Raw genomic sequence first — 228,258 nt, 5'->3', positions numbered from 1 at the left:
GCCGCTACCTGGTCTACGTCCCCGAGGGGTCGATGACCGGCATCAGCCGCAAGCTGCCCGACACCGAGCGCGCCCGGCTGAAGACCATCCTCAAGAAGATCGTCCCCGAGGACGCCGGCGTCATCGTGCGCACCGCAGCCGAGGGCGCGAGCGAGGACGAGCTGCGCCGGGACGTCGAGCGGCTGCAGCAGCAGTGGGAGGACATCCAGAAGAAGGCCAAGAGCGGCAACGCGCCGACTCTGCTGTACGGCGAGCCGGACATGACCGTCCGCGTCGTGCGGGACATCTTCAACGAGGACTTCACCAAGGTCGTCGTCAGCGGCGACGAGGCGTGGCAGACGATCCACGGGTACGTCTCGAACGTCGCGCCCGACCTGGCGGAGCGGCTGTCGCGGTGGACCAGCGAGGTCGACGTCTTCGCGACCTACCGGATCGACGAGCAGCTCGCCAAGGCGCTCGACCGCAAGGTCTGGCTGCCCAGCGGCGGTTCGCTGGTGATCGACCGGACCGAGGCGATGGTCGTCATCGACGTCAACACCGGCAAGTTCACCGGCCAGGGCGGCAACCTGGAGGAGACGGTCACCAGGAACAACCTGGAGGCGGCCGAGGAGATCGTGCGCCAGCTGCGGCTGCGCGACCTCGGCGGCATCATCGTGATCGACTTCATCGACATGGTGCTGGAGTCCAACCGGGACCTGGTGCTGCGGCGCCTGCTGGAGTGCCTGGGCCGGGACCGCACCAAGCACCAGGTGGCCGAGGTGACCTCGCTGGGGCTGGTGCAGATGACCCGCAAGCGGGTCGGCCAGGGCCTGCTGGAGTCGTTCTCCGAGACCTGCGTCCACTGCAACGGCCGTGGCGTCATCGTCCACATGGAGCAGCCGTCGGCCGCGGGCAACGGCGGCAAGCGCAAGAAGCGCGGGCGCGGCGGGGCCGAGCCGGCGGAGCAGCACGAGCACGTCCACGAGACGGTGGCCGTCGAGACGGGCGCCGTGGGCCACGAGGCGGAGACCGCCGCCGAGGTCGCCGCGGAGATCGGCGAACCGGTCGCGCTGCCCTCGCCGGACTTCGCGCCCGACGAGGAGCTGTACAGCAGCGTCGCCGAGGCCGAGGCGGCGGCGACCCGGGGCCGTTCCCGGCGCCGGGCGAGCCGTCGGGCGTCCGCCCCGGCGGGCGCGCCGCGTCACGAGGCGCCGGAGCAGGCCCCGGAACAGGCGCCGACGGCGCAGGACGTGTCGGTCGAGGAGGAGGTCGCGCGCCCGGTGCTGCCGGAGCCGGCCGCCGAGGCGCACGCCGAGCCGGTCGCCGTCGAGGACCCGGTCGTCGAGGCCCCGGCCCCGGCCGAGGCCCCCGCCGAGGAGGCCGTGCCCAAGGGCCGCACCCGTCGCCGGGCCACCCGCAAGGCGACCGCGCCGGCCGGTTCGCCGCCTTCGGCGTCGCCGGACGCGGCCGTGGTGACGGTCGTGGAGCCGGCGGCCCCCGCGGCCTCGGAGCCGGAGGCCGTACCGGCCGCCGAGCCGGCTCCTGAGCCGGCCGCCGAGCCGGTGGCACAGGCCCCGGCCCGTCCGCGCCGCCGCGCGGTGCGCAAGGCGACCGCGCCGACCGCCCCGGTGGAGGCCGCCGTCGTGGTGGTCCCGTCGGCGCAGCCGGCCGAGGCCGCCGAGCCGGAGCCCGCCGCCGAGCCCGAGGCGGCCGAGGAGACGGCCCCGGCCAAGAAGACGGCCGCGCGCAAGACCGCCAAGAAGGCCACGGCGAAGAAGGCCGCGACCAAGAAGACGGCGGCGACGAAGAAGACGGCCGCGAAGAAGGCCACGGCCAAGAAGGCCACCACGAAGAAGGCGACGGCGAAGAAGACGTCGGCGGCGGAGCAGGCGACGCCGTCGGTGTCGGCCTCCACCGACGAGGACTGATCACCGCCGCTTGACGGAGCCGTGCGGCCGGTCGCAGTGACCGGCCGCACACCCGTGGGGCCCGGCCCGGTTTGACCCTCTCGGGCGCGGCCCCGTAACCTTGACCGTCGGCGTGTCCATGGATGGCGCGCCACATCCCCGTAAACCTCTTCCTCCCGGGTGCCCGTCCGTCGGGTCGGTCGGGAGAGGCCGTCCGTGTTCGTGCCCGGGCGGCTGGCCTGCGGGGGTGCCGTTCTCCGAGCGAAAGAGAGATCCGCGTGTACGCCATCGTGCGCAGCGGTGGTCGCCAGCACAAGGTTGCTGTCGGCGACATCGTTGAGGTTGACAAGATTTCCACCGCCAAGGTTGGCGACACGGTCGAGCTCTCGACCCTGCTCGTTGTCGACGGCGACGCTGTGACCAGCGACCCGTGGGTGCTGGCCGGCATCAAGGTCCAGGCCGAGGTCGTGGACCACCACAAGGGCCAGAAGATCGACATTCTGCGCTACAAGAACAAGACCGGCTACCGCCGTCGTCAGGGCCACCGCCAGCAGTACACGGCGATCAAGGTCACTGAGATCCCCGCGGCTGCGAAGTAAGGGACTGAGGAGACATGGCACACAAGAAGGGCGCATCGTCCACCCGGAACGGTCGCGACTCCAACGCCCAGCGGCTCGGCGTGAAGCGCTTCGGCGGTCAGGTCGTCAACGCGGGTGAGATCCTGGTCCGCCAGCGCGGCACCCACTTCCACCCGGGCTCGGGCGTCGGCCGCGGCGGCGACGACACGCTGTTCGCTCTGCAGGCCGGTGCGGTGGAGTTCGGCACCCACCGTGGCCGCAAGGTCGTGAACATCGTTCCGGTCGCCTGATCGGACACTTCGCGAGGCGGACCTCACTTCCCCGGGCGGGAAGCGGGTCCGCCTTTCGCGTGTTACGCAAGAGACACCTGTCGTTAAGTTCCTGGAGGCACTGAATCATGACCACCTTCGTGGACCGCGTCGAGCTGCATGTCGCCGCGGGTAACGGAGGCCACGGCTGTGCCTCCGTCCATCGTGAGAAGTTCAAGCCGCTCGGCGGCCCGGACGGCGGCAACGGCGGGCGCGGCGGGGACGTCGTCCTCACCGTCGACCAGTCCGTGACCACGCTGCTCGACTACCACCACTCCCCGCACCGCAAGGCCACCAACGGCAAGCCCGGCGAGGGCGGCAACCGCTCCGGCAAGGACGGCCAGGACCTGGTCCTGCCCGTGCCGGACGGCACCGTCGTGCTCGACAAGGCGGGCAACGTGCTCGCCGACCTGGTCGGGCACGGCACGTCGTACGTCGCCGCCCAGGGCGGCCGGGGCGGGCTCGGGAACGCCGCGCTGGCCTCCGCCCGGCGCAAGGCCCCCGGCTTCGCGCTGCTCGGCGAGCCCGGCGACCTCCAGGACATCGTGCTGGAGCTGAAGACCGTCGCGGACGTGGCGCTGGTCGGATATCCGAGCGCCGGCAAGTCGTCGCTGATCTCGGTGCTCTCCGCCGCCAAGCCGAAGATCGCCGACTACCCCTTCACGACCCTGGTCCCGAACCTGGGCGTCGTCACCGCCGGCTCCACCGTCTACACCATCGCCGACGTCCCCGGTCTCATCCCCGGCGCCAGCCAGGGCAAGGGCCTCGGCCTGGAGTTCCTGCGGCACGTCGAGCGGTGCAGTGTGCTGGTGCACGTCCTGGACACGGCCACCCTGGAGTCCGACCGCGACCCCGTCTCCGACCTCGACGTCATCGAGGCGGAGCTGCGGGAGTACGGCGGCCTGGACAACCGGCCGCGTCTGGTCGTGCTGAACAAGATCGACGTACCGGACGGCAAGGACCTCGCGGAGATGGTCCGGCCCGATCTCGAGGCGCGCGGCTACCGCGTCTTCGAGGTGTCGGCCGTCGCGCACATCGGCCTGAAGGAGCTGTCGTACGCCCTCGCCGAGCTGGTCGCGCAGGCGCGTGCGGCCAAGCCCAGGGAGGAGGCGACCCGCATCGTCATCCGGCCCAGGGCCGTGGACGACGCGGGCTTCACCGTCACCCGCGAGGAGGACGGCCTGTTCCGGGTGCGCGGCGAGAAGCCGGAGCGCTGGGTGCGGCAGACCGACTTCAACAACGACGAGGCCGTCGGCTATCTCGCCGACCGGCTCAACCGGCTCGGCGTGGAGGAGCAGCTGGTCAAGGCCGGCGCCCGGGCCGGGGACGGCGTGGCCATCGGCCCCGAGGAGAACGCCGTCGTCTTCGACTGGGAGCCGTCCCTCACCTCCGGCGCCGAGATGCTCGGCCGCCGCGGCGAGGACCACCGCTTCGAGGCGCCCCGGCCCGCGGTGCAGCGCCGTCGGGAGCGGCAGGCCGAACTGGACGAGGCACAGCGGGAGTTCGACGACTTCGAGCCGTTCTGACGGTTCGCCGGTTGCCGCCCCCGGTGCGTCGGGAGGGGATGTCGGGGCAGCCGGCGCCGGGACGGGCGAGGCGTAGGGGGCACGGCGAGGACGGTTCCTCGCCGTGCCCCCGGCTCGTGGTTCCCGGCTCGTGGTTCCCGGCACGGTGGCCGGCGGCTCGGTCGCCGGGGGCGGGCTCGGCGGCGGGTTCGGCGGCGTATTCCCCGGGCCGGCGCGCGTCCGGAGGGAGGGCGCCGGAGGGGGAACAGGTCCCTCGTCCTCGCCGAGACGGAAATGTCGCGGAAACTCGATGGGGAATTCCGTGAATTCCGCAAACGGCGTGAAGATCGCGCGGAGTCGGGCCCGGGCGACCGGCGCCGGCCCGGTGTGAGGCGTCCCTCATCGCCCCCGAAGCGGCCGCACAGGCGCGGTGCAGCGTGCCGCCCGCCGCCGCGGAAGGGCGTCGTACGGCGCTCGGACGCCGGGAAGTCGCGTACCGTTCACCAGACGTCCTCCAAGGAGCTTGCGAGAGTCCTCGGGCACCGCCGCCCGAAGCGGTCGCGGCGGCACACGGCCGCGGCGGCGTACATCGGTGGCGGCAATGGCCCACCGCATCCGCAAGGTGAATGGCAGGTTGCGCGCACATATGCGTCAGCCGTCGCTCACCTTGCATTGCGGTAACCAAAAGTGGGACCATTTGCAAGTTCCCAGTCGCTCCAAGGTAGGTCACCTGTGTCCCAGCACATAGCCAAGCCCCGTACCACCGCAGTGATCCTGGCCGGGGGTACCGGTCAGCGGGTGGGTCTGTCGATCCCCAAGCAGCTGCTGAAGATCGCCGGCAAGGCAGTCATCGAGCACACCCTGACCACCTTCGAGAAGGCCGACTCGATCGACGAGGTCATGGTGCTGATGGCCCCCGGCTATGTGCCCGACGTCGAGAAGATCGTCGCCAAGGCCGGGTTCCGGAAGGTCACCCGGATCATCGAGGGCGGCGCCACCCGGAACGAGACGACCGAACGCGCCATCTCCGCCCTCGGCGAGGGCCTGGCGGAGGGCGAGGACCTCAACGTCCTGTTCCACGACGCCGTACGGCCTTTGCTCTCGCAGCGGGTCATCGACGACTGCGTAGCCGCGCTCGACCGCTACCAGGCCGTGGACGTGGCCATCCCGTCCGCGGACACCATCATCGTCACGCGCACGCACGGCGAGGACGGCGAGTTCATCACCGAGATCCCGGACCGCTCCCGGCTGCGCCGCGGCCAGACCCCGCAGGCGTTCAAGCTGTCCACGATCCGGCGCGCCTACGAGGTCGCCGCGGGCGACCCCAACTTCCAGGCCACCGACGACTGCTCCGTCGTGCTCAGGTACCTGCCCGACGTGCCGATCCACGTCGTCGCGGGCGACGAGTACAACATGAAGGTCACCCAGCCCGTCGACGTCTTCATCGCCGACAAGCTGTTCCAGCTCGCCTCCACGGCCGCGCCCGAGCAGAACGGCGAGGAGGCCTACCGCGAGCTGCTGACCGGCAGGACCGTCGTCGTCTTCGGCGGCTCCTACGGCATCGGCAAGGACATCTGCGACCTCGCCGCCTCCTACGGCGCCAAGGTCTACGCCCTCGGCCGCTCCACCACCGGCACCCACGTGGAGAACCCGGAGGAGGTCGACGACGCGCTGTCCAAGGCGTACGCCGAGACCGGCCGCATCGACTACGTCGTCAACACCGCCGGCGTGCTGCGCATCGGCAAGCTCGCCGAGACCGACAACGCCACCATCGAGGAGGCGCTGAAGGTCAACTACCTGGCGCCGGTGCAGATCGCGCGCTCCTCGTACAAGTACCTCGCCGAGACCAAGGGCCAGCTGCTGCTCTACACCTCCAGCAGCTACACCCGCGGCCGCGCCGAGTACAGCCTGTACTCCTCCACCAAGGCCGCCATGGTCAACCTCACCCAGGCGCTGTCCGACGAGTGGGCGGGCGACGGCATCCGCGTCAACTGCATCAACCCCGAGCGCACCGCGACGCCCATGCGCACCAAGGCATTCGGCCAGGAGCCGGCGGGCTCGCTGCTGTCCTCCGAGGCCGTCGCGCGCACCTCGCTCGACGTGCTGCTGTCCGAGCTGACCGGCCATGTCATCGACGTGCGCCAGCAGGACCCGACCGCCTCCGCGGGCCGCGCCTCCGGGTTCGACCAGGCGCTGGCCGGCGTGCTGGACCGCCAGGACGGCGTGTAATAATCGACGTCAAATAGTTTTCGGTAATTCAGGCCTCTGTGTATGCCCGTTCACGGTGCGTTCACAGGGGCCTGAATCCGTCCAGAACAAAACCGGCACTCTCTCCCAGAGCAGGTTTCTTCCGTGATTTCCACCGCTATACGCGTCGCCCGGGTGGGCAGCGCGGCCGAGCTGGCCGCGGCGGCCCTCATGATGCTGGGCTTCCCCTGCCTCATGCTGGCCGCGCTCGTCCCGAGCGTCCCCGCCTTCGCGGCCGCGGCCGCAGTGACGTACCTGGCGGACCACTATCTGCACCGCAGGGGCAGCTATCTGATCAACCGGCTCAGCAAGGTCCGCGCCGGTCTGTCGATCCGCTTCCTGATCCGGCAGCTGCTCCTGATCCTGCTGCTCGCCCGGCTCTCCCTCTCGGACGACCTGCTCTTCTACGGCGCGGTCGCCTGCTTCATCGCCTTCTACGGCCTGCAGGCCCCGCACGGCGCCCTGGTCACCCTGATCCGCAACCGCCGCCGGATGCCGGTCGCCGCCCGCAACGTCGACCTGGCCTCGCGCATCCGCATCCCGGACGCCCCGCCGCGCTTCCTGCTGCACCGCTCCGCGGAGAAGATGCTCCACCTCGACCTCGCCGCCGTGGTGGGCGTGCTGGTCGCCGCGGCCACCGAGTCGGCCGCCGCGGGCTTCGCCGGCGTCGTGGTCACGCTGGTGCTGGGCTGCGGTTACGTCGTCGCGCTCGTGCCGTACGTGCGCGGCCGGCGCATCCCGCCGAACGCCGAGCGGGTGCTGGCCGCCGTCGACGACTGGCTGCGCGAGTACCGGCCGGAGACGGTGCTGTACTTCTCCGGCTCCAAGGACTCCGCCTACCAGGTCAACATGTGGCTGGAGACCATGGAGCAGCTGGAGAGCCGCCCGCTGGTCATCCTGCGCGAACGCGTCATCCTGCAGAACCTCGCCCCCAGCACGGTCCCCGTCATCTGCGTCCCCGGCGGCGTGCACCTGATGAACATGGACCTGTCCACGGTCCGGGTCGCGCTGTACGCGGCGAACGTCGGCAAGAACATCCACCTGCTGCGCGTGCCGACCATGAAGCACGTCTTCATCGGCCACGGCGACAGCGACAAGCTGGCCAGCGTCAACCCGTTCAGCAAGGTGTACGACGAGGTGTGGACCGCCGGCCGGGCGGGCCGCGACCGCTACGCCATCGCCGACGTCGGCGTCCGCGACGACGACATCGTCGAGGTCGGCCGCCCCCAGCTCGCGCCGATCCAGCCCTGGCGGGGCGTGCCGGACGACCGCATGCCGACCGTGCTGTACGCGCCGACCTGGGAGGGCTGGGACGACAACCCCGGCAACACCTCGATCCTGCTGGCCGGCGAGAACATCGTGAGGAAGCTGGTCGCCGCCGAGCCTCCGGTGCGCGTGCTGTACAAGCCGCACCCCTTCACCGGCACCCGCAGCCCGCAGGCCAAGGCCGCCCACCAGCGGATCACCGCGCTGGTGCGGCAGGCCGCCGCCGAGCGCGCCGCCGACCCGCGCTTCACCGTCGACGCAGCCGCCCGGGCGCGCGCCGAGCAGGAGCTGGCCCGCGTCGAGGCCCGGCTCGCCGAGCTGGCCGGCCGCGGCGGCGACAAGCGCGACGAGGCCGAGGCGACCCGCGACGGGCTGGTCGACGCCGCCCGGCACGAGGAGATCGCCCGGCTGCGCGCCGAGTGGAACGACGCCTACTGGCGCTCGGTGCCGAGCTGGGAGCACCGGGTGATCACGGGCGCCGAGCCGCGTCTGTACGACTGCTTCAACGTCTCCGACGCGATGGTCTCCGACATCTCCAGCGTGGTCTCCGACTTCATCGCGAGCGGCAAGCCGTACGCGGTCACGGACTCGGCCGAGCTGGGCGCGGAGGAGTTCAAGCGGCAGAACACCGCGGTGCGCGCCGCGGTGATCCTCGGCAACGACGCGGCCGAGCTGGGCGGGCTGCTGGACGCCGTACGCGACCCGGCGGCGGACCCGCTGGCGGGCGAGCGGGGGGAGCTGAAGCGGTATCTGCTCGGCCCGGACGAGCCGGCGTCGATCGACCAGTTCAACACCGCGGTGGCCCAGCTGGCCCGCAAGGCCGAGATACGCAACCTGGGTCAGGAGGCGCGGGCCGTGATCGGGGGGCCCGTGGAGGAGGTCGAGCCGGAGGACGCCGAGCAACTGGCGCAGGTGCTGCCCGGTCAGGGGGCGTCGCCGGCGGACGACGGCGAGGAGGGCGTGACGGCGGGCTGACCGGCCCGCGGCACCGGCCCGGCACCGCCCGCAGCACCGGACCCGGCCCCGGAGGAGAACGACGGCGTTCTCCTCCGGGGCCGTCGCCGTTACGGGGGGTGTGACCCCGGTCACCCCGCATGCCGGTGGGGGCAACCCGCCGTTGCCGATCACCGTCTTGCAGGTAGCGAAAAATGGATACTGGGGGAAACTCCCGTTGACTAGGGGGGAATGATTCCGTGACGCAGCCTGATGTCAGTGTGATCATCGGGGCGTACGAGGCGATGCCGTACCTGGTCGAATGCCTGGCCTCGGTCGAGGCGCAGACCATCGGTCCCGAGCGCGTCGAGGTCATCGCGGTCGACGACGGCTCCACCGACGGCACGGGGGAGTGCCTGGAGGAGTTCGCCGCCCGCGCGGCCATGCCGGTCACCGTCGTCCGGCAGCGGAACTCCGGCGGCCCCAGCGGCCCGCGCAACGTCGGTCTGGGCAAGGCGACGGGGCGGTACGTCTTCTTCCTCGACGCCGACGACCGGCTGGGGGAAGAGGCGCTGGAGCGGATGGTCGCGGCGGCCGACCGCAACCGCACCGACGTCGTCGTGGGGCGGGTGCAGGGGGTGAACCGGACGGCGCCCAAGTCGATGTGGGGCCGGAACCTGGACCGTACCGACGTGTACTCCTCCAACATCAAGTTCACCCTGAGCGCGCAGAAGCTGTTCCGGCGGTCGCTGCTGGAGCGGCACGGGATGCGGTTCGACGAGTCGCTGTGGACCGGCGAGGACGCGCTGTTCACGATGGAGGCCTACCTGCGGGCCGACGGGGTGACGGTGATCGCCGACTACACCTGCTACTACCTGGTGGGCCGCAGCGACGGCAAACAGGTGACCAAGACCGGCGGCTACACCCTGCGGTTCGACTCCGCGCGCGCCCTGATGCGGCTGATCGCGGAGTTCGTGCCGCCGGGGGAGCGCCGCGACAGCCTCATGGTGCGGCCGTTCACGGTGACCCTGCTCCCGCAGTTCGGGCCGAAGTTCCTCAAGGACAGCGACCAGGTACGCCGCCACAAGCTGGAGTTGGCCAAGCCGCTGATGGACGAGCACTGGCACGAGGGCGTGGCCCGCCGCCTGCGCGTCGAGGAACGCCTCCGTCTCCACCTGGTGGCCGAGCAGCGCCCCGACCTGCTGATCGACATCCTGGAGTTCACCCGCGGCAAGCGGAAACCGGACCCGGTCCTGGAGGCCCGGGGCCGCCGCCTCTACCTGGCCTACCCGCACTTCCGCGCCCCGGGCCCCGGGCTCCCCGACTGGCTCTACCAGGCCCCGCCCGCCGAAGCGCGCGCTTACCCCGGCTACCGGGAAAGCCTCTCCCTGCCCCGCCGCGCCCTGCGCAAGGCCCGCCGGCTGCTGGGCGCGGTTCGAAGGCCCTGAGCCGACGGGCCGGAAGACGGCCCCGGACATGCCAAGACGCCCGCCTCCTCGCCGTGGGGCGAGGGGGCGGGCGTCGGTGGCGTCGTCGTCAGCCCCGGTTCTGGAGGGCCTTGCGCAGGGGGGCGCCCACCACGCGGCGGGCGCGGCGGTAGACGGACGGCTTCGGCTTCGCCGCCGACCCCCGGGCCTTGGCCGCGTCGGGCGCGGCCACCGCCTTGGTGGCGGGTGCCTTGGTCTGCGCTGTCCTCGCGCCGCCGCGCGCCTTCGCCAGCTCCCGCCGCAGCCGCGTGTTGTCCGCGTCCAGCGCGGCGAGCCGGCCGTTCAGAAAACCGAACCGCGAGGTCACCGACTCGATGTCCGGCTCGTTCCAGGGGCGCACGCCCGCCGGGAAGTCCAGCGCCCGCAGCCGCGCCTCGAAGGCAGCGCCGCCGTCGCCGTGCGTGAACGTGTTCTCCAGGCCGTTCTTCGTGAGGAAGTCCGTGAACCGCTCGAAGCGCTCCTGGTGGCCGCTCACCATCGGACCGAAGTCCGCCTCCTCATACAGCTGCGCCGGGTCCAGGTCCTTGTCGACCGAGTCGATCCGGCGGTGCGGGATCTGGAAGTAGCGGCACAGCTCCAGCGTCCGCGAGTCCGAGGTCAGCACGGTCGCCGGCGTGCCCGCCAGGAGGGCCGCGATGTTGCCGTGGATGCGGGAGCCGAACGAGTAGTCGAACTCCCGGAGGTCGTCGATCCAGGTGACCGGGTCGACGTAGATGCGGACCTTGTCCTCCTTGAACATCGGGTGGTCCGGATGCGAGGGCATCCCGGTCACCGCGGCGTTCGGGCCGGACAGGTCCCGCCAGTGCATCTGCAGGGCGTCGCTGAGGTTCTGCGCGACGAAGCGCAGGTGGGGGTAGCGCACGTGGTTGCGCCGGATGATCGCGTCAAGTCCCTGCGAGCGCACCGCGTTGTGCGAGCCGTTGACCGCGACGCGCGAGTCCCGGGTCAGCGCGGGCACTCGCTTCTCGACGTTCAGCTCCTTGCCCCACATGAACATCGACGGGCAGCCGATGACCTCGACGTCCCGGAAGCCCAGGTCCTTCACGTACTGCTCGGTGAACTCGCCGCGCACGCCGATGGAGGCGCTGCGGTCCAGCACCGCCGAGATGAACGCCTTCACACTGGGCTCGATCGGCCTGAGCCGCTCGGCGTTGTAGTCGAGACCGGCCTGCGCGCCCGTGCCCAGCACCACAACCGGGATCTTCAGCTTGCCGATCAGCTGCGTCAGCCGGTTCAGTGAGGTCTCGAAGCTCGGGCGGAAGGCGTTGGCCAGCGGGATGACGAAGGCGTCGTACTCCGCGTTGATCCGGGCCGCGGCATTCACATCCGTGCTGATGCCGTTGGAGACGACCTGGGTGCGCGGCGTCTCGAGGATCTTGTGAGCGGCGTCGCTGAAGATCAGGTTGCCGGAGTTGGTGCCGATGACGTCCCGGTGGAGGGCTTCCTCCAGTGAGTAGACGTCGAACGGGCTCTTCCCCGAACGGAGAAGGATGCGCCTGGTGGGGCGGGCAATTGACGACACAGGATTCAACTTAAGTTTACGGGACTTTTAATTTCTACAGGTGAACTGTACAACCTTTTCCGCGTTTTCGGATCGTGAGGGTGTGATCACCGGCTCTGTCCGCAGCTCGGACCGATGCGCGGCCCCCGCCCCCCTTCGCGTAGATTCGCAGCAGGGGCAGCCGACGCTCACGAGGGGACGGAACGCAAGGTGGCAGGGGCAAGGCAGGCCGTGCGCGAGGCCCGCAGGATCGTCGTCAAGGTGGGCTCCTCCTCGCTGACCACCGCCTCGGGCGGACTCGACGCCGACCGCGTCGATGCCCTGGTGGACGTCCTGGCCAAGGTGCGCAGCGGGGGCGAGAGGGAGATCGTGCTGGTCTCCTCCGGCGCCATCGCCGCGGGGCTGGCCCCCCTCGGACTGCGCCGCCGCCCCAAGGATCTCGCCCGTCAGCAGGCCGCCGCCAGCGTCGGTCAGGGCCTGCTCGTCGCCCGTTACACCGCATCCTTCGCCCGCTACGGCATCCGCGTCGGCCAGATCCTGCTCACCTCCGACGACATGAGCCGCCGTGCCCACCACCGCAACGCCTCCCGCACCCTCGACAAGCTCCTGGCGATGGGGGCGCTCCCGGTCGTCAACGAGAACGACACCGTCGCCACCGACGAGATCCGCTTCGGCGACAACGACCGCCTCGCCGCGCTCGTCGCCCACCTCGTCCGCGCCGACCTGCTGGTCCTGCTCTCCGACGTGGACGGCGTCTACGACGGCGACCCGAGCAGGCCCGGCACCTCCCGGATCGCCGAGGTGCGCGGCCCGGCCGACCTCGCGCACGTCGAGATCGGCAGCACCGGCAAGGCCGGCGTCGGCACCGGCGGCATGGTCACCAAGGTCGAGGCCGCCGGCATCGCCGCCGCCGCGGGCATCCCCGTCGTGCTGACCAGCGCCGTCCACGCGGCCGACGCGCTCACCGGCCAGGACACCGGCACCTACTTCCACGCCACCGGCAAGCGCTCGGCCGACCGCCTGCTGTGGCTCCAGCACGCCTCCGCGCCGCAGGGCTCGCTCACCCTGGACGACGGCGCCGTACGAGCCGTGGTCGAGCGCCGCAAGTCGCTGCTGCCGGCCGGGATCGCCGCCGTCGAGGGCGAGTTCAGCGCGGGCGACCCCGTCGAACTGCGCGACGCCACCGGGCGCGCGGTGGCCCGTGGCCTCGTCAACTTCGACGCCAAGGAGATCCCCCTCCTGATCGGCCGCTCCACGCACGACCTGGCCCGTGAACTCGGCCCCGGCTACGAGCGCGAGGTCGTCCACCGCGACGACCTGGTCCTCCTCCCGGACTGACCGCGCGGCCGGCCCTGCCCCCGCTCGGCCGCCCCACTCCGTACACCGGCCGAAAACGGGGGGAACGCCCCGCGAAAAGCACCCGCCCTAGGTGGACGTTCCGCAAAACCGCCCCGCGAGCCCTTGCGGCCTGCTCAACTTTGTCTCACAGGCACGCCCCGCACGAGCGACCGTGCATCCGTGTACCCGTGTGTAAAGGAGGCCGTCGTGAGACGAGTGCGCCCCGGGCCGGCGTCCCGCGGCGGAGCCGGCAGCGGCGGGACCTCCCGGGCGGCCGGCTCCCGAGCGCCCGGCGAGGAACGCGCCCTCACCAGCGTCGCCGCCGGCGACCGCTTCACCGGCGAGGAGCCCGCCGACCTTCCCCGCCTGTGGCACGTCACCCTCAGCGTCTCCGGCGAGAGCGCCCCGCTGACCGAGGTCCGCCGCGCCCTGGAACAGCTCGCCCACGACCACCCCTTCCTGCTGACCAGCAGATACGCCGACGACCACGCGGAGATCCGGTACTGGGAGGAGGCCCGCGACCTGCACGACGCCGCCGCCGTCGCGCTGCGCCTGTGGGGCGAGCACCGGCAGAGCGCCGGACTGCCGCCCTGGGAGATCGTCGGCCTGGAGGTCATCGACCGCGCCACCTACCACCAGCGCGTCTCCGAGGGCTACGGCCACCCGCCCGCCACCCCGGTCGGCGTCCACCCGTTCTGACCCGTTTCACCGTCCTTCACCGTCTTGTCCGATGCGCAAGGGTGTCTCGGGGTTTGGGATGCCCCGTGAACCGGCCGGTCCGGCGCACTACCCTGCCCTCATGACCACGCTCTCGCCGTACGACTCGATGACCCCGGTCACCCAGGCCGCCTACCGGGCCAAGGCCGCGGCCGCCGACCTCGCCCCGCTCCCGCGGTCCGTGAAGGACGACGCGCTGCTCGCCATCGCGGACGCGCTGGAGGTCCGCACGAGCGAGATCGTCGAGGCCAACGCCAAGGACGTCGCCAAGGCCCGCGAGGCCGGCACCAGCGAGGCCATCGTGGACCGGCTCACCCTCACCCCCGAGCGGGTGCGTGCCATCGCCGGGGACGTCCGGGACGTCGTCGCGCTGCCCGACCCGGTCGGCGAGGTGGTGCGCGGCTCCACCCTCCCCAACGGCATCGACCTGCGCCAGGTCCGCGTCCCGCTCGGCGTCGTCGGGATCATCTACGAGGCCCGCCCCAACGTCACCGTGGACGCCGCCGCCCTCTGCCTGAAGTCCGGCAACGCCGTGCTGCTGCGCGGCTCGGCCTCGGCCTACGAGTCGAACACCGCGCTGGTCCGGGTCCTGCGCGACGCCGTCGGCGGGGCCGGGCTGCCCGCCGACGCCGTGCAGCTGGTGCCCGGCGAGAGCCGCGACAGCGTGCGCGAGCTGATGCGCGCCCGCGGCCTGGTCGACGTGCTCATCCCGCGCGGCGGCGCCTCGCTGATCCGGACGGTCGTCAACGAGTCCACCGTCCCGGTGATCGAGACCGGCACCGGCAACTGCCACGTCTACGTCGACGCCCAGGCGGACATCGACACGGCCGTCGAGATCCTGATCAACTCCAAGGCGCAGCGCGTCAGCGTCTGCAACGCCGCCGAGACCCTCCTGGTCCACCAGGACATCGCCGCCGAGTTCCTGCCCCGCGCCCTGGACGCCCTCGCGGAGGCCGGGGTGACCGTGCACGCCGACGAGCGGGTGATGGCGTACGCCAAGGACTCCCGGGCGACCGTCGTGGAGGCCACTCCGGAGGACTGGGAGACCGAGTACCTGTCGTACGACATCGCCGCCGCGGTCGTGGACTCGCTCGACAAGGCCGTGGAGCACATCCGGCTGTGGACCTCCGGCCACACCGAGGCGATCGTGACCACCTCGCAGCAGGCCGCCCGCCGGTTCACCCAGCTCGTCGACTCCACCACCGTCGCGGTGAACGCCTCGACCCGGTTCACGGACGGCGGCCAGTTCGGCTTCGGCGCGGAGATCGGCATCTCCACCCAGAAGCTGCACGCCCGCGGCCCCATGGGCCTGCCGGAGCTGACCAGCACCAAGTACATCGTCACCGGCGACGGACACGTACGGCGCTGACACCGCGGGGGACGGCCCGCGGCGGCCGGAACCCGTCTCGTCAGGTGGATGAATTTCCGTACCGTCTGCCCAAATTGACCCCTCAGGTCTACTCTGGACTGCGTGCCGGAGGACGTGGGGGGTACGCCGTTCCCTGACGGCTGGGAGCCCGACGACGACCACGACCGCGGGGTGTCGGACGAAGAGTTCGCCTCCGTGGTCTTCGACGAGGCCTTCGTGCGAGCGGCCGTGGTGCACGAGCCGACCGCCGTCGAACGCCTCCTGGCCGCGGCCCAGGCCAGAGCCGAGGCCTCCGAGACGGAGGCCCGCCGTGCTCACGCCGGAGGCGAGCGGTACGACGACGGATACGACGACGACCGTTTCGGCCATGATCCACTCCGGGACGACTTCGACGATCCGGACGGCTTCGGCGGGGGCCCGTACGGCAGACAGGTGCGCTGGCACCGGCCGGTCGCCTGGGTGCTCGCCGTGGTGATGGGCGTCGGCATGGTCGCGCTGGCCTTCGCCGCGGTCTACCGGGGCGGCTCCTCGTCCCGCCCCGAGCAGGCGCCCCCACCCGCCTCGACCGGCCTCGAACAGGGCGGGGGCGGCAAGGCGCCCCTGCTCCCCTCGGCGGTCCCGCACACTCCGTGACGACCGGTGATTTCGCGTCAGAAGTTGTCGCAGAACGGGGCGTTTACCGGGGTCCCGGGCGACCTACTCTGAAGACATGGGCGGCCCTGGCGAACCCCCCGAGAGGACACCGGACGGCGTCCCCGGTGGGGACGACGAATACCGATCCGTCGTGTTCGACGAGTCGTTCGTCCGCGCTGCCCGGCTCCAGGAGTTCTCCGCGCAGGAGCGCATCACCGACCACGCGCCCGCCGTCCGCAGCCGCACCCCCCTGCGCCGGGGGCTGTCCCGCCAGCTGACGGTCCTGGTCGTGCTGATCGCCCTCGCCTTCGGCGCCGCCGTCTACATGGGCGTACGCCACCCGTACCAGAACCCGGCGGCCGGCCGCTCCGCCGAACCCCTGCGGATGACGGTCATCCCGCTCGCCCCGCAGGACCGGGTACCCGGCGCCGCCGACCCCGAACGGCTGTACGCCGCCAGCCCGGCCGCGCAGTTCCGGGTCGGCGCCGAGGGCATCCCGCTGCCCGCCGCCCGGCGCACCGCGAACTTCTCCGACAGTCAGGTCCTCGGCGCCCTGACCACCGCCAAGAACTACCTCGTCCGCTCCTCGCTCAACCCCGAGGTGCTCACCGGCGGCCAGGTCAGGCCCGTGCGGGTGCTGCTCGACGCCGACCAGCTCCACCAGTTCGACCGCAGCTTCGAGCAGCCCGTCGCCGACGGCCGGCACGCCCCGACCGGCTGGGTCGTCCGCTTCGACCCGAAGGAGACCCAGCTGGCCGACCGCGGCATCCGCGCCCAGGGCAGCATGCACGTCGCCGAGATCGACTCCGGCACCCTCGAGGTCACAACGGACCACACGTTCGTCTACGCGCTGCGGCCCGCCGACCGCTCCCGGGCGGAGGCGTCGCTGTTCACCGTCCGGCGCGAGCTGCAGTTCCGCTTCGACCGGGAGGACCTGCGCCGGCACCAGACCCGGCTGGTCGGCTCCTACGTCCAGGCCGGGCCGCTGTCCTGCGCCGAGGACTCGGCCGGCCATCTGCACCCGCTGCTGGCCGGCCGGACGGCCGAGAAGGGCGGCCCGGCCGGCACCGACCCGTACGCCACGCACGGCGCGGCGGCGCTGTGCGGCTCGCTCGCCGACAGCGCCCAGCCGAAGGTCTGAACGGCCCGAGTGTCCGGGCGGCCCGGGGGCCCGCCCCGTTCGAACAGACGCGCGCCCGGTGGTCCTACTGCGGATCGCGCGGCGGCTCGGTCTTCGTGGAGCCGCCGGCGGAGTCGTCCGGGGAGCCGCCCGTCGAACCGCCCGGGGAGCCGTTCGCCTCGCGGCCGGCCGACCCGGTGAACCCGCCGAACCCGCGTCGCACCCGGCTGCCCAGGTCCCCGGCGCCGCCCGCGATGTCGTTGACCAGCTTCATCAGCGGGTCCTTGGAGCCGCGCACCTCGCCGGCGTAGCTCGCCGCCGACTCGCGGAACGAGTCGGTCACCGACGTGTCCTTGTCCTCGCTGCGCCGCGGGTAGTGGCCGTCCATGATCCGCTGGTAGTCGCGGGACTCGGACCACTTCTTCAGCTCGGCCGCGCGGACCGTGGCGAAGGGGTGGCTGCGCGGCAGCACGTTGAGGATCTTCAGCACGGAGTCCCGCAGGTCGCCGCCCGCCTCGTACTCCTCGGCCTGCTCCAGGAACGCGTCCACGTTCATCTCGTGCAGGTGGTTGCCGCCGGCCAGCTTCATCAGGCCGCGCATCGAGGCATGGAGGTCCTGGCCGACCAGCAGCCCGGCGCGGTCCGCGGACAGCTCCGACTTGCGGAACCACTCGCGCAGCGCGGTCACGATCGCCATCACCGCGACGTTCCCCAGCGGGATCCAGGCCACCCGCAGCGCGAGGTTGGTCAGGAACAGCAGGACGGTGCGGTACACCGAGTGCCCGGACAGGGCGTGGCCGACCTCGTGGCCGATCACCGCCCGCATCTCCTCCTCGTCGAGCAGTTCGACCAGGCCGGTCGTGACGACGATGATCGGCTCGTCCAGGCCGATGCACATGGCGTTGGGCTGCGGGTCCTGGTTGACGTACATCGGCGGGACCTTCTCCAGGTCCAGGATGTAACAGGCGTCGCGCAGCATGTCGTTCAGGTGGGCGAACTGCCGGTCGGAGACGCGCACCGAGTCGGACAGGAACAGCAGCCTCAGACTCCGCTCGGGCAGCAGCCCGCTGAGCGCCTTGAAGGCCGTGTCGAAGCCGCTCAGCTTGCGCAGGGCGACCAGGGCGGAGCGGTCCGCCGGATGTTCGTACGCGCGCGAGGAGATCCCGGGGAAGCGCCTGCGCTGCCTGCTCGGCACGCTTCCGTGCCCGCCCTGCTGGTGGCCGTCGTCGGACATGTCTTCCCCCATGTGCGTCGGTGTGCCGTGACGGGGCGGTCCGCCCCGTGCCGCTGGGCGCTCTCCATGACGTCGCCGAAGCCCAGCCTAGGCGGAAGGACGACCTGGGGACCCGGAAGGTTGCGCGACGGCGGGAGTCGGGGTGATCCCCGTCGGGCCGCCCGCATACGATGAGCCGACGTCTCTGTCCCGCCCACACGCGATAGGTCCTGCCGAAGATGAGCTTCCACAGCGCCGCTGCCCAGTTGGTCACCCTCGCCTCCGAGGGCGAGAAGCACGGCGGCAACCACGAGAGCCTCAACCCCTACGTCACCGGCGGCGGCGCCTTCCTCGCGCTGATGGTGCTGCTGTGGATCACCACCCTCTTCAACCGCGACCGCTGACTCCGGCCGACAGGGCGAACGGGCCGGGCCGGTAGGGTCGCAGGCATGGGAGAGCAGCACATGCCCACCGGTCCGGCGCACGACCGCGCGGGCGGCAGGCGCCGCCTGGGAGTGATGGGCGGCACGTTCGACCCGATCCACCACGGGCACCTGGTGGCGGCCAGCGAGGTCGCCGCCGAGTTCCGGCTGGACGAGGTGGTGTTCGTGCCCACCGGCCAGCCGTGGCAGAAGTCCCACCGCGCGGTGTCCCCGGCCGAGGACCGTTATCTGATGACGGTCATCGCGACCGCCGAGAACCCGCAGTTCTCGGTCAGCCGCATCGACATCGACCGCGGCGGCCCCACCTACACCGTGGACACCCTGCGCGACCTGCGCCGGCTCAACCCGGACACGGACCTCTTCTTCATCACCGGCGCCGACGCCCTCGCCCAGATCCTGACCTGGCGGGACTCCGAGGAACTGTTCTCGCTGGCCCACTTCATCGGGGTGACCCGGCCCGGCCACACGCTGACCGACGCGGGCCTGCCCAAGGGCGGCGTCTCACTGGTCGAGGTCCCCGCCCTCGCCATCTCCTCCACGGACTGCCGTGCGAGAGTCGCCAAGGGCGACCCCGTCTGGTATCTGGTGCCGGACGGAGTCGTGCGCTACATCGCCAAACGAGAGCTGTACCGCGGCGAGTGAGCCGAGAGGGGCACCGGTGAACGACCGATACGACGCGGGGTACGAGGGCGAAGCCCGGTACGAGGTGGTCGGCTACGACGAGTACGGCCGGCCCGTCTACCAGCAGGTGCAGCCCAGCCCGGCGTACGACCCCTACGGACAGCGACAGCAGCACTACGGCTACGACCCGTACGCCGCGGGCGCCCAGCAGCCCGCGCCGCCCTACGACCCCTACGGCGCCGCGACCGGGACCGGTCAGCAGGCGCCGGTCCCGCCGGCCTACGAGCCCTCGTCGGCCTACGAGCCGCAGCGGCAGCCGTACGACCCCTACGACCCGTACGGCCCCTACGGGCAGCAGCCGCAGACGGCCGCCGGGGCCCAGCAGCCTCCCCGCGCCGCCGAGCAGACCGCGTACGTCCCCCAGCAGGCGCGCCCCGCCGAGCGCGAGCACGAGTCCGAGTACGAGTACGAGTACGCCGGGACGGAACCGCGGCAGGAGCAGCCGGAGCAGCGGCGGGAGTCGCCGGAGCCTTCGCGCCGTGAGGACCGGGACTACCGCACCGAGCAGTTCGCGTTCGTCGAGGACCCCGACGGGGACTCCGAGGACGTCATCGACTGGCTGAAGTTCACCGAGAACCGCACCGAGCGCCGCGAGGAGGCCCGCCGCCGGGCGCGCGGCCGGCTGATCGCCCTGGTCACCGTCCTCGCCCTGGTCGCGGTCGGCGGCGTCGGCTACCTCTGGTACGCCGGGAAGCTCCCCGGCCTGTCCGCCGGGGACGCGAAGGCCGGCGGCGTCACGGCCGCGGGCGCCCAGAAGCGCGACGTGATCGTCGTCCACCTGCACGACACCAAGAAGGGCGGCACCTCCACCGCCCTGCTGGTCGACAACACCACCGCCGGCCGGGGCACCACCGTCCTGCTGCCCAACGCCCTCGCCCTCACCGGTGACGATGGCTCCACGACGACGCTGGCCGAGTCGGTCGAGGACGACGGCTCCTCCGGCACCCGCGAGGCCCTGGACACGGTCCTCGGCACCTCCATCCAGGGCACCTGGCGGCTGGACACCCCGTACCTGCAGAACCTCGTGGACCTGGTCGGCAACATCGAGATCGACACCGACGCCGACGTCCCCGACCCGGCCGCCGCGAAGAAGGGGCAGGCCCCCCTGGTCAGAAAGGGCGAGAAGCAGACCCTGAGCGGCAAGATGGCCGTCGCCTACGCCACCCACCGTGCCTCCGGCGAGGACCAGAACGCCCAGCTGGAGCGGTTCGGGCAGGTCCTGCACGGGGTGCTGCGCAAGCTGTCCTCCGACCCGCAGGCCGCGACGGTCACCGTGCAGACGCTGGCCCAGATCCTCGACCCGTCGCTCACCGACAAGGACCTCGGCGCGTTCCTCGCCGACCTGTCCGACCTGGCCAAGAGCGGCGACCACGAGACCGCGCTGCTGCCCGTCCAGGACGACGGCACCCTCACCGCCCAGGCGAGCGACAGCGTCGTCAAGGACATCCTCGGCGGCACCGCCAAGAGCCCCGACCAGGGCGCCGCCGTCCGCGTCTCGGTCCGCAACGCCAGCGGTGAGAAGGACAACACCGAGAAGGCCCGCGTGGTCCTCCTCAACGGCGGCTTCACCTTCCTGGAAGCCGGCAGCGAGGGCTCGGCGCAGGCCGCCTCCAAGGTCACCTACGCCGACGCCGCCCACAAGGAGAACGCCGCCGAGGTCGCCAAGACGCTGGGCCTGCCCGCCGACGCGGTCGCCGAGGGCGAGGTCTCGGCCAACGCGAACGTCTCGGTCGTGCTCGGCCAGGACTACGAGCCGACCGTGGCGCAGTGAACCGCAGGCGCCGGCGCCGGGCCCGGTCCCGCGATCCCGGATCTTCGCGATCCCCGCGGACGAGCTGGGACCGTCGGCGGTCCGTGAGACCCTTGAGGTACCACGACCGCCGACGGAAAGCCTTGCAGTGACCGCGACCGACCGTTCTCTCGCCCTCATCACCACCGCCGCCCAGGCGGCCGCCGACAAGCTCGCGCACGACGTCATCGCCTACGACGTGAGCGACGTCCTGTCGATCACCGACGCCTTCCTGCTGGCCTCCGCGCCCAACGACCGCCAGGTCAAGTCGATCGTCGACGAGATCGAGGAGCGGCTCCAGAAGGAGCTCGGCGCCAAGCCGGTTCGCCGCGAGGGCGACCGTGAGGCCCGCTGGATCCTGCTCGACTACGTCGACATCGTCGTCCACGTCCAGCACAGCGAGGAGCGCGTCTTCTACGCCCTGGAGCGGCTGTGGAAGGACTGCCCCGAGCTGGAGCTTCCCGAGGACGCCAAGGCCACCCGGGGCAAGGCCGAGGAGCACGCCAAGCTGCAGGCCGCGGAGGAGGCCTCCGGCACGGACGGGGACTGGCGGTGACCGCGACCGGTGAGGTGACCGGCGGCCGGCCCGGCCGCGGGCGCCGGATCATCCTGTGGCGGCACGGCCAGACGTCGTGGAACGTGGAGCGCCGCTTCCAGGGCACCACCGACGTCCCGCTCACCGAGACCGGCGTCGCCCAGGCCCGCCGCGCCGCCCGGCTGCTCGCCTCGCTGCGACCGGACGCGATCGTCGCCTCCGACCTGCGACGGGCCGTCGACACGGCCGCCGAGCTGGCCGCGCTCACCGGCCTGGAGGTCGCCACCGACGAGGGCCTGCGGGAGACCTACGCGGGCGTCTGGCAGGGCCTGACGCACGACGAGATCATCGCCCGGCACGGCGCGGAGTACGCCGCGTGGAAGCGCGGCGAGCCGGTCCGCCGCGGCGGCGGCGAACTGGAGACCGAGGTCGCCGACCGCGCCGCCCCGGTGGTGCTCCGGCACGCCGAGAAACTGCCCGACGACGGCACCCTCGTCGTCGTCAGCCACGGCGGCACGATCCGCACCACCATCGGCCGGCTGCTCGGCCTGGAGGCCCGTCACTGGGAGGGCTTCGGCGGCCTCACCAACTGCTGCTGGTCCGTCCTCGGCGAGGGCGCCCGCGGCTGGCGGCTGCTGGAGCACAACGCCGGAACCCTGCCGGAGCCGGTCCTCGGCGACGACGACTGAACCGATTTCACTTTCCGGCAGGTCACAGGCTAAAGTTCTTCTTGTTCGCCCGCCGAGCGGGAGGAACACTCGGGGCTATAGCTCAGTTGGTAGAGCGCCTGCATGGCATGCAGGAGGTCAGGAGTTCAATTCTCCTTAGCTCCACAGCTCCGCGGATCAATCCCGTCCCCTTGAGGGGGCGGGATTTTTCGTCGTGGTCTTGAGCCGGCCGCCCCCGGCAGGCGTATCCCTCGGAGGAGACGCCGAGTCGGCCCGGCCGTGGCAGAATCAAACGGCCGGAAGGGGACGCGGCCCGACGGGAGGGAGTAGCGATGCCTGCGAGCATCCTCGAGGAGGTCGGCCACCTCCTCGGCGGAGCGGCGTTGACACGGGACACGGTCACCCGGCTCAGCTGCCCTTCCTGCGGTTCCGCCCATGTCGCCCAGGTCCTCGGCGACAACGGCGGGATCTCCTACGTGTGCACGGCCTGCGGCCACAGCTGGAGCTGAACGATGGGTGCCCACAGGCGGAAGTGCGACTGGTGCGGCAGCGGTACGCCGATCGTCCGCGACATGGAACCGGTGAACCCCGACTACCAGTACTGGTGCGAGGAGTGCGCGCGGGCGCTGATCATAAAAGGCGACCCGATCGAGACGTACCGCGAGCTGGAGGGCGAGCCGATCTACGGCCGGCTCCTGGAGGAGCACTGCACCCTCAAGCGGTTCTACTCGTTCGTGACGGCGTGACGGCGTGACGGCGTGACGGCGTGACGGTGTCGTAAACGGGCATTGGGTGCGAACGGGTCGCAAGCGGAAACGATTTGGTACTGCACCCGGTGGACCGTGTAATGTTGGCGTCGCCGCCAGGGAGACCGGCGGCCAACGCGAGGGGCTATAGCTCAGTTGGTAGAGCGCCTGCATGGCATGCAGGAGGTCAGGAGTTCAATTCTCCTTAGCTCCACAATGAAAGATCCCGCCGGGTCGAGAGACCTGGCGGGATCTTCTTCTTTCCCGCTCTTCCCGGTGGATACGGCGTCAGCGGCCCAGCGCCCGCCGCCCCCGCTCGCGACCCTGTGACAGCACCGGCAGATTGCTGCGGGCCGGCGGTCGGGACGGGGCCTCCTCCTCGATGCGCAGGGCCAGCGCCGGGCAGCGGCGCACCGCACGCAGCGCCTTCGCCTCCGCGTACCGGGGCACGGACGCCTGGGCGACCGTCGGAAAGCCGTCGGCGCCCAGCTCGAAGACCTCCGGGAGGATGTCGGCGCACAGTCCGTGCCCCCGGCACAGCGTCCAGTCGACGTGAATTCTCTGCCGGCTCGGCCCGCCGTCCCCGGCCTCGCCGCCCGGGACGCCCGTCGGGGTCCCGCCGCCCGCGAAGAGCGGCAGCACGCCCTGCACCGGGCGTCCGCAGCCGTTGCCCAGGACGTGCGCCGCGAGGTCGTCGGTGAACGCCTCGACGGTCGACTCCAGGAACATGGCCGAGCCGTCGGGGTGGGAGCACGCGCCGCGCCGCTTGACGTTCCCGGCGACCTGCCTGAGCGCCTCCAGGGCGGCCGGACCGCCACCGTTCAGGACGTCCGCCAAACCCCGCGCGGCGGCCGGCAGACCGAGGTAGCAGGGGCCGCACTGGCCCGCGCTCTCCTCCGCCAGCCATTGCGCCACCCGAAGCGACTCGCCCAGCGGGCATGTGTCCTGGCCGATCGGCAGGATCGCGCCCGCGCCCAGCGAACCGCCCACCGCGTCCAGCGAGTTGCGGGAGACCACCGCCTCGCCGGCCGTCGCCGTGTCGATCCACTTGCCGTGGTAGCCGCCGGTCAGCACGCCCTGCGGCACCGGTGGGGCGCCGGCCAGCTGGAGGACGTAGCGCAGCGGCACGCCCGTGGGGACCTCGATCACCATCGGGCGGGCCACCGCGCCGGAGACGGTCAGCATGACGGTGCCCGGCTCGTCGTACAGGCCGGTGTTGCCGTAGCGCTCGGGGCCGATGCGGGCGGCGACGGCCAGCTGGGCGAAGGTCTCGGCGTTCGACAGCAGGGTGGGGGCCCCGCCGACGCCGCTCCTCGACGCGCTGATCTTGCGGCCCGGCGGGATCGCCGGGCCGCCGTCGATCGAACGGATCAGCGAGGCGGCGGCGCCGGTGACCATGCGGACCGGGTTGCGCTGCACGCGTGCGCGCAGCGCCGATCTGCGTCCGTCGCCGAGGCCGCGTTCGGCGAGCGCGGCCTCCATGGAGCGCTGGGTCGACTCCCGGGTCACGCCGATCACCAGCCGCCGCGCCCCGAGAGCCTCGGCGCACAGCAGCGCGCCGTCCAGGATCAGGTGCGGGGCACGGTTGATGAGGACCGTGTCCTTGCGGCAGGCCGGTTCGTCCTCGCTGCCGTTGACGACGACCACCGGCCGGACGCCGCGCCCGATCGCCGATTCGGCGACCGCGCGCAGCTTCTTGTGGAAGGGGAAGCCCGCGCCGCCGCGGCCCCGGAGGCCGATGCCTTCGGCGAGCCGGGCGAGCTGCTCGCCGGCCATGGGGTCGAGCGGCCCGTGCACCTTCAGGTGCATGGGCAGATCCAGTCGTTCGACAAGGTCGAAACCCGACGTGAGCTGGGGAAGCCCGACCACGCGGACTTCGGGTACGTCGGGCAGAGCCTCGTTCACTTCAGGCCTCCGGAAGGCGTGGTCCAAGGGTCGCCCGAACCCGGCGCCTCGAAGTCGTGGGGATCGTAGGAGGCGCCGGGGGGTGCAGCAGTGGTGGGACCGCTGTTGTCCATGTCGTCCGGGTGATACGTGCCGTGGAGGGTGTTCGACTCAACGGTGTCGCGCGGATCACTTCCGGCGTGGCCGACGAAGCCCGGATCGCCGTAGGCCGGGATGGTGTGTCCGGTGTCCTGGAGGGGGTCGTACGCCGACGGGGGCGCCTCGCCGACCGGGAGCGGGGACGGAACGGGCCAGGCGGCGGAGGCGCCGGCGTCCGTGCGGGGGAGGGGCTTGGTGGGCTGGAGGTCGGCGTCGGAGGTGTGGGCGCGCCGGGAGGCGCGGGAGGCGCGGGGCGGGCGGGACGAGCGGGAGACGGCGCGGTAGGCGGCTGCGAAGCCGCCGGCGGGCTCGGCGGGGGAGGGGCGGCCGGCGGGGTCGGGGGCCGTCGCCCGTTCGTAGCCGGGCAGGGGGCGCTCGTGGCCCGGCAGCGCGGAGCCCTGGCCGGGCGGTGCGGTCCCGGACGCCGTCCGCGCGCCGCTCTCGCCGAGTTCGTCGCGGCCCTGCCCGTCCGGGGAGCCGAGGAACGCGGTGATCAGGACGGCGACCCGGCGCTTGACCGGGCGGGGCGCCGCGCGCAGGGCGAGGGCGGCGGCGACGCCGGCCACGCACAGCAGGTACAGCACCACGAAGACCGTGTCCGCCTCGCGGCCCGCGAACAGGCCGTGGAGCAGGGCGGCGCACCAGGCCGGGTAGGCCAGCGCGTGCATCGCCCGCCAGCGTGCCGCGATCGGGGCCGGGGAGGCGAAGGCGCTGCGCAGGGCGCCGGTGAGGCCGACGAAGACCATGAGCAGTCCGGCCGCCGAGCCGAGGCCGATGAGCCCGGCGCTGCCGGCCACGCCGAGCGAGAACGGGATCACCACGGCGACGAGGCCGACGTGGTCCAGGGCGAGCTTGACGGTGATGTGCAGCAGCAGGAACGCGATCGAGGCGACGGCCGTGGTCCGGTGCACCGCCTGCCCGACGAGCCGCTGGCGCGCGGTGAGGAAGATCCGGTCCTGGGCGACCAGACCCCAGACCACCGAACAGGTCAGGGAGACCAGCGACAGGACGCCCGCGCCGAAGTTCAGGAAGTCGCGGAACCCGTCGCCGCCGGCCAGAACGGCCACGGGGATGAGCACCAGGGCGACCGCGGTGGCGACGCCGTAGGCCGAGCGGCCGGGTGCGGGGAGGGCGGCGCGGCCGCTCCTGCGGGAGGCACTGCGGAAAGCGGCACGCGAGGCGCCGCGTGAGTGCGACGGGCTGAGAGGGCTCGGCGGGTTCAGCCGGTTCGCCGGGATCGGCGGATTCGGCGGGATCGGCGGTTTGAGTGGGTTCATGGGGCACTCCGAGCAGTTCGGTGTAGCGGTCCCGGGCCGCACTCTAGGTCGCGCCATACCCGCGGGTAGGAGGTTTGAGTTATTGCGTTGTTATCAAACGATGATCCACTTGGAGTCTTGACCCTTAGCGACTGTTACGCGAAGTAACCAGAGTGAACGTCGCACGGTGTTCGGTGGACGGAACGTCGTCGCGGCCCCGTCGAGGGCTGCGGTACCCTGACGCCATGCGTGCCGTACGCCTTCTGCTTAGCGAGCCGCGCTGATCAGTCCCGGCCACCGATGAGTCGTGTGGCCGGAATCGGCGCGGCGTCCCCTCCTGTGCGAGGGGATTTTTCATTTCCGGAAAGTCGCAGCCGCAGGCAGAGACGATCGATGGAGCTTTGAGGACATGAGCGAGACGAACCCCGCCGCTGCCGCCGCACAGGCGGAGGCGGCGCCGCACCGCTACACGGCCGCCCTGGCGGCCGACATCGAGGCACGCTGGCAGGACGTCTGGGACGCCGAGGGCACCTACGCGGCGCCGAACCCCAAGGGCGACCTGGCGGGCGACCCGGAGCTGGTCGCCCGGCCCAAGAAGTTCATCATGGACATGTTCCCGTACCCCTCGGGTGCGGGCCTGCACGTCGGCCACCCGCTGGGCTACATCGCCACCGACGTCTTCGCCCGGTTCCAGCGCATGACCGGCCACAACGTCCTGCACACCCTGGGCTTCGACGCCTTCGGCCTGCCCGCCGAGCAGTACGCCGTGCAGACCGGCACGCACCCGCGCGTGTCCACCGAGGCCAACATGGAGAACATGAAGGCCCAGCTGCGCCGGCTGGGCCTGGGCCACGACAAGCGCCGGTCGTTCGCCACGATCGACCCGGAGTACTACAAGTGGACCCAGTGGATCTTCCTGCAGATCTTCAACTCCTGGTACGACGACGAGGCGCGCAGGGCCCGCCCGATCTCCGAGCTGGTCGCCCAGTTCGAGTCCGGTGAGCGTCCCGTCCCCGGCGGCCGTTCCTGGAGCGCGCTGAGCGCCGCCGAGCGCGCCGAGGTGCTGGGCGAGTACCGGCTGGCCTACGCCTCCGACGCGCCCGTCAACTGGTGCCCCGGGCTGGGCACCGTGCTGGCCAACGAGGAGGTCACCGCCGACGGTCGCTCCGAGCGCGGCAACTTCCCCGTCTTCAAGGCCAAGCTGCGCCAGTGGAACATGCGCATCACCGCCTACGCCGACCGGCTGCTGGACGACCTGGACGCCCTGGACTGGCCCGAGGCCATCAAGCTGCAGCAGCGCAACTGGATCGGCCGCTCCGAGGGCGCCCGCGTCGACTTCCCGATCGACGGCGAGAGGATCACCGTCTTCACCACCCGTCCCGACACCCTGTTCGGCGCGACCTACATGGTGCTGGCGCCCGAGCACCCGCTGGTCGAGAAGTTCACCGCGGACGCCTGGCCGGAGGGCACCCACGAGGTGTGGACCGGCGGCCACGCCACCCCGGCCGAGGCCGTCGCCGCCTACCGCGCGCAGGCCGCCGCCAAGTCCGACGTCGAGCGCCAGGCCGAGGCGAAGGACAAGACCGGCGTCTTCACCGGCGCGTACGCCACCAACCCGGTCAACGGCAGCAAGGTCCCCGTCTTCATCGCCGACTACGTCCTGATGGGCTACGGCACCGGCGCGATCATGGCCGTACCGGCACACGACGCACGCGACTTCGAGTTCGCGCGCGCCTTCGAGCTGCCGATCGTCTGCGTGGTCGAGCCCACCGACGGCCGCGGCACCGACACCGCCGCCTGGGAGGACGCCTTCGCCTCCTACGACGCGAGGATCGTCAACTCCTCGGGCGAGGGCGTCTCCCTGGACGGTCTGGGCGTCGCCGAGGCCAAGGCCCGGATCACCGAGTGGCTGGAGCAGTCCGGCATCGGCGAGGGCACCGTCAACTTCCGGCTGCGCGACTGGCTGTTCAGCCGCCAGCGCTACTGGGGAGAGCCCTTCCCGATCGTCTACGACGAGGACGGCGTCGCCCACGCCCTGCCCGAGTCGATGCTGCCGCTGGAGCTGCCCGAGGTCGAGGACTACTCGCCGCGCACCTTCGACCCGGACGACGCCGACACCCAGCCCGAGACGCCGCTGTCGCGCAACGAGGACTGGGTCAACGTCACCCTGGACCTGGGCGACGGCCCGAAGAAGTACCGCCGCGAGACCAACACCATGCCCAACTGGGCCGGCTCCTGCTGGTACGAGCTGCGCTACCTGGACCCGCGCAACAGCGACCGGCTGGTCGACCCGGAGATCGAGCAGTACTGGATGGGTCCGCGCGAGGGACAGCCCCACGGCGGCGTCGACCTGTACGTCGGCGGCGCCGAACACGCCGTGCTGCACCTGCTGTACGCCCGCTTCTGGTCCAAGGTGCTGTACGACCTGGGGCACATTTCGTCGGCCGAGCCGTTCCACAAGCTGTTCAACCAGGGCATGATCCAGGCCTACGTCTACCGCGACGGCCGCGGCATCGCCGTGCCGGCCGCCGAGGTGGAGGAGCGCGACGGCGGCTACTACTACCAGGGCGAGAAGGTCTCCCGGCTGCTGGGCAAGATGGGCAAGTCCCTGAAGAACGCCGTCACGCCCGACGAGATCTGCGCCGAGTACGGCGCGGACACGCTGCGCCTGTACGAGATGGCCATGGGCCCCCTGGACGTCTCCCGGCCGTGGGACACGCGCGCGGTGGTGGGCCAGTTCCGGCTGCTGCAGCGGCTGTGGCGCAACATCGTCGACGAGGCCACCGGCGAGGTGACCGTCGTGGACGCCGAGCCCGACGAGGCCACCCTGCGCGCCCTGCACAAGGCGATCGACGGGGTGCGCGGCGACCTGGAGGGCATGCGGTTCAACACCGCCATCGCCAAGGTCACCGAGCTGAACAACCACCTGACCAAGACCGGCGGTCCGGTGTCGAGGTCCGTCGCCGAGGCCCTGGTGCTGATGGTCGCGCCGCTGGCCCCGCACATCGCCGAGGAGCTGTGGCGCCGACTGGGGCACCAGGAGTCGGTCGTGCACCAGGACTTCCCGGTGGCCGACCCGGCCTATGCGGTCGACGAGACCGTGACCTGCGTCGTGCAGGTCAAGGGCAAGGTCAAGGCGCGGCTGGAGGTGTCGCCGGCCATCTCCGAGGAGGAACTGGAGAAGGTCGCGCTGGCCGACGAGAAGGTCGTCGCGGCGCTGGACGGGGCGGCGATCCGGAAGGTGATCGTGCGGGCGCCGAAGCTGGTGAACATCGTCACCGCCTAGCGTTCGTCACTGCCCGGCGTTCTTGCTGTCGCCTGGTGTTCGTCGCTGCCCGGCGGTCGTCGCTGTCCGGCGCTCGTCACGTCCGGTGTCCGTCGCCGCGTCGTGTGGCGTCCCCTAGGGGAGGCTTCGGGACGTGCGTGGGGGCAGGTTCGGGGTTCTTCCGGAACTCCGGACCTGCCCTTTGCGTTTACCGTTGAAGACGCGGCGCGAGACGGGCCGCGGCCGTCGAGGAGGAGCATCGTGGAAGCAGTCATCGCCGTGGTCGTCCTGCTCTTCGTGCTGCTCCTGGGGCTCGGTGCCTATGCCACGGTGAAGGTGGTCGGCGCCGCCAGGCGCGGCGTGGACCGCACGATCACGCAGGCCAGGCGCACCGTCGAGGACCACACCCTGCGCGCCAAGTCCCTCGCCCAGCCCGGTCCGGCCGGTGAACTGGCCCAGCTGCGGCTGAAGCTGCGCACATCCATGCGGGCCACGCAGGAGGCGCTGCGCGCGGGCGCCGCGGAGGACGAGTCCCTCAAGGAGTCGCTCGCCCTCTTCCAGCGACTCAGCGCCCACGGCCACGAACTGGACGACGAACTGCGCCGTCTGGAGTCCGAGCCCGACCGCTCCACCCTCGCCGAGCGCCTGCCCGCACTGCGCGAACGCACCGAGCGCATCACGCACTCGGCCGACTCGCTGCGCTGGGCCGCCCGCGACCGGGCCGGCCGCTTCGCCGAGGACGAACTGGACCTGCTGAGCGCCCAGATCGACGTGGAGACCGGCGCTCTGCGCCACTGGACGACGGAGCCGAGTGGGTCCACGGATGCCCGGTTCGCCGATGGCCGGCCTGCTGACGGCCGGTCCGCTGACGGCCGGTCCACTGACGCGGGGGCCGTCCCGCCGCCGTGGCCCGAGTCGCCGGCCCCGGCCGCCGAGGGGCAGCCCTCTCGCCGGGCCGAGGAGCCGACACGGCCCGCGATCGCGCCGTCCGCGCCGCGTCCCGCCTACCCCTGGCAGAAGAAGCCGAGGCCCGAGAGCACGACCTGAACCCGGTGTCCGCGTCGCCGTGAGGGCTGGGCTGCCTTCCGGGCGCTACGCCAGGTAACCTCCAGCTCATGTCCCGCCATGTCGCGATCGTCACCGATTCAACGGCCTACCTGCCGCCGAGGACGATGGAGCGCCACGGCATCACCGCGGTACCGCTGACCGTCGTCCTCGGCGACCGAGCGCTGGAAGAGGGCACCGAGATCTCGACCCGCTCCCTGGCCCTGGCGCTCCAGAAGCGACGCTCCGTCACCACCTCGCGCCCCAGCCCCCAGTTGTTCGCGGACACCTACCGCAAGGTCGCCGAGTCCGGCGCGACCGGCATCGTCTCCCTGCACCTGTCCGCCGACCTCTCCGGCACCTACGACGCCGCGGTCCTCGCCGCCCGCGAGGCGCCGGTCCCCGTACGGGTCGTGGACACCGGCATGATCGCGATGGCCCTCGGCTTCTGCGCCCTCGCCGCGGCCGAGGCGGCGGAGTCGGGCGGCACGGTGGACGAGGCGGTCACCGCGGCGGAGAAACGGGCCGCGGGCACCGCCGCCTACTTCTACGTCGACACCCTGGACTATCTGCGCCGCGGAGGCCGGATCGGGGCCGCGCAGGCCCTGTTCGGCTCCGCGCTGGCGGTGAAGCCGCTGCTCCAGCTGGACGGGGGCCGCATCGAGCCGCTGGAGAAGGTGCGGACGGCGTCGAAGGCCATCGCCCGGCTGGAGGAGATCGCCGCCGACCGGGCGGGCGGCACGCCCGTCGACATCGCGGTCCACCATCTCGCCGCGGCCGACCGCGCCGCCGCGCTGGCGGACCGGCTGCGGGCGCGGGTGCCGGGGCTGGCCGATCTGCACGTGAGCGAGGTGGGAGCGGTGATCGGGGCGCATACGGGGCCCGGGTTGCTGGGAGTCGTGGTCTCGCCGCGGTGACCGTCGTGCGACCGTGCTGCGCTGACCGACGGCGGACGACTGTGCTGCGCTGAGCGGAGGCGGACCACCGTGATGCGCATGACCGACGGCGGACGACCGTGCTGCGCATGACCGACGGCGGACGACCGTGCTGCGCATGACTGTCACACGTACGGGGGACGGGGTTTTCCACAAGCGGCCGGTTGTCCCCGGGGATTGAGCAAGATCATCGCGGGAGTGGTCCGGTGTCCCATCCTCGGGGCATGGCACTTCGATCACGCACACGAGCGGCTTCCGTCACCAGTGGACCGGGGCGGCGGCGGGGTTCCGACGGCAGGGTGTCCGATGGGCGGACGCCCGGGGGCAGGGTGCCCGGCGGGCGGGTCTCCAGAGGGCGGGTGTCCAGAGGGGGAGCGGGAGCGTCCGAGGGGCCGGTGTCCGAAGGCACGGTGTCCGACGGCCCGGTGCCCGAGGGGCGAGTGCCCGGGACGCGGGCGACTGGTGGGCGGATTCCCGAGGAGCGGATGTCCGGCGGTCGGGTCTCGCATCGTCGTCCGGGCCGACGGAGCCGACCTGCGGGGCGGCTGCGGGGCGGTCAGCGGCAGACGCCGGCGGAGGAGGTCCGGCGGCGGGCGGGGGTACTCTTCGGCGAACCCCCGGAGGAGCGGGGGGAGTCGGGGGCGGGGCCACCGGGGATGAGGGCGGAGGCGGAGGGGCGGACACCGGTCGTCCCCGGTTGCTCCGGTCCCTCTGGTCATTCCGGATACACCGGTTACTCGGCTGACCACGGTGACGTCGGTGAGCGTGACCGGGCCGATGCGAGTGCCGGTGCGGGGGGCGGTACCGCCGCGTGGCGGGAGCGGGCCGGGGCGGCCGTGCGGGAGCGGCTGCCGGTGTGGATGCAGGCGCGGTGCGGCCTGGAGCGCAGGAGCGTCGTCGCGCTCACCGTCGTCCTGGTCGTGGCGGCGGGGCTCGCCGTCCAGCACTTCTGGGCCGGGCGGACGGAGACCGTGCGGGCGCCGGAGGTGGTGGGGGCGGCGGTGCCGGATACGGCGCGCGCTGCGGCCCCGGAGCGGCGGACGCCGGTCGTCGCCCCGACGGCCCCGACCGCGTCGCCCGTCGCCGAGATCGTGGTGGACGTCGGCGGGAAGGTGCGCGAACCGGGGATTCACCGACTCCCGGCCGGTTCGCGGGTGGCGGACGCGCTCCGGGCGGCGGGCGGGGTGCGCCCCGGCACGGACCTCACGGGCATCAACCGGGCCCGCTTCCTGGTGGACGGCGAGCAGGTGGTCGTCGGCGGACCCGCGCCCGTGGCCGGACCACCGCCCGTGGCAGGCGCCCCGGCCGGGGCGGGCGCGTTACCGGGGGCGGCGGCAACGCCCATCTCCCTCAACACCGCCACGGTGGAGCAACTCGACACCCTGCCCGGCGTGGGCCCCGTGCTGGCCCAGCACATCATCGACTACCGCACCCGGCACGGCGGTTTCCGCTCGGTGGACGAGTTGCGGGACGTCAACGGCATCGGCGAGCGGCGGTTCGCCGACCTGCGGAATCTGGTACGGCCGTGAGGAGCGGGGAGGGAACACGGCACAGGGCCGCTGCCGGTCCTGTCGGGGCTGTCGGTCCTGTCGGGACCGCCCGGACTGTCGGGGCCGTCCGGGCTGCCGGCCCCGGCCGTCGCCCGTCCGTGCACCGGGCGTCGGGGCGGAGGCTGGGGGACGCGCATCCCCGGCAGGAAGGGCCGGCGGATCTGCGGCTGGTCCCGCCGGCGCTCGCGGCCTGGGGGACGGCGGCGTGGGCGCTCACCGCACCGCCGGGGTGGGTGACCGGCGTCGCGGCCGGGTGCGCGGTGACGGGGGCGGGGCTGCTGGCGGCTCGCGGGAGCGGGCGCGGGCCGGGGCAGCGGTGGCGCGGGCGGCGGGGGCACGCGGTGGCCCGGTGGTCCCCAGTGGTTCAGTCGTCCCCAGTGGTCCGGTGGTCCCCGGTGATCGCCGCCGTGCTGCTCTGCGTCGCCGCCGCGGCCGTGTCGGCCGGGCTGCGCGGGGCGGATCTGAGACGGGGGCCGGTGCCGGGGCTGGCGCGGCAGTACGCGACGGTGACGGCGGAGGCGCGGGTCACCTCGGATCCCCGGCTCACCCGGCCGCGGGTGACGGGCAACCGGGCGGCGCCCGTGTCCGTGCTGGTCAACGCCGAGGTGGGGCGGGTCGAGGCGGCGTCAGGGACGTCCGGGGAGGCGACGGGGACGCGGACGCCGGTGCTGGTGGTCGTGGACGCCGGCGGAGGCGCCCGGCGGGAGTGGCTCGGGCTGCTGCCCTCCACGAGGGTGCGGGTGACCGGGCGGCTGGCGCCCGCGCTGGTGGGCGGCGACCGGATCGCTGCCGTACTGCGGGTGCGGGACGGCCCTCCGGAGGTGGTCGCGGGGCCGTCGGGGACCCAGCGGTTCGCGGGGCGGTTGCGGGCAGGGCTGCGGAAGGCCACCGACGGGCTGCCGGCGGACGCGCGTGCACTGCTGCCGGGTCTGGTCGTCGGGGACACCTCGCGCATCACGCCGGAGTCGCACGAGGCCTTCGGGGAGACCGACCTCGCCCATCTCCTCGCGGTGTCCGGGAGCAACCTCACGATCGTCCTCGCCCTGCTGCTCGGGCCGCCGGGCCTCGCGCAGCGCAGTGAACGCAGGGGCCTGGCACCGCGACTCGGGATCTCCCTGCGGGCGACCGCCGTGCTCGGAGGAGTGCTCACGCTCGCCTTCGTCGTGGTGTGCCGGCCGGACCCGAGCGTGCTGCGGGCGGCGGCCTGCGGGGCCGTCGTGCTGCTCGCCCTGGCGACCGGCCGTCGCAGATCCCTGCTCCCGGCCCTGGCCACGGCGGTCCTGCTGCTCGTCCTCCTCGACCCCTGGCTGGCCCGCGGTTACGGCTTCCTGCTCTCGGTGCTGGCCACCGGCGCGCTGCTCACGCTCGCGCCCCGCTGGAGTGCCGCCCTGCGCCGGAGACGGGTGCCGCCGAGGCTCGCCGAGGCGCTGGCGGCGGCGGGCGCGGCGCAGGCGCTGTGCGCACCGGTCGTGGCGGTGCTGTCGGCACGGGTGAGTCTGGTGGCGGTGCCGTGCAATCTGCTGGTGGAGTTCGCGGTCGCCCCGGCCACGGTGCTGGGCTTCGCCGCCCTGGCCGCCGCTCCGGTGGCGATGCCGGTGGCCAAGGCGCTGGCATGGGGCGCGAGCTGGCCCGCCGGGTGGATCGCGGACGTGGCCCGCACCGGGGCGGCGCTGCCGGGGGCGGGGGTGGACTGGCGGGGCGACTGGACGGGGGCGCTGCTGCTGGCGCTGGTGACCGGGGTGGTCGTGGCCGTCGGCCGGCGGTTGCTGCGGCATCCGTGGCTGTGCGGGGTCTGCGGGCTGCTGCTGGTGCTGGCGGTGGTGCGGCCCGCACCGCTGGCCAGGGTGATCACCGGGTGGCCGCCGCCGGGCTGGCGGCTGGTCATGTGCGACGTGGGACAGGGGGACGCGACGGTGCTCGCGGCGGGAGCGGGCACCGGCGTGGTCGTGGACGCCGGGCCGGACCCGCGCCTGGCCGACCGGTGCCTGCGGTCGCTCGGCATCACCCGCGTCCCCCTCGTCGTGCTGACCCATTTCCACGCCGACCACGTCGTGGGGCTGCCCGGCGTGCTGCGCGGGCGGGCCGTGGGCGCGATCGAGACGACCGGTCTCGAAGAACCGGCGGAGCAGGCCGCGTTCGTGCGAAGAGAGGCCGCCGCCCGGGGCATTCCGGTCACCCGGGCGGCGGCCGGGGAGCAACGGCGCACCGGTGACCTGTCCTGGCAGGTGCTGTGGCCACCGCCTCCCGCGGCGGCCGGCGCCACCACCCCGGCGCCGGAACCGGAAGGCCCGAACGACGCCAGCGTCGCCCTGCTCGTCCGCTCGGCGGGCCTGCGGATACTGCTGCTCGGGGACCTCGAACCCCCGGCCCAGCAAGCCCTGTTGCGGACACCGGCGGCTGGCCTGGTCGACGGGGTGGACGTACTGAAGGTCGCCCATCACGGCTCCGCCTATCAGGAACCGGAACTGCTGCGCAGGGCGGCTCCGAGGCTGGCGCTGATCTCTTCGGGAGCGGACAACCCTTACGGCCACCCGGCGCCGAGCACGGTGGCGGCGCTGCGGGCGCAGGGGGCGACGGTGCTGCGGACGGACGTCGACGGCGCCGTGGCGGTGGCGGGCGGGAAGGGGGAGGTGCGCGTGGCGAGGGACTGAGAACCGCGCGGCGGGGACGGACACTGGGGACATGGACTCCGCACAGGCCGACGCCTACCTCCGCAGACTGGGCGTCGCCCGCCCGCCCCGGCCCACCGCCGACGCGCTCCACGAGCTGCATCTGCGCCATCTGCGGACGGTGCCCTTCGAGAACCTGTCGATCCACCTCGGCGAGGAGATCGTGCTGGAGGAGAAGCGGCTGCTGGACAAGGTGGTGGGGGCGCGGCGGGGCGGGTTCTGCTACGAACTGAACGGCGCGTTCGCCGGGCTGCTGACGGCGCTCGGATACGACGTCGCGCTGCTGGCGGCGCGGGTGTACACGCAGGAGGGCCGACCGGGGATCCCGTACGACCACATGGCGCTGCGGGTGCGGACGGCGGACGCGGGGGAATGGCTGGCCGACGTCGGGTTCGGGGCGCACAGCCACTACCCGCTGGCGCTCGGCGACCGGCGGGAGCAGCCGGACCCCGGCGGGACGTTCCGGATCGGCGAGGCGGGGCCGGACGCGGCGGGCCTCCGGGGCGGGCCCGGGGCGCCGGACCTGGACGTCAGCAGGGACGGCGTGGCCGTGTACCGGCTGGAGGTACGGCCGCGGGTGCCGGCCGACTTCGTGACCGGCGCGTGGTGGCACGCCACGTCGCCCGCGTCGCACTTCGGGAAGTCGCTCGTCTGCTCCCGGGTCACCGAGGACGGCGGCCGGATCACCCTCGGCGGGCGGCGGCTGACGGTCACCGGTCCCGACGGGGCGCGGGACGAGCGGGAACTGCACGGGGACGAGGAGGTGCTGGCGGTGTACCGGGAACGGTTCGGGATCGAGCTGGACCGGGTGCCGGCCGTGCGGGAGTCCGCGGGGCGGGAGTGACGGGACCCCGCAGGGCGGGGGCGGGGGGAGGGTGCCGGAAAATGGCGTCGTGAGCGATGTGAGACATGTGCTGGTGCTGCCCGACCGCGATGCCGCCGAGGAGGTGGCGGAGGTGCTCGGCGAGCGCTTCGGCGTCGAGGAGGAACCGCAGCTGGTACGCGACGCGCTGGCCGGCGAGGACGACGCCGAGGACGCCCAGTGGCTGGTCGTCCTGCGCGACGAGGCGGGCCGGCTGGACCCGGCGGAGCTGGACGAGCTGGCGGGGGAGTGGGACGGCTGGCGCGAGGAGCCGTAGGGGGACCGGGGCGGGGCGTCGGGCCGTGCCCGGCGCGCCTTGCGGCTCGGTCGGTCCCGCAGCTCCGGGCTCGGGCACTCCTGCCCTCGCGGCTCGGCCCCGGGCCCGGGCGACCGTGCCCGGTGTCCCAGGCCGGGCCAACCGTCCTGTCCGTCCTGTCAGTGCCGCGTGACATGCTGGGCGTGATGGCCAGGAAAAGTGCGAACGACGATCTCCTCGCCCCGGTGACGCTCGCCGTGGGGCAGGAGGACCTGCTGCTCGACCGTGCCGTGCGCGAGGTGGTGGCCGCCGCGAAGGCGGCCGACGCCGACACGGACGTACGGGACCTGACGCCCGAGCAGTTGCAGCCCGGCACGCTCGCCGAGCTGACCAGCCCCTCCCTCTTCGCGGAGCGCAAGGTCGTGGTCGTGCGCAACGCGCAGGACCTGTCCGCGGACACGATCAAGGACGTCAAGGCGTATCTCGGGTCGCCCGCCGAGGAGATCACGCTCGTGCTGCTGCACGCGGGCGGGGCCCGGGGCAAGGGGCTGCTGGACGCCGCCCGCAAGGCGGGGGCGCGGGAGGTGGCGTGCCCGAAGATGACGAAGCCGGCGGACCGGCTGGCGTTCGTCCGGGGGGAGTTCCGCACCCTCGGCCGTTCGGCCACGCCGGAGGCCTGTCAGGCGCTGGTCGACGCGATCGGCAGCGATCTGCGGGAGCTGGCTTCCGCGGTGTCCCAACTGGTCGCCGACGTGGAGGGGACGATCGACGAGGCGGTCGTCGGGCGGTACTACACGGGACGGGCCGAGGCGTCGAGCTTCACGGTCGCCGACCGGGCCGTCGAGGGCCGGGCGGCCGAGGCGCTGGAGGCGCTGCGCTGGTCCCTGGCCACCGGCGTGGCGCCGGTACTGATCACCAGCGCCCTCGCCCAGGGCGTCCGCGCGATCGGCAAGCTGTCCTCGGCCCGCGGCGGGCGCCCCGCCGACCTGGCCCGCGAGCTGGGCATGCCGCCGTGGAAGATCGACCGCGTGCGCCAGCAGATGCGCGGCTGGACCCCGGACGGCGTCGCCCTCGCCCTGCGCGCGGTCGCCGAGGCCGACGCGGGCGTGAAGGGCGGCGGCGACGACCCGGAGTACGCCTTGGAGAAGGCGGTCGTGACCATCGCCCGAGCCGCTCGCTCCAGAGGGCGCGGTTAGACCCGCGGGAGGAGAATCGGGCGTGTCAGCCGTCCATCGCCGGACACGGGAAGGTGGCGATCACCATGGCTGAGCATCCGCACGCGGCTCTCGTCCGTCGAGGCTACGAGGCCTTCGTACGAGGCGACATGGACGCCCTGCGCGAACTGATGACGGCGGACTGCACCCATCACGTGCCCGGCAGCCACCAGCTGTCCGGGGACTTCAAGGGGCAGGACGCGGTCGTCGGCCTGTACGGCCGGCTGTTCGAGGAAACGGCCGGGTCGTTGCGGGTCGACCTGCGCAGCCTGCTGGTCGACGGCCGCGGGCACGTCGTCGCCGTCCACCGCGTCTCCGCCGAGCGCAGGGGCCGCCGTATCGACGAGGACGGGTGCATCGTCTTCCGCGTGCTCGGCGACCGGATCACCGACCTCGACGAGTGCGTCGCGGACATCGACGTGGCCAACGAGTTCTGGGCCTGACGACCGTCGTCGGACGTGGAACGCCGGACGCCGACCGGCGGGTGCCCCGCGTCGGAGAGGACGCCGACCGCGGACTCGTCCGTCCGGTCCCGTCGCCGAACGCCGGACGCCGTACGCGCACGCCGAAGGCCCCGGGCTCCGGCTCTGGGGAAGAGCGGGAGCCCGGGGCCTTCGGTTCGAGCCTGTGTGGATCCGCGCCCGCGTGGCGAACGCAGGCCGCGCGCGGATCCGGGGTGCCGGTCGGGGGCGGATGAGAGAGGGCCCGCCCTGGGTCCTTCCGGCGATCAGATCAACTGAGGGGTTCAGCCCTTGAGGGACGCGACCTTCGCAGCCAGCGCCGACTTCTTGTTGGCGGCCTGGTTCTTGTGGATGACGCCCTTGGAGACGGCCTTGTCGAGCTGACGCGCGGCAGCGCGCTGGTACTCGGTGGCCTTCTCCACGTCACCCGCGGCAGCGGCCTCGCGGGCCTTGCGGATCGCGGTCTTCAGGGAGGACTTGACGGCCTTGTTGCGCAGCCGGGCCTTCTCGTTGGTCTTGATCCGCTTGATCTGGGACTTGATGTTCGCCACGAATGAGCCTTTTCAGGTTCTGGCACGGGGCCGCACGGGACCCGCGCCGATGATTTTCTTGGGTTGCGCCTCGCGCTGAGAGGGCATGAGGCACAGCCCTCCACGTTACCAGCGGCCCTCCGGGTGGCCCAAACCGGTCGCCGGTCCCGGCCCGTGGGACCATGGAAGCTACGTATCGATCCGACCCGAGGCATAAGGCGCCTCAAGAGACAGGACCCTGCGTGCCCGCGACCCCTAACCATGTGCCCGAGCCGAGCCGTACCGACCCGGCTCTGATCCGCAATTTCTGCATCATCGCGCACATCGACCACGGCAAGTCCACGCTCGCCGACCGGATGCTCCAGCTGACCGGCGTGGTCGAGCAGCGGCAGATGCGTGCTCAGTACCTCGACCGGATGGACATCGAGCGCGAGCGCGGCATCACGATCAAGTCCCAGGCGGTGCGGCTGCCGTGGGCTCCGTCCCAGGACCCCGGCAACACGCACATCCTCAACATGATCGACACCCCGGGGCACGTCGACTTCACCTACGAGGTCTCGCGGTCGCTCGCCGCCTGCGAGGGGACCATCCTCCTGGTCGACGCCGCCCAGGGCATCGAGGCCCAGACCCTCGCCAACCTCTACCTGGCGATGGAGAACGACCTCACGATCATCCCGGTGCTCAACAAGATCGACCTGCCGGCCGCCCAGCCCGAGAAGTTCGCCGAGGAACTGGCCAACCTCGTCGGCTGCGAGCCCGGCGACGTGCTCAAGGTCTCCGCCAAGACCGGCCTCGGCGTCGAGGCGCTGCTGGACAAGGTCGTCGCCGAGATCCCGGCGCCGGTCGGCGTCAAGGACGCGCCCGCCCGCGCCATGATCTTCGACTCGGTGTACGACTCGTACCGCGGCGTGGTGACGTACGTCCGTGTCATCGACGGCCAGCTCAACAAGCGCGAGCGCATCCGCATGATGTCGACGAACGCGACGCACGAGCTGCTGGAGATCGGCACCAACTCGCCCGAGATGCTCCCGGCCGACGGCCTGGGCGTCGGCGAGGTGGGCTACCTCATCACCGGCGTGAAGGACGTCCGCCAGTCCAAGGTCGGCGACACCGTCACCAGCATGCACAAGGGCGCGACCGAGGCCCTCGGCGGGTACAAGGACCCCAAGCCGATGGTCTTCTCCGGCCTGTATCCGCTGGACGGCTCGGACTACCCGGAGCTGCGCGAGGCCCTGGACAAGCTCCAGCTCAACGACGCCGCCCTGGTCTACGAGCCGGAGACCTCCGCGGCCCTCGGCTTCGGCTTCCGTGTCGGCTTCCTCGGCCTGCTGCACCTGGACGTGATCCGGGAGCGGCTGGAGCGCGAGTTCGGGCTCGACCTGATCGCCACCGCGCCCAACGTCGTCTACCAGGTGACGATGGAGGACGGCGAGGAGATCACCGTCACCAACCCGAGCGAGTTCCCCGAGGGGAAGATCGCGGAGGTGCACGAGCCGGTCGTGCGGGCGACGATCCTCGCGCCCACCGAGTTCATCGGCGCGATCATGGAGCTGTGCCAGACCCGGCGCGGCACCCTGCTCGGCATGGACTACCTCTCCGAGGACCGCGTGGAGATCCGCTACACGCTGCCGCTCGCGGAGATCGTCTTCGACTTCTTCGACCAGCTGAAGTCCAAGACCCGCGGCTACGCCTCGCTGGACTACGAGCCCACCGGCGAGCAGGCCTCCAGCCTGGTCAAGGTGGACATCCTGCTGCACGGCGACAAGGTGGACGCGTTCTCCGCGATCACCCACAAGGACCAGGCGTACGCGTACGGCGTGCGGCTCGTCGCCAAGCTCAAGGAACTCATCCCGCGGCAGAACTTCGAGGTGCCGGTGCAGGCCGCCATCGGCTCCCGGGTGATCGCCCGCGAGACCATCCGCGCCATCCGCAAGGACGTCCTCGCCAAGTGCTACGGCGGTGACATCTCCCGTAAGCGGAAGCTGCTGGAGAAGCAGAAGGAGGGCAAGAAGCGGATGAAGATGGTGGGTTCCGTGGAAGTTCCGCAGGAGGCCTTCATCGCGGTCCTGTCCAGCGACGACAGCGCGGGTTCGGGCAAGGGCAAGAAGTAACCCCAGATCACGGGGCCCGGCCCCGGCAAAGCGGACGATACGGGGCCCGTCGTACGAAAGTGCGGCGGGCCCCGGCGCGTTTCACGGGCGCGGTCCGTGCGAAGTGAGCGGGCGCGGGCTCTTACGCGCGGGCCGGTCGGGCTCTACTCTGTCCCTGCCCGCTAGTTACTCGCGAGTTAAACAACGGCTCGTGAGTGAACACAGCCGTGCCCCCAGCCAGCGAAATCCGCAGCGAAGACGTACCTGTAGACGTATCGAGACCCTGTACACGTACCAAGACCCTGTACACGCACCGAGACCCTGTAGACGTGCAGGACCCGAAGACGTACCGAGACGCCTGAACCGCACCGAACGCCTGAACCCCGCACCGAACGCCTGAACCGCACCGAGCCAGCCGCAACGTCGCGGGCCCCGGAGGATGTCGTGAGCGACACACAGACCCTGATCGAGAACCGTCCGCCGTCCGTCGCGGGCCTCTTCCTGGAGCGCGTGGCGGCCACGCCGGACGCCGAGGCGTACCGCTACCCCGTGCCCGCCGCCTCCGGCCAGGGCCCGGACGACTGGAAGTCGCTGACCTGGGCGCAGGCCGCCGAGCGCGTGTACGCCATCGCGGCCGGGCTGATCGAGCTGGGCGTCCGGCCGGAGGAGCGGGTCGCGCTGGCAGCCGCCACCCGGATCGAGTGGATCCTCGCCGACCTCGGCATCATGTGCGCGGGCGCCGCGACCACCACGATCTACCCGCAGACCAACGCGGAGGAGTCGGCGTACATCCTCGCCGACTCCGGCAGCCGCGTGCTCATCGCGGAGAACGCCGAACAGCTCGCCAAGGCGCAGGAGAAGCGGGGCGAGCTGCCCGAGCTGACGCACGTCGTCGTCATGGACGGCGCGGGCGTCGGGACCGGTGACGGGGTGCTCACCCTCGCCGAGCTGGAGGCCCGCGGCGCGGCCCGGCTGGAGAAGGACGCCGAGCTGGTCGAGGAGCGGGTCGGCGCGATCGCCCGGGACCAGCTCGCCACCCTCATCTATACCTCCGGCACCACCGGCCGGCCCAAGGGCGTGCGCCTGCCGCACGACAACTGGTCCTACATGGCCAAGGCCATCGCCGCGACCGGGCTGGTCGGCCCGGACGACGTGCAGTACCTGTGGCTGCCGCTCGCCCACGTCTTCGGCAAGGTGCTCACCTCCGGACAGATCGAGGTCGGCCACGTCACCGCCGTCGACGGCCGGGTCGACAAGATCATCGAGAACCTGCCGGTGGTGCAGCCGACGTACATGGCGGCCGTGCCGCGCATCTTCGAGAAGGTCTACAACGGCGTCGCAGCCAAGGCCCGCGCGGGCGGCGCGGCCAAGTACAAGATCTTCCAGTGGGCGGCCGGGGTCGCCCGCGAGTACGCCAAGGTCACCCAGGACAACTTCCGCCGCACCGGCACCGCCTCCGCCCCCTTCGGGCTGAACGCCAAGCACAAGGTCGCCGACGCCCTCGTCTACTCCAAGCTGCGGGAGGCCTTCGGCGGGCGGCTGCGCGCCTGCGTGTCCGGCTCGGTCGCCCTCGCGCCCGAGATCGGCTACTTCTTCTCCGGCGCCGGCATCCACATCCTCGAGGGCTACGGCCTCACCGAGTCCTCCGCGGCCTCCTTCGTCAACCCCGGCGAGGCCTACCGCACCGGCACGGTCGGCAAGCCGCTGCCCGGCACCGAGGTGCGCATCGCCGAGGACGGCGAGATCCTGCTGCGCGGCCCCGGCATCATGGAGGGCTACCACGGGCTGCCGGAGAAGACCGCCGAGGTGCTGGAGCCGGACGGCTGGTTCCACACCGGCGACATCGGCGAGCTGTCCCCGGACGGCTATCTGCGCATCACCGACCGCAAGAAGGACCTGTTCAAGACGTCCGGCGGGAAGTACGTCGCGCCGACCGAGATCGAGGGGTCGTTCAAGGCGATCTGCCCGTTCGTCTCCAACATCCTCGTCCACGGCGCCGACCGGAACTTCTGCACCGCGCTGATCGCGCTGGACGAGGTGGCGATCATGGGCTGGGCGAAGGAGCACGGCCTGGAGGGCAAGTCGTACGCCGAGGTCGTGGCGGCGCCGGCCACGGTCGAGATGGTCGACGGCTATGTGCAGCGGCTCAACGCCGGACTCCAGCGGTGGCAGACCGTCAAGAAGTTCCGGCTGCTGCCGCGCGACCTCGACATCGAGCACGGCGAGATCACGCCGAGCCTGAAGCTGAAGCGGCCGGTGGTGGAGCGGGAGTACCGGCATCTGCTGGACGAGATGTACGCCGGCACGCGGGAGGCCTAGACGCCGGACGCCGACGCCGGGCGGCGGACGCCCGGCGTCGGAACACCGGTGGGGGCGCGGGGGCGCATGTGCGGTGCGCCCCCGCGCCCCGTGTGCGTCCGGCGCCTGTGACGCACAGCGGTCGTTTCCGTCCTTCTTCGACCTACTTCGAGCTTCTTCGAGCACGCGCCTACCACTGTTCTCGCTCATCGCGGCCCACTTCGGTAACTCGTCGCTTATGGACGAGGCCGGTCTGTCACCCTGACGGCATCGACCTCGGGGTCATCGACCGAACCTCTCGGGGAGTTGCAGATGGGGGCCATTCCGGTGCAACGGGAGACCGTTTCCCGTCCCTGCGACGCGCCTGCGTACGCCGGCGCCGCTTCCGCACACCCCGGCGCGCAGGTGCACGCCACCTTCAACGGAAGCTCCCTCGCGCCGGGCGCCGCCCGTGGGCTGCTGCGCGCGGCGTTCAAGGAGTGGGCCGACCTCGGCCTGCCCGGCGCCGAGCGCCTCACCGACCGGCAGGCCCAGGACGCCCTGGTGGTCGTCAGCGAGCTGGTGACCAACGCGGTGGTGCACGCCGGCACCGACGTGGAACTGGTGTGCCGCATGGAGCCGGGCTCCGGCGCGGTCGTCCTGGAGGTGTGCGACCACCACCCCTCGCGCGCGCCCCGGGACGCCGCGGCGGCGCCGACCGGCCCCGACGCGCGGGAGTACGGCCGGGGCCTGCGGCTGATCACCGCGTTGTGCGAGGCGTGGGGCGTCACCTACCGGCGGGACGCCAAGACGGTGTGGGCGCGCGTGTCCGACGGCCCAGGCACGCCGGCCGAGGCGCACCCCACCGCGCCGAGCGCGTTCGCCGGGGCGGAACTGCTCGCCCCCGCCCCCTGCCGCGCCGAGCGCGACCGGGACTGGCTCGGGCGGGGCGCCCTCTCCTTCCTGGCCGAGGCCTCCGACCTGCTCGCCGGCCAGCTGGACGAGGACCTGGTCGCCTCCCTCACCGGCCAGCTGATCGTCCCGCGCCTGGCCGACTGGTGCGCGGTCTGGCTGGAGGACGAGGCCCTCGGCGGCCGCTCCGCCGGCTCGTCCGGCGTCCGCCTGGCCCGCGTCTGGCACACCAGCGAGGACCGTACGGAGGACCTGCGCCGGGCACTGGAGAAGGAACCGCCGCAGAGCCCGGACGCCTTCGCGCCGGGCCCGATGCAGTACCCGTGGCCGGAGCTGCCGGACCCGTCCCACCCCTCTCGCCTGCCGGACCCGTTCCATCCGTCGTACCCGTCCGGCCTGTCGTACCCGTCCGGCCCACAGGCCCTGCCTTTCGGCCTTCAGGCCCCGCCCTCCGCCCTGGCGGCCCTGCCGGTCCCGTCGGCCTCGCAGGTCCCTTCGTACCGGCGGGAAGAGCACACCGCTCGCGCCGGCCGACCGGCCGCCAACCCTCGCTCGGGCGCCGCCTCCGCTGACGTCGCGCCCTCGGTGGACCCCGGCTGCCAACCGGCCGCCGGCCTCCGCTCGGGCGCCGCCCTCGCTGACGCCGGGCTCCCGGCCGCCCCCGTCCGCCCGCCGTCCGCCGCGTACGTCCCCGGGGACGTCAGCACGCCGGACACCGGCGGCCTCCCCGCCGGGCCGGCGGAGACGCCGGAGGGCTCGGCAGCGGGCCGTTCGGGAGGCCGGGGCGGGGTCGGCGGCGCGGAGGGGGAGGCGTCCGCGTCGGCCCTGGGCGGGCCGGCGGGTGTTCGCGCGGCCGGGGTGCCGAGCGGTGCGACCTCCGGGCGGTCGGCGCCGGCGGAGGGCTTCCGGGGTGGTGCCGGTGGTGGGGCGGGCGCGGAGGGCGCGTCGGTGGCGGGCGGATCGGCGGACGACCGTCCGGGGGAGGGTGCGGTCGGGGCGTCGGGCCCGGTGACCGGTGGCCCGGTGGGCGACGGCGGTCCCTCGGTGGGTGCCGGTGGCGAGGCGGGCGTGAGGTCGACGTCGCCGGGGGGTGGGCCGGTGCCGGCCGGTCGGACCGGGGGCGCCGGCGGCGTCGGGGACGAGGGCGTGGCAGTGGCGCCGGGTGGGTCGGCGCCCGCCCGCCCCGCCGGGGGCGGCGAGGGTGCGGCCGGGTCGTCGGACGGGCCGGGGGCCGTCCGCTCCGGTCACCCGGTGACCGGGCGTCCGAGCCCCGCGGGTGCTTCCCCCCGCGGCGCCGGAGGCGAGCCGGTGACGGCCCGGTCGGCCTCACCGGCGGAGGGGACCGCACACGTCCGTCCGACCCGCGGTGACGCGCCGGGCGGGCCGGACGCGGCCGGGGCACCGGTCGGCGCGCCCCCGGGCGGCGCCGCGCTCGCGTATCCGCTCGTCGCCGGCGGGCGGCCGCTCGGGACGCTGGTCATCGGGCGGGGCGGGGTGCCGCGGTTCCCGGACGAGATCACCGGCCTCGTGGAGGACCTCGGCCGACGGGTCGCCCTCGCCATCGGGGCCGCCCGGCAGTACGCCCGCCAGGCCACCATCAGCGCCGTGCTCCAGCGCGGCCTGCTCCCCGGGGCCGTCGCCGAGATCCCCGGCGTGCGCAGCGCCCTGGTCTACGAGCCCCGCGACAAGGGCGGCCCCAGCGGCGACTTCTACGACGTCTTCCCGGCCGGCCACGGCCGCTGGGGGTTCGCCCTCGGGGACGTCCAGGGCAAGGGCCCCGAGGCCGCCGTCGTCATCGGGCTCGCCCGGCCCTGGCTGCGGCTGCTCGCCCGCGAGGGCTACGGCGTCGCCGACGTCCTGGACCGCCTCAACCAGCTCCTCCTCGACGACGCCACCGAGGCCGCCGACGCCGCCGCCCGCGCCCTCGCCGGACCGTCCGGCCCCGGGGAGGGCCCGCAGACCCGCTTCCTCTCCCTCCTCTACGGCGAACTGGTCCCCTTCGACGGCGGCGTCCACTGCACCCTCGCCTCCGCCGGCCACCCCCTCCCGCTGCTCCTGCGCCCCGACGGCGACGTCCGCGCGGTCGTGCGACCCCAGACGCTGCTCGGCGTCGTGGAGGACGAGACGTACACCAGCGAGACCTTCGAGCTGTGGCCCGGCGACAGCCTGCTCTGCGTCACCGACGGCGTCACCGAGCGGCGCAGCGGCTCACGCCAGTTCGACGACGAGGACGGCCTCGCGACCGCGCTGGCCGGCTGCGCCGGACTGGACGCCGGGCTGATCGCCGAGCGGGTCCGCCGACTGGTGCACGAGTTCGGGGACAGGCCGCCGGAGGACGACCTGGCGCTGCTGGTCCTGCAGGCGCAGTAACGACCGGCGGCGGTGCGGGACAATGGAGACATGCCTTCCGCACTCCCCGACGGCGAGCCCGTCCCCGACGACGGCTCGCTGCCCCCGGACGCCCTGGCCGGCGCCGCGGAGCGTCCCCTCGGGTTCTATCTGCACGTCCCCTACTGCGCGACCCGCTGCGGCTACTGCGACTTCAACACGTACACCGCCACCGAACTGCGCGGCACCGGGGGCGCCCTCGCCTCCCGCGAGAACTACGCCGACACCCTGATCGACGAGATCCGCCTCGCCCGCAAGGTCCTCGGCGACGACCCGCGCGAGGTGAGCACGGTGTTCGTCGGCGGCGGCACGCCGACCCTGCTGGCGGCCGGGGACCTCGTACGGATGCTGGGGGCGATCCGGGAGGAGTTCGGGCTGGCGGCGGACGCCGAGGTCACCACGGAGGCGAACCCGGAGTCCGTCGACCCCGCCTACCTCGCGGCCCTGCGCCACGGCGGCTTCAACCGGATCTCCTTCGGCATGCAGAGCGCCCGGCAGCACGTCCTGCGCGTCCTGGACCGCACCCACACCCCCGGCCGCCCCGAGGCCTGCGTCGCCGAGGCCCGCGCGGCCGGATTCGACCACGTCAACCTGGACCTGATCTACGGCACCCCGGGCGAGTCCGACGACGACTGGCGGGCCTCCCTCGACGCGGCCCTCGGCGCCGGACCCGACCACGTCTCCGCCTACGCCCTGATCGTCGAGGAGGGCACCCGGCTCGCCCGACGCATCCGCCGCGGCGAGATCCCGGCGACCGACGACGACGTCCACGCCGACCGCTACCTGATCGCCGAGGAGACCCTGACCGCGGCCGGATTCGACTGGTACGAGGTGTCCAACTGGGCCGCCTCCGACGCCGGGCGCTGTCTGCACAACGAGCTGTACTGGCGCGGCGCCGACTGGTGGGGCGCCGGACCGGGGGCGCACAGCCACGTCGGGGGTGTGCGCTGGTGGAACGTCAAGCATCCCGGGGCGTACGCGGGGGCCCTAGCGGCGGGCCGTTCGCCGGGTGCCGGGCGCGAGATCCTGAGCGCCGAGGACCGACGGGTCGAGCGCGTCCTGCTGGAGCTGCGGCTGCGTGAGGGCGTCCCCCTGTCCCTGCTGCGCGACCAGGGCCTCGCCGCCGCCCGCCGGGCCCTGTCGGAGGGGCTGCTGCGGGAGGGGCCGTACGCCGAGGGCCGCGCGGCGCTCACCCTGCGGGGCCGGCTGCTGGCGGACGCGGTGGTCAGGGATCTCGTCGACTGATCACTCCGGCGGGTGAAGCGGTGCGGGACGGGCACAACATGATCGTTGCCGATGTCCAGGACCAGGTTCCGCCACAGCGCTGGGCCCGCCTGCGGACGCAGGACGTCGACATCGCCGACGAGGCCAGTGAGCCGGTTCCCGACCTTGTGGTACTGGCGCGTGATCTCCTGCCGCAGGGGGGACGGCTGCTGCCGTGTCAGCTGGTCACGATGGCCGTGGAAGTCGTCTCCGAATCAAGCGTCCACCAGGACTACGTGGTCGAACGGTCGGTCTACGCGGCGGGAGGGATTCCCGCCCACCTCGTCATCGACCCGGTCATGGCCCAGTGAGTCCTGCTGACGAAGCCCGAAGGCCAGGGCGAGGACGCCGACTACCGGAGTCGGGAGATCGTCAAGTTCGGTGACCGGGTGCCGTTGGAAGCCCTGGGGACCGAGTTGGACACGGGCGACTTCGGCACCTTCCACGGTGTCAGAGCTCACCGCTGTCCGTGACGAAGTCGATCAGCTCCTCCACCCGCCCCAGCAGCTCCGGCTCCAGGTCCTTGTAGGACCCCACCCGGGCCAGGATCGCCTGCCACACCGCGCCCGTGTTCTCCGGCCAGCCCAGCGCCCGGCACACCCCCGTCTTCCAGTCCTGGCCGTGCGGCACGCGCGGCCACGCCTCGATGCCGACGGACGACGGCTTCACCGCCTCCCAGATGTCGATGTACGGGTGGCCCACCACCAGGGCGTGCTCGCTCGTCACCGACTGTGCGATCCGCCACTCCTTCGAGCCCGGCACCAGATGGTCCACCAGGACGCCGAGCCGGGCGTCCGGGCCGGGGCCGAATTCGGCCACGATCGCGGGCAGGTCGTCCACGCCCTCCAGGTACTCCACGACCACGCCCTCGATGCGCAGGTCGTCGCCCCACACCTTCTCCACCAGCTCGGCGTCGTGCCGGCCCTCGACATAGATCCGCCCGGCCCGGGCCACCCGCGCGCGGGCGCCGGGGACGGCGACCGAACCGGAGGCGGTGCGGGCGGGACGCACCGGCGCCTGGGCCGTGGGCCGTACGAGGGTCACCGTGCGGCCCTCCAGGAGGAAGCCGCGGGGCTCCAGCGGGAACACCCGGTGCTTGCCGAAGCGGTCCTCCAGCGTCACCGTGCCCGCCTCGCAGCGGATCACCGCCCCGCAGAAACCGGTGCCCGCCTCCTCCACCACCAGGCCGGGCTCCGCCGGCACCTCGGGCACGGGCTTCGGCTTCTTCCACGGCGGGGTCAGGTCCGGAGAGTACTGGCGCATTCGAACGACGATAGGAGAACCCCCGCGGCCGTCACGGCGACACGCCGAAACGCGCCGCCAGGGCGTCCCGCTGGCGCCGGACGAACGCCGCGTCCACCGGCGCCCCGTGACCGGGCACGTACACCGCGTCCTCGCCCCCGAGGTCCAGCAGCCGGTCCAGCGCGGCCGGCCAGCGCGACGGCACCGCGTCCGGGCCGGCCTGCGGCTCGTCGGACTCCTCGACCAGGTCGCCGCAGAAGACGATCTCCGGGTCGCCCGGCACCAGCACCGCCAGATCGTGGGCGGTGTGCCCGGGGCCGACGTTCGCCAGCAGCACCTGGCGGCCGGGGCCCAGGTCCAGCGTCCACTCGCCGCTGACCAGATGGGCCGGCGCGGTCAGACCGTCCGCCGCCTCCCGGGCCGTCTCCGCGTCCAGGCCGTTGCGCACGGCGTCCGCCCGCAGCTCCTCCCGCCCGCGGGGCGAGGTGAGCGCCGCGTCCACGCCCACCGCGCCGTACACCTGCGCGCCCGCGACCGCCGCCGCCCCGAAGACATGGTCGAAGTGCGGGTGGGTCAGCGCGAGATGGGTCACACGGTGGCCGGCGACCTCCCGCGCCCGCGCGCCCAGCATCGCCCCCTCCGCGAGCCCCGACCCCGCGTCGATCAGCAGCGCGGCGCCCTTCCCGAGCACCAGCCCGGCCGTGCAGTCCCACCCGGGCAGACGCCGCCGGCCGACCCCGGCCGCCACCCGCTCCCACCCCGCCTCTTCCCAAGTCACCGTCATACGGCGACGCTAGCCTCACGTCCCCGGCGGCACGACCCCGGCGGGACCGGCCTTGCCCGGGGCGTACCCGGCAGCCGTACACTGGGCCGGGTAAGGCTGGCACTCGCGTGCGCAGAGTGCCAGGGGGAGCGTCAAGGGGCGAACCGCTGGAGGTGTGCGCGAATGCTCAGTGAACGAAGGCTGCAGGTCCTGCGCGCCATCGTCCAGGACTACGTCGGAACCGAGGAGCCGGTCGGCTCCAAGGCCCTCACCGAACGGCACAGCCTCGGCGTCTCCCCGGCCACCGTCCGCAACGACATGGCGGCCCTGGAGGACGAGGGGTACATCGCGCAGCCGCACACCAGCGCCGGGCGCATCCCCACGGACAAGGGCTACCGCCTCTTCGTCGACAAGCTGGCCGAGGTCAAGCCGCTGACCGCGCCCGAGCGGCGCGCGATCCAGAACTTCCTCGACGGCGCCGTCGACCTCGACGACGTGGTGGCGCGCACGGTGCGGCTGCTGGCGCAGCTCACCCGGCAGGTCGCGGTGGTGCAGTACCCGTCGCTCACGCGGTCGACGGTGCGCCATGTCGAGCTGCTGTCGCTGGCGCCCGCGCGCGTGATGCTGGTGCTGATCACGGACACCGGCCGGGTCGAGCAGCGGGTGATCGACTGCCCGGCGCCGTTCGGCGAGGCGTCCCTGGCGGACCTGCGGGCACGGCTGAACAGCCGCGTCGCGGGGCGCCGGTTCACGGACGTGCCGCAGCTGGTGCAGGATCTGCCGGAGGCCTTCGAGAAGGAGGACCGCGGCACGGTCCAGACGGTGCTCTCCACCCTGCTGGAGACGCTGGTGGAGCGGACCGAGGAGCGGCTGATGATCGGCGGCACCGCCAATCTCACCCGCTTCGGACATGACTTCCCCCTCACCATCCGGCCCGTGCTGGAGGCGCTGGAGGAGCAGGTCGTCCTCCTCAAGTTGCTTGGCGAGGCGAAGGATTCGGGCATGACCGTGCGCATCGGGCACGAGAACGCCCACGAGGGACTCACCTCCACGTCGGTGGTGTCGGTGGGCTACGGTTCGGGCGGCGAGGCAGTCGCCAAACTCGGCGTGGTCGGACCGACCCGCATGGATTACCCGGGAACGATGGGAGCGGTACGAGCGGTGGCACGGTACGTCGGACAGATCCTGGCGGAGTCGTAAGTGGCCACGGACTATTACGCCGTTCTCGGCGTGCGCCGCGACGCGTCGCAGGAAGAGATCAAGAAGGCCTTCCGCAGGCTCGCGCGCGAGCTGCACCCTGACGTCAACCCCGATCCGAAGACGCAGGAGCGGTTCAAGGAGATCAACGCCGCCTACGAGGTGCTCTCGGACCCGCAGAAGAAGCAGGTCTACGACCTCGGCGGCGACCCCCTCTCGCAGGGCGGCGGCGCCGGAGCGGGCGGCTTCGGCGCGGGCGGCTTCGGGAACTTCTCGGACATCATGGACGCGTTCTTCGGCACGGCGTCGCAGCGCGGGCCGCGCTCGCGCACCCGCCGGGGCCAGGACGCGATGATCCGGATCGAGGTGGAGCTGGACGAGGCCGCCTTCGGCACCACCAAGGACCTCCAGGTCGACACGGCCGTCGTGTGCGCCACCTGCAGCGGCGAGGGCGCGGCGCCCGGGACCGCGGCGCAGACGTGCGACATGTGCCGGGGCCGGGGCGAGGTCTCCCAGGTCACGCGCTCGTTCCTGGGCCAGGTCATGACCTCCCGGCCGTGCCCGCAGTGCCAGGGCTTCGGCACCGTCGTGCCGAACCCGTGCCCGGAGTGCGCCGGCGACGGACGCGTCCGCTCCCGCCGCACGCTGACCGTGAAGATTCCGGCCGGCGTCGACAACGGCACCCGGATCCAGCTCGCGGGCGAGGGCGAGGTCGGCCCCGGCGGCGGCCCGGCCGGCGACCTGTACGTCGAGATCCACGAGCTGCCGCACCCGACCTTCCAGCGGCGCGGCGACGACCTGCACTGCACGGTCACGATCCCCATGACGGCGGCGGCCCTCGGCACCAAGGTGCCGCTGGAGACGCTGGACGGCATGGAGGAGGTCGACATCCGGCCCGGCACCCAGTCCGGCCAGTCGATCCCGCTGCACGGCCGCGGCGTCACCCATCTGCGCGGCGGCGGCCGGGGCGACCTGATCGTCCACGTCGAGGTGCAGACCCCCAACAAACTCGACCCGGACCAGGAGCGCCTCCTGCGCGAACTGGCCAAACTGCGGGGTGAGGAACGCCCTCAGGGCCAGTTTCAGCCGGGGCAACAAGGGCTTTTCTCTCGGCTGAAGGATGCGTTCAACGGGCGGTGACGGGGTCGGCGGCGGTCGTCGGGCAGCGTCGGCCGGCTGGGGGGCGGGGCTGCCGGGGGTCCGGGGGCCGTCCCCCGGGTGGGCACGGTCGGCCGGGGCGACAAGGGCTTTTCCCTCGGCTGAAGGATGCGTTCGACGGGCGGTGAACCCACCGGCCGCCCACCGGCCGCGGGCCGCGTGACGGTGGCCCGTGCCAAGGCCAGGCCCGATTCGGTGCCGTCGGGAGGACGTGACACCATGCCGTCATGTCCTCCGCGCTGACCGATCTCTTCCCGCATCCGATCGTGCAGGCCCCCATGGCGGGCGGCGTCTCCGTGCCGCGGCTCGCCGCCGCCGTGTGCGAGGCGGGCGGGCTCGGGTTCCTCGCCGCCGGGTACAAGACGGCCGACGGCGTGTACCAGGAGATCAAGCAGCTGCGGAGCCTCACCTCCCGCCCCTTCGGCGTCAACCTCTTCCTGCCCCAGCCGGAGTACGCCGAGCCCGCGGCGGTGGACGTCTACGCCCAGCAGCTGGCCGGCGAGGCCGCCTGGTACGAGACCGAGCTGGGCGATCCGGACAGCGGCCGCGACGACGGGTTCGACGCCAAGCTCGCCGTGCTGCTGGACGACCCGGTCCCGGTCGTCTCCTTCCACTTCGGCTGCCCGTCCCGCGACGTCCTCGACGCCCTGCGCCGGGCCGGCACCCTCACCCTGGTCACCGCGACCTCCGCCGACGAGGCGCGCGCGGTCGAGCGGGCCGGGGCCGACGCCGTGATCGTGCAGGGCGTGGAGGCCGGCGGACATCAGGGCACCCACCGGGACGTCCCCGAGACCGACGGCTCCGGCCTCGGGCTGCTGTCGCTGATCGCGCAGGTCCGCGAGGCCGTCGGCCTGCCCCTCGTCGCCGCCGGCGGGATCATGCGCGGCAGCCAGATCGCCGCCGTCCTCGCCGCGGGCGCGAGCGCCGCACAGCTGGGCACCGCGTTCCTCGCCACCTCCGAGTCCGGCGCCCACGCCGTGCACAAGGAGGCGCTGACCAACCCCCTGTTCGTGCGCACGGAACTGACCCGCGCCTTCTCCGGCCGCCCCGCCCGCGGCCTGGTCAACCGCTTCATCCGCGAGCACGGCCGCTACGCCCCCGCCGCCTACCCCGAGATCCACCACCTCACCTCGCCGGTCCGCAAGGCCGCCGCGCAGGCGGGGGACGCCCAGGGCATGGCCCTGTGGGCGGGCCAGGGCCACCGGATGGCGCGCGAACTGCCCGCCGGGCAACTGGTGGAGGTGCTGGCGGCCGAGCTGGACGCCGCCCGGTCCGCGCGGGGCGTGCGATGACCGCGCCGGTGTTCGTGGTCGACGGCTTCACCGCGGAAGGCGGCGGGCGGCAGGTCGTGGACGGGCCCGAGGGACGGCACGCCGTCTCCGTGAAGCGGCTGCGGGCCGGCGAGGCCGTCGTCCTCACGGACGGCGCCGGACGCTGGGCCGAGGGAGAGGTCGCCGCGGCCGAGGGCCGGGACCGGCTCGTCGTGGACCTGGGCGAGGTGCGCGAGGAGCCGCCGTGCTCGCCCCGCATCACCGTCGTGCAGGCCCTGCCCAAGGGCGACCGCGGGGAACTCGCCGTGGAGACCATGACCGAGGTCGGCGTCGACGCGATCGTGCCGTGGCAGGCGGCCCGCTGCATCACCCAGTGGAAGGGCGAGCGCGGCGCCAAGGCGCTCGGCAAGTGGCGCGCCACCGCCCGCGAGGCCGGCAAGCAGTCCCGCAGGGTGCGCTTCCCCGAGGTCGCGGAGGCGGCGACGAGCAAGCAGGTCGCCGCGCTGCTGGACGGCGCCGACTTCGCCGCCGTCCTGCACGAGAGCGGCGACACCCCGCTGGCCACCGCCGAACTCCCGGCAGGCGGCAGCATCGTGCTGGTCGTCGGGCCCGAAGGCGGCGTCTCCCCGGACGAGTTGGCCCTGTTCGCCGACGCCGGCGCCCACCCGTACCGCCTCGGCCCCACCGTCCTGCGCACCTCCACCGCCGGCACGGCCGCCGCGGCCCTCCTGCTCACCCGCACCGGCCGCTGGTCCTGACGGACGGCCGGCCAACGGGGGCGCGCTTCTTGGCCGTTTGCGCCCTACCGTCCCGGCCGGGACGGTGGCAGGCTGCCTGTCATGGGGGTATGGAGACGGATTCGGCGCCGCCCGCGCGCGCGGCGGGCCCTGGCGGTCGCCGTCGTCGTGACGGGCGCGGCGGCCGGGGCCGTCGGCTGCGAGCCGGGGACCACCATGAGCTCGGTGGCCGTGTCCTACACCACCGACGAGTTGGCGACCCGCGAGCTGGAGCGGCGGGGCGCCGACGTCCAATGGCTCACCTGCACCGCGAACTTCGGCGACCGCGGCGGCGCCGCGCCGTCGGCGAGCGAGCGCACCGTCGCCGAGATCGACTGTGAGGGCCGGACGGACGACGGCCGGGAGATCACCGTCACCGGCCGGGTGACCCGCGCGGTCGACGGGGCCTGCGTGCGGGGGGACCTGACCGCGAAGGTGGGCGGCAAGCAGCTGTTCCGCGTCAGCGGCCTCGGCGACTGCGGCGCCACCGCCGCCCCGCCGATCCGGCAGCCGGGCGGACAGCCCGGCGGGCCGGGAGCCACGGCCACCGTGACCGTCACCCGGACCGTCTGGTGCCACACCGACCCGGAGTGCTGGCCGGAGGGCAAGTGATCCAAAGCCCTGTCCGCGGGCACCGCCCCTGCATAGGCTGACCGGGTGACCCAGTCCACATCTCCCGCCACGTCGGCGTATCTCCGGTTCCCGCACCTGCACGGCGAGTTGGTGGCCTTCACGGCCGAGGACGACGTCTGGCTCGCGCCCCTGGACGGCGGCCGGGCCTGGCGGGTCAGCGCCGACAACGTGCCCGTCACCCTGCCCCGCATCTCGCCCGACGGCGCCACCGTCGCCTGGACCTCCACCCGCGACGGCGCGCCCGAGGTGCACACCGCCCCCGTGGACGGCGGCCCGAGCCGGCGACTGACCCACTGGGGCAGCTGGAGGACCGAGGTCCGCGGCTGGACCCCCGACGGACACGTCCTCGCCCTGACCGCCCACGGCCAGGCCACCCTGCGCCGCACCTGGGCGCACGCCGTCCCGCTCGACGGCGGACCCGCGACCAGGCTGCCGTACGGGCCGGTCGGCGCGGTCGCGTTCGGGCCGCGCACCGTGCTGCTGTCCGCGCCGATGGGACGCGAGGCGGCCTGGTGGAAGCGCTACCGGGGCGGCACCGCGGGCAAGTTGTGGATCGACCCCGACGGCGACGGCGAGTTCGTCCGCCTGCACGAGGGACTGGACGGGAACCTCGAACACCCCGTGTGGGTGGGGGAGAGGATCGCGTTCCTCTCCGACCACGAGGGCGTCGGGGCCGTCTACTCCTCCCTCGCCGACGGCTCCGACCTGCGCCGGCACAGCCCGCTCGGGGAGGGCTTCTACGCCCGCCACCTCGCGAGCGACGGCGACCGGCTCGTCTACTGCGCCGCCGGTGAACTCTGGCTGCTGGACGGCCTCGACGGCGCCGAGCCGCGCCGCCTCGACGTACAACTGGGCGGGCAGCGCACCGACCGGCAGCCGTACCCGGTGAACGCCTCCCGCTGGTTCGGCTCCGCCCACCCCGACCACACCGCGCGCGGCAGCGCGGTCGCCGTGCGCGGCGCGGTGCACTGGGTCACCCACCGCTCGGGACCCGCCCGCGCCCTCGCCGCCGAACCCGGCGTCCGTGCCCGGCTGCCCCGCACCTTCCGCGTCGAGGGCGAGGAGTGGGTGGTGTGGGTGACCGACGCCGAGGGCGAGGACGCCCTGGAGTTCGCGCCCGCCACCGGCCCCGCCCCCGGCACCGCCCCGCGCCGCCTCGCCGCCGGCCGGCTCGGCCGGGTGACGCGCCTGGCCGTGGCCCCCGACGGCAGCCGCGCCGCCGTCGCCGCCCACGACGGACGCCTGCTGCTCGTGGAACGGGAGACCGGCGAGGTCCGCGAGGTCGACCGCAGCGAGCACGGCGACGTCTCGGGGCTGGTCTTCTCGCCCGACTCCGCCTGGCTCGCCTGGTCCCACCCCGGCCCGCGCCCGCTGCGCCAGCTCAGGCTCGCCGGCACCACCGACCTGTCGGTCACCGAGGCGACCCCGCTGCGCTTCCAGGACTACGCACCCGCCTTCACCCCGGACGGCAAGCATCTGGCCTTCCTCTCCAACCGCGCCTTCGACCCCGTCTACGACGAACACGTCTTCGACCTCGCCTTCGTCGTCGGCGACCGCCCCCACCTGATCACCCTCGCCGCCACCACCCCGTCCCCGTTCGGCCCGCAGCGCCACGGCCGCCCCTTCGACGCCCCCGACAAGGACGAGACCCCCGACAGCGAGGGCGCCCCCGCCACCCGCGTCGACCTCGAAGGCCTCGCCGACCGGATCGTGCCCTTCCCCGTCGAGGCCGGCCGCTACTCCAACCTGCGCGCCGCCAAGGACGGCGTGCTCTGGCTGCGCCACCCGGTGCAGGGCGTCCTCGGCTCCGCCCGGGCCACCCCGGACGACCCCGACCCGAAGACCGAGCTGGAGCGGTACGACCTCGCCCAGCAGCGCCTGGAGCATCTCGCCGCCGACGTCGACCACTTCGAGGTCAGCGGCGACGGCAAACGCGTCCTGCTGTGGACGGACGGTCGGCTCAAGGTGGTGCCCAGCGACCGGCGGGCCTCCGGCGACGAGGACAGCGACACCAACGTCACCGTCGACCTCGGCCGCATCCGGCAGACCGTCGACCCCGCGGCCGAGTGGCGGCAGATGTACGAGGAGACCGGCCGCATCATGCGGGACCACTTCTGGCGGCCCGACATGAGCGGCGTCGACTGGGACGGCGTACTGGACCGCTACCGCCCCGTCCTCGACCGCGTCGCCACCCACGACGACCTGGTCGACCTCCTGTGGGAGGTGCACGGCGAACTCGGCACCTCGCACGCCTACGTCGTCCCGCGCGGCGGTCGCGGCGGCGGCGACCGGCAGGGACTGCTCGGCGCGGACCTCTCCCGGCACGCGGACGGCGCCTGGCGCATCGACCGCATCCTGCCCTCGGAGACCTCCGACCCCGACGCCCGCTCCCCGCTGGCCGCGCCCGGGGTCGCGGTGCGCGCCGGCGACGCGATCGTGGCGGTGGCCGGACGCCCGGTCGACCCGGTGACCGGGCCCGCGCCGCTGCTGGTCGGCACGGCGGGGCAACCCGTCGAGCTGACCGTCTCGCCGGCCGGCGGCGGCGAGGTGCGGCACGCCGTGGTCGTGCCCGTCGCGGACGAGGAACCGCTGCGGTACCACGCCTGGGTGAGCGACCGGCGGGCCCATGTGCACGAACTGTCCGGCGGCCGGCTCGGCTATCTGCACGTCCCCGACATGCAGGCGCCGGGCTGGGCGCAGATCCACCGCGACCTGCGGGTGGAGGTCGCCCGCGAGGGGCTCGTCGTGGACGTCCGGGAGAACCGCGGCGGGCACACCTCCCAGCTGGTCGTGGAGAAGCTGGCCCGGCGGATCGTGGGCTGGGGGGTGCCGCGCGGGATGCGGCCGTACAGCTATCCGGAGGACGCCCCGCGCGGACCGGTCGTCGCGGTCGCCAACGAGTTCTCCGGGTCGGACGGCGACATCGTGAACGCCGCGATCAAGGCGCTCGGCATCGGTCCGGTGGTCGGGACGCGCACGTGGGGCGGCGTCATCGGCATCGACAGCCGGTACCGGCTGGTCGACGGCACGCTGGTGACGCAGCCCAAGTACGCCTTCTGGCTGGAGGGGTACGCGTGGGGCGTGGAGAACCACGGCGTGGACCCGGACGTGGAGGTCGTGCAGCGGCCCCAGGACTGGGCCGCGGGGCGGGACCCGCAGCTCGACGAGGCGGTGCGGATCGCGCTGGCCGCGCTGGAGGCGGAACCGGCGAAGACGCCGCCCTCGCTGCCGTGACGCAGTCGCTACGATGCCGTAGTCAGTGATCACCGCGAGGAGGCCGACGCATGGCAGGGGAACCGCAGGACGACTGCCTGTTCTGCAAGATCGTCGCCGGGACCATTCCCGCGACGATCGTCCGTGAGACCGAGACGACCATCGCGTTCCGGGACATCAACCCGCAGGCGCCCACCCACGTCCTGGTGATCCCCAAGGCGCACCACCGGGACGCCGCCGCCCTCGCCGCCGCCGACCCGGCGGTCGCCGCCGACGTGCTGCGCGAGACCCAGGCCGTGGCCGACGAGGAGAAGCTCGACAGCTACCGCATCGTCTTCAACACCGGATCCGGCGCCGGCCAGACCGTCTGGCACACGCACGCCCACGTCCTCGGCGGACGCGGCCTCCAGTGGCCCCCCGGCTGACCGACCGTGTCCGTCCGCGAACTGGTCGTCCTCGGCACCGCCAGCCAGGTGCCGACCCGCCACCGCAACCACAACGGCTACCTCCTGCGGTGGGACGGCGAGGGCATCCTCTTCGACCCCGGCGAGGGCACCCAGCGGCAGATGCTGCGCGCCGGGGTCGCCGCGCACGACCTGAACCGGATCTGCGTCACGCACTTCCACGGCGACCACTCGCTGGGCCTGGCCGGCGTGATCCAGCGGATCAACCTCGACCAGGTGCCGCACCCGGTCGCCGCCCACTACCCGGCCTCCGGGCAGCGCTTCTTCGACCGGCTGCGGTACGCCACCGCCTACCGCGAGACCGTCCGGCTCGTCAAGGCCCCCGTGGCGTCCGACGGCGACCTCGCCGTCGCCCCCGCCTACACCCTCCAGGCCCGTAGGCTCTCCCACCCCGTCGAGTCCTACGGCTACCGGCTCGTCGAGCCCGACGGGGTGCGGATGCTGCCCGACCGGCTCGCCGCGCACTGCATCGGGGGGCCGGACGTCGGCCGCCTCCAGCGGGAGGGGAGCCTGAACGGCGTCACGCTCGCCGACGTCAGCGAGGTGCGGCGCGGGCAGCGGTTCGCGTTCGTCATGGACACCCGGCTCTGCGACGGCGTCCACGCGCTCGCCGAGGGCTGCGACCTGCTCGTCATCGAGTCGACCTTCCTGGACGAGGACGAGGCCCTCGCCGTCGAGCACGGCCACCTCACCGCCGGCCAGGCGGCCCGGGTCGCGCGGGACGGGGGCGTACGGCATCTGGTGCTGACGCACTTCAGCCAGCGCTACTCCGAGCCGGCGGAGTTCGAACGGCAGGCGCGGGCCGCCGGGTTCGAGGGCGAGCTGACCGTGGCGCACGACCTCCAGCGGGTGCCGGTTCCGAAGCGACGGTGAAGCGCGGACGCCGCTCGCCGGTCGGGGACGCCCCGGGTTCGGCGGCGGCGCGGGCGTTCTTCTCAGCCGTTCGCGGAGCCCGGCGCGGACATCGCCTGCCGGGGCCCGGCCGTGTCGTACGCCGTCCGGTGGGCCGGCAGGCCGTCGACCGCGATCTCCACCACGGGCAGCGGCCGGGCCGCGCGCAGCGCCACCGTCGTCATCGGGACGGCGACCACCAGCAGGGCGGCGGCCAGCACCAGGCCCATCACCGGGAAGCCGGCCTGCGCCGACAGCACGCTCCCGGTCAGCGGGCCCGCCGCCGTGCCCAGGGACGCGGCCGAGCCGACCAGCACCGCCCACCGGCCGCGCGGGTCGAGGGAGGCGGCCAGGCCGATGACGTAGGACAGGACGACCGGATAGACGGCGTTCCAGGCGATCTCGCCGGCCGCGAAGGACGCCGGGCCGGTCGCCGAGGCGCTGAGCGCGATGCAGCCGGCGATCAGCGTGGTCCCGGCGCCGATCGGCAGGGCGCGCCCGAGGCGCGGGCCGAGGGCGCCGGCGCCGACGACGCCCAGCAGCCCGGCGGCCAGACCGACGGCGAACACCGCGCCGACGGCCGCTTCGGACAGGTGCGCCTGCTCCAGGCCGATCCGGCCGCTGACGCCCCAGAGGGAGTTCTGGGCCATGGACCACACGGGCATCGCGGCGGCCAGCAGCAGACCGGAGGGCAGGTGGGGCAGGCGGGGCCCGGCCTGGGCCGCGGGCCGCTGGACGGGCTCGGCGTGGGCAGGCGGGACGCGGGCCGGCAGGCGGCCGGCGAGGGGCCACACGGCGACGGCGGTCAGGGCGATCGCGGCGAGCGGGAGGGCGTGGCCGGGGCCGAGATGAGGGACCGTCAGATACACGGCGGCGGCGAGGGCGGACACGCCGAGCAGGCCGAGCGTGGTCGCGCGATGCGGGTCGCCCGCCGGGCCGCCCTCGCGCGAAGGCGCCCCGAGGGCGGCGATGCCGGTGGCGGCGACCGCCGTGGCGGTGCCCGAGCCGAGGCCGCCGACGACCGCGCCGGCGACGACGGCCCAGACCGTGCCGGTCAGGGCGGCGCCGCCGTAGCCGAGAGCGGCCAGGGCGAGGCCCGCGCGGGCGAGGGTGCGCGGGGAGAGGCGGCAGAACCCGGAGGCGAGCAGGAAGCCCGCCGTCGCCGAACTCAGCAGCAGGGCGCTGCCGATCGCGCCGGCCTGCGTGGCCGTGACGGGCAGTCCGGAGTCCAGCCTGCCGACGACGGTCGGGAGGAGGTACGGGGCGAGGTACCCGGCCGTGAAGAGGGCGACGAGGGGCCAGGGCAGGGTGCGGGGGGCGAACACGGGCGTTCCCAGGGCATACGGAAGAAGCTGCTGCGAATGGGGGGATTGGGCGACGACTGTCGACAGACAGGAACGCGCGGCCAATTTGTATCAAGCCGGGGAGCGCAACGGGAGCGCGGGGTGTGTGAGGTGAGTCACCTTTGCGTTTGACGGGTTCGGGTGACGGGTAGCGGCGGGCGTCACCGCCAGCGGACCGCGCCCTGTCCGCCCGGAACCGTCGCCTCGATCTTCGCCCGGATCTCCCGCATCACCGCGACGATCCGCTCCTCGTGACCCGGCGTCAGCCGCGCCACGGGCACCGAGCAGCTGATGGCGTCCTGGGCCGGGACGTCGTAGCGCAGGGCGAAGCCGAAGCCGACGATGCCGGGCACGCCCTCCTCCCGGTCCACCGAGTGACCGCGCTCGCGCACCCGGGCGAGGTCGGCCGCCAACGACTCCCTGCTGGTGTGGGAGTTGGGGGTGAGGGCCTGGTAGGGGCCGTCGGGAAGGTCGTCGTCGGGGCGTTCGGCCAGCAGCGCCTTGCCCAGCGCGCCGACGTGGGCGGGCAGCCGGCGCCCGACCCGGCTGATGGTGCGCAGGTACTCGTGCGACTCGCGGGTCGCCAGGTACACCACGTCCGCGCCGTCCAGCCGCGCCAGGTGAATGGTCTCCCCGAGCGCCTCGGACGCCTCGTCGAGGTACGGACGCACCGCCCGCACCCGCGGGTCGGAGTCGAGGTAGCCGGTGCCGGTCAGCAGGGCGCGGATGCCGATGCCGTACAGGGAACCGGTGACGTCGGTGCGCACCCAGCCCCGCGACGCCAGCGTCTGGAGCAACGCGTACATCGAGCTGCGCGGCACCCCCAGCCTGTCGGCCAGCTCCTGGAGGCGCGCGGGGCGGTCGCCGCGCGCGGCGAGCAGCTCCAGCAGCTCCACCGTCCGCGCCGCGGACTTCACCTCGCGCACGCCACCGGTCTCCGACATGCCGAGATGGTAAGCGCCGCGCCCGCCCGCCGACGCCCGCCGGTGTCGGCCCATTGACGCCCCGAGGCGGCGCTGCCTAGCCTCGTCTGCATACGTGGATGTCATCTACATGTGGAGATGGCTCCGCGGTCGCCCCGCTCGTCGCCCCTCGCCGCCGGCCCACCCCGCCCCCGACCCCGCAGGAGCCGCCCCGTGAACCGCGACCTCGCCATCGCCGACGTCCGGCTGACCCCGATCCTGGTCGCCGACCCGCCGCTGCTGAACACCCAGGGCGTGCACCAGCCGTACACGCCCCGGCTGATCGTCGAGGTGGTCACCGCGGACGGCGTCACCGGCGTCGGCGAGACCTACGGCGACACCAAGTACCTGGAGCCGGCCCGTCCCTTCGCCGAGAAGCTGAAGGGGCGGCAGCTGACCGACCTCAACGGACTGTTCGCCGTCGCCGACCGGGTCGCCGTGGACGAGGCCAGGGTCTCCGGCGCCGTCGACGTCGGCGGGCTGCGCGGCGTCCAGACCGCCGACAAGCTGCGCCTGTCCGTCGTCTCCGGCTTCGAGGTCGCCTGCCTGGACGCGCTCGGCAAGACCCTCGGGCTGCCCGTGCACGCCCTGCTCGGCGGAAAGGTGCGCGACGCCGTCGAGTACAGCGCCTACCTGTTCTACAAGTGGGCCGAGCACCCCGAGGGCGTGGCCTGTGAGGCGGACGACTGGGGCGCGGCCGTCGACCCGGCGGGGATCGTCGCGCAGGCCAGGAGGTTCACGGAGCGGTACGGCTTCACCTCGTTCAAGCTCAAGGGCGGCGTCCACCCGCCCGACCAGGAGATCGCCGCCGTGCGCGCCCTCGCCGCCGCGTTCCCCGGGCGTCCGCTGCGGCTCGACCCCAACGGCGCCTGGTCCGTGCCGACCTCGCTGAAGGTCGCCGCCGAGCTGGGCGACGTCCTGGAGTACCTGGAGGACCCGGCGCTGGGCACCGACGCGATGGCCGAGGTCGCCGCGGCAACGGACGTGCCGCTGGCCACCAACATGTGCGTGACGACGTTCGCCGAGATCGAGGAGGCGTTCCGGCGCGGGGCCGTGCAGGTGGTGCTCTCCGACCACCACTACTGGGGCGGACTGCGCAACACACAGGCCCTCGCCGCCGTCTGCCGCACCTTCGGCGTCGGGGTGTCCATGCACTCCAACACCCACCTCGGCATCTCCCTCGCCGCCATGACCCACGTCGCGTCGACCGTGCCCGACCTCCACCACGCCTGCGACTCCCACTACCCCTGGCAGTCGGAGGACGTCCTCACCGAACGCCTCGCCTTCCGGGACGGCAGGGTCGCCGTCTCCGACGCCCCCGGCCTCGGCGTCGAGCTGGACCGCGACCGCCTGGCCTTCCTGCACCGGCGCTGGCTGGACGACGACGGCTCGCTGCGCGACCGGGACGACGCGGCGGCGATGCGGATCGCCGACCCGGACTGGGTCGCCCCCTCCGTGCCCCGCTGGTGATCCGCGCCCCGCCCGCCACTTCGGTACCGGGACGCGAGAAGCGTGACGTGGTGCACACTGGCCGGACCAGCACCACGTCAGGGAGCACACCGTGATCGCGTCCACCCCGGAGACGCCGTCATACGGCAACGGCACGGGACCGGCGAGCGCCGGAGAACCGGCGACGGGCGGAGGGCCTGCGAAGGGCCGAGGACCCACGACCGGCAGGAAACCGGCCACCGGCACGCGGCCGGCCGGCGCCACAGGCAGCGGACCGGACCTCGCCGCAGGACGGGCCACCGGCGAGGCCCGGCTCGGCGAAGGGCCCTACTGCCACGCCCAGGTCGACCCGCTCGCCGGCCGCCGCGCCCCCGGCGACCCGCCCTGGGACGTCTACCTCACCGGCACCGTCTTCCTCGACATCATCTTCACCGGCCTCGACTCCGCCCCCGTCCGCGGCACCGAGTCCTGGGCCCGCGGCATGGGCTCCAGCCCCGGCGGCGTCGCCAACATGGCCACCGCCCTCGCCCGGCTCGGCCTGCGCACCTGCCTCGCCGCGGCCTTCGGCGACGACCACTACGGCGACTACTGCTGGGACGCCCTGGAACGGGGCGAGGGCATCGACCTCACCCCCTCCCGCACCGTCCCCGGCTGGCACTCCCCGGTCACCGTCTCCATGGCCTACGAGGGCGAGCGCACCATGGTCTCCCACGGCCACGAACCGCCCCCCGAGGAACCCGCCCCCGCCTGCCCCCCGCCCGCCCGGGCCGCCGTCGCCTCCCTCACCCCCGGCGCCCCCGCCCCCTGGATCGCCCAGGCCGCGAGCAGGGGCACCCGCGTCTTCGCCGACGTCGGCTGGGACGACTCCGGCGCCTGGGACCTCGCCGGACTGACCGACCTCGCCCACTGCGAGGCGTTCCTGCCCAACGCCGAGGAGGCGATGCGCTACACCCGCGCCGCCACCCCCCGCGCCGCCGCCCACGCCCTCACCGCGCACGTGCCCGTCGCCGTCGTCACCCTCGGCGCGGAGGGCGCCTACGCCGTCGACCGGCGCACCGGCGAGAGCGCCGAGGTGCCCGCGATCGCCGTCGAGGCCCTCGACCCGACCGGCGCCGGGGACGTGTTCGTGGCCGGCTTCGTGACCGGCTCCCTGGCCGGCTGGCCGCTCGCCGACCGCCTCGCCTTCGCGGGCCTCACCGCGGCCCTGTCGGTGCAGGAGTTCGGCGGCTCGCTGTCCGCGCCCGGGTGGTCCGAGATCGCCGCCTGGTGGCGCGAGGTCCAGGCGCACGACGACCAGGAACCGGCCGCGCTGCGCCGCTACGCCTTCCTGAAGGACCTCATCCCCGCCACCACCCGCCCCTGGCCGCTGCGCCGCGCGGTCCCCACCATCGGCTTCGGCCGCTCGGCCTGACCACCGTCCGACCACGGCCCGGACACCACCCGGACCACCCGCCCGGCCCCCCGCCGCGAACCCCAGGCGAAAAGGCCTACGGCATTGTCGGCACACCGTCGTACCCTGGACAGCGCGAGGCCGCCCTCAGCTACGCGGCCGTGACGAGGAGGAACCGCAGGCCTTAAGCGCCGGCCCATGACTGAGACACCCACAGCTCACACCTCCGCGCAGGGACAGGCGAGAGCACAGATCACGGTCCCCGCCCAGCATCCGATGGTCACCGTGCTGGGATCTGGCGACTCCCTCCTGCGCGTGATCGAGAAGGCCTTCCCGGCGGCCGACATCCACGTCCGGGGCAACGAGATCAGCGCGGTCGGGCCGACGGCGGAAGTGGCCCTCGTCCAGCGCGTGTTCGACGAGATGATGCTGGTGCTCCGCACCGGACAGCCGATGACGGAGGACGCAGTGGAACGCTCGATCGCCATGCTGAGGGCGAGCGAGAACGGGGAGAGCGACGGCCGGGAGACCCCGGCCGAGGTCCTGACGCAGAACATCCTGTCCTCGCGCGGCCGCACCATCCGACCCAAGACCCTCAACCAGAAGCGCTACGTCGACGCCATCGACCAGCACACCATCGTCTTCGGCATCGGCCCCGCCGGTACCGGCAAGACGTACCTGGCGATGGCGAAGGCCGTGCAGGCCCTCCAGTCCAAGCAGGTCAACCGCATCATCCTGACCCGCCCCGCGGTGGAGGCCGGCGAGCGCCTCGGCTTCCTGCCCGGCACCCTCTACGAGAAGATCGACCCCTACCTGCGCCCGCTGTACGACGCGCTGCACGACATGATCGACCCCGACTCCATCCCGAGGCTGATGGCCGCGGGCACGATCGAGGTCGCGCCGCTGGCGTACATGCGTGGCCGCACGCTCAACGACGCCTTCATCATCCTGGACGAGGCCCAGAACACGAGCCCCGAGCAGATGAAGATGTTCCTCACCCGCCTCGGCTTCGACTCGAAGATCGTGATCACGGGTGACGTGACGCAGGTGGACCTGCCCGGCGGGACCAAGTCCGGTCTGCGGCAGGTGCAGGACATCCTGGAGGGCGTCGAGGACGTGCACTTCTCCCGGCTGTCGTCCCACGACGTCGTCCGGCACAAGCTGGTGGGCCGTATCGTCGACGCGTACGAGAAGTTCGACAGCAAGCACGGCACCGAGAACGGCGCGGACAAGGGCCGGGGCGCCTCGGGCGCCAGGGGCTCCAAGGGGAAGTAGACCAGCACGACCATGTCGATCGACGTCAACAACGAGTCCGGAACCGAGGTCGACGAGCAGGCGATCCTCGACATCGCCCGCTACGCGCTCGCGCGGATGCGCATCCACCCGCTCTCCGAGCTCTCGGTGATCGTCGTGGACGCCGACGCCATGGAGCAGCTGCACATCCAGTGGATGGACCTGCCGGGGCCGACGGACGTCATGTCCTTCCCGATGGACGAGCTGCGTCCGCCGTCGAAGGACGACGACGAGCCCCCGCAGGGCCTGCTCGGCGACATCGTGCTGTGTCCCGAGGTGGCCGCCAAGCAGGGCGCCGAGGCTCGGACGCAGCACTCCATGGACGAGGAGCTCCAACTGCTCACCGTCCACGGAGTGCTGCACCTGCTCGGCTACGACCACGAGGAGCCCGACGAGAAGGCCGAGATGTTCGGTCTCCAGGCGGCCATCGTGGACGGCTGGCGTGCGGAGAGGGGCCTGACCGGCCCGTCCCCGGCCCCGACCGTGTCATGAGCCTCGCCCTGCTCTCGGGCGCGGTCGCCCTGGTCGTCGTGGCGTGGCTCGCCGCCTGCGCGGAGGCGGGCCTCGCGCGCGTGTCCAGCTTCCGCGCCGAGGAGGCGGTGCGCTCGGGCCGGCGCGGCAGCGCCAAGCTGGCGCAGGTCGCCGCCGACCCGACGCGCTACCTGAACATGGCGCTGCTGGTGCGGGTGGCGTGCGAGATGGCCGCCGCCGCGCTGGTCACCTACGCCTGCCTGAAGGAGTTCCCGAGCACCGTCGAGGCGCTGCTGATCGCCATCGGCGTCATGGTGCTGGTGTCGTACGTCGCCGTCGGGGTCTCCCCGCGCACCATCGGGCGCCAGCATCCGCTGAACACGGCCACGGTCGCGGCGTACGTGCTGCTGCCGCTGGCCAGGATCATGGGACCGCTGCCGTCGCTGCTGATCCTCATCGGCAACGCCCTCACCCCCGGCAAGGGATTCCGCCGCGGCCCCTTCGCCTCCGAGGCGGAGCTGCGCGCGCTGGTCGACCTCGCCGAGAAGGAGTCGCTGATCGAGGACGACGAGCGCCGCATGGTGCACTCCGTGTTCGAACTGGGCGACACGCTCGTGCGGGAGGTGATGGTGCCGCGCACCGACCTGGTCGTCATCGAGCGGTACAAGACCATCCGGCAGGCCCTCACCCTCGCGCTGCGCTCCGGCTTCTCGCGCATCCCGGTCACGGGCGAGAGCGAGGACGACATCGTCGGGATCGTGTACCTGAAGGACCTGGCCCGCAAGACGCACATCAGCCGCGAGGCGGAGAGCGAGCTGGTGTCCACGGCGATGCGGCCCGCGCACTTCGTCCCGGACACCAAGAACGCCGGCGACCTGCTGCGCGAGATGCAGAAGCAGCGCACCCACGTCGCCGTCGTGATCGACGAGTACGGCGGCACGGCCGGGATCGTCACCATCGAGGACATCCTGGAGGAGATCGTCGGGGAGATCACCGACGAGTACGACCGGGAGCTGCCGCCCGTGGAGGATCTGGGCGAGGACCGCTACCGCGTCACCGCCCGCCTCGACATCGGCGACCTGGGCGAGCTGTACGGGCTGGAGGAGTTCGACGACGAGGACGTCGAGACCGTCGGCGGACTGCTGGCCAAGGCGCTCGGCCGGGTGCCCATCGCCGGGGCGTCGTCGGTGGTGGAACTGCCCGACGGCCGTGAGCTGCGGCTGACCGCGGAGGCGGCGGCCGGGCGGCGCAACAAGATCGTCACCGTGCTGTCCGAGCCCGTCCTGTCCGAGGTCCCGCACCAGGAGGAGCCGCACCCGGCATGACGCCCCAGGAGTTGCGCGCCCTGTGCCTGTCCTTCAACGCCGCCGTCGAGGACTTCCCGTTCCGCCCGGAGATCTCCGTCTTCAAGGTGGGCGGCAAGCTCTTCGCGCTGAGCGAGCTCGACGCGCGGCCCCTGAAGGTCAACCTGAAGTGCGACCCCGAGGACGCCGTCCGGCTGCGCGCCGGGCATCCGGGTCTCATCGTCCCCGGCTGGCACATGAACAAGCGGCACTGGAACACCGTCACGGCCGACGGCGACCTCTCCGACCGTCTGGTGCGGGAGCTGGTCGAGGACTCCTACGACCTGGTGGTGGCCGGTCTGCCGCGCGCCGAGCGGCTCCGTCTGGACCGCCCCTGAGCGGTCACCGGCCGGTTGTTCGTATGCTCTGGCCATGACCGACAGCAGTGTGCTTGACCCCGAGGACCGAAAGATCGTCACCCTGGCCCGTTCCGCGCGGGCCCGCAACGGCGTGCCGGAGGGGGCCGCCGTACGGGACGAGACCGGGCGGACGTATGTCGCGGGCAGCGTGGACCTTCCGTCGCTGAAGCTCAGCGCGCTCCGGACGGCCGTGGCGATGGCGGTGGCGTCCGGGGCGAAGTCGCTGGAGGCGGCGGCGGTCGTCACCGGGGCGGAGACCGCCTCCGACGAGGACCGGGCCGCCGTGCGCGACCTGGGCGGCCCGCAGACCCCGGTGCTGGTGGCCGGTCCGGACGGAACCGTCCGGACCACCGTCACCGCGGGCTGAGCCGCTGCCTCACAGGGCGTCGGGACCGCGTTCGCCGGTGCGGACGCGGACCACCGTGTCCACCGGCAGCGCCCACACCTTGCCGTCGCCGATCTTGCCGGTCTGCGCGGCCTTCACGATCGTGTCGATCACGGTGTCCGCGTCCGCGTCCTCGACCACGACCTCGACGCGGACCTTGGGCACCAGGTCGATCTGGTACTCGGCGCCCCGGTAGACCTCGGTGTGGCCGCGCTGCCGGCCGTAACCGCTGGCCTCGCTCACGGTGAGGCCGTGGATGCCGATCTCCTGGAGCGCGTTCTTGACCTCGTCGAGCCGGTACGGCTTGACGATCGCGGTGATGAGCTTCATGCCTGGTCGACCTTCTTGGCGGGAGAGACGAGGGGGGACGAGGTGACCGGGACGCCGTGACCGCCCGGGACCCCGTGATCGTAGGCCGTCTCGGCGTGCACCGTAAGGTCCAGGCCGGTGTGCTCCTGTTCCTCGCTCGCCCGGAAGCCCATCACCCGGTCGATCAGCCGGGCGATGCCGTAGGTGACGCAGAAGGCGTACGCCCCGACCGCGGCCACGGCCACCAGCTGCCGGCCGAGCTGCCCGAGCCCGCCCCCGTACAGCAGCCCCTCCGTGCCGCCGGTCATCTCCGACACGGCGAAGACGCCGATCAGCAGCGTGCCGATCACGCCGCCCACCAGGTGGACGCCGACGACGTCGAGCGAGTCGTCGTAGTTCAGCCGGAACTTCCAGCTCACCGCGTACGAGCAGACGACGCCCGCCGTGAGGCCCACGACCAGCGCGCCGAGCAGCGACACCGAGCCGCAGGACGGGGTGATCGCGACCAGGCCGGCCACCGCGCCGGACGCCGCGCCCAGCGTGGTCGCGTGGCCGTCGCGCCTCTGCTCCACGAACAGCCAGCCGAGCAGGCCGGTGCAGCCGGCGGCGAGGGTGTTGAGGAAGGCGGCGGCGGCCAGCCCGTTGGCGCCGAGCGCCGAGCCCGCGTTGAAGCCGAACCAGCCGAACCACAGCAGGCCCGCGCCGAGCATGACCAGGGGCAGGTTGTGCGGGCGCATCGCGTCCTTCTTGAAGCCCAGCCGCGGCCCGAGCACCAGGCACAGGGCGAGTCCGGAGGCGCCGGAGGTGATCTCGACGGGCAGTCCGCCCGCGAAGTCGAGCGCGCCGAGCCTCTCGAGGATCCAGCCGCCGGGTCCCCACGTCCAGTGCGCGACCGGGACGTATACCAGCAGCGCCCACACCGGCACGAACACCAGCCAGGCCCCGAACTTCGCCCGGTCCGCGATCGCGCCGCTGATCAGCGCGGCGGTGATGATCGCGAAAGTGAGCTGGAAGGTGGCGAACAGCAGCGTCGGGACGGTGCCCTGGACGCTGTCCGGGCCGAGGCCGGCCATCCCGGCGTGCTCCAGGCCGCCGATCAGCCCGGCGAAGGAGTCCTCGCCGAAGGCCAGCGAGTATCCGGCGGCCAGCCACACCACGGTGACCAGCGCGATCGACACGAAGCTCATCATCAGCATGTTGAGGACGCTCTTCGCGCGGACCATGCCGCCGTAGAAGAGGGCGAGGCCCGGCGTCATCAGCAGGACCAGGGCGGTGGCGGCGAGCAGCCAGGCGGTGTCGCCGCTGTCGAGTGCGGGGGCCGCTTCGGCGGCCGACGTCACGGTCACGGTGTCTCCAACGGGTGCGGGTGGGTCAGAGGGTCACCGCTGTGCGTTTCCGGTCGCGTACGGCCGTGTTTCCGTGACGTTTCGTTGCGTCGGGGTTACCGGAAGCTCACCGAACGGAGGGAGTGTGCGCGACGGTACGGCAGGGCGTCGGGGATCAGGGACAATGGCGCCATGAGCGTGCGTACCGAGTCATCCGAGCAGCCTGCCGACACTGTCCACCGGGCCGGCTTCGCCTGCTTCGTGGGCCGCCCCAACGCGGGCAAGTCCACCCTCACGAACGCTCTGGTCGGGCAGAAGGTGGCGATCACCTCGAACCGGCCCCAGACCACGCGGCACACCGTGCGCGGCATCGTGCACCGCCCCGACGCGCAGCTGATCCTGGTGGACACGCCGGGGCTGCACAAGCCGCGCACGCTGCTCGGCGAGCGGCTGAACGACGTCGTGCGCACGACGTGGGCCGAGGTCGACGTCATCGGCTTCTGCCTGCCGGCGAACGAGAAGCTGGGCCCCGGCGACCGCTTCATCGCCAAGGAACTCGCCGCGATCAAGAAGAGCCCCAAGGTCGCCATCGTCACCAAGACCGACCTGGTCGACTCCAAGACCCTGGCCGAGCAGCTCATCGCCATCGACCAGCTCGGCAGGGAGCTGGGCATGGAGTGGGCGGAGATCGTGCCGGTGTCGGCCGTCGGGGACCAGCAGGTCGACCTGCTCGCCGATCTGCTCATCCCGCTGCTCCCGGAGGGTCCCGCCCTCTACCCGGAGGGCGACCTGACCGACGAGCCGGAGCAGGTGATGGTGGCCGAGCTGATCCGCGAGGCCGCCCTGGAGGGCGTGCGCGACGAGCTGCCGCACTCCATCGCGGTGGTCGTGGAGGAGATGCTCCCGCGCGAGGACCGCCCGGCGGACCGGCCGCTGCTCGACATCCACGCCAACGTCTACATCGAGCGCCCCAGTCAGAAGGGCATCATCATCGGCCCCAAGGGCAAGCGGCTGAAGGAGGTCGGGATCAAGTCCCGGCAGCAGATCGAGGCCCTGCTCGGCACGCCCGTCTTCCTGGACCTGCACGTCAAGGTCGCCAAGGACTGGCAGCGGGACCCGAAGCAGCTGCGCAAGCTGGGCTTCTGAGCGCCGCGTCCCAGAGCGTTACGGGCCCCGCGGCTCAGAGCGGGAGGAGCTTCACGCGGCGGCCGCAGAGCTTGGCGCCCTCCCCCTTCCCGCGTCGATCAACGCGCCCGTGAACCAAAGGAGACGCCCCCCTGCTGCGCCGCCAGCACCTCCCGCAGCCACCCGAACGACGCCTTCGGAGTGCGGCGTTGCGTGGTGAAGTCGACGTGGACCAGGCCGAAGCGGCGGGCGTAGCCCTCGGCCCACTCGAAGTTGTCCAGCAGCGACCAGACGAAGTAGCCGCGCACGTCCACCCCGGCTCGCAGCGCGTCGTGCAGGGCGCGGATGTGGGCGTCCAGGTAGGCGATGCGGTCGGTGTCGTCGACGCCGTCGTAGGCGCAGCCGTTCTCGGTGATGACCACCGGCGGCAGACGGTCGCCGTAGCGGTCGCGGAAGGCGGTGAGCAGCTCGGTCAGCGCCTCCGGCACCACCGGCCAGCCGAAGCCGGTCACCGGGACGCCCTCGACTCCCGTACGGAGAAGGGGAGTCCGGCCGGCATCCGCACCCCGCCGAAGTCGATGCCGGCGCCCTGCGGGGCGCCCACCCGGGTCGGCGCGTAGTAGTTCACGCCGTACCAGTCCAGGGGCTCGGCGATGACCTCCAGGTCGGCCGCCACGTCCCCGGGCATCAGCTCGCCGATGCCCTCGGGGTAGCGGCCGAGCAGCAGCGGGTCGGCGAAGAGGCGGTTGAGCAGGACGTCGTAGAACTCCGCCGCCTCCAGGTCGGCGCTCTCCCGCGACGCCGGCCATGTCGGGCCGTGGGAGTTGGCGATGCCGATGTCGCTCGCCCCGGCCGCGCGCAGCGCCCGTACGGCCAGGCCGTGCGCCAGCAGCTGGTGGTGGGCCACCGGCAGCGCGTCGAACAGCAGTCGCTTGCCGGGGGCGTGGACGCCGAGGGCGTGGCCCAGGAGGGTGTGCTCGGCGGGCTCGTTGAGCGTGATCCACTTTGTCACGCGATCGCCGAGCCGCGCCGCGACCACCGCCGCGTACTGGGCGAACCGCTCGGCCGTCTCCCGCCGAAGCCAGTCCAGCTCCGCCGGCAGGTCCCAGTGGAAGAGCGTCGGCACGGGTCGCACCCCGGCCGCGCACAGCTCGTCCACCAGGCGGTCGTAGAAGTCCAGCCCGCCCGGGGTGTTCACCCGCGGCCAGGAGACCGAGAACCGGTACGCGTCCACGCCCAGGTCCGCCAGCAGCGCCACGTCCTCGCGGTAGCGGCGGACGTGGTCGCAGGCGACGGCCGCCGTGGAGCCGTCCTTCACCCGCCCCGGCTCGGCCGTGAACGCGTCCCACACCGAGGGAGCGCGCTGGTCCGCCGCCCCCTCGATCTGGTGGGCGGACGTCGAGGCGCCCCACAGGAATCCGTCCGGGAACCGGGGTATCGGGTCGGCCGTCATGGACCGGATCATCCGCACGGCGCCCGGACCGCGTCAACGCCCCCGACCGAGGGGCGACTCACGCGCCTTCCTTCAGCACCTTCGAGATCAGCAGGCGCTGTTCCTCCGTCAGCCCGGGGTCGGCGGCGTGCACCGTCGTGCCGTCGACGGTGATCTCGTAGCCGAACCCGTCGGGCACTCCGGTCACGGCGGCGCCCCGGCCGGAGGCGAGCACCCGCTCGGCCAGGGCGTGCCACTCCGCGGCGTCGGGCCGCCCGGCGGTGTCCACCTCCGCCCGCCGCTCGATGCCCGCGAAGCCTCCGGTGCGCAGTACCTCGATCCGCATGGGATGTGTCTAGTACGGATCTACTGCGTGCGCACCCCCACCCGCTCCCAGGCCTTGGAGACCGCGTCGAACTCGTCCCCCGCTCCGAAGCGCTCCTCGGCCGCCGCCACGGTCAGCTTGGCGAAGTCCGCGAAGGTCGCCTTCTGCTTGAGCTTGCCGCCGGTCAGGACGTCGTACCAGATCTGCCCGGCCCGCTCCCAGGCCCGGCCGCCCAGCTCGGTCGCCGCGAGGTAGAAGGCGTGGTTGGGGATGCCGGAGTTGATGTGGACGCCGCCGTTGTCGCGGCCGGTGCGGACGTAGTCGTCCATCGTCGCGGGCTGGGGGTCCTTGCCGAGGACGTCGTCGTCGTAGGCCGTGCCGGGGGCCTTCATCGAGCGCAGCGCGACGCCGCTGACGCGCGGGGCGAGCAGTCCGGCGCCGATCAGCCAGTCGGCCTCGTCGGCGGTCTGGCCGAGCGTGAACTGCTTGACGAGGGCGCCGAAGACGTCGGACACCGACTCGTTCAGGGCGCCGGACTGGCCGAAGTAGGTGAGGTTCGCGGTGTGCTGGGTGACGCCGTGGGCGAGTTCGTGGCCGATGACGTCGACCGGGATGGTGAAGTCGAGGAAGATCTCGCCGTCACCGTCGCCGAACACCATCTGCTCGCCGTTCCAGAAGGCGTTGTTGTACTCGCGGTCGTAGTGCACGGTCGCGTCCAGCGGGAGGCCGTGGCCGTCGATCGAGTCGCGGGAGAAGGCCTGCCAGAACAGCTCGAAGGTGGCGCCGAGTCCGGCGTAGGCGCGGTTGACGGTGGCGTCCCGGCCGGGCTCGTCGCCCTCGCCGCGGACCTTGCGGCCGGGCAGCTCGGTGCCGTGCTCGGCGTCGTAGACGGTGCGGTGGGGCTTGCCGGCCTCGGCCCCGGCCGGGGTGGCGACGGCGGCCGCGCCGACGACGGTGGTCAGCCGGCGGCGGGTGCGCTCCAGGGCGTCGCGCTGGAGGGTGCGGCGGGCGGGGCCGGCGAGGACGGGGTCGCCGGCCTGCGCGAGGTGGTCGAGGACGTGGGGCGGGATGATCGTGCAGAAGACGGGCTCGAAGGTGCCGTGGGACGTCGTCATACTGCAACGATCGCACTCCGTGACGAGTGTGTCACTGGCCGCAATCATGATGGGCGAATTGCGCGCGGAGTCCTTCCGGTTGGCCGCCCGTCAGTGGTATACGGCACTTTTCATGAGCGGCGTCCCTTTCGTCCCTCCGGTCCCGCATACTGGAACAGGCCCGCGCACCCGGCGCGGCTCGGCTAGGCTGCGGAGCATCATGCGTTTCGGGCTGCTCCTTCTTAGCTGCCGCGGCGAGGGCCTGTAGTCGAGGCCGACCCCCTCCCCGCGGAGCTTGGCGTTGCGTCGTCGGCCGTCCTCCCGTCCTCTCCGGACACCGGACATCCCCTAGGAGCCCACGCATCATGGCCAACCGCCAGCAGCCCAGTTCCATGCCGATCCACAAGTACGGCCGCTACGAGCAGGTCGACATCCCCGACCGCACCTGGCCCGACCGGCGGATCACGGTCGCCCCGCGCTGGCTCTCCACCGACCTGCGCGACGGCAACCAGGCCCTGATCGACCCGATGTCCCCGGCGCGCAAGCGGGCCATGTTCGACCTGCTGGTGAAGATGGGCTACAAGGAGATCGAGGTCGGCTTCCCCGCCTCCGGGCAGACCGACTTCGACTTCGTTCGCTCGATCATCGAGGACGGGGACGCCATCCCCGAGGACGTGACGATCTCCGTCCTCACCCAGGCACGCGAGGACCTGATCGAGCGGACCGTGGAGTCCCTGAAGGGCGCCCACCGCGCCACCGTGCACCTGTACAACGCCACCGCCCCCGTCTTCCGCCGGGTCGTCTTCCGCGGCTCCAGGGCCGACATCAAGCAGATCGCCGTCGACGGCACCCGCCTGGTCATGGAGTACGCCGACAAGCTGCTGGGCCCGGAGACGTCGTTCGGCTACCAGTACAGCCCGGAGATCTTCACCGACACCGAGCTGGACTTCGCGCTGGAGGTCTGCGAGGGCGTCATGGACGTCTGGCAGCCCGGCCCGGACCGCGAGATCATCCTGAACCTGCCGGCGACCGTCGAGCGCTCCACGCCGTCCACGCACGCGGACCGCTTCGAGTGGATGCACCGCAACCTCTCCCGCCGCGAGTACGTCTGCCTGTCCGTGCACCCGCACAACGACCGCGGCACCGCCGTCGCCGCCGCCGAGCTGGCGCTGATGGCCGGCGCCGACCGCGTCGAGGGCTGCCTGTTCGGCCAGGGCGAGCGCACCGGCAACGTCGACCTGGTCACCCTGGGCATGAACCTCTTCTCCCAGGGCGTCGACCCGCAGATCGACTTCTCCGACATCGACGAGATCCGTCGCACGTGGGAGTACTGCAACCAGATGGAGGTCCACCCGCGCCACCCGTACGTGGGCGACCTGGTCTACACGTCCTTCTCCGGCTCCCACCAGGACGCCATCAAGAAGGGCTTCGACGCGATGGAGGCCGACGCGAAGGCCAAGGGCGTCACCGTCGACGACATCGAGTGGGCCGTGCCCTACCTGCCGATCGACCCGAAGGACGTCGGCCGCTCCTACGAGGCCGTCATCCGCGTCAACTCGCAGTCCGGCAAGGGCGGCATCTCGTACGTCCTGAAGAACGACCACAAGCTGGACCTGCCGCGCCGGATGCAGATCGAGTTCTCGAGGATCATCCAGGCGAAGACGGACGCCGAAGGCGGCGAGATCACGCCGAAGGAGATCTGGGCGGTCTTCCAGGACGAGTACCTGCCGAACCCCGGGAACCCCTGGGGCCGCATCCAGGTCAAGAACGGCCAGTCGACGACCGACCGGGACGGGGTGGACACGCTCACCGTCGAGGCCACCGTCGACGGCGTGGACACCGTCCTGACCGGCACCGGCAACGGTCCGATCTCCGCCTTCTTCGACGCCCTCCAGGCCGTCGGCATCGACGTACGGCTGCTGGACTACCAGGAGCACACGATGAGCGAGGGCGCCTCCGCGCAGGCCGCCTCCTACATCGAATGCGCGATCGACGACAAGGTCCTGTGGGGCATCGGCATCGACGCCAACACCACGCGGGCCTCGCTGAAGGCGGTCGTCTCGGCCGTCAACCGCGCCGCCCGCTGACCAGCGGTTCCGTCCGTTTCGCGGGGCTCCGTCCGCCGATGTCCCGTGCTCTTCGGCGGCCGGGGCCCCGTCGTATACCGGCCAATCCCTGTGGAGGTCACGGAAAGGTCTCCACAGGGTACTGACTCCGCCTCCAGGATGTGGCTAACATCACGCCAGCGCGGCGATGTTGCCGTGGGGCTACGGGAGGTGCGACGTGCTGCCAGGACGGGGACGAGACGGCCGGGCCACCGGGGGTGCGCGCATCCTGGGCACCCGTACCGCGTGGACGCCCGTGGGCGACGGCGAGTTCTTCTGCCCCGGCTGCGGAGGCGACCGCAACTACCAGCGGCTCACCGGCCGCCGCCGCCTCACCGTGCTCGGCGTTCCGGTGCTGCCCCGCGGCGACGCCGGCCCGGTCGTGGAGTGCACGGCCTGCGGGCGCCACTTCGGGACCGACGTCCTCGACCACCCCACCACCACCCGCTTCTCCGCGATGCTCCGCGACGCCGTGCACACCGTCGCCCTCGCGGTCCTCGCCGCCGACGGCACCCGCACCCGCACGTCCCTGTCCGCCGCCGCCGGCACGGTCCGCGCGGCCGGCGTCACGGACTGCACCGAGGACCAGCTGAACGCCCTCGTGGAGGCCCTCGCCGCCGACACCGGCCGCATCTTCGGCGGCCCCTGCGGCCCCAGCCTGGCCATAGAGCTGCACGAGGCCCTCGACCCCCTCGCCCCGCACCTCGCCCCGGCCGGCCGTGAGTCGATCCTCCTCCAGGGCGCCCGCATCGCCCTGGCCGACGGCCCCTACAGCCAGGCCGAGCGGGAGGTCCTGGCGACGGTCGGCGCAGCCCTGACGATCACGACGGATGAGATCGACCGGCTGCTGACGGCGGCCCGGACACCGTCCTGACCGACCGGCCCGGACACCGTCCTGACCGACCCGGCGAAACCGCCGCCGATACTCCCCGGGGAGTGGTCCCGCCCGCGTGCCTCCCCCGGCAGTGGCCGCCAACTCGCCCTCCCGTCCGACGAATCGCCCGCCCCGCGCCGGGTGTCTGGAACCGCATCCAGACACCCGTCCCGGAGGGAGACGTCACCGAACGGGCCGGCGCCCTGCACCTGTCGGTCACCGACGACGGCGCCGGCCCGCCCTCCGGGACCACGCCGGCTTTGGGCTCGTCGGCATCCGGGGGCGGGCCCGCAGCGTGGGCGGCTCCCCGGAGGCCGCCCCGCGCCCGGAAGGGGGCTTCGCGGTGCACGCCGTGCTCCCGGCCCAGGCCACCGACCGGGAGGAGGGCCGGTGATCCGGGTCCTGCTCGCCGACGACCAGACCCTGGTGCGGGCGGCGTTCGCGATGCTCGTGGAGTCCACCCCGGACATGGAGGTCGTCGGCCAGGCGGGCACCGGCCGCCAGGCCGTGGAGCTGGCCCGTGCCGAACGCGCCGACCTGGTGGTGATGGACATCCGCATGCCGGACTTCGACGGCATCGAGACGACCCGGCTGATCACCGCCGACGAGGACCTGGCCGGCGTGAAGGTGCTGGTGCTCACCACGTACGACACCGACGAGCACATCGTGGAGGCGCTGCGCGCCGGGGCCTCCGGCTTCCTGGTGAAGGACACCCGGCCCGTCGACCTGCTGGACGCCATCCGCACGGTCGCCGCGGGCGAGGCCCTGCCGTCGCCCGGCCCGGCCTCCCGGCTGATCGCCCGCCTGCTGCACAGCCTCTCCCTGCCGCCGACGGCCGGCCCCGAATGCCTGTCGGAGCGCGAGCGCGAGGTGCTGACGCTGGTGGCGCGGGGCCTGAACGACACCGAGATCGCCGAGGCCCTCGGCCTGAGCCCGCTGACCGCTAGGACGCACGTCAGCCGCATCATGGGCAAGCTCGGCGCGCGGGACCGGGCGCACCTGGTCATCGCCGCGTATGAGCCGAGGCTGGTGACGCCGGGGGCGGGTGAGCGTCCGGCCGGGACGAATCGGGCAGCATGGGACGCCCACCGTCCGACGACCAGTCAGGAAACCCCCCACCGATGAGACTTCTCGTCCGCGCCGCCCTGATCGCCGCCCTGGCCCTCCCCTCCACCTTCTCCCTCACGACTCCCGCATCGGCCGCCGTCTGCACCTCCGTGCCGTACGTCTCCGGCAAGGGCGGGTACGCCACCTACCGCATCCCCGCCGTCGTCACCACGGCCAGGGGGACCGTCCTGGCCTTCGCCGAGGGCCGGCGCGGCGGGAGCGGGGACAGCGGGGACATCGACGTGGTGCTGCGCCGCTCCACCGACGGCGGCTGCAGCTGGGGCCCGCTCGCGGTCGTCGCCGCCGGGAAGGGCGACACGCGCGGCAACCCGGCGCCCGTCGTGGACCCGAAGACCGGCGCGGTCGTGCTGCTGACCTCGTACAACGACGGCGCGGTGAGCGAGGCGCAGATCATGCGGGGCGAGGTGACGGCCGCGCAGGGGCGCCGGGTGTTCGTGCAGCGCAGCACGGACGACGGCGTCCGCTTCACCGCCCCGCGGGAGATCACGGCGTCGGTGAAGCGCCCCGGCTGGCGCTGGTACGCCACCGGCCCCGGCCACGCCGTCGCCCTCACCCGCGGCCCGCACGCCGGGCGCCTGGTGGTGCCCGCCAACCACTCCGCCGCCCCGCCGGCCGGCTCCTCCGACACCGGGGCGGAGCCCAAGTACTACGGCGGTCACGCGATCCTCAGCGACGACGGCGGGCAGACCTGGCGGCTCGGCTTCGTCGACGCCACCTACGACGGCGTCCACAACGCCAACGAGAGCACCGCCGCCCAACTTAGCGACGGCAGGCTGTACTTCTCCGCCCGCGACCAGCACGGCACCAGCACCGGCAACCGCCTCGACAGCCACTCGGGCGACGATGGCGCCACCCTCGACCGCCCCTACGCCGTGCAGCCCACCCTCAACGACGTCCCCGCCGTCCAGGGGAGCGTCCTGCAGCCGCCCGGCCTCGTCGCCTCGCTGCTGTTCTCCGCGCCCTCGGTCCCCACCGAGCGCCGGTCCATGGCCGTGTGGCGCAGCAGCGACGCCGGGCGGACCTTCACCAGGGCGCTGACCCTGTCGGACCGGCGGGCCGCCTACTCGGACCTGGCGCAGGTGACGCGCAGCACGGTCGGCATCCTGTACGAGACGGGCGTGAACTCCCCCTACGAGACGATCGAGTACCGGCGGCTGGCGCTCGAGCAGCTCTCCCCGAGCCTCATCTGACGCCCGGTCCACAGCGGCCGTGGCGCCCCTACAGCAGCCCCGCCGCCGCCAGGTGCTTGCCCACCTCGGCCACCTCGTCCGCCGACAGCGGCACCTGGGGCTCCGCCGTGGCCGGGCAGTCGATGATCCCCCGCAGCCGCAGCGCCGCCTTGAACGCGCCCAGCGCCGACGAGCTGCCGCCCATCCGCGCGGGGGAGCCGACGCCGGTCAGGGCGAACAGGGCGCACAGCCGCTCCTGTTCGGCGCGCGCCCGCTGCCAGTCGCCGGCGCGGCACAGGCGGTCGAGGCGGACGTAGCCGTGCGGGTCGACGTTGGCGAGGCCCGGCACCGAGCCGTGGGCGCCGAGGGCGAGGGCCGCGTCGACGAGGACCTCCGAGCCGGTGAGGACGGCGAAGCCGGGCAGCGCGCGGGCGCCGGCCAGTACCTCGCGGAAGGGGCCCAGCTCGCCGCTGGAGTCCTTCAGCCCGGCCAGCACCCCGTCGGCGGCCAGCTCCAGCACCAGGGCGGCGGGGAGCTTGGTGCGGACGGCGACCGGGATGTCGTAGGCGAGGACCGGGACGGGACAGGCGGCGGCGACCAGGCGGTAGTGGCGGGCGATCTCGGCCGGGTGGGTGCGGGTGTAGAAGGGCGCGGTGACGACGACGGCGTCCGCGCCGGCCGCGGTCACCGCCCGGACGTGCTCCAGGACGCGCGGGGTCGTCATGTCGATCGCGCCGGCCAGCAGCGGCAGCCGGCCGCCCAGGTGACCGGCGACGGCCCGGACGACCGACTCGCGCTGCCGGTCCGTCAGATACGCCGCCTCCGACGTCGAGCCCAGCACGAACACGCCGGCCACCCCCGCGGACGTGACGTGATCGACCAGCCGGAGCAGCGAGCCGACGTCCACCTCGCCCTGCGCTGTCAGGGGCGTGCACAGGGGCGGGACGACGCCGGTCAGCGGGGCGGGGAGCGTCATGCGCCCGGCTCCTCGGAGCGCGGCCGGGCCTGGCCGACCAGGTCGCCGGTCGCCTCGTCCTCCCCGACCGGATGATGGCAGCGGAACCGGTGCCCCGGCGCCGACGCCTGTGCGAAGTCCGGCATCTCCCGCGCGCACACGGCGTCCGCCTTCCAGCAGCGCGTCCGGAACGGGCACCCGCTCGGCGGGCGGGTCGCCGAGGGGACGGGACCGGCCAGCGGGATCGGCTCGATGGGGTGCAGCAGGCCCGGCGTCGCCGAGAACAGGGCGCGGGTGTACGGGTGCCGGGCGCGGTCGGTGACCCGCCCGGCGGGGGACTCCTCCACGATCCGGCCGAGGTACATGGTGATCACCCGGTCGCTCATGCGGCGCACGGTCTGGATGTCGTGCGAGACGAACACCAGCGCCAGCCCGAGGCGTTCCTTCAGGTCGAGCAGCAGGTTCAGGATCTGGGCGCGCACCGACACGTCCAGCGCGCTCGTCGGCTCGTCCGCCACCACCAGCTCGGGGTCCAGGGCGAGGGCGCGGGCGATGGCCACGCGCTGGCGCTGGCCGCCGGACAGCTGTCCCGGCAGCCCGTCCGCGAGCGCCGCCGGCAGCCCGACCAGCGCCATCAACTCCCGTACCCGTTCCTCCCGTTGCGCGCGGGTGCCCCGGTCGTGCACGTCGAGCGGATCGCGCAGGATGCGGCGGACGGTCAGCCGGCGGTTCAGGGCGGTGGACGGGTCCTGGAAGATCATGCCGGTGCTGCCGCCGATCGCCGCGCGGCGGGCGGCGGGCGTCATGGTCCACACGTCGCGGCCCCGGAAGGCCACCGTCCCGGACGTCGGCCGCTCCACCCCGACCAGCACCTTGGCCAGCGTCGACTTGCCGCACCCCGACTCGCCCACCACGCCGACCGTCTCGCCGGGCGCGACGGCGAGGTCGGCGCCGGTGAGCGCGTACACCCTGTCCCGGTGGAACAGTCCGCCGCCGCGCGCCTTGTGGACGACGTGCGCGTCCCGCAGCTCGATCAGCGCGCCGGGCGGGCGCACCGGGGTCTCGGCGGGCTGTGACGGTGCGGTCATGACAGGACCTCGCTCTCCGCGTCGCCGTCGCCCACCAGCACGATCGCCGGGTGGTGGCAGGCCGCCGTGTGGGTGGGGGCGCCGGCCAGGACCGGGGTTGTCGTACGGCACACCGCGCTCGCCATCGGGCAGCGGTCCGCGAACCGGCAGCCCGCCGGGAAGTCGGCCGGGGACGGCACCGTGCCCTTGATCTGCGTCATGCGCTCCGCCGCCGACTCCAGCGACAGGACGCTGCCGAGCAGCCCGCGCGTGTAGTGGTGGGCCGGCGCCGCCACCAGGTCGGCGGTCACGCCCGTCTCCACGATCTGCCCGCCGTACATCACCGCCACCCGGTCGGTGACGTCCGCGACGAGCGCGAGGTCGTGGGAGACCAGGATCAGCGCGAAGCCCAGCTCGGCCCGCAGCTGCAGCAGCAGCTCCATGATCTGCGCCTGCACGGTCACGTCGAGGGCGGTCGTCGGCTCGTCGGCGACGATCAGGCCCGGCTCGCGGGACAGGGCCATGGCGATGAGCACGCGCTGGCGCTGGCCGCCGGAGAGTTCGTGCGGGTAGCTGCGCAGCGTGCGGCCGGGATCGAGGCCGACCAGGGCGAGCAGTTCGGCGGGGCTGCGCCGGCCGCCGCGCCGGACGACCTGCTTGAGCTGGGCGCGGATGGTCATCGCCGGGTTCAGGGAGGACAGGGCGTCCTGGTAGACCATCGCCATCTCGTGGCCGAGCAGCCTGCGCCGCGTCCGCGCCGGCTCGGCCGCCAGGTCCCGCCCGCGGAAGCGGACCTGGCCGCGCACCCGGGCGCCCTTGGGCTGCAGCCCCATGACGGTGAGCGCGGTCAGCGACTTCCCGCACCCCGACTCGCCCACCAGCCCCAGCACCTCGCCCGGGTGCACCTCGAAGCCGATGCCGTCCACGACGTCCACGCCCCCGTGCCGGCCCGGGAACCCGATGGCGAGGTTCTCCACCGCGAGCACCGGCGGCCCGGCCGGCCGGGGACGCGCCCGGCGCCGCAGCCGTTCGGCGGCCTCGGTCAGCCCCGGCAGCGGCACGACCCGCCCGCTGCCCGGCTCGGGCGTCTCCAGCCGGTCGCCCTTCCCGCCCCGCGCCTCCACGTCCCGCGCCGCCGGCGCCGCCCACGCGTCGGAGACGCCCTCGGACAGGATGTTCAGCGACAGCACGGTCACCAGCATCAGCAGCCCCGGGAACACGGTCGCCCACCAGCCGCCGGTGAGCACCATGTTCTTGCCGTCCGCGATCACGCTGCCCCAGGAGGGGTCCGGCGGTCTGACCCCCGCGCCGATGAACGACAGCGACGCCTCGAACACGATCGCCTCGGCCACCTGCACCGTGCAGAACACCAGCACGGGCGCGGCGCAGTTGACGGCCACGTGGCGCAGCACGATGTGCGGGGTGCGGGCGCCGATGACCCGCTCGGCGGTGACGTAGTCCTCGCCGTACTGGTCGAGCACGTTGGCGCGCACGACCCGGGCCACGGGCGGCGTGAACAGGAACGCGATGGCGCAGATCAGCACGGTGATCCCGCCACCGAACACCGCGACGAGCACCGCCGCCAGCGCGATCCCCGGGAACGCCATCACCACGTCCAGGCAGCGCATCAGCGTCTCGTCCACGGCCCGTCGCGAGGTCGCCGCAACGGCCCCGATCAGCGCGCCGGCCACCAGCGCCAGCGCCGTCGCCCCCAGCCCGATCGCCAGCGACCAGCGCGCCCCGTACATCAACCGGCTCAGGATGTCCCGGCCGAGGCTGTCCTGGCCCATCCAGTGCTCGGCGGAGGGGCGGCCCGTGCCGTCGACGGGCGGCAGCTGCTCCAGCGGGTCGTAGGGCGCGAGGAGCGGCGCGAACAGGGCGGCCAGCACCACCAGCGCCAGGAAGCCGAGGGCGATCCTCGACAGCGGCGGCAGCCGGCGCGGGCCGCGCAGCCGGACGCCGGGGCGGGACAGGGCCTCGGTGAGGCGGGTGCGCGAGAGCATCAGGCCGCTTCCCTCAGTCGCGGGTTGACCAGGAGGTAGAGGACGTCGATGACGAGGTTGACCACGACGAATCCGGCCGCGGTGGTGAGGACGACGCCCTGCACGACGGCCGGGTCGCCGTTCTTCACGGCGTCGATCATCAGCTTGCCCATGCCGGGCAGCGAGAAGATCGTCTCGATGACGACCGCGCCGCCGAGCAGATAGCCGACGCGCAGGCCGAGCACGGTGAGCGGGTTGACCAGCGCGTTGCGCAGCACGTTGCGGCCCACGACGACGTGCGGCGGCAGTCCGCTGCCGATCGCGGTGCGCACGTAGTCCTTGTCCAGCTCCTCGACCACGGCCGTGCGCACGATCCGGGTCAGCTGCGCGGCCACCGGCAGGGAGAGGGCCAGCGCCGGCAGGGTCATCGTCCACAGCCAGCCGGTGACCGAGTCGCGCGGGTTGATGTAGCCGCCGGTCGGGAACCGTCCGGCGTCCACGGCCAGGTACTGGATCATCAGCAGCGCCAGCCAGAAGCCCGGCGCGGCCACCCCGACCAGCGACACGACGCGGATGAACTGGTCCGCCGCCCGGTCCCGGAAGATCGCCGCGGTGACCCCGCCGAGCAGCGCCAGCACCACGGCGACGGTCAGGCCCAGGAAGGTGAGCTGGAGGGTGAGCGGCAGCGCGGTGGCGATCTGGTCGACCACCGCCTCCCGGGTGAGGGCGCTGGTGCCGAGGTCGCCGTGGAGCAGGTCGCCGACGAAGTGCAGATAGCGCAGCGGCAGCGGGTCGAGCAGCCCGTGCTCCTCGCGGAAGTCGTGGAGCTGCTCGGGGGTGGGGTTGGCGCCCTGGAAGAACGCGGACGCCGGGTCGACGTCCGAGAAGCGCATCACCAGGAACACGAACAGCACGATGCCGAGCATCAGCGGGACGAGCAGGAGGATGCGGCGGGCCAGGATCCTGACGACGGTGGTCACGGGCGACTCCCGGGGGTTTTCAGACCCACTTGGCCTGGAGCAGATTGATTCCGGGGTACGGCTGCGGCCTTATCCCGGCCAGCCGCCCGGGGTCCCAGGCCGTCATCAGCTCGTTGTGCACGACCGGGTAGAGCACGGCCTGTTCGGCGACGACGTCGACGCAGTCCTGGATCATCGCCCGCTTGCGGTCCGGGTCGCTCTCGCGCGTCGCCCGGTCCATCGCGGCGAACAGCCGCCGCGCGACCGGGTCGCCGGCCCAGCGGGCGTAGCCCATCCAGAGGTTGGCGGGTCCGTAGTTGTACCGCAGGATCAGATCGGCGTCGAGGCCGAACTGGTTGGGGTTGGAGGCGGCGGCCACCACCTGGAAGTCCCGCTTCTGGTCGAGCTTGGTGAAGACGGCCGTGGTCTCCTGCGGCGTCAGCGAGGTCTCCACGCCGACGGCGTCCCAGCCGGCCTTCACGGTCGGCAGGCAGTCCACGATCCAGCTGAGGTTGACGGCGAGGAGGTCGACCTCGAGCCGGCGGACCCCGGCCTCCTTCAGCAGCCGCCGGGCCCGGTCGGGGTCGTAGCCGTAGACGGTGCGCGCCCGCCGGTACGCCGGATTGCCCTCGTCAAGGAACGACGTCGCGGGTCGGCCGTGCCCCTTCAGGGCGACCTCGACGATCTGCTCGCGGTCGATGGCGTAGTGCAGCGCCTGCCGGACCCGTACGTCGCCGAAGGGCTCGTGCGCCGTGTTGAACAGCAGGAACAGGTTGTTCATCCCGGCCCCGCCGGCCACCGTCATTCCGTCCTCGCGCAGGTGGCCGATGTTGGCGTACGGAATGTTGTCCGAGATCTGCGCCCCCGCGCGGGCCCCGGAGACGCGGGCCACGCGGGAGGAGGCGTCCACGATCGACAGCCAGTTCATCCGGCGGAACGCGGGTGGCCGGGGGCCGTTGTAGCCGTCGTGTGCCTCGAAGACGGTGTTGGACTTCGGGTGGTGCGCGGTCTGCCGGTACGGCCCCGAGCCGACCGCCAGCCCTTTGATCGCCTCGTCCCAGGCGCCGGGGCGGGAGAAGACGTGCTTGGGCATCACCTTCGCCAGGGTGAGGCGGGCGAGCCCGTCCGGGAACGGGAACTTCAGGGCCAGCTCGACGGTCCGCCGGTCGATCCGGCGGACCCGCTCCAGCCAGCTCTCGAAGAAGCCCTTGCCGAGGGTCGGCACCTTCGGGTCGAGGAGCCGGTCGAAGACGAACACCACGTCGTCGGCGGTGACCGGCCTCCCGTCGTGGAAGGTGGCCCCCTCGCGGAGCGTGAACCGCCACAGCGTGCTGCGGTCCGGGTCCTCGGGCAGGGCGGTCGCCAGCGCGGGGTAGGGCTCGCGGGAGATGGGGTCGGTGTCGAGCAGCCCCTCGTAGATGTGGTGGTTGCCCGCCATGCAGAACGCGGACGCCGTCTGCGTCGGGTCCCAGCTGCCGTCGTTGCCGTACCCGATGACCGCGGTCAGCGTGCGCTCCCGCTCGCTGCCGCCGCCGACGTCGATGGTGGATTCCGGCCCCAGCGAACACGCCGTCAGGGCGGCCGGGGAGAGCCCGAGCGCCCCGGCGCACTTCAGCAGCGAGCGGCGGGGCACCGTCGGCGGCGTGTCGCGCACGGGGGCCTCCAGCGGGGGTGGGGGGGGGCGGAGGAACTGACGGGGCGGACGGGAGGGGCAAATGGTATGTAAAGTGGATCTTATATCTTCTGTCGGTCGGCGTGACCATAGGAGCGGCCGTCCGGGTGGTCAAGGGACGCCGTAGGGCGGGCGGGGCGGAGCGGGCGGATCCGGACAGGCCGGGGCGTGGGCGGTGGCCGGGTCGGGACCGGCCGGCGGCGTGCGGGCCCGGCGGTCGCCGGTACCTCAGCCGGTCCGGCTCGTTGGCCCTGGTGGCAGGTGACCGAGGGGTCCAGGGACCGGCAGGGAAGTTGACGAGAATGCACAGGACGTTCGGCAGCGATCGAGGGCTGCCGCTGACGGCGGCGCAGGCCGGTGTGTGGTACGGGCAGCAGATGGACCCGCACAGCCCTGCCTTCAACGCCGCCGAAGTGGTGGAGATCGACGGTCTGGTGGACGTGGGCCTGCTGGAGACGGCGCTGCGCCGCGTGCTCATCGAGGCGCAGTGCCTGCGCACCCGGTACGAGGCCGACGGGGACAGCGGCGCACGCCAGTTCGTGGAACCGCTGGACGACTGGACCCTGCCGGTGCTGGACCTGCGGACGGAGAGCGACCCCACGGCCGCCGCCCAGGTCTGGATGCGGGCGGAACTGGCCCGCCCGGCCGACCTCGGGCACGCCCGGACGTTCACCTTCGCGGTGCTGCGGACCGCACCGGAGCGCTTCCTGCTGTACGTCGGCATCCACCACATCACCGTGGACGGCTGGGGCCTGTCCATGATCATCCGACGGATCGCCGAGGTCTACACCGCGCTGGACGCCGACGAGCCCGTCCCGCCGAACCTCATGGGGCCCCTGACGAAGGCGCTCGACGACGAGGCCGCCTACCAGGTCTCCGAGCAGCTCGTCCGGGACCGGGCGTTCTGGGCGGAGCAGCTCGCCGACTGGCCCACCCGACCCGACTCGGCCCATGACGTGCCGAGGATTCCCCGCGACTTCGTCCGCGAGACCGACCACCTCGACGCCGCCGCGACCGACCGGCTGCGCGCCCTGGCCCGCCGGGCCCGCACCGGACTGCCGTCGCTCGCCATGGCCGCCCTCGCCCTGTACGTGCACCGGGCGAGCGGGCGTGACGAGGTCACGCTCGACCTCACGATGTCCGGACGCGGCGCCGCGTCGCGGGACGTGCCGCTGATGCTGGCCAACGTCCTGCCGCTGCGGCTGCGGCTGGACGGGCGGACCACCGTGGAGAGCCTGCTGCGCCACACCGTGGACCGGGCCAAGGGCGTTCTGCGCCACCAGCGCTACCCGGCCGGGCACCTGGCCCGCGAACTCAAGGTGACTCCGCACGCCCAGAACTCCCAGGAGTACCTGGGCGACTGGGGCATCAACATCATGACGTACGACCAGCGGCTGCGTTTCGGTCCCCACCCGGCCGTGCTGAACAACCTCTCCAACGGGCCGGTCACGGGCATGAGCGTCAACGTCTACGACCGGCCGGCCGACGGCTCGCTGCGCATCGACTTCCAGGCCGACCCCGGCCTCTACTCCGCCGCGGACACCGCCGCCCACCTGCACCGCTTCATGGCGCTGCTCGGCACACTGGCGGACGCCGAACCGGACTGCCCGGTCCACGACATCGACGTGCTCACGCCCGCGGAACGCGCGCGGATGCAGTCCCTCGCCCAGGGCCCCGAACGCCCCGTCCCGGCCGTGACGCTCCCCGAGCTGTTCCAGGCCCACGCCCGCCGCGCGCCCGGCACGACCGCCCTGGTCTGCGGTGACGCCGAGCTGACCGGCGGCGAACTGAACGCCCGCGCCAACCGGCTCGCACACCTGCTCGCCGACCGCGGCGCCGGACCCGAGACGTACGTGGCGCTGGCCCTGCCGCGCACGGCCGACTACGTCGTCGCCCTGCTGGCCGTGCTCAAGGCGGGTGCGGCCTGCGTCCCCCTGGACGTCGGGCACCCGGCCGAACGCCTGCGCACACTGCTTGCCGACGTCCGGCCGCTGTGCGTGCTCACCACGACCGCGGAGGCGGCACGCCTCGGCGCCGACGCCGGGACACTGGTGCTGGACGACGAGGCGACGCGGCACGACCTCGCCGGCCGCCCGGGGACCGACCCCGTGCGTCCGCCGCTCCCGCACCATCCGGCCTACGTCGCCTTCACCTCCGGCACCTCCGGACGGCCCAAGGGCGTGGTGGTCGAGCACCGCCATCTCACCAACCTCTTCTTCGACCACGAACGCGACCTGATCGCGCCCGCGGTCGCCGAGGCCGGCCGCCGGCTGCGCGCCGCGCTCACCGCGTCGTTCTCCTTCGACACCGCCTGGGAGGGCCCCCTCTTCCTCGCCGCGGGCCAGGAGGTGCACCTCGTCGAGGAGGATGTGCGGATGGACCCCGCCGCCCTCGTCGCCCGGGTCCGTGAGCGGCGCCTCGACTTCCTCGACGTCACCCCCTCATTCCTCCGTCAGCTGCTGGCCGCCGGACTGATCGAGGGCGACGGGCACCGCCCGCGGCTGGTGATGGTCGGCGGGGAGGCCATCGACGCCGAGCTGTGGCGGCGGCTGCGTTACTGCCCCGGCACGACCTTCCACAACTACTACGGCCCCACCGAGTGCACCGTCGACGCGGTCTACTGCCGCATCGACGGCCGCCACGACCGCCCCGTCATCGGCGGCCCCGGCCACAACGTCCGCGCCCACGTCCTGGACCGGGCCCTGCGGCCGGCGCCCCCGATGGCGCCGGGGGAGCTGTACCTGGGCGGCGACCAGGTCGCCCGCGGCTACCTGGGCCGACCGGCGCCGACCGCCGAGCGGTTCGTCGCCGACCCCTTCGGGCCGCCCGGCAGCCGGATGTACCGCACCGGCGACCTGGCCCGCTGGACGCACGACGGCGTCCTGGAGTACCTCGGCCGCGGGGACGACCAGGTCAAGGTCCGGGGCGTGCGCATCGAACTGCCGGAGATCGAGGCCGTCCTCGCCCGTCACCCCCGCATCGGCCACGCGGCGGTGGCCGTCGACGCGAGCGGACCGGACGCCCGCACCCTCACCGCCCACGTCGTGCCGGACGGCCCGGTCGAGATCGCGGAACTGCGGTCCTGGACGGCGACCCGGCTCCCCGCCGCCATGGTGCCGTCCGCCTTCGTCTTCCACGACGCCCTGCCCCTGACCGCCCACGGCAAGCTGGACCGCGCCGCCCTCCCCGCGGTCACGATCCGCCGGGCCCTCGCCGGAAGGCCGCCGCGCACGGGCCGGGAGCAGACGCTGTGCGCCCTGTTCGCCCAAGTCCTCGATGTGCCCGAGGTCGGCGTCGACGACGACTTCTTCACCCTGGGCGGCCACTCGCTGCCCGCCGCGCAGCTCGTCGCCCGCATCCGCACCGAACTGGGGATCACCCTCACCCTCGCCGCGGTCTACCAGGCCCCCACGGTCGCCGCCCTGGCCGCGCTCATCGAGGAGAACGACCAGCAGGACGCCTACCGACCGCTGCTGCCCCTGCGCGCCACGGGGACCCGCCCGCCGCTGTTCTGTCTCCACCCGGCGGGCGGCCTGGGCTGGTGTTACGCCCCTCTTCCCCGCCACCTGCCGACCGACGTCCCGGTGTACGCCCTCCAGGCCCGGGGCCTGCGCGAGGGGGACAAGCCGGCCGGCTCCTTCGATGAGGCGATCGCCGACTTCGTCGGGCACATCCGCTCCGTCCAGCCGACCGGCCCCTACCACCTGCTGGGCTGGTCCCTGGGCGGGGCGCTGGCCCACGCCGTCGCGGTCCGCCTCCAGGACGAGGGGGAACGCATCGGGCTGCTCGCCATGCTCGACTCACCGCCCATCGACCCGACGGGCGCAGGCGCACCCGCCGACGCCGAGGAACAGATCGTCCGCATTCTCCTCGGCGAGGCCGCCGACGGCCCGGAGCGGATGGGGGCGGCGCTGGTGGAGGACCACATGGCTGCCGCCGCCGCCATCATCCGCCACGCCGCCACCCTGCTGCCGACCTTCACCGAGCGGGTCTTCGACGGCGACCTGCTCTACTTCCACGCCACCCGCGGCAAACCCGCCACCGCCACCACCGCCCGCACCTGGCAGCCGTGGATCACCGGTCGCATCGTCTGCCACGACGTGGACTGCACCCACCACGCCATGGCGAAGGCCGAGAACATGGCGCTGGTGGGGAAGGTGCTCAGCGAACGTCTGACGCGGCAGAGCCCGGTCGGCTAGGGCGGCGACGCAGGTGAGCCCGGTCGGCTAGGGCAGCGTGGACATGTAGTGCGCGTCGTGGTCGGAGTCGTAGACGAGCTTCCCGGCCGCGTCGTAGCCCTTGATGTGCGGCGCCCTGGTGACCTGCCGGTCCAGTTCGCCCGCGGCGACGAACCAGCCGCCGTCCAGGGCCGCCTCACGCGTCTCGTCGCCGTAGGACACGGTCACCCGGGCGACGGACGCGTCCACCGTGCCGATGCTGCCCCAGCGGAAGGGGAGCTTCCAGTCGCCCCTGTCCAGGACGGACTGGGAGTACAGCCTGTGGGCGTTGACGTCGGGGACGACGGGGCGGTCCCCGGGCGCGCCCGCGCCCGCGCCGCCGGTGCTGACGTTGCGACCGGGAGCCTGTCCCTCCTTGACGGTGCAGATCAGCCGGACCGACTGCTGGTCCCGGACGGCGACGACGACGTGGCCGTCGCCGGGAGCGTTGCTGTCGCCGGTGCCGCGCATGGCGAGCAGGATGCGGTACTCCTCGGGCCGGCCCAGGCCCGACCCGCCGGAGACGCCGCCGTTCGGCTCGGCGGCGAGGCAGTCCTCGACGCCGGACCTGGCCTGTTCCAGGGTGACCCCGTCCAGGAGACGGCCGGGCGTGCCCGGGCCCTGCGCGCCGGTCGGCGTCGGGGTGGGCGACTGCGGGGCGGACGCCGTGACCGACGGGCGCGGGGCGGGCGACGCCGCCGGCTGCGCGCTCCCGCCGCCGGTCAGCGCGTACGCCCCGACGGGCGCGGCGGCCAGCGTCGCCAGCACCGCTCCGGCCGCCGCCGCCCGGCGCCGCCGCTGCCGCAGGCCCTCGTGCCGGATCGCCGGGAACGGCGCGGAGGACGGCCGGATGGCGAAGGCGTCGTCGGCGAGCAGCGACCGCAACTCCTCCTCGAAGCCGCAACCGCCCCCGTGCCGGTCCCCGTCACCGCCGACGCGCCCGTCGTGCTGTCCCTGTTCGTCGTTCATCTGCCGCTGCCTCCTCGCCCGGAAACCGAGCCACTGGGGCGGCGCACACCCATGACGTGCGCGAGCCCCGGATACGTACGCAACTTCGCCAGCCCTTTGGACGCCTGGCTCTTGACCGTGCCGGCCGAGCAGCCGAGCACCTCCGCGACCTCCGCCTCGGACAGGTCCTCCCAGTAGCGCATGACCACCACGGCCCGCTGCCTCGGCGGCAGCCCGGCCAGCGCGGTGAGCAGGGCGCTGCGTTCGTCCGCCCGCGACACGGCGTCGTCGTGCCCCGCCCGCTCCGGCGGCGACGCGGTCAGCGCCTCGGCGACCCGCCGCTTGCGGAAGCGGTCGCTGTTGCAGCTGACCAGCATCCGGCGGACGTAGGCCTCCGGGTTGTCACTGCGCGACACCCGCCGCCACGAGCGGTAGGCCTTCGCCAGCGCCGTCTGGGTCAGGTCCTCGGCGTGGTGCACGTCGCCGGTGAGCAGATAGGCGGTCCGGACGAGGTGGGACCACCGCGCTCGGACGAACTCCTGGAACTGGGCCTCTGATTCGGCCTGCATCAAGCACCCCCTCGCCCTCCAGACCACCTGTTGGGCGGGATCGGTTGCCCGGTGCCGCGTACGCCTCTGCGGGGGCCGTCAGGCGGAGGCGAGGTCCGTGACGAGGTCGAGGCGCGGGCCGTGCGGGCCCGGGCGCCAGCGTCCGCCCGCCAGTGGGACGAGGGCGACGTTGGGCGTGGGGCCGCGCGTCCAGTCGAGCGTTCCGGCGATGGTGGCGAGGCGGGTTGTGGCGAGGGCGTCGGCCACGGCGGCGCGGTCGGTGGGGTCGCTCGCGGTGGTGAGGGCGTGGTGGGCGGTCTCCACCAGGGCGTGGGCCAGGCCCAGGGGCTGGAGCCAGGACTCGCCGGTGTCGCGCCGGTAGGCGTCGGCGAGGGCGGGGCACGTGCTGCCGTCGAGGCTGGAGCGGTAGGGGTGTTCGGGGCTCCAGTAGACGAGCGTGGCCACGCGCGCGTCGGCGAGTTCGGCCTGCACGTCCGTGAGGGCGGTGGTGTGCGTCGGGGGATAGGTGAGCCAGCGCGAGCAGGTCATCAGCCGGGGCCGCATGCCCGCCTCGCGGGCCTGCCGGTGGAAGAGGGCCAGGTCGGCGGCGGTCGCCGCGCTGGTGATCACGTCGGCGCCGTGCTCGCGCATCCGGTCGATCTGAGGGGTGAAGTCCTCGGCGGGCTCGCGGTAGGGCCCGAGATCGACCAGGGTGTGCCCGCGCGCGGACGTCACCGGCGCGAAGCCGTAGCGCTCGTGGCGCAGCAGCCTGCCCTGGAGGTCGTCGTTCCACAGGCATCCGACGGTGGACCGGCCCTCGAACCGCTCCCACAGGGAGGCGAAGACGGCGGCGATGTCGTCCAGGCCCCAGGCGAAGTGGTACGTCCACCGGAAGCGGTGCGCCGGATCGGCGCCGCGCGCGTGGACGTACGCCTGCCAGGGGAACGTCGTCGACAGACACGGCACCCCTTCCCGCTCGCAGGCGTCGGCGACGGCGGGCAGCACCTGCGTCCCGGCCATGGTGAGGACGATGTGGGCCCCGTCCTCGCGGGCGAGGCCGCGCACGGCCTGCCGGGCCGCATCCGGGTCGGACCGGCTGTCCCGCACCACGACCGACACCTCGTACTCCCGGCCGCCGTTGCGCACGCGCCCCAGCCGGGGCCCGAGCGCGCGCAGCACGTACGACAACGGCTTCCCCAGCGGGGCCAGCCGCCCCGTCAGCGGCGCCACCACACCGACGCACAGCCGCGTCGAGGACATCTCCACCTGTACCGCCTGCTTTCTGTTCCTCGTCGTCACCACGGGAACCGGCGGGGCCGCACGGCGACCCGCCGGTTCCCGTCCCTGTGGGGCGCTCAGTGGCCGGAGCGCTCCACGGTGACGCAGGTGGTACGGCTCATGACGGAGACGGTCTCGTTGCCGCAGTTGTTGCTGTGCCCCGAGGCGTTTCGGGCGAACAGCAGGTTGGACAGCACGCCGCCGCTGGGGCCGGTCTCGTCACCGCCGCCCTTGTGGCCGTCCTCGGTCCGGCAGGTCCGCTCCTTGAGCACGGACAGCTTCCCCGTGCCGCACAGGTTGGCGTGCCCGGAGGAGTTCCGCCCGGACAGGTTCGACAGCACCCCGCCCGGCCCCGCGTCGCGGTCCCCGGAATGAGCCGAGGCGACCCCGGCCGGCACTCCCATGAGCAGCCCCGCCGTCAAGGCCGTCACGGTGATGCGTCGCATGGTCTTCATCAGTGCGTTTCCTCCGCTGTGTCGCTCCCGGCCCGGTCGGACCGGGCACTTGGGGTAACGACGCGGAGGGGGATCGGCATGGGGTTTTTGCGGTGAATCTTGGTGGAGTGGGCGATGTCTTGCCGAGGTGCCGGGCGAGGCCCGGTGCGAGTAGCTTCTTGACCCTCACACCGTGTCAGGCGGTCAGCTCGGAGACATCATGTTCACCATCGGAGACTTCGCCCGGCACGGCCGGACTGCTGCGACCGGCTCACGTCGACCCCGCCAGTGGCTACCGCCACTACACCGCTGCCCAACTCGCCCGCCTCAACCGGATCATCGCGCTCAAGGACCTCGGATTCACTCTCCAGCAGGTCCGGGACATCGTGGACGAGAAGGTCGGCGGAGTGCCCGGAAAACCGTGACGACTGGGTGACGGAACTGCAGGCGCCGGTGACCCGGGCCTGATCCCTCGTCCCCGGCCCTTCCGGTGAGCACGTTCGGGCAGTGGGAGACCGCTACGGCTTCCGCTGCCCGACTTCGGTCCGAGAGCCCGTTCTCCCGCCGCCTGGTCCTGCGCGGTTACGCCGTGACCCCGCCGACGAACGCCCGCCACGCGGCGCCGCCGATCACCAGCACGTCCCCGTCCGGGACCTTGCTGTCGCGCACCGGGACGACGCCGGGGACTCCGTCGGCGACTTCGAGGCAGTTGCCCCCGTTGCCATCGCTGTACGTGCTCTTGCGCCAGCGGGCCGCGCCGGGGAAGTCGGAGGCGACCTCGACGCAGTCGCCGCCGTTGCCGTCGCTGTAGCTGCTCTTGTGCCAGCTCGCGTTGGTCAGGTCGTACTCGCGCATCGTCTGTAGTCCTCCGCCGCCGACTCGATCAGGGCCAGGGACGCCTCCGGCGAAAGTGCGGCGGCCCTGAGTAGATCGTATGCCTGCTGGGCGTCCTTCACTACGGCCGGATCGTCCAGCAGGTTGCCCGAATACACGGCCTCTGTATAGGCGGTTGGCGGGGCGTCCTCGAACTCCATGAGCTTCAGCGATCCGGTCATGACGGCGTACGCCCCAGCCGTGTACGGCAGAACCTGCACCAGCACGACCCGCTCCCGCGCCAGCCGCGCCACATGGTCCAGCTGCTCCGCCATGACGGCCGGTCCGCCGACCGGCACGCGCAGCCCGTTCTCGTGCAGGATCGCCCAATACACGGGCTTTGTAGGGCCCTTGAGGATCTTGGCGCGGTCCATGCGGCCCGACACCTTCTTCTCGATCTCCTCGTCCGGTGCGAACGGGTTCATGGCGACCGTGATGGCCCGCGCATACCTCTCCGTCTGCAGGAGTCCCGGCACCAGCGCCGGTGCGAACTCGCAGATCTTCAACGCCAACGCCTCAAGCTCCGCCACCGCCGCGAAGTAATCCGCGAACCGGTGGTCGTCAATCAGCTTCTTGCACAACCGCTCGAAAATACCGTCGGTTTGCAGTACTACGTCAATCCGCTGGGCGATATCCAGCTGGGGCTTTCGAATCGCCTGCTCGAACTGGCCGATGTACGCGCCCGAGATGAAGACCCGCGCACCCAGCTCCACCTGCGTCAACCCCGCCTCCTCGCGGCGTCGTTTGAGTTCCGTGCCGAAGAACTCCCACGCTGCTTGTCGTGAACCGTTGGCCATGGCCAACCCCCTTGTCCTGCCAGGCACTTGTAGGCCGAAATGTCTTCCGAGTGTAGGGGCGGCGCGTCACGCTGGAGGCGGAAAGCGTGAAACCCGGAAAGTGAGGGGAATCAGGTGGAGGCAGGACACTCGGCGCGCTGCGTCGAAGAGGCGGAGGAAACCTTGAAGGAATTGCGGGCCGCGTTGGGAGAGGTCGGAATTACGCTGCCGTCGCTGGGGCTCGACCCGGTGAGTCTGGCGCGGCGGGCGCCCTGTCCGCTGGTGGAACTGGGGCGCTGCTCCGTCGAGACGGCGGCCCGGCTGGCGGCGGTGCTGCGGTGAGCGACGCGGAGACGCCGCCGGGACCGGTGGGCGGCGCACACGTACCGGGGGTCGGAGCGTACGTACCGGTGGTCGGGTCGTACGCGGTGGACACCCGTGACGGGCGCGTGGGTGTGGTGATGGGGAAGGAGGGGCCGTACGTCCAGTTACGGCCTTTCGGAGGCGGCCGGGAGTGGGACGCCGATCCCGAGGCGCTGCGGGCGGCCACCGCCATGGAGCGGCTGCGCGCGGCCACCGCGTACGAGAACGCCCGCAGCCGGGGCGAGGTCCCCTAGGGGTCCCGGGCGTAAGGAAGAATGGGCCGCATGAGTCTGTTCCGCGACGACGGCATCGTGCTGCGCACCCAGAAGCTGGGTGAGGCGGACCGGATCATCACCCTGCTCACGCGGGGTCACGGACGCGTACGCGCCGTGGCCCGCGGGGTGCGGCGGACCAAGTCGAAGTTCGGGGCCCGGCTGGAGCCGTTCTCCCATGTCGACGTGCAGTTCTTCGCGCGCGGCGGCGAGCTGGTCGGGCGCGGGCTGCCGCTGTGCACGCAGAGCGAGACCATCGCGCCGTACGGCGGCGGGATCGTCACCGATTACGCGCGGTACACCGCCGGGACGGCGATGCTGGAGACCGCCGAGCGGTTCACCGACCACGAGGGCGAGCCGGCCGTGCAGCAGTACCTGCTGCTGGTCGGCGCGCTGCGCACGCTCGCCCGCGGGGAGCACGCCCCGCACCTGGTCCTGGACGCGTTCCTGCTGCGGTCCCTCGCCGTCAACGGCTACGCCCCGAGCTTCGGCGACTGCGCGAAGTGCGGGATGCCGGGCCCGAACCGCTTCTTCTCGGTGGCGTCCGGCGGCTGCGTGTGCGCCGACTGCCGGGTGCCCGGGAGCGTCGTACCCTCGCCGCAGGCCCTGGAACTGCTCGCCGCGCTGCTTACGGGAGACTGGGAGACCGCGGACGGCTGCGAGCCGCGGTACGTCCGGGAGGGCAGCGGGCTGGTCTCCGCCTATCTGCACTGGCATCTGGAGCGAGGGCTGCGCTCCCTCCGGTATGTCGAGAAGACCTAGCGACACCTAGAGAACCAAGAGAACCAAGAGAGAGACGAGAAGCACATGGCCGTACGCGGGTTTCTGGGGCGTCAGCGCCGGGAGTACAGGACGCCGGAACCGCACCCGTCCGGCGCGCGGCCCCCGAAGCTGCCCGGGGAGCTGGTCCCGAACCATGTGGCGATCGTCATGGACGGCAACGGCCGCTGGGCCAAGCAGCGCGGGCTGCCGCGCACCGAGGGACACAAGGTCGGCGCCGAGCGGGTGCTCGACGTGCTCCAGGGCGGCATCGAGATGGGCGTCGGCGCGATCTCGCTGTACGCCTTCTCCACCGAGAACTGGAAGCGGTCGCCCGACGAGGTGCGCTTCCTGATGAACTTCAACCGCGACTTCATCCGCAAGACCCGCGACACCCTGGACGAACTGGGCGTGCGGGTGCGCTGGGTGGGGCGGATGCCCAAGCTGTGGAAGTCGGTCGCCAAGGAGCTCCAGGTCGCCCAGGAGCAGACCAAGGACAACGACCGGCTCACCCTGTACTTCTGCATGAACTACGGCGGCCGGGCCGAGATCGCCGACGCGGCGAAGGCCCTCGCCGAGGACGTGCGGGCGGGCCGGCTCGACCCGTCGAAGGTCGACGAGAAGACGTTCGCGCGCTATCTGTACTACCCGGACATGCCGGACGTGGACGTGTTCCTGCGGCCCAGCGGCGAGCAGCGCACCTCCAACTACTTGCTGTGGCAAAGCGCGTACGCAGAGCTGGTGTTCCAGGACATCCTGTGGCCGGACTTCGACCGCCGCGACCTGTGGCGCGCGTGCGTGGAGTTCGCCTCCCGCGACCGCCGCTTCGGCGGGGCGATCCCGAACGAGGAGCTGCTGGCCATGGAGGGCCGGCAGCAGTGACCCGGGCTCCGGGGGCGCGCCCGGCGCCCCCGGAGCCATCGGACGTCAGCCCTTGGCCGCGCACTCCGCGCAGGTGCCGAAGATCTCCACCGTGTGGGCGACGTTGACGTAGCCGTACTCGGCGGCGATGGCCTCCGCCCACTTCTCCACGGCAGGGCCCTCGACCTCGACCGCCTTGCCGCAGGTGCGGCACACCAGGTGGTGGTGGTGGTCGCCGGTGGAGCAGCGGCGGTAGACGGACTCGCCGTCCGAGGTGCGCAGGACGTCGACCTCGCCGGCCTCGGCGAGGGACTGGAGCGTGCGGTAGACCGTGGTGAGCCCGACGGCGTCGCCCTTGTGCTTGAGCATGTCGTGGAGCTCCTGCGCGCTGCGGAACTCGTCGACCTCTTCGAGGGCTGCCGCCACGGCGGCGCGCTGCCGTGTGGCGCGGCCCTTCACGGGCGGTCCAGCGGTCGTCACCGTTGCCTCCTGACGTCTGCTCTGCGCTTGCCGGGCCATTGTGCCAGCCGGGCCGGACACGTCAGGTGCCGATCTTGTCGCCGGACGGACGAGTGGCGGGAATCGTGCAGTCGCCGCGGTCGGCGTCGGCGGCCGTCGCCCGGGCCCGGCGGCGGGCCAGCGGGGCGGCCAGCACGGTCAGCACGCCGAACGCGCCGATGGTCAGCAGCACGATGGTCGCCCCGGGCGGAACGTCCTGGTAGTACGAGGTCACCGTGCCGCCGAGGGTCACCGCGACGCCGATGGCGACGGCGACGGCGAAGGTGGCGGCGAAGCTGCGGCCGATCTGCTGCGCCGCCGCGACCGGCACCACCATCAGCGCGCTGACCAGCAGCAGGCCCACCACGCGCATGGCGACCGTCACGGTCACCGCCGCCGTGATCGCCATGAGCAGGTTCAGCACCCGCACCGGCAGGCCCGTCACCCGCGCGAACTCCTCGTCCTGGCTGACCGCGAACAGCTGCCGGCGCAGCCCGACCGTGACCAGCATCACGAACGCGGCGAGCAGACAGATGGCCGTGACGTCGGATTCGGACACCGTCGACAGGGAGCCGAAGAGGTACGACGTCAGGTTGGCGTTGGAGCCGGTCGGGGCGAGGTTGATGAGCATCACACCGCCGGCCATGCCGCCGTAGAACAGCATGGCGAGGGCGATGTCGCCGCGGGTCCTGCCGTACCAGCGGATCAGCTCCATGAGGACCGCGCCGAGGACGGAGACCAGCGTCGCCGTCCACACCGGGGACCAGGACATCAGGAAGCCGAGGCCGACGCCGGTCATGGCGACGTGGCCGATGCCGTCGCCCATCAGGGCCTGGCGGCGCTGGACGAGGTAGACACCGATCGCGGGGGCCGTGATGCCGACGAGGACGGCCGCCAGCAGCGCCCGCTGCATGAAGGCGTAGTCGAGGAAGTCCATCAGCTCAGCAGTCCCGTGCGGATCGGTTCGGCGCCCGCGGGTGCGTGCGGGTGCACATGGTCGTGGCCGGGCAGCGCGTGCTGGCCGACCGCCTTCGGGGGCGGGCCGTCGTGCGTGACGCAGCCGTCGCGCAGGACCACCGCCCGGTCGATCAAGGGCTCCAGGGGGCCCAGTTCGTGCAGGACGAGCAGGACGGAGGCGCCCTGGGAGACCTGCCGGCGCAGGGTGTCCGCGAGGACCTCCTGGCTGGCCAGGTCGACGCCCGCCATCGGCTCGTCCATGATCAGCAGCTCGGGCTCGGAGGCGAGGGCGCGGGCGATCAGCACCCGCTGGTGCTGGCCGCCGGAGAGCGCGCCCACGGAGTCCTTGGCCCGGTCGGCCATGCCGACCAGCTCCAGGGCGGTGCGTACGGCGGCGTGGTCGGCCTTGCGCAGCACGCCGAAGCGGGCCCGCGACAGCCGCCCGGAGGAGACGACCTCGGTGACGGTGGCCGGGACGCCGCCCGCGGCGGTGGTGCGCTGCGGGACGTAGCCCACCCGCGCCCAGTCGCGGAACCGGCTCAGCGGGCTCCCGAACAGCTCGATCCCGCCGGAGGTCACCGGCACCTGGCCGATGACGGCGCGCACGGCCGTCGACTTGCCCGAGCCGTTCGCGCCGAGCAGCGCGACGACCTCGCCGCGGCGGACGGCGAGGTCGATGCCGCGCAGGACGGGGCGCGAGCCCAGTTCGGCGCGGACCCCGCGCAGGGATATGACGGGCTCGCTCACAATCGCCTCCAAAGAGCGCTCGGTCGGCGCCGAAGCGGTCACTTGGCGCCGAGGGCGGTGCGCAGCGCCTCCAGGTTGGCGTCCATGACCTGGAAGTAGTCGTCGCCCTCGGACTTGTCGGTGATGCCCTCCAGCGGGTCCAGGACGTCGGTCTTCAGGCCGGCGTCCTTGGCGAGGGTCTTCGCCGTCTTGTCCGATACCAGTGTCTCGTAGAAGACGGTGGTGACGCCGTCGGCCTTCGCCTCGGTCTGCAGCTCCTTGATCCGGGCGGGGCTCGGCTCGCTCTCCGGGTCGAGGCCGGAGATGGCCTCCTGGGTGAGGCCGTAGCGCTCGGCGAGGTAGGTGAAGGCGGCGTGGTTGGTGAAGAAGACCTTGGTCTCGGTGTTCTTCAGGCCCTCGGCGAACCGCGTGTTCAGGTCGTCGAGCTTGCCGGTCAGCTCCTCGGCGTTCTTGCGGTAGTCGGCCGCGTGGTCGGGGTCGGCCTTCGCGAAGGCCTCGGCGACGCCCTCGGCGACCTCGGCGTACTTGACCGGGTCGAGCCAGACGTGCGGGTCGCGGGCGTGCTCCTCCTCCTCGGCGTGCTCCTCCCCGGAGGACTCCTCGGCGTGCTCCTCCTCGCCCTCGTGGCTGTGCTCCACGTCGCCGTGGTCCTCCAGCGAGGTGAGGGTGGCCGCGTCGATCTTCGTCTCGACGCCGGACTGGTCGACCGCCTCGTCCACGGCGGGCTGGAGGCTCTTGAGGTAGAGCACCGCGTCGGCCTCGCCGAGCTGGGCGGTCTGCCGGGTGCTCAGCTCCAGGTCGTGGGGCTCCTGACCGGGGGCGGTCAGGGTGGTGACGTTCACGTGCTCCCCGCCGATCCGCTCGGCGAGGAACTGCATCGGGTAGAACGACGCGACGACGTCGAACTTGTCGGTGTTCCCGGCGTTGCCCGCCGCCGCGCTGTCGTCGGAGCAGGCGGAAAGGGTCCCGAGACCGAGGGTGACGGCCGCGGCGACCGCTATGGCGGATATGTGGTGTCGTCGTACGTTCATGACTCCCATTTTCAACAAATATGGAAACCGTTGTCAACAAGCGTCGGGACGGGGGCCGATTTGGTCGAGGGGCAGGCCGCGCCGGTAACCTGAATCATTCGCTGGAAGCGTCTCGCTTCGCCCGCCCGTCCCCCGACCACCACCCCCCATCGAGGCGCTACGCGCCGCACTTGTCAGTCATCGTCGTCGTAATGAAGAGAGCACCGTGGCCGCCGACAAGATCGACACCATCGTCAGCCTGAGCAAGCGCCGTGGCTTCGTTTTTCCCTGCAGTGAGATCTACGGCGGCCAGCGCGCCGCCTGGGACTACGGGCCGCTCGGTGTCGAGCTGAAGGAGAACCTCAAGCGCCAGTGGTGGCGCTACATGGTGACGTCGCGCGAGGACGTCGTCGGCATCGACTCGTCCGTGATCCTGGCCCCCGAGGTCTGGGTCGCCTCCGGCCACGTCGCCACGTTCACCGACCCGCTCACCGAGTGCACCTCCTGTCACAAGCGGTTCCGCGCGGACCACCTGGAGGAGGCCTACGAGGAGAAGAAGGGCCACGCCCCGGAGAACGGCCTCGCCGACCTCAACTGCCCCAACTGCGGCAACAAGGGCACCTTCACCGAGCCCAAGCAGTTCTCCGGCCTGCTGTCGACCCACCTCGGCCCGACCCAGGACTCCGGCTCCATCGCCTACCTGCGCCCCGAGACCGCCCAGGGCATCTTCACCAACTTCGCCCAGGTGCAGACCACTTCGCGCCGCAAGCCGCCGTTCGGCATCGCCCAGATGGGCAAGTCCTTCCGCAACGAGATCACGCCCGGCAACTTCATCTTCCGCACCCGCGAGTTCGAGCAGATGGAGATGGAGTTCTTCGTCAAGCCGGGCGAGGACGAGAAGTGGCAGGAGTACTGGATGGAGCAGCGCTGGAACTGGTACACCGGCCTCGGCATGCGTGAAGAGAACATGCGGTGGTACGAGCACCCGCAGGAGAAGCTCTCCCACTACTCCAAGCGCACCGCCGACATCGAGTACCGCTTCCAGTTCGGCGGCAGCGAGTGGGGCGAGCTGGAGGGCGTCGCCAACCGCACCGACTACGACCTCGGCGCCCACTCCAAGGCCTCCGGCCAGGACCTCTCCTACTTCGACCAGGAGGCCGGCGAGCGCTGGACGCCGTACGTCATCGAGCCGGCGGCCGGTGTCGGCCGCGCGATGCTGGCGTTCCTGCTCGACGCCTACGTCGAGGACGAGGCGCCCAACGCCAAGGGCAAGATGGAGAAGCGCACCGTACTGCGCCTCGACCACCGCCTGGCCCCGGTGAAGGTCGCGGTCCTGCCGCTGTCCCGCAACCCCGAGCTGTCCCCGAAGGCCAAGGGCCTCGCCCAGACGCTGCGGCAGAACTGGAACATCGAGTTCGACGACGCCGGCGCGATCGGCCGCCGCTACCGCCGCCAGGACGAGATCGGCACGCCGTTCTGCGTCACCGTCGACTTCGACACCCTGGACGACAACGCGGTGACCGTGCGCGAGCGCGACACCATGAAGCAGGAGCGGGTGTCGCTGGACCAGATCGAGGGCTACCTCGCGTCGCGGCTGGTCGGCTGCTAGACGCGCACGCGCGAAAGCCCCCGGTGCGGCCCCTCGTGGGCGGCGCCGGGGGCTTCCCCGTGTCCCGTCGAGGCCGCCGAGCCGCCGGCCCCGCCGTCACCGCCCGCGCGTCCTCCACGCCACCGGGCGCCGCCACGACCCCGGCGGCTACGCCCGGGACCGGACCAGCCCGGCGCCGACGCGGAGTTCGAGCCGGTCGTGGAGCCGGTCGTGGAGCCGGTGGTGCGGGGCCTGCGGGGCTGACGCGCCGGGTGACCGGCGAGCCGCCGGCCGTCCCCTAACCGCCCGCCGGGTCCACCGTCGCCTGGTGCGCCTGAGCCAGGTGCTCCTGGGCCTTCAGCCACGGCAGGAACTGCGCGCCCCGGCGCCAGCCGCAGGTGTCGCAGCTGATCGTGCGCTGCACCCCCGTGCGCCGCACCCGGACCACGTGCTCCCGGCCGTGCTGGTCCCAGCGGCTGACCTTGCTCGTGTCGTTCCCCGTCATCGACCCCTCCAGCGTCCTGCCGCCCCGCACACAGGCGCGTGCCCCCAGGAGTGTGCAGCAACCACGAGACCGACGGGAGGCCGGGGCGGGAACGGGGTGCCGGGCACCGCGGTCCGTGCGGGACAATGGAGGAATGTCCATGCCCACCACGCCCCTGCGCATCGGCCCGCACACCGTCCAGCCGCCCGTCGTCCTGGCCCCCATGGCCGGGATCACCAACGCGCCCTTCCGCACCCTGTGCCGGGAGTTCAGCGGAGGCAAGGGGCTGTTCGTCAGTGAGATGATCACCACCAGGGCGCTGGTCGAGCGCAACGAGAAGACGATGCAGCTGATCCGCTTCGACGCGAGCGAGCGCCCGCGGTCGATCCAGCTGTACGGCGTGGACCCGGCGACCGTCGGCAAGGCCGTCCGCATGATCGCGGAGGAGGACCTCGCCGACCACATCGACCTCAACTTCGGCTGCCCCGTGCCCAAGGTCACCCGCAAGGGCGGCGGCTCGGCGCTGCCGTTCAAGCGGAACCTGCTGCGCGCCATCCTGCGCGAGGCCGTCGCCGGGGCCGGGGACCTGCCGGTCACCATGAAGATGCGCAAGGGCATCGACGACGACCACATCACCTACCTCGACGCCGGCCGCATCGCCGTCGAGGAGGGCGTCACCGCCATCGCCCTGCACGGCCGCACCGCCGCCCAGCACTACGGCGGCACCGCCGACTGGGACGCCATCGCCCGGCTCAAGGAACACGTCCCGGAGATCCCCGTGCTCGGCAACGGCGACATCTGGTCGGCCGGGGACGCGCTGCGGATGGTGCGCGAGACCGGCTGCGACGGCGTCGTCGTCGGACGCGGCTGCCTGGGCCGGCCGTGGCTGTTCGCCGACCTGGTCGCCGCGTTCGAGGGGCGCGCCGACGACGTCGCGCGGCCGTCGCTGCGGGAGGTCGCCGACGTGATGGTGCGGCACGCCGCGCTGCTCGGCGAGTGGATCGGCGACGAGTCCAAGGGCGTCGTGGACTTCCGCAAGCACGTCGCCTGGTACCTCAAGGGCTTCGCGGTCGGCTCCGAGATGCGCAAGCGGCTCGCGGTGACCTCGTCGCCGGCGGAGCTGCGGTCCGGGCTGGACGAGCTGGACCTCGACCAGCCGTGGCCGGCCGGCGCCGAGGGGCCCCGCGGCCGTACCTCCGGCAACAACCGGGTCGTGCTGCCCGACGGCTGGCTGAAGGACCCGTACGACTGCGCGGGCGTCGGCGAGGACGCCGAGCTGGACACCTCCGGCGGCTGAACGGGTCGGTCATGCTGGCGGGGCCGATCATGCCGATTGGGCCGATCAGTCCTTCGCCGGGTGCGGGGCGGAGCCGTACGCCGTCAGGAAGCGGTCGCGGAAGTCGCTCATCCGCCACACCGGGGCGCCGCCCGCGATCAGGCCCTCCGTCCAGCGCCAGCCGTCGATCCGGTCCAGCACCTCCGGGTCCCCGGCGACGACGGACACCGGCACGTCCCGGCTCGCGCCCCGGCCGCTGACCCGGGCGATGGGCTGGTGGTCGCCGGCGGCGGGCCCGGGGGCGGGCCGGCCGTCGGCGCCGTGCTCGGCGAGGGTGTCGGCGGCGCCGGCCGGCGGGGGCGGGGCCGAGCCTGCGGGTGAGGAGAGGGGCACGGGCACCCGGTGCCGCTTCCGGGTGCCCGTGTCGTGCCCGTCGCCCTGCCGGTGGTGCGCCCCTTCGGCTGCGTGAGCCGGGCCACCGGACGGGCTTGGGCACGTATGGGGGGCGCCGGGACGGGTGCGCCGTCCCGGGTGCCGTCGTGGCTCGCCGGCGTCGGCGGGCAGCACGCCCCGTCAGCTGCCGTGAGCCGGGCCGTCGGCCGGGCGCGGCACGCGTGCGTGCCGAGGGCGCCGGGACGGGCGCCCGCCCCGGCACCGGCGCCGCGTCCCTGGACCGCCCGCCGCCGGAGGCCCTACGCTCCGCCCACCGCCGTCAGCAGCGCCAGCGGGGCCGCCGCCGAGCGGGACTCGCGGACGCAGGCGTGCGGGTAGGGGACCGGTTCCGCGTGGTGGGTGCGGCCGTAGCCCGCCAGGACCTCCGGGAGGCGGTGGCCGGTGGCGGTGGCCGCGTCGACCAGGCCGTGCGCGATCGTGCGGGCCTCGTCGTGCAGGCCGTAGCGGGCCAGGCCCAGGGCGATCAGGGCGTTGTCGTGCGGCCAGACCGAGCCGCGGTGGTACGACAGCGGGTGGTACGCCGGCTGGCCGGCCGCCAGCGTGCGCACGCCCCACCCGGAGAAGAAGTCCGGCTCCAGCAGCCGCCGCCCGACCGCCTCGCCGTACTCCTTGTCCAGCAGCCCCGACCACAGCAGATGCCCGGCGTCGGAGGCCAGCGCGTCCAGGCGGCGGCCCTCGCCGTCCAGGGCCAGCGCCGGGAAGGACCGGTCGTCCATCCAGAAGTCCCGCTGGAACCGGTCCCGCAGATCGCCCGCCGCCTGCTCCAGCAGTGCCGCGTACACCTCGTCCTCCCACACCGTGCGGGCCACCAGCGCGGTGCGGCGCAGGGCGTCGTAGGCATACCCCTGCGCGCCCGCCGCCGTGACCGGGCCGCTCGCCCGGCTGCCGTCGGCGGCGCAGATGGCGCCGGGGGAGTCCTTCCAGTTCTGGTTGGCCAGACCGCCCCGGTCGGCGCGGTAGACCAGGTAGCCGCGCGAGGTCAGGCCGCCGTGGTCGAGCATCCAGCCGACCGCCGCGCGGGCGTGCGGCTCCAGCCGGCGGGCCAGCGCGGTGTCCCCGGTCTGCTCGACGTACGCGCCGAGCAGGACGAGGAAGAGGGGCGTGGCGTCGACCGAGCCGTAGTAGCGGCCGTAGGGCACCTGCCCGAAGTGCGCCAGCTCGCCGTGGCGCACCTCGTGCACGATCTTGCCGGGCTGGGCGACCGACTCCGCGTGCGCGCCGGTCGCCTGGGTGGCGGCGAGCGCGGGGAGCGTGGCCGCGGCGAGCTGGGGGCGGTAGGGCAGTGCGAACAGGGAAGTGAGCAGGGCGTCGCGGCCGAGCAGGGTGAGGAACCAGGGCGCGCCGGCCGCGGGCACGCGCAGCTCCTCGCCGTCCGGCCCGGTCGCCGGGATCTGGAGGGCGGCGAGGTCGGCGAGGCCGCGCGCGCAGGCGGCGGCCAGCTCCGGCCAGCCGGTGGGGAAGGCGACGCCCTCCACGAACCGGCCCTCCTTCTCCAGGAGCTGCTCGTTGACCGAGGCCGGGGAGCGGGGCACGCGCAGCGCCCGCTTCTCGCCGTGCGGCCGGGCGATGGCGCGCAGCACCAGCTCGGCCGTGCCGTGCGGCTCCAGTTCCAGCTTCCACACCAGGCGGCGGGCGCCGGTGCCGGTCTCCTCGACGGCGTCCGGCGAGGGCTCCGCGGTGACCGTCGTACAGGAGCGCCACTCGCCGCGCTGGTAGACGAACTCGATGCCGTGGTCGAGGACCTGGCGGCGGCGGACCGCGCCGGTCTTGGCGTAGGTGCGGTGGTCGGAGCGCAGCTCGAACTGGTCGGCGAAGTCGGCGTCGACGGTGAGCGCGAGCCGGACCGTGAGGGGCACCGGACGGTTGGCGGCCACCCGCAGCGACTCCACGAACGACCCGTCGCCGACGGCCTGCTCACGGAAGACCGTGCAGGCGGGCGGCTCCTGACGGCCGCCGCGCGGGACGAGCACGCAGCGGGCGGTGTCCCCGTCGGCGACGGGGGTGAGGGTCTCGGGCACCGCGCCGTCGATGGTGAGCTGCCAGCGGCTCAGATGGCGGGCGTCGCGGACGAACAGCCCGTCCGGCAGTCCGCCGGGCCGGACCGCGCCGCCGGTGCGCACACCGCTGATGTCACCGCTGTCTCCCACGGCGACGAACGTGCCCGAGTGCACGAGCAGATGCTGCCGGTCCGTCATCCCAGGTCCCCTCCCTCTCCCTTGTCTCCCGCGCCGTTTCCCGGGCCGAGTGCCGCGCCGTTTCCGCAGCCGCTTGCCGTGCTGCTTCCCGAGCCGCTTGCCGCGCCGTTGCCCGTGCCGCCTTCCGCGCCGCCGAACGCGGGTGCGCCGATCGCCGTGCCGTGGCCCTCGGCGGGCCGGTCGTGGAGCAGGTCCAGGGTGAGCGCGGCCGTCCAGCTGAAGCCGGTCGCCCCGCACGCCTCGCCGGTGTACGGGTCGACGTACTCGGCGAAACCGGTGGCGACGGCGGTGTCCAGCAGCGCCGTGCGCAGGGCCTCGGCGCGCTCCCGCTCGCCGTGCACCCACAGGCCGCGCTCCACCAGCCAGCCGGTGTTGAACCAGGCGGGCCCGCGCCAGTAGCGGTGCGGGTCGAAGGCCTCGCCGAGCAGGTCGTAGCTGGGCACCAGCCGGGTGGTGGAGCCGAGCCCGAAGTGCGGCCCGCCGAGCGCGCGGACCAGGGCGGCGGCGACCGCGCGGGGCAGGGCGGGCAGCAGCAGCGGGACCAGGCCGGACACGCCGCGCTCGCGGATGACGTTCCCGCCGCGCACGTCCCGGCAGAAGAACATGCCCTCCGCCGGGTCCCACAGCCGCTCGATCAGCGCGCCCGTCAGCCGCTCGGCGCGGGCCTGCCGGGCCGTGCCGGACGCGCCCAGCTCGCGGGCGATCCGGGCCAGGGCCGACTCGGAGGCGATGAGCAGCGCGTTGAACGCCGGGTCCTCCACGGCGAAGTCGCCGCTCCCGTCGGCGTAGCCGCCGTCGCGGTAGTCGGCCGCGAGCCGCACGTACCGCCCGTAGTCGAGGTCGGTGGGCCGGTCCTCGGGCGCGCCGTGGTCGAGGTCGGCGCGGCGGAAGGAGCGCGCCGGGGCCGGGGTGATCCGGGCGAGCGGGGCGTCCCAGCAGGGGCTGTTGTCCATGCCCTGCTCCCAGGGGTGGACCACGGAGGCGAGCCCGCCGCCGCCCAGGTCCCGGCGGTGCAGCAGATAGCGGTGCCAGGCGGCGAGACGCGGGTAGACGCGCGCCAGGAAGCCGCGGGCCCGGGACAGGCCGGGGTCGGCGCAGTGCACCAGCCAGGCCGCCAGCGCGTGCACCGGCGGCTGAACGATCCCGGACGTCTCCACCGCGCGCGGGGCGCCGGCGGCGTGGCCCGCGGTGGAGGAGCGCCAGAAGTCGGGGCTCGGGAAGTAGGCGTCGAGCGGCACGGAGGGGTTGAAGACGATGTGCGGGATCCGGCCGTCCGCCCACTGCGCGGACAGCAGCGTCTCCAGCTCGGTCTGTGCGCGTAACGGCGACAGATGGCGCAGGCCGATCGCGATGAACGCGGAGTCCCAGGACCACTGGTGCGGATACAGGCCGCGCGAGGGGACGGTGGACGTTCCGGTCCAGTTGCCCTCCAGCACGCGGGCGGCGCTGAGGTGCGGTGTTTCGGCCGATGCGCCGGGATCGTATGCAACGGGGGCCGTGTCGGTTGCCCGGCCCGGTCCGGGCAAGGAAGGTGATGTTGTGGTGCGTGCGGGTTCCGTGCGCTCGGCTGATGCGGAGCGGTGGGCGGTGAGTTGGGTCGAGCGGTCCACGCGTGGCTCCCCGAAGACGTCCGGCCGACCAGTTCGGCTGGGGCTACCGTAGGGTTACGTCTATTTAACACGCAAAACTCAATATGTAATGCAAACTTGAGAAACACAAGGGGGTGTGCATGACCGGAACCGGAAGAGCGGGCTCCGTCGCCAGCGGCAGGAGCGGACGGGGCGCGGGACCCGCCGCCGGGCCCGGCGGCGGCCGGAGCGGCGGTCAGGCCAGCGCCGGTGACCTGCTCCAGCTCGTACGCAGCGGCCGTGCGACCACACGGGGCGCGCTTCAGCAGGCCACCGGGCTGTCCCGGGCCACCGTCGGGCAGCGGCTGGACCGGCTGTTCCGCGCGGGCTGGCTGCGCGAGGGCGCGGGCGGCCCGGTCGACTCCCCGCTGGGCGGCCGGCCCTCCATCACCCTGGAGTTCGACACCGACCACGCGGTGGTCCTCGCCGCCGACCTCGACACCCGGCATGCGCGCGCGGCCGTGCTGTCGCTCAGCGGCGAGATACTCGCCGAGCACGGCGGCACGCTCGTCGTCGAGGACGGCCCCGAGCACGTCCTGGGCGAACTGGGGCGCTGGTTCGCCGAGCTGCTGGAGAAGGCGGGGCACGCGCCGCAGGAGGTGTGCGGCGTCGGGCTCGCCGTGCCGGGCCCCGTCGACACCGGCACCGGGCGCGTGGTGCAGCCGCCGATGATGCCCGGCTGGGACGGCTACGACATACGGGGCCGGCTGGCCAGGGCGGTCGGCGACCACGCCGGCGCCCCGTCCGTGCCGGTCCTCGTGGACAACGACGCCAACCTGATGGCGTACGGGGAGCAGCGCACCGGCCACCCCGACTGCTCGGCGTTCGTGCTGGTCAAGGTCTCCACCGGCATAGGCGCCGGCGTCGTGGTCGACGGCTCGGTGTACCGGGGCGTCGACGGCGGCGCCGGGGACATCGGCCACATCCGGGTGCCGGAAGGCGCCGACGCGCTGTGCCGGTGCGGGGCCTACGGCTGCCTGGCGGCCGTCGCCAGCGGGGGAGCGGTGGCCCGGCGGCTGGCCGAGGCGGGGGTGCGGGCGGCGTCCGGCTCGGACGTGCGGGACCTGCTCGCGGCCGGGCACCCGGAGGCCATGGGGCTGGCCCGGGAGGCGGGGCGCCGGGTGGGTGACGTGCTGGCGACGGTCGTGACGCTGCTGAACCCCGGCGTGCTGATGATCGCGGGGGACCTGGCCGGCACGCCCTTCCTGACCGGCGTTCGGGAACTGCTGTACCAGCGGGCGCTGCCCCGCTCCACCGCCCGGCTCGAGGTGGTGACCTCGCGGCTCGGGGAGCGGGCGGGGCTCATCGGGGCGGGCGCGCTGGTGGTGGAGCACCTGTACGCGCCGGAGCGGGTGGAGGAGCGGCTGCGGGCGCTGGGGGTGTGACGACGGGCGGGACCGGCGCCGGTGGGCGTGACGGGTGGGTTTCCCCTCCATGAGGCGTCCGCGGCGGCGTCCGCATGGTGAAATCCCGCGGGGTGTGGAAGCGTGATTCTCGCCACCCCTGATGAGGGTTGCGCTCAGATGAGCGATTCCCGGGCGACTGCACTTTCTCAAGGGGTGGCACTGAGTGCCACCCCTTGATCGTTCATCGAGCGAAATCAGACGTGCCGACAGGTGCTCATCTGAGCGATTCGACCGCTCCCCGTGCGCAGTCGCCTTCAAGAAGTGAACACACGCCCGGTCGGCGACCCTTTCGCCCGTGACTTTCGATCCGCTGGCGGACCTCTGGTTACGGGCGCATGACACGCAAGTGGACGTACCCAGGCGCCTTTGATCTGGGTATGTTCCTCGCCGTCAGGGCAGCCACCGCGTCCTCGAGGAGTCGAGACCCGTGTCGGAAAACAAAGAGCGTGAGGGCGTGAAGTTCGTTTACGACTTCACCGAGGGAAACAAGGACCTCAAGGACCTCCTCGGCGGCAAGGGCGCGAACCTCGCCGAGATGACCAACCTCGGCCTCCCCGTCCCTCCGGGGTTCACCATCACCACCGAGGCATGCAAGGTCTACCTCGACAGCGGCGAGGAGCCGGCGGCACTGCGTGACGAGGTGAGTGCGCACCTCGAAGCGCTGGAGCAGCGCATGGGCAAGAAGCTCGGCCAGGCCGACGACCCCCTCCTCGTGTCGGTCCGCTCCGGCGCCAAGTTCTCCATGCCCGGCATGATGGACACCGTCCTCAACATCGGGCTCTCCGACAGGTCCGTGCAGGGCCTCGCCCGGCAGGCCGGCGACGACAGGTTCGCCTGGGACTCCTACCGCCGCCTCATCCAGATGTTCGGCAAGACCGTCCTCGGCGTCGACGGCGACCTCTTCGAGGACGCGCTGGAGCAGGCCAAACGGGCCAAGAAGGTCACGGTCGACACCGAACTGGAGGCCGCGGACCTGAAGAAGCTGGTCGCCAGGTTCAAGAAGATCGTCAAGACGGAGGCCGGGCGGGACTTCCCGCAGGACCCGCGCGAGCAGATGGACCTCGCCATCAAGGCCGTCTTCGACTCCTGGAACGGCGACCGCGCCAAGCTCTACCGCCGCCAGGAGCGCATCCCGCACGACCTGGGCACGGCCGTCAACGTCTGCTCCATGGTCTTCGGCAACCTCGGCCCCGACTCCGGCACCGGCGTCGCCTTCACCCGCGACCCCGCCTCCGGCCACCAGGGCGTGTACGGCGACTACCTGCAGAACGCCCAGGGCGAGGACGTCGTGGCGGGCATCCGCAACACCGTCCCGCTGGCGGAGCTGGAGCGCATCGACAAGAAGTCGTACGACCAGCTGATGCAGATCATGGAGACGCTGGAGAACCACTACAAGGACCTCTGCGACATCGAGTTCACCATCGAGCGCGGTCGGCTGTGGATGCTCCAGACCCGCGTCGGCAAGCGCACCGCGGGCGCGGCCTTCCGCATTGCCACCCAGCTGGTCGACCAGGGCCTGATCGACGAGGCCGAGGCGCTCCAGCGGGTCAACGGCGCCCAGCTCGCCCAGCTGATGTTCCCCCGCTTCGACGAGAACGCCAAGGTCGAGCAGGCCGGCCGGGGCATCGCCGCCTCGCCCGGCGCGGCGGTCGGCAAGGCGGTCTTCGACTCCTACACCGCCGTCAAGTGGTCCCGCTCCGGCGAGAAGGTCATCCTGATCCGCCGCGAGACCAACCCGGACGACCTGGACGGCATGATCGCCGCCGAGGGCATCCTGACCTCGCGCGGGGGCAAGACCTCGCACGCCGCCGTCGTCGCCCGCGGCATGGGCAAGACCTGCGTGTGCGGCGCCGAGGAGCTGGAGGTCGACACCAAGCGGCGGCGGATGACCGTACCCGGCGGGCACGTCGTGGAGGAGGGCGACGTCATCTCCATCGACGGCTCCACCGGCAAGGTGTACCTCGGCGAGGTCCCGGTCGTGCCGTCGCCGGTGGTCGAGTACTTCGAGGGCCGGATGCACGCCGGCGCGGACGACGCCGACGAGCTGGTCGAGGCCGTGCACCGGATCATGGCGTTCGCCGACCGCAAGCGGCGGCTGCGGGTGCGCGCCAACGCCGACAACGCCGAGGACGCGCTGCGCGCGCGGCGGTTCGGCGCCCAGGGCATCGGGCTGTGCCGCACCGAGCACATGTTCCTCGGCGACCGGCGCGAGCTGGTGGAACGGCTGATCCTGGCCGACACCGAGGCCGAGCGCGAGGAGTCCCTGAAGGAGCTGCTGCCGCTGCAGAAGCAGGACTTCGTGGAGCTGTTCGAGGCGATGGACGGCCTCCCGGTCACCGTCCGCCTCCTCGACCCGCCGCTGCACGAGTTCCTCCCCGACATCACCGAGCTGTCGGTGCGCGTCGCGCTCGCCGAGGCCCGGCAGGAGCCGCACGAGAACGAGCTGCGCCTGCTGCAGGCCGTGCACCGGCTGCACGAGCAGAACCCGATGCTGGGCCTGCGCGGCGTGCGGCTCGGGCTGGTCATCCCGGGCCTGTTCACCATGCAGGTGCGGGCCATCGCCGAGGCGGCGGCCGAGCGCCGGGCGGCCAAGGGCGACCCGCGCGCGGAGATCATGATCCCGCTCGTCGGCACGGTCCAGGAGCTGGAGATCGTCCGCGAGGAGGCCGACCAGGTCGTCGCCGAGGTGCAGGAGGCGACCGGGTACGAGCTGAAACTGGCGATCGGCACGATGATCGAGCTGCCGCGCGCCGCCCTGACCGCAGGCCAGATCGCGGAGGCGGCGGAGTTCTTCTCCTTCGGCACCAACGACCTGACCCAGACGGTGTGGGGCTTCAGCCGCGACGACGTCGAGGCCAGCTTCTTCACCGCCTACCTGGAGAAGGGCATCTTCGGCGTCTCCCCGTTCGAGACCATCGACAAGGACGGCGTCGGCTCCCTGGTCGCCGCCGCCGCCCGGGCCGGCCGCGCCACCCGCCCCGACCTCAAGCTCGGCGTCTGCGGCGAGCACGGCGGCGACCCGGAGTCGGTGCACTTCTTCCACGAGGTCGGCCTCGACTACGTCTCCTGCTCGCCGTTCCGCATTCCGGTCGCGCGCCTGGAGGCGGGCCGGGCGGCGTCCCGGTCGGCCGGCAGCGACCACCGCTGAGCCCTGCCGGGCTCCTGAACGCCGGAACCGCCGCCGTATCCCCGACCCTCACCGATCCGGCGGCGGTTCCGGAGCACGAAGAGAGGGCGGCACCCTTGTGCGGGGGTGCCGCCCTCTCCGTTTCCGGCGGTCACGCACGCCGCCTAGGCGTCGCAGGCGACTCCGTCGTTGTCGCGGTCCAGGTGGGAGGCGTAGCCGGGCTCCCCGCGGTGGATGGGCGCGGCGCCGGCGGCGCGTGCCTCGGTGCAGTTGCCGTAGTGGACGTCGGCGGGCGCCGGGGCGTCCGCCTCGGGTTCGGCGGCGGGCCCGGCGGTCACCGTCCTGGTGGCGCGGACCGTTTTCGTCGCGGTGACCGTGGGCGCGGGCTCGGCCTTCGGCGTCCGCGTCACGGTCGCGGTCGCGGTGACCGTCTCGGTGGGGGCCGGCTCGGCCGCCGCGGGCTTGGCGTTCGTGGTGGTGTCCCCCTCGCCGCCCGCGCCGATGCCGGCGAGGAACGCCAGTGCCAGGGCCGGGATCACGAGTCTCTTCCGCGCCCACGCCGGCGCCGGGCGCGAGGGCGGCGTCGGCGCGGCGGGCGGCGTGGGCGGCATGGGCGCGTTGTAGGGCGTGTACGGATTCGTCATGGTCCCCCCAGTGACGGGTGTGTCGGGGGGCCGAACCTAGTGCCGGGGTCTCCGGCGCACGGGGGATGTGGCTGATTCGTGATCGATGCGGGGGAGATGTGAAGGGCTGCGGCTACCGGAGCGGCACCGCCACCCCCGTGAACGTCGTCTCCGGGAGCTGCGGGGAGGTGAAGCGGGCGTTGACCAGGTAGAGGCGGTCGCCGTAGCGGGCCGCCGTGGTGGGGACGTCGAAGCGGGGGTCGGTGATCGTGCGGATCAGGGTGGCCGTGCGCAGGTCGGGGGAGAGGCGCCAGACGCTGATCAGGTTGAGGCGGTTCTGGACGACGTACAGCGTCCGGCCGATGCGGACCAGGCCGTCGCCGCTGACCACCGACTCCGCGCCGACCAGCTCGATCGCCGTGGCCTCGCCGGTGCGCAGGGAGACGTGGTACAGCGTGCCCGGCGTGCTCTTCACCACGATCAGGCCCCGGCCGTCCGGCGTCGCCACCACGCCGTTGGCGTTGTTGACGCCCGCCAGCTGCTCCCATTCGCCGGTCAGCGGCAGGGGCCTGACCGCGCCCCGGCCGTCGCGCGGCACGCCGTACAGGACCGCGTTGCGGGAGTCGGTGTACCAGGCGCGGTCGCCGGTCAGGACGACGTCGTTGATGAACGCGGGCGTCGCGGTGGTGAGCCGGCGGGTGTGGAGCAGGGCGCCGCTGCGGGCGTCCACGATCCTGGCCGTGCCGCCGGCGCCGCCCGCGATGTGGAGGAGCCCGTCGCGGTCCAGTTTCAGGCCGATCGACGCGGTGCCCGCCGCGCCCGCGTGGACGATCCGGCCCTCGCCGGTGCGCAGGTCGGTGCGGTACACGGCGCCGTTGGCGCGCGAGCCCATGTAGGCGTACGGCCGGGCGCCGATGGTGATGCCCTCGGGCAGGAAGCCGTCCGGGAGGGTGAACTCGGTGGGCCACCCGGCCGCCGAGGCGGAAGCGGCGGCGGCGGCCGGGCCGGCCAGGGCGGCGAGGGCCGTGCCCGCGAGGAGGGAACGGCGGGACAGGGGTCGGTTCATGTATGTGCCTCCGGTGCGGAGATGCGAACATGCGGATGTACGGATGTACGGGTGGGACGCGGCGGAGGTTCCCGCTCGTCCCGCCCGCAACACCCCCCGACCCCCGTCGGGTCGCCGGCTACGCCCGGAAGGGGCCCGTCACCTCGTAGGTGATGCCGCCGGACGACGTGCCGGACGTGCCGCGCTGGCTGGAGAAGTACAGGCGGCGGCCGTCGGGGGAGAAGGCCGGGCCGGTGATCTCCGAGGCGGACTGGTTGTCGATGCGCAGGAACGGCGCGATCACCCCGGCCGGGGTGATGACGCAGATCTCCATGTTGCCGCCGTCCTCGGCGACGAACAGGTCGCCGGAGGCCGAGCCGGTGATGTTGTCGACGCCGGTGAGCGGCGCGGTGCCGGAGGTGACGAGCGAGTCGTCGTACGCCAGCTCGAAGGTGTTGTCGAGCAGGTTCAGCTGCCAGACCCGGTTGTCGCCCTTCGTCGTGAACCACACCTTGTCGTCGGCGTAGTGGCAGCCCTCGCCGCCGTTGAAGGACTTCGAGCCCGACACCTGCGCGCGGGTGGTCGTCGGGGAGCCGTCGGGGTCGGGGACGTTCGCCCAGCTGAAGGACCCGGACGTGCCGGAGCCCGCGACCATCACCTGGAGCCGGCCGGCTGACAGGTCGCCCCAGGTCGTCGGCACGAAGCGGTAGAAGCGGCCGTTGCTCTCGTCCTCGGTCAGGTAGATGACCCGGCGGACCGGGTCGGCAGCCGCGGCCTCGTGCTTGAAGCGGCCCATGGCGTCCCGCCGGACCGCCGCCTTGGACCCCCACGGGTCGGTCTCGTAGACGTAGCCGAGCGACACCTCCTCGCAGGACAGCCAGGTGTTCCACGGGGTCTTGCCGCCCGCGCAGTTCTGCCGGGTGTTGGAGAGGATGCGGTACGCGCCGGTGATCGCGCCGGTGGACGAGAACTTCACCGCGCTCGCGCCGCCCGAGGGGTTGATCTCCGAGTTGGAGACGTAGATCCAGCCGGTGCCGTCGGCGTAGCAGGCGCCGCCGTCCGGGGCGCTGTGCCAGGTGTACGAGGTGCCGGCGACTCTCTGGCCGGACCGGGCTATGACCCGGCTGGTGAAGCCGCTGGGGAGTCTGATGCCGTTGGCGTCCGGGGAACCCGGCGAGCCGTAGGGGCTCGCGCCGGGCTGGGCGGGCGCGGCGTACGCGGCGCCACGCCACAGGGTCCCGCCGAGGACGGCGGTCGAGCCGCCGAGGACGGCCGCACGCAGAAGGCTACGACGTTCCACTCTCACTCCAGGAGGTGCCGTGACCGCCCCCGCCGCCGGTCGGCGACAGGGGGTCGTGCGGTCGGGACCCTAGGGGAGCGGAGTGGACTGCTCCGTGCACGGTTCGTGTCCGGTCCGTGACGGGTCGGAGTACACGGGGGGCGCGCCGCGCGGACGGCATCCGGCCGGGAAGACACGAGGGCCCCCCAGGGTCCGGTGCGGACGACGTTGTCCGCACCGGACCCGGAAGGCCCTCGGTCGTTCACGAGAGGGAGGCTCAGGCGGCCCGTACCTCGTACGCCTGGATCCGGACGGCGTCGTCGTCCAGGCACTGGCCCGTGACCAGGTCGAAGCGCTCCTTCAGCAGGGGCGAGGCGACGTACGCGCGGCCCTGGTGCGTGCCCGTCAGGCCGCGGGAGAGGACCGCCGCGCCGGTGAACGGGTCGCGGTTGTCGATGCCGTACAGCCGGCCCGCGCGGTCGCGGAACAGGGCCACCTGGCGGCCGTCCGGCAGCAGGGCCGCCACACCGCGGCCCGGGAGCAGCAGATGCAGGTCGCAGACCGTGAACCAGGTGTCCTCGCCGATCCGCACTTGGATCTTGAGGTCGGTCGTCTCGGGTGCCAGGGTCATCGCTGGGCGCTTCCTTCCAGGGCTTCTTCCAGAATGTCGTCCTTGGGACGGATGCCGATGGACAGCAGCGGCAGGTCCGGCTTGATCTGGTCGCGCTCGGGCACGAACGAGACCAGCGGGTCGGGCGTGTCCGGCGCGTTGACGAAGGACACGAACCGGGCGAGCTTGTCGGGGTTGCTGATGGTCTCGGTCCACTCGTCGCGGAAGTTCGCGACGTGCGCCTCCATCAGGCTCTCCAGCTCCTCGCAGATGCCGAGCGAGTCGTTGACCACGACGTCCTTGACGTGCTCCAGGCCGCCGGGGATGCGGTCCAGCCAGGTCGAGGTGCGCTCCAGCCGGTCGGCGGTGCGGATGTAGAACATCAGGAACCGGTCGATCAGCCGGATCAGCTCGTCGTCGTCGAGGTCCTGCGCGAGGAGGTCGGCGTGGCGCGGGGTCGCGCCGCCGTTGCCGCCGACGTAGAGGTTCCAGCCGTTGGAGGTGGCGATGATGCCGAAGTCCTTCGACTGGGCCTCGGCGCACTCGCGGGCGCAGCCGGACACCCCCGACTTCAGCTTGTGCGGCGCCCGCAGGCCCCGGTAGCGCAGCTCCAGGTCGATCGCCATGCGGACCGAGTCCTGCACGCCGTAGCGGCACCAGGTCTGCCCGACGCAGGACTTCACGGTGCGCAGCGACTTGCCGTACGCGTGCCCCGACTCGAAGCCGGCGTCCACCAGCCGCGCCCAGATCGACGGCAGCTGCTCCACGCGGGCGCCGAACATGTCGATGCGCTGGCCGCCGGTCAGCTTGGTGTACAGGCCGTAGTCCCGGGCGATCTCGCCGATCACGATCAGCTTCTCCGGCGTGATCTCACCGCCGGGGATGCGCGGGACGACGGAGTACGAGCCGTTCTTCTGCAGGTTGGCGAGGAAGTGGTCGTTGGTGTCCTGCAGCGCCGCCTGCTCGTCGTCCAGGACGTAGGGCTCGGCGCCGATCACGGGGGCGATCGAGGCGATGATCGAGCCGACGGTCGGCTTGCACACCTCGCAGCCCTCCCCGCCCCGGGCCTCCTCGCGGCCGTAGCGGTCCAGCAGGTCCTGGTACGAGTTGATGCGCAGGGCGAGGACGATCTCGTACAGCTCCTCGCGGGTCTGCCCGAAGCAGCCGCACAGGCCCTTGTCGACCTCGACGCCGCTGGCCTCCAGCTCCGCGGTCACCAGCTGGCCGAGGACCTTGATGCAGGAGCCGCAGCCGGTGCCGGCCTTGGTGCACTTCTTCACCTCGGGCACGCTGGTGCACTGGTGGTCGGCGACCGCGGCGCGGATCGTGCCCTTGCTGACGTTGTGGCAGGAGCAGATCACCGCGTCGTCCGGCAGCGCGGACGGGCCGAGCTGTGCGCCCCCGCTGGAGCCGGCCGGCAGGACCAGCTGCTCGGGCGAGATGGGCGGCACCGAGCCGGTGAGGGCCCGCAGGGTGCCGTACTGGTCCGCGTCGCCGACCAGGATGCCGCCGAGCAGCGTGCCGTCGCGGCTGATGACCAGCTTCTTGTACAGGCCCGAGCGGGAGTCGGAGTAGACCACGTCGAGGCAGTCGTCGGTCGCGCCGTGCGCGTCGCCGAAGGAGGCCACGTCCACGCCGAGCAGCTTCAGCTTGGTCGACAGGTCGGCGCCGGTGAAGGCGGCCTCGTCGGCGGCGATCGTCGCGGCGGCCGTCTCGGCCTGCTCGTAGCCGGGGGCCACCAGGCCGTACACCCGGCCGTCGGCGGCCAGCGCGCACTCGCCGATGGCGAAGACGTGCGGGTCGGTGACCGTGCGGCACTGCTCGTCGACGGTGATGCCGCCGCGCTCGCCGACCGCCAGACCGCAGTCGCGGGCCAGCTGGTCGCGGGGGCGGACGCCGGCGGAGAACACCACCATGTCGGTGGCCAGCTCCGAGCCGTCGGACAGCTTCATGCCGGTGACGACGCCGGACTCGTCGGTCACGATCTCCTGCGTGCCCACGCCCGTGTGCACGCTCAGGCCCATGTCCCGGATGGTGCGCAGCAGCGCCGCGCCGCCGCCCTCGTCCACCTGCACCGGCATCAGCCGGGGCGCGAACTCCACGATGTGCGCCTCGAGCCCGAGCCCCTTCAGCGCGCCCGCGGCCTCCAGGCCCAGCAGACCGCCGCCGACCACCGCGCCGGTCGTCGCCTTCTTGGCGTACTCCTCGATGGCGAGGAGGTCCTCGATGGTGCGGTAGACGAAGCAGCCCTCGGCGTCCTTGTTCGGCACCGGCGGGACGAAGGGGTAGGAGCCGGTGGCCAGGACCAGCACGTCGTAGTCGACGGTCAGCCCCGAGCGGGCGGTGACCCGGCGGGCCTCGCGGTCGATCGTCTCGGCCGCGTCGCCGACGTGCAGCTCGATGCCGTGTTCCCTGATGAACTCCATGTCGGTCATGGACAGGTCCTCGGGCGTCTTGCCCGAGAAGTACGACGTCAGGCCGACCCGGTCGTAGGCGGGCCGCGGCTCCTCGCACAGCACGACCACCCGGTGCGTGGCGGTCGTGCCGCGCTCGGCGAGGGCCTCCAGGAAGCGCTGGCCGACCATGCCGTGGCCGACGAGCACGATCGTGGGGCGGGACTCGTCCCCGACAGTTGCGGTCGTGGTCATCAGGAGCCTCCATCGTTGGTGAGCAGGTGGAGCAGCGGGCCGTCGTCGGGGAGCGGCTCTGCTCCCTCCCAGGCGCGGGCGAGGGCGCCGACGGTGCCGAGTTCGCCGACGAGAACCCCGCCCACCAGGCGGTCGTCGCGGACGACGACCTTGCGGTAGGTGCCGCGGGTGGCGTCGGTGAGCTGCACGACGTCGTCCCCGGGGCGGGCTTCCGTCTCGCCGAACGCGGCGAGGTCGAAAGGTGCCTGACCCGCGAGGGTGAGGCGGGTGAGGGCACGGGTGCCGCCGTAGCGGGCGGCCGTGTCCCCGGTGAGCATCCGGGCGAGCACGTCGGCCTGTTCCAGCGCGGGGGCGGCGAGCCCGTACAGGGTGCCGTCGTGCTGGGCGCAGTCCCCGATCGCCCGGATGTGCGGGTCGGAGGTGCGCAGTTCGTCGTCGACCAGGACGCCCTTGTGGACGGCGAGGCCGGCGGCCTTGGCGATGCCCACCCGGGGGTGGACGCCGCAGGCCAGGACCACGATGTCGGCGTCGAGGGCGTATCCGTCGTGCATCTCCACCGAGCGGACCGCGCCGCCGACCACGCGCACGTCCCGGACCCGGCACTCGGTGTGCACCTCGACCCCGAGGTCCTTCAGATGCCGCTTGACCAGCTTGGACGCCGCCGGGTCGAGCTGGCGCTCCATCAGCCGCTCGGACTGCTGGGCGAGCACGACCGACGCGCCGCGCATCGCCAGCGCCCGGGCCGCGGACACCCCGAGCAGGCCGCCGCCGATGACGACCGCCCGCACCCCCGGCCGTACCGCCTTGGACAGGCCCAGGCAGTCGTCCATGGTGCGGAAGGCGTGGACGCCCTCGGGCAGCTCGTGGTCGGGGGTGAACAGGCCGCGCAGCGGCGGCAGGACCGGGTTGGAGCCGGTGGCCAGGACCAGCGTGTCGTATGCGATCACCGAGCCGTCCGCGCAGCGCACGGTCCGCTCGTCGCGGTCGATGCCGGTGACCCGGGCACGGGTCAGCTCCGGCGGGGCCGGCAGCGCGATCACGTCGGGGGCGTACCGCCCGGCCAGCACCTCGGCGAGCAGGACCCGGTTGTAGGGCCGGTGCTCCTCCTCGCCGACGAGCAGCGCGGGCGTGCCGAGCTCACCGAGCCGCCGGGCGAGCCGTACGCCCGCGAGGCCGGCGCCGATCACCACCACACGCGTATTCGAGGTCATGCCCCTGAGCGTGCGACGCCGACGTTACCCGGCCGCATCGCAACTGTTTCCCGTGAGGAACGCTGCCCTCAGCGGAGGAGGGGGGCGGATGTGAGGCTTGGGACGGCCGACCGGGGGTGGGCTGTGAGATCGGCCCGCGAACCCCGCGTGAACCTCAGAAGACCCTCAGCTGCGTGGACGCCACACGTATCCCGTCCATAGGGTCGCACGCATGCCCGACATCTCCCTGGCCATGGTCGCCGTGCTGTGCCTCGCCGCGCTCGCGGCGGGCTGGATCGACGCCGTGGTCGGCGGCGGCGGACTGCTGCTGCTTCCCGCCCTGCTGCTCGGGCTGCCCGCCGGCACGCCGGCCGCGTACGCGCTCGGCACCAACAAGGCGGTCGCCATCGTGGGCACGGCCGGCGCCGCCGTCACCTACGCACGCAAGGCGCCCGTCGACGTCCGCGTGGCCGTGCGCATCGGGCTCGCGGCGCTGGCCGGCTCCTCGGGCGGGGCGTTCCTCGCGGCGGGGATGAGCACGGAGGTGCTCAAGCCGGTGATCATGGTGGTGCTGCTCGGCGTCGCCGCGTTCGTCATCCTGCGCCCCGCCTTCGGCACCGCCCCGGCGCCGGGCCCCGTGACCCGCCGCCGGGTGCTCGCCGCGATCGGCCTGGCGGGCCTCGGCATCGGCTTCTACGACGGGCTGATCGGCCCCGGGACCGGCACCTTCCTGGTCCTCGCCCTCACCGCCGTGCTCCACCTCGACCTGGTCACCGCATCCGCCACCGCCAAGATCGTCAACTGCTGCACCAACGCCGGCGCCCTCGCCACCTTCGCCTGGCAGGGCACGGTGCTGTGGCAGCTGGCGGCGCTGATGGCGGCGTTCAACCTCGCGGGCGGGATGCTCGGCGCGCACACCGCGCTCAAGAGGGGCAGCGGTTTCGTGCGGATCGTGCTGCTGACGGTGGTGCTGGCGCTGGTGGCGAACATGGCGTACGAGCAGTGGGTGGCCTAGGCAGTGGTCAGGAGGCCTCCCCGGTGAGCAGCTCGACCATCCCGGCGGTGTCCTCGTCGCCGTGTCCGGCGGCCAGCCAGCGGTCCATCAGCTCCGTGTACGGGGTGAGCAGCTCGGCGCTGACGCCCTGCTCCTCGGCCGTGCGCAGCAGCGTGACGTTGCCGGCCGCCTGCATGGCGAGGTTGGAGACGACGTCCTTGCCGTAGTCGCCGCTCTCCAGCTGCTCGGCCGTCTGGTGGGCCAGCTGCGCCATCGCCGTGAGCCAGGAGACCAGCAGCGGCGCGAAGTCGGTGGGCGCGATGTCCTCCCGCCGGATCAGCGCGAAGGCGTGCAGCACCCCCGCGAACATCCCGCTCATCGCGCTCAGCAGCGCCACGTCGTGCAGCGCCGCGAACCCCGGGTCCGCGCCCACGTAACGGGCGCCGGCCGGAACGGCGAGGGTGGCGCGGTGCTCCTCGAACAGCTCGGGCGAGCCGCTGTAGAAGACGTACGCCCCCGAGTCGGGCTTCCCGATCATCGGCGGTACGGCCATGATGCCGGCGTCCAGGAAACGGGCCCCGCGCTCCGTGGCCCAGGCGGCGCGGGCGCGGCCCTGGGCGGGCGTGCCGGTGGTGAGGTCGACCAGGTCCCTGCCGGTCAGGTCGGCGTCGGCCAGGGCCTCGCCGACGGAGGCGTCGTCCAGCAGGCAGACGACGACCAGCCGGCCGGCGGCCACCGCCTCGGCGGCGCTCGCGGCGACGGCGGCGCCCTCGGCGGCAAGGGCCTCGGCGCGGGCCGGGGTGCGGTTCCAGACGGTCACGGGGTGCCCGGCGGCGAGCCAGGCGCGGGCCAGGGCGCTGCCCATGGCGCCGGCGCCGAGCAGGGTGACGGGAGGGGTCGGGGAGGTTCGGGAACGAGCGTTGTCGGTCATGGCGTTTAGCCTCATGGAGGGCGATGACCTGCTCAAGTACGTACTTGCGAGTGGGTGGTTACCCCCGGGGAAGCGTGCAGGCAGCACGCGCGACGGCGACGGGAGCTGGTGGCGGACATGGGGATCGGGCGACGGCCGGGGTCGTACCAGTGCGGGGTGGACGCGGCGATCGACGTGATCGGCGGCAAGTGGAAGGTGCTCATCCTGTGGGAGCTGTCCCTGCGCCCGCACCGCTTCGGCGAGCTGCGCAGGGGGCTGCCGGGGGTCACCGAGAAGGTGCTGGCGGCGCAGCTGCGGGAGCTGGAGGCGGACGGCATCGTGCACCGGGAGGAGTACGACGAGGTGCCGCCGCGCGTCGAGTACTCGCTGACGCCGCGCGGGGTGAGCCTCAACGAGGCGCTGGAGCCGCTGGGCGCGTGGGGGAAGACCAACGTCCTGGGCGGCTCACCGGCTCCCCGTCAGATGGGCGAACACGACGACGTTCCCGCGATACCCGGTGCCGCGCGCGTAGCCGCCCCCGCAGGTGATCACCCGTAGCTCGGGCCTGGGCGCGGCCCCGTACACCTTCTCGTCGGGGAAGTCCTCCGCGTCGTACACCTCGACCGCGTGCACCCGGAACACGGCCACGCCGCCGTCGCGCCGGTCGATCTCGATGACGCTGCCGCGGCGCAGCGCGCCCAGCCGGTAGAACACGGCCGGCCCGTCGGCGTTGTCGACGTGCCCGGCGACGATGGCGGTGCCGCGCTCGCCGGGCCGGGTGCCCGCCTCGTACCAGCCGGCGAGGCCGGGCCGGTCGGCGGGCGGCACGTCGAGACTGCCGGTGGCGGTGAGGCCGAGGCCGGTCAGCGGGGCGTCGACGCGGATCGCCGGGATGCGGATGCGGTCCGGCGGGGAGGGCGGCAGCGCGGCGACGGGGGAGGCGGGCGCGGCCGTCGCGCTCGCCTGGGCGGCGGACGGCTGCGGCGGGGCTCCCGCGCCGGCGCCGGCCAGCAGCCACACGCCCGAGCACAGGGCGACGGCGGTCACGGCCGCTATCGCGGCGTCGCCCGCATTGCCGAACGTGCGCACGATCTGCCTCCTCCGGGAGTCTCCCGTCCCCCTCCGGGCCGCGAGGGGCGTCGGACCCGGAGGGGGTGGGGCTTGCGGTACCGGCGGACGGACAGCGGAGGGTGTCCGTCAGATCCCGTCGCCTCTCGCCCGGCGATGCAGGAGCCAGGTACCGCCCGCGGCGGCGACGGCGAGAGCCGCCACGCCGGCCGCGGTCTGCACGGGGTCGGGGCCCAGGGCGCCGCCGACCCCCGTCTTCACACTTCCCCGGGGATACACCTGCGCGTGCGCCGAGGCGAGCACGACGACCAGGTCGCCGCGCACCTCCGGGCCGCCGCGGGCGCACCGCGCGACGATCTCGTACGTCCCCGGCTGCGCGCTCGGCGGCACCCGGAACCGTCCGGTGGCGTCACCGTCGTCGTCCGGGGCCAGTGTGAACTCCCCGGCGCCGACCGCGCTGGCGTCCCCGGCGGCGGTGGCGCACCCCACGGCGGTCGCCGTGACGTCCCCGCCGGGCGCCACCGTCCCCGGCCGCACCTCCAGCCGGGCCCCGTCCCCGAGCGCGGGCGCGGCGAGCGCCCCCACGGCGGCGACGGCGAACACGGCACCGGTCAGCGAGCGGGCGGTACGTCGCATCGATGCTCCCTCGAGCGATTCGGTCCCTGTCCCTCCGAGGAAAGGCCGCGGCGACCGAACCCGCTCCCCGAGAAACGACCCGGCATCCCTCGAACGGCCGAGCGCACAGCCCGCCCCGCGCCCACCCGGCCCGGACGTCCGCCCAGGTCAGCCCCACCGGCCGGGCCCCGCACGGAAATCCCCGCACGGCACTGCGCCGAGACGGTGAACGGGTGACGCGGAGGGCCGCCCGAATGCTGAACGCGGAGCCGGCACCCGCCCTGTCGGAGGTCCTGATGACGCTCGTGTCGGCAGGTGACGGCGTCCGTATGCCGGCCGTGTACCGCTTGCCGGGGCATCCCGGGGCCGTCGGGCGGGACGAGGAGGTGAAAGGGACATGAGCGTTGCCGTCGACCACACAGGGCCCTGGACCGTCGCCGACGTCCTCGCCCTGCCGGAAGACCGCACCGTGCGCTACGAACTGCTGGGGGAGTCCCTCCTGATGTCCCCCGCACCCGGCGTCCGCCACCAGCGGGCCTCGTTCCGCCTCCACGTCGCCCTGGAGGCCGCCGCCCGGGCCGTCGGCGCACCGGTGGAGATCCTGGAAGGCGTCAACGTCGTTCTTCCCTCCGGACTGGCCGTGCCCGACCTCGTGGTGGCCGACGCCGGCGCGACCGCCGAGGATCCCGTCAGTGTCGACGTCGACGCGGTGCAACTCGTCGTCGAACTCGTTTCCCCCGGCAACAGCACCATGGACCGCAAGGTCAAGCCCATGCTGTACGCGGAAGCCGCCATCCCGCACTTCTGGCGGCTCGAGTTCGACCCCGCGCCCATGCTCGTCGTCCATGAGCTGCGGGGCGGCCGGTAAGTCGAGCGGACCACCGCGCCCTCCGGAGCGACCACCCGCCTGGACGCTCCGTTCCCCCTCACCATCGATCCTGCCGGACTCACCCGCCAGTAGAGCTTGTCCGACGGCAGCCGGACCGGATCCCTGCCCCCGCCGTCCGGCGGGGGCAGGGATCCGGGGCCGTCAGGGCCGCACCGCCTCCAGCCGTACGGCGCACGCCTTGAACTCCGGCATGCGGGACGTCGGGTCCAGGGCCGGGTTGGTCAGGGTGTTGGCGCGGCCCTCGCCCGGCCAGTGGAAGGGCATGAAGACCGTGTCGGGGCGGATCGACGTCGTGATGCGGGCCGGGGCCACCGCACGGCCGCGGCGGGAGACGACCGCCACCGGGTCGCCCTCGGACGCGCCGAGGCGTTCCGCCAGCCGCGGGTGCAGCTCGACGAACGAGCCGGGCGCGGCGGCGTTCAGCTCGTCCACGCGGCGGGTCTGGGCGCCGGACTGGTACATCGACACGACCCGGCCCGTGGTGAGCAGCACCGGGTACTCCTCGTCGGGCTCCTCCGCGATCGCCCGGTGCGAGACCGGCACGAACCGGGCCCGGCCGTCCTCCGTGGCGAACCGGTCGAGGAACAGGCGCGGCGTCCCCGGGTGCGGGGCGGTCCCGGACTCCGACCCTGACCCGGCGGCCGGGGCGGGGCACGGCCAGAAGACGCCGTTCTCCTCGATCAGCCGCCGGTAGGTGATCCCGGAGTAGTCCGCGAGCCCGCCGGCGCTCGCCCGGCGCAGCTCCTCGAACATCTCCTCCGGGTCCGTCGGGAACTTCTTCTCCAGCGCCGCATCGCCGCCCAGCCGCGCCGCCAGCTCGTGCATGACCTCCAGGTCGCTGCGCACGCCCGACGGCGGGGTGATCGCCCGCCGGCGCAGCAGCACGCGGCCCTCCAGGTTGGTCATGGTGCCGGTCTCCTCGGCCCACTGCGTCACCGGCAGCACCACGTCCGCGAGCGCCGCCGTCTCCGACAGCACCACGTCGCACACCGCGAGGAAGTCCAGCGACCGCAGCCGCTCCTCCACGTGCGCGGCGCGCGGCGCCGACACCACCGGGTTGGACGCCATCACCAGCAGCGAGTGGACGTCCGAGCCGAGCGCGTCCAGCAGTTCGTAGGCGCTGCGCCCCGGTCCCGGCAGGCTGTCGGGGTCGACGCCCCACACCTCGGCGACGTGCCGGCGCGCCTCGGGGTCGGTGAGCTTGCGGTAGCCGGGCAGCTGGTCGGCCTTCTGCCCGTGCTCGCGCCCGCCCTGTCCGTTGCCCTGCCCGGTCAGGCAGCCGTACCCGGACAGCGGGCGCCCGGCCCGGCCGGTGGCCAGGCACAGGTTGATCCACGCGCCGACCGTGTCGGTGCCCTTGGACTGCTGCTCGGGCCCGCGTGCGGTGAGCACCATCGCGCTCTCCGGCTCGCAGAACATCCGCACCGTCTCCCGCAGGTCGGGCACCGACACCCCGGTGATCCGCTCCACGTACTCCGGCCAGTGCGCCATCGCCGCGGCCCGCGCGTCCTCCCAGCCGGTGGTGCGCTCGCGGATGTACTCCTCGTCGGTGCGCCCCTCGGCGACCACCAGGTGCAGCAGCCCGAGCGCGAGGGCGAGGTCCGTGCCGGGGCGGGGCGCGAGGTGCAGGTCGGCCTGCTCCGCCGTGCGCGTCCGGCGCGGGTCGATGACGATCAGCGTGCCGCCGTTCTCCTTCAGCTCGGTGAGGTAGCGCAGCGCCGGCGGCATCGTCTCGACCAGGTTGGAGCCGACCAGGATGACGCACCCCGTCTTCGGGATGTCCTCCATCGGGAAGGGGAGCCCCCGGTCGAGGCCGAACGCCTTGGTGCCGGCCGCCGCGGCCGACGACATGCAGAAGCGGCCGTTGTAGTCGATCTGGGAGGTGCCGAGCACGATCCGGGCGAACTTGCCGAGCGCGTACGCCTTCTCGTTCGTCAGGCCGCCGCCGCCGAAGACGCCGACCCCGTCCGGTCCGTGCTCCGCGCGGGTGCGGGCGAACGCCCCGGCGATCCGGCCCAGTGCCTCGTCCCATGTCGCGGGCACGAGTTCGCCGTCCTCACGGACGAGCGGCGAGGTCAGGCGCACCGCGGACGCGAGCACGGCGGGCGAGGTGCGTCCCTTGCCGCACAGCGCTCCCCGGTTGACCGGGAAGTCGGCGCGCTCCAGCACCTCGACGCCCCCGTCCGGCGAGGGCGACAGGTTCATCCCGCACTGCAGGGCGCAGTACGGGCAGTGGGTGGGCGTCGAGGCGTTGTCCATGTGCCCCAGATTGCGTCGGCCGTGTTACGTCCCGCGGCGATTCCTTGTTACACGCCCGGGACGGCGACCTCCCCGCCCCGCCCCGGCCGCCGTGAGGAGACGAACCCGCAGGTCAGCGTCCGACACCGGCGTCCAGTGCCCGCGCCAGCCCCGGCTCGCGCGGCCCGAGGAAGCGCGGATCGGGACGCAGGACGGCGTCCAGCGCCGCCTTCCCCGCCGCGGCGATCTCCCGCGCGCCCCCGTAGTACCAGGTGGCGTCGTGCCGCTCGTCGACGCCGACGCCGTACGACGTGACGCCCGCGGCCTCGCACAGCGCCACCGCCCGCCGGACGTGGAAGCCCTGGCTGATCAGCACCGCCTCCTCCACGCCGAAGATCTTCCGGGCCCGCACACAGGAGTCCCAGGTGTCGAAGCCCGCGTAGTCGCTGACGATCCGCGCGTCCGGCACGCCGCTGCGGGTGAGGTAGGCGCGCATGGCGTCCGGCTCGTCGTAGTCCGCGCGGCTGTTGTCGCCGGTGACCAGGACGGCCCTGATCCGTCCGGAGCGGTACAGCTCGGCCGCCGCGTCCAGGCGGTGGGCGAGATAGGGGGACGGCTCGCCGTTCCACAGGCCCGCGCCGAAGACGACGGCCACGTCGGTGCGGGGCGCGTCGGCGGTCGTGACGAGGCGGTCGCCGGTGGCGACGCGCAGCCACGCGGAGGGCAGCAGCGCGAGCACGCACAGCGCCATCACGGCCTGCGTCAGGCGCCGCCGGCCCGCCCTCGTGCGCGGCAGGCGCGGCGGCCACGGCCTCGGTCGGTGCGGCACGGCGTCCCCTCCTCCACCTCTGACCGGGAAGGACGCACCGCGCGCCGCTCCGGTTCACCGGGCCCTCACGGCGACCGTGCGTCGATGCGGTTCACGGCCCTCACAGCGACCGCGCGTTCACGGTGATGACCCGGAAAATACCCGTCACGGTCACGCAATGGGGGCGCAACGTCCCGCCCGCAAGCTCGACGCATGACGGCGCACCTCATGAACCGGACGACCGGCCACCTCCGACGCCCCGCCCCACCGGCGCTCGTCGTCGTGGCGCACGGCAGCCGCGACCCGCGCACCCTCGCCACGGTCCGCACGCTGCTCGACCGCGTCCGCGAGCTGCGCCCCGGTCTGCCCGTGCACCTCGGGCACATCGAGCTGAACGCCCCCCTGCTCCCTCACACGCTCGCCGCGCTCGGCGACCGCGAGGCCGTCCTGGTCCCGCTGCTGCTCAGCCGCGGCTACCACGTCAAGCAGGACATCCCCGAGATGGCCGCCGCGGCCGAGGCCCGCACCCGCGTCGCCGCCCCGCTCGGCCCGCACCCGCTCCTCGTGGACACCCTGTTGACCCGCCTGGCGGAGGCCGGCTGGCGGCTGCCCGCGACCGAGGCCGAGCGGCGCTCCGGCGCCGTGGTGCTGGCCGCGGCCGGCTCCCGCGACCCCGAGGCGGCCGTCGACACCGGCGACACCGCCCGCCTCCTCGCCGCACGCCTGGGCGTCCCCGTGGTCCCGGCCTACGCGTCGGCGGCGGCCCCGACGGTCGCCGAGGCCGTGCGCTCCCTGCGCGCCCGGGGCCGTACCGACATCGCGGTCGCGTCGTACTTCACCGCCCCGGGCCGCTTCGCCACGGAGTGCGCCGAGGCGGCCCCGTCGGTGGCGGCGGCCCCCCTGGGCGCCCACCCGACGATGGCCCGCCTGGTCCTGCACCGCTACGACGAGGCGGCGGCGACCGCCCCGGCCCCGCGGGAACGGGCGCTGGCGACGACCGCCTGAAGGGCACGCCCCCCGAGGGAAGACCACCCCTGTGCAGGGCACGCCTCCGCCGCAGGAAGACGCCCCCCTCAAGGGCACGCCCCCGCCGCAGGACCCCGTACTGTCGAACCATGGAAGGCAGCTACGACCCCAAGGCCCTCGCCCGCTACGCCCCCGAACCCGACAAGCGCCCCGGCCGCACAGCCTTCCAGCGCGACCGCGCCCGCATCCTGCACTCCTCCGCGCTGCGCAGACTCGCCGGCAAGACCCAGGTCGTCACCCCCGGCGCCACCACCCACCAGGCATGGGACCCCAGTCCCCGCACCCGCCTCACCCACTCCCTGGAGTGCGCCCAGGTCGGCCGCGAACTCGGCGAGGCCCTCGGCTGCGACCCCGACCTGGTCGAGGCCGCCTGCCTCGCCCACGACCTCGGCCACCCGCCCTTCGGCCACAACGGCGAGGAGGCGCTGAACGCGTTCGCCCGCGACTGCGGCGGATTCGAGGGCAACGCCCAGTCGCTGCGCCTGCTCACCCGCATCGAGCCCAAACGGTTCGTCCCCGACCCCGCCACCGGCGACCCGGTCAGCCTCGGCCTCAACCTCACCCGCGCCGCCCTCGACGCCGCCACCAAGTACCCCTGGCCCAACGGCGCCCACCCCACCGACCCGGCCTCGGGGAAGTTCGGCGTGTACGACGACGACCGTCCCGTCTTCGACTGGGTCCGCGAGGACGCCCCCGCCAGCCGCACCTGCTTCGAGGCCCAGGTCATGGACTGGGCGGACGACGTGGCGTACTCCGTGCACGACGTCGAGGACGGCCTGCACGCCGGCCACATCGACCCCAACTGCCTTCAGGCGGAGCCGGAACGGCACGCGGTCTTCGAGGCGGCGCTCGGCCGCTACGTCCCCGCCGGCACCGACCCCGCCGAACTCGCCGCGGCCCTCGACCGGCTCCAGGACCAGGAGTGGTGGCCGCACGGCTACGACGGCTCGGCCGTCGCCCAGGCCCGGCTCAAGGACGCCACCAGCCAGCTCATCGGCCGCTTCTGCCTGGCCGCCGAGGCCGCCACGCGCGCGGCGTACGGCGGCGGGCGGCTCACCCGGTACACCGCCGAACTCGTCGTGCCGCGCGAGACCCGTATGGAGTGCGCGGTGCTCAAGGCGGTCGCCGACCGGTACGTGATGCAGCGCGCCGAGCAGACCCGGCTCCGCGCCGACCAGCGGATCGTCGTCGCCGAACTCGCCGACGCGCTCACCGCCCGCGCGCCCGACGGACTCGACCCGCAGTTCCGCGCGCTGTTCGACCGGGCCGGCGACGACCGGGCCCGCAAGCGGGTGATCGTCGATCAGATCGCCGCCCTCACCGACGCGTCGGCGCGCTCCCTGCACGCCCGCCTCACCCGCCCCCGCTCACGGACCCGGACGTAACCCTCCGTGGCCTGATCGGGTCACTCCCTCTTCCCCCATCACGCTCCGTGCGGGACGCTCGCAGGTGGCGGAACGTTCACGAGGAGGCACAGTGGTCGACGCGGATCAGACATTCGTCATCGTCGGAGGAGGGCTCGCCGGCGCGAAGGCGGCCGAGACGCTGCGGGCGGAGGGCTTCAGCGGCCGGGTGATACTGATCTGCGACGAACGCGACCACCCCTACGAGCGGCCCGCGCTGTCCAAGGGCTACCTCCTCGGCAAGCAGGAACGCGACAGCGTCTTCGTGCACGAACCCGCCTGGTACGCGCGCCACGACATCGAACTGCACCTCGGCGAGACGGTCGCCGCCGTCGACCGCGCCGCGAAGACGGTCCGCTTCGGCGAGGACGGCACCGTCGTGCGCTACGACAAACTGCTGCTGGCCACCGGCGCCGAACCGCGCCGCCTGGACGTCCCCGGCACCGACCTGGCCGGCGTCCACCATCTGCGCCGCCTCGCCCACGCCGAGCGGCTCAAGGGCGTCCTGGCCGCCCTGGGCCGGGACAACGGGCACCTGGTGATCGCGGGCGCCGGCTGGATCGGCCTGGAGGTCGCGGCGGCGGCCCGCGAGTACGGGGCGGAGGTCACCGTCGTGGAGCCCGCCCCGACCCCGCTGCACGGAGTGCTCGGCCCCGAGCTGGGCGGCCTCTTCGCCGAGCTGCACCACGAGCACGGCGTCCGCCTCCGCTTCGGCGTCCGGCTCACCGAGATCGTCGGCCAGGACGGCGTCGTCCTGGCCGCCCGCACCGGCGACGGCGAGGAGCACCCGGCGCACGCCGTGCTCGCGGCGATCGGCGCCGCCCCGCGCACCGCCCTGGCCGAGGCCGCCGGGCTGGAGCTGGCCGACCGGGCGCACGGCGGCGGCGTCGCCGTCGACGCGCGCCTGCGCACCTCCGACCCCGACATCCACGCCGCCGGCGACGTCGCCGCCTTCCCGCACCCCCTGTTCGGCGACCGGCTGCGCGTCGAGCACTGGGCCAACGCGCTCAACGGCGGTCCGGCGGCGGCCCGCGCGATGCTCGGCCAGGACGTGACGTACGACAGGGTGCCGTACTTCTTCTCCGACCAGTACGACCTCGGCATGGAGTACTCGGGCTGGGCGCCCCCGGGCTCCTACGACCAGGTGGTGATCCGCGGGGACGCCGGGAAGCGGGAGTTCATCGCGTTCTGGGTGAAGGACGGCCGGGTACTGGCCGGGATGAACGTGAACGTGTGGGACGTCACAGAACCGGTCCAGCGGCTGATCCGCTCGAAGGCGCGCGTGGACCCCGAGGCGCTCGCCGACCCGCAGACGCCGCTGGACACCCTCTTCCCGTGAGTCCCGCGCCCTCCGCGGGCGGTCCGGCGCCGCACCACCCCCGTAGAATTCACGCGTGGCAGGACGGATCAACGACGAGGACGTGAAGGCGGTACGGGACGCGGTCCCGATCGACGCCGTCGTGTCCGAGTACCTCCAGCTGCGGAACGCGGGCGGCGGCAACCTCAAGGGGCTGTGCCCGTTCCACGACGAGAAGTCGCCGTCCTTCCAGGTCAGCCCCAGCAAGGGCCTCTTCCACTGCTTCGGCTGCCAGGAGGGCGGCGACACCATCACGTTCGTGATGAAGGTCGACCACCTCACCTTCTCCGAGGCGGTCGAGCGGCTCGCCGCCCAGGCCGGCATCACCCTGCGCTACGAGGAGGGCGGCTACAACCCCGCCCACCAGCGCGGCGAACGGATCCGGCTGGTCGAGGCCCACAAGATCGCCGCCGAGTGGTACGCGGAGCAGCTCGCGCTCTCGCCCGAGGCCGAGACCGGCCGGGTCTTCCTCGCCGAGCGCGGCTTCGACCAGGCCGCCGCCGTCCACTTCGGCGTCGGCTACAGCCCCCAGGGCTGGGACCACCTCACCCGCTACCTGCGCGGCAAGGGCTTCACCGACAAGGAGCTGATCCTCTCCGGCCTCGCCCAGGAGGGCCGGCGCGGCCCCATCGACCGCTTCCGGGGCCGGCTGATGTGGCCGATCCGCGACATCGGCGGCGACGTCGTCGGCTTCGGCGCCCGCAAGCTGTACGAGGCGGACAACGGGCCCAAGTACCTCAACACGCCCGACACCGCGATCTACAAGAAGTCGCAGGTCCTCTACGGCATCGACCTCGCCAAGAAGGAGATCGCCAAGACCTCCCGCGCGGTCGTCGTCGAGGGCTACACCGACGTCATGGCCTGCCACCTCGCCGGCGTCACCACCGCCATCGCCACCTGCGGCACGGCCTTCGGCGGCGACCACATCAAGATCCTGCGCCGGCTGCTGATGGACAACGGCTCGGCCCGCGTGATCTTCACCTTCGACGGCGACGCGGCCGGCCAGAAGGCGGCCCTGCGCGCCTTCGAGGACGACCAGAAGTTCGCCGCCGAGACCTACATCGCCATCGCCCCCGACGGCATGGACCCCTGCGACCTGCGCCTGGCCAAGGGCGACGACGCGGTCGCCGACCTGGTCCAGCCCCGCACCCCGCTCTTCGAGTTCGCGCTGCGCCAGATCGTGAGCCGCTACGACCTCGACACCCCGGCGGGCCGCGCCGCCGCCCTCGACGAGGCCGCCCCCGTCGTCGCCCGCATCAAGAACAGCGGCGCCCAGCACGAGGTGGCCGTCCAGCTCGCCGGGATGCTCGGCATCCTCGACACCCAGTTCGTCGTCAAGCGGGTGGCGCAGCTGGCCCGCTGGGCCCGCGACCGCGGCGGCAAGGGTCCCGCCCCCGACCGCCGCCCCGCCGCCCCGGCCTACGAGGCCGCCCCCCGGCCCACCTTGACCGGCCCCGCCCTCAACCTGCGCAACCCGGTGTACGCGACCGAGCGCGAGCTGCTCAAACTCGCCCTCCAGCGCCCCGAGTTGGTCTCCCCGGCCTTCGACGCGTACGGCGTGGACGAGTTCACCGCCCCGCCGTACGCCGCCGTACGCCAGGCCATCCTGGACGCGGGCGGCGCCGAGTACGGCGTCCAGGACCCCCAGGAGTACCTGGTCCGTGTCCGCGAGGCCGCCCCCGACGACACGGTCCGCGCCATGGTCACGGAGCTGGCCGTCGAGGCGATCATGCGCCGCGCGGTGGACGAGAACTACGCCGGCGAACAGCTCGTGCAGGTCCGCAGGCGGGCCGTGGAACGTCGCATCCGCGACGTCCAGTCCCAGCTGACCCGGCTGTCGGGCGGCGCCGACCCGGCCCAACTGGCCGCGGTGCAGAACGAGTTGTGGGTCCTCCAGCAGTACGACCAGTCCCTGCGCGAGCACGGAGCCGCGGCCCTCTGAGCAGGCCGTCACGGACCGGACGCAAAAAGTCACCGCACGACCCTCGTGGCGGGTGTGTGTCGTACCCCACACTGGGTCCGGTGCCCGAGCCGACGGAGCGAGGCCGTTCGGCTCCGTCCCCCGAGCAGCGCTGCGTTCGTCTCAGCAGCGAACATCCTGGAGGTCGCCCCCGTGCAGACCCAGACCCTCGTCCACACCGAGATGACCACCGACGGCGCGGAGCCGGACGCCGAGCCGGACGTGCTCGCGGCCGTGCCGCCGCAGAGCCGCCTGCTGCACCACCGCGAGGCCCTCACCGCGGCCCCGCCCGAGGCCGGGCCGGAGCCCAGGGCCGGCACGGAGCCCGAGGCCGTCGCGGAACCGGAGGCGAGCGCGCAGCCCGAGGCCGTCGTGGAGCCCGAGGCCGTCGTGGAGCCCGAGCCGGAGGAGCCGGCCGCCCCCGTGCGGGTGGAGCCCGGCGGACCGTCCTCGGACCTGTTCCGGCAGTACCTGCGGGAGATCGGCCGCATTCCGCTGCTCACCGCCGCCGACGAGGTGGAGCTGGCCCGGCGTGTCGAGGCCGGGCTGTTCGCCGAGGAGAAGCTGGCCGGCACCCCCGACCTCGACAGCGAACTCGCCCTCGACCTCGACCGGCTGGTCGTCATGGGCCGCATGGCCAAGCGGCGGCTGATCGAGGCCAACCTGCGGCTGGTGGTGTCCGTCGCCAAGCGGTACGTCGGCCGCGGGCTCACCATGCTCGACCTCGTGCAGGAGGGCAACCTCGGACTCATCCGCGCCGTCGAGAAGTTCGACTACGCCCGCGGCTACAAGTTCTCCACCTACGCCACCTGGTGGATCCGCCAGGCCATGTCCCGCGCCCTGGCCGACCAGGCCCGCACCATCCGCGTCCCCGTGCACGTCGTGGAACTGATCAACCGGGTCGTCCGGGTGCAGCGCCGCCTCCTCCAGGAACGCGGTTACGAGCCCACCGCCGCCGAGGTCGCCGCCCAGCTCGACCTCACCCCCGAACGCGTCGGCGAGGTACTGCGACTGGCCCAGGAACCGGTCTCCCTGCACGCCCCCGTCGGCGAGGAGGACGAGGTCGCGCTCGGCGACCTCATCGAGGACGGCGACGCCGCCTCACCCGTGGAGTCCGCCGCCTTCCTGCTGCTCAGGGAGCACCTGGAGGCCGTGCTGTCCACGCTCGGCGAGCGCGAGCGCAAGGTCGTCCAGCTGCGCTACGGCCTCATGGACGGCCGCCCGCGCACCCTGGAGGAGATCGGCCGCATCTTCGGCGTGACCCGCGAGCGGATACGGCAGATCGAGTCCAAGACCCTCAACAAGCTCCGCGACCACGCCTACGCGGACCAGCTGCGCGGCTACCTGGAGTGAGGAGCGGGGGCCGCCCGGCGGCGGCCCCCGCCCCGCCGGGTCAGTCCACCTCGGCCAGCGCCTGCGCGAACTGCGCCTCGTACAGCCGCGCGTAGGCGCCGCCCGCGGCCAGCAGCTCGGCGTGCGCGCCCTGTTCGACGATCGCGCCGTCCTCCATCACCAGGATCGTGTCCGCGTCCCGGATGGTGGAGAGCCGGTGCGCGATGACGAACGACGTCCGCCCGTGCGCCAGTTTGGCCATCGCCTTCTGGATCAGCACCTCGGTGCGGGTGTCCACCGAGCTCGTCGCCTCGTCCAGCACCAGGATCACCGGATCGGACAGGAACGCCCGCGCGATGGTGATCAGCTGCTTCTCCCCGGCGCTGACCCCGGAACCCTCGCCGTCGATCACCGTGTCGTAGCCGTCCGGCAGCGTCCGGACGAACCGGTCGGCGTGGGCCGCGCGCGCCGCCTCCTCGATCTCCCCGCGGGTGACCTCCCGCGGGGCGCCGTAGGCGATGTTCTCCGCGATCGTGCCGCCGAACAGCCAGGTGTCCTGGAGCACCATGCCGATGGCGGACCGCAGTTCGTCGCGGGACATGGCCGCGATGTCCACCCCGTCGAGCGTGATCCGCCCGCCGGAGACCTCGTAGAACCGCATCAGCAGGTTCACCAGCGTGGTCTTCCCCGCGCCGGTCGGACCGACGATGGCCACCGTGCGACCCGGCTCCACCGTCAGCGACAGATCCTCGATGAGCGGCTCGTCCGGCTCGTACCGGAACGACACGTGCTCCAGCGCCACCCGCCCGCGCAGCTGCTCCGGCCGCACCCCCGGCACCGGGTCCGCCGACTGCTCCTCGGCGTCGAGCAGTTCGAAGACCCGCTCCGCCGAGGCGACGCCCGACTGCACCAGGTTCGCCATCGACGCCATCTGCGTCAGCGGCATCGAGAACTGCCGCGAGTACTGGACGAACGCCTGCACATCGCCGATCGACAGCGAACCCGACGCCACCCGCAGCCCGCCCACGACCGCGACCAGCACGTAGTTGAGGTTCGACACGAACAACATCAGCGGCTGCATGATCCCGCTGTTGAACTGCGCCCTGAACCCCGCCTCGTACAGCGCATCGTTCTGCTCGGCGAACTGCCGCGCCGACTCCTCCTGCCGCCCGAACACCTTCACCAGCGCGTGCCCGGTGTACATCTCCTCGATGTGCGCGTTGAGCTTGCCGGTGGTGCGCCACTGCTGCACGAAGTGCGGCTGGGACCGCTTGCCGACGAGCGTCGCCACGTACAGCGACAGCGGCACCGTCACCAGGGCCACCAGCGCCAGGATCCACGACAACCAGAACATCATCGCCAGCACGCCGATGATGGTCAGCAGCGAGTTGATGAGCTGGCCCATCGACTGGTTCAGGGTCTGCCCGATGTTGTCGATGTCGTTGGTGGCGCGGGAGAGCACCTCGCCGCGCTGCCGCCGGTCGAAGTACGACAGCGGCAGCCGCGACAGCTTCTTCTGCACGTCCTCGCGCATCCGGTACATCGTCCGGTTGACGACCCGGTTCACCAGCCGCGTCGCCACCGCCATCAGCAGCCCCGCGCCGGCGAACACCGCCAGCGCCAGCAGCAGCACGTCCCCGACCGCGCCGAAGTCGATGCCCTCGCCCGGCCGGAAGTCCGTGCCGCGCAGCATGTCGGCCACGTCCCCGTCGCCGCGCTCGCGCATGGCCTCCAGGACCTCCGCCCTGCTCTCGCCGGCCGGCATCTCCCGCCCGACGATGCCCGCGAAGACCAGGTCGGTGGCCCGCCCGAGGATCGCCGGACCGGCCACGCTCAACGCCACGCTGACCACCACGCACGCCACCAGCGCGGCCAGCGTCAGCCGCTCCGGCCGGAAGTGCCCCATCAGCCGTCTGCCCGAGCCCCGGAAGTCCATCGAACGGTGCTCGGGGCCGGTCCCGGCCATCATCCGTCCCATCGGACCGGCCATCAGGCGGCCTCCGCTTCCGTCAGCTGGGAGAGCACGATCTCCCGGTAGGTCTCGTTGTCCGCCATCAGCTCGTGGTGCCGGCCCGTGCCGACCACCCGGCCCTCGTCCAGCACGACGATCCGGTCCGCGTCCCGGATGGTCGACACCCGCTGCGCGACGATCACCACCGTCGCCCCGGCCGTCTCCCGTCCGAGCGCGAGCCGCAGCGCGGCGTCGGTGGCGTAGTCGAGCGCGGAGAAGGAGTCGTCGAACAGGTAGATCTCGGGCCGCTGCACCAGCGTCCGCGCGATGGCGAGCCGCTGCCGCTGGCCGCCGGAGACGTTGGTGCCGCCCTGCGCGATCGGCGCGTCGAGGCCGTTCTCCAGCCGCTCCACGAACTGCCTGGCCTGCGCCACCTCCAGCGCGTGCCACAGCTCCTCGTCCGTCGCGTCCGGATTGCCGTACCGCAGATTGGTGGCGACCGTGCCCGCGAACAGGTACGGCTTCTGCGGGACCAGGCCGACGGTCCCGGCCAGCAGCTTCGGGTCCAGCGTCCGTACGTCCACCCCGTTGACCAGCACCTCGCCCTCGGTGGCGTCGAACAGCCGTGGGACCAGGCCCAGCAGGGTGGACTTGCCGCTGCCGGTCGAGCCGATCACCGCGGTCGTCTCGCCGGGGCGGGCCACCAGGTCCACGGCCCGCAGCACCGGCTCCTCGGCCCCCGGGTAGCGGAAGCCGGCCCCGCGCAGCTCCAGATGCCCGTGCCGGCGCAGCTCGGTGACCGGGGCGGCGGGCGGCACCACGCTGGAGGAGGTGTCCAGCACCTCCTGGATGCGCTCGGCGCACACCTCGGCGCGCGGCACCATCATGAACATGAACGTGGCCATCATCACGGCCATCACGATCTGCATCAGATAGGCGAGGAACGCCGTCAGATCGCCGATCTGCATCCCGCCGCTGTCGATGCGGTGCGCGCCGAACCACACCACCGCGATCGACGACAGGTTCACCACCGTCATCACGATCGGGAACATCAGCGCCAGCAGCCTGCCGGTGCCCAGCGACACCTCCGTCAGCTCGGCGTTGGCCCGGCCGAAGCGGCGCTGCTCGTACTCGTCGCGCACGAAGGCGCGGATGACGCGGTTGCCGGTGATCTGCTCGCGCAGCACCCGGTTCACCGTGTCCAGACGCTCCTGCATCGACCGGAACAGCGGGCGCAGCCGGCGCACGATCAGCGTCACCGCGAGGCCGAGCACCGGCACGACGGCCACCAGCACCCCGGACAGCGGCACGTCCAGGCCGAGCGCCATGACGACGCCGCCCACGCACATGATGGGCGCGGACACCATCAGCGTGAACGACATCAGGGCCAGCATCTGCACCTGCTGGACGTCGTTGGTGGTCCGGGTGATCAGCGAGGGGGCGCCGAAGTGGCCCACCTCGCGCGCGGAGAACGACTGCACCCGGTCGAAGACCGAGGCCCGCACGTCACGGCCGAGCGCGGCGGCGGTACGGGCGCCGTAGTGCACGGCGCCGATGTTGCACACCACCTGCGCCAGCGAGACGCCGATCATCAGGCCGCCGTGGCCGAGGATGTAGCCGGTGTCGCCCGCGACGACACCGTTGTCGATGATGTCGGCGTTCAGCACCGGCAGGTAGAGGGTGGCGCAGGTCTGCACGAACTGCAGCAGCACCAGCAGGGCGATGGGTTTTCGGTAGGGCCTGAGATAGGTCCGCAGGAGTCGTATGAGCACGCTGCTTCTCTCGGAGTGTGGGCGACGGGGGCCGGTCGCTTGCCCCTGGCACCCATCGTCGGGCACTCCACCCGCGTTACCTCAACCGATTAACCCATCAGGCGGGTGCCACGGCGCGGAACGCGCCGGGACGGGCCGGCTCCCGCGAGGGTCCCGGGCGGCACGCGCCGGGACGCGCCCGCCCCGCCGGCGGACGGAACGCGCCGGGGTGCGTCGGCTCGCACACAAGGGCGGCACGCACCGCAGCGCGTCCCACCCCCTCCACAGGCGGACGCCGATGGGTCCGCGCCTCGCCCTACGGGCGGAACGCCCCCGGATGGGTCTGCTCCCGCACCGACACGAACTGCTGCCGCACGGCCTGGCCCACCGCCAGCTCCTCGCCCGGCTCCAGCACCTGGGCGACCGCGCCCTGCCAGGCCGGCGGGGTGTGCGGGTCGAGGGCGCCCCGGGACACCCCGAGCGCCCAGGCCGCCTGCCGGGCCGCGCCCATCGCCGCGTAGTCGGCGGGCTGCGGCACCACGACCTGCGCGCCGAACAGCGACGGCGCCGCCGCCTGCACGGCCGGCAGCTCCGCGGCGGCCCCCAGCAGGAAGATCCGCCGCACCTCCACCCCGCGCCCGCGCAGCACGTCGAGGGCGTCCGCGAGCCCGCACAGCATCCCCTCGAACGCCGCCCGCGCCAGATGCTCCGGCTTCATCGACTCCCGCCGCAGCCCCGTGAGGGTCCCGGCGGTGTGCGGCAGGTTCGGCGTGCGCTCGCCCTCCAGGTAGGGCAGCAGGACGAGGCCGTGGGCGCCCGGCGTCGACTTCATCGCCAGGTCGGACAGGCTCTCCAGGTCGGGCAGCCCGAGCAGCTCGGCGGTGCCGCGCAGGGCGCGCACGGCGTTGAGGGTGGTGACGACGGGCAGGTGCATGCCGGTGGCGTCGGCGAGGGAGGTGATGGTGCCGGTGGGGTCGTACAGCGCCTCGGGGTGCACGGCCATCACGGACCCGGACGCGCCGAGCGACACGACCGCGTCGCCCGGACCCAGGCCGAGCCCCAGGGCGGCGGCCATGGTGTCGCCGGTGCCGGCGGAGATCAGCAGCCCCTCCGGCGTCGTACCGGCCGCTTCGGACGGGCCGATGACCTCGGGCAGCACGGCCTGCCGGCCGAGCGCGAGTTCGACGAGGTCGGGCCGGTAGGCGCCGGTGGCGGCGGACCAGTACCCGGTCCCGGAGGCTCCGCCCCGGTCGGTGGTGCGGCGCACCGGCCGCCCCAGCAACTGCCACACCAGCCAGTCGTGGGCCTGGAGCAGCACGGCGGTGCGGGCGGCGGCCTCGGGCTCGCTGCGGGCCAGCCAGCGCAGCTTGGTCACGGCGTGCGCGGCCTGCGGCACACAGCCCACGGCCTGCGCCCACGCCTCGCGCCCGCCGAGCGCGTCGACCAGATCGGCCGCGGCGACCTGCGCCCGCTTGTCCGCGCCGACCATGGCGGGCCGTACGGTGCCGCCCTGGGCGTCCAGCGGCACCACCGCGTTGGCCTGTGCGGAGACCCCGATCGCCTGGACGCCCTCGAGCAGCCCGCCGCCGGCGGCCTCGCCGAGGGACAGCAGCCAGGCCTGCGGATCCACGTCGCTGGGCCGGCCGCCGCCCTCGGTGTTCTCCACCGGGTGCGGCGCGTACCCCTGCCGGAGCACGGCCCCCGTGTCCGCGTCGCAGACGACGATACGAGTGAAATCGGGCGAACTGTCCAACCCGGCGACTATCCCCATGCCGGAAATTCTGCCGTACCGCCCGGGGTGCCCGTGCCGAACGGTCGGTCAGGTGGCGCCGGTCCCCCAGTCGTCGGCCCCGGTCCGGGAGCCGTTGCGCTCGCGCAGCGACCGCACCCGCTGGGCGACCGAGTCGGGCATCCGGTCCCCCATCCGGTCGCTGACCACGTGGTACGCCTTGCCGGCGAACTCGCGGCCCTGGTGGGCGGCGGTCTCCGCGGTGTTGCGGACGGCCGGGTTCTGGGAGATCTGGCGTGCGGACTTCTTCAGCTGTTCGTAGCGTTCCCGCCCGGCCCGTGTCCCCAGCACGTAACCGAGGGCGAGTCCGACGGCGAACGTGAGCCGGTAACGCATGACGGCCACCCTTCTACAGTTGGTCTCCGGCACCCCGGCCGGAGCCGGGAGGTACTGATTGGCGGAGCACCCCCCTGCTTGCGCTAATGTATGTGTCGCAGCGAGCGCGCGCCCCCTGGCGGATACCCGGGCGGACGCGTTCGATGCACCTGGGGCAATCCTCCGTAGCTCAATTGGCAGAGCAGCCGGCTGTTAACCGGCAGGTTACTGGTTCGAGTCCAGTCGGGGGAGCTCGGTCCTCCGTAGCTCAATTGGCAGAGCAGCCGGCTGTTAACCGGCAGGTTACTGGTTCGAGTCCAGTCGGGGGAGCAGCCTGAACGAGGACCCTGCGGGGTCCTTTTTCATGTCCGGGGGAACCGTCCGGGCCGCGGCGGAGTCCTCAAGGTCGTGCGAAGCCGGCCGCCCGGAGCAGGAGATCGTATGAGCGGCTATGCTGCGGCAGACGGCGCGCACACATGTACGCGACACGCCGCTATGGGGCGGTAGCTCAGCCGGTTAGAGCAGCGGACTCATAATCCGTCGGCCGTGGGTTCGAGTCCCACCCGCCCCACCACCACCGCTACGCGGGAAGACTCGCCCCGACCGGCACTGGCGGGAGCCGTCCGTACTCGCGCCCGTCACAGCGGCGCCGCCGGCGTCGATGCACCCCTCCCGGCCCTCCGGCGCTTCGCTTTGGCAGCCATCGCTCCGACCAGAAGACTGGTACCAGAAAATGGTACCAGTCTTGTACTGTATCCCGTACCGGTCACAGAAGGGTGCGGCACATGACCATAAGCGCCAGCGAGGCCCGCAAGGATCTCTTCCCGCTCATCAAGCGGGTCAACGACGACCACACCACCATCCGTATCAGCTCGAAGGGCGGCGACGCCGTCCTCATGTCCGCCGACGACTACGAGTCCTGGCAGGAGACGGTCTACCTCCTGCGTTCACCCGCCAACGCGAAGAGGCTCATGGAAGCCGTCGCCCGCGACAGGGCGGGCTCGGGGACGGTCGCGAAGACCCTTGACGAGTTGCGGGAGCTGGCCGGGGGAGAGGAGTGAGGAGCGTCGACTTCGACGCGGACGGATGGGAGGACTTCCTGTTCTGGCTGGGGTCCGACCGGAAGATGGCCCGCCGGATCACCCGGCTGATCGGCGAGATCCAGCGCACCCCCTTCGACGGCATCGGCAAGCCCGAACCCCTCAAGGGCGACCTGTCCGGCTATTGGTCCCGCCGGATCGACGACGAACACCGCTTGGTGTACCGGGCCGACGACAAGGAAGTGAAGATCCTCAAGGCCCGGTACCACTATCACGACTGACGTCCCCCGGACGGCGCGGCTCCCGGCCTGTGTGGCCTGCGTCCTGATGCCGCCCGTCCGGTCCTGGCCGGCCGCTCGGTCCGCTCGGCCGAGAGCCCGTGATTTCTCGGGATTCCCGCGTGATGCCCGTTCTGTGCGGTATTCGTGGCGCGCATCGCCCCATCGGTTTATCGAATGGCATTTCCGTTGTGGTGGGCCTCGATCTGTTTCTAGTATTCCTCTCAGGAAATTGAAACGCCGCCCCCCTGAAGTTGCTCCCACCCCCGAGAGGAACCGGAAAATGCGGAAGACCCTTCTTTCCCGTCACGGAAAGGTTCTCACCACCCTGGCCGCCGCCGCCGTGCTGGCCGGTGTCGCCCAGGTCGCGGTCGCCAGCCCGGCGCACGACCTGACGGCCGTCACCACCGCCGAGGGCGAGTTCATCCAGCCGCACGACCTCCGCGTCCGGAACGTGACCGACGTGGTCGAGCAGACCCTGACGATCCAGCCCGGCGGCGACACCGGCTGGCACATCCACCCCGGCCTGGTGGTCCTCACCGTGCAGAAGGGCACCATCACCCGCCGGAACGCCGACTGCACCGAGGAGGTCTTCCCGCAGGGCACCTCCTTCATCAAGCAGGGCAACATGCCGCTGAACGGTGTCAACGAGGGCACCGAGCCGATCGAGCTGCACCTGACCTACCTCAAGCCGGAGGGCACCCCGCTGCGCTACGAGCGCGAGGCGCCGAAGTACTGCGACTTCGACTGAGCCGGCCGGCCGGCTCGGTCCGGCCACCCCGGAACCGCCCTTCGTCCGCACCGGACGGAGGGCGGTTTTCTCGGTCCTTCGGTGGGGAGCGGGCAGCGTGGCGGGAACGTGTTCCGGGCGGGTCGGCTCGAATGCGCGAGGGTGGAATTCTGGACCGGGCTTCCTGTACCGGCCGTCCGTAATTCGCCGCCTCCGGGCCGGAAAAGAGAATACGGCGGAGCGGGTTTCTCACCCGCTCCGCCGTATCGTTTTTTCTGATCCTTCCGGTTTTCTAATCCTTCCGGTATTTCCTTCCGGGCGGCCGTGTCACGCGGCCTCCTGGAGGGCGCCGCGGTAGGACGCCAGGCGGCCCGTACGACCGATGGTCAGGGCGCCGACCAGGCGTCCGGCCCGGTGGTAGCCGACCTCCAGCCGACGGCGTGCCAGGTCGTACTCCACGACGCGGGCCTCGTCCGCGGCGGAGGGCAGGCCCACCGAGCGGATGCGGGCGCCGTACAGGTCCGACCAGAAGGACGGCACGGCCGTGAACGGCTCGGCGGTGCCGGGCGCCAGCAGGGTGGCGGCGGCGGCCGCTCCCTGCTCCACGGCGTTGGTCCAGTGGCCGAGCGCCAGGCGCTCGCCGCCGGCCAGCCGGTGCGGCACCCGTGCCACGTCGCCCGCCGCGACCACGCCCTCGGCCACCGAGCCGTCGTCGCGCAGGGCGCGCAGCCGGGTGTCGCAGTGGACGCCGCCCTCCAGCCGGAGGCCGGAACCGGCCAGCCAGCCGGTGGACGGCACCGCTCCGAGCGCGAGCACCGCGGTGTCCGCCGACAGCGTGGAGCCGTCGGACAGTTCCACGCCGCTGAGCCGGCCGTCCGGCCCGGTGTGGAAGCCGCTGACGGTGCTGCCGGTGCGCAGGTCGATGCCGGCCTGCCGGTGCAGGGCGGCGATGTAGGCGCCCACCGCGGCGCCGACGGCCCGCTCCAGGGGCTGGGCGGCGGCCTCCACCAGCGTGACGTCCACGTCCCGGGCGCGGGCGGCGGCCGCGATCTCGCCGCCGAGGAAGCCGGCGCCGATGACGACCAGCCGCCGTCCCGGTTCGAGACGGGTGCGCAGTTCGAGCGCGTCGTCCCAGCCCCGCAGGGTGATCACGCCGGGCGGGGGCGGCTGCTCGCCGGGCCATTCGCGGGCGGCCGATCCGGTGGCGATGACCAGACCGTCGTACGGCACCCGGTCGCCGTCGGCGAGGGTGACCGCGCGCGCGTCGAGGTCGAGGCCGACCGCGGCGCTGCCGAGGCGCCAGTCGGCGTTCAGCGCCTCCGCCTGCGGCAGCCGGGTGACGGGCGGGGTCTCGGCGGCGGTGAGCACCTGCTTGGACAGCGGCGGCCGGTCGTAGGGCGGATGGGGCTCGTCGCCGACGACGGTCAGCGTGCCGGTGAAGCCCTGGGCGCGCAGGCCCTCGGCCGCCCGCAGGCCGGCCAGGGAGGCGCCCACGACGACGACGGCTCTCATGAGGCGGGCGAGACGGTGATGGCGCGCAGCGGGCAGACGGCGGCGGCCTTCTCGGCCTTGTCGAGCAGCGCGTCGGACGGGTCGGCCTCGTACACGAGGTAGTCCTCGTCGTCGAAGGAGAAGATCTCGGGCGCTGCGAAGACGCACTGCCCGTGGCTCTCGCAGATGTTCATGTCCACGGTGATGTGCATGGCTGGCTCCGTTGCGGTCGGGGGCCTGGGAGGGACGGGGATGGTGGGGGGTGGGGCCGGGCTCAGGTGAGCACCGGAGGGTTGAAGCGGGAGTAGCCGGGCTCGCTCCAGCGCAGGGGGGAGGCCGCGGAGACCTCCCGAACGGCCTCGACCGAGAACTCGACCAGGCGCTGGGCGCCGGGCACCTTGGCGATCTCCTCGGGGTCCCACACGGTGCGCGCGGTGCCGGACAGGTGGAGGACCGAGCCGGTCCGCCAGTCGGGCACCAGGATTCCGGCGGCCGGGTTGAGCCGCAGGTTGCCCAGGGTGAGGAACATGGCGTTGCCCACGTAGTCGGGCCAGCGCAGCAGGGTGGGGGAGAGGACCTGGAGGAAGCCGGGGTTGCCGCCGCGGTGCGAGGCGTCGGCGTCGCCGCGGTCGGAGGCGGTGGCGACGAAGAACGTGTCCGCCGCGCTCACGGTCCGCTGCTGGGCGTCGGTGAGCGCGTCGCCGGTGGTGACGGCGCGGGCGGCGGCCGGGTCCGGGGCCTCGACGGTGTAGTCGCGCTTCTGCAGGTACTTGGGGCAGTTGGCGATCACCTGGTCCAGGTCCACGCGCAGGCCGTCGCCGGTGCGGTGGGCCCGGCCGTTGATCCGCATCCGCCGGCGGGTGGCCGGCTCGATGGCGATCATGCCGATCCTCGCCGGGGCCTGGGGAGTCGGACCGTCGGCGGACGCCGCCGAGCCGAGGACGCCGGCGAGGGGGTCCTCGGGCAGCGGGAGCGCGTCCATGAGGAGGGTGCGCGGGTCGGGGACCCGCAGGAAGCCGGGCGTTCCCGTCAGCTGGGTGGCCCAGATGCGGCCGTCGGCGTCGGCGCCGCCCAGCACGATCATCGGCTGCTCGGCGAGGAAGTCCCGCGCGACGGGCGGGACGGTCTCTCCGATGCCGCCGAGCGAGAACCGGGCCTGGTCGGCGAGGCCGGCCAGCTCCTGCACCGCGATCTCACCGCTGTGGTAAGTGCCCACGGCGTCTCCTTTCCGAGCGTCGGATGCGTCCGTGTCGCATACGGGCGTTGCGTTGTGTTGCGGGTGGCCGGTGCGGCGGGGCCGCCTGTGCGGGCGATCCCACGTCGCAACCGTTGACATCAAATTTAGCGGTTAGGGGGCGATCAATCAACCACTGATCAAGGAATGACCGGTTGTCATGGGTGGGCGGGGCCGGCTGTCGTCGTGCGACGGGGGCCGTATACCGGTGGACGGTGGACGGCGGGCGGCGGGCGGCGGACGGGGGACGGGGGCATACGGCCGTGCGCACACGACAGGGCCCGGGACCCGGCGGATGCCGGGTCCCGGGCCCTGTGAGCCCGGAAGCCTGATCACTCCCGGGGCGCGGCCTCGACGCGGTACTCCGCACCCCCCGCGCCCCGCTCGCGCAGCTCGGCGCGGCGGACCTTGCCCGAGGTGGTGCGCGGCAGCGACGGGACGAACTCCAGCACCCGCACCCACTTCTCCGGCGGCAGCTCGGAGCGCGCCCGGTCCAGGACCGCCCACGCCGTCGCGGGCCCCGCGGCGTGACCGGGGGCGGCGACCACGTACGCCTTCGGCGCCCACAGGCCGACCGGGTCCGGCACCGGGACCACCGCCGCGTCGGCCACCGCCGGGTGCCGCAGCAGGACGTCCTCCAGCTCGCGCGGGGAGATGCGGTGGTCGAACGCCTTGAACATGTCGTCGGCGCGCGCCAGATAGGTCAGGGACCCGTCCGGGCCGCGGACCGCCAGGTCGCCGGTGTGGTAGTAGCCGCCGGCCAGCGCCTTCGCGGTGCGGTCCGGATCGCCGACGTAGCCCCGCATCAGACCGAGCGGCGGGTCCGTCAGGTCCAGGCAGATCTCGCCGGGCGTGCCGTCCTCGACCACGGCGCCCGTCTCCGGGTCGACCAGGACCACCGTGTGCCCGGGCAGCGGGTAGCCCATGCTGCCGGGGACCGGGATGCGTCCCGGCGGGTTGCCGATCTGGCCGGTCGTCTCCGTCTGGCCGTACCCGTCGCGCAGGTCGACCCGCCACTGGCGGGCGACCAGCTCGATCAGCGACGGCTCCAGCGGCTCGCCCGCCGCGGTGGCCTCCCGCAGCAGCGGCGGGCGCTCACCCAGGCCGAGCGCCGCCATCCCGCGCCACACCGTGGGCGGGGCGCAGAACGCCGTCACGTCGCGGGTGCGCAGGACCTCCAGGATGCGCGCCGGGGTGCTGCTCGCCGAGTCCAGCGCCACCACCGTCGCCTCGGCGTTCCACGGCACGAAGAAGGAGCTCCACGAGTGCTTCGCCCAGCCGGGGGCCGAGATGTTGAGGTGGACGTCGCCGGGTGTGACGCCGTTCCAGTACATGCCCGACAGATGGCCCACCGGATAGCTGACGTGGGTGTGCTCGACCATCTTCGGCAGGGACGTGGTGCCCGAGGTGAAGTAGCGGAAGAGGGGCGCGTCCGCGGGCGTGGGACCGTCGGGGGAGAAGTCGGTGCCGGCGCCCGTGGACAGTTCGTACGGCAGCCAGCCCTCGGCCGCGCCGCCGACGCCGATGCCCGTCCAGGCCCGCGGCCGGCCGTCGGCCGCCGCGTCGAACCGGCCGGCCAGGCCGCCCTCCGCGACGACGTACCGCACGTCCGCCCGCCGCAGCCGGTCCGCCAGCTCCGTCGGGGTCGCGGTGGTGTACGTGGGGATGACCACGGCGCCCAGCTTGATCGCGGCGAGCAGCGTCTCCCACACCTCCACCCGGTTGCCGAGCATCAGCAGCACGGGGTCCCCGCGGCGCACGCCCACCGACCGCAGCCAGGTGGCGACCTGGTCGGAGCGGCGGGCCAGGTCCGCGAAGGTGAACACCCGGTCGGTGTCCGGGCCGCCGTCGCCCACGATCCGCAGCGCGGCGGCGCCGGGCCGGGCGGCGGCGACCCGGTCGAACCAGTCGAGGGCCCAGTTGAACTCGGTCAGGCGCGGCCAGCGGAACTCGGCCGACGCCTTGGCCAGATCCGTGCGGTGCAGCAGCAGCAGGTCCCGGGCCGCCCGGAACCGCCGGGTCGCTTCGGACTCGGTCATGCCGCGCCTCCCCGGGCCGCCACCGCGTCGGCGTCGTCCGGCTCACCGGCCGCCGGCTCGTCGAGCGGGCGCAGGCTGTCCACCGCGATCGCGTCGGCGTCCCGGTAGAACAGGGTGCCCACGCCGGGCCGGCTGCTGCCGACCTGGGTGAACCACCGGGTGTGCTCGGTCGGGATGCCGAGCGCGTACAGGTCGCGCTGCACGACGCCCTGCGCGTTGACGACGTGGAACGGGCTGTCCGTCACCTCGAGCCCGCCGGTGACGAACCGGCCGCCGTCCGGGCCCTCGATGACGTACGGCCGCACCGTGCCCTCCTCCAGCAGCCGGCGCGTCAGCGCAGAGGTGTCCCGGTGCAGGTCGGGGGTGGGGATGCGGGCGTCGATCAGGGTCTGCACCACCCGGTCGGAACCGGCGACCTGGGGGGAGCCCACCGTGAAGCCGCCGGCCTCCTCGTCGGTGCCGAAGCGGGTCCCGGGACCGGCAACCTCCACCAGGCCCTGCTGGATCAGCGCGCGCAGCTGCTCGACCCGGTACATCGGCGGCCCGGCGGAGAGCAGGGCGTTCACCGGCAGGAAGCGGCCGTGGAAGAAGCCCGTGTGCGACTCGGGCAGCAGACCGCCGAAGTCGACGGCCTGACGGACCACGTTGCGGATGTCCCGCAGCACGTCCAGGGCGGCCTTGAGCGGGCCGTCCAGGGTGCCCAGCTCCGCCGCGGCGAGGTCCTCGTCCATCACCTTCAGCAGCCGCTCGCGGAACTGCTCCGGCGAGCCGAACCGCTCGTCGCCGAACGGGCGGGCCAGCGCGTTCAGATCGACCGGCGGCACGTTCGCCAGGCCGGCCGCGGCCAGCAGCGGGGTGCGGTCCCGGCCGGCGCGCAGCGCGTCGGCGTGCGCCCGCGCGAAGGCCTCGGCCGCCTCGGCGCCCTGGGCGATGCGGACGTGCGTGACGTAGTAGACGTGGTCCACCTCGTGCAGCAGCAGCGGCAGCACGTCCTCGGCGAAGTCGAGCTGCCCGGTGCCGCCCTCGGCGCGGCGCGCGGCGCGGGCGGCGCGCAGCGCGTCGGGCGTGAGGAACAGCGCCTTGTGGCTGTACGACGGCTCCTTCTGGTTGCGTCCGCGGGCCGGGATGGGCAGACCGCTGCGGGAGCCCGCGACGATCCTCGGCTCACGCCCGCTGGGCACGTAGCGGAGCATGCCGTCCGCGCCGGTCTCGAAGACGCCGCCGCGGCCCACGGTCAGCGACAGCATCACGTCGTAGAAGGAGAGTCCGAGGCCCCGGATGCCCACCGCGGAGCCGGCCGGGACGCTCTCCTCGTCCAGCGGCATGTCGGCCGCGGAGTCGCCGCAGAGATAGCGCACGCCCGGGGTGCGGGCCGCGAAGTCGAGCATCCGCTGCTCGAAGGCGTCGGGCGCGTTGACCGGGTGACCGGTGGCCAGGACGACCCGGTCGGCCTCCAGCAGGTGCGGCGCGGTGTCGAGGGTGAGGAGGTAGCCGTGGCCGGCGCCGGTGCGCACGGCGGTGACCCGGCCGGTGACCGGCACCAGCTCGACGTGGCCGGGCAGGCTGCGGGCGACGGTCCGGTAGACGTCGGCGAGATACTCCCCGTACCGCACGCGCGGGGCGTAGTCGTCGGGGCCGAGCGGCTCCTCGCCTGCCTCCTCGGCGCGCCGGGCGATCCACTGCCCGAGCGACGGGCCGGCGCCGGGCCGGTCGGGGCCGCCGTCGGGGTCGCCGGAGTACATGGTCACCTGGCTGATGACCGTGTTCATGGTGAACCAGTCGTCCTGGTCGGTGCGCCACACCCGGCCGGCGCCGACCTCGGTGGCGTCGATGAGGTGAATCCGCACCGGGCGCGGTTCCCGGCCTTGACCGGCCGCCTCGGCGGCCTCGGCCGAGGTCCGGACGGCGAGCCGCTCCAGGACCGACAGGCCGCGCGGGCCGCTGCCGACGATGGCGATGACGAGTGGACGCGTATCGGATATGTGTCCGGGCACAGGAGGTCCTAGAGGATCGGTGAGGAGCGCCCCGGTAACCGGGACGCGTGGACTGGGTGCGGGCGCCGGGGCCCGCCGGGTGCGAGGGCCCGGCGCGGCGCGGGGCCCCGGCGCCGCCGTGGACGGCCCGCCCCGGTCGCCTTGTCGCGGCCGGGGCGCACCGGGCGGGCGGGTGGTCCCGCCCGCCGCCGATGGCGCGGGAAGCGGCGGGGCCGAGTGCCGGTGTGGCGGGACGGCGGGGTGGGTCGGGCGCCGGTGCGGGCGCCGGGTTCCGTCGTCGGGGCGGGCCGGAGCCGTACCGGGCGGCGGACGGGCGGACGCCGCCGCCGCGGCGGGCGGCCCGCGGAGCCGGCCGGTGGGTCTGGACGGTGGGGTCGTGACGGGCGGTCACGACGGTCGGGCCATGACGGGTCGTCACGACGGTCGGGTCATGACGGGTGGTCAGGACGTCAGCGCGGCCGGCCTGTCCTGGTCCTCGGTTCCGGTCAGGGCGGCCCGGTCGAAGGCCTCCTGGGTGTGGGACAGCATGCCCAGCAGGTCGTCCGCCCGCAGCCGGTCGCGCCCCGGCGCGGGCAGCGCGCGGATCGGCATCGCGCCGGTGGCGTGCCACTGGAGGCTGCCGCGGGCGTCGATGTAACTGCGCGTGCGCTGGGCGTTGTCGGCGTGCAGGCAGTACGGCACGTCGAGGATGCCCCGGCGGAACGCCTCGACCAGCGCCCGCCCGGCGTCCGGGTGCAGTTCCAGCACCGCGTCGACCAGCGCCCGCGCCTCCTCCAGCACGCCGAACTCCCCGTCGGTGTGCGCGGCACGGCCCTGGTACTGGGCGGCGGCCAGCGCGGCCTCCTCCAGCGCCTGGACGTTGTCCGCCACCGTGGGGATGCGGTGCGCCTCGGCCGGCGTCTTGACGATCATCCGCTCGGTCCCGGTGAGCGCCGCCAGCCGTGCGCTCTCCCGCAGGAGTTCGAGCGCCCCGCCGGTCGTGCGCGGGAAGACGCCCATGTACGTGTAGAGCACGACGTGCCAGTCCAGGCCGGCCAGATGCTCGCCGGCCAGGGTGCGCAGGGCCAGCAGCGCCTCCGTGTCCTGACCGCGGTGGGTCTGCTGGGCGTAGCTGAGCGAGACGCTGCGCAGCCCGTGCTGCCGGAAGAACACACCCTCCAGCACCGACAGGGCGACCAGCAGGCTCGGCGGGCACAACTGGCCGAGCATGCAGCCGCCGAAGCTCTCCAGGTGCGTGCCGGGACGGGAGGCGAGCAGCTCGCAACTGCGCGCCCACGCGTCGACCGAGGAGGACAGCGGGACCCGGCCGTACGGCAGGCAGTACGAGACGGGGCCGCCCTCGGTGGCGTCGAGCCCGGCGTCCAGCAGGGCGCGGATGATGCCGATGGGGTTGGCCGAGCCGTGCCGGACCTGGATCGCGAAGCCGTCCCCGACCAGCCCGGAAACCAACTCCCGCGTGGTGTCGGGGCCGTGGGCCACGATGGGGTAGCCGTTGAGGTCGGTGCCCTCGGCCAGGGCGAGGCGGGCGGAGACGTCGTCGCCGACACGGGTGTAACTGTCGATGGTGAGCGTGCCGACGGTCCGGGCGCGCGCCGCCTTCACCGCCTCCAGCCCCTGCCGCATCCTGGGCAGGTCGGCGAAGCCCATGCGGGGCTGGACGACCAGCTGCCCGGCCCGGCCCGCTGCGGCGACCGCGGAGGCGAACGTGCCCTGTCCGGTCGCCGGGACGGACGTGTCCTGTCCGGCCGCCGGGACGACGCCGGCCGCGCCCTCCTGCCGGGCGGGGCCCGCCGGAGGCCTGTTGCCGTTCACCGGGCGCCCGACGCTGCGATGGCGGGCGTGGCGGACTCGCTGAGGTAGCGGCGGAACTCGGCGACGCCCGCCGAGTCCTCGAACACCGCGTCGAAGCCCGCGGCCAGCAACTGGGGCCCGTAGGTGCCCGCTTCGGCGCCGGTCACCCCCAGCTTGCCGCCGATGACGACGCGCACGTCGCGCAGGTCCGGCTCCTCGCGCAGCCGGCGCACGGCGCGGGCCCCGTCGAGCGCCCCGTGTCCGTTGACGCTGCTGATGACGACCAGTTCGGGCCGGACCCGCCGGCACTCCTCGATCAGCAGCTCGTCGGGCACGCACGAACCGATGTTGGTCACGTCGTGGCCCATCTCCTCCAGCAGCAGCTGGAGGAAGACCAGGTTCCAGGTGTGGGAGTCGGAGGAGACGCTGGAGACGAGCACACGGTGACCGCGGCGTTGTTCCACGGCGACCTCGGTGCGGTGCTGCGGGGCGGCCTGCGGGCTGCCGGGCAGCGGCTGACTGTGGTACGTGGTCACGACAGGATCTTTCGGTTCGGCGGAGCGCGGGTGACGGCAGGGCGCTCGGGACGGCCGACGCCGTGCGGCGTGCGGGGCGTCCGGGCGCGACGACGAGCGGGGACCGGAGGGGAGGGCGGGGCGGCCGGTCAGGGCGTGGGACCGCCCCGCCCGGCCGGGGTCAGGGCGCCGCGGTGATGCCCACCGGACGCACCGGCTTCTGCGGCGTCCGGGCGGAGGCCGGCCGGGTGCGGATGGCGAGCACGGTGCAGCCGGTGCGGCTGGACATCTGGTGCTCGGTGCCGGGGCCCTCGACGACCAGGTCGCCCTTGACGTAGGAGATGCCGTCGCTGTGGTCCAGCACGCCGTCCAGGACGAGCATCAGCTCGTAGCCGAGGTGCTCGTGGAAGTCGCCGTGCGCGCCCGGGGGGAAGCGCAGCAGCAGGCCCACCGAGTCCTCGCCCTGGGACTCGTCGGGCGCCCACAGGACGTGGTGCTCGACACCGATCCGGCCGGGCTCCTCCCACGCCACCCAGCTCAGGTCGTCGAGCTCGAAGCCGCTCCGAAAAGCGTTCGGGATGTATGAGATGTCGGACACTGGTATTTACCCTCTTTCGGCCTGCGGTCAATTCAGCTGCCGTCAAGCAGGCTATGCAGGCCGCGTGGGCGAGGATCCGCGTATTCACCGATGCCGGGTATCGGGGTTTCCGATGGGGGTGTGGGAGGTGTGCGGACAAGGGCACGCGAAAAAGCGGAAGGAAGGTGTTCGGGAAACCGGTTCAGCGGCTTTCCGGACACCTTCCTCCCGCCGGCTCGTGCGGCGTCGCGTCAGGCGGGCTGCGGGGTTTTCTCCTCGCTCATCCGCGTCGCCACGTCGCACACCGCGGTCACGGCGGGCCGGGCCAGCTCACGGCCGCCCCACAGGGCCCGCACGCTCAGCCGGACGCGGGGCAGCCCCGGCAGCACCGCCAGGCCGCCGTCGCCGTTCGCCGGGCCGACGGACTCCTGGGGGAGCATCGCGACGCCGTAGCCGGCGCGGGCCAGTTCGCGGGCGCCGCCGACGGAGCCCGCCTCGATGACGGCCGGGTCGATTCCGTACTGCTCGCGCAGGGCGAGGACCAGGACCTGGTGCGAGGCGCAGTCCGGATCGACGGCCAGCACACGGGTGTTGGCCAGTGCCTTTGCCGGGTCGGTCGCCTCGGCGAGGGACACCGCGCCGACGGGGACGACCTGGAGGTCCGGTAAGCGCTCCACGGTGATGCCCGCGGCGGGCGGACCGTCGGGCAGGCGGTCGCCGTGCACCAGGGCCACGTCCACCTCGCCGCTGCGCACGGCCTCCTGGGCGCGGCTGATCGACAGCTGCCGCAGGGAGACCTGGACCTTCGGGTACCGGTAGCGGCAGTCGTGCATCAGCGGGCCGATACGGGTCTCCAGCAGCAGCGCGGAGGCGCCGACGGTGGCCCGCCCCTCGACCTCGCCGGACGGATTCAGGGCCGACGCCATCTCGTCGACCACATGAAAAATTCGCTGGGTGTATTCGTGGAATATTTCTCCCGATGGGGTCAGTCTGACTCCATGTGGCAGCCGCTGGATGAGCTGCATACCTAACCGGGATTCCAGTGATCGAATGTGTGACGTCACACTTGATTGCGCGTAACCAAGGCTTCGTGCGGCCTTGGTGAGACTTCCCAGCCGGGCCACCTCACGAAAGGTACGGAGTTGATAGAGAGCCAGATCTAACGACACGTTTCCCCCTGCAACACGATCCGCTGTGCTCCCGGGGAACGCCGACCGCAGCCGTGCGGAGTCCGTGTGCCAGGCGCCCCGGGTGTCCCCCAACCGGCAGGTTGGCCACTTCCCCACTTGGCCCCCCGCCGGACCCGCTGCCAGACTAACGGGTCCGGCGGCGGTAGTGCGTTAGGATCCAGATCCTGCCATGCGGTCGCCCGGACGACAAGCGAGCGCAGCTCCCCCGGATATCAAACCGCTTGAATCGCACTCGAATTCGGCCCGATGAGGTGCACATGCCTTCAGACCTGCAGCCGCCTGCACCGGCCCCGGCCGGCGCTCCTCCGCTTCACGGTGAGCCGCTGCCCATCGAGTTCGCCAACACCGTGTTCCCGGTGCGCGACGTGCTCCAGGACCTGCTCCGCGTCCCGGCGGGGCTGGTCTGGTGGCTGGACGCCTGCCGCGACCGGCTGGCCACCCAGTTGCCGGCCGGCGCCCTGCGCGCCGTCACCGCCTCCGACGTGGAGTGCTTCGTGCTGCTGCGCGACGCGACCCGCCGGCTGATCCACGCCTACGTGAACCATCTGGCGCCCGACCCCGTCGACGTCGCCCAGGTCAACCGGGTCTCCGGCGTCGGGCGGTCGTGGCCGCTGCTGACCTGGCGCGAGGGCGCGCTGCCGTCGGCCGAGGAGGTCTTCACCGCCCCGCCCCTGGTGGCCGTCCAGGCCGAGATCGCGCACGGCCTGATCGCGCTGCTCTCCGGCGCCTCGGGCATCGAGCCGCGGGCCTGCACGGCGCCGGGCTGCGTGTTCTTCTTCGACCACGCGCGCTCCCGCCGGCAGTGGTGCTCCACCGGCTGCGGCAACCGCGCCCGGGCCGCCCGTCACTACGCCCGGCACGCCGGGGGGCATCGCCGCGACTCCGGCGGGCGCTAACGATCCGGTGTCGCCCAGGCCGTTAGAGAGGCTATGGCGAAAGGTTCATGCGGAGCACGGGGACGCGCCACAGGAGCGCGGGCCGGGCGCCGGCCCGTACGGCGACCGGTGTGCCGTGGACGACCGGGCGTACTGGGCGAGGTCCGCGAGCAGGGGCGTATGGCGAACGTGTCGGCCCGTGGTCGCGCCGCGACGCGCGGCGAACCGGCCCGTGGCCGGGGGCTCACCACCGTAGGTCCCGCGTGGGCCGGGGATTTGCCGAGAAGAGTCCCGTGGCCGGGTCCTACCGCGAAGAGTTCCGGGGCAGTGCGCGCGACGAGGGTTCGCGGCCGGTGCGCAACGGTGGGGGAGTCCGCAGGCGCGGGAACCGTCGGTCCATGAGCGGTGCGCGCGACGAAGTCCGGCGGTCGGCGCACACGGCGAAGTCCGGCGGCCGGCGCGCGCGACGAGGCGACCGCGACCGCGAGGGCTCCGCCGGTCCACCGGCGTCACCGCTTCGGGTGGCCCGACGGCTTCACCGTCCGGAGCGCGCCGTCAGCTCCACCGGGACCTGCCCGCACCACCGCACCCGGCACCGCACCCGCCCCCCGGGGCGTCCCCGAGTGCGACCGGGCTCATCGGACTTTCCGATCCCTGGCATCTGCGAAGCCAACGTTGGCGGGCCGCGATGCCGTCCTACGTTTTTGGCCAGAAGGCATCGCCCCGTGAGCGGCTTCCACGCCGGGGCGTCAGGGCCACAACAGACAGGGATCACCCATGCTCCGCACCGCACGATCCACCAGCACCGTCCGCAGACTCGCGGTGACCACCGTGGCGATGGCCTCCTTCGCCACCCTCGCCCCCAGCCAGGCGCTGGCCGAGGACGCGACGGATCCGGTCACGTCCGCGTCGGCCGTGTTCAACACCGCCCGCGGCGGCAACGACCACGTCCTGTACTGGAACGGCGTGCTCCTCGACATCTTCCGCCACAAGGGCGGCACCCCCGGCCCGCTCGGCCGCGGCGGCGCGATGATGGACCTGGCGATCTACGACGCGGTCAACTCCATCAAGACGATCGGCAAGCCGTACCTGATCAAGGACACCTCGGCCGCCGGCCAGTACGGCGCGCTCAACACGGCCATCGACTACGCGGCCTACACCGCGCTGAAGAACGCCTTCCCGCACTTCCCGGTCGCCGAGCTGGACGCCCGGCTCCAGAAGGCCCTCGCGATGCCGAACTCCGGCAACTTCAACCAGCGTGAGCGGGGCCGGCTGCTGGGCATCAAGACCGCCGAGGCGATCATCGCCGCCCGCACCGGCGACGGCTCCGACGACACCACGCCGTACGTCGCCAACACCGCTCCCGGCCACTGGCAGCCCGCCGCCGGCAAGCCCGCCGGCGCGCCCAACTGGGGCAAGGTGAAGCCGTTCGCCCTGACCTCCGGCTCCCAGTTCCGGCCCGGCAACATCGGCGGCTTCAACAGCGCCGAGGAACTGCTGAAGAGCCCGGAGTACGCGGCGCAGGTCAACGAGATCAAGCGGATCGGCGGCAAGGGCTCGACCGAGCGCACCGCCGACCAGACCCAGATCGCCCACTACTGGGCCAACGACCTGGACGGCACCTACAAGCCGATCGGCCAGCAGTACGACCACACCATGGTCATCTTCCGCAAGTACCGGCCCAACGGCACCTCCCTGGAGAGCGCCAAGCTGTTCGCGCTGACCTCGGTGGCCATGGCCGACGCCGCCATCGCCGTGTGGGACTCCAAGTACCTGAGCGACTGGGACGTGTGGCGTCCGGCCGACGCCATCCGCCGCGCCGACGAGGTGCCCAACCCGGGCATCGTCGCCGACCCGACCTGGCAGCCGGAGGAGCAGGACGTCGCCGGCAACAGCTTCAGCCCGAACTTCCCGTCGTACGTCTCCGGACACACCGGCATCGGCGCCGCCTGGGCCGGCGCGGTGAAGAACTACTTCGGCACCGACAACCTGTCCTTCACCGCCGGCACCGACGACCCGCTGGCCAAGGGCGTCACCCGCTCGTTCCCGAGCATCAGCGCCGCCGCCAAGGAGAAGGCCGACAGCCGTAAGTACATCGGCGTGCACTTCGAGTGGGACAACCAGGCCGCGCTCGAGATGGGCTACAAGGTCGCCAACCACGTGTCCGCGACCATCATCAACTAGTACGGCCCGCACCGCCCGACGGGGCGCCCGCTCTCCGTGGGCGCCCCCTCGCCCCCTCCTCCCGGCGGCACGCGGCGGAGGTCAACCCGAGGCCCGGCTACGACGGTTGTGCCGGGCCACGCGGACCCGGTTGCCGCATCCCGCGGTGCACCAGGCCCGGCGGGCGTGGCTCTTGACGAAGAAGAGCACGCAGCCCGGTGCGCCGCAGGCCCGCAGCAGACCGGCGTGTCCCCCGGAGAACAGGGACACGGCCGACGCCGCCACCTCCCCGAGCGCCACGCGCAGGGGATCGGACTCCAGCCACCGCGGCACCGCCTCCCAGCCGGGGCCGGGAACCAGTTCCGGCCACTGGACGGCGAGGCGGGCCGTGGCGTTGACCGTCGCGGTGTGCTCCGGCGGCGGGGCGCCGCCGCCGACGTGCGCGGTGGCGAGCGCGCGCAGCGCCCGGCGCAGCGTCAGGAACGCGGGCAGATGTTCCGGCCCGGCCGGACGACGTTCGCCGAGAACCTCGGCGAGGGCGGGACTGAACGCCGCACGGTGGTCGTCCAGCCAGGCGTCGAGTGCGCCGGGGGCGTCGAGCGCGTCCACCAGGTGACCGCGCAGCCCGCCCCTGATGTAGGTCGTGTTGACCAGGTCCAGCGGCAAGGGCTCGCCGGTCAGCGGCAGTTGGTCGATGGCCGCCCGTCCCGGGCCCGGCTCGGTTCCGTCGTGCATCGTCCCATCCTGCAGGTCGGAAACGTTCCCCAGAAGCTAATGGGTTGCTCTACCATCTAACCGTTAACCGACTTTTGAGAGGGGCATGACGCATGTCCGAGTCCACGGTGGCCGAGCCGGCCTCCATGAAGCGGTTCACGACCGCGCTGGCCGGCAAGGCCCCGGCCCGTCCGGCGAACTCCTTCATCTCCATGGCGACCCTGGGCGGCGTGGTCGCGCTGGTCCTGCTGGTGGCCATCGGCGTACTGCTCGACCAGACCGTTCTCATCCCGCCGCTCGCCGCGAGCGCCGCCCTCGTCTTCGCCGCTCCCGCCCTGCCGCTGGCGCAGCCGCGCAGCGTGATCGGCGGCCAGCTGATCTCGGCCCTGGTGGGCTTCGTCTGCCTGGCCGTCGCCGGCAACTCCACCTGGACGGCCGCCGTCGCCGGCGGTCTGGCCATCGGCGCGATGGCGCTGGCCCGCACCCCGCACTCGCCGGCCGCCGCCACCTCGGTCATCGTCGTGGTCACCGAGCCGTCCCCGGCCGTGTTCCTGTCGCTGCTGGCCCTGGCCACCCTGGTCCTGGTCGGCGTCGGCATCCTCACCGGGCGCAGCGGCAAGACGGCCCGCTACCCGAGCTACTGGTGGTAGGGGGCGGTCATGCCAGGTCGATACGGACACCTGCTCTTCACCCCCGAGGTACAGGAACACCAGCGCCGGAACGGAAGCCGGCGCGGATACGCCGCCATGACCGAGGCTCCCCCGGCGGAGCAGCGGCTGACGGCCGCAGAGGCGGAGTTCGCCGCCACCCGGACCAGCTTCTACCTGGCCAGCACCAGCGCGTCGGGCTGGCCCTACGTCCAGCACCGCGGCGGTCCGCCCGGTTTCCTGCGGGCCCTCGACGACCGGACGCTGGCGTTCTGCGACTACCGGGGCAACCGGCAGTACATCACCGTCGGCAACCTCGACCACGACGACCGCGTGGCCCTGTTCCTAATGGACTACCCGTCGGCGACCAGGCTGAAGATCCTCGGCCGGGCGCGGACGGGAGACGTCCGGGACTGGCCCGACGAGGCCGGTCCGCCGGTGCCCGAGGGGTACCGGGCCGTTCTGGAGCGGATGGTCAGGATCGAGGTCGAGGCCTACGACTGGAACTGCCCGCAGCACATCGAGCCCCGCTTCACGCCCGCCGAACTGGAGGACGCACTGACCCCGGTGCGCCAGCGCATGGCCGAACTGGAGGCGGAGAACCGCCGCTTGAGGGCAGCCCTGGGCGAGAGCGCCGCCGAGAGGACGGAGCACGCTCCCGTCCGGTGAGGTGGGTCACACCGACTGGACCTCAATCAGGCTTGAGGTAGCAGGCTGTCGCACGTACACAGACCGCCGATCATCGACCGGATCGTTGATCACGGATCAGATCGCCTCTCGCGGATCGGATCGGTGATCACTGCTCTGATCACGGACATCTGGAGAACTGCCATGGCCACGCTGCTGCACATCGACACCTCCTTCAGCGGGGAGAACTCGCACTCCCGCGCCGTCACCGCCGCCTTCCGCAGGACCTGGGAGAGAGAACATCCGCAGGGCACGGTCGTCTACCGCGACCTCGATGCCGAACCGGTGCCCCACCTCGGGGCCGCCGCCTACTACGGCGGCCACCTCCAGCCCGCCGAGCGCAGCCCCGAGCAGCGGGAGGCCGTCGGGCTGCGGGAACGCCTGATCGAGGAGGCAGAGGCGGCCGACGCGCTGCTGATCGGGGCCCCGATGTACAACTACTCCATCCCGTCGACGCTGAAGGCCTGGATCGACCAGGTCTTCCTCGTCGGCCGCACGTCCAGGAGCGGGGCGGCGTCACTGGCCGGCAAGCCCGCCGTCGTCGTGGCCAGTCGCGGGGGCTCCTACCGCGAGGGGACCCCGCAGCACGGCAACGACTTCGTGGAGAGCTATCTGCGACACGTCCTCGGCAACGGCCTCGGGCTCGATCTCACCTTCATCCACCCGGAGTTGACGTTCGCCCCGGTCGTGCCCGCGATGGCGGAGCTGATCCCGCAGTTCGAGGCCGCCCGGGCCGAATCCCTCGCGGCAGCCGAGTTCCACGCCAAGGAGCTCGCCGTACGGCTCACCGCCTGAGTTCTCCTGCCCGCCGCCCCGCCCGTGCCGCCCGTACACCAGCGCCGGTTAGCATGCGCTGCGCTGCCGGGGGCGGCGCGGGGATGTTTCCAACGGGGGGAGAACACTGTGTTCGTGCTGTCCATTCTGCTGCTCGTCGCGGCGGTCGTGCTCTTTTTCGTCGGCCGCTCGAGCAGCGGCGCCGGCGGCCGGCGGATCGGGGCGGCGCTCAGCGCCGTGGGCGGCGTGCTCGCCGGCGTCTTCGCCTGCGTGCACGTCGTGAGCGCCTACGAGGTCGGCGTGCCGGTGACGTTCGGGAAGGTCGGCTCGCCCCTGGCCTCCGGCATCCACTTCACGTCGCCGTTCACCGACGTCACGTCGTTCTCCACCCGCCCGGTGGACCTCAACCTCAACGACGACGAGGTCGTGGAGGTCCGGTCCTCGCAGGGCGGCGTGCTGTACGCCGACGTCACCATCAAGTGGGCCGTGGTGCCCGACGAGGCCGTGGCGCTGTACCGGCTGGCCGGCAGCGAGGAGGCCATCCAGGAGCGTCTCGTGCTGGCGGACAGCCGCGAGGTGATCCGGAACGTCTTCGCCCGGCACACCAGCGAGGAGGGTTACGCTTCCGCCCGCGAACGGATCGGCTCGCAGATCGAGGAACTCATCAAGGAGCGCCTCGCCCCGCGCGGCATCGACGTCACCGCCGTCAACCTGCGCAATGTGCGGCCGTCGAAGAAGCTGCAGGAGCAGATCGACAAGAAGATCCAGCAGGAGCAGGCCACCGAGCGGGCCGTCGAGGCGTCGCGCACCGCCGAGGCGCAGGCCGAGCGCAAGCGGATCGAGGCGGAGGGCATCGCCCGCGCCAACAAGATCATCGAGCAGTCGCTGAGCGAGAAGGTCCTGTACAACCAGTGCCTGGAGGCCTACAAGGAGGCCGCCAAGGCCAACCCGGTCTACGCGGTGCCGTGCGGCACGGACGCGAACGGTACGCCGGTCATCGTCGACAGCGGCAAGAACTAGCGCCCGGCGCGGGCTCCGGCCCGCGCCCGGACACCGGAACCGGTCCGGCGCCAGAACGGGGCCCGACGCCGGGAACCGGTCCGGCCCTAGGAACCGGTCCGGTCGGTCGCCCCGGTCGCCCCGCGGCGGCGTGCGATCGCCGTGCGCAGGGCCGTGCGCAGGTGCGGGGGCGGCGGTGGGCCCTGCGCGGCGGCGCCCGCCGTGACGGCGGCCGCGACCGTGCGGAGCTTGGTGTTGGAGACCTGGGAGGCCTCCCGAAGGATCTCCCACGCCTCCTCCGAGGTGCAGCCGTGGGCGGCCATCAGGATGCCGCGCGCCTGGTCGATCACCGGCCGGGAGACCATGGCCCGGCGCAGCTGCTCGACCTCCTCGCGCAGCTCCCGCAGCTGCTCCGCCCGTTCCCGGGCCACCGCCGAGGGGACAGTGGCGCCGGCCCCCGGCGCGGCCGGCGGCCGGACCGGGCCGCGCAGCGGGTCCACGGCGTCCAGGCCGACCAGCTCCAGCACCCGCCGGGGCTGCCCGCGCCAGCCGGTCGCCGACATCTCGGCCCCGTGCCGGCGGCCGTACTCGGCCAGCATGTCCAGGAACTCCCGGCCGGCCGTGTCCATGAAGGTCACCCCGGCCAGGTCCACCTCGACCCGGCCGACCGGGGTGGGCAGCCCGGCCAGGGCCTCGGCCAGGACGTCCGCGCAGCCGTGGGTCAGCTCCCCCCGGGCCGTGAGCACCGCCCGGTCCGGGCCGGGCGCGGCGACCTCGACAACGAGAGGGCCCGGACGCCGTACGTCCGGCCGTGTGGTGGGAGTGGGTGGCGCCGCTGAGGTCATGTCACCGCCTTCGTGGTTCCCGCCGGCCCGGGCCGGCCGTGCACAGACACATGTGTCGGACAGCGTTGTGCCGCGCCTGCCCGGTGTGGTGCGCGGTACACCCGGGCGGCGGGGAATGATGAGATGACTCGCGGGTACGAGCCCTTGCGTCCGGGACAATGGGGTGGACGACGGGATCGTGCCGGAGCCGCGGGCCGTCCGGGCCGCCCGCAGGCGACGGCGGCGGCCGGGACCGCCGCCCGCCCGATCGGGGAGGACGGGAGGAAGAGCCGTGCGGAGCCGGTCCGGCGCCACGGACCGCGGACGCGGAGCGCGTGCCGTGCCCCGCGTGCCGCACACTGTGTTCCGGACACCGGAACCTTCCGGCGCGAGGCGGCGTCGTCGTTCCGGGCCTGACCTGTCGTGATCGAGGTGGCGATGTGATGAGTGCACCAGTCGAGTCCTTCGGCTCCGGCGAGCCGGCCGGCTCCGTGCTCTCCCGCGCGTCCCGCCCCGGCGACGGCGTCTTCGCCGACCCCTTCGTGCACCCCGCGCTGTTCTACGCCGACGAGCAGGAGTACGTCGACGGCACCGTCCCCTTCGTGCGCGACGGACTGGCGGCGGGAGAGCCCGTGGCGGTGGCCGTGCCCGGCAAGAACCTCGACCTGATCCGCGACGGACTCGGCGACGTCGCCGGAGCGGTGCGGTTCCTGGACATGCGCGAGGCCGGGCGCAACCCCGGCCGGATCATCCCGGGCGTGCTGCGCGCCTTCGCCGACGCCCAGCCGCCCGGCCGCCGGGTGCGCATCATCGGCGAGCCGATCTGGGCCGGCCGCTCGGCCGACGAGTACCCGGCCTGTGCCCAGCACGAGGCCCTGATCAACGCCGCGTTCACCGGCCGCCGGGTGACCATCCTGTGCCCGTACGACGTCCGGCGCCTGGAGGAGCGGGTGCTCACCGACGCCCGTGCCACCCACCCCACCCTGATCCGCGCGGGCCAGGAGGAGGGGAGCGCCGCCTACGACCCCGACGGCGTCGTCGGCCGCTACAACGAACCGCTGCCCGCCGTGCCCGACGCCCTGGCGTTCCCCTTCGACGCGACGACCCTGCCCCTGGCCCGGCACACCGCCACCGGCGAGGCCGCCCGGTTCGGTCTTGAGGGCACCCGGCTGGAGGACCTGGCGCTGGCCGCGGCCGAGCTGACCACCAACAGCGTGGTGCACGGCGGCGGTTCCGGTGTGCTGCGGGTGTGGTCCGAGGGCGGGTACGTGGTGTGCGACGTACGCGACCGGGGGCGGCTGTCCGACCCGCTGGCCGGCCGCCGCCCCGCCGACCGCGACCAGCGCGGCGGGCGCGGCCTGCTGCTGGTCAACCTGGTCGCCGACCTGGTGCGGATCCACGCCGGCGAGGACGGTACGACGATCCGCTGCTGGTTCGCCCTGTCCGGCTGAGCGGCGCGCCCGGCCCCGGCGGGCAGGTTCGGGAAGCGGGGCTCGGGAAGCCGGGATCAGGAACCCGGGCGCGGGAAACGGCGCTCAGGAACCCAGCGGATCCAGCGAGATCGGCTCGATCCTGCCCTCCAGCATCGTGCCGAGCCCCTGCACCGCGCACACGTCGGGGCGTTCCGCGATGTGCACCGGCATCCCGGTCGCCTGCCGCAGCATCTGGTCGAAGCCGGGCAGCAGCGCGCTGCCCCCCACCATCATGATCCCCCGGTCGCCGAGGTCGGCCACCAGGTCCGGCGGGCAGGCCCGCAGCACCTTGCCGATGCCGTCGAGCACGGCCGTCAGCGGCGTCTGGATGGCGTCGCGCACCGCGGCCGTGTCCACTTGCACACTGCGCGCCAGCCCCGTCGCCACGTCCCGGCCGTGGATCTCGGTGGACGCCGGCCCGTGCGAGGTCAGCCCGTTGCCGGACAGCGCCAGCTGCAGGGGCCGCACCGACTGGCTGGGCAGCATCAGCTCGTGCGCGTGCCGCAGGTGCAGCACGATCGCGTTGTCCACCGCTTCCCCGCCCACCGGAATCCGCTCGGCGGCGACGATCGACCCCAGGGACAGCACCGCGACCTGCGTGGCCGCCGCCCCGCACACCAGCACCATCGTCGCCTCGGGCTGTTCCACCGGCAGCCCGCAGCCGACGGCGCCGGCGATCAGCGTGTCGACCAGCTCCACCCGGCGTGCGCCGAGCCCGACCAGCGTCTCGACGGTGGCGCGCCGGGCGAGCGGGCCCGCGTCGTGCGGGATGCAGGCCGCCGCGCGCAGCCGGGGCTTGCGGCGCAGCGCACGGCGGATCTTGTCGCCGAGCAGGTGACGCAGCATCCGCTGGGCCATCTCGATGTCCACGACCGTGCCGCCGGACACCGGCCGGACCACGCGGATGTAGTCGGGGGTCCGGCCGGTCATCTGCTCCGCGAACTCGCCCACCGCGATCAGTGCGCCGGTGCGGGTGTTCACGGCGGCGGCGGACGGCTGGTCCACGACGAGTCCGGCGCCCTTGACGTACACCCGCGTGCGCGCGGCCCCCAGGTCGACGGCGAAATGGCAGCGGCGCAGCTGCTCCAGACTGGCGGTCATGGGTCCTCCCGAGGCACGGACGGGGCATGGTGCGTGGGACCGCCGGGCGGCGGGCCTCCCTCGCATCGTGCGCCGCGCGCGGCGGGGGACGCCTTCTGGAGGGGGCCGGGCGGGGTGCCGCCGAACGGGGGGTCCTGGCGCGCGGCCGTCCGCCTACCCCCTGTCGTGCACGGCCCCCAGCAGCGGCTCCAGCGTGGCCACCGTGATCTCGCAGCCCGCCGCGCGCAGTTGGTCCTCGACGGTGCGGGTGCGGGCGTACCCGACGAAGGGCAGCCCGGCCTGCTGCGCGGCGGTCAGCTCGGCGACGGACGAGCCGATGAGCAGGCCCTCCTCGCGCGGGCCCAGGGCGCGCCGCAGGCAGTCGGGGTGCGGCATGAGCCGGCTCAGGTCGGTGCCCCGGCCGTGCACACCCGCCAGGGGCAGGTCGAAGGGGGCGAGGCAGCGGTCCACGGCGTGTGAGCTGACGTCCGTGACGATCCGGACGGCGCGGCCGGACTGCGACAGGGCGCGGACGAGGGCGCGGGACCTGTGGGTGGCGGGCGCGTCGGGGACGGCCCGCAGTTCCAGCTCCTCCAGCCGGTGCGCCAGCAGCGGCCCGATCCGGTCGTGCGCGAACGTGCGGAGCACGTCGAGCGGATGCGGGAACGCCTCCGTGCCGAGGGCCCGGGTCGACAGGCGGCCCGCGAAGGCGTCCTCGGGGTCGCGGTGCTCGGCCACCAGCGCGAGCAGATCCAGCGTGGCCTCCCGCGCCGTCTGCGCCGAGTACAGGCGGACGACCGGGCCGTCGAAGCCCAGCAGCACGGTCTCGGTGCGGGCCAGCAGCCCGGGCAGCGACCGCGCCGACGCCGCCGCGACCGGTGGCCCGGGCGGTGGCGCGCTCTCGGGGGCCAGTCGCACCGAGCACGACACCGACAGCCCCGGCACCGGCCAGCGGCGCAGCGCGTCGTGGAGCGCCCGCTGCGCGCCGCCCGCCCGGCGCACCGGATGGCGGCGGGTGACGCGGGGCGCGGTGTCCAGCAGGTGTTCCAGCAGCCGCTCCGACACCCGTGCCGTGTCCCCGCGCACGAACGCCACCGGGTCGTCGACGTGCCAGGTCAGATCCACCGCGGCGGCGAAGGTGCCCCGGCCCGAACTGGGCAGCGCCACCTGGTGGAAGGACTGCTGCGGGGTGAGGTCGACCTCGTAGTAGGTGGCCGGACGCGGCGGTCCGCCACCGTACGGCAGGGCGGGGTCGAGCAGGGTGAGGAGGCCGTCGGGGCCGGTGTGCACGATCGCCGTGCGGCCGGGCACCGGGATGCCGAGCCGGCGCAGGTCGTCCGTGACGAAGGGGCCGCGCACCAGGTCGCGTTCCTCCGGTTCGGGCGCCGCCTCGGACGGCGGGCAGTACCAGGCGATCGGCGGCGAATTCGCGGGGCCGGAGTGCAGCGGGTGGAAGCGCTGCGGGCCGAGCGCCGCCGAGCTGCCGGCGAACTCCTCGTAGAGGGACGGCGGTACGACGACCTGAAGACCGGCGTCGGCCCGCTCCTGCAGGTCGGTGACCTCCGCCGGCAGGGCGCCCGGCTGCCAGAACGTCACCCGCAGGCGCGGTGCGTCCGTCAGCTCCGGGAGCACGCGCAGCACGGCGACCAGCACCGGGAGCAGGTAGGCGTCGGGCCGGGTGTGCACGGCGTAGCCGTTGGCCCGCACCCGCACCTCGTACTGATGCGGGCCGAACGCGCCGCGATCGAGGACCTCGTGCACGGCGACCTCCAGGCCGATGCGGGCCTCGGGGCGGCCGCCGAGGTCGTCGGTCTCGAAGAGGATCACGGCCCCGTCGCCCCGGTCCTCGGCGGCCGCCCGCGTCTCCAGCTCGCGGCGCAGCTCCCGCAGCCGGACGCGGGCGGCACGGGCGGCGGGGCCGGGGACCGCGTCGAGCGGGTCGCCGCGGAAGAGGCCGAGAGCTTCCCGGACCCGGGCATGGCCGGGCTCGCCGGAGAGGAGTTCCTCGCAGTGGCGGACGTCGACGTAGGCGTCGGGGGCGTGGAGGGCGTAGCCGTCGGGAAGGGCGACGACGGCACTGGGACGGAGGTTCGTGCGCAGCTCGGCGACGAGGCGGGCGAGGCGGTCGACGGCCGCCTGCCTGCCCACCGGCTCGTCCCAGAGTCCTTCGGCCAGTTCGGTGAGGCCGACGCGCCGGCCGTGGGCGAGGACCAGCATGCACAGCAGTGCCTCGGCCTGCGGGGAGAGCCATGTGACGACCCGCTCCCCGGCGGCGACCGTCAACGGGCCGAGCAGTGCGAAGCCCTGCGAGGCGGAGCGGTCGTCGGCGGTCGTGGGGACGTCGGCGGCGCACCGTGCGGCCTCGTGCGGATCGCCGTCGGCGATGCGCTCCTTGAGCTGCCGGTGCTCGGGCGGGAAGGATACGAGGCGCGCCAGCTCGCGCAGCATCCCGGCCAGTTCGGCCAGGTCGGACCGCGTGCTCCAGCCGTCGGCCTCCGTGCCCAGCGCGAACCGGCTGATCATCACGGTGCCGTCGGGACGCAGCAGCAGGCCCCGCGTGCCCGGCTGCCCCCGCACCAGGCCGTGCGCGTGCAGGGCGTCCAGGCCCGCCACGGTCTGGCGCACCAGCCGGGCGAACACCCGGAAGGACAGTTCCTCGATCCCGCCGTCGACCAGTTCCGCCAGCGTCAGCCCGTCCGTGAACTCGGCCACGAGGTAGGGCGTCGCCCCCTCCACCCCGAAGTCCCGCAGATGGGCCACGTGCGGACTCGCCACGTCGGCCAGCGCCCGCGCGTCCCGCAGGAACCGCTCGTCGGGCGCGGTCTGCTCCGGATACAGGTGCACGGCCACCCGCTCGCCGGTGCGCTCGTCCACCGCGTCCCACAGCCGCATCCCGCCTCCCCGGCGCCGGACCAGCCGGTACCGGCCGCCGACCGGGCGTTCCGGCGTGTCCCCGCCCAGCCGCCGTACCGTCTCCTCCCGCACCGCGGCGAACGCGGCGCCCGCGTCCCGGCCGCCGGCCGTCTGCGCGCGGAACTCCCCGGCCGCCAGCCCCGCCCGCGCGTCGATCAGGCCGCCGACCCGGGTGAGCAGGTCGCGGGTGCCGTCGCGCGCCGTGCGGGGCAGGGTGCGCAGCAGCAACTCCCGCACCCCCGGACGGAACGCGTACGAACCGGGCGGTCCCGGCACGGCCGTGAGCATGCCGCTGAGAATGACCTCGGCGAGGTGCTGCGGGCGCGGATCGCGGTCCACGGCCCGCTGGACCAGCCGCATCACCGGCACGGACGGGACCGCCAGCGCCAGGTGCCCGGCGAGGCGGAAGGCCTCGGGGGAGGCGGTCGCGCGAAAGCGCAGGACCAGGTCCTCCGGCGCGGAGGCGGCGAGGTCCGGGACCGGTTCGGCGGGCGCGGCGGGAGAGGGCGGCAGCCAGGCCACCGCGCCGGGTGTGCGCCGGCCGCCCGGGGCGGCGATCAGCGCGGCCCAGTTCGCCAGCCAGACCGGGCCGGGCTCCAGGACGGGCAGCGGCACGGCGCCCGGCGGCGGCGCCGGGGCGTCGGGGTCGTACGGGGTGAAGGCGAGCGCGGCGGCGGGGGCGGCCGTGGCGGGGGCGGTGAGGGTGCCGGGCCCGGCGGGCAGGGCGGTGGTCTCCCACAGGCGTTCGGGGAGCGGCTGGACCACGGCGAGCGGCATGTGGCGCGCCCAGCGGCGCAGGGAGCGGTACCAGCGGTCGCCGGCGGGGCCGGGCCGCCATTGCGGGCCCATGCAGTCGCTGACGACGAGGGTGACCGTGCGGCCGTCGTCGGAGTCCGGCACATGGCGGGCCCGGCCGTCGGGTCCGGCCGGGTGCAGGGTGATGGTGCGGAAGACGCCGGACTGGGCGAGCGCGGTGTGCAGTTCGCGGACCAGGGGTCGCCAGACCGGCATGGTGGGGCCCGTGTCGTGGACGAGGTTCAGGCGCAGCCAGCGGTCGGGCGCGGGGCGCAGCACGGGCAGCCAGACGTCGGGGTGCGCGCCGAGCCGGGCGATCCGGTCGGCGGTCGCGTGCTCGTCCAGCACCGTGGCGCGGGGCGCGGCCACCCGGCGCTTCAGCGGGCGCAGGGCGCGCTGGAGCGCCAGCGGGTGCGGGAGCATCGCGGGGGCGGGCGCGAGGAGCGGCGCACCGCCGCCGTCCGCACCGGGGGCGGGGGGCCGGGGGGAGGGGAGGTGCAGGGTGACGCGGGTGTCGGGGGAGGAGTGGGCGGGGTCGGGCCGCGGCGGCGGCGCCGGAGGGGCGAGAGGCGCGGGCGGACGCGGCGTCGTGGGCGCCGGGGGCGCGGCGGCGGGACTCGCCGGCCGCTGCGTGCCGGCCGCTTCCCCGGCCGGTGCGCCCAGCAGCCGCGCCAGCCAGACCAGTTCGGCCAGCTCCCGTGGCGTGGGCACGGCCTCCGGGGAGCCGTCCGCCCCGGCCGCCGCGGCGAGGGCCGCCCGGAGGCGCGCCAGCGGCGCGGACGCGTCAGAAGCCATCGCCGTCCGCCGCCGGCGAGAGGTACGGCATCAGCTGCTCGGCCAGCTCGTCCACCGAACCGGCGTCCAGGCCGGCGATGCCGGTGAGGTAGATGGCGTTCAGCAACTGGTCCGTGGCCAGTTCGCCGCCGCCCGCGCGCTCGAGGAAACCGGTGATCAGGGACAGCGCGCGGTCGTCGGGGTCGCCGAGGTGGGCGCGGACGATCTCGGTGAGCTGCTCCTGGCCGGGTCGGCGCAGCTTCAGCCGGACGCAACGGCGCAGGAAGGCCGGCGGGAACTCGCGCTCCCCGTTGCTGGTCAGGACGACGAACGGGAAGGCGCGGCAGCGCACCCGGCCCCGCTCCACCGGCACGCGTTCGTCGGTGCCGTCCACCAGCACCGTCGCCCTCGGGGTGTGGCGGGCGGCGCGGACCAGTTCCGGGATCTCGTACTGGCCCTCCTCCAGGACGTTGAGCAGGTCGTTGGGCAGGTCGAGGTCGCTCTTGTCGATCTCGTCGACGAGCAGCACGCGCGGCCGGGTGTAGGGCAGCAGGGCGGTGCCGAGGGGGCCGAGGCGCAGATGGTCCTCGACGCCGGCTTCGGGGGTCCCGGGGCCGGGGGCGCCGGGCGGGGAGGAGGCGGTCCGCCCAGGGCCCATCGTCTGCCGGGCGGCGTAGAGACGGGACAGCGGGTCGTACTGGTAGAGGCCGTCGGCGAGGGTGCTGCGGCTGGTGATGTTCCAGCGCAGCACCGGACCCAGCCGCAGCTCGCGGGCCACCGCGTACGCCAGCGACGACTTGCCGGTGCCGGGCGGGCCGGTGACCAGCAGCGGGCGGCGCAGACACAGGGCGGCGTTGACGAGCCGCACGCTCTCCGGGGTGGGCACGTAGGTCTTCGCGCGGTGCACCCGGTCCGGGGACACGGCGGCCTCGTCGGCGGTGTCGAGCGGCGGGGCGAGCGGGGGTCCGCCGTCGAAGGCGCGCCACGGCGGCGGGTCGGGCAGCTCGGCGATGCCGTCGTGCGGCTCGCCGCCGCCGGTGTACACGGACCAGTGGGGCATGGGGAGTCTTTCTGTCGCTCTGCCGGTCTGTCGCTCTGTCGTCGCTGTGGCGTCCCGTCGGTCCGTCGCTCCTTCGCTCCGTGGGTTCGGCGGTCAGGCGACCGGCGAGCGGGCGTGGCCGGGGGCGGTGGCGTGCGCGTCGGTGAAGGGGCGCGGGTCGTCCCACAGCAGCTGGATGTCGCGCGCCCAGTGGCCCTCCTCCGTGTCGGCCTCCTCCCGCAGCTCCAGGAGGTGACGGGGCAGTTCGGCGGGCGGCACGACCCGTGCCCAGGCGTCCAGCCGGTCCAGGAACGCCTTTCCCGCGCAGCGCTCCGCGCCCGTGCAGTCGGCCCCGCCGTCCCCGGCGCCGCAGCCCGCGCGCGACCACACCATGACCGGCGCGGGCGCGGTGAGCGAGGTGTCGAAGTGCGGCCGGGTGAGGGCCGCCGCCGGCGCGGTGGCGAACCCGGCGAGTCCCGCGTCGGCCTGCCGCAGCCGCCGCCGGAGCCGGCCGGGGTCCTCCAGCCCGCCGCACTCCACCCGGTGCAGCGGTGCCGAGGGCCGGGAGTCGAGCCGCTTCCAGGCGCGGGTCAGCACATGCCGGGTGCTGGCCTTGCGCCGGGCGTGGTCGGTGACGACGAGCGGGTAGAGACAGCCGAGCGGGGTGTCGTCGTCGGGCGCGCTCGCCCAGCGGTCGACCGGCCAGTCCAGCCAGTCGCGGGGCAGCGAGAACGCGATCAGTTCGTCCGCGCCGGGCGTCAGATAGCGGAACGCGGTCTCGATCCGCTCCTGCACCCAGGCGCGCAGCCGGCCCAGGGGCACGGTGTCCGAGTCGACCGGGTGCCGGCGTCCGCCGCTGAACGCCGACACCTCGGCGCGCACCAGTCCGTCGCCCGCGCCGCTGTGCGCGAGTTCGACGAGGATCGGCGACCAGTCGGGGGCGGCAGCGGCGGCCGGTTCGGCGGCGGGCGGGCGCAGCAGGCCCGCCACCAGGTCGGCGAAGCGGTTCACCGTGGCCACGGCGCCGGGCCCGTCGAGTTCGCACAGCACGAACAGGGCCGCCGACCACAGCGAGTCGAACCCCTCCGGCGGGGGCGGCGGGTCGAACGGGCCGGCCGCCGCCGTGTACAGCCCCACCGGAGAGCACTCGACGCCCGCCCGCGCCGCCCGCTCGACCAGCTCGCGCAGCCGCGCCCGGTCGGCGGCCCGGTGGTCCGGCGCCGGGACCAGGCTCCGGAGGCCGGGCCAGTACCGCGCCATGACGTGCGTCGGCATCATCCGCCCGTTGCGCACGTCCCGTGCCGAGGCCGCCGCCGTGACCATGCCGACGACCTCGCCGGTGTCGACCAGCCGGACGGCGGCGCCGCTGAAACCGGGGGCGAGCGGCTGGCCGCCGGGCTGCCACGCCTCCAGCTGGAGCCACTCCTGGCTGATCAACTGGGGTGCGGTGACCCGGTATTCGGCCAGCGTGCCCTCGTCGAATCCGGCCGGGAAGCCGTACACCACGAGCTTGCGCGGGGCCGGGCCGTAGGCCGCGTCGGCGGGGGCCAGCGCGGCGGGCGCGATCGGCACCGGCCGCTCCAGCTCCAGTACGGCGAGGTCGCCCGCGTCGACCGGGCCGCCGCCCCAGCCGCCGTGGGCGACGACACGGGCCGCGACGGGCGGGAATCCGGGCCGCTCGGTGAAGGTCACCGTGAGCGGGGGCGCCGTACCGCCGCCGTCCTGGACGACATGGGCGCAGGTCAGCACCTTGTCCGGGGTCACCAGGAAGCCCGCTCCGGTCACCCTGCCCGCGCAGGCGATCCGGGCGTGCCACTCCGCGCTGATCATGAGGCGGGGCCGGCCTCCGGCGCACCCGGCGACCAGGTCAGCCTGACGACCAGATGGCCCTCGGCGGCGCCCTTGGCGATGATCGCGCCCGTCTCGGCGGACAGCTTCACGCCGAACTCGATCTCCACGCCGTCCGGCCGGAGCGAGCCGTCGCGGAAGACGCGCAGCGCGGACTCGGCCGCCGCCCGCACCCCGTCGAGCGCGTTCTCGAACGTGCGCGTCGCCTGCACCGCGCCGTCGCCCCGCGCGACCAGCCGGGAGCCTGACGCGCGGTCCTCGGCCGCCTCCACCGCGACCACCGTGCCGTCGGAGGTTCTGAACTCCACCAACCCGTCCATGACACGCCCCCGTTGCCGCACCCGCACTCGCGTTTCTCCGAGCATCCCATTGTTACGGAAGGTGCGCGGGGTTGTCGCGTGCCACTTCGGCCGTCGTGATCAGTGGCCGTCCGGCGGTTCGCACCAGTCGCCGTGGACGACCCCCAGTCGTGCCAAGTCCTGCGGCCTGAGCAGGAGTTGATCGGCCGTCAGTCGTACCTGCTCCTGTCCCGGGCCCCGCTTGAGAATCGCCGCGGCCGACTCCGGGGCGATGACCGAAAAGTAACTGTCGGGAGTTGCCCAGGTGTTGCCGGGCGCGGCCAGTGCGAGGGCGCCGCCGGAACCGCCCTCGCCGATCACCAGCGTCGTGACGGGCGTGCGGGCGGCGGCCACCGCGGCGAACAGGTCGGCGATGGCCGCGCCGGCGCCCTGCCGTTCCGCCTCGGCGTCGTTGGCGGCGCCGGGCGTGTCGACCAGGGTCAGCACCGGGACGCCGAGCCGGTCGGCGAGCCGGATCAGCCGGGCGGCGGTGCGGTAGCCGGCGGGGCGGGTGGCGGCGCCGGTCTGCGCGGCGAAGGCGATCGCGCGGCCCTCGTGCTCGCCGAAGCCGCACAGCACGCCCTCCGTGTCGACGCCGCCGCAGCGGTCGCCGGAGAGGCTGACGCGGTGCGTGAAGTAGGCGTCCAGATAGGCGCCGGCGCGCGGCCGTCGCGGGTCGCGGGCGCGGCGTACGGCGTCCCAGCCGTCGGCCGGCAGGTCGGTGGCGCCGAGCGGGCGGGGCGGCGGGGCCGGGGCGGCGGAGGGGGCGGTGAGCAGGCGCAGCCAGCGGCCGAGGGCGGCGCGCAGTTCGCCGGGGGGTACGACGGCGTCGGCGGCGCCCGCGGCGACCTGCGCCTCGGCCGTGTACGCCGCCGGGTCGGCGTCGGCGGGCCGGACGCGGGAGCCGGCGAAGCCGACCTGGGCGCCGGGCAGGGCGAGGATCACGTCGGCGCCCGCGCCGAGGGTGGCCCAGCCGCCGCCGGTGGTGGGGTCGCGCACCACCGCGATCTGCGGCAGGCCCGCCTCGCGGGTGAGCACGGACTGGCGTGCCACGCGCTGGAGCTGGCTCAGGGCGAGCATGCCCTCCTGCATCCGGCTGCCGCCGGTGGCGATCAGCGGCACGACGGGCAGGCGGTGCCGCCGGGCGTGCTCGTGGGCGGCCTCCAGCCGGTCGCCGGTGCGCTCGCCGAGCGAGCCGCCGAGGAAGCCGAACTCGAAGGCGACGAGCACGGCGCCGACGCCCTCGACCCGGCCGACGCCGCAGACGACGGACTCCTCCTCGCCGGTGCGGGCGGCGGCGCGGGCGCGGGCGTCGTCGTAGCCCGGCCAGCCGAGCGGTCCGTCGGGCGGGCCCGCGCGGGGCGGAACGGGCAGCGGGCGGAAGTCGTCGGTGACCAGGGCGACGGCCTCGCGGGCGGTGAGCCGGTCAGGCACGGCCCAGCGCCCGCTTCACGATCTTGCCCATGTCGTTGCGGGGCAGGGCGTCGAGGTGGCGCACGACCCGGGGCCGCTTGTGCGGGGCGAGCCGCTGCGCCACATGGTCCGCCAGCTCCGCCGAACCGACCGGGTCCCGCGGGTCGGCGGGCACGACCCAGGCGACGATCCGCTCCCCGAGGTCGGGGTCGGGCTCCCCGGTGACGGCGGCCTCCCGGACGCCGGGGTGTTCGAGCAGCGCGTTCTCGATCTCGCCGGCGCCGATCTTGTACCCGCCGCTCTTGATCAGGTCGGTGGCCCTGCGCCCGACGATGCGCACGTACCCGTCCGGATCCCGCACCGCCATGTCGCCGGTGCGGAACCAGCCGTCGGCGGTGAAGGCGGCGGCGGTGGCGTCGGGCCGGTTGAGGTACTCGGTGAACAGGTTGTCCCCGCGCACCTGGATCTCCCCGACGCTCTCCCCGTCGTATGCCGTCAGCGGCGTCCCGTCGTCGTCCACGAGCCGCAGCTCCACGCCCGGCAGCGGCACCCCGACGGTTCCCGGCCGGGCCTCCCCGTCGGCGCGGACGCTGGTGTTCATCAGCGTCTCGGTCATGCCGTACCGCTCGACGACGCGCCGTCCCGTCGCCGCGGCGATGCGCTCGTGATCGTGCACGGGCAGCGCGGCGGACCCGGAGACGAGCAGCCGCGCCCCGCGCAGCGCCTCGGCCAGCGCGGCGTCGCCGGGCAGCGCCTCCGCGATCCGGTGGTACATCGTCGGCACCCCGAACAGCATGGTCGCCCCGGAGCCGAGTTCACGCGCCACGCCCTCGGGGCTGAACCGCCCCAGGTGCCGCAGCGACCCGCCCCGCCGCAGCGGCCCGAGCACGCCGAGCACCAGCCCGTGCACATGGAACAGCGGCAGCCCGTGCACCAGCACGTCGTCGCCGGTCCACTGCCAGGCGTCGGCGAGCGCGTCCAGCGTGACGGCGACGGCCCGCCGGGGCACCACGGCGCCCTTGGGCGGCCCGGTGGTCCCGGACGTGTAGACGACGAGGGCGGGATCCTCGCCCCCGGCGCTCTCCCCGGGCAGCTCCGCCGACGCCCCCGCCTCCACGTCCACCCGCTCCACGCCCGCCAGCGCCCCGGGCAGCACGTCCCCGGGCGCGGCGAGCACGAGCCCCGGCGCGCTGTCGCCGACGATGTGCCCCAGCTCCTTCTCCCCGGACCGCGGATTGAGCGGCACCGCGGCGACCCCGGCGACCAGCGCGCCCACCACCGCGACCGCCGTCTCCAGCGACGGCGTCGCCCACACGGCCACCCGCCCCGCCCCCCGCACCCGCCCGGCCACGGCGCCGGCGGCCCCGGCCAGTTGCCCGTACGTCAGCTGCCGCTCGCCGAACCGGAGAGCGGGACGCGCACCGGCCGCACCGTCGGCGAGCAGGGGGAAGAGGGAGGACATGCGGCGCACTCCTAGCACGAGGGACACGCGGGACCGGGGCCCCGAGCGGACGGACGTGGTGACCGTCCGGACGGCCACCACGACCGTTCCTACCCCACGCGCCCCGCAAACGCCCGCGCCCGTCTCACTCCGCCGCCATGACGTCCGCCACGACACGGCTCACGCCGTCCGGCGCGCCCGCCCGCAGCGCCGCGCCGGTCGGCGCCCGCACGGCCCGCGCCGGATCGCCCGGGGCGGCCGGCAACCGGCGGACCTCCGCCTCCGCGACACCGCGGACAGACCGTCGGAGCAGAGCAGGTGGCGATCGCCGGGACGGGCGCCGCGGAGGCGCAGGTCGGGGGCGGCGGGGCCGTCGCCCGTGAGGGCCTTCAGCAGCAGCGCCCGCTGCGGACGGACCACTGCCTCCTCCGGCGTCAGCCGGCCTTCTGCGGTCGCGGAAGCGGTTGTTAGCCTGCCCGTCGGTTTCGCGCCCGCCGTCGCACAGGGAGTCCGCCGTGTCCCGTATAGCCCTCGTCACCTGCCGCCCCGGCCCCGAGGTCTCGGTCGACCGGGATCTGCCCGGGCTGCGGGACGCCCTGGCCGGCGCCGGGGCCGACGCCGTCGTCGTCGCCTGGGACGATCCGCAAGTGCGGTGGAACGAGTTCGACCTCGCGCTGATCCGGTCCACCTGGGACTACAGCTGGCGGGCCGCCGAGTTCCTCGCGTGGGCTCAGGAGTGCGGGAAGGCGACCCGGCTGGCCAACCCGGTGGACGTGGTGCGGTGGAACGCCGACAAGCGCTACCTCGGGGACCTCGCCGCCGCCGGGGTGCCCACCGTGCCGACGCGCTACCTCGGCCCGGGCGACCCGGCCGACCTGCCCGGCGACCGGGAGTACGTGGTCAAGCCCGCCTCCGGGGCCGGGGCGCGGTTCGCCGCCCGGTACACGCCCGGCGAGCGGGAAGCGGCCGTACGGCATCTGGCGCGGATGCACGCCGAAGGGCTCACGGCGATGGTCCAGCCGTATGTGCGCGGCATCGACGCGCGCGGCGAGCGGGCCCTGCAGTTCTTCGGCGGGCGGCTCCTGCACGCCAGCCGCAAGGCGGCCGTGCTCGCGCCGGGGACGCCGTACGACGAGAAGAAGGTCGCGCATCCCGGGCTGGAGGCGTGGACGCCGACCGAGGCCGAACTCGCCGTGGCCGAAAGGGCGCTGGCCGCCGTGCCGGGCGACCCCGAGCTGCTCTACGCGCGCGTCGACCTGGTCGACGGGGAGGACGGCGGGCCGCTGGTGATGGAGCTGGAGCTGGTCGAGCCGAACCTCTTCCTCTTCCTGCACCCCGGGTCGACGGCACGGGTCGTGGAGGCGGTGCTGGCGGCGGCCGGCTGAACGCCGCCGGCGTCGGGCGCCGGGCCCGGCGAGCACTCCCGCCGAAGCCCTTGCGGCGGGTCAGCCGTCGACCGCGGTCCGTTGCAGCAGCCCCCACGTGAACTCCGCGACCACCCGCCGCCCTACGCCGCCCGCGTCGGGCGCCGTGAAGGCGAGGCCCCACCGGGTCGGCGCGGTGCCCTCCAGGGGGCGGGCCGGGGCGAAGGCGCGGGCGGCCTCGTCCACCGTGCACGACCAGGGGGTGAGGTCCTCCAGGGTGCGCAGGGCGGGGGAGGGGGCGCCCGGCGCGCGGACCAGCCACTCGTTCCACACCGCGCCGTTCGGGGCGAGCAGCACCTCGAAGCGCAGGTCGGGCCACAGGGGCAGGGGCCACAGCCAGGCCTCGCAGTCCAGGTCGCCGATGCGGCGGGCGGCCGTCGACTCGGGCGGGCCGAGGACCGAGCGGTAGCGGCCCGCGGCGGACCGGGACCGCGGCGAGCGCACCATCGCCTGCCACCGCTTGTTGGCCTCCCGCATCCGCGCGAGCGGGACGCCCAGCTCACGGCGGGCGTCCTCCACCAGGCCGGGGTTGTGATCGGCCATGCGGCGCAGCAGGACGAGCTGGAAATCGAGGGGCGACATGCCCCCATCGTCGTCCATCCGCCGCCCGGCACACCGTCATCCGCAGGAGACGAAAGCGGCCAAGGCGAGCCGGGGCGGCGAGCGGGCTGCGGGCCCCTGCCCAGCGCCGGTGAGGCGGCCGGCCCTCCGCCCCGGTCCGCAACCCCCGAGTTCGCGCCACTTTTCGCGACCCGGACCCACGGCACCTCACGTTGGCAGCCGCCGCCCCCCGGGAGGGCAGCGGAGCCTGCCGGATTCCCCGCGGCTGAATCGCCCTCCGGCTCTCCGGAGCCGGCCGTGCCTCCGGCCTGTCGCGCCCAGCGTCGCCCGAGCAGTTCGACCGCCTCGTCTGCCTGTACGGTCATGGCCTGTCCGGAACGTGCCGGCAGAGCCGTTGCCCGCACGGCCATTGCCCGTACAAAGTGTCCGTGAGTAGCCTGTGTTCGTTATTCCGATCGTCTGTTGAAATATCGAACGAGAAGGGGGCCGGTTGTGGGACGACTCGTACCTGCCGTGACCCGGGCTCTCGACATTCTGGAGCTCTTCCTCGACGGGGACGGCACACTTTCCGCCCCCGACATCGTGCGCCGGCTCCAGCTGCCCCGCACCACCGTGCACGAGCTGGTCACCACGCTCGCCGCCCGGTCGTACATCGTCCAGGTTCCCGGTCAGCCAGGACGGTACCGGCTCGGAGTGCGTCCGTACCAGCTCGGCGCCCGGTACGCCGAGCAGCTCGACCTCGCCGCCGAGGGCCAGCAGGTCGCCCGGTCCGTCGCCGAGACCTGCGACGAGACGGTGCACGTCGCCATCCTCGAAGGGACGGACGTCATCTACATCGCCAAGGTCGACTCCACGCACGCCGTGCGCATGGTCTCCGCGGCCGGCCGCCGGCTGCCCGCGCACTGCACGTCCGTCGGCAAGATGCTGCTCGCCTCGCTGCCCGAGCGGGAGCTGACCGCGCGTGTCCCCGACGACGCCGAGCTGGCCGCGATGACGCCGAACAGCATCACCGACCCGGCCGCCCTGCGCGAGGCGCTCGCCGAGATCCGGCAGCGGGGCATCGCCGTCGAGAGCCGCGAGTCCAACCCCGACGTCAGCTGCGTGGCCGCCCCGGTCCGCGACCGCACCGGCCAGGTCGTCGCCGCGCTGTCCATCTCCGTGCCCATGATCCGCTGGAGCGATGAGCGCCGCGTCGAGCTGGAGCAGCTCGCGGCCAAGGGCGCGGCGGAGCTGTCGGAGCGCCTCGGCCACCGGAGCCCCGCATGAGCGCGTACGGGTACGAGGTGGCGGTGCGCGCCGAGGCGCAGCTGGGCGAGGGCCCGACGTGGGACGCGGCGACGGGCCGCCTGCTGTGGATCGACATCCTGAACGGCCGGATCCACACCTTCGACCCGGCGACGGGACACCGTACGGTCCGTACGGCCCACCAGCACATCGGCGCGGTCAAGCCGCGCGCGGGCGGCGGCCTGGTCCTCAACCTCCGCGACGGCGTGGCCCTGCTCGATCCCGACGGCACGCTGCGCTGGCTGCACCACGAGCCCGTGCCCGGCCGCCGCGGCAACGACGCCGCCGTGGCCCCCGACGGCTCGCTGTGGGCCGGCACCATGCGCTACGACGAGGCCCCGGGCGGCGGCACGCTGGCCCGCTTCACGGGCGACGGCTCGGCGCACACCGTCCTCGACGACGTCACGGTGAGCAACGGCACCGGCTGGAGCCCCGACGGCCGGCTGATGTACTACATCGACACGCCGACCCGCCGCATCGACGTCTTCGACCACGCGGAGGGCCGGGTCACCGGCCGCCGCCCGTTCGCCGCGATCGAGGAGGGCGCCGGCTACCCGGACGGCCTCACGGTCGACGCCGACGGCTGCGTGTGGGTGGCCCTGTGGGACGGAGCGGCGGTACGGCGCTACACGCCGGACGGCGCCCTGGACCGCGTCATCCCGTTGCCGGTGCCCCGGGTGACGGCGTGCGCCTTCGGCGGGCCCGACCTGACGGACCTGTACATCACGACGGCCCGCGTGGGCCTCACGTCCCCCCACCCCGTGGCGGGCTCGCTCCTGGTCGTCCGGGGCGCGGGCAAGGGGGCGCCGCAGCCGGCGTTCAGGGGCTGAGGGCGCCCGGGGCGGGCGCGGCGCCGGACATGCCGTGCGGCGGCGCTCCCGGGGCCGCGGGTCCGGTTGCCGTGCCCGCGGTCGGCAGGGGCGGGGCGTCGCGGCGGACGGGGTGACGGCAACCCGTCCGTCCGCCCAGTCCCCCGCCGTCCCCGCCGCTCCGGCCGCGGGCCTGCGGTGCCGGTGGCCCGGCCCGCGGCAGGGGGCGGTGGGGATCCCAGGGAGCGGACCGGGCCCTGCGTGACGGCGAAGGTCCGGACGCCGGGTTCCCTGCGGGCATGCGCGTCGCGGCGCGCGCAGGCGTGCGCGGGCCGGGGCCGACATCGAGGCCGTAGGCGGCCGGCGGCCGGGGCCCGCACACCGGCCGGGCCCCGGCCGGCGGCCCTCACACCCCCGTGACGTCCAGTTCCGTCAGCAGTTTGCGTTCCTCCGCGGTCAGCGGCGGGTGGGTCGCCGCCGGGAGGGGGGAGCCGGTGATCACGGACAGGAGGGCCGCGGGGTGGAGCAGGCGGGCCGGGCCCGTGCGGAGGCTGGTGAGGTCCCACAGGGCCGCGGCGGCCGGGTGGGAGCCGGTCGCGGCCTTCGTCAGCCGGCGGGAGTACGCCGACGCCAGATGGTCGGCGACCCCCGGCCGCCCGCCGCGCACCCCGGGGTACAGCACGTCCTGGCCGACCGCCAGCGCCCACGCCGTCTCCACCGGGCGGGCCGCCGCCCGCTGCGCCCGGCGGGACAGTCCGGCGGCGTCCGGGCCGGCGCGCCGCAGCTCGCGGGCGAGCGCCCGCGCCCCCAGCGCCGCCACCGACATGCCCTGCCCGTACGCCGGGTTGAACGTCGCCAGCGCGTCGCCCAGCACCACCAGGCCCTCCGGCCAGCGTCGCGCCTTCTCCAGATAGCGCCGGACGTTGCTCGTGCTCCGGCTGACGTACACGTCCGTGAGCGGCTCGGCGCCCGAGATCAGCCGGCCCACGATCGGGTCCCGCAGCCCGAGGGCGAACCCGAGGAAGCCCTCCGGGTCGGCCGGCGGCTCCCCGCCGCGCGTGCCGGCCAGGCTCACCATCCAGCGGCCGTCCTCGATGGGCAGCACCATCGCGCTCCGCCCCGGCCGGGACGCGTACGGGTCGGGCTGCACCATCGTCAGCGGAAACCTTTCCGCCCCCGGCGGAACGCGGTAGATCCGGGTCGCGTTCACGAGCCCCGAGTCGACCGTCCGCTCCCGCAACCCGGACAGCCCCAGGTCTTCCAGCCACGTCGTGATCCGGGAGCCGCGCCCGCTGCCGTCCACGACGAGATCGGCGGCGAGTTCGCTCTCGCCGGCCGGGCCCGAGACCCGTACGCCGCGCACCCGCCCCGCGTCGCCCAGCAGGCCCACCGCGCCGGCCCGGCGGACCTCCACCCCGGTCCGGTCCGCGACGGCGGAGCGCACCACCCAGTCCAGCAGCCCCCGGGTGCAGGTGATCATGGCCGGCGCCGGACGCCGCCACCGCCGGTGCCACCCGTCGGGCGACAGCGCCAGCATCCCCGTCGCCAGGGAGACCTCGTGCGCGCCCGCGGCCAGCAGCCGGCCCCGGATGTCCAGCCCCGGCGCCAGGTCGTCCATGGCGGCCACCCCGCCCGCCATCAGCAGGTGCGCGTGCCGACCCTGCGGCAGCCCCTTGCGCGGCCCGGGCCCGTCCGGCAACTCGTCCCGGTCCAGCACGATCACCTCGTCCACGGTCGCGGACAGGGCAGCCGCGGCCAGCATCCCGGCCACCCCGGCACCGATGACGACAGCTCTGCGCGACATGCAACTCCTCGGGTCAGGGCCGAATTTCAGCCAGGAGAGGTCCTCACCGTACCTTCACACGCGGCGTCGCCGGCAGCGACCGCGGACAGCGCCTGCGCCAGCTCCACCAGCCCGCTCGTGCCGGAGACCTCCGTCGCGTGCAGCCGGTACGTGCTCGCGCTGTCGAACGGCTCCTCACCGGCCGCCGCCCGCCGCGCGGCGTCGGCGAGCATCGCCGCCTCCGCGACCAGCCGCGCCTCGTGGCCGGAACGTCCCGCACGCAGCGCCGTCTCCCGCGCCTTCTCGCGGACCCGGTCGTCGAAGTACGGCGCGAGCGCCAGCAGGGCGTCGTGGACGGACACCTCACGCCACTGCAACCGCTCGCGCGGCGACTGCCACCACGACGACGGCGGTTTCGGCGCGGTCGACGCGAACCGCACCAGCGACCACAGCGGCCCCAGCCGCCGGTGGTCGCGCAGCCCGCGCCAGTGCGCGGCCACCGCCGGCACCAGCCGCGGCAGCACGAAGCCCGCGGAGAACAGCAGCGCGCCCAGCGACGCCATCGGCGGCGCCACCTTCGTGGACAGCGCGTCCAGGTCGTTCCCCGTCCAACGCGCCACCACAGCCGTGTACTTGGCCAGCTGGAACCCCACCAGGTCCAGCACCCCGCCGGCCAGGATCAGCCGCAGCCCGAGCCGGAGCAGACCGGTGACCTCGCGCGCCCACTTCACGCACAGCACGCACATCACGCCCATCGCCGCGGTGTGCCCGAGCAGATAGAGCAGGATCATCTCCCGCATGTACGGCGTGTTGGCGTAGTACGTGTCCAGGTCGGTGAGCCGCTCGACGCGCGCGTCGGCGTGCGCGAACAGCGTGACGATCGTGGCGATCAGCCCGGCGTACGCGACGATCGTGCAGCACACCATGTGCCGTACCCGCTCGCGCGGCCCGCCCCGCCAGTTGATCAGCAGGATCAGCAGCGAGCAGCTGTACGCCGACAGCATCCCGTACGTCAGCGGCGCGCCGAAGTTGGTGATGCCGGTGAGGTCGTTGACGGCGGCCAGGGTCAGCGGCGCCGAGCAGACGAAGACCAGCGCGCCGAGGACGATCGACACGCAGGTGGAGAGGGTGAGCGGGTTGCGCAGAGCGGTGCGCGGCCGGCGGAACAGCAGCACGGCCGAGGAGCCGAAGACCAGGGCGGCCAGATAGACGACGAGGCTCATCCGGCGTCCGCCGTGCCGTTGCCGCCGGGGCCGCTGGGCACGCGGACGGCGACGGGCACGGTGCCCGCCAGCGCGTCGGCGATGCGGACCAGGGCGTCGGGCTCGGGCAGCGCGTTCATCGACCACACGTCGGCTTCCGGGGGCGCCCCGCGCCCGGCCTCCTCCCGCACCGCCGCCGCGATCACCACCGCCCACGCCAGCGCCTCGGCCCGCGGCCGGGCCCGCTCCGACCGCAGCGCGTCCTCCAGCGTCCGGTCGTACAGCGCCCGGTCGAAGTACGCGTCGAGGTGGCTGAGCGCGTTGTGGATGCTCGTACGGCGCCACACCAGCCGCGTCGCGGGCGTGGCGAACCGCGGGCGGGGCAGCCGCAGCGCGCGGCGGGTCAGGACGTCGTCCAGCTCCCGCTCCAGCGGCTCCAGCCGCTCGTACGTCCGCCGGGCCCGCCGCCACTGAGCCAGCCAGGGGCCCGCGAGCGGCAGCAGCACGCCGACGACGGTCAGCAGCGCGCCCATCCCCGCCGCGACGGGGGAGACGGTCGTGCCGAGCGCCGACCAGTCCCGCCCGATCCACCGGGCGGACACGGCGGCCAGCTTGGTCACGCTGTAGCCGGCGCTGCACGCCATGCCCACGCCGATCAGGGCCAGACCGAGGCGCAGCCGGCCGTCCACCTGCCGGGCCCAGCGCAGCGCGGACACCATGGTGACGCCGGCGGCGACGAGATGGCCGACCAGGTAGAGCACGATCATCTGGGCGATGTACGGCGTCGTCGCGTAGTACGTGTCGAAGTCCACGCGCCGCTCCACCGGGGTCTCGCCCAGCGCGAAGGCGACGGCGATGCCGAGCAGGACCGCCGCGTACGCCAGCACCCAGCAGTGGGCCGTGCGGTGCACGCGGGGGCCGCCGCGCCAGTGCACGATCAGCACCTGGGAGGCGGCGCTGTACGCGGTGATGGACGCGTACGTCAGCGGCGCGGCGAGGTTGGGCACGTCGCTGAGCCGGTTGACCGCGCCGACGGTCGGGGGCGCGCCGAGGAAGAAGCAGGCGCCGGCCAGGCCCAGGACCGCGCAGATGGCACGCAGGTGGGGGTCGTGCCGGTGACGTATCAGGTCGGGGGCCTTGACCAGCAGGCCGAGCCAGAGCACGGCGCAGCTGACGTAGTTGATGAGGCTGCTCATGCTCTCGTCCCGCGGTAGTTGAGCGCGGCCCCGATACGGCCGGCGAGATCCTGGGCGTCGCCGCCGCGTGCCGGGAAGTCCTCCGACGCCTCCAGCCACACTCGCAGCCGACGGCCCATCAGCATGCCGAAGCGGTCGGCCTCCTGCTCCTCGGCGAGGCTGAAGTCGGTCCGGGCGGCGACGAGCACGGGAGCCCCCGGCGTCCGCTTCGCCGGCCCGTCCCGATCCTGCCGGTGCATGTGCCACACCTCATGGCAGAAGATCACGATCTGGTGCCAGACGGCGGCCCGCTTGTCGACGACGACGTCGTCGTGCGTCTCGCCCCTCAGCCACAGCCCGCTGGCCGTGTGCGGCGGGAACGCCCTGCGGTGCACGGCGACTTCGCGGCCCCGCCAGGCGCTCACGGACTCCACGAGCGCCGCGAACAGGACCTCGGGGTCGGCGGGGACGGGCACCTCGATCGGCTCGACGAGGAGGTCGGCGAGGCGCCTCATCTCCCTGCTCCTACGCACCGTTCACCGATCCCTCCCTGTACGCCGGGTCACCGTGCACTATGCCAACACCCGAGCCCTCGCGCCCACTCACTCACTACCCCGCACCTTCCACGATCCCCACGGTCGCCACGGTTCGTCCGCACTTCGACGCCGCCGGGGGGCCGGGCGCGGTGCGGGGCGTTGTCGCGCAGGAACGTCTCGCGGCGCGTCTGCCGCGGCTCGGGGCCGGCCCGCAGCGTGAACGGGACCTGCTCGCCGCGGGCCGTGCGCATCAGCGAATACGGGGGCCGCCGCTCGTGGTGCGCGGGCCGCACCCGCAGGCACTGTCCGCCGTGCGGCAGGATGACCCCGACCGCGATCAGCACAGCGGACGGACACGCCGCCGGCGGCGCCACGTTCGGCTCGAGCCGGTCCGGGGCGCGGCCGGTCCGGCGGGCCGCCACCGCGGTCGGCCTTCGCGGCGTCGGGGACCGGGTCGAGCACGCAGCCGGCGCCCAGGCACCTCGGTCCCCGGCGCAGCCACGCGTCCAGCCCGTCGGTGCGGACCCGGTTCCGGATCAGCGCGGACGCGATCAGGACGGCCGTGGGGTGCGTCGGCAGGCGGAGCAGGGTCTCCTCGTGCGTGAACGGCATGTTCGCACGGGAGGCGTCCAGGTCCCGCGGCCGCTCCTCGGGAGCGTCCGCGAGTGCGAACGGCACCCGGAGCCGGATGATCGTCGGCAGCTCGATCGCCGCCGCCGGCACGAGGGCCGGAATCCACCGGAAGGGCGTGGAGAACGCGCTGAGGAACCCGGCGGGCCCCCGCGCCGCGCCCTCCGCCATCCACACCCCCCACAGGGCCTGCCCGCCGCCCGCGGCGGCTCGTACGGCCCGTTCGGCCCGTTCGGCCCGTTCGGCCCGTTCGGCCCGTTCGGCCCGTTCGGCCCGTTCGAGGTTACGCGCCCCGGACCGGCGCCCACGGGCTTCCCGAAAGTTTTGCCGGACCCATTGACGCGCACGGCCAACGAACCTACGGTCCCGTTCGAAGTTACGAGCACTATTCGAAATACCGAACGGTGTGTCTTCCGGGCACATTTCGAACAGTAAGGGCAGGGCATGGGACGACCTGGCCTGAGTCGCAGGCACATTCTCGCCGGCATCGGCGGGCTCACCGTCGCCGGAAGCTTCGGCTTCGCGGCTCTCGGGACCGGGGCCGACGCGCTCGCCTCCGGTGCGGACACCCGCGTGCGCTACTGGAACCTCTTCAGCGGCGGCGACGGCTACAACATGATCGCGATGCTGGACGCCTTCCGTAAGGAAAACCCCGACATCGACGTGAAGGACTCCACCCTCCAGTGGGGCAACCCCTTCTACACCAAGGTCGCCATGGCTGCCGCGGGCAACCGCGCGCCGGACCTCGGCGTCATGCACCTGGGCCGGGTCACCGGCTTCTCACCCGGCCGGCTCCTGGACCCCTGGGACGTCGACCTGCTCGCCAAGTACGGCGTGAAGGAAGCCGACTTCAACCCCGAGCTGTGGAAGCGCGCCGTCATCGACGGCAGGCTCTACGCCCTGCCCCTCGACATCCACGTACAACTCTGCTTCTACCGCAAGGACGTGCTGAAACAGGCCGGACTGCTCGGCGACGACGGCAGGATGGTGCCGGTCACGTCGACCCGCGACTGGTTCGACGTCCTGAAAGAGGCCAAGAAGGTCACGAAGAAGGGCCTGCAGACCGTCGGCCTGTGGGCCAACGACCAGAACTTCCAGTGGTGGTTCTTCGTCTCCTTCTACACCCAGCTCGGCGGCACCTGGTTCAACGCCGAGAACACCGAGGTCACCTTCGACGCCGACAAGGCCACCCAGGTCCTGGAGTTCCTGCGCCGGCACGTCAGCGACGGATACACCATCCCCGGCGCGCCCACCGGCGAGCAGTTCCTCAACGGCGCCCCCTTCACCTGGGAGGGCAACTGGTCGGTGCCGGTCTTCTCCGGCGCCGAGCTCGACTACGGCGCGACCCCCCTGCCGCCCGTCTTCGGCACACCGGCCACCCACGCCGAGTCGCACGCCTTCGTGCTGCCCCACCAGGCCGGCCGCGGCGGCGCCGCCAACGAGGGCGCCCACAAGCTCGCCGCCTACGTCGTGCGCAACGCCCGGGCCTGGGCCGCCGGCGGCCACATCCCCGCCCACACGCCGACGCTCGCCACGCCCGAATACCAGAAGCTCGCACCGCAGAACGAGTACGCCGGCGCCATGGACCACCAGGCCACCGAACCCAAGGTGTGGTTCGCGGGCTCCACCGGTGTCCTCGCCCAGGACCTCGGACCCGTCGTCGTCTCCTCGACCATGGGGTCCGCCAAGCCGGCCGCCGTCGCGCAGCGCATGAAGGCCCGGCTCGCCACGCTCCTCGCCTCGAAGAACCCGATGGACGGCAAGACCGCCGCGCAGGGAGGTGCCGTCGCATGACGACCGGTGCTCATACCGTCGCCACCCCGGCCCGGACACGGACCGCCACGGCCACCGCGACCGTCCGCCGCAAGCAGGGCTTCCAGCACGGGGGCTGGTTCGTCGCCCCGTTCCTGGCGCTCTTCGCGCTCTTCGTGATCTGGCCGCTGCTGCGCGGCGTCTACCTCAGCTTCACGAACGCCAACATCTCCGGAGAGAACACCGGCTTCGTCGGCTTCGACAACTACCGTGAGGCGCTGAACGACACCGCGATGTGGGACGCGCTCGGCCACAGCGCGTACTTCACGCTCCTCGTCGTCCCCTGCATCACCCTCCTCGCCTTCCTGCTCGCGATGCTCGCGCACAACATCGAGCGCGGGAAATGGCTGTGGCGGCTGTGCTTCTTCGCACCGTTCCTGCTGCCGTCGACGGTCGCGGCCAACATGTGGCAGTGGCTGTTCACCCAGGGCATCGGCCTGTTCAACGAGACCTTCGGCCTCGAAACGCCCTGGCTGACCGACAAGTCGTACGCGATGCTCGCCATCGTCATCACCACCCTGTGGTGGACGGTCGGCTTCTGCTTCCTGCTCTACCTCGCCGCTCTCCAGGGCATCCCGGCCCACCTGTACGAGGCCGCCAAGCTCGACGGGGCGGGCGCCTGGCACCGCATGGTCCACATCACCCTGCCGATGCTGCGCAACATCACCGGCCTGGTGATCGCGCTCCAGATCCTCGCCTCGCTCCAACTGTTCGACCAGGCCGTCGTGATGATGGACTTCGGCCCCGGACCGGAGCTCAGCACTCGCTCCTTCGTCCAGTACACCCTCGAACAGGGCTTCACCAGCTACCGCGTGGGCTACGCCTCCGCGATGTCCGTCATCTTCTTCGTGATCATCGCAGTCGTCGCCCTGGCGCGGATGTGGCTGCTGCGCACCCGTGAGGAGGGCACCCGATGAGCAGCACGCAGATCCGGCTCAAGCCCCGCAGTTCCTGGACGCCCGGCCAGATCGTCCTGACCGTCCTCGGCGTCGCCGTCTCCGCCGTCTTCGTGGCGCCGATCGTCGCCGCCCTGCTGACCTCGTTCAAGTCCGAGGCCGAGGCGGCCGAGATCCCGCCGCACTGGCTGCCCGAGGTCTGGACGGGCCAGGCGTGGAAGGCCCTCTTCGAGACCGGCAACATCACCAACTGGTTCGTCAACTCCCTGGTCGTCTCGGTGTGCGTCACGGCCGTCGTGCTCACCGTCAGCGCCCTCGCCGGATACGGCTTCGCCCGCACCGAGTTTCGCGGCAAGAACATCCTGCTGGGCGTCGTCATGGCCGGCCTGATGATCTCGCCCGCGGTGCTCGGCGTGCCGCTGTTCACCACCGTCCAGCAGATGGGGATGGTCGACACCTACTGGGGCATGATCCTGCCGCAGTGCGCGCCCGCCGCGATGGTCTACATCCTCTACAAGTTCTTCCAGGGCATCCCGCGCGAGCTGGAGGAGGCCGCGTTCATCGACGGCGCGGGCCGCTGGCGGGTCTTCTTCACCATCGTGCTCCCGCTGTCCCGTCCCTCCCTCGCCGCGGTCGGCATCTTCACCTTCATCGGCTCGTGGAACAACTTCCTGTGGCCGTACATGGTGACCAACAACCCCGACCTGATGACCATGCCGAACGGCATCGCGACCGTCATGAACTCCTACGGCATCCAGTGGGCCCAGCTCATGGCCGGCGGCCTCATGGCCGGCCTGCCGCTGATCGTCGTCTTCGTCTTCTTCCAGCGCCAGATCGTGGCGGGTGTCGCGCACACCGGCCTCGCCGGTCAGTGACATCCCCTTCCAGGAGACCCAGTTGAAGTCCACGCGCATCGCGACGGTCCTCGCCGCCGCCCTCGTCGCCCTGCTGCCGACCACGGCCACGGCCGACGCCGCCCATCCCGACCCGGTCGACGTCACCGGCCAGGAGATCATCCACGACCCCACGGTCATCCGCCTCAAGTCCGGCGGCTACGTGGCCTATTCCACCGGCGGCGTCATCGGCGCCCGCCTCTCCGAGGACCGCGTCCACTGGGACGACTCCGGCAACGCCTTCGCCGAGCCGCCGAGCTGGTGGTACGAGTACAACGCCACCGGCGACCCGTGGGCGCCGGACATCTCCTACCGCGACGGCCGCTACTGGCTCTACTACTCGGTCTCCTCGTGGGGCAGCAACCACTCCGCGATCGGCGTGGCCACCTCCCGCACCGGCCTGCCCGGCTCCTGGACCGACCACGGCAAGGTCTTCTCCTCCGAGCGCACCGACCACTGGAACGCCATCGACCCGGCGATCGTCAAGGCCGACGGCAGGCTGTGGATGGCGTTCGGCTCCTACTGGACCGGCATCCGCATGGTCGAACTCGACCCGGAGACCGGCAAGGCGGTGCCGGACGCCGAGGTCCACCACCTGGCGACCCGCCCCGACGCCCCGTACGCGGTGGAGGGCCCGTACATCGTCAGGCACGGCGCCCACTACTACCTCTTCGCCTCCTACGACGCCTGCTGCTCGGGCGTGAACTCCACGTACAAGATCCGCGTCGGCCGCTCGACGTCGGTGACCGGCCCCTACACCGACAGCACGGGCAAGCCGATGCTGGAGGGCGGCGGCGACCTCCTCCTCGCCGGCCACGGCCGCTACGTCGGCACGGGCGGGGAGTCGGTCTTCCGCGACCGGGGCAGGGACTGGCTGGCGTACCACTACTACGACGCGGAGGACCAGGGCACCCCGAAGCTGGGCCTGAACAGGCTGGACTGGACGAAGGACGGCTGGCCGGTCGTCCGCTAGGCGTACGGCCCAGGTGGGGCCGGGCCCGCGGACGACCGCGCCCGGCCCCGCACTCACCCCACCACCACCCCCGCTCTCCCCCTCGCAGATGACGAGAGACACCACCGGATTCGGAAGGACCACATGCGCACCGCCCGTTTCACCCTCGACCCCGCCTTCACCGTCGGCGAAGTCAACCCCCGCCTGTTCGGCAGCTTCGTGGAACACCTCGGCCGCTGCGTCTACACCGGCGTCTTCGAGCCCGGCCACCCCGCCGCGGACGCCGCGGGCCTGCGCACCGACGTCCTGGAACTCGTCCGCGAACTCGGCGTGACCGCCATCCGCTACCCCGGCGGAAACTTCGTCTCGGGCTACAAGTGGGAGGACTCCGTCGGCCCCGTGGAGGACCGCCCCCGCCGCCTCGACCTGTCGTGGCACTCCACGGAGACCAACCGCTTCGGCCTGTCCGAGTACATCGACTTCCTGCGCAAGATCGGCCCCCAGGCGGAGCCGATGATGGCGGTCAACCTCGGCACGCGCGGCGTCGCGGAGGCCATCGAACTCCTGGAATACGCCAACCACCGCCGGGGAACGGCCCTGTCGGACCTGCGCGTCGCGCACGGCGACGAGGACCCGTACGGCATCCGCCTGTGGTGCCTCGGCAACGAGATGGACGGCCCCTGGCAGACCGGCCACAAGACCGCCGAGGAGTACGGCCGCCTCGCCGCCGAGACGGCCCGCGCGATGCGCCAGATCGACCCCGCCCTCGAACTCGTCGCCTGCGGCAGCTCCGGCCAGTCGATGGAGACCTTCGCCGCATGGGAGGCGACGGTCCTCCAGGAGACGTACGACCTGGTCGACCACATCTCCCTGCACGCGTACTACGAACCGGTGGACGGCGACGTCGACTCCTTCCTGGCGTCGGCGGTCGACATGGAGTCGTTCATCGAGAACGTCGTCGCCACCTGCGACCACGTCGGCGCGCGCCTGAAGTCCAAGAAGAAGATCAACCTCTCCTTCGACGAGTGGAACGTCTGGTACATGTCGCGCTGGCAGGAGCAGGCGACGACGTTCGAACAGGACGACTGGCCGGAGGCCCCCCGCCTCCTGGAGGACAACTACAGCGTCACCGACGCCGTGGTCTTCGGCTCCCTCCTGATCGCCCTGCTCCGCCACGCGGACCGCGTCACGGTGGCCTGTCTGGCGCAGCTGGTGAACGTGATCGCCCCGATCATGACGGAGCCCGGCGGACCGGCGTGGCGGCAGACGACGTTCTACCCGTTCGCCCAGGCGTCGAAGTACGGCCGCGGCGAGGTCCTCGACGTCCGCGTGGACTCCCCGACGTACGAGACGAAGAAGTACGGCGAGGCCGACCTGCTGCACGCCACGGCGGTCCGTGCGGAGGACGGCACGGTCACGGTCTTCGCGGTCAACCGCAGCCGTACGGAGTCCCTGCCGCTGGAGGTCGCCCTGGCCGGCCTGGACGTGACGTCGGTCGTCGAGCACAGCGTCCTCTCGGATCCCGACCCGGACGCCCGCAACACCCTCACCGACCCGGACCGCGTCACCCCGCACGAGACCACCGGCACGACGATCGAGAACGGCCGGCTGACCACGAGCCTGGAACCCCTGTCCTGGAACGTGATCCGCCTGTCCTCCTGATCCGCCTGTCCTCCTGATCCGCCTGTCCTCGTGATCCGCCCATCGTGAGCGGGCGGATCAGTAGGAGAGCGCGTCCTCGGCGGTGCCGAAGAAGCTGGTGACCTTGCCGTCGTCGACGACGACCGGGCCACCGCCGATCGGCACCGTCACGGGGCTCTCGGAGGCGTTGAGCGCGATCTCCACCTGCTCGGCGTCGTGCCCGCCGCCGCCCGCGCCGAGGGGCGCGAACATGATCCCGGCGTAGGCGCGGTCACCGGGCTCCAGCATCCGGTCCGTGCCGGCGGGCCCCATGTGCTCGGCGGCCCCGTCGAGCCCGGGCACCGTGATGACCGCGTCATCGGCCCCCAGCAGACAGGGGTCACCGCCGTTGTTGGTCGCGGTCAGCAGCGTGTGCCCGACCTCGGCGGCCGCGACGGTGACGACATAGTCGAGGTCACCGGTCTCGCACATGCCGACGCCGCCGTCCTGATCGTCACCGGCGCCGTCGTCCGGCGAGGGGGTGCCGGCCGGCGAGGGCGTGTCGGAGTTGGCGCCGGTGGGCGAGGGCGTGGCGGAGCCCTCACCGTCGCCCGCGCCCCCGGGGGACGGACTCGCCGTCGCACTGGGAGCGGCGGCGGCGTCCTCCTCGACGCCGCCCTCACACGCGGTCAGGGCCAGGACGCCGAGCGAGAGGGAGGCCAGCAGGGCGGCGGTACGGCGAGCACGGACGGTGTACGTCATGAGAAGTCCCCCGGAAGTCGTTGCGTTGCGGCGATAGTGCCCCAGGAGGACGCCGCACGGGCGTGCCCGCACGGAGCGGGGGCCGTTTGCGCACAGGCCTGTGACACTGCGACAGCCTTCCGGCGGCCGGGGCAGCAGTACACCCCGGTTGGGCCGTTACCCCGGCCTGGGAGATCCTGGACCCATGAGGATCTCGGCAAGGGCGGACTACGCGGTACGGGCGGTACTGGAGCTGGCCGTACGGCAGGACGAGGGACCGGTGAAGGCGGAGACGGTCGCCGCCGCGCAGGACATTCCGCACAAGTTCCTGGAGGGGATCCTCGGCGACCTGCGCCGCGGCGGCGTCGTGGAGAGCCGGCGGGGCGGCAGCGGCGGGTACCGGCTGGCGCGTCCGGCCTCGGAGATCACCGTCGCGGACATCATCCGCACCGTGGACGGACCGATCGTCTCCGTACGCGGCGAACGCCCGACCGGGCTGACCTACCAGGGCTCCGCCGAGCCGCTGCTCCCCCTGTGGATCGCCCTGCGCGCCAACGTCCGCAAGATCCTGGAGGGCGTCACCATCGCCGACATAGCCGCGGACGCCCTCCCCGAACCGGTCCGCGAACTGGCGGCGGAACCGGCGTCGTGGGAGAACCCCGTTTGAGTCCGGCGGCGGGCGGGGGCGGCTGTTTGTCTGCCGTTTTCCCTGACCGGGAGTCGGAGTTCATCGGAGTGCCATGTTCAATTCGCTCACCGTCGATCTCACGCTGCCGGTCGGATATGGGTGAGTAGTGAGAATCGGCCATTCATGCGCCGGCGCGACGGCTTGGCCGGACGACAAAGGCTTCCTTGGCAAGACCGCGGACACCCGGACGGGCCTTACGCACATTGGCGCCCGAGAGTACGACCCTGGGATCGGACAGTTCCTCAGTGTCGACCCCGTCCTTCAGACAGAGCTGCCGCAAACCCTCAACGGATACAGCTACGCTGCTCAAAACCCAGCAACTCACAGTGATCCCACCGGTTTGGCCCTTGCTTGCGGCAGCCAGGGCCCGGAGGGCATCCCATGTCCGGATGACGGTGACCCCATGCCTGAGCCTGCTACCCACGACGGTAATGGCCACACGCTTGGCGAGCCCGGCCAGGCCCAAAAGGATGCGGAGGGGAGATACTGCAATTGGGCGTGCTTGGGGAAGATCTACTACCAGGAGGCCCGGAGTGCCAGGAGCATCGCTCGGAAGGCTGCGGCTGATCGGCTTCTCGCCGGTTTCGGGGTATTGCCTACCTATGATCATGCTTTCGAAATAGAAGCGGCCGCCATGCTGGCATGGGATTTCCCCGAAGAATGCGACGAGGTGTGTCGGGAGATCTTCTGGCGCTTGGATGCCAAGAACCATCCACAGCCTGGTGCTTCGGCGTCGGAGAGCAAGCATTTGGGGGATGTCATCGGTGGACTGCTCAAAGGGGGCCTGCGATTTCGGAACAAGGTGAGTAGCTTCGCTATCGGCAAAGGATACAATCTACTTGCAGAGGCGGTCGGGGCCGACTGCGACGACAGTGGTGGTCTCACCGTGTGCCGCACATCGGTGCCGATTTATGCCAGGGGTGGAACGACTGTGGGGCACACGTATGTAACTGGTTACAATCCTGCCTGGACCAAGCCCGCAAGGCTCAAGCATGAGCGTGTCCATGCTGAGCAGTGGGACAGTGCTGGGGAGTTTTTTGCTCCTCTGTACTTCCTGGAGGGTTTTGACCCGTGTCACAACATCTACGAGGAGGCGGCTGATTGGAAGGATGGGGGGTACCTCCAATGCGTCAGGTGATTAGACAGTTGGCTCGGGTTGTTCCCGGCGCTGCGGCCGCTTTTCTGGTCATCCCCGGCTGCACCTACCCGGGGCCCAACCCGGCCGAATTTGGATACAAGCTGACGAGCGCTGGTGACGTCCTCATTGCCTATCCTCTCTGCGCTGGCTCTTCCGTCTATGGTGCCGCGGTTGATGTGCGTGTCAGTGAGGACGACGTCAATGTCAAAAGAGTGTGGCAAGCGGAAGATCCAGTCTCCGATAGAGTGGCCGAAGGGCTCTTCACAGTCGGTGGTACCGGGAGCTTCAGGCATGAGAGGCAACCCATGAGGGGGGGCTTGCCTGATCTCTTCTTCGTCACAGTGCAGGAAAAGGATGCGGACCGCCTGATTGAGGGCCTTGATGCGCCGGTCGACTTGACGCGCTTGGAAGGCGTGTCGCTGAATAGTGATCAATTCATGACGGAGCCGGGTAAAGTCTTGACGCGTCAGCAAATAGACGCCCAGATTCCCTGCCGCAGCGAAAGTCCCAGCTAGTACTGGCGGTATGCAAACTGGATGGGGCGGCGTCTCCCGCAAGCGGGACAGCAGGAATTCCCGGCAGCAGTCGTGTGCTGAAGCGCAACTGCTGCCGGGAAGTAGTGGGAAACTGCAGAGGTGATTCTGGATCCTTTACCGCTCGAGGAGGTGCTGATGCGTGTCAGGCCAAGTGCGGCGAGGAGTCCGGACAAGCATCGGATGGCATCCGTGCCGTTGGCCAAACGCCAGCGCCCTGACCTCCTCCCTGCGGTGCCGGCCGATCTGCATGGCGGCGATCCCGTGCAGCCACGGTCGTACGCCGGCCCGGTCCGCGTCGAAACGGGCCCGTATGCGGAAAGCGGTCAGGAACGTCTCCGCGGTGACGTCGTCGGCCGCGTCCCGGCCGAGGCGGCGGGCGACGTACCGGTGGATGGCGGGCGCGTGCCGGTCGAAGATCGCGGCAAAGCGTTCCGGCTCGTCGGGGGTGCCGCGATCAGCGCGGCGTCCCCCGCGACCGTATCGCCGCCGGGGGTGCCGTCCTGCGGTGGTGCGGGGCGGCACGGGGAATCAGTCATGAAGGGTCCATGGGCGAGGTGAAGGTGAAAGTGTAGGTGAATGGTGGGGCCGCTGCGGCAACGTCGTTCACTCGTACTTGCCGTCCCGCGCCCGAACGGTTCACGTGGTTCACGCCCGGCGGCAGGGCGTCCTGTCCGGCCACTGCGGTTGACCTTGACACGGTGACAACCCCTTCACTGGCGTCGAGGAGGTGGTCCCATGGCCACACAGGAACAGGAACAGGAACAGGAATCGGGACGCGGGCGGGGGACCGGCGCGGCTCGCCTGCTCGGCGCCCTGGAGGACGCCCGGCCCTCCGTGCGGCTGCGGGCGGCGATGGCTGTCGGTGCGGAACCCGACCCGCGCTACGTCGGCCCGCTCGTCGCACGCTGTGCGGTCGAGCCCGAGTTCTTCGTCCGCGACACCCTCACCTGGGCCCTCACCCGCCACCCCGTGTCCCTGACGCTCCCGGCGCTGCTCGCGGAGCTGCGCTCGGAGCGGGCGCAGGCCCGCGGCCAGGCGTTGCACACGCTGTCCAAGATCGGCGACCGGCGGGCGTGGCCGGCGCTCACCCGTGCGCTGCTCACCGACGCCGACGACGAGGTCGCGCGCAGCGCCTGGCGGGCGGCGGCCGTGCTCGTGCCCGAGGGGGAGGAGCCGGCACTGGCCGCGGTGCTCGCCTCGCAACTGGGCCGTGGCGGGCGCGAGACGCGGCTCAGCCTCAGCCGGGCGCTGATCGCCCTCGGCGAGGTGATCGTGCCGGCGCTGCGCGCTGCCAGGATGGACGGCGACGACGACGTACGGGCGCACGCGATGGCCACGGAGCGGCTGCTGCGTGACCCCGAGGCCGGATTCGCGTTCGCCGTCGAGGAGGCCAAGCGCGTCGTCGCCCTCGGGCGGGCCGCCGGGCAGGAGGGATGACGGACGGTGCTGATCGGTGAGGTGGCGCGGCTGTCCGGGGTCAGCGCCCGGATGCTCCGGCACTACGACGCGCTGGGGTTGGTGCGGCCGACGGGGCGCAGCGGCGCCGGGTACCGCGAGTACTCCGGCGACGACATCCGGCGGATCTTCCACATCGAGAGCCTGCGGTCGCTCGGACTGTCGCTGCGGGACGTCGGGCGGGCCCTCGACGATCCGGGGTTCACACCCTCGGAACTCGTGGACGACCTGATCCGGCAGACCCGGGAACGCATCGCCGCCGAGACCGAGCTGCTCACCCGGCTCCGCCGGATCAGCGCCGCGGAACCGGGGGACTGGGACGACGTTCTCCAAGTCGTCGCCCTGCTGAGGGCGTTGAGGTCCACGAACGCAGGGACGCGGCAGCGTGCCGCCCTGTCCTCGGTCGAGGAGGCGGAGGCCGCGGTGCCCGTGGAGGCGCTGGTCGAGGCGGTGCTCGGCGAGTCGGACCCGAACGTGGCCGGCGCCCTGCGCTGGGCCCTGGCGCGGTCGGGCGGCCGGGGGGCACTGGCCCCGCTCGCCGAGGGCCTGCGCTCACCGGCCGCCGAGGTGCGCGGGCGCGCCGTCCGGGCCATCGCCGAGTTGCCGCACGGCGACGTGGAGGAGACCGGGCCGCCGCACGAGGGCGAGACGACCGACCCGCCGCCCGGCGAGGCGACCGACCCGCCGCCCGGCGAGGCGACCGACCTGCCGTACGGCGGCCAGGCGTCCGCGCTGCCGCACGGCGACCCGCCCGCGCAACCGCGCGGCGACCCGACCGCGCTGCTCCTCGACGTCGCGCTCCCGCACCCGGACGCCGAGGTCCGCCGGCACGCCGCCCTCGCGCTCGGGGCGCGCGGTGTGGCCGACGCGATCCCCGGCCTGGTCGACATGGTCGTGGAGGAGGCGAACGACGTCGACGCGGCCGACGTGCTGAGCGCGCTGGCCGGCCGTCCCGAGACGGCGGAGCGGATCGCCGCCGCGCTCGTCGGCCGTCTCGCCCACGCCGCCGCCGACGCGCCCGTACGCCGGCGGCTGACCCAGGCGCTCGCGGACATCCCCGGAAGCACCGCGACCCGCGCCCTCGAAGACCTGGCCCACGACGACGACCGTGCCGTCGCGCTCACCGCGGCCTACGTGCTCACGATCCGCCCGGTGCGGTAGCGGCGCGCTCGTCGAACCGCCTGCGCGCCGCCTCGATCGCCTCGATGTTCGCCTTCGACCAGTCGGTGATCGTCTGCACCAGGCCCCCCACCTCGCGCCCCAGCCCGGTCAGCCGGTACTCCACGCACGGCGGCACCGTCGGATGCACCGTGCGGGTCAGCAGTCCCTCGCGCTCCAGGGCGCGCAGCGTCTGTGTCAGGACCTTCGGCGTCACCCCGTCCAGCCTGCGCCGCAGCTCGGCGAAGCGCATGGGGCGGCCGTCCTCCAGGGCCACCAGCACCAGCATGGTCCACTTGCCGGCGATCAGCTCCAGCACGGCGCGGGTAGGGCAGTCGCGCAGGAAGACATCCACGCCGCCGTGTTCTCTCAGATCGAAGCCGGTATCCATGAGGAACCTCGATATCAGAAAAGTGCGTACTTCCGTTCGGACATCGGCCCGGCCGACCATGAACGCGCCGCGCGACGCGCGGCGAAATGCGCGAAACGCACGCCACCGCACCCGTTCTGCCGAGGAGTTCCGATGCCCGCCCGTATGCACGCCATCGTCCAGTCGGAGTTCGGCGGCCCCGAGACGCTGGTCCACGTCGAGACCGACGTGCCCGAACCCGGGCCCGGGGAGGTGCTCGTGCGGGTCGCCGGCGCCGGCGTCAATCCGGGGGACGCGGTGCTGCGGTCCGGCCGCGTGCCGGAGCTGGTCGCCCTGCCGTGGACGCCGGGCAACGACGTCTCCGGCGTGGTGGAGCGGATCGGCGAGGGCGTCACGCGGTTCGTCCCCGGCGACGAGGTGTACGGCATGCTGGCCGTCACCGGGCGCGGAGCCTACGCCGAGTTCACCGTGGCGCCGGCCGCCGCGCTCGCCCGCAAGCCGCGCGACACCGGCCTGGTGGAGGCGGGCGGCGTGCCCCTCGTCGCGCTCACGGCCTGGCAGGCACTGGCCGTACTGGCCCGGGTGCGGCCCGGCGACCGGGTGCTCGTCCACGCCGCCGCGGGCGGGGTGGGGCATGTGGCGGTGCAGCTCGCCAAGGAGCTGGGGGCGTACGTCATCGGCACCGCGCGCGCCGACAAGCACGGCTTCCTCGAGGACCTGGGCGCCGACGAACTCATCGACCACACCGACGTCGACTTCCGGTCCGCCACCGCCCCGGTGGACGCCGTCCTGGACCTCGTCGGCGGTTCCTACGGGCCGCGTTCCCTGGACGTGCTGCGGCCGGGCGGCATCCTCGTCGGCGCGTCCATCGACCCGGGCACCGACGAGCGGCGGGCGGCGGCCCGCGGGCTGCGCTACGCCTGGGTCACGGCCGCCCCCTCCGGCGAGGCGATGGAGCGCATCAGCGAACGCATCGAAGCGGGCCGCCTGCGCGTCCGCGTGCAACGGACGTATCCGCTGGCGGAGGCGGCGGCGGCCCACCGGGCGATCGAGGAGAAGCGGACGACCGGCAAGATCGTCCTCACTCCGTGATCAGGACGGGTTCAGCTTGATGGCGAACCCGTTGAAGATCGACCATACGTCGACCCAGCCGAGGCCGGTGGTGCAGCCGGAGGGGCCGCAGCCGAAGCCGACGCTCACGATGCCGTTGAGCTGACGGGAGTCGGGGTCGTTGATGTAGATGACCGGGCCGCCGCTGTCACCGCCCCGGCCGACGACGCCGCCGTAGTGGGGGACGCCGTAACTCCCCCACACGGTGGTGCCGTTGACGTTCCAGGAGACGTTGCCGGCGTAGACCGTCCGGATGTTGCAGACGACCTTGGAGTTGTAGCCGAGCTGGCAGGTGAAGTCGCCGACCGCGACGTTGCGCACGCCGTTGAGGTAGCGGGAGTACCCCGTCGCGTCGGTGCCGTCCCAGGTGCGCCGGTAGGTCGGCGCCTCGATGAACGCCGAGTCCAGGTCGGCCCGCTTGTACTTGACCTGGCCGATGTAGTTGCCGCCGGCCGCGTGGACGTGGGTGCCGACGTTGTAGCAGTGGCCTGCGGTGACCAGCCACTGCCGTCCGTCCCACGTGCTGATGGCGGGGATGCCGCTCGTGCACTGCGCCAGGCTGCCGGACGCGGGGCCGAGCGCGGCGCCCGCGTAGAACGGGGAGGTGTCGTTCCACCGGCTGAGCGGCTTCGCCGGCGGCGCCCTCCTGACGCGGACCTCCGTTCCGCCGGCGTCGGCGCGCTCGCGGGCGACGGCCGGCGAGGCGAGGTACGCTCTCGCGGCCTCGGGCTCGTCCACGGCCAGTTCGATCGTGCCGCCGTCGACAGAGCTGCCCGCCATCTCCACCTTGAAGGGCAGGTCGGCGCGGCCGGTGAGGTCCGAGATCTCCTTCCTCAGCTGCTGCCGGGACTTCTCGCCGCGGACCACGTTGATCAGGTCCGTGTCCACCTTCGGGTTCACCTTGCGGACCGCGGCCAGGAACGCGCCGCGCTCGTCCACGTCGGTCAGGTAGACGTTGACCGAGCGGTAGTCGGAGGCCATCTCGACCTGCGTGTAGATGTCCGCGCGGGCGCCCTGTCCCACCTGGGCGGCGGCGTCGGCCGCCAGCCGCAACGGCTCGAGTGCCTCGGCCTGTTCCTCCGGCGTCATCGCCGCCACCGCCTCGACGGACAGCGGGCCGGGTGGTTCCGCGTTGGCCGACACCGCCATGATCGGCAGCAGGGCCAGTGCGCCCGCGAGGACGAGCGCACGGTGGATCGCTTTCTTCATCTGTGCCTCCAGGTCGGACCCCGCGACGCGCGAGGTGACGATATGTCGGGCGTAACGGTAGAGTCGGAAATACCCGCCCAGTACCGCTGATTAAGGTCGTACTGCGCACTCGCGGAACAGCTCCGCCGGGGGGCACGGCCGTGAAGCGGGGGACGTCAGTGCCCTTGCGGGGCACGGTCCGGCGGGTGGGGGCCGGACGAGCACGTCCCGAGGGTCACTCCTGCCGCCGCCGTTGCGAGGCGCCTCCGGGGAATCAGTTCCACCACGGCCGAAAATCGACGGCCGATTGTCACGCGGGTGGGGAAGTTGTCGCAGGTGGGCGCGTTCTCCGGGCGTGAGGGGCGCGCAATTCGTCAACGAGTGATAACCGTACGTGTGTTCCAGTGTGATGTATCGGCCACTCGTCAAGAGGGCTCAACCTTCCGGCAGTTGTCCCGCCCGAGCCCGATGTCGTTCCGCCGTTGCGCGAACCATTGACGCGCAAGGGGTTCGATTCTACGTTCCGTTCGCAGTGACGATCGTTGTTCGAAATCCAGAACGGGAGCGTCCCCATGAGCCGCACAAGAACCCCCCGCACGCCCCGCCTCCTCCTCGCCCTCCCCGCAGCACTCCTCCTCGCGCTGGTGCCGACCAGCGCGTCGGCGTACCCGAACCCCGGCACCGTCACGGGGTCCGTCGTCACGCACGACCCGACGATGATCCGCACCTCGTCCGGGCAGTACCTGCTCTACGCCACCGGCGGCGGCATCGCCAGCAAGACGTCGAGCAACCGCACAGCGTTCAGCGCGGGCGCCGACGCCTTCTCCAGCCGGCCGGGCTGGTGGTCGACCTACTCCTCCGTGCCGGAGGCCTGGGCGCCGGACATCTCGTACCACGGCGGCAAGTACCTGCTGTACTACTCCGTCTCGAAGTTCGGCTCCAACACCTCGGCCATCGGACTGGCCACCTCCACCACCGGCCTCCCGGGCTCGTGGAGCGACCAGGGCATCGTCTACAGCTCCAGCTCCTCCAGCGACTTCAACGCCATCGACCCGAACCTGTTCGTCGACAGCGACGGCAAGTGGTGGCTGTCGTTCGGAAGCTGGTGGACCGGGATCAAGATGATCCAGATCAACCCGTCCACCGGAAAGCAGCTCTCCACCAACACCACCCGCTACTCCCTCGCCTCCCGCCCCACAGGGACCAAGGCCGTCGAAGCGCCGTACATCGTCAAGCGGGGCAGCTACTACTACCTGTTCGCCTCGTACGACACCTGCTGCGCCGGCACCGGCTCCACGTACAAGGTCAAGGTCGGCCGGGCCACCAGGGTCACCGGGCCGTACTACGACAAGAACGGCGTCAGCATGATGAACAACGGCGGCACCCCGGTGCTGGAGTCGCACGGCCGCTACATCGGCCCCGGCGGCCAGTCGATCATGAACGACGTCGACGGCGACCTGATCGTCTACCACTACTACGACGGCCAGGACAACGGCACTCCGAAGCTCGGCGTCAACCTCCTGAACTGGAGCTCCGGATGGCCCGTCGCCTACTGACCCTGCTCGCCGCGCTGCTGCTGGCCCTGGCGGTCGGACAGCCCTCCGCGAGCGCGGCCTCGTTCGCCAACCCGGTCAAGGCCCAGAAGGGCGCCGACCCCTGGATCGTCCACCACTCCGGCAACTACTACCTGGTCTCCACCAGCTGGACCGACGTCATCACCATCCGCAAGTCCGCCACCCTGGCCGGGCTGTCCACCGCGCCGAGCGTCCAGGTCTGGCAGGGCGACGCGGCCTCGCGGTGCTGCAACATCTGGGCGCCCGAACTGCACTACCTCAACGGCCGCTGGTACCTGTACTACGTCGCCGGGCAGAACGTGTCCGACTACAACCCCACCCAGCGCAGTCACGTCCTGGAGAGCACCGGCTCCGACCCCATGGGGCCGTACACCTACCGGGGCCAACTCAACTCCGCATGGATGCTGGATCCGACGGTCGCCACCATCAACGGCCGGCTGTACGTCTTCGGCAGCACCCACGCCAACGGCACGCAGAACATCGTCGCCGCGCGGATGTCCAACCCGTACACCGTCAGCGGGTCCTTCTCCACCGTCTCCACGCCCACCCACGCGTGGGAGCGGTCGGGCGCGCCCGTCAACGAGGGGCCGGAGATCCTCCAGCGGGGCGGCAGGACCTTCCTGTACTTCTCGGCGAGCGGCTGCTGGACCCCGGACTACAAGCTCGGGCGGCTCACCCTCACCGGGTCCGACCCGCTGTCCGCGGCGTCCTGGACGAAGAAGTCCACCCCGGACTTCCAGCGCAACGACGCGGCGGGCGTGTACGGGCCCGGTCACCACGGCTTCTTCACCTCGCCCGACGGCGCGGAGAGCTGGATCGTCTACCACGCCAACGACGCCGCCTCCGAGGGCTGCGACAACGGCCGTACCGCGCGGGCGCAGAAGTTCACCTGGAACGCGGACGGCACGCCGAACCTCGGCACGCCGGTCGCGCTCGGGGCGTCCCTGGCCGGGCCGTCGGGCGAGCCGTCCGGGGTGCAGCGGACGTACACCCTCACCAACCGCAACAGCGGCAAGTGCCTGGAGGTGGCGGGCGGTTCGACGGCGGACGGCGCCAATGTGCAGCAGTACGCCTGCAACGGCGGCGCCCACCAGCGCTGGCGGCTGGAGGACCTGGGCGACGACACCCACCGGCTGCTGAACGTGGCCACCGGCAAGGTCCTCGACACCGCCGACTGCTCGGCCGCCGACGGGGCCGACCTGCGGCAGTGGGGCTGGCTCGACAACACCTGCCAGCGGTTCCGGTTCGTCGCCACGGACTCCGGGCACGTCCGGATCGTCAACCAGGCCTCCGGCAAGGTCGCCGACGTGGCGGACTGCTCCACCGCGGACGCGGCCGACGTACGGCAGTGGACGTGGCTGAACAACGGCTGCCAGCAGTGGCGGCTGAACCCGGTGTAGGGACTCAGCCAGCCTGGCCCGTCCCCGCGGGGACGGGCCAGGCTGGCGCGCCGGGCCACCCGGTCGCCTCCGCCTCCGGGTGGCCCGTGCGGGGGAGCACGGGCCACCCGTACATACGGAGGCGGGCGGGCCGCCGTTCAGCTCACGCGTCGAGGGCGTTGACCGTTCACGCGTCGAAGGAGTGCACCGTCGTCGACCGGTAGGTCTGGCCGGGGCGCAGCACCGTCGACGGGAACGACGGCTTGTTGGGCGAGTCCGGGAAGTGCTGGGTCTCCAGGCACAGTGCGTCGCCCTGCCGGTAGACCGAGCCGCCGGTGCCGACGAGCGTGCCGTCGAGGAAGTTGCCCGAGTAGAACTGGAGGCCCGGCTCGGTGGTGGCGATCCGCATCGTGCGGCCCGAACGCGGGTCGCGCAGGGTGGCGACGTGCTCGGGCCGGGCGGTGATGCCCTTGTCGAGGACCCAGTTGTGGTCGAAACCCTGGCCGTACAGCAGCTGCTGGTGCGGCGCCCGGATGTCCTCGCCGACCGTCTTGGCCCGGCGGAAGTCGAACGGGGTGCCCGCGGTCCGCGCGCGCTCGCCCGTGGGGATCAGGCCCGAGTCGACCGGCGTGTAGCGGGAGGCGGCGATGGACAGCTCGTGGTCGTACACCGTGCCGCTCGACTCGCCGGCCAGGTTGAAGTAGACGTGGCTGGTGAGGTTGACGACGGTCGGCCGGTCGGTGGTGGCCTCGTAGTCGATGCGCCAGTCGCCGGACCGGGTCAGGGTGTACGTCACCGTGGTGCGCAGCGTGCCCGGGTAGCCCATCTCGCCGTCGGCGCTGGTGTGGCGCAGCCGCAGCCCGGTGTCCGTGCCCTCGGTGAACGGCTCGACGTCCCAGACCCGCTTGTCGAAGCCCTGCGCCCCGCCGTGCAGGCTGTTCTCGCCGTCGTTGACGGAGACCTGGTACTCCGTGCCGTCCAGGGTGAAGCGGCCCTTGCCGATGCGGTTGCCGTACCGGCCGATCAGCGCGCCGAAGTACGGGCTGGAGGCGACGTAGTCGGCCAGGTCGTCGAAGCCCAGCGACACGTTGGCGTACCGGCCGCGCCGGTCCGGGACCTCCAGTGACTGCACGATGCCGCCGTAGGAGAGGACCTTCATCCGCGTGCCGCCGTTCTCCAGCGACCAGCGATGCACCTCGGTCCCGTCGGCGAGCGTGCCGAAGAGTTCCTTCACGGGCCTGTGCCCTCCCCTGGCGTGTGCGGTGCCGCTCATCGCGGCGGTGACACCGGCGGCGGCCGCCCCGGCGATGACGGTACGTCTGCTCAGTTCCATGTGCGGCTCCTGGAAGAGAAGGGGCCCCGCTCCTTCGGAGCGGGGCCCGAGCGACTTACGAACCGACCCTGCGCTTGTTCCACACGTCGAACCCGACCGCGGCCAGCAGGGCGAAGCCCTTGATGACCTGCTGCCAGTCGGTGCCGACGTTGAGGAGGTTCATGCCGTTGTTCAGCACGCCGAGGACGAGGCCGCCGATGATCGCGCCGAGGACGGTTCCCACGCCGCCGCTCATGGACGCGCCGCCGATGAACGCCGAGGCGATGGCCTCGAGTTCGTAGTTCAGGCCCGCCTTCGGCGAGGCCGCGTTGAGGCGGGCGGCGATCGCCATGCCCGCCAGGGCCGCGAGCGCGCCCATGTTCACGAAGACCAGGAAGGTGACCTTCTTGTCCTTCACACCGGACAGCTTGGCCGCCGGCAGGTTGCCGCCGATGGCGTAGATGTGACGGCCGAAGACGGCGTTGCGCATGACGTAGCCGTAGCCGACCACCAGCACGCCGAGGATCAGCAGCACGATCGGCGCGCCCTTGTAGCTGGCGAGCAGCAGGGTCACGACGAGGATCGCGGAGACGATCGCGACGAGCTTGAGCAGGAAGATGTTGCGCGGCAGCACCTCGAGGGAGAACTCCTGCTGCCGCTTGCGGTCCCGGACCTCCTGGAGCACCGCGAAGACGATCAGCGCGAGGCCGAGCAGCAGCGTGATGTTGTGGTAGTTGGTCTCCGGGCCGGTCTCGGGCAGGAAGCCGTTGCCCAGCTTCTGCATGCCCTCCGGGAAGGGGCCGAGGGTCTGGCCCTCCAGCAGGATCTCGGTGAAGCCGCGGAAGATCAGCATGCCGGCGAGGGTGACGATGAACGACGGTATGCCGCCGTAGGCGATGAAGAAGCCCTGCACCGCGCCCGCCACCGCGCCGACCAGCAGGCACAGCACCACGGCGGCCGGCCAGGGGATGTCGTGCTGCACGGTCAGCACGGCGGCGAACGCGCCCACGAACGCCGTCAGCGAGCCGACCGACAGATCGATGTGGCCCGCGATGATCACCATCATCATGCCGACGGCGAGGACCAGGATGTAGCTGTTCTGCAGCACCAGGTTGGAGACGTTGCGCGGCAGCAGCAGGTCGCCGTCGGTGAGCACCGCGAACAGCGCCACGATCAGGCCGAGCGCGATCAGCATGCCGTACTGCCGCATGTTGCGGCGCATGCCGTCCAGCATCAGCTGCAGCAGGCCGGCGCCCGAGGCCGCGCCGCCCTTGCCGGGCGGCGCCGGGGCCGGCGTCTTGGCGGTCACATCGGTGCTCATCGGGTTACCTCTTTGTCCTTCGTCATCTGACGCATCAGCGATTCCTGTGAGGCCTCGGCCCGCGAGAACTCACCGGTCAGCCGGCCGGCCGCCATCGTGTAGATGCGGTCGCACATGCCGAGCAGCTCCGGCAGCTCGGAGGAGATGAAGACGACCGCCTTGCCCTGGGCGGCCAGTCGGTCGATGACCGTGTAGATCTCGTACTTCGCCCCGACGTCGATGCCGCGCGTCGGCTCGTCCAGGATCAGCACATCGGGACCGGCGAAGATCCACTTGCTGAGGACGACCTTCTGCTGGTTGCCGCCGGACAGCTTGCCCACCGGTTCGAAGACGGTGGGCGCCTTGATGTTCATGGACTTGCGGAAGCCCTCGGCGACCTGCCGCTCCTCGTGCTCGTCCACCACGCCCCGCCGGGCCACCTTGTCCAGCGCGGTCAGGGAGATGTTCCGGTTGATGGTGTCGATGAGGTTGAGCCCGTAGTGCTTGCGGTCCTCGGTGACGTACGCGATCCCGTGCGCGACGGCGTCGGCGACGGACCGGGTCCGGATCTCCCGGCCGTCCTTGAGGACCGTGCCCGCCGCGTACCGGCCGTAGGTCCGCCCGAACACGCTCATCGCCAGCTCGGTGCGGCCGGCGCCCATCAGGCCCGCGATGCCGACGATCTCCCCGCGCCGGACGCTGATCGACACGTCGTCGACCACCTTGCGGGTCCGGTCGATGGGGTGGTGCACGGTCCAGTTGCGGATCTCCAGGGCCGGGGCCGCGCCCGCCTCCGGCTCGTGCGGGGTGCGCTCGGGGAAGCGGTGGTCGAGGTCGCGGCCGACCATGCCGCTGATGATCCGGTCCTCGGTGGTCTCCGGAGCCTTCACGTCGAGGGTCTCGATCGACCGCCCGTCGCGCAGGATGGTCACCGAGTCGGCGACCCGGCGGATCTCGTTCAGCTTGTGGGAGATGATGATCGAGGTGATGCCCTGTTTCTTCAACTCCAGGATCAGGTCCAGGAGTTTGCCGCTGTCCTCGTCGTTGAGCGCCGCGGTCGGCTCGTCGAGGATGAGCAGCTTCACCTTCTTCGCCAGCGCCTTGGCGATCTCCACCAGTTGCTGCTTGCCCACGCCGATGTCGGCGACGCGGGTCTCCGGGTGGTCGTCCAGACCGACCCGGCGCAGCAGCTGCGTGGCGTGCCGCAGCGTCTCGTTCCAGTTGACGAAGCCGCGGGAGGCGTGCTCGTTGCCGAGAAAGATGTTCTCCGCGATGGACAGGTACGGCACCAGGGCCAGCTCCTGGTGGATGATCACGATGCCGTGCTGCTCGCTGGCCCGGATGTCCTTGAAGCGGCAGACCTCCTGCTCGAAGAGGATCTCGCCCTCGTAACTGCCGTGCGGGTGGACGCCGGAGAGGACCTTCATCAGGGTCGACTTGCCGGCGCCGTTCTCCCCGCAGATGGCGTGGACCTCGCCCTGACGGACCGCCAGAGTGACGTCCGACAACGCCTTGACGCCGGGAAAGGTCTTGACGATCGAGCGCATTTCCAGGACGGGTCCCGCCATGGTCGTGCCTTCCAGTCAGTGGTGCGGACGGTGGGAGGTGGGGCTACTTGAGGTCGCTCTCCTCGATGTAGCCGGAGTCGACGACGGCCTCCTGGTAGTTCTCCTTGTCCACGCTGACCGGCTCCAGCAGGTACGCCGGCACGACCTTCGACCCGTTGTCGTAGGTCTTCTCGTCGTTGACCTCGGGCTTCTTGTCGTTGAGCAGGGCGTCGACCATGTTCGCGGACACCTTGGCCAGCTCGCGGGTGTCCTTGTAGACGGTCATCGACTGCTCGTCCGCGATGATCGACTTCACCGAGGCGACCTCGGCGTCCTGCCCGGTGACGATCGGCAGCGGCTTGCTCTTGGAGCCGTAGTTGTCCGACTTCAGCGCCGACAGGATGCCGATGGAGATGCCGTCGTACGGCGAGAGGACCGCGTCGACCTTCTCGGACTTGTAGGACTTGGTGAGGATGTCGTCCATGCGGCGCTGCGCGGTGGCGCCGTCCCAGCGCAGGGTGGTCACCTGGGTCAGCTCGGTCTGGCCGGAGCGGACGACGAGCTGCTTCTTGTCGATGTACGGCTGCAGGACGTTCATCGCGCCCTGGAAGAAGTAGCGCGTGTTGTTGTCGTCGTTGGAGCCGGCGAACAGCTCCAGGTTGAACGGCCCCTTCTCGCTGCCGTCCTTCAGCCCGAGCTGCTCGACGATGTACGTGCCCTGCAGCTCGCCGACCTTCTCGTTGTCGAACGACGCGTAGTAGTCCACGTTCTCGGTGCCGAGGATGAGACGGTCGTACGAGATCACGGGGATGTCGGCGTCCTTGGCCTGCTGCAGGACGTTGTTCAGCGACTTGTTGTCGATCGCGGCGACGATCAGCGCGTCCACGCCCTGCGCGATCATGTTCTCGATCTGCGAGACCTGCTGGTCCGGCTTGTCCTCGCCGAAGACCAGCTTGGTCTCGTAGCCCTTCGCCTCCAGGTTCTTGACCACGTTGTCGCCGTCGGCTATCCACCGCTCGGAGGACTTCGTGGGCATCGAGATGCCGATGGTGGCGCCCTCGCTGCCGCCCTTGCCCTCCTCGCTGCCGCCCTCGCTGCTCTGCCCGCAGGCGGAGAGGGTGAGGGCGAGGGAGGCTGCGGTGGCCAGGGAGGCGAGTGCGGCTCTGCGGTTGCGCATGGTCATCATCCTTGATGTGTGCAGGGCAAGAGGTGTGGGAAAGTGTGCGCCGCTGTGCGGTCTTGTGGTGAGGGCGTTGCCGGAACGTTACGAGATTTCGAACCGGTCGAGCTTTCCCGGCAATCGGCTGCCGAGCGCGGCCATGTCGCCGTCCGCGCCGTGCCGGGCGAGCAGGTCCAGGGCGAGCCGGCCGCGCCGCACCCGCTCCCGGGCCGTGTCCAGGGTCAGGTCCCGCATGTGGGCGCCGTACGGGTAGATGCCCGGGGCCTTGGACAGGCCGAACTTCAGATAGAGCGGCGCGCCCCGCCGGATCAGCTCGGCCACCTCGTACATCCGGACGTAGCCGCCGAGGTCGTCGGGCGCCTCGATGTACATGTCCATCGGGGCGGCGGACACCCGGCGGATCTCGGTGAGGTGACCCAGCGTCAGATCGCTGGGCACGTTGACCGAGTCCGCGCCCAGCCGCTCGTACACCGCGAACGCGGCCGGGTTGACGGGGCCGATCAGCGCCGACACCTTCAGCGTCGTGTCGGCCGGGAGGATCCCCGCCTCGCGCGCCCGGTGCAGCGTCCACAGCACGCCCTCGTCGGCGACCAGCAGGCACCTGACGCCCAGTTCGGTCGCGCGCACCGCGTCCTCGACGCAGCCGGCGACCGCGTCGTGGCCGCGCGCCCGCAGTCCGGCGCCGCGCGAGTCGGTCCGGGTCGAGCCGCCGATGTCCCAGGTGCCGCGGGGGCCGGTGAACAGGCAGAGTTCGATGTCGCGTTCGGCGGTCGCCTCGACCATCTCGGTGATCTCGGCGTCGGTCAGCATCCACACGCCGCTGCCCTGGCTGATGCGGTGGATCGGCACGTCCAGGCGGGAGGCCTCCTTGAGGACGACCGCCAGCGCCTCGGGACCCTCGCACGAGGGGATCTCGGTGCGCCAGCGGCCGCCGTCGGGGAAGGCGTGCGGCGAGGCGTCGGCGGGGTCGAGGGCGGGAGCGCCCAGGCCGAGTGCGGCGAGCGCCTGCTCGCCGGGCCTGCGGGCTGCCGGGGCGGAAGGGTCGGTCACAAGGTGTCCTTCGGTGTTCGTGATGTCCGGGCCGGCCGGGAGTCCGTCGCGCCGGGAGGTCCGTCGTGTCAGGAAGTCCGTCGCGTCGGGATGCCGGGCCGGCCGGGACATCGGACGAGGTTCGCGCGTCGAGGCGTGGAGGGTCGGGGTGGGCTGGAAGGAGGGCTGGATGTACGCCGGCACGGAGGCCGTCGGGTCGCCCCCGTACCGGCGTACGGCTGTGAGGGCGGGGCGCCGGACACCCCTAGGGCCGCAGGAGCACCTTGCCCACCTTGGGATCGCCGGCCCCCACCAGGTCGATGGCCTGCGTGAACTCGGTGAGCGGCAGTTCGTGGGTGACCAGCGGCGCCGGGTCGAGCAGTCCGGCCGCGAACACCCGGACGGTGTGCGACCAGGCGTCCGGGGGCGCCCCGAAGACGGTGTGCACCTCCAGCTGCCGTACGACCAGGTCCGTCGGGTCCAGACCGTCGGCGCCGGGCGCCGGGATGCCCGTCAGGACCAGCCGGCCGCCGCGACGCAGCAGGGCGGCGGCGGTGCGGGCGGCGTCCGCGGAGCCCGCCGTCTCGACGACGACGTCGAAGCCGCCGGGGAGTTCCTCGTCCTTGGTGCGGAAGCCGGTGGCCCCGAACCCCAGGGACAGGGCCTCGCGGTCCCGGCGGGTGCCGACCACCAGCAGCTCGGCCGGGGAGGTCGCGCGCAGGAACTGCACCGCGAACATCCCGAGGGTGCCGGTGCCGACGACGGCCACCCGCTCGCCGGGCCGGGCGTTCGCCTTCAGCGCGGCGGCGGCGATGCAGGCGGCCGGCTCCAGCAGGGCGGCGGCGGTGAGGTCGGCGTCGTCGGGCAGGGGGTGCAGCAGCCGCGCCGGGAGGGTGAGGGTGGCGGCCATCGCGCCCGGCTGGGTGAAGCCGGTCTCCTCGTAGCCGTGCGTGCACAGCGTGGTCTCGCCCGCGTGACAGCGGTCGCACACCTGGCAGTTGCGGAAGCCCTCCCCGACCACCTTGCGGCCGACCAGCGCCTTGGGCACGCCCGCGCCGACCGCCTCCACCGTGCCGGACCACTCGTGGCCCGGGGTGAGCGGGTAACGGACGTAGCCCTCGGGCCGGTTGCCCTGGTAGACCTCGCGGTCGCTGCCGCAGATGCCCACCGCGTGCACCCGCACCAGGGCCTCGCCGGCCTCCGGCGGGCGCGGCTCGTGGGATACGAGCCGGTGCTCGCCGGGTGCCTGGACGACGACGGCCGTGCTCACTTGGCGGCCTTCGGCTTGCGCTGCTCCCAGCCCTCGGCCCACAGGTCGAAGCGGGCCTGCTGCTGCGGGAACTCGGCGGCGGCGTCGGTGTCCAGCTCCACGCCGAGGCCGGGGGCGTCGGAGAGGTGGAAGCAGCCGTCCTCCGGGTTCACCTGCGGGGCGCCCTTGACGACCTTCTTGATCTCGGCGTCCGCGAAGTCGTTGAAGTGCTCAAGGATCTTGAAGTTCGGCGAGGTGAAGCCGACCTGGAGGGAGGCGGCGGTCAGCACCGAGCCGCCGACGTTGTGCGGGGCGACCAGCATGTAGTGGGTCTCGGCGGTCGCGGCCAGCTTCCGGGTCTCCCAGATGCCGCCGAGGTGGCCGACGTCCGGCTGGATGATGTCGACGGCCTGGCTGTCGAACAGCTCGCGGAACTCGATCCGGTCGTGGATGCGCTCGCCCGTCGCCACCGGGATGTCGACCTTCGCGGCGACCTTCTCCAGCGCCTTGAGGTTCTCCGGCGGCACCGGCTCCTCCAGCCAGGCCGGCTTGAACGGCGCCAGCTCGTTCGCCAGCCGCACGGCCGTGGCGGGGGAGAAGCGGCCGTGCATCTCCAGCATCAGCTCGGCCTCGGGGCCGATGGCGTCGCGCACGGCCTCGATCAGCGACACCGCGTACATCGTCTGCTGGTGGTCCAGCTCGAAGTGCCCGGTGCCGAAGGGGTCGATCTTCAGCGCCCGGTATCCGCGCTCCATGACGCCCTGCGCGGCCTTGTGGTACGCCTCGGGGGTGCGTTCGGTGGTGTACCAGCCGTTGGCGTACGCCTTGACCTTGTCGGTCACCTTGCCGCCGAGCAGCTGCCACACGGGCACGCCGAGGGCCTTGCCCTTGATGTCCCAGCAGGCCATCTCGATCACGGCGATGCCGGACATCACGATCTCCCCGGCCCGGCCGTAGTCGCCGTACTTCATACGGCGGACAAGGTCTTCCACGGCGAAGGGGTCGGAGCCGAGAATGTGATTGACCTCGGCCTCCTTCAGGTAGCCGAGGAGGGCGTCGGTGTGACCCAGCATCCGGGTCTCGCCGACTCCGGTGAGGCCCTCGTCGGTGTGCACTTGGACGTAGGTCAGGTTGCGCCAGGGCGTTCCGACCACGTGGGTGCTGATTCCGGTGATGCGCACGGCAGTTGCCCCTTGAGAGAACGTCGACTCTGTTCGAGATTTCGGCACTCGTTCGAAATGCTGGCGTGACAGTAAGGAGCGCACGGCGGGGGTGTCAATGGGTCGAACGCACAACACTTTCGGCACTTTCGAAACCCGCTTTCGACGGCCGTTTCGGGAGGTAGGGGCGGGATGCCGGTGCTATCCCTCAACCGCCGCACCGGAACGGGCAGTTCCGCACAGAATCTTCACAGCGACCCCGCCCATCGGCCGCGGCCCGGAACCTAGCCTTCCCGCGTCATGGACTACTGCCACCCGTGCCGACGGCACCTGAACGGCGCCCTCGCCTGCCCGGGCTGCGGCACACCGGCGCAGCGGCCGGGGGCGTACGAGGCCTACGAGCCGTACGAGCCGTACGAACAGCCCGCGGCCCATGCCTCATCGCCAGAGCCCTGGGGGACCCCCGCGCCCGACCGGCACGCGGTCACCCCCGACCGGGGCGCACCCGCCCCCGACCGGCACGCGGCCGCCCCTGGCCTGGACGCGGCCGACCCCGCCGACGGCCCCCGGTCGGGCTCCGCCGACGACTCCTGGCAGGGCTCCGCCGACGATCCCCCTTCGGCCCCCGTCGGCGACCGTCGGTCGGCCCTCTCCGCCTCCGCCCCGACCCGCCGGGACCGCAAGGCGGCGATCCACCGTCGCCGTCGTCGGCGTGTCCTGCTGATCACCACGGGCTTCACCCTGGCCGCCGCGGGCCTCAGCCTCGCGGAACTGGGCCGGGACGCCCCACCGGCCTCCCCCGGCCGCACGGCGGCGGACGCGGCGGCGGCGGAGTCCGACACGCCGGAGGAGTCGCCCTCCGACATGGCCGACACGCCGTACACCGGCACGGCCGATCCGGCCGTCTCGGCGTCCCCGTCGACGTCCGAAAAGGAGAAGGAGAAGGCCGAGCCGAGTCCCGAGGACGACCCCTCCTCCACCCGGCCCTCCGAGCCGACCACCTCGGCCCCGCCCTCACCGCCCCCCACGACCACGGCCCCCGACTCCCCGCCTCCGCCGGCGGCCCCGACCACGGCCCCCACGAAAGCCCCGAACCCCCCGAAGACGACCCCGCAACCGGACCCGACACAGACGTGCGAGCGGTTCCTGTGGTGGTGCGCGTAGGGTCGTCGACGCGGACGCCTCCGCCCGAATCGGCTCGGAGGCCGGCCCGGCGTCCACGGGGCCGAGTCGACGCACGAAGGGTGAGGCAGGCGCCATGAGCCAGGAAGTACGCGGGACCGTCGCCGACGGGTTCGAGGGTGTGCGGGAGGAGTTCGCCGCCTTCGTGGCGGGGGAGCGGGAGGACTACGAGGGGCAGTTGTGCGTCTACGCGCACGGCCGTCGGGTGGTCGACCTGTGGGCCGGGGACGGGGTCGCCGGCGACTCGCTCTACGGGGTGTTCTCCTGCACCAAGGGGGCCGCTCATCTCGTCCTCGCGCTGACGGCGCAGGACGGGGCCGTCGAGCTGGACCGGGCGGTGGCCGACTACTGGCCGGAGTTCGCCGCCGAGGGCAAGGGGGAGGTGACCGTCCGGGAGCTGGCCGCGCACCGGGCGGGTGTCGTGGGGACCGACGCGGGGTTCACGCGGGACGAGGAGGCCGACGACCGTGCCATCGCCGAACGGCTCGCCGGGCAGCGGCCCTTCTGGCGGCCCGGCACCGCCTTCGGCTATCACGCCCTGGTCATCGGGGCGCTCGTCGGCGAGGTCGTCCTGCGGGCGACCGGACGCACGCTCCAGGAGGTGTACGAGGAGCGGGTGCGCGCCCCGTACGGGCTCGACTTCCACCTCGGGCTGCCCGAGGCCCTGGAGCCCCGCTACCGCTCCGTGCAGCCGATGGCGCCCACGCCCGAGCAGCAGGCCGTGCTCGACGCGGAGGCCCTGGACGACGGACCGCACACCCTCGCCGCCATCGCCTTCAACACCCATGCGCCGGGCGCCAAGGACCTGATCGACCACCCCAACTCCCGCACCGTCCGCGCCAAGGGCCCCGCCTCCGCGGGCGGCGTCGCCTCCGCGCGCGGGCTCGCCCGGATGTACGCGGCGGCGACCGGCGAGGTCGACGGCAGGCCGCCGCTGCTGGAGCCGGACACCGTCGCCGAGGTCGGGCGGATCCACTCGGTCGGCCACGACCTCGTCTCCCGCGCCCACAGGGCGTACGGCCTCGGATTCCAGGCCACGGCCGACACCGCCTACCCCTTCCTCGGCGCCGGCGCCTTCGGGCACAGCGGCGCGGGCGGCGCCCAGGCCTTCGCCGACCCGCGCAGCGGACTCGCCTACGGCTACACCCGCCGCCGGATCGCCTTCCCCGGCGGAGCCGCACCGGAGAACGAGCGCTTCGTCCGGGCCGCGCACCGCGCCGCGCTCGCGGCGATCAGAGCTTGACGGCAGAGCTTGACGGTCAGAGCTTGACGATCATCTTGCCGGTGTTGTCGCCGCGCAGGACGCCGAGGAACGCCTCCAGGTTGTTCTCGATGCCCTCGACGACCGTCTCGCGGTACTTCAGCTCGCCGGAGGCCACCCACGGGCCGACCTCCTGGAAGAACTGCGGCTGGAGGTCGTAGTGGTCGCCGACGAGGAAGCCCTCGATCCGGCCGCGGGTCTGGATCAGCCGGGCGAGGTTGCGCGGGCCGGGGGCGGGCTCGGTGTTGTTGTAGACGGAGATCATTCCGCAGACCGCTATCCGGCCGCCCTCCTTGAGGGAGCCGATCGCGGCCTCCAGATGGTCGCCGCCGACGTTGTCGAAGTAGACGTCGATCCCGTCCGGGGCGGCCTCGCGCAGCTGCTGGGCGACGGGGCCGTTCTTGTAGTTGAAGGCGGCGTCGAAGCCGTACTCCTCCAGCAGCAGCCTGACCTTCTCGTCCGACCCCGCCGAGCCGATCACCCGCGACGCGCCCTTGAGGCGGGCTGTCTGCCCCACCTGGCTGCCCACCGCTCCGGCCGCGCCCGACACGAAGACGGAGTCGCCCTCCTTGAAGGACGCCGTGCGCAGCAGGCCCGCGTAGGCGGTGAGGCCGGTCATGCCGAGGACGCCGAGGTACGCCGAGAGGGGAGCGGCCTGCGGGTCGACCTTGACCGCGTGCCGGGCGTCCAGCGCGGCGTACTCCCGCCAGCCGAGGAAGTGCAGGACGTGGTCGCCCACGGCGAAGCCCTCGGCGTCGGACGCGACGACCTCGCCCACCGCGCCGCCCTGCATGGCCTTGCCCAGCTCGAACGGGGCGACGTACGACTTCGCGGCCGACATCCTGCCGCGCATGTACGGGTCCACCGAGAGGTACTCGTTTCGCACCAGCACCTGGCCCTCGCGCGGCGTGGGGACCTCGGCCTCGACCAGGGCGAAGTCCTCCGGCCGGGGCCGGCCGACCGGACGGCTGAGGAGATGCCACTCGCGGTTGATCATGGGAGCGCCTGTGCCTTTCCGACGATCTGCGTCGTATGTTTCAGTAACTGAAACAATCATGTGCCTGAAAGTTTCATGTTGTCAAGCAATGGGGGTATCCTGAAGCCATGGCCGCCACACCGCACAGATCCCGCCCGGACGAAGTGACCCTGGAGGTCGTGGACCTCATCGGCACGGTCGTGGCCCGCTACCACGACGAGTACGAGGAGGCCGCAGCCGAGCACGCGCTCACCGGCGCGCAGGCCAAGCTCCTCGGCCTGCTCTGTCTCGAACCGCTCCCCATGCGCAAGCTGGCGCACAAGCTGAAGTGCGAGCCGTCGAACGTCACCGGCATCGTGGACCGCCTGGAGACGCGCGGTCTCGTGGAGCGCCGCCCCGACCCCGCCGACCGCCGCGTGAAGCTCGCGGCGGCGACCGAGGAGGGCCGCCGCGTCGCCCGCAGCCTGCGCGAGTCCCTCGGATTCGCCCGTGAGCCGCTGGCCGGCCTCACCGAGATCGAGCGCCACACCCTGCGGGAACTGCTGCGCCGGATGCTGGACGTGGAGGCCGGGGAGGCCCGCTGAGTCCCGGCGGCTAGAGTCGTCCCATGCGCGATCTCGGGGTGGGTTTCCGCTACCTGCTGAAGGGCCAGCGGTGGGTGGCCGGGCACGGCAAGCAGTTCGGGTTCGGGCTGCTGCCCGGCCTGATCACACTCGTGCTCTACGCGGCGGTGCTGGTGGCGCTCGCCGTGTGGGGGCAGGACTTCGTCGGCTGGGCGACCCCCTTCGCCGACGACTGGGACAGCCCCTGGCAGGGCCTGCTCCGCGGCTTCCTCACGGTCCTGCTGTTCGCCCTCGCCCTGCTGCTCTCCGTGGTCACCTTCACGGCCGTCACACTGCTGATCGGCCAGCCCTTCTACGAGAGCCTCTCCGAGGCCGTCGACCGCGACCTCTCCCCGGACGGCACCGCCCCCGAATCCCGCCTGCCGCTCCTGCGCGAACTGTGGATCTCGGCCCGCGACAACCTGCGCGTCCTCGCCCGCGCCCTCGCCTGGGGCGTGCTGCTGTTCGCCCTCGGCTTCGTCCCGGTGCTCGGCCAGACCGTCGTCCCGGTGATCGGCTCCATGGTCACCGGCTTCTTCCTCACCCAGGAGCTCACCTCCGTCGCGCTCCAGCGCCGCGAGGTCGAGCTCCGCGACCGGCTCGCCCTGCTGCGCGCCCGCAAGCGGCTCGTGTGGGGCTTCGGCACGCCCCTCGCCCTCGCCTTCGTGGTGCCCTTCGTCGCCGTCTTCCTGATGCCGGGCGCGGTCGCGGGCGCGACGATGCTGGCCCGTGAGCTGAACGGCGAGGACACCGGGGGCGACGCCGACGAGGACGACGGCGTGGACGCGCGGCCCGCGGGCGGCGTCCACTTCCGCAAGCCCGGCGCCTGAGCCTGGCCGCGCCCCTCCGCCCCCGCTTGTGAAGGGTTCGTACGGGAACCCGTCAGTGCGCCCGATCCACGGCCGCGCGCCCGCCCCGGCGGCTACCGTCTGGACCGGGGACGAGTGCCGGGACCGAGCGTCCCGCCGCCCCGGTCCGGGACCTGACCTCCGGACCGGGGCTCACCCCTTGGCAGTGACCGGCGCTCGCCGCGCACCGCCCCCGGACGACCGACGCGCCGGCGCGGGATTCGACCCTCCGGCACCGCGGCCGACGCCCCGGCGCCGGGACCACCGCACAGGATGCGCGTCACCGCACAGAACCGGCGTCACCGCACCGAGAACCCGTACACCGTCTCCGACCGGTACACCTCTCCCGGCCGCAGCACCGTGCTCGGGAACTCCGGCCGGTTGGGGGAGTCGGGGAAGTGCTGGGTCTCCAGCGCCACCCCGTCGTTCGGACCGAACGGGCCGGTCAGATGCTCGCCCGTGTACAGCTGGAGCCCCGGCTCGGTCGTCGCCACCGTCAGCACCCGCCCCGACGCCGGGTCGTGCAGCTCGGCGACCTCCTCGGGCGTCCGCGTGACCCCCTTGTCGAGGACCAGGTTGTGGTCGTACCCGGAGCCGACCTTGCGCGCCTCCCGGAAGTCGAAGCGGGTGTCCGTCACGTCCGCCAGCTCGCCCGTCGGGATCAGGTCCGCGTCGACCGGCGTGTACCGGCCGGCGGCGATGCGCAGTTCGTGGCCGGCGGCGCTGCCGGTCCCGGCGCCGCCCAGGTTCCAGTAGGAGTGGTTCGTCAGCGTCAGCACCGTCGGCGCGTCGGTGACCGCCTCGTAGGAGATCCGCAGCGCGCCGGACGCGTCGAGGACGTACGTCGCCGACACCTCCAGCCGCCCCGGGAAGCCCTCCTCGCCGTCCGGGCTCACCCGCGACAGCCGCAGCCCGTGCTCGACCGGCGTCACGTCCCACACGTGCTTGTCGAAGCCCCGCTCACCGCCGTGCAGCGAGTTGGGCCCGTTGGTGCGCGCGAGCGGGTACGTGCGGCCGTCCAGCTCGAAACTCCCGCCCGCGATCCGGTTCGCGTAACGCCCCACCAGCGCGCCGTAGTACGGGCCCGGATTGGCGACGTACGTCTCCAGGTCCGCGCAGCCCAGCACCACGTCGGCGGTCCGCCCGTCGCGGTCCGGCGTCTCGACCGACTGCACGATCCCGCCGTACGACAGCACCCGCACCCGTACGCCAGCGCGCTCCAGCGTCCAGCGGTGCACCGGGGTTCGATCGGAAAGAGTGCCGAAAAGTTCGCCCATGGGCGGAACTCTAAGTCACCGGGAGGGCGCGGTGACCTTCCGGTAGGCGATCTCGGCCAGTCTGGCCTGGCCGTTGATGCTCGGGTGGAACCAGTCCCAGTGGCTCAACTGGGCCGTCCCGAAGCGGTAGTCGTGCACCGCGCCGCCGTCGAAGCGGCAGCGCGGGTCGCGCTCGCACACCTCTTCCAGCACGTCGTTGTAGTCCTCGACGCGCTGGTGCACCGTGTTCCGCCGCTCGGTGGCCGCCGCGTCCAGCGCGTCGGCGTCGCCGAGCATGGAGGGGCAGATGCCGAGCTTCCAGATCTGCTTGCCGAGCACGCTCGTCCGGCCCTGCGCCCACAGGCGCTTCAGGTTCGGCACGCTCGCCACGTACACCTGGGCCTTGGGCAGGGCATCGCGCAGCGTCCGCAGGGCCCGTTCGAAGTCCGCGCGGAAGTCGGGCACCGGCGTCATGTCGTCCGTGGAGGCCCGGCAGGCGTCGTTCGCCCCCACCATCACCGTCACCAGCTCGGGCCTGTGGACGACCGCGCGGGACATCTGGCCGGGCAGGTCGGCCATCCGGGCCCCGGTGACGGCGTAGTTCCAGCTGTGCGAGGCGGCCCGCCCGCCGCCCAGCAGCCGTACCGCCAGACTGTCCACGCGCGGGCTGTCACCGGTCGCCCAGGACGCCTCGGGGCAGTCCGACAGCACCTGGCAGGCGTCGAAGCCGCGCGTGATCGAGTCGCCGACGGCCGCGACGGACTCGGGGCTGGTGTCCCACACCGGCGTCGGGCTCGGCCTCGCCGCGCGCCCCCCGGACGGATCCGCGGCATCCGGCGCGTCACCGCCCACGACGTCGCAGCCGGCGGCCCCGAGCACGGCGGCGACGAGCACGGCGAGGCCGGCCCGTGAACGCTGACGTCGTTTCCGCATGCCCTGCTCCATCCCCTGCACGACGTGTCATGCTCCCCAACCCATGACAACGCGCGAGGGTTCCCGGCGCCCCCGGTGGAACGTCTCACACCCGCACAAGCGTCCTGCCGGGTGAATGGGGGGCGTTTCGGGGCACTGGGACCGACGGTACGTCACACTCCTTGCCCCGGCGCACGGTAGCCTCGCCATCAGCGTGGCCCGTCCGGCCACCACCCGCCCAGCCCGACGCACCATGCCCGCTCTGCCCGGAGGTCCCGGTGACGACACGTGGAGTCCTGTACGTGCACTCCGCGCCGCGCGCGCTGTGCCCGCACGTCGAGTGGGCCGTCGCCGGGGTGCTCGGCACACGCGTCAGCCTCGACTGGATCCGGCAGCCCGCCGCGCCGGGCACCTGGCGCTCGGAGTTCTCCTGGCAGGGCCAGGCAGGCACCGCCTCCAAGCTGGCCTCCGCGCTGCGCGGCTGGCACCTGCTGCGCTTCGAGGTCACCGCCGAGCCCTGCCCCACCGCCGAGGGCGAGCGGTACAGCTGCACCCCCGACCTCGGCATCTTCCACGCCGTCACCGGCATCCACGGCGACATCCTCATCCCCGAGGACCGTCTGCGCGCCGCCCTCCAGCGCTCCCAGCGCGGCGAGACCGAGCTGGAGGCGGAACTCGCCAAGCTCCTCGGCAAGCCCTGGGACGACGAACTGGAGCCCTTCCGCTACGCCGGCGAGGGCGCCCCGGTGAGATGGCTCCACCAGGTCGTCTGACCTTCACCCCCGGGGGGCGCGGGAACTGCGCGAACGCCCCCCCGCAACCCGCACCTGGCGCACACAGGACATGCGAAACGGCGAGTGGCCCGCCCCCACCAGGGGCGGGCCACTCGCCGTTCACGGCGGACGGACGACGACCCGGGATCACACCGTCCGGAACGCCAGCACCACGTTGTGCCCGCCGAAGCCGAACGAGTCGTTCAGCGCGGCGATCCGGCCCTCCACGGGCAGCTTGCGCGCCTCGCCGCGGACGATGTCGGCGTGCGCCTCCGCCTCCGGGTCGAGGGTGTCGATGTTGATGGTCGGCGGCGCCACCCGGTGGTACAGGGCGAGCACCGTCGCGACCGACTCCACGCCGCCCGCGCCGCCCAGCAGGTGCCCGGTCATCGACTTGGTGGCGGAGACCGCAATGTGGTCGGCGTCGTCCCCGAACACCTTGCGCAGCGCCTTCAGCTCGGCCACGTCGCCGGCCGGCGTCGAGGTGGCGTGCGCGTTGACGTGCACGACCTCGGCCGGGTCCAGGTCGGTCGCGTCGAGCAGGTTCTGCAGTGCGTGCGCGATGCCGCGGCCCTCGGGCTCCGGCTGCACGATGTCGTGGCCGTCGGCGGAGATGCCCTGGCCGACCGCCTCGGCGTACACCCGTGCACCGCGCTTGGCGGCGTGCTCGGCGGACTCCAGCACGATCACGCCGGCGCCCTCGCCGAGGACGAAGCCGTCGCGGGCCACGTCGTAGGGGCGGGAGGCGCCCTGCGGGTCGTCGTTGTTCTTGGACATCGCCATCATGTTGCCGAACGCGGCGATGGGCAGCGGGTGGATCGCCGCCTCCGTGCCGCCGGCGACGACGACGTCGGCGCGCCCGCTGCGGATCATCTCGACGGCGTAGCCGATGGCCTCGGCGCCCGACGCGCAGGCGGAGACCGGGGTGTGCACGCCCGCGCGGGCGCCCACGGCCAGGCCGACGTTGGCGGAGGGGCCGTTCGGCATGAGCATGGGCACGGTGTGCGGGGAGACGCGGCGGACGCCCTTCTCCTTCAGCACGTCGTACTGGTCCAGCAGGGTCGTCACACCGCCGATGCCGGAGGCGATGACCGCGCCGAGCCGGTCCGGGTCGACGCTGCCGTCCTCACCGGCCTTCCCGGTGAAGCCGGCGTCCTTCCAGGCCTCCTGGGCCGCGATCAGCGCGAACTGCGCCGAGCGGTCGAGGCGGCGGGCCTGCGGGCGCGGGAGGATCTCGGAGGGCTCCACGGCGACGGGCGCCGCGATGCGGACCGCCTGCTCGGCGGCCCACTCCTGCTCCAGGGGCTTGACGCCGGACTTGCCGGCGACCAGGCCCTCCCAGGTAGAGGCTGCGTCGCCACCCAGCGGTGTGGTTGCGCCGATACCGGTGACGACCACGGTGCGATTGGTCGGGCTCACGGGAATTCTTTCTCCAGCGGATTCGAGGAGGACTACCCCCGCCCGGGGCGGGGAGAACGGCGCCACCGCCGGGTGGCGGGGCAGTCGGCCCAGGTGATCGGAAGATCAGGCCTGGTGCTTGAGGATGTACTCGGTCGCGTCGCCCACGGTCTTGAGGTTCTTGACGTCGTCGTCGGGGATCTTGACGTCGAAGCGCTCTTCGGCGGCGACGACGACCTCGACCATGGACAGCGAGTCGACGTCCAGGTCGTCGGTGAAGGACTTGTCCAGCTGGACGTCCTCAACCGGGATGCCGGCGATCTCGTTCACGATCTCGGCGAGACCGGCGACGATCTCTTCCTGAGTGGCGGCCATGTCGGCGCTCCTTCGTAGATGTTCCAGAGGGTGTGGCGGTGTGAAACCCGTACCGGACGCATCATCCGGCACGGAGTGCCTAGGGGAGGGTAACGACCGTCGCTGCGTACGCGAGACCCGCCCCGAATCCGATGACGAGCGCGGTGTCGCCGCTCTTCGCCTCGCCGGTCGCCAGGAGCCGCTCCATCGCGAGCGGGATCGAGGCGGCCGAGGTGTTGCCGGTGGTGCGCACGTCGCGGGCGATCGTGACGTGCTCCGGCAGCTTGAGAGTCTTGGCCAGCGAGTCGATGATCCGCTCGTTGGCCTGGTGGGGGATGAAGACGTCCAGGTCGTCCGAGCCGATCCCGGCCGCGTCCAGCGCCTGCTGGGCGACCTTCGCCATCTCGTACACGGCCCAGCGGAACACCGCCTGGCCCTCCTGCGTGATCGCCGGGAACTTCGCGACCTCGCCGTCGCGGTAGTCCGTCCACGGCACGGTCTGCTTGATCGTCTCCGACTTGTCGCCCTCCGAGCCCCACACCGTGGGGCCGATGCCGGGCTCCTGGGCGGGGCCCACGACGACCGCGCCCGCGCCGTCGCCGAACAGGAAGGCCGTCGCCCGGTCCTCCAGGTCGGTCAGATCGCTCAGCCGCTCCACACCGATGACCAGCACGTACTCGGCGCTGCCTTCGACGATCATGCCCTTGGCGAGGGTCAGGGCGTAGCCGAAGCCCGCGCAGCCGGCCGAGATGTCGAACGCGGCGGCCTTCTCGGTGCCCAGCTTGTCGGCGATCTCGGTGGCGACGGCCGGGGTCTGCTTGAAGTGGCTGACCGTGGAGACGACGACGGCGCCGATCTGCGCGGCGGAGATCCCGGCGTCGGCGATGGCCTTGCCGGACGCCTCGACGGACATCGCGGCGACGGTCTCCTCGTCGTTCGCCCAGTGCCGGGTCTCGATGCCGGAGCGGGACCGGATCCACTCGTCGGACGAGTCGATCGTCTCGAGGATCACCTCGTTCGGCACGACCCGGGTGGGCCGGTAACCGCCCACGCCGATGATGCGCGCGTACGGGGCGCCCTTGCTGGGCTTGATCTTCGACATGTTCGGTCGGCTCCTTAAAGCGACTCAGGCGTGCTCTGCGATCAGCTCGCGGGCCGCGTCGAGGTCGTCGGGGGTCTTCAGGGCGAGCGTCCTGACGCCGGGCAGGGCGCGCTTGGCGAGGCCGGTCAGGGTGCCGCCGGGGCACACCTCCAGCAGCGCGGTCGCGCCCAGTTCCTGGAAGGTCCGCATGCACAGGTCCCAGCGGACCGGGTTGGCGACCTGCCCGACGAGCCGCTCGACCACCTCGGCGCCGCCGGTCACGACCTGTCCGTCCCGGTTGGAGACGTAGGGGACCTTCGGGTCGGCGGGCGTCAGCTCCCCGGCGGCCGCGGCCAGCGCGTCCACCGCGGGCGCCATGTGGTGCGTGTGGAACGCGCCGGCGACCTTGAGGGCGACGACCTTGCGGACGCCCTCGGGCTTGTCGTCGTTCAGCGCCTCAAGCTGCTCCAGCGTGCCGGCGGCCACGATCTGACCGGCGCCGTTGACGTTGGCCGCGGTCAGGCCGAGCCGCTCCAGGTGCGGGACGGTGACCTCGGGGTCGCCGCCGAGCAGCGCCGCCATGCCCGTCCGCGTGACGCCGGCGGCCTCGGCCATGGCCAGGCCCCGCTTGCGTACGAGGGTCAGCGCGGCGGTGTCGTCCAGGACCCCGGCGAACTGCGCGGCGGTGATCTCGCCGACGCTGTGGCCCGCGACGGCGCCCGGTGTGATGGCACCGAGTGCCGTCGCCGAGAGGATCCCGGCGGCGACGAGGAGCGGCTGCGCGACGGCGGTGTCGCGGATCTCGTCCGCGTCGGCCTTGGTGCCGAAGTGGGCGAGGTCCAGTCCGACGGCGTCCGACCACGCGGCGACGCGGTCGGCGGCGCCGGGCAGTTCGAGCCAGGGGGTCAGGAAGCCGGGCGTCTGGGCGCCCTGGCCGGGAGCGACGAGTACGAGCACTCTCACACTCTCTCTTGCAGACGGGCACGGCCGCCCGTGAGGACAAGGACGAAGAACACCAGGGGGTTTTGTGGGCCCCCGACAAAAGCCTAGGTCTGAGGGTCACCGTCGGTGAGACGTCCCAGGATCAGCGCGATCCGCAGCGTGAACGCGGATCGAACGTCGGACGGCGACCATCCGGTGACATCAGTCACACGTCGAAGCCGGTAGCGCACGGTGTTGGGATGCACGAACAGCATCCGTGCGGCCCCTTCCAGACTGCTGGCCTGTTCAAGATAGACGCTGAGCGTCTCCAGCAGCGCGGAACCGGCCTCTTCCAGCGGTCTGTAGATCTCCTCCACCAACTGCTCCCGCGCGCCGGGGTCGCCCGCCATCGCGCGCTCGGGCAGCAGGTCGTCGGCCAGCACCGGCCGGGGGGCGTCCTGCCAGGCCGCGCACGCCTTGAGGCCGGCCGCCGCGGCCTGCGCGGACCGGGTCGCGGCGAGCAGGTCGGGCACCACCGGCCCGGCCACCACCGGCCCCGCGGCGAACGGTCCGATCAGCGACTTCGCCACGGCCAGCGGATTGTCGCTGCCGCCCGCGATCACCACGAGACGGCTGCCGAGCACCCCGGTGAGCACCTGGAGCTTGGCGTGCCGGGCCGCCCGCCGGATGGCCTCCACCGTCAGCTCCGAGTCCCCGTCCGGCGCCGTGCCCAGCACCACGCACACATGCTCCGGGGAGTTCCAGCCCAGCGCGGCGGCCCGCGACACGGCCCCCTCGTCGGCCTCCCCGCTCAGCACCGCGTTCACCACCAGCGACTCCAGCCGCGCGTCCCAGGCGCCGCGTGCCTCGGCGGCCTGCGCGTACACCTGGGCGGTGGCGAAGGCGATCTCCCGGGCGTACACCAGCAGCGCCTCGCGCAGCAGGTTCTCGTCGCCCGGGGCGGCGACCTCCTCGATCGCGCTCTCCATCACCTCGATCGTCGTGCGCACCATCTCCACGGTCTGGCGCAGCGTGATCGCCCGCGTCAGCTCGCGCGGCGCGGTGCCGAAGACGTCGGTGGAGATGGCCTGCGGGGCGTCCGGGCGGCGGAACCACTCGGTGAAGGCGGCGATGCCGGCCTGCGCGACCAGCCCGATCCAGGAACGGTTCTCCGGAGGCATGGCCCGGTACCACGGCAGCGTCTCGTCCATCCGCGCGATGGCCTGGGCGGCGAGACTCCCGGAGGACTTCTCCAGCCGTTTCAGGGTCGCGGCATGGGGATGCGCGGGGGGCGCGGCGGCGTCGGGCTTGCGGCGTACGGGTTCGGGCACGGGGACAAGACTGCCTTATCCGGACGGGCGTACGTGCCGCCGGGTCGCGCAGTCGGACGGCCGGGCCGTCTACGGTGGGTTCCGTGATGGACGTACGGCGCGCCGACGAGCGCTACCCAGGCGGCGACCCGGAGGCCGGAATCGCCTCCCGGCACGCCTTCTCCTTCGGCCCGCACTACGACCCCGGCAATCTGCGCTTCGGCGCGCTGATCGCCTGCAACGAAGAGCGGCTCGCCCCCGGCGCCGGCTTCGACGAGCACCCGCACAGCCACACCGAGATCGTCACCTGGGTCGTGGAGGGGGAGCTGACGCACCGCGACTCCCTCGGCCGCGAGACCGTCGTGCGCCACGGCGACCTGCAGCGGCTCAGCGCGGCGTCCGGCGTCCGGCACGTCGAGCGCAACGACGGGACCGCGCCGCTGACCTTCGTGCAGATGTGGCTGGCCCCGGGCGAGCCCGGCGGCGACCCGGCCTACGAGGTCGTCCACGGCATCGCCGACGCCACCCCGTACGCCGTCCCGGAGGCCGGCGCGATGCTGCACGTGCGCCGGCTGGCCCCGGGCGAACGCACGGCGGTGCCGGACGCGGCCCATGTGTACGTCCATGTCGTACGCGGCGAGGTGCGCCTGGACGACGCGGTGCTGGGCCCGGGGGACGCGGCCCGCATCACGGACGCGAAGGACGTGGCCGCGGTCGGCGTCTCGGAGGCGGAGCTGCTGCTGTGGGAGATGTCGGCGACCGGCTAGCCGCGGGCCTCCGCCAGCACCGCGTCCGTGAACGGCGGCCACGCCTCGACCGCCCACGGCCCGAAGGCCCGGTCGGTCAGGGCGACGCAGGCCAGACCGGCGGCGGGGTCGATCCACAGGAACGTACCGGACTGGCCGAAGTGGCCGAAGGTGCGCGGCGAGGACGAAGCGCCCGTCCAGTGCGGGGACTTGGAGCCGCGGATCTCGAAGCCGAGCCCCCAGTCGTTGGGGTTCTGGTGGCCGTAGCCCGGCAGGACGCCCTTCGTGCCCGGGTACTGCACCGTCATCGCCCCGGCCACGGTCCGCGGGTCCAGCAGACGCGGCGCCTGCACCTCGGCGGCGAACCGCAGCAGGTCGTCCACCGTGGAGACGCCGTCCTTGGCGGGGGAGCCGTCCAGGGTGGTCGAGGTCATGCCGAGCGGCTCCAGCACCGCCTGGCGCGCGTATTCGGCGAACGGCATGCCGGCGGCCCTGGCGATGTGGTCGCCGAGCTGCTCGAAACCGGCGTTGGAGTACAGCCGGCGCTCACCGGCCGGCGCGGTGGTGCGGTGCTCGTCGAAGGCCAGCCCCGAGGTGTGGGCGAGCAGATGACGGACCGTCGATCCCGCCGGCCCGGCAGGCTCGTCCAGTTCGACGGCGCCCTCCTCGTAGGCGACCAGCGCCGCGTACGCCGCGAGCGGCTTGGTCACCGACGCGAGAGGAAAGCGCCGACCGGCCGGACCGTGGGTGCCGAGCACGGCGCCGTCGGCGCGTACGACACCCGCGGCGGCGGCGGGCACCGGCCAGTCATCGATCAACGCGAGGCTCTTCAGCGACATGCGGCCGAGCCTACGCCCTGCCGTTCTCCCGCCGCCCGCCGCCTCGGACGCTTGCTTGGAGCGCACTCCAAGGCCCTAGCGTGGGGGCCATGACGGTGATGGAGACCACGGCCACCGAGACCGACACGTGTGCCGGACCGCCCCCGAACGACCGGCGTCCGGACGGACAGGACAAGTACACCATCAGCGAGGTCGCCGCTCTCACCGGCCTCACGGCGCACACCCTGCGCTGGTACGAGCGCATCGGTCTGATGCCGCACATCGACCGGTCCCACACCGGCCAGCGCCGCTACACCAACCGCGACCTCGACTGGCTCGCCCTCGTCGGCAAACTCCGGCTCACCGGCATGCCGGTCGCCGACATGGTCCGCTACGCCGAACTGGTGCGCGCCGGCGACCACACCTACGCCGACCGCCTGGACCTGCTGAAGGCCACCCGGCAGGACGTGCTGGCGAGGATCGCCGAACTCCGGGGCACGCTCGCCGTGCTCGACCGGAAGATCGATTTCTATGCGGACGCCGGGACGGCCCCGGCGTCGGAGAGGGCACGATGACGAACGGCGCAATCGGCACGGTCCGACTGGGCGCGGACGGCCCCGAGGTCGGTGTGCAGGGCCTCGGCTGCATGGGCATGAGCTTCGCCTACGGGCCGTCCGACGCCGAGGAGTCGCGGGCCACCCTGGAACGCGCGCTCGAACTGGGCGTCACCTTCTACGACACCGCCGACGCGTACGGCGCCGGCGAGAACGAGCGCTTTCTCGCTCCGTTCCTCAAGGCGCACCGCGACGAGGTGGTCGTCGCCACCAAGTTCGCCCTGTCGATCCCGCCGGACGAGCCGACCCGGCGCATCACCCGCAACGACCCGCCGTACATCCGCGCGTGCGTGGAGGAGAGCCTGCGCCGGCTGGAGGTCGACGTGATCGACCTCTACTACATGCACCGCCGGGACGTGAACGTGCCCATCGAGGAGACGGTCGGCGTGATGGCCGAGCTGGTCGCCGAGGGCAAGGTCAAGCACCTCGGACTGAGCGAGGTGACGGCCGGGGAGCTGCGGGCGGCGCAGTCCGTGCACCCGATCGCGGCGCTCCAGTCGGAGTGGTCGCTGTTCAGCCGGGACATCGAGGACCGGGTGGTGCCGGCCGCGCGCGAGCTGGGCGTGGCCCTGGTGCCGTACTCGCCGCTCGGCCGGGGATTCCTCACCGGGTCCTTCACCGACGCGGGCAATGAGCTGACGGAGCGGGACGTCCGCCGCACCATGCCGCGCTTCAGCGGCGAGAACGCACAGGCCAACGCGGCCCTGCTGGAGCCCGTCCGGGACGTCGCCGCGGCGCACGGCGCGACCTCGGGCCAGATCGCCCTGGCGTGGGTCCAGCAGCAGGCCGCGGTGCACGGCCTGCCCGTGGTCCCGATCCCGGGCACCCGCAGGCCCGCCCGGGTGGAGGAGAACACCGCGGCGACGGTGATCGAGCTGACGGCGGACGAGCTGGCCGTGCTGGAGCCGATCGCCGCGAAGGTCGCGGGCACGCGCTACGCGGACATGGCCTTCACCTCGGCGGGCCGGGAGTGACCGCAGCCCGGGTGATCACAGCTCGGCCAGCAGTTCGGCCTTCTTCGAGGAGAACTCCTCGTCCGTGACCAGCCCGGCCTGGTGCAGCTCGCCGAGGTGCCGGATCCGCTCGGCGATGTCCGCGGGGTCGCGTCGCGGGCGCGCGGACATCGCCGGCACCGCGGGCCCGGCCGAGCGCACCGCGGCCAGCACCGCCGCGGCGAACGGCAGCGACTCGTGCACCGGACCGTAGCCCAGCCCGAACACCACGGCCGCCGGATCCTGGTCGGGCTGCGCGGGCGCGTCCCCGTCGTCGCGGCGCAGCAGCCGCAGATGCCCCTCGAACAGTTCGGGGGAGCGCCACTCCACGCCGCTGAGGCCGGCGACCGGGAACGTCTGGTCGCCGGCCTTCCACTTCGCCGACGACGCGCCCGTCCAGAACCAGCGGAACGACACCGCCGTGCCGTCGAAGGACGCCTTGCCGTCGTACGCCTTGAACTGCAGCGGCGTCCCGGGCGCCGCGACCAGATGGCGGTCGGCGGGGCCGGACTCGGTCAGCCGGGACCGCAGTTCGTCGGCGTAGTACTCGGCGAGCACCTCGCGCTCGGCCGGCAGCACCAGGCGGTACGGGTCGCAGTTCTCCTTGAGCTGTCCGGCCGCCGCCTCCAGCAGCGGATCGGCGCCGGGGCGCGGCTCGGCGCGCAGCACGACGGTCCCGCGGCGGCCCGGCGTCAGGGTCACGCCCTGCAGCGCCGCCAGCGGCACGCGGCGCTCCCCGAGCGCCTGGAACAGCTTGGGTGTCCGAATCCCCCGTTCATAGCGGATGAGCACGGAGTCGGACTCGAACTCCCAGGCGGCGTGAAAGCCTGCCAGTACGTCACCCATGCGGCTCATCGTATGCGGCACGCGCTCTTTCGTCCCCTCCCTGCGCAAACCGGAGTTTCCGCTCCTCTACGCGCGTCCGGGCGTCGTGGCGCCGGACAAACCCGCCCGGCACGTGCCGGTGCCGTCCGCGCAGTCGACGGCGTGATAGGCGCCCACGCCGATCTCGGCGAGGTTGGCCACGCTGTCCGTGCCCGGCTCGAAATAGCCGGTGTGCCCGTGTGCGCCGCGCGCCGACAGCACCCGCGCGCCGAACGCCCCGGACACCGGGTCGGCGCCGTGGCCGAGGCCGCCCAGCTCCAGGTACGGCACGTCCTCGATCCAGTCGTCGGCGTCCCGCATCGCCCACACCTGCGCCCCGGTGCGCAGGTCGGCGGCCTTCTCTGCGCGCATTCCGGGGCTGCCGGCCACCGCGACGTCGGTCACCCGGGACGGCAGCGCGGGCGCGGCGACCCCGCAGACGACGGAGCCGTAGCTGTGGCAGAACAGCGAGACCGGCGCGCGGCCGGGCAGCGCGCGCACCAGCGCGTCGAGCCGAACGGCGCCCTGCTGGGCGCGCCCGGCCGTGGCCGCGTCCATGCCGATGCCGCTGGGCGCGGTGTAGTCGGCCCAGGCGATCACGGCGGTGCGGGTGGACGGGCTCGCGGCGCGCTGGGCGGCGTACAGCGACTGCGCCATGCCGACCGGGGCGGCGTAGCGGCGGTTGGTGCGCTGGAAGGTGAGCAGGTCGGTGTCGACGCCGGGGACGACGACGGAGACCCGCTCGGCCCGGTGCAGGTCGCCGAGGACCTCGGCGACGCGGCCCGCGCCGTCCGGGTCGAAGGCGAGGATCTGCCGGCCGGTTCTCAGCAGGGATTCCAGTCGGTGCATACGGCGGCCCGCCGTGTGCTGCCCGGCCGGGCTGAGGCGGTCGTCGTGCATGCGGTCGCGCTCGACCTCACGGGCCTGGCGCAGCGCGATGCGGTTGGCGCGGTACCGCAGGGAGAGGGGCGCCCCGTTCATGTTGCCCACGGCGAGCGGGTAGCGGCGGGCCAGGTGACCGCGCTGGGCCGCGGTGAGCGAGGCGAAGAACCGGGCCAGCCGGGCGGGGGCCGCGTCCGGGTCGGGCAGCGGGCGCCCGCCGATGCGGCCGTCCTCCCAGGCGCTGAGAGAGGCCTGGAGCGGGCTCTCGGAACGCTGGCCCCGCAGCGCGGTCCAGCCCGTGGTCGTCAGCATCACGAACACCACGGCCAGCGCGAGCAGTGCGCGCCAGACGCCGAGCGGAGGAGAGGTGTCGAAGGAAGTCACTGGGAGGACACACTAGGAGAACGGGAGGGTCTCGCGCGGCACCAGTGACGCGGATCACGTTTCGACGGTCGATCGCCAGTTTCCCGCCAAGGCCGGGCCGATATGGTCGAGGTGGGC

At 73.0% G+C, this 228,258-nt stretch carries 196 protein-coding genes, 5 tRNA genes and 5 pseudogenes (2 of these 206 only partly in view); 112 read left to right on the top strand and 94 right to left on the bottom strand.

Going from position 1 to position 228,258, the window contains the following annotated elements; genetic code table 11:
- The 7 genes from ACZ6KF_RS02310 to ACZ6KF_RS02280 all read left to right on the top strand — a co-directional run.
- A protein-coding gene (locus ACZ6KF_RS02310) for an Rne/Rng family ribonuclease (protein WP_469236887.1) crosses the window boundary here: on the top strand, positions 1-1,907 show its final stretch. It extends 2,179 nt beyond the left edge of the window; 1,907 of the gene's 4,086 nt are visible here — the last part of the coding sequence; its start codon lies beyond the left edge, outside the window; it ends in the stop codon at positions 1,905-1,907.
- A gap of 257 nt (positions 1,908-2,164) precedes the next feature.
- Positions 2,165-2,485: a 50S ribosomal protein L21 gene (rplU, locus tag ACZ6KF_RS02305; RefSeq protein WP_004931419.1), complete on the top strand. Its 321-nt coding sequence runs from the start codon at positions 2,165-2,167 to the stop codon at positions 2,483-2,485.
- A gap of 14 nt (positions 2,486-2,499) precedes the next feature.
- Positions 2,500-2,754 carry a 50S ribosomal protein L27 gene (gene rpmA, locus ACZ6KF_RS02300; RefSeq protein ID WP_189937709.1) on the top strand — a complete coding sequence of 85 codons (255 nt, stop codon included), beginning with the start codon at positions 2,500-2,502 and terminating at the stop codon, positions 2,752-2,754.
- A 107-nt stretch (positions 2,755-2,861) separates the two neighbouring features.
- A complete protein-coding gene (gene obgE / locus ACZ6KF_RS02295; protein ID WP_356627760.1) occupies positions 2,862-4,298 on the top strand; it encodes a GTPase ObgE in 1,437 nt (478 codons plus the stop codon).
- 711 nt (positions 4,299-5,009) lie between these two features.
- Positions 5,010-6,506: a bifunctional cytidylyltransferase/SDR family oxidoreductase gene (locus ACZ6KF_RS02290; protein ID WP_356627759.1), complete on the top strand. Its 1,497-nt coding sequence runs from the start codon at positions 5,010-5,012 to the stop codon at positions 6,504-6,506.
- Between the two features lie 153 nt (positions 6,507-6,659).
- A complete protein-coding gene (locus ACZ6KF_RS02285) occupies positions 6,660-8,765 on the top strand; it encodes a hypothetical protein (protein ID WP_356627772.1) in 2,106 nt (701 codons plus the stop codon).
- Between the two features lie 218 nt (positions 8,766-8,983).
- Entirely contained in the window at positions 8,984-10,171 is a 1,188-nt protein-coding gene (locus tag ACZ6KF_RS02280) for a glycosyltransferase family 2 protein (protein ID WP_469236884.1), read from the top strand.
- An 88-nt stretch (positions 10,172-10,259) separates the two neighbouring features.
- On the opposite strand, the gene ACZ6KF_RS02275 is transcribed toward ACZ6KF_RS02280, so the two are convergent.
- Positions 10,260-11,732, bottom strand: a complete 1,473-nt coding sequence (locus ACZ6KF_RS02275) for a polysaccharide pyruvyl transferase family protein (protein ID WP_469158528.1) — start codon at positions 11,730-11,732, stop codon at positions 10,260-10,262.
- A gap of 189 nt (positions 11,733-11,921) precedes the next feature.
- On the opposite strand from ACZ6KF_RS02275, the gene proB reads away from it, so the two are divergent.
- From proB to ACZ6KF_RS02250, 5 genes are all read left to right on the top strand, one after another.
- Positions 11,922-13,049, top strand: coding sequence for a glutamate 5-kinase (proB, locus tag ACZ6KF_RS02270; protein WP_356627756.1), 1,128 nt, complete (start codon positions 11,922-11,924; stop codon positions 13,047-13,049).
- Positions 13,050-13,256: 207 nt separating this feature from the next.
- Positions 13,257-13,748 (top strand): hypothetical protein, encoded by a 492-nt coding sequence (locus ACZ6KF_RS02265; RefSeq protein ID WP_356627755.1) that lies wholly within the window; start codon positions 13,257-13,259, stop codon positions 13,746-13,748.
- A 100-nt stretch (positions 13,749-13,848) separates the two neighbouring features.
- A complete protein-coding gene (locus ACZ6KF_RS02260) occupies positions 13,849-15,135 on the top strand; it encodes a glutamate-5-semialdehyde dehydrogenase (RefSeq protein ID WP_356627754.1) in 1,287 nt (428 codons plus the stop codon).
- A 102-nt stretch (positions 15,136-15,237) separates the two neighbouring features.
- Positions 15,238-15,768 carry an SCO2584 family spore wall biosynthesis protein gene (locus tag ACZ6KF_RS02255; RefSeq protein WP_469236879.1) on the top strand — a complete coding sequence of 177 codons (531 nt, stop codon included), beginning with the start codon at positions 15,238-15,240 and terminating at the stop codon, positions 15,766-15,768.
- Positions 15,769-15,844: 76 nt separating this feature from the next.
- Positions 15,845-16,909 (top strand): SCO2583 family membrane protein, encoded by a 1,065-nt coding sequence (locus ACZ6KF_RS02250; RefSeq protein WP_469236876.1) that lies wholly within the window; start codon positions 15,845-15,847, stop codon positions 16,907-16,909.
- A 64-nt stretch (positions 16,910-16,973) separates the two neighbouring features.
- On the opposite strand, the gene ACZ6KF_RS02245 is transcribed toward ACZ6KF_RS02250, so the two are convergent.
- Positions 16,974-18,122, bottom strand: coding sequence for a M48 family metallopeptidase (locus ACZ6KF_RS02245; protein WP_356627771.1), 1,149 nt, complete (start codon positions 18,120-18,122; stop codon positions 16,974-16,976).
- Positions 18,123-18,340: 218 nt separating this feature from the next.
- Between ACZ6KF_RS02245 and ACZ6KF_RS02240 the strand changes: the two genes are divergently transcribed.
- The 9 genes from ACZ6KF_RS02240 to ACZ6KF_RS02200 all read left to right on the top strand — a co-directional run bounded on the left by ACZ6KF_RS02240 (position 18,341) and on the right by ACZ6KF_RS02200 (position 23,177).
- Positions 18,341-18,505: a hypothetical protein gene (locus tag ACZ6KF_RS02240; RefSeq protein WP_356627751.1), complete on the top strand. Its 165-nt coding sequence runs from the start codon at positions 18,341-18,343 to the stop codon at positions 18,503-18,505.
- 45 nt (positions 18,506-18,550) lie between these two features.
- Positions 18,551-19,186 (top strand): nicotinate-nucleotide adenylyltransferase, encoded by a 636-nt coding sequence (gene nadD / locus ACZ6KF_RS02235; protein WP_356627750.1) that lies wholly within the window; start codon positions 18,551-18,553, stop codon positions 19,184-19,186.
- A 16-nt stretch (positions 19,187-19,202) separates the two neighbouring features.
- A complete protein-coding gene (locus tag ACZ6KF_RS02230) occupies positions 19,203-20,996 on the top strand; it encodes an LCP family protein (protein WP_469236874.1) in 1,794 nt (597 codons plus the stop codon).
- Between the two features lie 127 nt (positions 20,997-21,123).
- Entirely contained in the window at positions 21,124-21,570 is a 447-nt protein-coding gene (gene rsfS / locus ACZ6KF_RS02225) for a ribosome silencing factor (RefSeq protein ID WP_356627748.1), read from the top strand.
- Positions 21,567-22,238, top strand: coding sequence for a histidine phosphatase family protein (locus ACZ6KF_RS02220; RefSeq protein WP_469158533.1), 672 nt, complete (start codon positions 21,567-21,569; stop codon positions 22,236-22,238). Before rsfS ends, ACZ6KF_RS02220 begins: the two co-directional genes overlap by 4 nt.
- Positions 22,239-22,309: 71 nt before the next feature.
- Positions 22,310-22,382: transfer RNA gene (locus ACZ6KF_RS02215), tRNA-Ala, on the top strand.
- 167 nt (positions 22,383-22,549) lie between these two features.
- The gene (locus ACZ6KF_RS02210; protein WP_356627747.1) at positions 22,550-22,726 is read left to right on the top strand and encodes a hypothetical protein; all 177 of its coding nucleotides are present in this window, start codon (positions 22,550-22,552) and stop codon (positions 22,724-22,726) included.
- A 3-nt stretch (positions 22,727-22,729) separates the two neighbouring features.
- On the top strand, positions 22,730-22,963 hold the full coding sequence (locus tag ACZ6KF_RS02205) for a hypothetical protein (RefSeq protein WP_003976229.1): 234 nt from the start codon (positions 22,730-22,732) through the stop codon (positions 22,961-22,963).
- A gap of 141 nt (positions 22,964-23,104) precedes the next feature.
- Positions 23,105-23,177, top strand: a tRNA-Ala gene (locus ACZ6KF_RS02200).
- 74 nt (positions 23,178-23,251) lie between these two features.
- On the opposite strand, the gene ACZ6KF_RS02195 is transcribed toward ACZ6KF_RS02200, so the two are convergent.
- Complete coding sequence (locus ACZ6KF_RS02195) at positions 23,252-24,868, bottom strand: NADH-ubiquinone oxidoreductase-F iron-sulfur binding region domain-containing protein (protein ID WP_469236870.1); 1,617 nt, start codon at positions 24,866-24,868, stop codon at positions 23,252-23,254.
- The gene (locus ACZ6KF_RS02190; protein ID WP_469236869.1) at positions 24,865-26,283 is read right to left on the bottom strand and encodes a cytochrome b/b6 domain-containing protein; all 1,419 of its coding nucleotides are present in this window, start codon (positions 26,281-26,283) and stop codon (positions 24,865-24,867) included. Before ACZ6KF_RS02190 ends, ACZ6KF_RS02195 begins: the two co-directional genes overlap by 4 nt.
- A 388-nt stretch (positions 26,284-26,671) precedes the next feature.
- Between ACZ6KF_RS02190 and leuS the strand changes: the two genes are divergently transcribed.
- The 9 genes from leuS to ACZ6KF_RS02145 all read left to right on the top strand — a co-directional run bounded on the left by leuS (position 26,672) and on the right by ACZ6KF_RS02145 (position 38,500).
- Positions 26,672-29,548, top strand: coding sequence for a leucine--tRNA ligase (gene leuS / locus ACZ6KF_RS02185; RefSeq protein WP_469236865.1), 2,877 nt, complete (start codon positions 26,672-26,674; stop codon positions 29,546-29,548).
- A 240-nt stretch (positions 29,549-29,788) separates the two neighbouring features.
- The gene (locus tag ACZ6KF_RS02180) at positions 29,789-30,574 is read left to right on the top strand and encodes a hypothetical protein (RefSeq protein ID WP_469236863.1); all 786 of its coding nucleotides are present in this window, start codon (positions 29,789-29,791) and stop codon (positions 30,572-30,574) included.
- Between the two features lie 68 nt (positions 30,575-30,642).
- On the top strand, positions 30,643-31,488 hold the full coding sequence (locus ACZ6KF_RS02175) for a DegV family protein (RefSeq protein WP_356627742.1): 846 nt from the start codon (positions 30,643-30,645) through the stop codon (positions 31,486-31,488).
- An 854-nt stretch (positions 31,489-32,342) separates the two neighbouring features.
- Entirely contained in the window at positions 32,343-33,035 is a 693-nt protein-coding gene (locus ACZ6KF_RS02170) for a ComEA family DNA-binding protein (RefSeq protein ID WP_469236861.1), read from the top strand.
- A 119-nt stretch (positions 33,036-33,154) separates the two neighbouring features.
- Positions 33,155-35,707, top strand: coding sequence for a ComEC/Rec2 family competence protein (locus ACZ6KF_RS02165; RefSeq protein WP_469236857.1), 2,553 nt, complete (start codon positions 33,155-33,157; stop codon positions 35,705-35,707).
- Between the two features lie 31 nt (positions 35,708-35,738).
- Entirely contained in the window at positions 35,739-36,569 is an 831-nt protein-coding gene (locus ACZ6KF_RS02160) for an arylamine N-acetyltransferase family protein (protein WP_356627739.1), read from the top strand.
- A gap of 49 nt (positions 36,570-36,618) precedes the next feature.
- A complete protein-coding gene (locus ACZ6KF_RS02155) occupies positions 36,619-36,864 on the top strand; it encodes a hypothetical protein (protein ID WP_356627738.1) in 246 nt (81 codons plus the stop codon).
- Between the two features lie 185 nt (positions 36,865-37,049).
- The gene (holA, locus tag ACZ6KF_RS02150; protein WP_469158542.1) at positions 37,050-38,039 is read left to right on the top strand and encodes a DNA polymerase III subunit delta; all 990 of its coding nucleotides are present in this window, start codon (positions 37,050-37,052) and stop codon (positions 38,037-38,039) included.
- A gap of 65 nt (positions 38,040-38,104) precedes the next feature.
- On the top strand, positions 38,105-38,500 hold the full coding sequence (locus ACZ6KF_RS02145) for a nuclear transport factor 2 family protein (RefSeq protein WP_356627736.1): 396 nt from the start codon (positions 38,105-38,107) through the stop codon (positions 38,498-38,500).
- Between the two features lie 302 nt (positions 38,501-38,802).
- On the opposite strand, the gene rpsT is transcribed toward ACZ6KF_RS02145, so the two are convergent.
- Entirely contained in the window at positions 38,803-39,069 is a 267-nt protein-coding gene (gene rpsT, locus ACZ6KF_RS02140) for a 30S ribosomal protein S20 (protein ID WP_086168781.1), read from the bottom strand.
- A 221-nt stretch (positions 39,070-39,290) separates the two neighbouring features.
- On the opposite strand from rpsT, the gene lepA reads away from it, so the two are divergent.
- The 5 genes from lepA to ACZ6KF_RS02115 all read left to right on the top strand — a co-directional run bounded on the left by lepA (position 39,291) and on the right by ACZ6KF_RS02115 (position 48,289).
- The gene (gene lepA / locus ACZ6KF_RS02135; RefSeq protein WP_356627735.1) at positions 39,291-41,159 is read left to right on the top strand and encodes a translation elongation factor 4; all 1,869 of its coding nucleotides are present in this window, start codon (positions 39,291-39,293) and stop codon (positions 41,157-41,159) included.
- Between the two features lie 423 nt (positions 41,160-41,582).
- Complete coding sequence (locus ACZ6KF_RS02130) at positions 41,583-43,457, top strand: AMP-dependent synthetase/ligase (RefSeq protein WP_469236854.1); 1,875 nt, start codon at positions 41,583-41,585, stop codon at positions 43,455-43,457.
- 291 nt (positions 43,458-43,748) lie between these two features.
- Positions 43,749-46,697 (top strand): SpoIIE family protein phosphatase, encoded by a 2,949-nt coding sequence (locus ACZ6KF_RS02125; RefSeq protein WP_469236851.1) that lies wholly within the window; start codon positions 43,749-43,751, stop codon positions 46,695-46,697.
- A gap of 30 nt (positions 46,698-46,727) precedes the next feature.
- Complete coding sequence (hemW, locus tag ACZ6KF_RS02120) at positions 46,728-47,960, top strand: radical SAM family heme chaperone HemW (RefSeq protein ID WP_469158544.1); 1,233 nt, start codon at positions 46,728-46,730, stop codon at positions 47,958-47,960.
- A 38-nt stretch (positions 47,961-47,998) separates the two neighbouring features.
- A complete protein-coding gene (locus tag ACZ6KF_RS02115; protein WP_469236849.1) occupies positions 47,999-48,289 on the top strand; it encodes a Uma2 family endonuclease in 291 nt (96 codons plus the stop codon).
- 139 nt (positions 48,290-48,428) lie between these two features.
- Here the strand turns inward: ACZ6KF_RS02115 and ACZ6KF_RS02110 are convergent, their stop codons facing one another.
- The gene (locus tag ACZ6KF_RS02110; protein ID WP_356627730.1) at positions 48,429-49,241 is read right to left on the bottom strand and encodes a DUF3097 domain-containing protein; all 813 of its coding nucleotides are present in this window, start codon (positions 49,239-49,241) and stop codon (positions 48,429-48,431) included.
- A gap of 31 nt (positions 49,242-49,272) precedes the next feature.
- Complete coding sequence (locus ACZ6KF_RS02105) at positions 49,273-50,004, bottom strand: MBL fold metallo-hydrolase (protein WP_469236846.1); 732 nt, start codon at positions 50,002-50,004, stop codon at positions 49,273-49,275.
- A 162-nt stretch (positions 50,005-50,166) separates the two neighbouring features.
- Here ACZ6KF_RS02105 and hrcA point away from each other — a divergent pair, with 162 nt between their 5' ends.
- The 8 genes from hrcA (at position 50,167) to ACZ6KF_RS02065 (ending at position 59,568) form a co-directional block, all read left to right on the top strand.
- On the top strand, positions 50,167-51,183 hold the full coding sequence (gene hrcA / locus ACZ6KF_RS02100; protein ID WP_356627728.1) for a heat-inducible transcriptional repressor HrcA: 1,017 nt from the start codon (positions 50,167-50,169) through the stop codon (positions 51,181-51,183).
- A complete protein-coding gene (gene dnaJ, locus ACZ6KF_RS02095) occupies positions 51,184-52,320 on the top strand; it encodes a molecular chaperone DnaJ (RefSeq protein WP_356627727.1) in 1,137 nt (378 codons plus the stop codon). It abuts the gene before it with no gap.
- Between the two features lie 245 nt (positions 52,321-52,565).
- Complete coding sequence (locus ACZ6KF_RS02090; RefSeq protein WP_356627726.1) at positions 52,566-53,630, top strand: nitronate monooxygenase; 1,065 nt, start codon at positions 52,566-52,568, stop codon at positions 53,628-53,630.
- Complete coding sequence (locus tag ACZ6KF_RS02085) at positions 53,627-54,367, top strand: 16S rRNA (uracil(1498)-N(3))-methyltransferase (RefSeq protein ID WP_356627725.1); 741 nt, start codon at positions 53,627-53,629, stop codon at positions 54,365-54,367. Before ACZ6KF_RS02090 ends, ACZ6KF_RS02085 begins: the two co-directional genes overlap by 4 nt.
- A gap of 81 nt (positions 54,368-54,448) precedes the next feature.
- Positions 54,449-54,997, top strand: a complete 549-nt coding sequence (locus tag ACZ6KF_RS02080; protein ID WP_469236844.1) for a hypothetical protein — start codon at positions 54,449-54,451, stop codon at positions 54,995-54,997.
- Positions 54,998-55,042: 45 nt separating this feature from the next.
- Positions 55,043-58,252 carry a S41 family peptidase gene (locus ACZ6KF_RS02075; RefSeq protein ID WP_469236842.1) on the top strand — a complete coding sequence of 1,070 codons (3,210 nt, stop codon included), beginning with the start codon at positions 55,043-55,045 and terminating at the stop codon, positions 58,250-58,252.
- A 50-nt stretch (positions 58,253-58,302) separates the two neighbouring features.
- Positions 58,303-58,656, top strand: a complete 354-nt coding sequence (locus tag ACZ6KF_RS02070) for a histidine triad nucleotide-binding protein (RefSeq protein WP_356627722.1) — start codon at positions 58,303-58,305, stop codon at positions 58,654-58,656.
- A 6-nt stretch (positions 58,657-58,662) separates the two neighbouring features.
- Positions 58,663-59,568 carry a ribonuclease Z gene (locus ACZ6KF_RS02065; RefSeq protein ID WP_469236839.1) on the top strand — a complete coding sequence of 302 codons (906 nt, stop codon included), beginning with the start codon at positions 58,663-58,665 and terminating at the stop codon, positions 59,566-59,568.
- 62 nt (positions 59,569-59,630) lie between these two features.
- On the opposite strand, the gene ACZ6KF_RS02060 is transcribed toward ACZ6KF_RS02065, so the two are convergent.
- Both ACZ6KF_RS02060 and ACZ6KF_RS02055 read right to left on the bottom strand, forming a co-directional pair.
- Positions 59,631-60,911 (bottom strand): MFS transporter, encoded by a 1,281-nt coding sequence (locus tag ACZ6KF_RS02060; RefSeq protein WP_469236836.1) that lies wholly within the window; start codon positions 60,909-60,911, stop codon positions 59,631-59,633.
- A gap of 179 nt (positions 60,912-61,090) precedes the next feature.
- Complete coding sequence (locus ACZ6KF_RS02055) at positions 61,091-61,873, bottom strand: IclR family transcriptional regulator (RefSeq protein WP_469236834.1); 783 nt, start codon at positions 61,871-61,873, stop codon at positions 61,091-61,093.
- Positions 61,874-62,065: 192 nt separating this feature from the next.
- Here ACZ6KF_RS02055 and ACZ6KF_RS02050 point away from each other — a divergent pair, with 192 nt between their 5' ends.
- The 7 genes from ACZ6KF_RS02050 (at position 62,066) to ACZ6KF_RS02020 (ending at position 68,563) form a co-directional block, all read left to right on the top strand.
- The gene (locus ACZ6KF_RS02050) at positions 62,066-63,361 is read left to right on the top strand and encodes a glucarate dehydratase family protein (RefSeq protein ID WP_356627718.1); all 1,296 of its coding nucleotides are present in this window, start codon (positions 62,066-62,068) and stop codon (positions 63,359-63,361) included.
- A 91-nt stretch (positions 63,362-63,452) separates the two neighbouring features.
- Positions 63,453-64,751, top strand: a complete 1,299-nt coding sequence (locus ACZ6KF_RS02045) for a carbohydrate kinase family protein (RefSeq protein WP_469236832.1) — start codon at positions 63,453-63,455, stop codon at positions 64,749-64,751.
- A 177-nt stretch (positions 64,752-64,928) separates the two neighbouring features.
- Positions 64,929-66,005 (top strand): PhoH family protein, encoded by a 1,077-nt coding sequence (locus ACZ6KF_RS02040; protein ID WP_356627716.1) that lies wholly within the window; start codon positions 64,929-64,931, stop codon positions 66,003-66,005.
- Positions 66,006-66,017: 12 nt separating this feature from the next.
- Positions 66,018-66,515 carry an rRNA maturation RNase YbeY gene (gene ybeY, locus ACZ6KF_RS02035; RefSeq protein WP_356627715.1) on the top strand — a complete coding sequence of 166 codons (498 nt, stop codon included), beginning with the start codon at positions 66,018-66,020 and terminating at the stop codon, positions 66,513-66,515.
- Positions 66,512-67,819, top strand: coding sequence for a hemolysin family protein (locus tag ACZ6KF_RS02030; protein ID WP_356627714.1), 1,308 nt, complete (start codon positions 66,512-66,514; stop codon positions 67,817-67,819). The genes ybeY and ACZ6KF_RS02030 overlap by 4 nt, the downstream gene beginning before the upstream one ends.
- A complete protein-coding gene (locus tag ACZ6KF_RS02025) occupies positions 67,816-68,175 on the top strand; it encodes an MmcQ/YjbR family DNA-binding protein (protein WP_356627713.1) in 360 nt (119 codons plus the stop codon). Before ACZ6KF_RS02030 ends, ACZ6KF_RS02025 begins: the two co-directional genes overlap by 4 nt.
- 34 nt (positions 68,176-68,209) lie before the next feature.
- Positions 68,210-68,563 (top strand): cytidine deaminase, encoded by a 354-nt coding sequence (locus ACZ6KF_RS02020; RefSeq protein ID WP_356627712.1) that lies wholly within the window; start codon positions 68,210-68,212, stop codon positions 68,561-68,563.
- Positions 68,564-68,572: 9 nt separating this feature from the next.
- On the opposite strand, the gene ACZ6KF_RS02015 is transcribed toward ACZ6KF_RS02020, so the two are convergent.
- Together ACZ6KF_RS02015 and ACZ6KF_RS02010 are read right to left on the bottom strand one after the other, a co-directional pair.
- On the bottom strand, positions 68,573-68,911 hold the full coding sequence (locus ACZ6KF_RS02015; RefSeq protein ID WP_356627711.1) for a P-II family nitrogen regulator: 339 nt from the start codon (positions 68,909-68,911) through the stop codon (positions 68,573-68,575).
- Positions 68,908-70,230 carry an ammonium transporter gene (locus ACZ6KF_RS02010; protein ID WP_469237195.1) on the bottom strand — a complete coding sequence of 441 codons (1,323 nt, stop codon included), beginning with the start codon at positions 70,228-70,230 and terminating at the stop codon, positions 68,908-68,910. Before ACZ6KF_RS02010 ends, ACZ6KF_RS02015 begins: the two co-directional genes overlap by 4 nt.
- Before the next feature lie 177 nt (positions 70,231-70,407).
- On the opposite strand from ACZ6KF_RS02010, the gene era reads away from it, so the two are divergent.
- A complete protein-coding gene (gene era, locus ACZ6KF_RS02005) occupies positions 70,408-71,361 on the top strand; it encodes a GTPase Era (RefSeq protein ID WP_356627710.1) in 954 nt (317 codons plus the stop codon).
- 98 nt (positions 71,362-71,459) lie between these two features.
- Here era and ACZ6KF_RS02000 read toward each other — a convergent pair.
- The 3 genes and pseudogenes from ACZ6KF_RS02000 to ACZ6KF_RS01990 all read right to left on the bottom strand — a co-directional run bounded on the left by ACZ6KF_RS02000 (position 71,460) and on the right by ACZ6KF_RS01990 (position 74,212).
- Positions 71,460-72,793, bottom strand: a pseudogene (locus ACZ6KF_RS02000) (GH1 family beta-glucosidase).
- 58 nt (positions 72,794-72,851) lie between these two features.
- Entirely contained in the window at positions 72,852-73,118 is a 267-nt protein-coding gene (locus ACZ6KF_RS01995) for a protealysin inhibitor emfourin (RefSeq protein ID WP_356627708.1), read from the bottom strand.
- A gap of 20 nt (positions 73,119-73,138) precedes the next feature.
- On the bottom strand, positions 73,139-74,212 hold the full coding sequence (locus ACZ6KF_RS01990; RefSeq protein ID WP_469158552.1) for a M4 family metallopeptidase: 1,074 nt from the start codon (positions 74,210-74,212) through the stop codon (positions 73,139-73,141).
- A 344-nt stretch (positions 74,213-74,556) separates the two neighbouring features.
- Between ACZ6KF_RS01990 and leuA the strand changes: the two genes are divergently transcribed.
- The 4 genes from leuA (at position 74,557) to ACZ6KF_RS01970 (ending at position 79,488) form a co-directional block, all read left to right on the top strand.
- Positions 74,557-76,278: a 2-isopropylmalate synthase gene (gene leuA / locus ACZ6KF_RS01985; RefSeq protein ID WP_356627706.1), complete on the top strand. Its 1,722-nt coding sequence runs from the start codon at positions 74,557-74,559 to the stop codon at positions 76,276-76,278.
- Positions 76,279-76,474: 196 nt separating this feature from the next.
- Complete coding sequence (locus tag ACZ6KF_RS01980) at positions 76,475-77,170, top strand: tellurite resistance TerB family protein (RefSeq protein ID WP_356627705.1); 696 nt, start codon at positions 76,475-76,477, stop codon at positions 77,168-77,170.
- Positions 77,171-77,560: 390 nt separating this feature from the next.
- On the top strand, positions 77,561-78,295 hold the full coding sequence (locus ACZ6KF_RS01975) for a response regulator transcription factor (protein WP_469236830.1): 735 nt from the start codon (positions 77,561-77,563) through the stop codon (positions 78,293-78,295).
- Positions 78,292-79,488, top strand: a complete 1,197-nt coding sequence (locus ACZ6KF_RS01970; protein WP_469236826.1) for a sialidase family protein — start codon at positions 78,292-78,294, stop codon at positions 79,486-79,488. Before ACZ6KF_RS01975 ends, ACZ6KF_RS01970 begins: the two co-directional genes overlap by 4 nt.
- Before the next feature lie 28 nt (positions 79,489-79,516).
- Here the strand turns inward: ACZ6KF_RS01970 and ACZ6KF_RS01965 are convergent, their stop codons facing one another.
- From ACZ6KF_RS01965 to ACZ6KF_RS01945, 5 genes are read right to left on the bottom strand one after another with little or no spacing between them, the layout of a single operon-like run.
- Entirely contained in the window at positions 79,517-80,443 is a 927-nt protein-coding gene (locus ACZ6KF_RS01965) for a dihydrodipicolinate synthase family protein (RefSeq protein ID WP_356627702.1), read from the bottom strand.
- Positions 80,440-81,510, bottom strand: a complete 1,071-nt coding sequence (locus ACZ6KF_RS01960; protein WP_356627701.1) for an ABC transporter ATP-binding protein — start codon at positions 81,508-81,510, stop codon at positions 80,440-80,442. Before ACZ6KF_RS01960 ends, ACZ6KF_RS01965 begins: the two co-directional genes overlap by 4 nt.
- The gene (locus ACZ6KF_RS01955; protein WP_469236823.1) at positions 81,507-83,492 is read right to left on the bottom strand and encodes a dipeptide/oligopeptide/nickel ABC transporter permease/ATP-binding protein; all 1,986 of its coding nucleotides are present in this window, start codon (positions 83,490-83,492) and stop codon (positions 81,507-81,509) included. The genes ACZ6KF_RS01960 and ACZ6KF_RS01955 overlap by 4 nt, the downstream gene beginning before the upstream one ends.
- Complete coding sequence (locus tag ACZ6KF_RS01950) at positions 83,492-84,451, bottom strand: ABC transporter permease (RefSeq protein ID WP_356627699.1); 960 nt, start codon at positions 84,449-84,451, stop codon at positions 83,492-83,494. The genes ACZ6KF_RS01955 and ACZ6KF_RS01950 overlap by 1 nt, the downstream gene beginning before the upstream one ends.
- 19 nt (positions 84,452-84,470) lie before the next feature.
- Positions 84,471-86,084, bottom strand: coding sequence for an ABC transporter substrate-binding protein (locus ACZ6KF_RS01945; RefSeq protein WP_469236819.1), 1,614 nt, complete (start codon positions 86,082-86,084; stop codon positions 84,471-84,473).
- Positions 86,085-86,404: 320 nt separating this feature from the next.
- Here ACZ6KF_RS01945 and ACZ6KF_RS01940 point away from each other — a divergent pair, with 320 nt between their 5' ends.
- On the top strand, positions 86,405-90,301 hold the full coding sequence (locus ACZ6KF_RS01940; protein WP_469236815.1) for an amino acid adenylation domain-containing protein: 3,897 nt from the start codon (positions 86,405-86,407) through the stop codon (positions 90,299-90,301).
- A 27-nt stretch (positions 90,302-90,328) separates the two neighbouring features.
- On the opposite strand, the gene ACZ6KF_RS01935 is transcribed toward ACZ6KF_RS01940, so the two are convergent.
- From ACZ6KF_RS01935 to ACZ6KF_RS01920, 4 genes are all read right to left on the bottom strand, one after another.
- Positions 90,329-91,288 carry a hypothetical protein gene (locus ACZ6KF_RS01935; protein ID WP_469236814.1) on the bottom strand — a complete coding sequence of 320 codons (960 nt, stop codon included), beginning with the start codon at positions 91,286-91,288 and terminating at the stop codon, positions 90,329-90,331.
- Entirely contained in the window at positions 91,285-91,836 is a 552-nt protein-coding gene (locus tag ACZ6KF_RS01930; RefSeq protein WP_469236811.1) for a SigE family RNA polymerase sigma factor, read from the bottom strand. The genes ACZ6KF_RS01935 and ACZ6KF_RS01930 overlap by 4 nt, the downstream gene beginning before the upstream one ends.
- 78 nt (positions 91,837-91,914) lie before the next feature.
- Complete coding sequence (locus ACZ6KF_RS01925) at positions 91,915-93,075, bottom strand: ABC transporter substrate-binding protein (RefSeq protein WP_469236808.1); 1,161 nt, start codon at positions 93,073-93,075, stop codon at positions 91,915-91,917.
- Between the two features lie 95 nt (positions 93,076-93,170).
- Positions 93,171-93,548 (bottom strand): hypothetical protein, encoded by a 378-nt coding sequence (locus ACZ6KF_RS01920; protein ID WP_469236806.1) that lies wholly within the window; start codon positions 93,546-93,548, stop codon positions 93,171-93,173.
- Between the two features lie 199 nt (positions 93,549-93,747).
- Here ACZ6KF_RS01920 and ACZ6KF_RS01915 point away from each other — a divergent pair.
- Positions 93,748-93,928: pseudogene (locus tag ACZ6KF_RS01915) on the top strand (MerR family transcriptional regulator); the annotation flags it as partial.
- A gap of 181 nt (positions 93,929-94,109) precedes the next feature.
- Here ACZ6KF_RS01915 and ACZ6KF_RS01910 read toward each other — a convergent pair.
- Positions 94,110-94,382, bottom strand: a complete 273-nt coding sequence (locus ACZ6KF_RS01910; RefSeq protein WP_469236803.1) for a DUF397 domain-containing protein — start codon at positions 94,380-94,382, stop codon at positions 94,110-94,112.
- Positions 94,364-95,197 carry a helix-turn-helix domain-containing protein gene (locus tag ACZ6KF_RS01905; protein ID WP_469158562.1) on the bottom strand — a complete coding sequence of 278 codons (834 nt, stop codon included), beginning with the start codon at positions 95,195-95,197 and terminating at the stop codon, positions 94,364-94,366. Before ACZ6KF_RS01905 ends, ACZ6KF_RS01910 begins: the two co-directional genes overlap by 19 nt.
- 114 nt (positions 95,198-95,311) lie before the next feature.
- Here ACZ6KF_RS01905 and ACZ6KF_RS01900 point away from each other — a divergent pair, with 114 nt between their 5' ends.
- Genes ACZ6KF_RS01900 through ACZ6KF_RS01885 form a run of 4 tightly spaced genes read left to right on the top strand, consistent with a single transcriptional unit; the run spans position 95,312 to position 97,452 of the window.
- A complete protein-coding gene (locus ACZ6KF_RS01900; RefSeq protein ID WP_356627691.1) occupies positions 95,312-95,518 on the top strand; it encodes a hypothetical protein in 207 nt (68 codons plus the stop codon).
- A complete protein-coding gene (locus ACZ6KF_RS01895) occupies positions 95,515-95,793 on the top strand; it encodes a hypothetical protein (RefSeq protein ID WP_356627773.1) in 279 nt (92 codons plus the stop codon). The genes ACZ6KF_RS01900 and ACZ6KF_RS01895 overlap by 4 nt, the downstream gene beginning before the upstream one ends.
- 30 nt (positions 95,794-95,823) lie before the next feature.
- On the top strand, positions 95,824-96,573 hold the full coding sequence (recO, locus tag ACZ6KF_RS01890) for a DNA repair protein RecO (protein ID WP_356627690.1): 750 nt from the start codon (positions 95,824-95,826) through the stop codon (positions 96,571-96,573).
- A gap of 45 nt (positions 96,574-96,618) precedes the next feature.
- Entirely contained in the window at positions 96,619-97,452 is an 834-nt protein-coding gene (locus ACZ6KF_RS01885; RefSeq protein ID WP_356627689.1) for an isoprenyl transferase, read from the top strand.
- A 45-nt stretch (positions 97,453-97,497) separates the two neighbouring features.
- Here ACZ6KF_RS01885 and ACZ6KF_RS01880 read toward each other — a convergent pair whose 3' ends face one another.
- From ACZ6KF_RS01880 to ACZ6KF_RS01865, 4 genes are all read right to left on the bottom strand, one after another.
- Entirely contained in the window at positions 97,498-97,911 is a 414-nt protein-coding gene (locus ACZ6KF_RS01880; RefSeq protein ID WP_356627688.1) for a Fur family transcriptional regulator, read from the bottom strand.
- Between the two features lie 61 nt (positions 97,912-97,972).
- Entirely contained in the window at positions 97,973-98,866 is an 894-nt protein-coding gene (locus tag ACZ6KF_RS01875) for a metal ABC transporter permease (RefSeq protein WP_356627687.1), read from the bottom strand.
- On the bottom strand, positions 98,866-99,636 hold the full coding sequence (locus ACZ6KF_RS01870) for a metal ABC transporter ATP-binding protein (RefSeq protein ID WP_356627767.1): 771 nt from the start codon (positions 99,634-99,636) through the stop codon (positions 98,866-98,868). Before ACZ6KF_RS01870 ends, ACZ6KF_RS01875 begins: the two co-directional genes overlap by 1 nt.
- 35 nt (positions 99,637-99,671) lie before the next feature.
- On the bottom strand, positions 99,672-100,664 hold the full coding sequence (locus tag ACZ6KF_RS01865; RefSeq protein WP_356627686.1) for a zinc ABC transporter substrate-binding protein: 993 nt from the start codon (positions 100,662-100,664) through the stop codon (positions 99,672-99,674).
- Between the two features lie 205 nt (positions 100,665-100,869).
- Between ACZ6KF_RS01865 and ACZ6KF_RS01860 the strand changes: the two genes are divergently transcribed.
- On the top strand, positions 100,870-102,252 hold the full coding sequence (locus tag ACZ6KF_RS01860) for a glycine--tRNA ligase (RefSeq protein WP_356627685.1): 1,383 nt from the start codon (positions 100,870-100,872) through the stop codon (positions 102,250-102,252).
- 277 nt (positions 102,253-102,529) lie between these two features.
- Here the strand turns inward: ACZ6KF_RS01860 and ACZ6KF_RS01855 are convergent, their stop codons facing one another.
- Positions 102,530-102,736 carry a hypothetical protein gene (locus ACZ6KF_RS01855; RefSeq protein WP_356627684.1) on the bottom strand — a complete coding sequence of 69 codons (207 nt, stop codon included), beginning with the start codon at positions 102,734-102,736 and terminating at the stop codon, positions 102,530-102,532.
- A 133-nt stretch (positions 102,737-102,869) separates the two neighbouring features.
- Between ACZ6KF_RS01855 and dusB the strand changes: the two genes are divergently transcribed.
- Complete coding sequence (gene dusB / locus ACZ6KF_RS01850) at positions 102,870-104,012, top strand: tRNA dihydrouridine synthase DusB (RefSeq protein ID WP_356627683.1); 1,143 nt, start codon at positions 102,870-102,872, stop codon at positions 104,010-104,012.
- A 45-nt stretch (positions 104,013-104,057) separates the two neighbouring features.
- Here dusB and ACZ6KF_RS01845 read toward each other — a convergent pair.
- The 3 genes and pseudogenes from ACZ6KF_RS01845 to ACZ6KF_RS01835 form a co-directional block, all read right to left on the bottom strand.
- Positions 104,058-104,276, bottom strand: a pseudogene (locus ACZ6KF_RS01845) (CDP-alcohol phosphatidyltransferase); the annotation flags it as partial.
- 407 nt (positions 104,277-104,683) lie between these two features.
- Positions 104,684-106,639: an amylo-alpha-1,6-glucosidase gene (locus ACZ6KF_RS01840; RefSeq protein WP_469158564.1), complete on the bottom strand. Its 1,956-nt coding sequence runs from the start codon at positions 106,637-106,639 to the stop codon at positions 104,684-104,686.
- Complete coding sequence (locus ACZ6KF_RS01835; protein ID WP_469236801.1) at positions 106,636-108,249, bottom strand: MGH1-like glycoside hydrolase domain-containing protein; 1,614 nt, start codon at positions 108,247-108,249, stop codon at positions 106,636-106,638. The genes ACZ6KF_RS01840 and ACZ6KF_RS01835 overlap by 4 nt, the downstream gene beginning before the upstream one ends.
- A gap of 119 nt (positions 108,250-108,368) precedes the next feature.
- Here ACZ6KF_RS01835 and ACZ6KF_RS01830 point away from each other — a divergent pair, with 119 nt between their 5' ends.
- Positions 108,369-109,652: an ROK family protein gene (locus tag ACZ6KF_RS01830; RefSeq protein ID WP_356627680.1), complete on the top strand. Its 1,284-nt coding sequence runs from the start codon at positions 108,369-108,371 to the stop codon at positions 109,650-109,652.
- Between the two features lie 475 nt (positions 109,653-110,127).
- Entirely contained in the window at positions 110,128-112,821 is a 2,694-nt protein-coding gene (gene ppdK, locus ACZ6KF_RS01825) for a pyruvate, phosphate dikinase (RefSeq protein WP_469237192.1), read from the top strand.
- A gap of 143 nt (positions 112,822-112,964) precedes the next feature.
- Here the strand turns inward: ppdK and ACZ6KF_RS01820 are convergent, their stop codons facing one another.
- The 6 genes from ACZ6KF_RS01820 to ACZ6KF_RS01795 form a co-directional block, all read right to left on the bottom strand.
- Entirely contained in the window at positions 112,965-113,444 is a 480-nt protein-coding gene (locus tag ACZ6KF_RS01820) for an excalibur calcium-binding domain-containing protein (RefSeq protein WP_469236799.1), read from the bottom strand.
- A gap of 112 nt (positions 113,445-113,556) precedes the next feature.
- Positions 113,557-114,489, bottom strand: coding sequence for an SMP-30/gluconolactonase/LRE family protein (locus tag ACZ6KF_RS01815; protein ID WP_469236796.1), 933 nt, complete (start codon positions 114,487-114,489; stop codon positions 113,557-113,559).
- Positions 114,490-114,607: 118 nt separating this feature from the next.
- Positions 114,608-115,768, bottom strand: a complete 1,161-nt coding sequence (locus tag ACZ6KF_RS01810; RefSeq protein WP_356627676.1) for an alkaline phosphatase PhoX — start codon at positions 115,766-115,768, stop codon at positions 114,608-114,610.
- Positions 115,769-116,024: 256 nt separating this feature from the next.
- Positions 116,025-116,378: a nitrite reductase small subunit NirD gene (gene nirD, locus ACZ6KF_RS01805; RefSeq protein ID WP_356627675.1), complete on the bottom strand. Its 354-nt coding sequence runs from the start codon at positions 116,376-116,378 to the stop codon at positions 116,025-116,027.
- Entirely contained in the window at positions 116,375-119,005 is a 2,631-nt protein-coding gene (gene nirB / locus ACZ6KF_RS01800; RefSeq protein ID WP_469236794.1) for a nitrite reductase large subunit NirB, read from the bottom strand. The genes nirD and nirB overlap by 4 nt, the downstream gene beginning before the upstream one ends.
- Complete coding sequence (locus ACZ6KF_RS01795; RefSeq protein WP_356627673.1) at positions 119,005-120,216, bottom strand: NAD(P)/FAD-dependent oxidoreductase; 1,212 nt, start codon at positions 120,214-120,216, stop codon at positions 119,005-119,007. The genes nirB and ACZ6KF_RS01795 overlap by 1 nt, the downstream gene beginning before the upstream one ends.
- Positions 120,217-120,427: 211 nt before the next feature.
- On the opposite strand from ACZ6KF_RS01795, the gene ACZ6KF_RS01790 reads away from it, so the two are divergent.
- Positions 120,428-121,210, top strand: coding sequence for a sulfite exporter TauE/SafE family protein (locus tag ACZ6KF_RS01790; protein ID WP_356627672.1), 783 nt, complete (start codon positions 120,428-120,430; stop codon positions 121,208-121,210).
- A gap of 7 nt (positions 121,211-121,217) precedes the next feature.
- Here ACZ6KF_RS01790 and ACZ6KF_RS01785 read toward each other — a convergent pair whose 3' ends face one another.
- A complete protein-coding gene (locus tag ACZ6KF_RS01785; protein WP_469158571.1) occupies positions 121,218-122,120 on the bottom strand; it encodes an NAD(P)-dependent oxidoreductase in 903 nt (300 codons plus the stop codon).
- A 117-nt stretch (positions 122,121-122,237) separates the two neighbouring features.
- On the opposite strand from ACZ6KF_RS01785, the gene ACZ6KF_RS01780 reads away from it, so the two are divergent.
- Positions 122,238-122,657: a winged helix-turn-helix transcriptional regulator gene (locus ACZ6KF_RS01780; RefSeq protein ID WP_356627670.1), complete on the top strand. Its 420-nt coding sequence runs from the start codon at positions 122,238-122,240 to the stop codon at positions 122,655-122,657.
- On the opposite strand, the gene ACZ6KF_RS01775 is transcribed toward ACZ6KF_RS01780, so the two are convergent.
- Both ACZ6KF_RS01775 and ACZ6KF_RS01770 read right to left on the bottom strand, forming a co-directional pair.
- Positions 122,565-123,188, bottom strand: coding sequence for a class F sortase (locus tag ACZ6KF_RS01775; protein WP_356627669.1), 624 nt, complete (start codon positions 123,186-123,188; stop codon positions 122,565-122,567). The genes ACZ6KF_RS01780 and ACZ6KF_RS01775 overlap by 93 nt on opposite strands.
- A 108-nt stretch (positions 123,189-123,296) precedes the next feature.
- Positions 123,297-123,803 (bottom strand): hypothetical protein, encoded by a 507-nt coding sequence (locus ACZ6KF_RS01770; protein WP_469158572.1) that lies wholly within the window; start codon positions 123,801-123,803, stop codon positions 123,297-123,299.
- A 376-nt stretch (positions 123,804-124,179) separates the two neighbouring features.
- On the opposite strand from ACZ6KF_RS01770, the gene ACZ6KF_RS01765 reads away from it, so the two are divergent.
- A complete protein-coding gene (locus tag ACZ6KF_RS01765; protein ID WP_469236790.1) occupies positions 124,180-124,650 on the top strand; it encodes a Uma2 family endonuclease in 471 nt (156 codons plus the stop codon).
- 162 nt (positions 124,651-124,812) lie between these two features.
- Here the strand turns inward: ACZ6KF_RS01765 and ACZ6KF_RS01760 are convergent, their stop codons facing one another.
- Both ACZ6KF_RS01760 and ACZ6KF_RS01755 read right to left on the bottom strand, forming a co-directional pair.
- Complete coding sequence (locus tag ACZ6KF_RS01760) at positions 124,813-126,930, bottom strand: molybdopterin oxidoreductase family protein (protein ID WP_356627666.1); 2,118 nt, start codon at positions 126,928-126,930, stop codon at positions 124,813-124,815.
- Between the two features lie 112 nt (positions 126,931-127,042).
- Entirely contained in the window at positions 127,043-127,660 is a 618-nt protein-coding gene (locus ACZ6KF_RS01755; RefSeq protein WP_356627766.1) for a SanA/YdcF family protein, read from the bottom strand.
- Between the two features lie 270 nt (positions 127,661-127,930).
- Between ACZ6KF_RS01755 and ACZ6KF_RS01750 the strand changes: the two genes are divergently transcribed.
- The 5 genes from ACZ6KF_RS01750 (at position 127,931) to ACZ6KF_RS01730 (ending at position 134,816) form a co-directional block, all read left to right on the top strand.
- Positions 127,931-128,722, top strand: coding sequence for a sirohydrochlorin chelatase (locus ACZ6KF_RS01750; protein WP_356627665.1), 792 nt, complete (start codon positions 127,931-127,933; stop codon positions 128,720-128,722).
- A 110-nt stretch (positions 128,723-128,832) separates the two neighbouring features.
- Positions 128,833-130,128 carry a deoxyguanosinetriphosphate triphosphohydrolase gene (locus ACZ6KF_RS01745; RefSeq protein ID WP_469236788.1) on the top strand — a complete coding sequence of 432 codons (1,296 nt, stop codon included), beginning with the start codon at positions 128,833-128,835 and terminating at the stop codon, positions 130,126-130,128.
- A gap of 91 nt (positions 130,129-130,219) precedes the next feature.
- Positions 130,220-131,485, top strand: a complete 1,266-nt coding sequence (locus ACZ6KF_RS01740; protein WP_469236786.1) for an NAD(P)/FAD-dependent oxidoreductase — start codon at positions 130,220-130,222, stop codon at positions 131,483-131,485.
- Between the two features lie 55 nt (positions 131,486-131,540).
- On the top strand, positions 131,541-133,445 hold the full coding sequence (gene dnaG, locus ACZ6KF_RS01735) for a DNA primase (RefSeq protein ID WP_356627662.1): 1,905 nt from the start codon (positions 131,541-131,543) through the stop codon (positions 133,443-133,445).
- Positions 133,446-133,598: 153 nt separating this feature from the next.
- Positions 133,599-134,816, top strand: coding sequence for an RNA polymerase sigma factor (locus tag ACZ6KF_RS01730; RefSeq protein ID WP_469174642.1), 1,218 nt, complete (start codon positions 133,599-133,601; stop codon positions 134,814-134,816).
- A 40-nt stretch (positions 134,817-134,856) separates the two neighbouring features.
- Here the strand turns inward: ACZ6KF_RS01730 and ACZ6KF_RS01725 are convergent, their stop codons facing one another.
- The 4 genes from ACZ6KF_RS01725 to ACZ6KF_RS01710 form a co-directional block, all read right to left on the bottom strand.
- Positions 134,857-136,785, bottom strand: coding sequence for an ABC transporter ATP-binding protein (locus ACZ6KF_RS01725; RefSeq protein ID WP_469158576.1), 1,929 nt, complete (start codon positions 136,783-136,785; stop codon positions 134,857-134,859).
- Entirely contained in the window at positions 136,785-138,518 is a 1,734-nt protein-coding gene (locus ACZ6KF_RS01720; protein ID WP_356627660.1) for an ABC transporter ATP-binding protein, read from the bottom strand. Before ACZ6KF_RS01720 ends, ACZ6KF_RS01725 begins: the two co-directional genes overlap by 1 nt.
- Positions 138,519-138,813: 295 nt before the next feature.
- Positions 138,814-140,268, bottom strand: a complete 1,455-nt coding sequence (locus ACZ6KF_RS01715) for an FGGY family carbohydrate kinase (RefSeq protein WP_469158577.1) — start codon at positions 140,266-140,268, stop codon at positions 138,814-138,816.
- 48 nt (positions 140,269-140,316) lie between these two features.
- The gene (locus tag ACZ6KF_RS01710; RefSeq protein ID WP_356627658.1) at positions 140,317-140,622 is read right to left on the bottom strand and encodes a YtxH domain-containing protein; all 306 of its coding nucleotides are present in this window, start codon (positions 140,620-140,622) and stop codon (positions 140,317-140,319) included.
- Between the two features lie 158 nt (positions 140,623-140,780).
- Here ACZ6KF_RS01710 and ACZ6KF_RS01705 point away from each other — a divergent pair.
- The 6 genes from ACZ6KF_RS01705 (at position 140,781) to ACZ6KF_RS01680 (ending at position 142,670) form a co-directional block, all read left to right on the top strand.
- Positions 140,781-140,853: transfer RNA gene (locus tag ACZ6KF_RS01705), tRNA-Asn, on the top strand.
- 5 nt (positions 140,854-140,858) lie between these two features.
- Positions 140,859-140,931 (top strand) — tRNA-Asn (locus tag ACZ6KF_RS01700).
- 167 nt (positions 140,932-141,098) lie between these two features.
- Positions 141,099-141,175, top strand: a tRNA-Ile gene (locus ACZ6KF_RS01695).
- A gap of 211 nt (positions 141,176-141,386) precedes the next feature.
- Positions 141,387-141,662: a type II toxin-antitoxin system Phd/YefM family antitoxin gene (locus tag ACZ6KF_RS01690; RefSeq protein WP_356627657.1), complete on the top strand. Its 276-nt coding sequence runs from the start codon at positions 141,387-141,389 to the stop codon at positions 141,660-141,662.
- The gene (locus ACZ6KF_RS01685) at positions 141,659-141,922 is read left to right on the top strand and encodes a Txe/YoeB family addiction module toxin (RefSeq protein ID WP_469236782.1); all 264 of its coding nucleotides are present in this window, start codon (positions 141,659-141,661) and stop codon (positions 141,920-141,922) included. Before ACZ6KF_RS01690 ends, ACZ6KF_RS01685 begins: the two co-directional genes overlap by 4 nt.
- A gap of 280 nt (positions 141,923-142,202) precedes the next feature.
- On the top strand, positions 142,203-142,670 hold the full coding sequence (locus ACZ6KF_RS01680; protein WP_469157963.1) for a cupin domain-containing protein: 468 nt from the start codon (positions 142,203-142,205) through the stop codon (positions 142,668-142,670).
- A gap of 306 nt (positions 142,671-142,976) precedes the next feature.
- Here ACZ6KF_RS01680 and ACZ6KF_RS01675 read toward each other — a convergent pair whose 3' ends face one another.
- From ACZ6KF_RS01675 to ACZ6KF_RS01630, 10 genes and pseudogenes are all read right to left on the bottom strand, one after another.
- The gene (locus ACZ6KF_RS01675) at positions 142,977-144,161 is read right to left on the bottom strand and encodes an NAD(P)/FAD-dependent oxidoreductase (protein WP_356627654.1); all 1,185 of its coding nucleotides are present in this window, start codon (positions 144,159-144,161) and stop codon (positions 142,977-142,979) included.
- Entirely contained in the window at positions 144,158-144,352 is a 195-nt protein-coding gene (locus ACZ6KF_RS01670; protein ID WP_356627653.1) for a ferredoxin, read from the bottom strand. The genes ACZ6KF_RS01675 and ACZ6KF_RS01670 overlap by 4 nt, the downstream gene beginning before the upstream one ends.
- A 62-nt stretch (positions 144,353-144,414) precedes the next feature.
- Positions 144,415-145,356 (bottom strand): pyridoxamine 5'-phosphate oxidase family protein, encoded by a 942-nt coding sequence (locus ACZ6KF_RS01665; RefSeq protein ID WP_469236781.1) that lies wholly within the window; start codon positions 145,354-145,356, stop codon positions 144,415-144,417.
- A 350-nt stretch (positions 145,357-145,706) separates the two neighbouring features.
- Positions 145,707-147,413, bottom strand: coding sequence for an AMP-binding protein (locus ACZ6KF_RS01660; protein WP_469157964.1), 1,707 nt, complete (start codon positions 147,411-147,413; stop codon positions 145,707-145,709).
- Positions 147,410-149,407 (bottom strand): FAD/NAD(P)-binding protein, encoded by a 1,998-nt coding sequence (locus ACZ6KF_RS01655; protein ID WP_469157965.1) that lies wholly within the window; start codon positions 149,405-149,407, stop codon positions 147,410-147,412. Before ACZ6KF_RS01655 ends, ACZ6KF_RS01660 begins: the two co-directional genes overlap by 4 nt.
- 441 nt (positions 149,408-149,848) lie before the next feature.
- Positions 149,849-151,219: a methylaspartate mutase gene (locus tag ACZ6KF_RS01650; RefSeq protein ID WP_356627649.1), complete on the bottom strand. Its 1,371-nt coding sequence runs from the start codon at positions 151,217-151,219 to the stop codon at positions 149,849-149,851.
- Positions 151,216-151,734, bottom strand: a complete 519-nt coding sequence (locus ACZ6KF_RS01645) for a cobalamin B12-binding domain-containing protein (RefSeq protein WP_356627648.1) — start codon at positions 151,732-151,734, stop codon at positions 151,216-151,218. Before ACZ6KF_RS01645 ends, ACZ6KF_RS01650 begins: the two co-directional genes overlap by 4 nt.
- Before the next feature lie 160 nt (positions 151,735-151,894).
- On the bottom strand, positions 151,895-152,311 hold the full coding sequence (locus ACZ6KF_RS01640; protein ID WP_356627647.1) for a cupin domain-containing protein: 417 nt from the start codon (positions 152,309-152,311) through the stop codon (positions 151,895-151,897).
- 230 nt (positions 152,312-152,541) lie between these two features.
- On the bottom strand, positions 152,542-153,216 hold the full coding sequence (locus tag ACZ6KF_RS01635; RefSeq protein ID WP_356627764.1) for a substrate-binding domain-containing protein: 675 nt from the start codon (positions 153,214-153,216) through the stop codon (positions 152,542-152,544).
- Positions 153,217-153,273: 57 nt separating this feature from the next.
- Positions 153,274-153,459, bottom strand: a pseudogene (locus ACZ6KF_RS01630) (helix-turn-helix domain-containing protein); the annotation flags it as partial.
- Positions 153,460-153,737: 278 nt separating this feature from the next.
- On the opposite strand from ACZ6KF_RS01630, the gene ACZ6KF_RS01625 reads away from it, so the two are divergent.
- Together ACZ6KF_RS01625 and ACZ6KF_RS01620 are read left to right on the top strand one after the other, a co-directional pair.
- A complete protein-coding gene (locus tag ACZ6KF_RS01625; RefSeq protein WP_356627646.1) occupies positions 153,738-154,376 on the top strand; it encodes a CGNR zinc finger domain-containing protein in 639 nt (212 codons plus the stop codon).
- 756 nt (positions 154,377-155,132) lie between these two features.
- Positions 155,133-156,539: a vanadium-dependent haloperoxidase gene (locus tag ACZ6KF_RS01620; protein WP_356627645.1), complete on the top strand. Its 1,407-nt coding sequence runs from the start codon at positions 155,133-155,135 to the stop codon at positions 156,537-156,539.
- An 81-nt stretch (positions 156,540-156,620) separates the two neighbouring features.
- Here the strand turns inward: ACZ6KF_RS01620 and ACZ6KF_RS01615 are convergent, their stop codons facing one another.
- Positions 156,621-157,253 carry a CGNR zinc finger domain-containing protein gene (locus ACZ6KF_RS01615; RefSeq protein ID WP_469236778.1) on the bottom strand — a complete coding sequence of 211 codons (633 nt, stop codon included), beginning with the start codon at positions 157,251-157,253 and terminating at the stop codon, positions 156,621-156,623.
- Between the two features lie 92 nt (positions 157,254-157,345).
- Here ACZ6KF_RS01615 and ACZ6KF_RS01610 point away from each other — a divergent pair, with 92 nt between their 5' ends.
- From ACZ6KF_RS01610 to ACZ6KF_RS01595, 4 genes are all read left to right on the top strand, one after another.
- Positions 157,346-157,882: an HPP family protein gene (locus ACZ6KF_RS01610; protein WP_469157967.1), complete on the top strand. Its 537-nt coding sequence runs from the start codon at positions 157,346-157,348 to the stop codon at positions 157,880-157,882.
- 96 nt (positions 157,883-157,978) lie between these two features.
- Positions 157,979-158,548, top strand: a complete 570-nt coding sequence (locus tag ACZ6KF_RS01605; protein WP_356627643.1) for a pyridoxamine 5'-phosphate oxidase family protein — start codon at positions 157,979-157,981, stop codon at positions 158,546-158,548.
- Positions 158,549-158,710: 162 nt separating this feature from the next.
- Positions 158,711-159,361: an FMN-dependent NADH-azoreductase gene (locus ACZ6KF_RS01600; RefSeq protein WP_469158168.1), complete on the top strand. Its 651-nt coding sequence runs from the start codon at positions 158,711-158,713 to the stop codon at positions 159,359-159,361.
- 114 nt (positions 159,362-159,475) lie between these two features.
- Entirely contained in the window at positions 159,476-160,360 is an 885-nt protein-coding gene (locus tag ACZ6KF_RS01595) for a prohibitin family protein (protein ID WP_469236776.1), read from the top strand.
- 86 nt (positions 160,361-160,446) lie between these two features.
- Here ACZ6KF_RS01595 and ACZ6KF_RS01590 read toward each other — a convergent pair whose 3' ends face one another.
- Positions 160,447-161,184: an ANTAR domain-containing protein gene (locus ACZ6KF_RS01590; RefSeq protein ID WP_469236774.1), complete on the bottom strand. Its 738-nt coding sequence runs from the start codon at positions 161,182-161,184 to the stop codon at positions 160,447-160,449.
- A gap of 422 nt (positions 161,185-161,606) precedes the next feature.
- Between ACZ6KF_RS01590 and ACZ6KF_RS01585 the strand changes: the two genes are divergently transcribed.
- Positions 161,607-162,614, top strand: a complete 1,008-nt coding sequence (locus tag ACZ6KF_RS01585; RefSeq protein ID WP_469236772.1) for an anti-sigma factor RsbA family regulatory protein — start codon at positions 161,607-161,609, stop codon at positions 162,612-162,614.
- Positions 162,615-162,698: 84 nt separating this feature from the next.
- Here the strand turns inward: ACZ6KF_RS01585 and ACZ6KF_RS01580 are convergent, their stop codons facing one another.
- The 7 genes from ACZ6KF_RS01580 to ACZ6KF_RS01550 all read right to left on the bottom strand — a co-directional run bounded on the left by ACZ6KF_RS01580 (position 162,699) and on the right by ACZ6KF_RS01550 (position 174,297).
- Positions 162,699-163,736, bottom strand: a complete 1,038-nt coding sequence (locus ACZ6KF_RS01580) for a rod shape-determining protein (RefSeq protein ID WP_356627638.1) — start codon at positions 163,734-163,736, stop codon at positions 162,699-162,701.
- Positions 163,737-163,889: 153 nt separating this feature from the next.
- Complete coding sequence (locus ACZ6KF_RS01575; RefSeq protein ID WP_469236769.1) at positions 163,890-168,218, bottom strand: SAV_2336 N-terminal domain-related protein; 4,329 nt, start codon at positions 168,216-168,218, stop codon at positions 163,890-163,892.
- Positions 168,208-169,257, bottom strand: a complete 1,050-nt coding sequence (locus ACZ6KF_RS01570) for an AAA family ATPase (RefSeq protein WP_469236767.1) — start codon at positions 169,255-169,257, stop codon at positions 168,208-168,210. Before ACZ6KF_RS01570 ends, ACZ6KF_RS01575 begins: the two co-directional genes overlap by 11 nt.
- 93 nt (positions 169,258-169,350) lie before the next feature.
- Positions 169,351-171,066 (bottom strand): VMAP-C domain-containing protein, encoded by a 1,716-nt coding sequence (locus ACZ6KF_RS01565; RefSeq protein WP_469174475.1) that lies wholly within the window; start codon positions 171,064-171,066, stop codon positions 169,351-169,353.
- Complete coding sequence (locus ACZ6KF_RS01560) at positions 171,063-171,404, bottom strand: CU044_2847 family protein (RefSeq protein WP_356627634.1); 342 nt, start codon at positions 171,402-171,404, stop codon at positions 171,063-171,065. The genes ACZ6KF_RS01565 and ACZ6KF_RS01560 overlap by 4 nt, the downstream gene beginning before the upstream one ends.
- A 99-nt stretch (positions 171,405-171,503) precedes the next feature.
- Positions 171,504-172,856, bottom strand: a complete 1,353-nt coding sequence (locus ACZ6KF_RS01555) for a carboxyl transferase domain-containing protein (protein WP_469236759.1) — start codon at positions 172,854-172,856, stop codon at positions 171,504-171,506.
- Positions 172,849-174,297: an acyl-CoA synthetase gene (locus ACZ6KF_RS01550; RefSeq protein WP_356627632.1), complete on the bottom strand. Its 1,449-nt coding sequence runs from the start codon at positions 174,295-174,297 to the stop codon at positions 172,849-172,851. The genes ACZ6KF_RS01555 and ACZ6KF_RS01550 overlap by 8 nt, the downstream gene beginning before the upstream one ends.
- A 494-nt stretch (positions 174,298-174,791) precedes the next feature.
- Between ACZ6KF_RS01550 and ACZ6KF_RS01545 the strand changes: the two genes are divergently transcribed.
- Positions 174,792-175,661, top strand: a complete 870-nt coding sequence (locus tag ACZ6KF_RS01545) for an ATP-grasp domain-containing protein (protein ID WP_469236756.1) — start codon at positions 174,792-174,794, stop codon at positions 175,659-175,661.
- Positions 175,662-175,721: 60 nt separating this feature from the next.
- On the opposite strand, the gene ACZ6KF_RS01540 is transcribed toward ACZ6KF_RS01545, so the two are convergent.
- Complete coding sequence (locus ACZ6KF_RS01540; RefSeq protein ID WP_469236753.1) at positions 175,722-176,282, bottom strand: hypothetical protein; 561 nt, start codon at positions 176,280-176,282, stop codon at positions 175,722-175,724.
- A gap of 471 nt (positions 176,283-176,753) precedes the next feature.
- Between ACZ6KF_RS01540 and ACZ6KF_RS01535 the strand changes: the two genes are divergently transcribed.
- Positions 176,754-177,527, top strand: a complete 774-nt coding sequence (locus tag ACZ6KF_RS01535; RefSeq protein ID WP_356627629.1) for an IclR family transcriptional regulator — start codon at positions 176,754-176,756, stop codon at positions 177,525-177,527.
- On the top strand, positions 177,524-178,375 hold the full coding sequence (locus ACZ6KF_RS01530; RefSeq protein ID WP_469236751.1) for an SMP-30/gluconolactonase/LRE family protein: 852 nt from the start codon (positions 177,524-177,526) through the stop codon (positions 178,373-178,375). Before ACZ6KF_RS01535 ends, ACZ6KF_RS01530 begins: the two co-directional genes overlap by 4 nt.
- Before the next feature lie 385 nt (positions 178,376-178,760).
- On the opposite strand, the gene ACZ6KF_RS01525 is transcribed toward ACZ6KF_RS01530, so the two are convergent.
- From ACZ6KF_RS01525 to ACZ6KF_RS01510, 4 genes are read right to left on the bottom strand one after another with little or no spacing between them, the layout of a single operon-like run.
- Positions 178,761-180,158, bottom strand: coding sequence for an NAD(P)/FAD-dependent oxidoreductase (locus tag ACZ6KF_RS01525; protein ID WP_469236749.1), 1,398 nt, complete (start codon positions 180,156-180,158; stop codon positions 178,761-178,763).
- Between the two features lie 26 nt (positions 180,159-180,184).
- Entirely contained in the window at positions 180,185-181,360 is a 1,176-nt protein-coding gene (locus tag ACZ6KF_RS01520; RefSeq protein WP_469236746.1) for an MAB_1171c family putative transporter, read from the bottom strand.
- Complete coding sequence (locus ACZ6KF_RS01515) at positions 181,357-182,535, bottom strand: MAB_1171c family putative transporter (protein WP_469157979.1); 1,179 nt, start codon at positions 182,533-182,535, stop codon at positions 181,357-181,359. Before ACZ6KF_RS01515 ends, ACZ6KF_RS01520 begins: the two co-directional genes overlap by 4 nt.
- Positions 182,532-183,029, bottom strand: coding sequence for a toxin (locus ACZ6KF_RS01510; protein ID WP_356627624.1), 498 nt, complete (start codon positions 183,027-183,029; stop codon positions 182,532-182,534). The genes ACZ6KF_RS01515 and ACZ6KF_RS01510 overlap by 4 nt, the downstream gene beginning before the upstream one ends.
- 1,095 nt (positions 183,030-184,124) lie before the next feature.
- Between ACZ6KF_RS01510 and ACZ6KF_RS01505 the strand changes: the two genes are divergently transcribed.
- The 5 genes from ACZ6KF_RS01505 (at position 184,125) to arfA (ending at position 189,895) form a co-directional block, all read left to right on the top strand.
- A complete protein-coding gene (locus tag ACZ6KF_RS01505; protein ID WP_356627623.1) occupies positions 184,125-185,474 on the top strand; it encodes an extracellular solute-binding protein in 1,350 nt (449 codons plus the stop codon).
- Entirely contained in the window at positions 185,471-186,409 is a 939-nt protein-coding gene (locus ACZ6KF_RS01500; RefSeq protein WP_356627622.1) for a carbohydrate ABC transporter permease, read from the top strand. Before ACZ6KF_RS01505 ends, ACZ6KF_RS01500 begins: the two co-directional genes overlap by 4 nt.
- On the top strand, positions 186,406-187,263 hold the full coding sequence (locus tag ACZ6KF_RS01495) for a carbohydrate ABC transporter permease (protein WP_469236744.1): 858 nt from the start codon (positions 186,406-186,408) through the stop codon (positions 187,261-187,263). The genes ACZ6KF_RS01500 and ACZ6KF_RS01495 overlap by 4 nt, the downstream gene beginning before the upstream one ends.
- A gap of 22 nt (positions 187,264-187,285) precedes the next feature.
- A complete protein-coding gene (locus ACZ6KF_RS01490) occupies positions 187,286-188,254 on the top strand; it encodes an arabinan endo-1,5-alpha-L-arabinosidase (protein ID WP_469174465.1) in 969 nt (322 codons plus the stop codon).
- 123 nt (positions 188,255-188,377) lie between these two features.
- Entirely contained in the window at positions 188,378-189,895 is a 1,518-nt protein-coding gene (arfA, locus tag ACZ6KF_RS01485; RefSeq protein WP_356627619.1) for an arabinosylfuranosidase ArfA, read from the top strand.
- Between the two features lie 57 nt (positions 189,896-189,952).
- On the opposite strand, the gene ACZ6KF_RS01480 is transcribed toward arfA, so the two are convergent.
- Positions 189,953-190,615, bottom strand: a complete 663-nt coding sequence (locus ACZ6KF_RS01480; RefSeq protein ID WP_356627618.1) for a DUF4232 domain-containing protein — start codon at positions 190,613-190,615, stop codon at positions 189,953-189,955.
- Positions 190,616-190,799: 184 nt separating this feature from the next.
- On the opposite strand from ACZ6KF_RS01480, the gene ACZ6KF_RS01475 reads away from it, so the two are divergent.
- From ACZ6KF_RS01475 to ACZ6KF_RS01445, 7 genes and pseudogenes are all read left to right on the top strand, one after another.
- Positions 190,800-191,261, top strand: coding sequence for an RrF2 family transcriptional regulator (locus ACZ6KF_RS01475; RefSeq protein WP_356627617.1), 462 nt, complete (start codon positions 190,800-190,802; stop codon positions 191,259-191,261).
- A gap of 157 nt (positions 191,262-191,418) precedes the next feature.
- Positions 191,419-191,634: pseudogene (locus ACZ6KF_RS01470) on the top strand (RHS repeat-associated core domain-containing protein); the annotation flags it as partial.
- A 150-nt stretch (positions 191,635-191,784) separates the two neighbouring features.
- Positions 191,785-192,420, top strand: coding sequence for a hypothetical protein (locus ACZ6KF_RS01465; RefSeq protein ID WP_469237200.1), 636 nt, complete (start codon positions 191,785-191,787; stop codon positions 192,418-192,420).
- Positions 192,417-192,935 carry a hypothetical protein gene (locus tag ACZ6KF_RS01460; protein WP_469236741.1) on the top strand — a complete coding sequence of 173 codons (519 nt, stop codon included), beginning with the start codon at positions 192,417-192,419 and terminating at the stop codon, positions 192,933-192,935. Before ACZ6KF_RS01465 ends, ACZ6KF_RS01460 begins: the two co-directional genes overlap by 4 nt.
- 120 nt (positions 192,936-193,055) lie before the next feature.
- Complete coding sequence (locus ACZ6KF_RS01455; RefSeq protein WP_469157983.1) at positions 193,056-193,514, top strand: hypothetical protein; 459 nt, start codon at positions 193,056-193,058, stop codon at positions 193,512-193,514.
- Positions 193,515-193,691: 177 nt separating this feature from the next.
- Entirely contained in the window at positions 193,692-194,393 is a 702-nt protein-coding gene (locus tag ACZ6KF_RS01450; protein ID WP_469236738.1) for a HEAT repeat domain-containing protein, read from the top strand.
- 6 nt (positions 194,394-194,399) lie between these two features.
- Positions 194,400-195,572 carry a MerR family transcriptional regulator gene (locus ACZ6KF_RS01445; RefSeq protein WP_469236735.1) on the top strand — a complete coding sequence of 391 codons (1,173 nt, stop codon included), beginning with the start codon at positions 194,400-194,402 and terminating at the stop codon, positions 195,570-195,572.
- Here ACZ6KF_RS01445 and ACZ6KF_RS01440 read toward each other — a convergent pair.
- Positions 195,550-195,960 carry a winged helix-turn-helix transcriptional regulator gene (locus ACZ6KF_RS01440; RefSeq protein ID WP_356627614.1) on the bottom strand — a complete coding sequence of 137 codons (411 nt, stop codon included), beginning with the start codon at positions 195,958-195,960 and terminating at the stop codon, positions 195,550-195,552. The genes ACZ6KF_RS01445 and ACZ6KF_RS01440 overlap by 23 nt on opposite strands.
- 132 nt (positions 195,961-196,092) lie before the next feature.
- On the opposite strand from ACZ6KF_RS01440, the gene ACZ6KF_RS01435 reads away from it, so the two are divergent.
- Positions 196,093-197,031: an NADP-dependent oxidoreductase gene (locus tag ACZ6KF_RS01435; protein WP_469236732.1), complete on the top strand. Its 939-nt coding sequence runs from the start codon at positions 196,093-196,095 to the stop codon at positions 197,029-197,031.
- On the opposite strand, the gene ACZ6KF_RS01430 is transcribed toward ACZ6KF_RS01435, so the two are convergent.
- Positions 197,032-198,258 (bottom strand): chymotrypsin family serine protease, encoded by a 1,227-nt coding sequence (locus ACZ6KF_RS01430; RefSeq protein ID WP_469236730.1) that lies wholly within the window; start codon positions 198,256-198,258, stop codon positions 197,032-197,034. It lies immediately after the preceding gene.
- 551 nt (positions 198,259-198,809) lie between these two features.
- Here ACZ6KF_RS01430 and ACZ6KF_RS01425 point away from each other — a divergent pair.
- Together ACZ6KF_RS01425 and ACZ6KF_RS01420 are read left to right on the top strand one after the other, a co-directional pair.
- Positions 198,810-199,793 carry an arabinan endo-1,5-alpha-L-arabinosidase gene (locus tag ACZ6KF_RS01425; protein WP_356627611.1) on the top strand — a complete coding sequence of 328 codons (984 nt, stop codon included), beginning with the start codon at positions 198,810-198,812 and terminating at the stop codon, positions 199,791-199,793.
- On the top strand, positions 199,775-201,211 hold the full coding sequence (locus tag ACZ6KF_RS01420) for a family 43 glycosylhydrolase (RefSeq protein WP_356627610.1): 1,437 nt from the start codon (positions 199,775-199,777) through the stop codon (positions 201,209-201,211). Before ACZ6KF_RS01425 ends, ACZ6KF_RS01420 begins: the two co-directional genes overlap by 19 nt.
- A gap of 166 nt (positions 201,212-201,377) precedes the next feature.
- Here ACZ6KF_RS01420 and ACZ6KF_RS01415 read toward each other — a convergent pair whose 3' ends face one another.
- The 7 genes from ACZ6KF_RS01415 to ACZ6KF_RS01385 all read right to left on the bottom strand — a co-directional run bounded on the left by ACZ6KF_RS01415 (position 201,378) and on the right by ACZ6KF_RS01385 (position 209,988).
- A complete protein-coding gene (locus ACZ6KF_RS01415) occupies positions 201,378-202,523 on the bottom strand; it encodes an aldose epimerase family protein (protein ID WP_356627609.1) in 1,146 nt (381 codons plus the stop codon).
- 55 nt (positions 202,524-202,578) lie between these two features.
- Positions 202,579-203,823 (bottom strand): multiple monosaccharide ABC transporter permease, encoded by a 1,245-nt coding sequence (gene mmsB / locus ACZ6KF_RS01410; RefSeq protein ID WP_356627608.1) that lies wholly within the window; start codon positions 203,821-203,823, stop codon positions 202,579-202,581.
- The gene (mmsA, locus tag ACZ6KF_RS01405) at positions 203,820-205,370 is read right to left on the bottom strand and encodes a multiple monosaccharide ABC transporter ATP-binding protein (protein WP_356627607.1); all 1,551 of its coding nucleotides are present in this window, start codon (positions 205,368-205,370) and stop codon (positions 203,820-203,822) included. The genes mmsB and mmsA overlap by 4 nt, the downstream gene beginning before the upstream one ends.
- 43 nt (positions 205,371-205,413) lie before the next feature.
- A complete protein-coding gene (gene chvE / locus ACZ6KF_RS01400; RefSeq protein ID WP_356627606.1) occupies positions 205,414-206,526 on the bottom strand; it encodes a multiple monosaccharide ABC transporter substrate-binding protein in 1,113 nt (370 codons plus the stop codon).
- An 87-nt stretch (positions 206,527-206,613) separates the two neighbouring features.
- Positions 206,614-207,579, bottom strand: coding sequence for a glycosyltransferase family protein (locus tag ACZ6KF_RS01395; protein ID WP_469236727.1), 966 nt, complete (start codon positions 207,577-207,579; stop codon positions 206,614-206,616).
- A 244-nt stretch (positions 207,580-207,823) separates the two neighbouring features.
- Positions 207,824-208,828: a zinc-dependent alcohol dehydrogenase gene (locus ACZ6KF_RS01390; protein WP_469236724.1), complete on the bottom strand. Its 1,005-nt coding sequence runs from the start codon at positions 208,826-208,828 to the stop codon at positions 207,824-207,826.
- Positions 208,825-209,988 carry a mandelate racemase/muconate lactonizing enzyme family protein gene (locus ACZ6KF_RS01385; RefSeq protein WP_356627603.1) on the bottom strand — a complete coding sequence of 388 codons (1,164 nt, stop codon included), beginning with the start codon at positions 209,986-209,988 and terminating at the stop codon, positions 208,825-208,827. The genes ACZ6KF_RS01390 and ACZ6KF_RS01385 overlap by 4 nt, the downstream gene beginning before the upstream one ends.
- Positions 209,989-210,267: 279 nt before the next feature.
- Between ACZ6KF_RS01385 and ACZ6KF_RS01380 the strand changes: the two genes are divergently transcribed.
- Together ACZ6KF_RS01380 and ACZ6KF_RS01375 are read left to right on the top strand one after the other, a co-directional pair.
- Positions 210,268-211,131, top strand: a complete 864-nt coding sequence (locus tag ACZ6KF_RS01380; RefSeq protein WP_469236722.1) for an SCO2400 family protein — start codon at positions 210,268-210,270, stop codon at positions 211,129-211,131.
- A gap of 94 nt (positions 211,132-211,225) precedes the next feature.
- Positions 211,226-212,392, top strand: a complete 1,167-nt coding sequence (locus ACZ6KF_RS01375) for a serine hydrolase domain-containing protein (protein WP_469157993.1) — start codon at positions 211,226-211,228, stop codon at positions 212,390-212,392.
- 16 nt (positions 212,393-212,408) lie between these two features.
- On the opposite strand, the gene ACZ6KF_RS01370 is transcribed toward ACZ6KF_RS01375, so the two are convergent.
- Complete coding sequence (locus tag ACZ6KF_RS01370; protein ID WP_356627600.1) at positions 212,409-213,407, bottom strand: NADP-dependent oxidoreductase; 999 nt, start codon at positions 213,405-213,407, stop codon at positions 212,409-212,411.
- Positions 213,408-213,514: 107 nt separating this feature from the next.
- Here ACZ6KF_RS01370 and ACZ6KF_RS01365 point away from each other — a divergent pair, with 107 nt between their 5' ends.
- Both ACZ6KF_RS01365 and ACZ6KF_RS01360 read left to right on the top strand, forming a co-directional pair.
- Positions 213,515-213,970 (top strand): MarR family winged helix-turn-helix transcriptional regulator, encoded by a 456-nt coding sequence (locus tag ACZ6KF_RS01365; RefSeq protein ID WP_356627599.1) that lies wholly within the window; start codon positions 213,515-213,517, stop codon positions 213,968-213,970.
- A gap of 23 nt (positions 213,971-213,993) precedes the next feature.
- Positions 213,994-214,818, top strand: coding sequence for an EI24 domain-containing protein (locus ACZ6KF_RS01360; protein ID WP_469236718.1), 825 nt, complete (start codon positions 213,994-213,996; stop codon positions 214,816-214,818).
- Positions 214,819-215,135: 317 nt separating this feature from the next.
- Here ACZ6KF_RS01360 and ACZ6KF_RS01355 read toward each other — a convergent pair whose 3' ends face one another.
- Both ACZ6KF_RS01355 and ACZ6KF_RS01350 read right to left on the bottom strand, forming a co-directional pair.
- Positions 215,136-216,113: an aldose epimerase family protein gene (locus ACZ6KF_RS01355; protein WP_469236717.1), complete on the bottom strand. Its 978-nt coding sequence runs from the start codon at positions 216,111-216,113 to the stop codon at positions 215,136-215,138.
- Positions 216,114-216,128: 15 nt separating this feature from the next.
- Positions 216,129-217,025 (bottom strand): SGNH/GDSL hydrolase family protein, encoded by an 897-nt coding sequence (locus ACZ6KF_RS01350; protein ID WP_469236715.1) that lies wholly within the window; start codon positions 217,023-217,025, stop codon positions 216,129-216,131.
- A gap of 257 nt (positions 217,026-217,282) precedes the next feature.
- Here ACZ6KF_RS01350 and ACZ6KF_RS01345 point away from each other — a divergent pair, with 257 nt between their 5' ends.
- Complete coding sequence (locus ACZ6KF_RS01345; RefSeq protein WP_356627595.1) at positions 217,283-217,777, top strand: DUF3145 domain-containing protein; 495 nt, start codon at positions 217,283-217,285, stop codon at positions 217,775-217,777.
- Between the two features lie 147 nt (positions 217,778-217,924).
- Here ACZ6KF_RS01345 and fabF read toward each other — a convergent pair whose 3' ends face one another.
- From fabF to fasR, 5 genes are all read right to left on the bottom strand, one after another.
- Positions 217,925-219,196 carry a beta-ketoacyl-ACP synthase II gene (gene fabF / locus ACZ6KF_RS01340; RefSeq protein ID WP_356627594.1) on the bottom strand — a complete coding sequence of 424 codons (1,272 nt, stop codon included), beginning with the start codon at positions 219,194-219,196 and terminating at the stop codon, positions 217,925-217,927.
- 105 nt (positions 219,197-219,301) lie between these two features.
- Entirely contained in the window at positions 219,302-219,550 is a 249-nt protein-coding gene (locus ACZ6KF_RS01335) for an acyl carrier protein (protein ID WP_004988657.1), read from the bottom strand.
- Positions 219,551-219,629: 79 nt separating this feature from the next.
- Positions 219,630-220,631: a ketoacyl-ACP synthase III gene (locus ACZ6KF_RS01330; protein ID WP_356627592.1), complete on the bottom strand. Its 1,002-nt coding sequence runs from the start codon at positions 220,629-220,631 to the stop codon at positions 219,630-219,632.
- A gap of 24 nt (positions 220,632-220,655) precedes the next feature.
- Positions 220,656-221,567, bottom strand: coding sequence for an ACP S-malonyltransferase (locus ACZ6KF_RS01325; RefSeq protein ID WP_469174436.1), 912 nt, complete (start codon positions 221,565-221,567; stop codon positions 220,656-220,658).
- Positions 221,568-221,656: 89 nt separating this feature from the next.
- Positions 221,657-222,862: a fatty acid biosynthesis transcriptional regulator FasR gene (fasR, locus tag ACZ6KF_RS01320; RefSeq protein WP_356627590.1), complete on the bottom strand. Its 1,206-nt coding sequence runs from the start codon at positions 222,860-222,862 to the stop codon at positions 221,657-221,659.
- Between the two features lie 86 nt (positions 222,863-222,948).
- On the opposite strand from fasR, the gene ACZ6KF_RS01315 reads away from it, so the two are divergent.
- Positions 222,949-223,608, top strand: a complete 660-nt coding sequence (locus ACZ6KF_RS01315; RefSeq protein ID WP_356627762.1) for a pirin family protein — start codon at positions 222,949-222,951, stop codon at positions 223,606-223,608.
- Here the strand turns inward: ACZ6KF_RS01315 and ACZ6KF_RS01310 are convergent.
- Positions 223,605-224,426 (bottom strand): serine hydrolase domain-containing protein, encoded by an 822-nt coding sequence (locus ACZ6KF_RS01310; protein WP_356627589.1) that lies wholly within the window; start codon positions 224,424-224,426, stop codon positions 223,605-223,607. The two genes, ACZ6KF_RS01315 and ACZ6KF_RS01310, sit on opposite strands and share 4 nt — an antisense overlap.
- Positions 224,427-224,515: 89 nt before the next feature.
- On the opposite strand from ACZ6KF_RS01310, the gene ACZ6KF_RS01305 reads away from it, so the two are divergent.
- On the top strand, positions 224,516-224,980 hold the full coding sequence (locus tag ACZ6KF_RS01305; RefSeq protein WP_356627588.1) for a MerR family transcriptional regulator: 465 nt from the start codon (positions 224,516-224,518) through the stop codon (positions 224,978-224,980).
- Positions 224,977-225,993: an aldo/keto reductase gene (locus ACZ6KF_RS01300; RefSeq protein WP_469236713.1), complete on the top strand. Its 1,017-nt coding sequence runs from the start codon at positions 224,977-224,979 to the stop codon at positions 225,991-225,993. The genes ACZ6KF_RS01305 and ACZ6KF_RS01300 overlap by 4 nt, the downstream gene beginning before the upstream one ends.
- A gap of 15 nt (positions 225,994-226,008) precedes the next feature.
- Here the strand turns inward: ACZ6KF_RS01300 and ACZ6KF_RS01295 are convergent, their stop codons facing one another.
- From ACZ6KF_RS01295 to ACZ6KF_RS01285, 3 genes are all read right to left on the bottom strand, one after another.
- Entirely contained in the window at positions 226,009-226,857 is an 849-nt protein-coding gene (locus ACZ6KF_RS01295; RefSeq protein ID WP_356627586.1) for a DUF4429 domain-containing protein, read from the bottom strand.
- Between the two features lie 66 nt (positions 226,858-226,923).
- On the bottom strand, positions 226,924-228,141 hold the full coding sequence (locus tag ACZ6KF_RS01290; protein ID WP_356627585.1) for an alpha/beta hydrolase: 1,218 nt from the start codon (positions 228,139-228,141) through the stop codon (positions 226,924-226,926).
- A gap of 54 nt (positions 228,142-228,195) precedes the next feature.
- On the bottom strand, positions 228,196-228,258 hold the 3' end of the coding sequence (locus ACZ6KF_RS01285) for a TetR family transcriptional regulator (protein WP_356627761.1). It continues 579 nt past the right edge of the window; only the last 63 of its 642 coding nucleotides appear in the window; the start codon falls outside the window, past its right edge; the stop codon is at positions 228,196-228,198.

It is taken from the genome of Streptomyces sp. NPDC046379, from assembly GCF_055587785.1.
Note: the sequence above shows the minus strand (reverse complement) of the source record. Positions and strands in the feature narration are given on the sequence as shown.

Excerpts from the sequence above, each read along its gene's own strand:
- ACZ6KF_RS01680 (WP_469157963.1), top strand. The coding sequence starts at position 142,203 with ATGCGGAAGACCCTTCTTTCCCGTCACGGAAAGGTTCTCACCACCCTG.
- ACZ6KF_RS02205 (WP_003976229.1), top strand. The coding sequence starts at position 22,730 with ATGGGTGCCCACAGGCGGAAGTGCGACTGGTGCGGCAGCGGTACGCCG.
- ACZ6KF_RS02250 (WP_469236876.1), top strand. The coding sequence starts at position 15,845 with ATGGGCGGCCCTGGCGAACCCCCCGAGAGGACACCGGACGGCGTCCCC.
- ACZ6KF_RS02160 (WP_356627739.1), top strand. The coding sequence starts at position 35,739 with ATGGACTCCGCACAGGCCGACGCCTACCTCCGCAGACTGGGCGTCGCC.
- hemW (WP_469158544.1), top strand. The coding sequence starts at position 46,728 with ATGCCTTCCGCACTCCCCGACGGCGAGCCCGTCCCCGACGACGGCTCG.
- nadD (WP_356627750.1), top strand. The coding sequence starts at position 18,551 with ATGGGAGAGCAGCACATGCCCACCGGTCCGGCGCACGACCGCGCGGGC.
- ACZ6KF_RS02085 (WP_356627725.1), top strand. The coding sequence starts at position 53,627 with ATGACCGCGCCGGTGTTCGTGGTCGACGGCTTCACCGCGGAAGGCGGC.
- ACZ6KF_RS01820 (WP_469236799.1), bottom strand. The coding sequence starts at position 113,444 with ATGACGAATCCGTACACGCCCTACAACGCGCCCATGCCGCCCACGCCG.
- ACZ6KF_RS01970 (WP_469236826.1), top strand. The coding sequence starts at position 78,292 with ATGAGACTTCTCGTCCGCGCCGCCCTGATCGCCGCCCTGGCCCTCCCC.
- ACZ6KF_RS01815 (WP_469236796.1), bottom strand. The coding sequence starts at position 114,489 with ATGAACCGACCCCTGTCCCGCCGTTCCCTCCTCGCGGGCACGGCCCTC.
- ACZ6KF_RS01380 (WP_469236722.1), top strand. The coding sequence starts at position 210,268 with ATGGACTACTGCCACCCGTGCCGACGGCACCTGAACGGCGCCCTCGCC.
- ACZ6KF_RS01925 (WP_469236808.1), bottom strand. The coding sequence starts at position 93,075 with ATGTCCTCGACGCGGCTGTGCGTCGGTGTGGTGGCGCCGCTGACGGGG.
- ACZ6KF_RS01335 (WP_004988657.1), bottom strand. The coding sequence starts at position 219,550 with ATGGCCGCCACTCAGGAAGAGATCGTCGCCGGTCTCGCCGAGATCGTG.
- mmsA (WP_356627607.1), bottom strand. The coding sequence starts at position 205,370 with ATGGCGGGACCCGTCCTGGAAATGCGCTCGATCGTCAAGACCTTTCCC.
- ACZ6KF_RS01570 (WP_469236767.1), bottom strand. The coding sequence starts at position 169,257 with ATGCCCCACTGGTCCGTGTACACCGGCGGCGGCGAGCCGCACGACGGC.
- ACZ6KF_RS01370 (WP_356627600.1), bottom strand. The coding sequence starts at position 213,407 with ATGATCAACCGCGAGTGGCATCTCCTCAGCCGTCCGGTCGGCCGGCCC.
- ACZ6KF_RS01295 (WP_356627586.1), bottom strand. The coding sequence starts at position 226,857 with ATGGGTGACGTACTGGCAGGCTTTCACGCCGCCTGGGAGTTCGAGTCC.
- ACZ6KF_RS02260 (WP_356627754.1), top strand. The coding sequence starts at position 13,849 with ATGACCACGCTCTCGCCGTACGACTCGATGACCCCGGTCACCCAGGCC.
- ACZ6KF_RS01530 (WP_469236751.1), top strand. The coding sequence starts at position 177,524 with ATGAGCGCGTACGGGTACGAGGTGGCGGTGCGCGCCGAGGCGCAGCTG.
- ACZ6KF_RS02055 (WP_469236834.1), bottom strand. The coding sequence starts at position 61,873 with ATGTCGGAGACCGGTGGCGTGCGCGAGGTGAAGTCCGCGGCGCGGACG.
- ACZ6KF_RS01610 (WP_469157967.1), top strand. The coding sequence starts at position 157,346 with ATGTCCGAGTCCACGGTGGCCGAGCCGGCCTCCATGAAGCGGTTCACG.
- ACZ6KF_RS01580 (WP_356627638.1), bottom strand. The coding sequence starts at position 163,736 with ATGACCGCCAGTCTGGAGCAGCTGCGCCGCTGCCATTTCGCCGTCGAC.
- ACZ6KF_RS01450 (WP_469236738.1), top strand. The coding sequence starts at position 193,692 with ATGGCCACACAGGAACAGGAACAGGAACAGGAATCGGGACGCGGGCGG.
- ACZ6KF_RS02175 (WP_356627742.1), top strand. The coding sequence starts at position 30,643 with ATGTCCCGCCATGTCGCGATCGTCACCGATTCAACGGCCTACCTGCCG.
- ACZ6KF_RS02115 (WP_469236849.1), top strand. The coding sequence starts at position 47,999 with ATGATCGTTGCCGATGTCCAGGACCAGGTTCCGCCACAGCGCTGGGCC.
- ACZ6KF_RS01840 (WP_469158564.1), bottom strand. The coding sequence starts at position 106,639 with ATGACGGACCGGCAGCATCTGCTCGTGCACTCGGGCACGTTCGTCGCC.
- ACZ6KF_RS01615 (WP_469236778.1), bottom strand. The coding sequence starts at position 157,253 with ATGCACGACGGAACCGAGCCGGGCCCGGGACGGGCGGCCATCGACCAA.
- ACZ6KF_RS01315 (WP_356627762.1), top strand. The coding sequence starts at position 222,949 with ATGGACGTACGGCGCGCCGACGAGCGCTACCCAGGCGGCGACCCGGAG.
- ACZ6KF_RS01435 (WP_469236732.1), top strand. The coding sequence starts at position 196,093 with ATGCCCGCCCGTATGCACGCCATCGTCCAGTCGGAGTTCGGCGGCCCC.
- ACZ6KF_RS01480 (WP_356627618.1), bottom strand. The coding sequence starts at position 190,615 with ATGACGTACACCGTCCGTGCTCGCCGTACCGCCGCCCTGCTGGCCTCC.
- ACZ6KF_RS02105 (WP_469236846.1), bottom strand. The coding sequence starts at position 50,004 with ATGACGGTGACTTGGGAAGAGGCGGGGTGGGAGCGGGTGGCGGCCGGG.
- chvE (WP_356627606.1), bottom strand. The coding sequence starts at position 206,526 with ATGCGCAACCGCAGAGCCGCACTCGCCTCCCTGGCCACCGCAGCCTCC.
- ACZ6KF_RS01600 (WP_469158168.1), top strand. The coding sequence starts at position 158,711 with ATGGCCACGCTGCTGCACATCGACACCTCCTTCAGCGGGGAGAACTCG.
- ACZ6KF_RS01475 (WP_356627617.1), top strand. The coding sequence starts at position 190,800 with ATGAGGATCTCGGCAAGGGCGGACTACGCGGTACGGGCGGTACTGGAG.
- ACZ6KF_RS02210 (WP_356627747.1), top strand. The coding sequence starts at position 22,550 with ATGCCTGCGAGCATCCTCGAGGAGGTCGGCCACCTCCTCGGCGGAGCG.
- ACZ6KF_RS02020 (WP_356627712.1), top strand. The coding sequence starts at position 68,210 with ATGACCGACAGCAGTGTGCTTGACCCCGAGGACCGAAAGATCGTCACC.
- ACZ6KF_RS01965 (WP_356627702.1), bottom strand. The coding sequence starts at position 80,443 with ATGACGCTCCCCGCCCCGCTGACCGGCGTCGTCCCGCCCCTGTGCACG.
- ACZ6KF_RS01760 (WP_356627666.1), bottom strand. The coding sequence starts at position 126,930 with ATGGACAACGCCTCGACGCCCACCCACTGCCCGTACTGCGCCCTGCAG.
- ACZ6KF_RS01930 (WP_469236811.1), bottom strand. The coding sequence starts at position 91,836 with ATGCAGGCCGAATCAGAGGCCCAGTTCCAGGAGTTCGTCCGAGCGCGG.
- ACZ6KF_RS01515 (WP_469157979.1), bottom strand. The coding sequence starts at position 182,535 with ATGAGCAGCCTCATCAACTACGTCAGCTGCGCCGTGCTCTGGCTCGGC.
- ACZ6KF_RS01765 (WP_469236790.1), top strand. The coding sequence starts at position 124,180 with ATGAGCGTTGCCGTCGACCACACAGGGCCCTGGACCGTCGCCGACGTC.
- ACZ6KF_RS02040 (WP_356627716.1), top strand. The coding sequence starts at position 64,929 with ATGACTGAGACACCCACAGCTCACACCTCCGCGCAGGGACAGGCGAGA.
- ACZ6KF_RS01875 (WP_356627687.1), bottom strand. The coding sequence starts at position 98,866 with ATGGACTTCCTCGACTACGCCTTCATGCAGCGGGCGCTGCTGGCGGCC.
- dusB (WP_356627683.1), top strand. The coding sequence starts at position 102,870 with ATGTCCATGCCCACCACGCCCCTGCGCATCGGCCCGCACACCGTCCAG.
- ACZ6KF_RS01675 (WP_356627654.1), bottom strand. The coding sequence starts at position 144,161 with ATGAGAGCCGTCGTCGTCGTGGGCGCCTCCCTGGCCGGCCTGCGGGCG.
- ACZ6KF_RS01635 (WP_356627764.1), bottom strand. The coding sequence starts at position 153,216 with ATGGCGTCGGCCCTGAATCCGTCCGGCGAGGTCGAGGGGCGGGCCACC.
- ACZ6KF_RS01495 (WP_469236744.1), top strand. The coding sequence starts at position 186,406 with ATGAGCAGCACGCAGATCCGGCTCAAGCCCCGCAGTTCCTGGACGCCC.
- ACZ6KF_RS01560 (WP_356627634.1), bottom strand. The coding sequence starts at position 171,404 with ATGGACGGGTTGGTGGAGTTCAGAACCTCCGACGGCACGGTGGTCGCG.
- recO (WP_356627690.1), top strand. The coding sequence starts at position 95,824 with ATGAGTCTGTTCCGCGACGACGGCATCGTGCTGCGCACCCAGAAGCTG.
- ACZ6KF_RS01625 (WP_356627646.1), top strand. The coding sequence starts at position 153,738 with ATGCCTTCAGACCTGCAGCCGCCTGCACCGGCCCCGGCCGGCGCTCCT.
- ACZ6KF_RS01995 (WP_356627708.1), bottom strand. The coding sequence starts at position 73,118 with ATGCGGATCGAGGTACTGCGCACCGGAGGCTTCGCGGGCATCGAGCGG.
- ACZ6KF_RS01855 (WP_356627684.1), bottom strand. The coding sequence starts at position 102,736 with ATGACGGGGAACGACACGAGCAAGGTCAGCCGCTGGGACCAGCACGGC.
- ACZ6KF_RS01785 (WP_469158571.1), bottom strand. The coding sequence starts at position 122,120 with ATGACCGACAACGCTCGTTCCCGAACCTCCCCGACCCCTCCCGTCACC.
- hrcA (WP_356627728.1), top strand. The coding sequence starts at position 50,167 with ATGCTCAGTGAACGAAGGCTGCAGGTCCTGCGCGCCATCGTCCAGGAC.
- ACZ6KF_RS01605 (WP_356627643.1), top strand. The coding sequence starts at position 157,979 with ATGACCGAGGCTCCCCCGGCGGAGCAGCGGCTGACGGCCGCAGAGGCG.
- ACZ6KF_RS01550 (WP_356627632.1), bottom strand. The coding sequence starts at position 174,297 with ATGTCCTCCCTCTTCCCCCTGCTCGCCGACGGTGCGGCCGGTGCGCGT.
- ACZ6KF_RS01360 (WP_469236718.1), top strand. The coding sequence starts at position 213,994 with ATGCGCGATCTCGGGGTGGGTTTCCGCTACCTGCTGAAGGGCCAGCGG.
- ACZ6KF_RS01660 (WP_469157964.1), bottom strand. The coding sequence starts at position 147,413 with ATGACCGAGTCCGAAGCGACCCGGCGGTTCCGGGCGGCCCGGGACCTG.
- ACZ6KF_RS02080 (WP_469236844.1), top strand. The coding sequence starts at position 54,449 with ATGGGGGTATGGAGACGGATTCGGCGCCGCCCGCGCGCGCGGCGGGCC.
- ACZ6KF_RS01960 (WP_356627701.1), bottom strand. The coding sequence starts at position 81,510 with ATGACCGCACCGTCACAGCCCGCCGAGACCCCGGTGCGCCCGCCCGGC.
- ACZ6KF_RS01750 (WP_356627665.1), top strand. The coding sequence starts at position 127,931 with ATGACGGCGCACCTCATGAACCGGACGACCGGCCACCTCCGACGCCCC.
- ACZ6KF_RS01865 (WP_356627686.1), bottom strand. The coding sequence starts at position 100,664 with ATGAACGTACGACGACACCACATATCCGCCATAGCGGTCGCCGCGGCC.
- ACZ6KF_RS01440 (WP_356627614.1), bottom strand. The coding sequence starts at position 195,960 with ATGGATACCGGCTTCGATCTGAGAGAACACGGCGGCGTGGATGTCTTC.
- era (WP_356627710.1), top strand. The coding sequence starts at position 70,408 with ATGAGCGTGCGTACCGAGTCATCCGAGCAGCCTGCCGACACTGTCCAC.
- rpmA (WP_189937709.1), top strand. The coding sequence starts at position 2,500 with ATGGCACACAAGAAGGGCGCATCGTCCACCCGGAACGGTCGCGACTCC.
- ACZ6KF_RS02145 (WP_356627736.1), top strand. The coding sequence starts at position 38,105 with ATGGCTGAGCATCCGCACGCGGCTCTCGTCCGTCGAGGCTACGAGGCC.
- ACZ6KF_RS02110 (WP_356627730.1), bottom strand. The coding sequence starts at position 49,241 with ATGCGCCAGTACTCTCCGGACCTGACCCCGCCGTGGAAGAAGCCGAAG.
- ACZ6KF_RS02070 (WP_356627722.1), top strand. The coding sequence starts at position 58,303 with ATGGCAGGGGAACCGCAGGACGACTGCCTGTTCTGCAAGATCGTCGCC.
- ACZ6KF_RS01585 (WP_469236772.1), top strand. The coding sequence starts at position 161,607 with ATGAGTGCACCAGTCGAGTCCTTCGGCTCCGGCGAGCCGGCCGGCTCC.
- ACZ6KF_RS01350 (WP_469236715.1), bottom strand. The coding sequence starts at position 217,025 with ATGCGGAAACGACGTCAGCGTTCACGGGCCGGCCTCGCCGTGCTCGTC.
- ACZ6KF_RS02125 (WP_469236851.1), top strand. The coding sequence starts at position 43,749 with ATGGGGGCCATTCCGGTGCAACGGGAGACCGTTTCCCGTCCCTGCGAC.
- ACZ6KF_RS01790 (WP_356627672.1), top strand. The coding sequence starts at position 120,428 with ATGCCCGACATCTCCCTGGCCATGGTCGCCGTGCTGTGCCTCGCCGCG.
- ACZ6KF_RS01510 (WP_356627624.1), bottom strand. The coding sequence starts at position 183,029 with ATGAGGCGCCTCGCCGACCTCCTCGTCGAGCCGATCGAGGTGCCCGTC.
- ACZ6KF_RS01355 (WP_469236717.1), bottom strand. The coding sequence starts at position 216,113 with ATGGGCGAACTTTTCGGCACTCTTTCCGATCGAACCCCGGTGCACCGC.
- mmsB (WP_356627608.1), bottom strand. The coding sequence starts at position 203,823 with ATGAGCACCGATGTGACCGCCAAGACGCCGGCCCCGGCGCCGCCCGGC.
- ACZ6KF_RS01745 (WP_469236788.1), top strand. The coding sequence starts at position 128,833 with ATGGAAGGCAGCTACGACCCCAAGGCCCTCGCCCGCTACGCCCCCGAA.
- ACZ6KF_RS01415 (WP_356627609.1), bottom strand. The coding sequence starts at position 202,523 with ATGGAACTGAGCAGACGTACCGTCATCGCCGGGGCGGCCGCCGCCGGT.
- leuA (WP_356627706.1), top strand. The coding sequence starts at position 74,557 with ATGGCCAACCGCCAGCAGCCCAGTTCCATGCCGATCCACAAGTACGGC.
- ACZ6KF_RS01420 (WP_356627610.1), top strand. The coding sequence starts at position 199,775 with ATGGCCCGTCGCCTACTGACCCTGCTCGCCGCGCTGCTGCTGGCCCTG.
- ACZ6KF_RS01365 (WP_356627599.1), top strand. The coding sequence starts at position 213,515 with ATGGCCGCCACACCGCACAGATCCCGCCCGGACGAAGTGACCCTGGAG.
- ACZ6KF_RS01935 (WP_469236814.1), bottom strand. The coding sequence starts at position 91,288 with ATGAACGACGAACAGGGACAGCACGACGGGCGCGTCGGCGGTGACGGG.
- ACZ6KF_RS02245 (WP_356627771.1), bottom strand. The coding sequence starts at position 18,122 with ATGTCCGACGACGGCCACCAGCAGGGCGGGCACGGAAGCGTGCCGAGC.
- ACZ6KF_RS01715 (WP_469158577.1), bottom strand. The coding sequence starts at position 140,268 with ATGGGGATAGTCGCCGGGTTGGACAGTTCGCCCGATTTCACTCGTATC.
- ACZ6KF_RS01540 (WP_469236753.1), bottom strand. The coding sequence starts at position 176,282 with ATGTCGCCCCTCGATTTCCAGCTCGTCCTGCTGCGCCGCATGGCCGAT.
- ACZ6KF_RS01830 (WP_356627680.1), top strand. The coding sequence starts at position 108,369 with ATGACCGGAACCGGAAGAGCGGGCTCCGTCGCCAGCGGCAGGAGCGGA.
- ACZ6KF_RS01755 (WP_356627766.1), bottom strand. The coding sequence starts at position 127,660 with ATGGCGCTGTGCGTGCTCGCGCTGCTGCCCTCCGCGTGGCTGCGCGTC.
- obgE (WP_356627760.1), top strand. The coding sequence starts at position 2,862 with ATGACCACCTTCGTGGACCGCGTCGAGCTGCATGTCGCCGCGGGTAAC.
- ACZ6KF_RS01885 (WP_356627689.1), top strand. The coding sequence starts at position 96,619 with ATGGCCGTACGCGGGTTTCTGGGGCGTCAGCGCCGGGAGTACAGGACG.
- ACZ6KF_RS01920 (WP_469236806.1), bottom strand. The coding sequence starts at position 93,548 with ATGAAGACCATGCGACGCATCACCGTGACGGCCTTGACGGCGGGGCTG.
- ACZ6KF_RS01670 (WP_356627653.1), bottom strand. The coding sequence starts at position 144,352 with ATGCACATCACCGTGGACATGAACATCTGCGAGAGCCACGGGCAGTGC.
- ACZ6KF_RS01500 (WP_356627622.1), top strand. The coding sequence starts at position 185,471 with ATGACGACCGGTGCTCATACCGTCGCCACCCCGGCCCGGACACGGACC.
- ACZ6KF_RS01690 (WP_356627657.1), top strand. The coding sequence starts at position 141,387 with ATGACCATAAGCGCCAGCGAGGCCCGCAAGGATCTCTTCCCGCTCATC.
- holA (WP_469158542.1), top strand. The coding sequence starts at position 37,050 with ATGGCCAGGAAAAGTGCGAACGACGATCTCCTCGCCCCGGTGACGCTC.
- ACZ6KF_RS01780 (WP_356627670.1), top strand. The coding sequence starts at position 122,238 with ATGGGGATCGGGCGACGGCCGGGGTCGTACCAGTGCGGGGTGGACGCG.
- ACZ6KF_RS02240 (WP_356627751.1), top strand. The coding sequence starts at position 18,341 with ATGAGCTTCCACAGCGCCGCTGCCCAGTTGGTCACCCTCGCCTCCGAG.
- ybeY (WP_356627715.1), top strand. The coding sequence starts at position 66,018 with ATGTCGATCGACGTCAACAACGAGTCCGGAACCGAGGTCGACGAGCAG.
- ACZ6KF_RS01725 (WP_469158576.1), bottom strand. The coding sequence starts at position 136,785 with ATGGCCGGTCCGATGGGACGGATGATGGCCGGGACCGGCCCCGAGCAC.
- ACZ6KF_RS01620 (WP_356627645.1), top strand. The coding sequence starts at position 155,133 with ATGCTCCGCACCGCACGATCCACCAGCACCGTCCGCAGACTCGCGGTG.
- ACZ6KF_RS01565 (WP_469174475.1), bottom strand. The coding sequence starts at position 171,066 with ATGATCAGCGCGGAGTGGCACGCCCGGATCGCCTGCGCGGGCAGGGTG.
- ACZ6KF_RS02015 (WP_356627711.1), bottom strand. The coding sequence starts at position 68,911 with ATGAAGCTCATCACCGCGATCGTCAAGCCGTACCGGCTCGACGAGGTC.
- ACZ6KF_RS01375 (WP_469157993.1), top strand. The coding sequence starts at position 211,226 with ATGAGCCAGGAAGTACGCGGGACCGTCGCCGACGGGTTCGAGGGTGTG.
- ACZ6KF_RS01940 (WP_469236815.1), top strand. The coding sequence starts at position 86,405 with ATGCACAGGACGTTCGGCAGCGATCGAGGGCTGCCGCTGACGGCGGCG.
- ACZ6KF_RS02030 (WP_356627714.1), top strand. The coding sequence starts at position 66,512 with ATGAGCCTCGCCCTGCTCTCGGGCGCGGTCGCCCTGGTCGTCGTGGCG.
- ACZ6KF_RS01305 (WP_356627588.1), top strand. The coding sequence starts at position 224,516 with ATGACGGTGATGGAGACCACGGCCACCGAGACCGACACGTGTGCCGGA.
- ACZ6KF_RS01990 (WP_469158552.1), bottom strand. The coding sequence starts at position 74,212 with ATGACGACGTCCCACGGCACCTTCGAGCCCGTCTTCTGCACGATCATC.
- ACZ6KF_RS01590 (WP_469236774.1), bottom strand. The coding sequence starts at position 161,184 with ATGACCTCAGCGGCGCCACCCACTCCCACCACACGGCCGGACGTACGG.
- ACZ6KF_RS01955 (WP_469236823.1), bottom strand. The coding sequence starts at position 83,492 with ATGCTCTCGCGCACCCGCCTCACCGAGGCCCTGTCCCGCCCCGGCGTC.
- ACZ6KF_RS01910 (WP_469236803.1), bottom strand. The coding sequence starts at position 94,382 with ATGCGCGAGTACGACCTGACCAACGCGAGCTGGCACAAGAGCAGCTAC.
- ACZ6KF_RS02090 (WP_356627726.1), top strand. The coding sequence starts at position 52,566 with ATGTCCTCCGCGCTGACCGATCTCTTCCCGCATCCGATCGTGCAGGCC.
- ACZ6KF_RS01770 (WP_469158572.1), bottom strand. The coding sequence starts at position 123,803 with ATGCGACGTACCGCCCGCTCGCTGACCGGTGCCGTGTTCGCCGTCGCC.
- nirB (WP_469236794.1), bottom strand. The coding sequence starts at position 119,005 with ATGACCACGACCGCAACTGTCGGGGACGAGTCCCGCCCCACGATCGTG.
- ACZ6KF_RS01425 (WP_356627611.1), top strand. The coding sequence starts at position 198,810 with ATGAGCCGCACAAGAACCCCCCGCACGCCCCGCCTCCTCCTCGCCCTC.
- ACZ6KF_RS01520 (WP_469236746.1), bottom strand. The coding sequence starts at position 181,360 with ATGAGCCTCGTCGTCTATCTGGCCGCCCTGGTCTTCGGCTCCTCGGCC.
- ACZ6KF_RS01575 (WP_469236769.1), bottom strand. The coding sequence starts at position 168,218 with ATGGCTTCTGACGCGTCCGCGCCGCTGGCGCGCCTCCGGGCGGCCCTC.
- ACZ6KF_RS02025 (WP_356627713.1), top strand. The coding sequence starts at position 67,816 with ATGACGCCCCAGGAGTTGCGCGCCCTGTGCCTGTCCTTCAACGCCGCC.
- ACZ6KF_RS01795 (WP_356627673.1), bottom strand. The coding sequence starts at position 120,216 with ATGACCTCGAATACGCGTGTGGTGGTGATCGGCGCCGGCCTCGCGGGC.
- arfA (WP_356627619.1), top strand. The coding sequence starts at position 188,378 with ATGCGCACCGCCCGTTTCACCCTCGACCCCGCCTTCACCGTCGGCGAA.
- ACZ6KF_RS02190 (WP_469236869.1), bottom strand. The coding sequence starts at position 26,283 with ATGAACCCACTCAAACCGCCGATCCCGCCGAATCCGCCGATCCCGGCG.
- ACZ6KF_RS01505 (WP_356627623.1), top strand. The coding sequence starts at position 184,125 with ATGGGACGACCTGGCCTGAGTCGCAGGCACATTCTCGCCGGCATCGGC.
- ACZ6KF_RS01710 (WP_356627658.1), bottom strand. The coding sequence starts at position 140,622 with ATGCGTTACCGGCTCACGTTCGCCGTCGGACTCGCCCTCGGTTACGTG.
- ACZ6KF_RS01525 (WP_469236749.1), bottom strand. The coding sequence starts at position 180,158 with ATGTCGCGCAGAGCTGTCGTCATCGGTGCCGGGGTGGCCGGGATGCTG.
- ACZ6KF_RS01310 (WP_356627589.1), bottom strand. The coding sequence starts at position 224,426 with ATGTCGCTGAAGAGCCTCGCGTTGATCGATGACTGGCCGGTGCCCGCC.
- leuS (WP_469236865.1), top strand. The coding sequence starts at position 26,672 with ATGAGCGAGACGAACCCCGCCGCTGCCGCCGCACAGGCGGAGGCGGCG.
- ACZ6KF_RS01430 (WP_469236730.1), bottom strand. The coding sequence starts at position 198,258 with ATGAAGAAAGCGATCCACCGTGCGCTCGTCCTCGCGGGCGCACTGGCC.
- ACZ6KF_RS01300 (WP_469236713.1), top strand. The coding sequence starts at position 224,977 with ATGACGAACGGCGCAATCGGCACGGTCCGACTGGGCGCGGACGGCCCC.
- ACZ6KF_RS01330 (WP_356627592.1), bottom strand. The coding sequence starts at position 220,631 with ATGTCGAAGATCAAGCCCAGCAAGGGCGCCCCGTACGCGCGCATCATC.
- nirD (WP_356627675.1), bottom strand. The coding sequence starts at position 116,378 with ATGACCCTGGCACCCGAGACGACCGACCTCAAGATCCAAGTGCGGATC.
- ACZ6KF_RS01905 (WP_469158562.1), bottom strand. The coding sequence starts at position 95,197 with ATGGCCAACGGTTCACGACAAGCAGCGTGGGAGTTCTTCGGCACGGAA.